The following is a 230686-nucleotide window of genomic DNA, read 5'->3' as shown; positions in this document are numbered from 1 at the left end:
GTGATGATGACGAGAATGGAGCCGATCAGCGCAATGATGGCGCCGACGCGAATCGAACGGGTGAAGAAAGCCCTGTCGGCATTCTTGTGCATGAAGCCGAAAGCGCTCATGCCCACAACGACCATGCCGCCAAGCATCAATGCGCCGGTGGCGACGTGCGGGAATTCACGCCAAAGCTGTGGATTGCCGATAACCGCTGCGAAATTCGTCATTTCGGCATGACCAGTCTTCTTGTTGATGCCAAAGCCAACAGGGTTCTGCATGAAGCTATTCGCCGCAAGAATCCAAATGGCGGAGCACGTGGAGCCGAACCAGGTCAGCCAGATGAAGACGACGTGCAGACCCGGCTTGAAGCGCTTCCAAGTGAACATCCAGACACCGATGAAGGTGGACTCCATGAAGAACGCCAGCAGGGCCTCAATAGCCAGCGGCGCTCCGAAGATGTCTCCCATAAAACGCGAGTAGTTCGACCAGTTCATACCAAACTGGAATTCCTGAATGATGCCGGTCACTACGCCCACAGCGAAGCCGAGGAGGAAAATCTTCCCCCAAAACATCGCCATGCGCTTATAAATATATTTCCTCTTCACTACGTATAACGTTTCCATAACGGCTACGGTGAAGGCCAAGCCAATGGTTAACGGTACGAAGAAGAAGTGGAAGACCGTCGTCATCGCGAACTGGAATCGCGATAGCCCTAGAACAGTCATGTTAATCCTTTCTTCCCAACTATTCCTTACTTATAAAGGCGTAGAATTAATCGCTTTCCAGCATAGTACGAATGTTGCCCAATTCCAACACCGCACGGTCTGCGATGAACTTTTTGGCGACGCTGGCAATCCATCCCTTCAGACTCCAGTGGCCAAACATGTCAATCGATGCAATTCCGGCTTTCGGCCCCAGCGAGCAAACAGTGCCGAGCGCTTTGAAGACGAACTTCTTGGTGGGTTGCCCGTTCATCAGTGCGACAAGGTTTTCCGCAACGCAATCGGCCTGGGCAATGGAAATTTGAGCAGTAGTCGGATAAAGACGACCATTCTCCGGATTCGGCACGCCGGAAACGTCTCCAATGAGGAACTGGTCGGGCTGACCGGCGACTCGCAGGTCGTCGGCGACGACCACACGATTACGCTTCTGTTCGTAACCGGAGTCGGCGATGACGTGGCTGCCGTGCACGCCGGTGGTCCAAATGATGGTGTTGGCCGGGAATTCCTGGTCATTGCTCATCACGGAGTTCGGCCTGACCTCGGTGATCGGAGTGGAGACGTGGAAGGTTACTCCCCTCTTTTCGAGATACCGGACTGCCCACTGGGCAAGATTCTGGTTGAACATGCCGAGAATCTTGGGTCCGGCCTCAATGCAGTCGATCTTGACCTGATTGCGAGGGAAACCATACTTCTTGGCGAGCTTGGGCATACGATAGACGATTTCGCCCAGGTATTCGATGCTGGTGAAGCCGGCGCCGCACACGATAATGCGCAGGTCGTTGGGATCGCGACTCCTCTTATAACGCTTGAGCGTGTTTTCAAGATGGGCACGTGCCGCCATCGCGGTATCGATATCGATCAACGGCCAGCCGTTCTCACTGGCGCCGGGAATGCCGAAGGTCTCGGATTCGAAGCCCAACGCGTTGACCAGATAATCGTATCGAATCGGGGCATTGTTCTTCAGCACGATGCTCTTGGCGTTCTGATCGACGCGGATGACCTCGTCGATGAGTACTTGAACGTTTTTCTTTTTGGCAAACGTATTGGCGATGTCAAAGGTAATATCTGCCGGTTCTTTCGTTCCGGCGGCCACCTCGTGCAGCTCGGTGGTCTGGTAATGGTACGGATTCTTGTTGATGAGTACGATTTGGGCGTCGACATTCATACCGGTCAATTTTTTAACCGTACGCATACCGGCGTAACCCGCGCCAAGAACTACGATTCTCTTCATTCCAATCACTTTTCCTTATAGCTTAAACACGAACGATGGCTTCAAAAAAAAGACAGGCGCCATCACTGCCAACACCTTCCAACAATATATGGCAAGCTGAACAAAAAACGATTAAAATTGAGCAAAAAACCGAGGAAAACCGAAATTTCGATTCTTTTATGGCATATCTCACGTAAGTGACTGTTCTTCCCGGCCTAAAGCCGAAAAGCCGAGGGGTCGCAGCAAAGCATCAAACGACTACGAGACCACAGTTGAATAAACATCAATCGATAATCATAAGCAACTTATAATGAGGACGTATCTGGAAGATTGGCACCTCCAAATACGTCCCCAAGACTTTGAATGATTCCAGGGTTCTGCTATTCCTTCATAATCCCGGAGACGTCCGTCAGCTCGGTGACGGAACGGTCGGCTACGGCCTTCTTCGCCACCGATGCCTTCGCGCCCTTGAGCTTCCAATGACCGCCCATATCGACTTCGGCGATGCCCGTCTTGGGTCCAAGCGAGCAGAGCGTGCCCAAGGATTTGAAGACGAACTTCTTGGGATCCTTGCCTTGAATGCGCGCGACGATATTATCCGCGGCGGTGTCGGCCTCAGCTATGGAAATCTGCGCCGTGGTCGGGTAAAGGCGCCCGTTGTCCGGGTTCGGGACGGCGGAAACGTCGCCGACGAGGAACTCCTCAGGGTGGCCCTTCACCGACAAATCATCCTGAACCACCACGCGGTTGCGCTTCTGGTCATAACCCGAGTCGGCGATCACACTGCTGCCACGCACGCCGGTGGTCCAGATGATGGTATTCGCCGGGAAGGCGGTGTCGTTGCTCATCACGGCGTTCGGCTTGACCTCGGTGATCGGCGTACCGGCGTGGAAAGTGACGCCATGGTCTTCGAGGTACTTCACACCCCAATCCGCCAGTTTCGGATCGAACATCGGCAAAATCTTCGGAGTGGCTTCGATGCAGTCGATCTTCACTTTGTCAATCGGAAAATCATATTCCTTGGCGAGGTCGGGCATGCGATAGACCAGCTCGCCCAAATACTCAATGGACGTGAAGCCTGCTCCGCAGACCACGATGTGCAGGTCGTTTTCGTCATGGCTGGTCTTGTAGTTCTTCAACGTGTCTTCCAGATGCTTGCGCGCGGCCACGGCGGTATCGATATCAATCAGCGGCCAGCCGTTCTCCTCAGCGCCTTTGATGCCGAACGTCTCGGACTCGAAGCCCAGCGCATTGACCAGGTAATCGTAAGAAAGCGGTTCACTATTCTTAAGCTCCACCTTCTTGGCGTCCTGGTCGACCTTGGTGACCTCATCAATGACCACTTTGACTTTCGGATCCACAGCCTTGCGCACGTCGAACGTGATCTGGTCGGGTTCCTTGGTGCCCGCAGCCACTTCGTGCAGTTCCGTGGACTGGTAATGGTACGGATTCTTGTTGACCAGGATGATGTCGGCTTCGACATTGGCTTTGGCCAGTTGCTTCGCGGCACGCATACCGCCGTAGCCCGCGCCAAGAATAACGATTGTAGTCATCACAAACCCCCTCCGTTGGGAATTATATAAAAGCGAATACCAATTCATTCTGCATTCGCACTTGCCTAATTACTTACAGTTTTAAAATATCTTTCTATGATAAAAAAAACGATTTAAATTGCAGAATCAGATACATTTATGCACGATTCGGCTACCCAATATGACATATTTCACAAAATATACTGCGCTTGCGGTTTCACGAGAAAATGTTTGCCTTATGGATTGTCGACGAGGTCAACACCGACGAAAAGAAGAGTACTGCCATCACACAAGCACAGATCGAAACCGTCTTCCAAAGTGTATCGAAACGCTGCCGAAAGAATAAAAGGAACAGCCCTCAGGCAGAAATTAGACGCAAGAACCGAAACGGACGAAAAATAATGATTGAGAAATCTTGAAAACTCTTGAAAAAGTACCCCCCAAGAGAGTCGAACTCTTGTTGTCAGATTGAAAGTCTGGTGTCCTAACCGTTAGACGAGGGGGGCTAACAACCTATTCAGTGTAAAATACGAACGCGATTACAGCAAGTCCCGGCGTGTTGTCAATCGTCACACAATTGCAATACTCTTGCCGCCTACGGTCTCAAACGGCGCGGTACGTGAAATCGTGAATCACCCGGCCAGCCGCCAAACCCTTCTTCTCGAAATTGGTGAGCACACGGCCCTCGTAGCGTTCCGATTCCTTGAAATCGGCGTGAGGCAGCGACGTGGCCTTGTCCGCCGTTCCCTTGCCGACGTGCTCGGTAGGCAGCGAAACGGTGAGGGTGCCGGCATTGGCGAAATCGGGGCGGCCGTCCATCACTTCGTGGACGTGCAGAGCGTAATCCTCGATGTCGGTGGCAAGCCTCCACACGTTTCCCTCGCTCAGCGCCTTACGGATATCCGTCGCGAGCGCTGGCTGGACGATGCGACGCTTGTGATGACGCATTTTAGGCCAAGGGTCGGGGAAAAACGTCCAGATTTCGTCGGTCACGCCTGGCTCACTCACCTTGAAGAGCTCTGGCGCATTGATCTGAGCGATACGAAGATTGGTCAATCCGAGCTTGCCGGCGCGCAGCATCGTATGGGCGACGCCCGGGTCGTAGACTTCCACCGCAAGGAAATTAGTTTCGGGGTGAGATTGCGCGGCAGCGATGATGTTCTCGCCCTGGCCCGTACCGATTTCAACGACCAGCGGATGTTCGTTGCCCCAGGCGTTACACACGAAATCGCGGTCGAACGCAAATCCCGACCTCACGTCGAGCAGGCCCTCCCCCGCATTGATATCAAGCAGAAAATCGGGCGAATATCGCTGCCAGGCCCGCTTGAGGCGGTCGTCGAGACGACCCGTTCGCCGGACGTATGAGAGCACGTGATGAATTCTTTTGTCGTTTTCCTGCACGAACCACTAGTTTAACGGAAGGCGGACCCCGTGACTTCAATGCGCGCTCGTGGGTTGCCGGGTCAGCTAGCTTAAATATCGCTCATCAACAAGCACGTAGAACACTAATTCGATGGCGGAAGCATCAATGACGTTCCCAAAATTCGGCGTAAGTGCGTAAACTATAGGCTTCCCTTCCACTCACATATCAGACCTTGACATTCACGCCGAGACGGTCAATTCAATGACACAGAAACCAATAATAATTCCATATAATTCAACACATCTATAAGTGTTGTTGAGCTCGACTCGAGTAATGGCGACCTGTTCCGCAAATTCACTACGCGAGCGTAGACTGTTGGCTATGAACAACGACGATTTCAACGCAAACCCACCCACGCAGCCGAATCAGTTCAACTATCAATATGGTGACGCCGGCCAGCAGACAAACCCGCAGCCCCAGTTCCAAGATGCTGGCATGAACCCGCAGATGCCCGATTATCAGGCATACGGCCAAGTGCCACCTGCCGTCCCCACGATGCCGCCTACCGGTCCGACGGGACCTGGCGCGGTGCCTCCGGTGACGCTGCAGGGTTACTATGCCCCGGCACCGGAGCAAAAATGGAACACCATGTGCATCGTCGGTTTCATACTTTCCTTCTTTATGCCGCTTATCGGGCTGGTGCTTTCCGTGGTCGCGCTCGTCCAGATCAACCACAGCGGCGAGAAGAGTAAGCCCATGGCCATCGCCGGGCTCGTCATCGGTGCGATTTCAACAATCCTGAGCATCGTCTTCGTTATTATCTTCTTTTCGGCATTCGGCTATGCGGTTCACCATTTGGATACCGACGATTCCGATTGTCACGGTTCGGACTGCCAGTCCGATCCCTACGATGACGAGGGCGACGACCCTGATGACGATAACGAGGACACGGACTACGCTTATTATCTCTACGACTTTGCGCAAGAGAGCAACATCGCGGACGTGACCGCCTTGTCGAACGCCGCTTGAAACGGCTCGTGAATCAGGGATTGTTTATTGCAGTGGTTATTTTGCATTACAAACGTTTGGCAATCACGTATAAATCATTGGCATCATAGGCGACACGCTGAAACAGCTTCGGGGTTGCGTTTGGCCTGATTCTGAGTAATATTAATACTCGGCTGCTTGATGAAAGCAAGCCACGGCTCCGTAGCTCAGTTGGTTAGAGCGCCGCCCTGTCACGGCGGAGGTCACCAGTTCAAGTCTGGCCGGAGTCGCTCGAATGGTCTTAAGCCCGGTTCGCCGGGTTTTTGATTTATTCATGGCTCTGTAGCTCAGTTGGTAGAGCGAACGACTGAAAATCGTTAGGTCAGCGGATCGATGCCGCTCGGAGCCACCACTCAGGTCTCGAAACCAAGTAATTGCAACGGTTTCGAGGCTTTCTTGTTTCTCAGCGACGAGATGCTTCCGCCGAAACCCAGCATTTACCCAGCAGATTCGAAAAATAGTCACCTCCGAGCACAAGTAAGACGACAAACAAAACAGACACACATTCTGACGATATCCTAGAAATTTCGTATGCTGTTTTGTCCTCATTCCGCTGTCAGCCCTTCGACAGGAATGAATTCTTCTAGCTCAGGATACTGATGCAGAATCTGTCCAGTCAAATCACGGGAATTTCGCACATGAAGTGTAATCGCCAAAGCATAGTGTATAGGTTCCGTCGATGAAGATTGCGCCCCCTCTTCCCTGGAAACATAATGAATGTCGAACACTGGTTTGTATAAATCCAAATAGAAAACAGATTTATGATCATGTAATACCGTTTCCCATTTATAACGTCGATTCCTTTGGTCATTTTCTGTTTCATACTTCTGCGAAGTAAAGAATGGAATACTTTTCGGTATCTTACCATCTTCACGAGCTTCCATAGAAGGTCGGAACGTCACTATAAGACCCGACTGGGTATATACGTCCGGACACTGAGGGTCCACCCTACTGGCAAACGTAAAAGTAGCAGTGATGTCCGCTTTCCCTCTTGCACCATATAAATCTTTGGGTACTGGAATACGAGCTCTTAAATATTTTCCTGGACTGAGCGAACCCTGATAAACGACTGTAGCGTTCTCACCTTCACTGGCAAGAATACTCTCGGCATCAGGCATCACCCTGCCCCATCCAACTTCTTCAATCTCCGCACCATCCTCTTTTTCTGCGGTATGGATAAGCAATGCTTTAATCGCAAGCGGTGTCAGATTGCGTCCGCTCAATTCACAAATTTGAACTGCCTTACGCAGAACCATCGGAGCCGCAAAACTAGTGCCCATAGTCGTTGTTATCCGAGGTGTCGTCCCTGACGAAAGCACATGGAATTCATTGTCTGGAATGCCGCCAAAAGCCAGCAGATCCGGCTTTATCAATCCCGGCCTCCTCCCAGGGCCCACTGCTGAATATGACGCACGCTCATACGCAAAATCTTCGGAAGTCGAAGAACCAACGCAAAGAGCATTAACCGAATCACCGGGAATCTCCACGCGTGCGTTTCCTATGTCCCTATCCAGATGACCATTGTTGCCTGCAGCTACGGTCATCAATGTGTCGCCCGATGAAAGCAAATCGTCAAGCATTGCCGTCCACGCACTAACATCATCATCTTCAATGGGTACGTCAGGCCCAAGACTGAGATTGACATAATCATAATGCCGTTCCTGCAGTTCGGCGACGATATTATTGAGCACCGAACACAGAGTAAGAGGATTGTCGTCGGCGCTCGTACTGTCCAAAACCCGAACCGCGGATATCTTTGTGTGCAAAGGTTCGATTTGTCCACGGATATCGCCAAATGCCAAGGCCGAGCACACAGCCAATCCATGTTTTGCATACTCCGGAACCGTGTTGGCAACAGGATTGGCCAAGCTATAATCGGTCCAATCCCTCATGGGATTCTCTGACTCTTCGGGTAATCCACCATCAAACACAGCCACTGAGGGTTCGTCCCCATTGCCCATCTGAAAATCAGGAAGATCGACTTGCACATTATCTACCGCTCTAATCGGGCCATTCCCGATAGGTTCTAGCCTGAGTTTCGGCATTGGACGGACTGCACGCAATGTCGTATATAGAGATAATTGCTCCATCGCTTTCTTGGAACCATGCGCGGGAATGAACTGCAAATTCCTAGCGGTAAAAATAAGATCCTCGTCAAAAGTGATGTTTAAAGAAGTCGCTGTTTTCCTTAGTAAATTCCAGTTATCCTGGCAGAACGAACCTTCGAAAGTCTGCAACACCAGCTCATACCAATCCTGGTTATTCTGGCCTTCATGCAATTTGTCTGCCGAACTGAAACTTTTGATGGTTTCAATCTTTCTAATTTCATCAATTGCTTCGCCATCTTCAGGGTTCTTCGTCTCTTGAAGCGCGGAAAGAAAACTCCTGAAAGCATTTTTCCCTCCTGCAAGCAACAGAGAGGAGGTCAACCGCTTTTGTGTCTCGGAATCATCCTGCGTGGTAATCTCAACAGGCTTGCTACCGGCCATCACTAAACCAAATGATCGAATCAAGGAACTTGGATGATAGGACTTCGCAAGATACGCCGGATGCAAAATGAATTGTACAACATGCACATCATTCGGCGCGTAGGCCTTGTCTTGAACAAAAGAATCAATGGTCTCTGCCAGTTCGGGAAGCAGTCTCTCCCTTGATTCTTCATAGTCATACGGCCCTTTCTTAGGACGACCTCCGGGAGGTACTTTAACCGTATCCGTGAGTCTCTCGCCTCTGCCTATAAGATAACGCCGGGTCATTTGTTTCTCCTCTCAACCTGTTTAGAAAACTTCCTTATCGTGTCACGGCTCACACCAGTGACTTCACTAATCTCTCTTTGTTTCAGTTCAACTTCACCAGCAAGACTTTTTGCAATATCAATCCGTTCTTTATGCGGAAGAACCTTAATCTTTCCTTCGGCATATTCGAGCGTGGATTGTTGCAAGGTCCGTTTATCCAGAATTGATCGCTTTCTAATCAATTTCCCGATAGTGCGAGCATCGCTATATGACTCCCCGTTTAACACTCTCACCAGCAGCTGCAAATAAACATCGTCAAGATGAGTGCCATTCATTTGCATATCCTTCTTGAGAACTGCCGATAAATCTTCTGAAGAAGGCATAGGAAAGTCAATTTTCAACTCAAAACGACGCCACACGGCAGAATCTATGAGCTCGGCATTATTTGTTGCCGCCAAAACGATGCTCTTACCATCCCACATATCCAACAACTGAAGTAGCACTGTCACGAGGCGCTTCATCTCACCAATATCCCTGCCGTCGGCCCTTGTTTTCGCAATAGAGTCGATTTCATCAAGGAATAATATCGACGGTTCCTTTGACGCCCTTAGGAACACTGATTGCAAATTGTTCCCTGTCTCACCAAGACGACTTGAAACTGCCGAAGCGAGATCAAGCTTATACATAGGCAGATGTAACTGTGAAGACAGCCACTGCCCCGCCATCGTTTTGCCTACCCCGGGAGGACCTGTAAATATAGCAGAGGCGACAGGAGAAAGACCAGCAGAGACTAAATCCTTATAATGTGTTCTTTCCCGAACGATTTCATCTAGTTCAGATTCAACCTGGGGTGCCAAACGCGGTTTCTCCGAGGACACGGGACCAGAAAACAACAAATTATTCGAAGATGAGCGAAGTACCGAACGGTCCTGGACTTCCACTGAAGCATTCTTCAGACAAGATGACAGCTGGGAAGCCACATCCGGTTCCCTAACTTGGTACCGCCGCACCAGCCGTCGAACATACATCCGTAAATCATCATTTTTATGCTCTAGTCCAAGGCGCGATAATTGGACTATTTCATCCAAGTATTTTTCCTTTTCGTCTTTCATAAAAACAATCCTAACAATACCAAGGAAAAAGAAACGCATAAAAATGACTAATCTTATAAAAATAAAATTAAAATAGTCATTTTGCCTTGTGAATATATCGATGATTCAAGGCTCAGCTTAGAAGACACCTTAGTTTGCATTGTACTAAAACACGGGCAAAAAATCATTCATTCCAATTTGAAGATCTAGATACAGGTGTTAATCAAATCTAAAATCACCCAGCATTTACCCAGCAGATTCAACAGCAAACAATGAAAACCAAAAATAAAAAATAGCAACCTCAATCTCAATGAGGAGAAGCTCATAGCAATTCACAGCACCCAGCAGTAACTCTTGGAAATCCTGAAAACTAAATCGTTAGGTCAGCGGATCGATACCGCTCGGAGCCACCACTCAGGTCTCGATCAAGTAATTCCAACGGTTTCGAGGCTTTTTGATTTCTCGCCCACGCGCATGGCAAGGCACCATACTGATTTTTCAATTGCGGAGATAACTCACTGAGAACCTAGCCGACGAATTGAGCTTTCTGGTGAAGCCGCAACTGAACACTAGGCATAAGTCTGACTTTCAATGTGGCCGTCAGCCTAATATCCGAAAACAGTTACGGGGCGAGAGGTGCATCTGCCCTCAAAATTTTTAGCGGCAAAGCCTGGAACAATATGGGTCACAAACATTACGCTCAAAGTAATTCTTGTTTGATAGATATTATCTGTTTATAATAAAAATGCTTTTAAAAGAAGCAATCAAGGAGGTGCTTATGTTCTGGCAGATTGTTACTAATCTCGCGAAGTGGGCAGCTGATTTCTTCACCTATTTCCCAATTCCGACGCTGTTCTGATATAAATTTCAGAAGCTGAAGAAAAAACTTCTGGCAACCGATATTCTTACCGGTCGCCAGAAGTTTTTTATTTTTTTCATTCAACGCAGCGGAGTTATAGCTGCTGTCACTTGCCTACAGTTCAAACGAACAGCCGCTCAGAGCTGCTTGGACACCCAATCGACAATGTAGGGAGCGACGCCGTCAATCTGGTCGATGGCGATTTCGAAGTCACGCGGGCCTCCATACCACGGGTCGACCAAATCGATGTCGCTTTCGCGTCCGGGCGCGGGCTTGGGCAGATTCGGGTCGAAGCTGCGGTAGAGATGTACTTCGGACTTTTTATCTGCGGGCAGTAGACGCAGCAGTCCCCTTTCGTGCGAAGCCGTCATTGGCAGGAACAGGTCACTTTCGTCGATTTCTTCCTGCGTGATGCGGTGTGCGAAATGATGCTTGGGAATCTCATAGCCGCGCTGACGCAGCACACGCACAGCACGCGGGTCGATTGGATGGCTATGTTCTTCATCGCTGACACCACTGGACATTACGCGTACCTTATCGCCCAGCCCGCGCTCCTCGAAGTTGGAGCGCAGGATGATTTCGGCCATCGGGGAACGGCAGATGTTGCCGGTGCAGACGGTCATGACGGTGTATGGATGATTTGACATAGCTGGGCTGTCTTTCGTTTATCGGAAGTCTGGATGACATTACTACAGCCATCATAACGAATCGACCGTAATAGCATATAAAAACAAAGACGCAGACATAGCCCCAACAGCAGCCATATCTGCGTCAATACTTAAAAAATAAGCTCACTGATTCTTATGATAGGTGACGAAACGATACGCTTCGACGGCGCCTTCCGGCTTCCGGGGAGTCATCCACGGACCGTCATCCTGCAGGCTCCAGGCCCCATCACGCACCAATTCGTCCATGTCCGGCCCATACGTGTCCGCGTCGAAACGGCCACGGATGTAAGTGACATAGGCTTTGTTGGCAAACGGCATAATGGCACGGAACAGCTGTGCTCCCCCGATTACCCAGATCTCGCTGCGGTCCAGGCCATCGTCAGGAATGGCCTCCTGACGAGCGAAATCGAGCGCTGCATCGATATCGTTGGCCGTGGTTGCCCCGGCAGCACGCCAGTTCGGATCGTGGGAGACGACGATATTGTCGCGGTTCGGCAACGGCCGGTATTTCGGATCAAGCGAATCCCATGTCTTTCGACCCATAATCACCGGGTGCGAAACGGTCAGCTCTTTGAAACGCTTCATGTCTTCGGCAAGATGCCAAGGCATCCCGCCTTTAAACCCCATCGCATCGGGACGGCCTTGCAGATCCTGCGCACACGCCCAGATGAGATTGACCGAGAACGTCTTGACGACATCGTCTCCCCAGTCCTCGGTGACTTTTTGCCCGGCAAGCCCGGGCTTGGGTTCGTGATAGCCAGTTCGGCTACTGTCATGCTCCATTTCATGTACTCCTTGAATTAGGCAGTATTTCTAGTTTAACCAACGGCTCAGACGCAATTTCACGCGGATTGAAACGGGCTTAAAACCGGCCATAATCTGGGATTAACGAGGACTTATAGTTGGTTTTGACTGAATCTCAACCCGGAACTTAACTTAGCCGTTCAGATAGTACTCAATTGATCTCAACTACCCCACCGGACCTCGACGCCAGTCTTTAACCTAAACCCTCAGCCGATTAATCTCACTTCAGACAGCAACCGGCGCCTTGATGGCCGGATGATGCTGGTAATTGACGATCTTGAAGTCCTCATACTGGTAATCGAAAATGGAATCGGCCTTGCGAATCTCGATTTGTGGGTATGGATAAGGCTCGCGGCCAAGCTGGGTCAAGACCTGCTCGATGTGGTTGTCGTAGACATGGCAATCGCCGCCGGTCCAAACGAACTCCCCCGGTTCGAGGCCAGTCTGCTGCGCCATCATCAACGTGAGCAGCGAATACGACGCGATGTTGAATGGCACGCCGAGGAACATGTCACAGGAACGCTGATATAGCTGGCAGGAGAGCTTGCCGTCAGCTACATAGAACTGGAAAAGGGCGTGGCAGGGCGGCAACGCCATCTGCTCGACCTCAGCCGGGTTCCATGCGGTGACGACCATACGACGGGAATCAGGATGCGTTTTGATGAGATTCAGCACATTCGAAATCTGATCGATAGTGCGGTTCGGGTCACCCTTGGTCGGTGCCGGCCAGCTACGCCATTGCACACCGTAAACCGGTCCTAGATCGCCGTTTTTGTCGGCCCACTCGTCCCAGATGTGTACGTTGTGCTCTTGCAGCCAATGTACGTTGCTCGAACCTTTAAGGAACCACAGCAGCTCGTAGGCGATGCCTTTGAAATAAACGGTTTTGGTGGTCAACAGCGGGAAGCCTTTAGAAAGATCGAAGCGCATCTGGCGACCGAACAGAGAAATCGTGCCCGTGCCCGTACGGTCGGTCTTGAGCGTCCCGTTGGTCAGGATGTCGCGTACCAAATCCTCGTACGGCATGGGAATATCGGTTACCGGGCGTGCAGGGATTCTCTGACGAATTTCTTCGAGCTGTTCTTGAGTCAACATAATTATTCATTCTAGCAACCAGTATTGGCCTTGCGCTTGTGACAAAATGACCATTTTCCAGCATCCACACCGCACCCAGCTGAAAACGGTCACTGACGAAGCCCGAACCACTGTCGCGTGCGACGCTGACACACCGCATTCGTTTCACTGCCAGAAAATACACGGATTCGGATGTATCCTGTTCGTCCACCAAGTTTCGTACCAAAACGCACACGGATAACGACGGGGCTTGGGGTTAGATTGGTAGGGAAACGCCTCTGCAAAAACGAGGCACAACCGCGAGGAGGTCGCAATGGCAAAGAAACTGTGGGTGGAGCGCAACAAGGACGGTTCCTGGGACGCGTTCAGCGACGACGGCGCACACATCAAGTTCGGGCACGGCAAGGGCCTGTTCAACCCCGGCGATCTGATGAAGGTGGCACTGGCGGGCTGCGGCGCACTTTCCAGCCAGATGACCATTGAGAATTCGCTGGGTGAAGGCAAGGGCGCGAAGATCACCGTCGATGGCGATTACGACCGCGAGGCTGACGGCTACACCGCCTTCCGCGAGCAGGTCGTTGTCGACGCTCAAAGCGCCGGCATCCACGGCGAGGACGTCGAGAAGCTCAAGGACCGCGTCGAAAAGCACATCGAAAAGTCCTGCACTGTAATGCACACCTATGAGCGCGCGACGCCGGTGAGTATGGAAGTCAAGGTGCTCACTAAGTAGTTTCATCGCTTTACCAACAATCCGAATATAAATATAAAAGGGCGGTACCGATCATCCATTGAGGATATCGGTACCACCCTTTTATCGTTTATATCGTTATACGATTATCGGCAATCAGTTCTTGTGCTCTGGATCGATGGAAGACTCGATGGCTTCGGCTGCGGAGCTGTCGGCGGTCTTCACCGAAACCTGCTCGACACCTTCGATACCCTCGATGGCGCCGTCAGAGCGGGACTTCTCAGCTTCGACGTACTTGCGCGGCACCACGTAAACCGGGCCGGCCGCGTGCTGGATGAGCCCCTGGCTGGTGGAACCAACCAGAAGACCAGTGAACCCGCCCTTGCCGCGGGAACCGACCACCACGATGTCGTGGTCATAGCTGGCCTTGGTCAGGGCACTGACGGCTGATTCCGGAACGATGGTCTTGGTGATTTTAAGCTCCGGATGAGCCTTGCGGACCGGCGCAATCTGGGTCTCCAGATCTTCCATATAGGAATCGTAAACGCCGTCCTCATCGCTGACGCCTTGCAGGCCTGCCACCGCGTCGATGACGTCGAGTTCGGCGCCACGATCAGCGGAAAGGTCCGCCGCAATCTGCAGCGCTTTCAAACCCCATGCGCTGGCGTCGATGCCAACGGCTACACGCTTGATGGTGTTGTTCAAATGCATGGTCTTGCCGTCGTCGTCAGTATACGGAACCACGATAATCGGGCAATAAGCATAAGCCGGCAGCGATGAGCTGGTGGTTCCCAGCAATCGCTCGGCCAGGCCGCCCTTGCCGCGGTTGCCGATGACAATGAGGTTGTAGTTACGCGAAAGCTCGACGAAGACCGAAGAGGGATCACCGGTGACAATCAGCGTCTGCGCCTCAACGCCCTGTTCGTCAGCGATGGCCTTGGCCTTGGAAAGAATTTCCTGCGCATCGATGTGCGCAGCATTGTCGTCGCCCATCGAAGTGTATGTGGAATCAAACGAAACCGCAGCATAGCTCGGCAGCGAATACGCACAGACGATCTGTAGCATCAACCCTGCGTGCTTGGCATAGTTCGCCGCCCACCAAGTTGCTTTGTAGCTGGCTTGCGAACCATCCACACCTACCAGAATAGCCTTGTCGTTTACCATGACTACCTCCTTGACATACGTTAACGCCGTTCATAACGGCTCTACTCTTAGAATACCAGCCTTGACGCAGAGGAACCAATTATGCGCATATAAATAAACGCGCCCCCGAAGGAACGCGCTCTATTTTTAATATTAAACATTGCTGAAAACTACAGCAGCCTGCGAATAGAATACGCGCTGCTAAAGGCATAGCACAGAGGCGTGTAAGCCGTACCCGCACCAGGATTCAACGCATTGACCACCATGCCATTGCCGACATAAATCGCCGCGTGTTCAGAATTGGCAAGAATATCGCCGGGCATCGCGTGGGCAATATCGGGCACTGCAGTGCCGACAGTAGCCTGTGCGCCGGAACCGTGCGGCAACGAAATACCCATATTGGCATAAAGATATTGGACCATTCCCGAGCAATCCCAACCGGCTGGGGTGTTACCGCCGTACTTGTAAGGAACCACGCCTACGAATTGATTGGCGAAAGCCAACAAGCTGGCGACAGACTGCCCGTTGGGAGGCGTGATGTTGAAATTCTGCGGAGTTGCGGAAAGAGAATCCCTTGCTGCGGAACGTGATGCGGCAGCTGCGCTTGCAGCGGCGGCATCCGCGCGTTGCTTGGCGGCAGCGGCGTCCTTTTCGGCCTGGGACTCGGTTTGCGGCACATCGAGGGATTCGATGCCTCCCCAATTCGATTTGGCATCGACATCGGTGGACGTCGACTCCTTCAAGAGGTCTTTACGCACGGTATTGACCTTGCGGAAGGAACGGGAGGAAGTGACCGGGTCGTTGTCCTCGTTGGCAGCAAAGGCGGTTGGAGAGAATGCAATGACGGCTGAGGCGCTAAGTGCAAGCGCGGCCAAGGATGCACAGATCTTCGAAGCTTTCATCATGTAACTTAGGTTATCATGGAGCCACAACAAAATTGAGCGGCGAAGACCTTCAGAAACGTTGATTTTGGCCAGTAATTGCACTACTTTCGGAAGTCCAGATTCCCTGAATATCAAGCGAAATAGAGTATGTCAGAACGCAGGCCCAAGAAAATACAACCTTCACAAATTTCTGTGAAAGCAAAAAGTAATAAAAATAAACGGAAAGGAAACCTCTACCCCAGCATGTCCTGGACGTCTTGAGCTGCCTATTGCAACCTCAGTAATGAATAATCTGATGTGCGGCAACCTGCGCGGCGGTGTACGTCTTCGAGAAGGTCTTGCCTTGGAACGCAGCGCCACACTCGGAAGTGGTGACGGAACCGTCGGAATTGATCTTCTCAATGATGGCGACGTGGCCATAAGATGAATCGGAACCGTCCTGACCGGGCGCGAAAACCATGATATCGCCAACGTGGCGGGCCGAGCGATCGACCCAGTAACCCAAGGAACGCGCAGAATCGGCCCACTGAGCGCCGTTACCCATCTGGGAACCGGCAGGAAGCCCAAGCTGATGGCGACGGACGTAAACCCACCACGTGCACTGGCTGAACTCATAGTTGTTACCAAAATCACCGGTGGCATGGTTCGGGTTGAAGCCCGCGGGCAAAACCTTGTAATCCTGATCCATCAGACTTGCGATCTGCGGATTATTGGCAATTGACTTCGACATTGCGGAAACATCGAGCGAGGTGTTGGACTCCCCCAAGCTCCACGTGCCTTGCGTACCATTGGATTGCAACGGAACTCGGTCTTCCGAGCGCGAAGCGGCATTAATCGGTTTCAGTGTGGAAGTAGTGGTGGCTTCTCCAGCTGCATCGAAGGTAGGCTTGGTGGGATTACCCGCCATCGCAGCGGTGGCAGCAGCGCCAACCAACGCGGCCAACGAAGCAGAAACGACGACTGCATGGCGACGGTTTTCGGACTCACGGGCCAAACGGATGGAACGACGAGTTTCAGGTACGATTTCGTTGAGCTTGTCGACGACCTCAGGGGTCAAGCCGACAGTAGCGCCATTGGTGGCCTGGGCCTGCACCTGCCGCACCGCTTCAAGCGAATGCGTCCCCTTTGCAGGAGAGAAGAGTGAGGAGACGGCACTAGACCGTTTCGTTGCTCTCCGCGCTTTGTGCGCACCGTGAACCATAAACCAACTCCTTGCGGACAACATTTCAATGGAAAATGCCTAGACGAGCTTTACCGGTACAACAGCGTATCAATAAGACACCGTAAAGCGCATCCGACACTTCCTGTTTTCTGCTACCAGATTACTTTCACACCATGATTTTTCGAAACAGGATACGATTACCGCTTTCCAAAAACCGCAGAATCCAATCGGTCCATCGGCGTGTCACACTTCCTTCACAATATTTACGCTTATCAATACATCTATAACGGCGTTGCCAAGACACGCTCAAGCCTGCGTGGAAGCCATGATGAACGTGCCGACCTCGCTATCCGAATCCAACTGCACACGGCCATCAACGGCGGGCACGAAAACTGCCTCGCCTTGCCGCAAAATCTTAGATTCGTGCGAACTGACCACCCTCACAGATCCTTCGAGGCAGACCACGATTCGCGGGCCGAAATGCCGGTTGGTAAGCGAAACCTTGGTCATGAGCCGGCCATAACGGCGAGAAAGCCGCTCCATCATCGGCCAAGGACGCTGCTGCGTGCCGACACGGCCAAAACTCAGCATGAACTCGTCGATTTTCGGCCGATAAATCACCCGGTTGCCAAACATTCCGCCCCAGTCCGTCATCCAACTGACGCTAGGGTCGATGGGCGAAGACGGGTCGCAATCGAGAGTTTGCAGGAAGTCCGAAATATCCTTGTGCTTCACCGTCATACCAGCACGTAATACGTTATCCGAATTGGTCATAATCTCCACGCCAGTGCCATGGATATAGGCGTGTGGGGTGCCAGCTGGAATGAAAACGGACTCACCCTCCTGCAATGCCAGCGGATTCATCATCAGCAACGCAAGCACGCTGGGGTCCCCCGGAAACGCTTCTTCGGCGGCGAGGGCATGATGGAAAGCAAGCTGCGAGCGCTCGTCGGAAACCTCGGCAGCAGCGCTCGCCAATGCCTCGTGTAAGCCGCTGACCGGTCCGGCGACAACGGCAGTGTGGAATGCACGGAAAATCCGCTTGTGCGACGGTTGCCAGACCGCAGAAGCTATGGGCATCATCGCGTCAGCTTCGGCAAAATCATCGTTTTCCGGCCCCGAAGCCAAGGCATGCTGCGGGGTGACGAACCTACCATGCATTCCATGGACACCATGTATCACAGGCACGCTATGCATCCCATACACATCATTATGTGATTGCGGTGTAAGTGCCTCCACCATGCGTCGGGCAAGCGGATGGTCCACCAGCGTCAGATTGGAAAGCATGAACGTCGGAGTCGCGAAACCGACGGATGCCTCGAACGGCTCCAGCGCGACAACCATCTCGTTTTTCGCCACCGCATCCTTGAAGGAACGCTCGGGCGCGTCCATTGCTATGTGCTGCGCGTTTTCGGCGTTGAAACCGGCGCGCGCTTGGAAATCGATGGGATGGACCTGCAAGGAAAGCGGGATACGCGCGGAAATCACTTTAAGAAGATATGGCAGAACCGGACCGAATTTATCGGAACAGCGAACGCCAAGCATGGCTTCAGGATCTGCGTGGATGAGATCGGTCAGAGCCATGGAAATATTGGAATCATCGGACGTTTCGACGCTACGCACCCGTAAATTTCGCAGTCTTGCCAGCGCCTTATTTCGCTTGTGCTGCTTCTCTTGCGACAGCTCTTCCAAGGCTTTCTGCATATTGAGATCCACCTGTGAAGGCCACTGTGCATGACCGCTGAACCACATCTCGGCCAGCGGTCTATCACCGGTTTCCTTGTGAATTTCAGGTTGCGATTGAGACTGCCGGGCTTCCCTTACGGATGGCTTACGCTCACCCTGCGATACCTGATTCTCGCTATTGGCAAACAAAGGCGTACCCTGCATTGGCAGTTTCGAGGACAGCTGGGAGGCGAACATCGCCTGCAAATGGGTATAGGAACCCCAGGCATACCGCTTGATGACCGGGTGAATCGAATACACGTGCAAGGCTCCTCGTACTGACGTTTCCTCTATGCTCTCATGGCTCTCATACTGATTTGCATACATAATCAGCGTATAGCCAACTTAAGGTTAACCCCCGATACTAAAATTGGCTCTATGAAATTTGCCCCGATTCTCAACCCCGACGTCTGTAAGCCCGCGCCAAAACCCGTTCAGGTCGACTTGCGCAAGACGTTCCTGATTATCACCAGCTGGTGGGTTATCGCCCTCGTGGTCAGCGTGATTTTGCTCGCATGTGGATTCCACGTCATTGAGGCGATCATTCTGTGTTCGTCGGGAGTCCTCATCGGCGTGCTGATGCTGATTTGGGAGCATTTCGACCGCTGGGATTATCGCAGGCTCGGTGCGAACTGAAGGGGCGACGTCTCTATTATTCTATATTTTCATCCATCCAACTTTCGTCTATCCCGATAATTCTTTATCCGCTAACGTATCATCTATCATTATTTACCAATAATTAAAACCACCAACGCATAACCGGCGTATCCAATCACTACGAAAGAAGCTCATATGCGCGTCATCTACAACGAAGAACTCAAGGCGGTCGCCGATGACCTGGAGCGCATGGCCAACGGGGTTTGCACAGCGATTCACGGGGCCGGCAGGGCACTGATGGACGGTGACATGGACGCTGCCAAATCCGTGATCGACGGAGACTCGGCCATCGACGCATTGGAAAAACAGATTCTCGACCAGTGCGTGAAGCTTCTAGCCCAGCAGAGCCCGGTGGCCACGGATTTGCGCGTAGTGGTCGCCACGCTGCGGCTGGCTTCCACCATCGAGCGTATGGGCGATCTGGCGCAGCATATCGCACAGACGGCCCATCGGGCCTACCCTGCCTCAGCACTGCCGGACGATACAAAGACGCGGCACATTTTTGAGAGTATGCGCGAATTCCTCGACGTCACGGCCGACAGATTGCCGGAGATGCTTTCCGACCGCGACACCACGCTGGCGCAACAGGTCATCGCAGACGACAACAAACTCGACGAACTGCATCAGGAATCTTTCGCGCTCGTGCTCGATGACGCATGGAAAGGCACGAAACAACAGCTCATCGATGTGGTTTTGACCGCTCGCTTCATGGAACGCCTCGGCGACCACGCCGTTTCCACGGCCCGCCAGGTCGTTTATATCGTTTCCGGATTCGATCCGAGCAAAGAGCCCCGCGATTTCGACGAGGACTGAGATTCCAACAATTTACTGATAAAACTACGTATAAAAATAGCAAAAAGGCGAATCGCAATAATATCTATGCGATTCGCCTTTTATTTGGCAAAAGTAAAGTCGAAACTTACTTCTTGGCCTGGCCTTGTGCAGCAACGGCGGCGGCGCCGGCGGCAGCGGCTTCGGGGTCGAGATACTCGCCACGGGGCTTGATCGGTTTCATGTTCTCGTCAAGCTCATAGACCAGCGGGATGGCCGTCGGAATGTTGACCTTGGAGATTTCCTCTTCACTCAAGCCGTCGAGCATCTTGACGATGGCGCGCAGCGAGTTGCCGTGCGCGGCGATCAGTACGGTCTTGCCGCTTTTGAGCTCAGGAACGATTTCGGATTCCCAGTACGGGGTCACGCGGGTGACCACGTTGGCCAGGGCTTCGGTCTCGGGTACCGGATCGCCGGCGTAACGCGGATCGCTGTTCTGCGAGAATTCGTCGCTCGGATCGATCTCTGGCGGCGGGGTGCCGTAGGAACGACGCCAAATCATGAACTTCTCGTCACCGTACTTCTCACGGATCTCGGACTTGTTCTTGCCTTGCAGGGCGCCGTAATGACGCTCGTTGAGCCTCCAGCTACGCTTGACTGGAATCCATAGGCGATCGGCCTCGTCCAAGGCATAGTTGGCGGTGTTAATCGCGCGACGCAGCAGCGAGGTGAAGACGATGTCGGGAAGAACGTTCTTCTCCTTGAGGAGCTGGCCACCATGCTTGGCTTCCTCGACGCCCTGCTCGGTGAGCGGAACGTCCACCCAGCCGGTGAACTGGTTTGTTTTATTCCATGCGCTCTGGCCGTGCCGGAGCAATACTAATTTATAAGACATAGTTCAATGGTAGGCGATGAATGGGACGGTATGGCAGCAAAATTGTTAGCGCTAACAGTACTGTTCGCCACACACGCTCAAATCCCCTATGAATCTATGGCCACACCGAAGCCATACCGATGACCTCTTAGAGCGTCAGGGCAATCTCGACAACGATGAAAACGATTGAGAACAGCAAAACCGTCATGCTGCACATCGGCAGAGCCTTGACAAAGTTACCGGCGTTGACACTCTTGACTAAGCCCGTAGCCGCCTTGATGCAGACCAACGCGAAGAGGATGGCGAGGACCGCAAGAACGACGCCGCCGACGCTGAAGTGATGGAAGAGCATAACCAGCGGGACGAAAGCACCGACGACCGTGACCACCAGAGGCACCAGATAGGTGACGAACAGAACAGTCTGCGCGTTTTTCTGGCCGAGACGCACGCCAAGGGTCATTTTGCCGCTGATCTTATCTTCGTCGACGTCACGAAGGTTGTTGACCATGAGGATGGCGCAGGAGAAGAGGCCGCAGAGCACAGCGCCCAAGACGCCTTCGGCGTTAACACGTCCGGTAAGCACATATTGCGTGCCGAGTACGGCAACCAAGCCGAAGAAGATGAAGACGCCAACTTCACCAAAGCCAGCATAACCGTAGGGATGTTTGCCGCCGACGTAGAACCAACCGGCAAGCAGGCAGACGATGCCGAGGGCGATGAGCCACCAGTGACCGGTGATGATGGTGAGGGCAAGGCCTGCGACACAGGCGATGAACGCGTTGACACCGGCAGCGGCGAGCACTTGACCGGGCTTGACCCGCCCGGAAACGGTGAGGCGCTGGGGTTTGGCGGTTTTGACTTCCTCGTCGCCTCGACCCTCGTCGGTGCCGCGGATGCCATCGGAATAGTCATTGGCGAAATTGGCCGCAATCTGGATGAAAAGCGCGACAACGATGCAGAGCAACGCGAGCAGCGCAAACTTCCCCCACGGCATGCTGGCCGCCGGGGCGCTCAAAGCGCTCGGAGCCGCCACACACCCCTCAATCTCGTTTGCAGGGGTGGCGCATCCCGCCGCCCCTGATTTCAGCAGACGATATCCTGCAGCAACGCCGACCAATACAGGCGCAATGGAGGCCGGCAACGTCTTCGGGCGCAAACCGTTGACCCACAAATCCAAATTCTTCAATGCGACCAACTTCCTTAAAGGAAAACCGACGTTTCTCTTGCGACGGCACCATGGTTTGAATCAGTAAAATAATAGCAGAATTTGACTACATTGTCTCTTACACAAAAGTTGCCGACCTGAGGTAAGGCCAGCAACTTGTTTACATCAATCGATGTATTAAACAGACACTATCAAGCAGATATCACTTGACATTCCCCATTATTCCATCATAAACAGGCCAAGGCCGTGAAAAGGCCGTGCCACGAGCACAAGAAAGCCCGGGCCAAAATCATATAAAAGCCCGGGCAAACTGTAAGGAAGCAGACAATCGTTGCTGCATAACCGGAATAATCGGAGGTTGGGCCGACCTTAGTTAGTTCAGTGGCTTCACCAGAGGGAAAGTGATGGTCTCGCGAATGGTGGCACCGGTCAAGGCGATCAGCAGACGATCGATGCCCATGCCCATGCCTCCGGCCGGCGGCATGCCGACGCCCAGAGCCTCGAGGAAGTCCTCGTCGATGTCCATCGCCTCGACGTCGCCCGCGAGCGCGTCCTTGGCCTGGTCGACCAGGCGCTGGCGCTGCACCACCGGGTCGTTCAATTCGGAGTAACCAGTTGCCAGCTCGAAGCCGCGCACGTAGAGGTCCCACTTCTCCACGACGCCCTTCTTGGAACGGTGGGCCTTGACCAGCGGACTCGTCTCGACCGGGAAGTCACGTACGAAGGTCGGGACCTCGGCACCTAGGCCAGCCTCGTAGAAGTGCTCCCAAAGATGCTCGACCAACTTGCCGTGGTTCTCGACCTCGTCACGTTCCACACCAAGCTTGTCGGCGATGGCGCCCAAGTGCTCCACGGACGTTTCCGGCGTGATCTCCTCACCGAGCGACTCGGAAAGCGACTCGTACATCGAAATCTGCTTCCACTCGCCTCCGAAGTCGTATTCGCTGCCATCGAGGAGCGTGACCTTAGTGGAGCCGAACGCGTCAATGGCGGACTGCTGGATGAGCTTCTTGGTCAGCGCCGCGATGGTGTCGTAGTTGCCATAGGCCTGATAGGCCTCGAGCATGGTAAATTCAGGGGCGTGTGTGCCGTCGACGCCCTCGTTGCGGAAGTCGCGGTTGATTTCGAAGACGCGCTCGATGCCGCCGACCAGGCAGCGCTTGAGGAACAGTTCCGGCGCGATACGCAGATAAAGGTCAATGTCGAAGGCGTTCATATGGGTGACGAACGGACGAGCCGCTGCTCCCCCATGTACCGTTTGCAGCATCGGGGTCTCGACCTCGAGGAAGTCGTCTTTGGCGAAGGTATTACGCAGCGAGGTAACGACCTTGGAACGCTTGCGAACCATGTTACGAATGTTCTCGTCGGCAATCATACCGATATACGGCTTACGCGTGCGGGTGTCTTCCGTAAGCTCCTTGTGCAACGCCGGCAGCGGCTGCAAGGCCTTGGCGGCGATCTTCCACTCGCTGGCGAAGACCGAAAGCTCACCGGTCTTGGACGCAATCACGCGACCCTTCAAGTAAAGATGGTCGCCCAAATCGACGAACTGCTTAAACGCCTTCAACGAATCCGCGCCAATCTCCTTCTTGGAGATCATGCCCTGAATCTTAGTGCCGTCGCCCGCCGCAAGCTGCACGAAGCACAGGCCGCCGCCGTTGCGCAGGAAAAGCACGCGACCGGCGATGGAAACGACATCCTGCGTTTCGTCGCCCGCCTTGAGCTTGCCATCGTACTTGGCACGAACCTGCGGAATCGTGTCGCTGACCTCGACCACAACCGGGTAAGGCGCGACGCCGTCTTTCAACATCTGGGCGCGCTTGGCCACGCGCATCTGCACCTGCTCGGGCTGACCTTCAGGGCCGAACTTCTTGTTGGTCGGGTCGATGGACTCGTCGAAGGACTTGCCTTCGTTGATATTTTCCGCGATAGCCTCGTCCTGCTTGAGGCGCAATTCCGCGCGCTCGACAGTGGACATTACCGGGGTCTCGGCCTCTTCTTCGTTCCGGTTTTCGCCGGTTTCATTCGTTTCGCTCATAATCCCTGAGTGTACCGAGCAGCCGATACACACGATTATGTGTTCTTACGGATCCATTTGCGTCATTTCCCGCACTCCACACACATTTATGCGGGAAACAACGCATTCTGCCGCGCTAAATGCGTCTTTCCCCACACATGTACCCTGCTTAGTGCGGGTAACAACGCAAAATCAGACCAATATGCCAGTATCGTAGCTACCTGCTATATCCTCCCTGAAAACCGGCAACGGCAACAAACTAATCTGCATCCGACACGCATGCTGGACTCGTCCCCGGGTTCGTTGTATCATGATTGCTGTTGTTCATCGGGCTGTAGCGCAGCTTGGTAGCGCGCTTCGTTCGGGACGAAGAGGCCGCGAGTTCAAATCTCGCCAGCCCGACCAACTAGAAACCCCTTGCTTTTCAAGGGGTTTCGTCATGTCTAAGACGTAGCAGATACGTCGTTTCACTTTATTACACTATGACATTAAGCAAATTGGGTTCTTGGCATCATCCATACTCGTTTCGTGCGCCTGCTTCCAATAGGTATCGCCGGAGTAACGCGGCATCATGAAGGTTGACGAAAACGAAGAGACAGGGATACTTGGGACACCGCATATAAGGAGTCAAGTTGAAGAAAAGCCTGCTCGCACTGGCTTGTGGCGCGTTCGCGTACGGAGCCGCGGAATTCGTGATGATGGGCATCCTGCCCCAGGCCGCGCGCGACATGCACGTGAGCATTCCCACAGCGGGTAACTTCATCTCTGCCTACGCCATCGGTGTGTGCGTCGGCACGTTGATGCTGATTTTCGGCCGCAAGATGGGGCCGAAAAAGCTGATTCTTATCTTTATGGCCATCGCGCTTGCCGGCGATCTGTTCAGCTCGTTCGCCCCGAACGCCACGCTGCTGGTGATCGGACGCTTCGTCTCCGGTCTCCCCCACGGCGCGTTCTTCGGCACCTCTGCGCTCGTGGCAAAAACGCTCGCCGACCCGGGTAAAGAGGCAAAAGCCGTCAGCCTGACCATCACCGGCCAGACCGTGGCCAATATGCTTGGGGTGCCAGGCGGAACGTTCATCGCCGAGCACCTTTCTTGGCGTCTCGCTTTCCTCATTCTCGCAGGTGTCGCCGCACTGACCGTAGTATTGGTGGCCGTTTGGGTGCCACACGTCGAGCCGGTGAAGGATGCCGGGATTCTCGGCCAGTTCAAATTCCTGACCAAACCCGGACCGTGGGTTATTTTGCTTGCGGTATTCACCGGCAATACCGGCATTTTCAGTTGGTGGAGCTACGTTTCCCCGTGGTTGCAGAAAGTCGGCGGCTACACTTCCGGCATGGTGCCGCTGCTGATGATGCTTGCCGGTTTCGCAATGGTGATCGGCGGACTCGTTGGAGGCCACTTGACCGACCACTGGCGCAGCGCAGGAACAGCAGGCCTCGGCCAATGCCTCAGCGTCATCGGTCTAGTTCTAATCTTTTTCATGCCCGGCAACAGGTTCGACACCGCCATCTTCACGTTCATTATCTCGTTCGCACTGTTCTTCATCTCCACTCCACAACAACTTCTGCTGGCTGAAGCCGGCAAAGGCGGCGGTGAGCTGATCGGCGGAGCTGCGGTGCAGGTCGCGTTCAATTTTGGCAACGCGGTCGGTTCAACGGTCGGCGGCGGCATGCTCAACATGTCGCATATGAACTACCATTTCACCGCTTTGGGCGGCATCCCCTTCGCCCTGACGGCCACGATTTTACTTGCGATTTATTCGCTGCGCTACGAAACCGACACCGACGCTTACGAGCGTTTGCAGCCGATCGACGTGTGAAATTCGCAACCTGGATTCGTCTGCAACCAACACCTGAACGAACTAGGATACGACTATTTCGTATCTGAAATTCACGACTACTTTTACATGGAATTACTGTTTGGAATCAGCCGAATCAGGCGCAATTTGCCCTTGCGATTCATGACCCGAACACAGGAAACCGACCACCATCGGAGTAAGCAGCACTAGCTGGAAAACGAACCGCGTGGGCGAAGGACGGCCGGGGCGCGACATGCTTTCGGCGCAGACGTAGAGGCTGGCGGCAGTCAAAAGCCACGGCAGGCATTTGAGCAACAAGCTGCGTCCGTCAGCAATAATACGAGACGCGAGATCGCCATCATCTTTATTGCCGAGGCTGTTCGCAGCAGCGCGCTTACGTTCTTTCCTGCGCCTCCACAGGTAATACAATACGAATCCCGGCAAAACCGAGGTCCACAACGCCATGAAGAACGGAATGTTGATACCTGGCGTATCGACGATGGTGCGGTAAAGCTGTTTCACCGTCTCGCTGGCCTCCGTGGGCGGGGTATGTGGCTGGAGCACGCCGTAGGTATAAGAGGCGGTGTCGGAGGTAGTCATCGGCAGCATCACCACCGAAACCGGCTTGGGAATCGGCTGGTTCTTGACACTGAAGGCATCGAAGGTCATCCACCCGGCTTCCAGACAGAAGAAACCCTGCAGGTACGAGTCGGGATGACGCAGGCCGACGTCAAGCCAAGCCTTGGCGAACCGCGAAACCGGCACTTTGCCTTTCACCGTCCAACCGATGGCCGGCACGGCAAGCCACGGGTCGTAATCGCGACCGATCTGGTCCCATGAATATTCGATGTAATTGTCGACGGCATCGCGGTCTGCGTCGCTGATAGCGTCGGGATGGTCATGCGCGGCGCGGGCCATCATCTGAATCGGCAGGGCAAGCGCGGCTTCGGGCGTGCCCGGTACGACGTTGATGTGCTGGTAGGCGAATTTCGGCAAGGCCATGTCCACAATGACAAACAGCACCACCGCGAGCGCCGTCAGCGTCGCCTTGAATTTCGCCGCGAACTTGCCGATAAGCAATGCGAGCAGACACAACACGACGATATAGAGCCCAAGCTTTTTGGTCAACGCGACCAGTAGCCCGTCAAGTGCGAAGGCGGTGATGAACCACGGGTTGCGTGTCAGTTCAAGTTTGCTGTCGACCAATTTGCAATACATTACCGCCCACGGAACGAAGAGCATTGCACTGGTCGTATCTTTGGCGATTGACATCACGCACATCGGCACTACTGGGAAAAAACAGAAGAACGCGGCAAAACCGTGCAAAAGCTTGCGGTTGAGGTTGGTTTTACTCAAGTAAGCCAGCAGCCATGCGATACCGAAGGCGAAACCAACGGCCTGCAACAGCGCGTATACATACATGCCAATGTTGTAATTATCGAAAAGTGCCTTGCCCAAGGAGGCGAACCAACCGTATAAATAAGTGTCGAGGAAGGGGTGATGATCCCAGATTTTACCAGCGTTCATACCGTATAACGGCATACCGTAGTATTCCGCAATCTGGTCGCCGGTATCGAAATGAATCACTCCCGGGAATAGCAGGATGATATACGGCAGCCAGCAGCACAGCAGTATCGAGGCATCGGCGGTAATGGCGGACGGGCGCTCGATATAACGGAAATGGAAGTAACGGCGAATCTTGGAGACCGTTCTCTGGTCGGCGGTATTCGAAATATCCCTTGAGGCTACTTCATGTTTGCTGGCATTTATTTTGGAACTGTCGAACGCGCGAGTTCTTGCAAATTCAACGCCACGGAACGCGACCATATACATTACGGCAAACAGCATGGCATAACAGACCGCCTGCAAATAGAGGTAGACGTGGTCGAAGGGAACCCAACCGAACTGCGCGGCCTGACTTGAACAGGCCACCATGAAACCAAGCACGACGGGAATCAGCAAGCCGATTTTAGAAGGCTGAAGGAAGTGTCGGAATTCCGACCATACGCTGCTATCGGCAGGTACAGCTGGGGTCTGCAAGCGTTGGTGATTATCGTTATCATCCGGATTACCACCGCGCGAACCGGTTTTGATATCGATGGCGGCTTCCTGAATCACCAACGTATCGCCGGATCGGCCAATTTTCTTATCCTTCACCGCTGCTCCCCTGCGATTGCCGGCCACCGCCGTATCAAACCTGTTCCATATATCTATGGCCAGTCTAGCGTGCCGGTTCGTCGAAATACAGATTTCGTTTCATGCACTTCTTTTCGCGCGATTCCAATACCAAACCTTCTACATGTGACATAGCTCACACCGAAATGAAGCCGTTGAATATCATATCCGGCAATAGACTTGAGGCAGGAAACGACAAAGGAGCAGTCATGGACGACAACGCGCAAGGCAAGACGCCCGAGGAACTTTTGCGGGCTTTCAGCGAGGAGCATTCTGCGACTCCGGGAGAACCCGACGACGCCAGCGACCCGAACAACGCGGCTGCACCGACGCCCTCGGCCAACGCTACGTTCGACACCGAAAAATTCTTGAAGGGACTCGACGCTTTATTCGACGCGCACGAGGCCAGAGACAAAGCCGAACCGTACCTCAAGCAGGCGATGGTCGATGCAGAGAATGCCGGTGATGACGCGGGGCTTTTGACTGTGTTGAACGAGACCATGGGCTTCTACCGTTCACACGGACGGCACGAAGACAATCAGTGGGTCATTCAGCGGGCACTGGAACTGGGTTTGAAGATGGGCATCGAAGGCACCGAGGCGTGGACGACGACGCTCATCAATGCGGCGACCGGGATGCGTGCGGCCAAGCACTACGACCAAGCCGAGGATTTGTATAAGCAGGCGTTGGCATCGGCGCAAAAGACGCTGGCACCGACCGACCGGCGAATGGCAGCACTGCACAACAACATTTCCATGCTCTATAGCGAAACCGGGAAACTCAAGGAGGCGCAGGCCGAGCTTGAAAAAGCGCTTTCCATTCTTGAGGCTTCGAGCACTGATCCGGAAACCGACATCGACGTAGCCTCCACGCATACCAATCTTGCGCTTGTGCTGTTGCAGCGGGCGACCGAGGCGGCGCGGAGCGAACAGCAAGCGAGGCAGGACGGACCACGTACTTCGACATCGTCATCGTCGTCCCAGAACACCTCAGATCCGGTATCCGCAAAAGCCGAGAAGTCCGCGGATTCAGCACCGCAATCGATGCAATCGGCATCCACCTCTAAACAATCGCGGAATCAGCCAGAATCCGATAATTCAGCATCATCCGAAACTGCCGACTCGCTGCTTGAGCAGGCGATGAAACATTCCTTGAAAACACTGGAAATCTATAAAAACGGACATCTCGAGCACAGCGCACACTTCGCCTCAGCGTTGGCCGGATACGCGCAGACCTGCTTCGCCTCGGGGCTTTTCGACAAGGCCATCGACTCCTATCGTCAAGCGCTCAAAGTCATTGAAGAATGTTATGGAACCGATACCGATTATTACCGCATCACGGCGGGGAATCTGGCGCAGGTCGAGGAAACTGCACAGGCGGCGCGGGAAACGGCCGGAAATAATGGAACGGCGGAATCAGATAACAACTTCGACACCGTAAGGAACGGGAACACCGAGGAAATCAACAGCAATGCCAATCCCTCAATTCCGTCCGAACAAGCAAAAAACAATACCTCGGTGACTTCGAATAATAACGAATCATCTACTTCCGATAAGACGGCAAGAGCAAGCAAGCCGGCCATCTCCGGGCTCAAACTCGCACGGGCTTACTGGGAGCGATACGGCAAACCGATGATTGCCGAGAAATACCCTGAATATCAAGGGCGCATCGCCGCTGGTCTGGTCGGCCACGGCTCGGAATGCTACGGCTTCGACGACCAATATTCGCAGGATCATGACTTCGGGCCCGGCTTCTGCTTGTGGCTCACCGACGAGGATTACGACGCAATCGGCGAGAAACTGCAGGCCGACTACGAGGCGCTGCCTCAGGAATTCATGGGTTTTGGGCCGCGCGAGTCCACAGCTCGGGCGCAGGGAGGCTCACGACGTACCGGCGTCTTCCGCATCAGTGATTTCTTTGCCGGAATCACGGGCTATCCAGCAGCTCCCAACGACGATAAACCACACGAATGGCTGCTGCTCGACGAACCGACGCTCGCTGCGGCGACCAACGGCGAGATCTTCGCCGACCCGCTCGGCGCCGTTTCCAAGACCCGGCAAGGGTTCAAACTGATGCCTGATGACGTGCGACTTTCGTTGATTTCCCGGCGACTCGGCATGATTGCACAGGCCGGCCAATACAACCTGCCCCGCATGCTCAAACGTGGCGACGGAGCGGCGGCATGGCTTTCCATCCGCGAGTTCACCACCAACGTCTGCTCGTTCGTCTTTCTGATCAACGAACCGATTCGCGCTGGATACATGCCTTATTACAAGTGGCAGTTCGCGGCGCTTCGACGACTTTCCGGGCGCATATCGACGCTCTTGCCGGATGTCTGTGAACAGCTCGAAACCATACTGCGACTTTCCTCAGCGGCTTGCTTCGGCGGTGCCGGATTCGGCGAGGGCGGCAAAGGTTCAGCCCCCGCGCAGGAACAGATTCAATCGACCGTCGAACACATCTGCGGAGAAATCGTTGCGGAGCTCAAAAACGAAGGCCTGACCAATAGCGACGAGGAATTCCTCGAATGGCAGCGACCGTACGTCGAGGCACATATCTCCAACGATAATCCGGTGTTGCATAGCCTATAAATCATATTGCAAAAATCCTCTGTTAAAACCACTAAAGTGGATGGCAGAGTGTCAACAAATGAACCGATAACGATATGCGACGCAGGCATACCGAAGAAAAGAGCAACGATGACTGAGAACGCAACGAAGCAAACGGAACACGAAAACCGCGCGACCCCAGCAGATCAGGCACGACTTGACCTGCTGGAACACGTGGTCAAGCATGAGTGGGACCAGTTCCAGAAGACGGACAATGAGGGCGGCCGCGCGGCCTGCCAAGGCAATTGGCCGACATTCCACCAAATGCGTGCCAGCCAGTTCATGACCTGGCCCGTGCCGCTGCTGAAAAGCTATGCCGATGACCTCGACGAAGCGGACCGCGTCGGGCGCAACCTCATCACCGAGAAATACGGGCGCATGATGATTTCGACCTGGCCCGAAGAATACCATGCCAATATCGAACCGTATATCCCCACACATTCTTCCGAACGCATCGCCGAACAGGAAAAGGTCATTGCGCAACAAGTGGCGTGGGCTGACGATTTCCGAGCCCGCTACCCCAAGCTCGGCCGTGAGATGCGCGTGCTGCACACCTCAGAAGACACCCACGAAAAAACATCGTTCGAGACCTACCTTCGCGGCGAACTCGGCACATATTCCGACAAGACGTTTGAACTGTATAGCAATTTCATTTCACAACTCGCTGCAGCCAACCGCAACCTTACCGAAGAGACCATCCGCAACACCGTGCTGCTCGGCGGCTTCCAGTCGCTTGACGAGGCCGAAGCGTTACAACAGTAGGCGTAAAAATAGACGCGACGCGTTAGAGTGACACGAATGCGATTACTGAAACGATTCCTCCCCTCACTGGCCATCTTTGTCGCACTTGTCGCCGTTTTGACGACGTTGGGTGCCGCAATGACTCCACAGTGGAGCGTGGAACCGTTGACGCAACATATCAAGGTCGCTTCAACAAATTCCGCGATTCAGGCCCGTGACACCAAAACCGCTCAGGAAGGCACTTACCAGGTCAAGACGAGGAACCTACGCATCAAGCTCGCCCCGGACGTCACCATCAACGCCATTTTACGATCTCCTGTCGGCGCACCTGGCAAACGACCAGCGACTTTGTTCATTCACGGGGCGGGTACCGGCAAAGCCAGCGAAGTATACGGCGACATCGCTTCGGCTATGAGTTCGGCAGGCATCGTCACGCTGGTGCCCGACAAACGACTTGACACCTACACCACGTTCCACCGCGATTATTACGCAATGGCCGAAGACTATATGACCTCGCTGAAAACCCTGCAAACGCAACTCGACGTCGACCCCGCACAGACCGGCATCTATGCAGAATCCGAAGGCACATGGATCGCCGAAGCAATGGCACATCGGCATCCGGGCGCGATCCCCTTCATGATGTTGACCTCACCGCCGGCGGTTTCTGGACGTCGGCAAATGGCGATGGCCGCCAACACCTATGTCGACTACATCGGCGCACCCAAAGCACTCAATCACGATGTCAACAAATTCATCGGGCTTGATTTTGCCCCGCTCGGACTGCAATATGCCGATTTCCCCGCCGAACGGTATCTAAAAGACCTCACGATGCCGCTACTGGTCAGCTTCGGCACCGACGATCTTTCCATGCCCATCGAGCAGGGCGCAACCGACATCGTTGACGCAACGAGAGCGGCCGGCAATCGCAATGTGCTCGTGCGTTACTACCACGCCAATCACCAGATGCGCGTTGGCGCCCACACATCCGTGCCCGGTCTGCCCCTCGATATGCACTATACGCACGACCTCGAAGACTGGACGAACGCCATTGCCGCCGGTACAAAAGCCGACGGATGGGTCACGCCTCAAATCGCGGGAGACCAGCCACACCAACGGCTCGCTGTCCCCGCCAACGTCAAACCTGGACTCATCGGATCGCTGAGCACGATATTGGTGTTGCTAGCCGCGATAGTTTTGTGTATCTCAATGGCGGGAATCGTCGGTATTTGTATTGCAATTGGACATGCAAGGCAACGTTCCAAACAAGATTCTTCAAGTCTGACCGACAAGAATCTCGTAAACCGAACTTCGACAAAAACAACAAGAGTTCGACTCTCTTGGGGGGATACTGATCATAACCGGTTCCCGCATCGCCTCACAGCAGCGTTGGCCCTAAACGGCTGTTGCGCGATATTAGGCATCGTGATGTTCTTCGTTTACGTCATCATCGCCGCGAAATCAGCGCTGACACTCACTTCGCGAGGCACTCTTCTCACTTGGGGATGGGCGTTGATGCAAGTCATCGCCTTGATCAACGTTGCGTTGTTCACTTGGCTGATTAGAGAACTTTGGCATTCGTGCAGTAAGCATTTCCAAAGCTTCTGGACTCCCGCACACTTTATCGTTACTGCATTGTGCGTTATCGCAGCCGTGGTTTCGCTGGTAATGATGACGTTCTTTGGACTCTTTAGTCTTTAAAAGGCACTTGCAGAATCATTGAAAGCCAATGGGAGTTAGACAATAACGCTCCAACGTTTTCATGTTTGTATGTAATAGAATGTTGACCAAACCAAACGACGCCCATGCAACGTCATTATCGTCGCGCAGGCGTCGTTGGCATACTACCATTATTCCAGAAGCAGTTTACTGCCGTCTTCTGGCTTTCCACTTCGCAGTGCCCTTGTGAATCAGCGATGCCAGACCGAGCAAGACCGCCAATCCGATCAGCAACGCCCCCAGCACAACGACGAATAAAGCGATCAGCGAGCGCACATCGACACCTCCCAATACCGGCGCGAACACCATGGGAAACGCCGAACCGACAATCAGCATCAGAGCACCAAGACACAGCGGAAACAGGCTCAATATGATAGTCGCCTTGCTCGGGCCGGTAGGTGGCTGCGGCTTTGGCATCTGCTGCGGCACATCGCGCGGCACACGTACGTAGGCGCTGGAGGGGGCGGGCCCACTGGCGAAATTCGACGGCAGCACATGCCCAGGCTGCGGCGGCACACCCGAAAAGGCACTGTCAGTTCCGGTTTCATTCCAAGTCTTAGTTCCCGTTTCGGCTACTCCCCCAGCTTCAGTTTCAGCCGCCATTCCAATCCCGGTCTCGGTTTCAGCGCCTGCTGGCGTTTCAGTTCCAAGCTGGGACCCGGCCTCACTTCCGCCTTCTCCCGCCTCAGACGAATTGTTTGCAGCATTATCATCTTGCGCAAGATTATCGTCTTCAGTGCCGGTCGTAACGGTATCAGCGTTCTGAACCGGCAAGGTCTCAGTAGTATCATCAGCACTACTTTGAATCGTCACGGCCTCCGAGGCGGCAGCAGTGTCGAAATTCTGAACCGGCATGGTCTCGGTAGTATCGTCATTATCGTTCGAAGGCGGCATAGCCTCGGTATCGGCAGCATCGGCACTACTATTCTGAACCAGCATGGTCTCGGCGGTATCGTCATTACCATTTTGGACAGGCATGACTTTATTGTCGTCGTTATCGTCGGTATCAGCACGAAGGTTCTGAGCCGGCATCGTCTGGGTTTCAACAAAGTCGTTATCGGAAGTCAGGTTCGTCATTTCGTTCTCCCTGTTGGATTCGTCACGCATTTTCATCGCCTCCATGTTCCGTCAGTCTTGCCTTTGGCGAATTGCGCATAACTTGGCACCGTACTTTCCTCGGGATATTGCACCGTCACGCGGCCTTCAACAACAGCTGGCGCCTCAATGCGAAGCTCGACACTGCTCTTTGGCAACTTTTGCATATCCGTGGCCCATTGATATTCCTTTTCATCTCGATACCTGCTATCAGAGGCGATGAGCTCACGGCTGGAACCGAAAACCTCGATTGCCTCTCCGCGCCGCAACGCCACATAGCCAGTGCCCAGAGATCTGGTACCGATACCAGTATTCAACGGATATCCCGCGCTTGTGAGGCCTCTCTCGGCATCGCTAAGGCCATTTGGCCCCAAATCCGAGTAATCGGTAGTAAGCCCATATGAACAGCCTGCAGGCAATGTAATGAATACCGTGGCCTGCTGCGCCGTCAACTTGATCGTACCGGTCGGGCAGCCAGATTCGACAGTGGTGCCATCCACGAGAGTGATCTTATGAGTGCCATGGGTCTTGGCATAGTCACTCATATCAATATTGAGTGCCTGATCATCAAGCCTTTCCCCCTTAACAGCAATTCCTTGCTCAAGCTTGCTGAATTGCTGGTCATCGCTGCCGTCAATAGCTTTGAAGCCGCTGAGATTGACATGATGATACGTAGTGTTCGTTTGTTCCATACTGGTCAATACAGTCGAATAGCCGATATCGCCAATGACGAACACGACCGCCACGAACGCCGCTATCCAGACCAAGGGATGCAGCCCTCCGGCGCGATGCCCGGTCAGGCCAAGGATGGCGATGAGCACGCCCAAACCCAGCAACACCCCGCCAATCCAGTACGTCCCATATTGGAAGACGGTGCTGATATAGCCGCCATTGTTGAAGCATTGTATTGCAACAAGTGCTCCTGAAAGAAGGATGACACCGAGCGCAAGCAAGACGATCACGAATCCGGCCGGCTTGCGTCGCGCGCGCCTTGACCCCCACGACCTTACCGCACTTTGCGCCTGGCTCTGTTGATAAGGCTGCGTCGGTTCGGCCATATAAGTAGGAGGAGCGGCGGATTCCTGCGCTGTACCAGCGGCAAACGGCGAAGCCCAGGATTGCGCGGAAGGCCGGCCGTTGAAGCCGAAAGCGTTTTGATGCCCATTCCAAGCTCCATTTTGAGGGTTCCGGGCATCGACTGAATAGGTCTGACCTCCATCGTCAAAGTGGTTCTGACCCGTTCCGGTACCGCTGGAATCAACGTTATCGATATGGTCATCCGACGAATTCGGCTTCGCGTCGGAATTATCCTCACGCACGTTCACATCGGCATCTTCCATACGATCGCCCGGGTTCACGCCATTCTGTTCGCGAAACGTCGCCTCGTTGTTTCCTTGGTTTTCTTGCGCTCCTTGGTTTCCAGCTTGCAGATTACCCTGCGTTTGCGGCCAAGGTTGCGCAGCGTACGGCGCAGAATTCGCGCTTCCATAAAAAGTCGGATTTGCGCTGCCAGAAGGGGCATAAGGTATCGGACCGGCCTGAGATGGACCTTGCGGCTGCTGTGGGCGAGCTTGATATTGGCCTTGCGGAGACTGCGCGCGTGCTTGATACTGACCCTGATATTGACCTTGTTGCCCTGGCCCGTTGTTCGCGTAAGCGGCTCCGCGCTGCTGCTGCGCCTTGTTCGCAAGGCTGTTGATCATAATCAGCAGTACCGCCACCGCGACGATGGCCAGCAGCACGCCGATACCCGGGAAACAGAACGCGATGATCATGAAAATAATTGGACCAAGCAATGACCATTGCCATTGGCCATAAACCAGTTCCTCGCCGGAAATCCTGCCGTCACGGCAATCCGGCAGCAACACCCACGCCGCCGCGTAGAATGCCGCACCGAAACCGCAGACCAGCGTGGAGGCGGCGACCACCGCACGCACGAAAACAGGACTCAGCCCATAACGCACCGCAATGCCGTCGCATACGCCTGCGATCCAGCGGTTGTTGCCGCGCATCAGCCCGCTGCCGCGAATCCATGCGAAGAAACGGTCGATCTTGTCGTGCCGAGACGGAACGGGGTTGCTCATATTATTCGGCTGTTGGGAGCCGTGACCGAATGTATTGTTGCTCATGATTCCATTACAGCACTCGGAAACGCTGAAAGGGGTCAGGGAACACCCTGATTTAACCCTGATTTTTGCCAGAACTCACCCTGAAAACCGCAAAATCATGCACAATGGAAGTATGAAGCCATCGAAGAACGCACCAGGCAATCGCGGACCATACCAAAGCCAGCGCAACCAGCCGGCATACCCTTGGCAGCAATATGCACCGGCCGGCGGATTCCCGGTGACCCCGAAACAACGTCTGCCGCTACTGCGTCCGAAAAAGAAGCGCGTCTTCTGCGGGGTATGCCGGGGTTTGAGCCTGCACTTGGGCGTGCCCGCGGCCTGGATTCGCTTGGCTTTCGTAGCCGCAACGTTTCTTTTCGGTGCAGGCATCGTGGCCTATATCTTCTTGTGGGCGTTCGTTCCGGCCGGAGACCCGGTTACCGCCGAACAGGAACGGCGCGAAGCCGAACGAAGAACTGCGAATGCGCCTTTGTCGTATGGGAATGCCAACACTATCGCAAACACACAATACGGAAACGGCAGCAATCCCTTATCCGGCAATATCGCCGATACCGCTGATTCCTCTGACGTACGGCAGCAAATGCCCCATTCATCTTCGTCGTCACCTGCCGCAATAGGCAACGCGAACGCGAATGGATCAGAAAACGACGAAACCAACAATGTCCCCGAAAACCTTGCGCAGGCTTTCAAAAGTGCTTCGAAACCATCGATTATTGCATTGGTCGGTATCGTTCTGATTGCATTGGCAGTGGTTTTGGAAACCAGCCCACTGCCCGGCGACCTTACCTTCGGCATTTTCATGGCATTGTGCGGCATCGGCGTAGCTTGGATCCGCTTCAACGCCAAGGACGGACAAATACGTTACCTGCTTATTGGCGTGGTCCTGATGGCGATCGGCTACTTCATTTGCGCCGATTCCTATTCATTCAGCCATCACCTGCCATTTTCCGCGGCAATTGCCGGCGTAGCGCTGTTGGCAGGGGTTGCATTGGCTATCATCCCGCTCGCGAACCGGTTCATCCACGAACTGAGCCACGAGCACGCGCTGAAGGAACGCGAAGAGGAACGCGCTGACATGACCGCGCACTTGCACGATGGCGTACTGCAGACGCTTGCACTGATTCAGCTGCACAGCGACGAGCCCAAAACCGTGTTTACTTTGGCTCGTAAGCAGGAACGAGAGCTGCGTCGGTGGCTTTATCAGGAACGGATACCTTCGGACCGGTCGGTGAGCACCGGGCTTAAGGAGATTGCGGCACGCATCGAAGACCAGTTCGGTGAACCCATCGATGTGGTGACCGTCGGCGACACGCAGCCCAGCGCCCAGACCGACGCACTGCTCAACGCCAGCGAGCAAGCGATGCTCAACGCCGCGCAGCATGGAGCGGAACCGATTTCAGTCTATTGCGAAGTCGGCGCAGCACAGGCCGAAGTTTTCGTGCGCGATCATGGCAACGGGTTCAATCAGGACGCGATCCCGCCGGACCGGCTCGGCATCCGTCAGTCCATCATTGGCCGCATCGAACGACGTGGCGGCAGTGTCAACATCGTCTCGCGCCCGAATTGGGGAACGGAAGTGCACATGACCATGCCGATTCCCAAGGAAAACGGCAGCGCTGACAAAACGATGGCGGAGAAAGCTCAAATGGAAACGAGCAAACAATGATATTAGGTATGCGAATAACGCAATCGCTGTTTCCGAGACAATCAATCCACACTGATGCGAAATGTCACGATATCAGCATTCAGGATATTGATCACTTGCCAAACGGCACAGCAAGTCAAAACATCGGACAAAGCGAATAGAACCAAACAGATATGATTGGTAACAGTATGAGGGAAACGAACAACAGCAACAGCATGAACGACAACACATTTAGCAACGAAGCAGATAAAGCCATCCAGTCGAATACCGAATTGCCAAACGACAACCTGCCAACCGCAGCGCACCACGCCATTCGCATCGCCGTTGTCGACGACCACGAGATGTTCCGGGCCGGTGTCATCGCCACGCTGAGCCCGCATTTCACCATCGTCGGGCAGGCACCCGATGTCGAAGGTTCGGTGGCGATGATTGCCGATACCAAACCGGACGTGGTTTTGCTCGATGTCCACGTACCCGGCGGCGAAGGCGGCGGCGGCGCGGAAATACTGCTCAAGTCGCACCCGCTCTCCCCTGATTCCGCGTTTCTCGCACTTTCCGTTTCTGACTCGCCGAAGGATGTTGGCGCAGTGATTCGCGCGGGCGCCCGCGGCTACGTCACCAAAACCATCAGCGGCGACGACCTGATTTCCTCTATCATCCAAGTGAACGAAGGCTACGCCGTCTTCTCCCCGAAACTGGCCGGATTCGTACTTTCCACCTTCCAAGGCGCGGGCCAGGCCGAGCACGACGACGAACTCGACAAACTTTCCCACCGCGAGCAGGAGGTCATGCGCCTCATCGCGCGCGGCTACACTTACAAGGAAATCGCCGCCGAACTGTTCATCTCCATCAAGACGGTGGAAACCCACGTCAGCGCCGTGCTCAAAAAGCTCCAGCTTTCCAACCGCACCGAGCTCACCCGCTGGGCCGCTGACCGTAGGATTGTGTGAGAACGCAAAAAATTCAGGCGAGTGCTGAAATATTGTTTCGCAAGCTGTTTGCGTCTTTGAATCCGATTGTTTGAAAACCAAAGTTTTCAAGCTTCTTGACGATTTGCTCATTGCTATCGACGAACAGAGCGGTTCTTGAATCAATACCAAAATGCTCGATTGCACGATGCACCAGAACGGGGTCGGGCAGTCGAAGCCCCGTTTCAGACGAAACCATAAAGTCTCGCAGCAAGCCAAGTTCCCGGAAACGCTGCTGAGCTAAGGCCAGATGTTTCCTAGTCGTGTTCGCCAGTCCCCACAAGCGAATCCCGGCATCATCCAAATCCCGCAACAACTCTGTCATCCCCGGCATCATGCCGACAAATCCGTCTTCTTCGTGGTCGAGGTACATTTTGAGCACCCAAGCAATAGCCGGCCCGTGGTGCTTTTCGTACGAGGCGAGGACCCGTTCCTCGCTCCACCCGCATTCGAGCATCGCCAGGTAAAACTCCATACCCCACTCATCATCGGGATTGAACATCATATCGGCGATACCCTCAGGATACTGTCCGGTAATCGGCCGCCGACCGTCCCATTGAACCAGCACATTATCGAGCCCAAACACCACGTCGGTTATCGCAGTTTCCAAGAACAACGCACCCTTCCCACCATCAGTCGAATTTTCCACTTTGGCAATATATAGACGACTCGTCAGACGAAGACAGAGCTTGTCTCGTAGGAAACATTGAGCTTGTTGACTTCTTAGTTATCTTCAGCAACCCCGTAACTTACCCCGACAATCGCCGACATTACTTTATGACGTTTGATTGCGTTCCTCATCTTATGTTTTTTGCTACTTTCAGTCATGAATCTACCCAACTATCTCGTTTTGATTTCCTCATAGTCACCATAATCCCTGAATAGGCCTCCCTGCCCCATCAAAATCAAGCTTCCCTTCGTAGAAAGAATTTTCCGGCTCTGCAATCAACCCTCTATGTCGCATTCATGGACGTTGGCGTGAACCCAATGGTCGGTGACATTCCGGGCCTTGAACGTATACGTTTCCTTAGGAGGAACTTCAAACCACGACACATCCCGTTTCTCGTGTACCTGCCGCCCCTCGTCGTCATAGACCGTGACCTGTATGTCCGGGGTTCCGGTCGTCACGCCACACACATTGACCCCATCGTCACTGTAATTATTATGAAATCGGTACACCGTCTTCTCCTGGTGCGGCCAGTAGGTCGGGTCAATCACTTCCCACTTCAGATTCACCCCAAGAATCAGCAGCACGACCAGCAGGATCACAGCGAGAGGAATGGCAAGCGGAACGCCAACGGCAATGATGACCGTCTTGTGCCGTTTAACGGCCGCCCGTATTCTGTGCCTCTTGCCATTTCCGGTCATTTGCATCGATTCCTTTCTGAATTGCGTCCTAATCGTCAGGATTGACTTCTCGATTCTGGAGCACGGCGTATCCGCCTCCACCAAAACCGCACGTCAACTATAGGGCTCGCACTCATGCACATTGGAATGGGCCCAATGACCCGTGGTATTCTTCGCCTTGAACGTGTACTTCTTCTCGCCGGGAACACTAAAATGCCATTCATACCCTGGACCACCAACGGAGGAGTCGACCTTATGCCCACCGCCGTCATAGATAGTGATCGTGACATCAGGGCTCTCATTGGCCAGACACATCAGCACACCATCCTCATTGTGCGAAGTGTCAACGCTATCCACCGTCTTCTCCTGATACGGCCAGTAAGTCGGATTAATCACATCCAACTTCAGCATCAACCCCAAAACCAGCAGCACGACCAACAGGATCAGGACGAGAGGAATACCAGCAAAAACACCAATGATAATGGCTCCCGACCTGTGCCGCCTAATAACTGCCTTCACTCTGCTCTTTTTCCTTTTGTCGCTCATAGTCATCCATCCCTTTCTGAATCGCCTGCTGATCGCCAGGATTATCTCCCCAATCTTTAAATATGTTGTCCTTGTCACCCTTGATATGGAATCCGTTATCGTGCACCATTTGCTGGATACCGGCACCAGCCTTGAGCATGTCCGTGCCGATGCCAACCTGGTCACCATAATAACCGTACAAGTAGTTGCCAAGGAAGTCCGGAGATGGGCCGCCGTTCTTCTCTGTGGGATTGCCATCCCATCCTCTCGACCAAATCGAGTAATTTTCTCCGTTGGTCTTCTGGCTTTTCAGATCGAGCGGTTGCGTGGTCTGGACCATACCATAGAACTCGCCTAAGTCATCGGCTCCGGAAATCCTGGCAACATCGTCTCCTAAGCCACGAGCAACTTTACGGATGTCGACGTGGGTGGAATGCAGAACCTTGGTAAGCTTCTTATCGGCAGCGAGAACATCAGGATCATCGTCCGGACCAATGGCGTACTTTTGGTGAGGATGATTCTTTTCCCACTCTGCTTTTTTCTTATCATATTCTCTTCTGGCCTTGGCATAATCATCGAAGGCATCAGGTGCCAAGGAATGCAACCACTCCTCGTAAACCTTTCTGATTCTTTTGGCTTTTTCTGTTGAATCAGTGATGGTGGGATCATTTTGGATATCCTTGATTTTGGCGCGGTAGGAGTCAGGCAGGGTACTCGGGTCCCGCTTATCAACCGGAGTGGAGAGTTTGTCCTTCCTTAATGCTGCCGCCCAGCTCATATCGGCGCCAGGCGGGAAGACGATTGATCCGTCTGCATTGGCGCGAGTGCTGTTGATGACCTTCACGCCCCGCATCGCATCTTTGAATACCTGTGCACTATCTTTAAACAGAGATGCAGTGTCGTTGGTGAACGTGTTAAGGGCAACGATTTCCTCGTCGTAATCGGCCTTCAGACTTTCCAGTTTGCTAAGCTGCTTGTTCAGCTTATCAATCGAGGAATTCATCCCATCCCTGATTTTATAGTTATCCGACGAGGCACCTATCTCATTCGATGGCGTGACGAGCATGCTCAACGTCCGTTTTTGGTCTTTGATCTTTTGCTGCACGACGTCGATCATATGGTTCGTGTTGTCGAGCTTTCTCTTGACGTCTTCACCGTCGATGTGATTGTCAATTGCGCGTATCTCCCCGTCGGAGGCTCGGTATGCGTTCAAATCGTTCTGCATGTCCCCGACGGCCTCGTTGAGCTTTTGCACCATCGGGTCGATATACATGACGAACATTTCCCTGCCGGCCGTGTACGCCGCCCCCTTCAGCATCCCAGAGTTCACAGTATCCACAAGATGACTACTGCCTTTTGAAAGCCGTCCGAACACCTCACCGGCACCTTTTAAATTGGCTTGCAGAGTATTCATCAGGGCGTCCGAATCACCGGAATCATAGACTACCATCGTGAATCCCTTCTTTTCTTCCTGAGTCCGTCGGCCTCTTCATCCAGCCGCATCGAAGCGTCCAAACAGTATCTGTTGACCTCATCGCTATGCTGTTCCGCCGACTCACGTACGTTTCTCTCAACGTCCTCTATGATGGCCAATTGTTCCTGCTTGCGTTGCGAAAGAGCAGCACCAGCATCTTCATATATTTGCCGCGTTCGCCCTGCAAGCGTTGAGAACTCCTCGACAAACTGCTCATCGCAAGCGTTTTCATGCCAGCGTAGATTTTCCAGATCCTCTTGTTCCGAAGTGATTTGACGAAGACGTTCGGCCCGTTTCAAATCCTCTTCCTCATCACCGGAAGGCTTCGAATGAGCGACAGAATTCCCCGAATAGTATCCCATAATTCATTTCACTTCCATCGTTGCGAGGCGGCTTCGTCTCGTTCCTCGATGACATGCGCGATCCGCGGGAACTTATTGGCCTGAAGCAGAACACAGGAAACCACATTGGAAATGTCACTCATCAACGCGTTGCACAGACTCGCACCATCCTGCATAGATGCGACCGTGGCCGATCCCATAGTCACGGACTGGTTCGCGAAACCCGACGCATCGAGACCGGTCAGTTCGCCGATTGCCTCCTGGGCCGCAACAGCGCTCGATTTGATTTCCCTTTTTGCCATGCGATATCTCCCAATCCATAGACATGAGCAAGCGTTATATCAAACTATCGTACTGTAATTATTAATAATATTTTTAACTAATCCCTTTTTACACCGCTCAAGCACAAAGATCCGGCGGATCACATATCCTCGGCACCTCTTCTGGCACCCATCCACTTTGAGGATTACAGACAATAAAGCATGAAAATTAAACGTGGGGATAACGGCCAAAATGTGTGTCTGTTTTAGGGTCTGAGGTGTTCTCCCGTCTGGTGTGGGATGGGTTCGAAAGTGCCGGCCGGTACTTTCGGGGTCGGCCAGAATGTGTGTCCGGAACGGGACGGGAGCCGTTGTGCTGTATGGGGTCCGGGCTGTTCGAATGTGTCGTGTTCGATGGAGGGCATGGAGACACCCTTGTGCGCCGCGTGCGGCGGGAAGATGAAGAGGAACGGGACGACCAGCGCGGGCAGGACCCGGTGGAGATGCAGGGAATGCGGGGCCTCCCGCACCCGCGGCTACGACCGGGGCGCGTTCGACCTGAAGGCGGGCCTGGACTGGCTGTTCTCCAAGCGGGCCCAGGCGGAATCGTCCGTGCCGGACCGAACCCAGCGCCGGCGGAACCTGACGATGTGGTCGCTGAACCCGCCCACGCCCCTGCCCGCACAGCGTTACGACGTGGTGCACGCCGACGGGATCTGGCTGCACCGGCGGGCCGTCGTCCTCATCGCCATCGCCGGCGGCCACGTCGTCGGCTGGCACGTCGCCAGAAGCGAGTCGAGCGCCTCGTGGGCGGCGCTCATGCGACAGATCCGCGCGCCCAAGGTGCTGGTCTGTGACGGCGGCAACGGCATCGGCAAGGCCATGCGCGCCGTGTGGCCCGGCACCCGGATGCAGCGCTGCCTGTTCCACATCTGCATGAACATCACGGTCCTGACCGGCAAACGGCCCAAGCTGAAGGCCGGCAGGGAGCTGCTCAGGCTGGCGCAGCGGCTCAGCCGCGTCAGGGACGCCGGCATGATGGCCGACTGGCTCGTGGACTACAACCGATGGGAACAGAGGTGGAAGGGTTTCCTTGACGAGAAGAGCAAGTACAGGGACGGCACCATCGCCGACGCCCACCGGAGGCTGGTGCGCGCCCGCGCCATGATCCGCAAACGGATCTCCGAACACGTCATGGACACGTTCATCACCATGCAGCCCGAGTGCGGCGAGCCGGTCCCGCCGGACAACAACCTGTGCGAGTCATGGAACCGGCAATTGAGGAACATGCTGCGCGAGCACAACGGCCTGCCCCTCATCCGCGAGATCAAGGCCATCTGCTGGTGGTGCCGCATGCACACCGAACACCCCGAAAGCCCCGCATGGCTCGCCCGCCACTGCCTCACCGACCAACAGATCGAACAGCTCAACCGGCAGGCATGGCAACGATCCCCGGAAGGCAGGACCTCCACCACCGGCGAACCCACCTGGGGCACCGGCATCGACTGGAACGAATTCCACACCGCCACCAGATACCCCAACCAGACCGACTAGAAACCCAAGACCACCAGACACACAATTTGGCCGGTATCCCTAAACGTGAGTTAAGTGTCAGGGTATGAGAATCATTGGCAATAGCCTAAAACAAAAGGGCTTCAAGCCGAAACCTGAAACCCTTTGACAGCGGACAAGGCGAGATTCGAACTCGCGGTGGGTTGCCCCACAACGGTTTTCAAGACCGTCTCTTTAGACCGCTCAGACACCTGTCCATGTTGCGTTAACGGCTTGCACCGCAAACGCAACGTATAAAATTATAGCAACCTCCCGCAGACAGTTGGCGCGTCGCTCTGTCAGCGACCACCCCGCGTTTAGCGCATAAACAGACAGCCAACAAAATTCAACCGGATAGCAATTGGCCGAACTACAGAAAAGCGCCATAACCAAACTGTTCAGTGATTGTTGACAGCTTAAGTCATGACGCTTTCAATAACGAAGACTGAAAAGTCTCATGCCTCCCACTTGGTGGGCTCGATGACCTCGCGACCGCCCATGTAGGGACGCATGGCCTTCGGGATCTCGATGGAGCCGTCCTTCTGCTGATGGTTCTCGAGGATGGCGACGAGCCAACGCGTTGTGGCCAGTGTGCCGTTCAACGTAGAAACCGGACGGGTGGAACCGTCCTCGGTGCGCTCACGGATGTTCAAGCGACGGGCCTGATACTCAGTGCAGTTCGAGGTGGACGTGAGCTCACGGTAGCGGCCCTGCGTCGGTACCCAAGCCTCGTTGTCGAACTTGCGGGCAGCGGAGGAACCGAGATCGCCGGCGGCGGTGTCGATAGTGCGGTAAGGCACCTCGACCTTGGCCAACATCTTCTCTTCCATGCCGAGCAGCTGCTTGTGCATCTCGCGGGATTCTTCTTGCTTGCAGTAGACGAACATCTCCACTTTGTCGAACTGGTGGACGCGGATGATGCCGGAAGTATCCTTGCCCGCAGCACCGGCCTCACGGCGGTAGCAGCTCGACCAGCCACAATACTTGAGTGGCCCGTTGCCCAAGTCAAGAATCTCGTTTTCGTGCATGCCTGCGAGCGCCACTTCGGAGGTACCGACCAGGTACTGATCGTCAGGTTCGCGCAGACGGTAGATTTCGTCAGCGTGCGAGTTCAAAAAGCCGGTTCCGGCCATGACCTCGGGGCGCACCAGCGTCGGCGTGATAGCCAGCGTGAAGCCGTTCTCCTCGGCCTGGTCAACGGCCATGGTGAGCATGGCGATCTGCATGCGGGCGACGGCGCCACGCAGGAAGTAGAAGCGCGATCCGGAGACCTTGACGCCACGACGCATATCAATGCCGGCCACGCCGACACCCAGCGTCAGATGGTCCTTGGGCTCGAAGCCCTCGGCCTTGAAATCACGCGGCGTGCCGACCTTCTGCACCACCACGTAATCATCCTCGCCGCCTTCTGGCGCCTCAGGCTCGACGATGTTGGAGAACTGCCACATGGCCTTCGTATAGGCTTCGGCGGCATCGTCGGAAGTCTTCTTGTATTCGGCGACCTTGTTGGCCAAGTCCTTGGTCTGCGCAATCAGCGCGGCCTTCTCGTCAGGAGCGGCTTGGGCGACCTTCTTGCCCATGGCCTTCTGGCTGGCACGCGCCTCCTCATACGATTTCAGGGCCGCGCGGCGGGTCTCGTCCTGCTTCAAAACCTCGTCCACGAGCTCGACGGATTCCCCGCGCTTGCGCTGGGATTCCCGCACAACGTCGGGATGTTCACGAATAAATTGAATATCTAGCATATCCTCAACCCTACTTTCTTAAAGGGACACCTATGACCGGGCCGCAAACCCGCCCACAGACGCCCCATTTCACCTCTATTGACATATTTACATATCAATATCTGTTATCCACATTTATTATTTACCACAACGCATTTCAACAATTCAAAGAACCACCGCCCCGCATCACATGAACAGTTCCACGATGTTGTAGAAGATCGCGGTGACGGCGATGAGGCCGACTACGAAAATGAACACGTTGCTGGCCTTGCCCCGATATTTCTGTAGCACCGGTACCTTGTGGATGGCGTACATAGGCAGGAGCATCAGCACGAAGGCGATCAGCGGGCCCGCCATGGTCTCGAGCATGCCAATGACGGAAGGATTGGCCCAGGCGATGAACCAGCAGGCGAAGAACATGATGACATTGACCGCCACGCGCAGCGGGCCGCGCTTGATGACGCGGTGCCGCGTCTGCGCCACCTTGCGGATGATGCCGCCAAGTCCCTCTTCGACGCCGAGGTAATGACCGAGGAACGCCTTGAAAATGCAGAAGAAGGAAGTCAGCGCCGCAACCCAGGAAATGACCGGGCTGTTCAGGATATTGGCGAGGTAACTCAGGATGGAAACGTTCTGGACCTTGGCTTTGGCGAGGCTTGCCGGATCAAGCGCCAGATCGCTGGAAATGACGAAGAACAGCACGACGGCGACCATCATGGGCTCCCCCACCTTGAGGATTTTGATGGCCTTGCGCTCGGCGTATTTCGCGCCGTATTCCAAACGCACATTCACGGAGAAGGAAGAGACGATGGCGGAATGGTCGAAGGTGAGCACGATCACCGGGATGAGCAGCCAGAGGTTGAGCACCAGCTTGCCCAGGTCGAGGCCGCCGCCCGCACTCTGCGGATAGCTGGTGAGCATGGAGGGGTTCCAGCGCGGGATAAGGTAGAGCGCAAACAGAACCAGAACCGCGATGACCGGCCATGTCATCCAGCTCATTACGCGAGTGACGATGGTGGTGCCACAGGTGACGATGACGATGAGGATCGCGATCAGAATCAGGGAAAGCAGCCCACGCGGCGGTGCGTGCATATGCAACTGGTTGACGATGAAGCTTTCGGCGGTGTTGGTGATGGAGATGGAATAGACCATCAGCAGCACGAAGATCTGCGCGAAATAAATCAGTGTGAAGACCATGCCGAACCCGAAGCCGAAATGCTGCTCGACCACGTCGGTGATGTCATCACCCGGATTCTTGGCTGAAAGCACGAACCGGCACATCGCACGATGCGCAAAATAGGCCAGCGGCAACGCGATGATGATGGTCAGCACCAGACCGAGCGTGCCGACCCCTCCTACGTCGATTGGCAGGAACAAGACGCCCGCGCCGATGGCCGTGCCGAAAAGGCTCAGCATCCAACGCACATCCTGGCCGTGCCATTTGCGCGCGTAGTCTTCGCTGACCTGCTTCTCTTTGGGCATTTCGGCCTGGGCGTCTTGCGTTCGTCGTTTTGCCGACTGGTTCTGTGCTGTTGCCATGGGATACCACTTTCTGATGTTTTGCTTCTTGGAATACTTTTCGGATATTTATTTGAAAATCCGCTTCAACTTGGGAAACTGCCCAATAGGCAAACAAAACATCACGCATTACCGGGCAATAACCTTGCCGACGCGGAATGCGATATTGCGGTGTTAACGAAGTTCAGACGATGAACCCGACATATCGCGACCGGCGGCGAGCGACGAAAACGATCGACGAGCCGAACGCGAGACATTCATACTTTGAGCAACGCTGAAACGACGCGCGGGGATTGCCGCAGCGTCTGATTCCATTGCCAAAGTGAACATAGACGACAATATAGAGCCGCATACCGAGGAAAACAAATCCCCTGACATATTTTGAGACAATACAGCTCAAAAGGACTATAAAAATGGGCCACGAAAGATAAAAACAGCCTGCGTACCCGTAATTTGCAGGCACGCAGGCTGTTTGAGCGAAAGGAAAGGAAGTGTCAGAACAGCTCGACGATGTTGTAGAAGATGGCGCTGACCGCGACGACGCCGACGACCACGATGAACACGTTGCTGATCTTGTGGGAGTACTTCTTCAACGCCGGCACCTTGTGGACACCGTACATCGGCAGAAGCAGAAGCACGAAGGCAATCAGCGGGCCGGCCATGGTCTCGATCATGCCGATGGCGGAGGGGTTGGCCCAGGCCACCAGCCAACAGGCGACAAACATCAGAATGTTGACGACGGCGCTGAGCTTCTTGCGCTCGACCACCACACCTTTGGCATGCGTCACTTTGCGGATGATGCCGCCGAGCCCTTCCTCGACGCCCAGATAATGGCCGAGGAACGCCTTGAAGATGCAAACAAACGCGGTGATGGAAGCGATCCACGAGATAGCCGGGGTGTTGAGGATGTTGGCCAGGTAGCTCAGGATGGAAACGTTCTGCGCTTTGGCTTTCACCAAGTCGCCAGGCGTCAAGGCCAAATCGCTGCTCAACACGAAGAAGAGCACGACGGTGACCATCATGGGCTCGCCGAGTTTCAGGATCTTGCCAATCTTGTCGTCGGAATACTGGCCGTAACGCTTGCGGACGTTGACGGAGAACGAGGAGACGATGGCGGAATGGTCGAAAGTGAGCACGATGACGGGAACCAGAAGCCACAAATCGAGCGCAAGGGCACCGAAATCGATGCTACCTGAAGCGCCACGTGGAAAGCTGGTGAGCATGGAGGGGTTCCAACGCGGGATAAGGTAAAGCGCGAAAATCACCAACACGGCGATGACCGGCCACGTCAGCCAGCTCATTACGCGGGTCACGGCGCGGGTTCCGCAGGTCATGATCAGAATCAGTACGCCAACGAGCACGAGGGAAAGCAGCCAGCGCGGTGGCGCGGGCATGTGCAACTGATTGACGATGAAACTTTCGGCGGTATTGGTAATCGAGACCGAATACATCAGCAGGATGACCAGGACCTCGACGAAGTAAATAATGGTGAAGGCCATGCCGAAACCGAAGCCGAAATGCTGCTCGACCACATCGGTGATATCATCACCCGGATTCTTGGCGGAAAGCACGAACCGGCACATCGCACGGTGCGCAAAATAGGCCAGCGGATAAGCCACGAGCAGCATGAGCACAATGCCGATGACGCCTGCCCCGCCCGCGTCAATCGGCAGAAACAGAACGCCCGCGCCGATGGCCGTGCCGAAAAGGCTCAGCATCCAACGCACATCCTGACTGTGCCATTTCAGCGCATAAGCCTTGTTAGTCTTGTAATCCTTGTCGTTTTGATTGCTGTTGGGTTTCTGCGCCCCGGCCGTCACGCCGGCTTGCGCATCACCTGCTCGCCGCTTTACCGGGCGTCCTTCTTCACTCGTCATACAAATCCACTTTCCCCTCATGTTTGTTGGATTTTTCTCAACCCGCTTCAATAGGTCACCGCCCAATACGAAGCAAAACATCACACGTTACCGGACAGATATGCCGTTGCGATAATGCAATATTTGAATGTTTACAAAACTGAATAAATCAATCCGAAATATCACGGCGAACGACGGTCGACGACGAATGCGATCGACAGGTCGAAGCGAAAATGCTCGCATCATAGGCAATCAAGGTGCGGCATGCGGCATTTGCCGTGATACCTGCTTCAATCCCCATGTCGAACATGGTTCACAGTATATTAAAGCCAATCCGCCGCCGATAAGCCGGTGACAAATAATGAGATGAGATTGTTTCGTTTTTGTTTCATTGAATAAAGCGAACCAACGTGTAGGGTTCGTTCATCTTTTTTTCAACTTCGGGCGCAACGTCACTGTATCGCGCCACAATAGAGCCATGTCTCGTACAGTGCTTTTCGTCATCGTCGCCGTGGTCGCGGTCTGTGTTCTCGCCGTAGCCGCCGCGTTGATATGGCGCGCATGGAAGCGCTGGCGCAGGGTGCAGAAGCTCAACGAGCGCGATGACGACCAGGTGCGTTATGCGTTCATCATCAATCCGTCGAAGCCGCAGGCCGCACGCTCGCGCTTGCATATCGAGGAATTCTGCAAAGACCACAACATCACCGACATCGAATTCATCGAGACCACGCTGGAACGCGACGGCCGGGTTTGCGCACTTGAAGCGTTGAGCCATGGGGCCGACGTACTGGTTGCGGTGGGCGGCGACGGCACCGTGCGCACCGTGGCGAGCGCCGTGAGCGGGACCGGCCACACCTTGGCCATCATCCCCATCGGAACCGGCAATCTTTTTGCCCGCAATATGGGTATCCCCGTCGACGACATCAACGCGGCGCTGGCCATCGCGACCTCGCACGGCGAGCAGATGGTCGATATGGGACGCATGGCCCTGCTCGACAAACCGGACGAAGACCACGCCCACGCCTTCCTCATCATCGCGGGCATCGGCTTCGACGCCGACATGATCAGCGACACCGACCCGGAACTGAAGAAAAGCATCAGCTGGCTCGCCTATTTCTCGGGCGGCATGAAGCACCTGTTCGCGCCGAAATACCGTGGGGCCGTCACCATCACCGGCGCCGACGGCAGCTCGCACACCGTCGGAGAAGTACATTTCCGCACGTTCATGGCCGGTAATTGCGGCCAGATTCCAGTGTTTTCGCTCATGCCCGACGCCTCGTTCGACGACGGCCTGCTCGATTTCGAAATTATCGATACGTCCGGCGGCATCTTAGGATGGATGAACCTCTTCGGCGATGTCATGCACCAGACCATCACCGGCAAGGCCCAGCAAAGCCCGCTTTCCACCAATTCCACGATGGACCAGATTCAGGGCGTCAAAGCTGAAATCAAACTGGAAAAGCCGGCGCTCGCCCAAGTCGACGGCGACATGCTCGGCTCCACCAGCCATATCCGCTTCAGCCTTGAACCCAAATCATTGCGCGTCAGAGTTCCGGCCAAGGCCGAGTTGGAACAAATCTAACTATGACGACCAACTTTCCCCACTACTTGGCGTAACCTGTCAGTTCCAGCTTCTTGGAGACATACTCACCGATATACACGCCGTTGGTGCCGTCATAACCTTGCTTCTTGACCTCGTCCTCAAGCCATTCCTTGTCGTGACCAATGGCCTCGAGCACGTCGGTATCAACCTGGCCGTCAACAATCAGCGGCAAACGCAGCGACTCATCGCCGTAGCAGATGACGGTCAGCTGGCCGTTCTGCTCGAAATAGGCCTTCAAGACCTTGGAAATCTCATAGACACCCTGCGCGCGCAATTTGAGCATCAAATCGCTAGCGGAGACACCTTTGCGCATGCAGGTGGCGACGTCGACCTTGCCGTGCGAAATGAGCATGACCGGGCTCCCATCGATAAGCTTCTTGCAGAACCGGCTGTTCTCCTTGGCGAACTTGATAACCATGCACAGAAGCGTCCAAGTTACCAGAACGAAAACGAACTGGAGCACGGTGATCTGCTCGTTGTAGATCACGCCGCCGATGATGGCGCCGAGCACGTAGTTCTGAATCTGATCCATGGCGCTGGTGGGCGCGAGATTTGACTTGCCGAAGAGGTTGATGTGGACGATCAGGAAGGCGATGCCCACAACGAGTTTGATGATGAGTGTGGTGCTGATGAGCATGGCGGTTCCTTATTTCTCTACTTTGACATCGGTGAGCATGTGGGTTTCGGTGAGTTTGTAGGCGGTATAGTCCGTGTTTAGATTCACCGTGTAGTACCTTTTGCCGATTTTGACGATGACGTCCTGATTCAGGTACTTCGAATTGACCAGCACATCATTCTGCGAAACGTGCCGTTCTTTGGCAACCTGCGTCACGAAATTGACCATCTGCTCGCTTTTCGCGCTGGCTGTCTCGCTTTGCTGGAACTGTGTATAGCCGCTGCCGACCACCAACACTGCCAGCAGCAACGCGATGATGCCCAGGTCTCGGTATTTCGTCTTGAGCCGGTGCCGCAGATACAAGATGAAGAACGCGACCAGCGCCACGCACAGCGCGATGATGATGACGAATCGGATGACTTGATTGATGCCATGCTGGCTTTGCAGGTAATTGATACCGTAAAATGTCATGGAAATGCCTCAAACTGGGTTGACAGGTAATTTCTCCGATTTCATGGTAGAAGTGACGCAATACGTTATCGGGTTTTCGGGCTGAGAGAAGAATTTATATTACATTTTCAAGACGCATGACGAAAATAGACACCAGGACATATCGAACCGGCCCATTCGTTCCGTTTCACATTGCCAATCTACAATTCAGTGCAGGAAAACTGCCTATAAAGGCGCCGCAAAGTCCGTCTACCAGCACCAATAATTACCCAATCTCACAACGGCTGTGTGCGATTGGTTGTGATAGCGCACAAACCCCGCGCTTCCGCCAGACAACTGTGGCACAATGGAGGTATGGTAGCAACAAATGCGGGCAAACCCGCCACACAGAATGACCTCATCGACGTCGACGAGGTCATTGGTAAGTATTACAACAATGTTCCCGACCCCGCCGAGCCGACGCAGCGCGTTTCCTTCGGCACCTCGGGCCACCGCGGTTCTTCGCTCAAGACATCATTCAACGAGGCGCACATCGTCGCGATCACGCAGGCTATCGCTGAATATCGCAAGCAAGCCGGCGTTACTGGCCCGCTGTATCTCGGCCGTGACACTCACGCACTTTCCGGCCCCGCGATGAAGACAGCCATTGAAGTTTTGGTTGCGAACGGCGTAACCGTACGCATCGACTCACGCGACGATTTTGTACCGACGCCAGTCATTTCACATGCCATCCTGACCCATAACCGCGCCGCCGACGGCTCGCAACGCTTCGAAGGCGACGGCTTGTCTGACGGTATCGTAGTGACTCCTTCGCACAACCCACCCACCGACGGCGGATTCAAGTATGATCCAGTCACCGGCGGCCCGGCTCCGGCCGAAGCGACCGAAGCCATCGCCAACCGCGCCAACGAACTGCTCGGCTCGTTCCGCGACGTCAAGCGTGTGCCATACGACGAGGCCATCAAGTCCCCGCTCGTAGAGCGCTTCGACTACCGAGACCACTACGTTTCCGATCTCGGCAACGTCATCGACTTCGACCTCATCCGCTCCTCCGGCGTGCGTCTGGGCATCGATCCGCTTGGCGGCGCTTCCGTGAATTATTGGCCGCTCATCAACGAAAAGTATGGCCTCAATATCGGCGTGGTTCGCCCTGACGTGGACCCAACCTGGCGCTTCATGACCATCGACCACGACGGCAAAATCCGCATGGACCCGAGCTCGCAGTACGCGATGAAGGGTCTGGTCGACGAGCTCAACGCCGGCGCGTGGAGCAAGTACGACCTCGTGGGCGGCACCGATCCCGATGCCGATCGCCACGGCATCGTCTGCCCCGACTGGGGCGTGATGAACCCGAACCACTACTTGGCGGTGTGTATCGCCTATCTTTTCGGCGGCGCTCGTCCGGGCTGGCCGAAGGGCACTGGCGTTGGCAAGACGCTGGTCTCATCCTCACTGATTGATCGCGTGGCCGCTTCCATCGGCGCACCGTTGGTCGAGGTGCCGGTCGGCTTCAAGTGGTTCGTGGACCCGCTCTTCACCGGCAAGGTCGCATTCGGCGGCGAAGAGAGTTCCGGCATGAGTTTTCTGCGTCGCGACGGCCGCGTGTGGACCACCGACAAGGACGGCATCATCCCCGACCTGCTCGCCGCGGAAATCACCGCCAAGACCGGCAAGAACCCGGCACAGCTCCATCAGGAACAGGTGGCAAAGTTCGGCGAAAGTCGGTACAAGCGCGTCGATACACCGACCACACTCGAACAGAAGCAGAAGTTCGCGGGCCTGACTCCCGAGTCCGTTTCCGCCACGACGCTGGCCGGCGAGGACATCACCGCCAAGCTCACCCGCGCGCCCGGCAACGACGCACCCATCGGCGGCATCAAGGTAACGACCAAGAACAACTGGTTCGCCGCACGTCCCTCCGGCACCGAGAACATCTACAAGATCTATGCCGAGTCGTTCGTCTCCCCCGAGGCGCTTGACAAGGTGCTTTCTGAGGCTACGGATGTGGTCGACAAAGCGCTCGGTGAATAATCATCATAGAGAGCATCGCACAAGTCGGTAGATAGGAAAATAGGAATGGCAAAATTCCGCCATTTCGAAAACCTATCTACCGACTTTTGCGTTATCTGCTGCAATTTCGCCGGCAAAACGTAGGCTGGTAATCATGACTATTACGGTTTCTACGGACGGCAGCGCACTCGGCAACCCCAACGGGCCCATGGGTTGGGCTTGGGCCGATCATGCGGCGAACGCTGCGAGGACGAATGGGCATCAGCACGACGGGGACAGCGACGCGGGCGGCGCCACCAACGGCACCAACCAGATCGGCGAGCTGTGCGCGGTGCTCGAGGCGCTGCGTGCCCATCGCGGGGCTGAGCCGCTGACCATCGAAACCGACTCGCAGTACGCCATCAACTGCTCGACCAACTGGGTCAAAGGCTGGAAGAAGAACGGCTGGAAGAACTCGCAGAAAAAGCCGGTGAAGAATGCACCGCTCATCAAAGCCATCGATGCGGAAATCAGCAAACGCGAAGGACCGGTGAAGTTCGTCTGGGTCAAGGGACACAACGGCAACCCGGGCAATGAGAAGGTCGACGACCTCGCCCACACCTACTCCGGCGATGCACGCAGCGGAGTGAAGGACGGCTATCTGCCGCTGGAAGGCTGGCAGTCGCTACTCGCCTCGCCGTACGCCAAAGGCGTGGATATCCCGGCCGACGCGAAAATGCTCATCGACGGCAAAATCACCGAGGAACAATATCATCTCGGGCGCGGCGCGGAATCCAGTAACGACAACGACGACGATTTCGAAGATAGTGGAAACGCTGCCAATCAAGCCGACGTTCCAATGCCCCACAAGCCAACGCTTGCCGAACGACTTGCGGAGCCTGAGGGCGTGCCTGAATATGATTTCAGTCCACATAAGCCAATAGTCGCGCATCATCGTGCAGTCGAAAACGACGAGTCTTCAGAGGTGAATAATCAGGACGAGGTCAACGAAGACAAGGCTCACGGCATTGGCCGTACCGTGCGTTCTCAGCCTGATTTCAGCGCATCACCGGTAGGTGACGACGTCACCATTCCTGCCGACAGAAGCGACGCTGCCGCCACCGAAACAGAATTGCCAGCGGCCGATAATAAGCCAGATACACTCGATAAATCTGACCAAGCGAACAAGCCTTCAAAAAACGATGACAACAGCGATTTCGTCGACGATAACGACAAAATCGATAATGCCGACATATCCGGCGACGAATCTGATGACGCCGACGCTGATATCAACGAATCTAACGAAGCCGATAATGGCGATACCGACGAAACCGCAACAGACGTTGATGCCACGCAACACACGAAGCCTGAGCCAAAGACAAATCAGGCACCGCCATATCTCAAAAGCGGACTGAGCGTGAACGGAACGTTGCGCTTCTCCCCCGCGCCACAGACCAGCCCGACCTATAACGGCCGGCCGCGCCATATCCGAGGAGTAATTGCCATCGACGGGTATGTGGCCGGAGACGGCATGATTCTGCTGAACAATGCGCCATTCCTCATTGCCAATAACAATCACAAAAATTGACAAAAACAGACAAAACCTGAACAACAACAAAAGTATTGGAACACCGATACTATGGAAAGTGACGCTCGTCACTATATGACGAAGCAAGACCTTTAAAGGAGTACGAATGGATAAGAACGAACAAGACGCGTTGAAAAAGGCTGCAGGCATCGAAGGTGCCAAGTTCATCAAGGATGGCATGATCGCGGGCCTCGGCACCGGCTCGACCGTGCGTTTCCTAGTGGACGAGCTCGGCCGCCGCACGCAAGAGGAAGGCCTCAAGTTCACCGGCGTGACGACTTCGCGCCGCACCGCCAAGCAAGCCGAGGGCTACGGCATCAAGATCGTCGACATCGACGACGTGGACCACATCGACCTCGCCATCGACGGCGCCGACGAAGTGGACAAGAACTTCAACGGCATCAAGGGCGGCGGCGCGGCCCTGCTCTGGGAAAAGATCGTCAACGAGAACTCCAATTACAACATCTGGATCGTTGACGCCTCCAAGGTGGTCGACACCATCGGCAAGTTCCCGCTGCCCGTCGAGGTCATCCCCTTCGGCGCCGGCCACGTCATCAAGAAGTTCGAGGCCAAGGGCTACAAGCCGGTCCTGCGCAAGAACGCCGACGGCACCGAAGTACGCACCGATGAAAACAACTACGTCGTCGACCTGCACCTGGGGCGCATCGATCACCCGGAAGATCTCGCCGAAGACCTCATCAACACCGTCGGCGTGGTGGAGCACGGCCTCTTCCTGAACCGCGTGGACAAGGTCATCGTCGGCAACCCCAACGGCCCGCGCATTCTCACGGTTTCGGAGAACTGATTGCAGCTCACATCTGATTGATTCGGCTGGGTTCAGACGATTTCGGCCAGATCCAGCAGGACATGACTGGCTTCTGCCAACAAACAAAACCGGCACGCAATTGCTTAATCTACAATGTGTGCCGGTTTTATATTCTGCTGATTAGCTGGGATTGACTTCATCTGATAAGGAGTATGTGATGAATACAGCGCTTGAAAACACTCAGCGTCGCAAATCTTCTATTAACCCGTGTAAACCGAAGATTTACGACGCTAACCGGTCATATCGCGTCGCAAATCTTCCCCCAATAAACGAAAACAGGAGATTTGCGACGCTTATTGGCTTCCCAGCGTCGCAAATCTTCTGCTAGTCAACTTTCTTCAGGCTCCGGATTCTTAAAGCAACCGGCAGTTTCGCTTATTTCAGCGCCTCAACCGCCTTGCGCGCGGCATCATAATCCGGCTCGGTGCCGATTTCAGGAATCTGCTGCGTATATGCAACATTGCCGTCACGATCTACCACCACGACAGCGCGCGAAAGCAGGCCGCGCATGCCGCCGTCGACGATGGTCACGCCGTAATCCTCGCCGAACGAGGAACGAAATGCTGAGCCGGTGACGACGTTCTTGATGCCTTCCGCACCGCAGAAACGGCCCTGCGCAAACGGCAGATCCTTGGAAACGCAGACCACGATGGTGTCTTCGAGCTCGTCGGCTATCTGGTTGAACTTGCGCACCGACATCGAGCAGACATCCGTGTCGACGGACGGGAAGATGTTGATGACGACCTTTTTGCCTGCGAATTTGGACGAATCGAAATCGTTCAAATCACCGTCAGCAAGCGTGAAAGCCGGGGCCTTGGAGCCGACGGCAGGGAGATTTCCTACGGTATTGGTGGCCACGCCACCCAAAGTTATTTGTGCCATACCCTCATGGTTTCACGAAACAGACCAATATGCCAGCGTTTTACGCTACATGACAGCAGTATCACGCGCTTTGCCACATATTCCACTTTCCGCTTCGGTTTGCATACCGTTCGTATCATATCCGAAGCAAGTCTCAAATCTGCGAATAGAGAAGACCAACGGGTTATAGAGGCTATTGATCAGAACAAAATATCGATAAAGATATATCAGCAACGACAAAACAAGAAGGCCCGGAGCCGAACGGCCCCGAACCTTCTTATGAAAAGCTTTATTACTACTTGCGCTGATGACGAGTCTTACGCAGCAGTTTGCGGTGCTTCTTCTTGCTCATCCGCTTGCGGCGCTTCTTGATGACAGAACCCATCTGAAGCCTCCAATCCTTGACTGTAAGTTTGCAACTTGACTTATCTTACTCGCTCTTGCCGACTTAAAACGCCATGTTCCCGATTTCCGGCAACCGAGCCAAAATCGTTCAACGAACACATCACAAAGAACTATTCCGCGCAACCACTTCAAAAAGCCGAACTAGAACGGGAATTTCGAATAGAACCGTTGAATCGATTCCTTGGAGCCCGTAGCTTGGAAGACCACGGTATCATTCTGCCAGACCGCCGTAGCCGTCTTACCCTTGTCGCCGTTCGACTTGACCACGTATTTACCGGTGGAATTGCCGGAAACCTTGACATCACCACTGGCCACATCCGTGCCCTTGAGCGCACCCGTCAGCGTGTCATATTGTGTTTTCGCGCTGTCGCTGCCCGACCATTGCGCCACAACAAGCGTGACGTCCTTGGGAATAGCCCCTGTCGAATAGGTGAGCGTGTATTCCTCCAGAGGTGAGGCCGAAGTCCAGTTGGCGCTCGGAGCGGCTTCCGTACGGGCGAAATTGAGAACGCTGTCGGGCATCGCTTTCAGCAACGGCGTGGCATCCTGCGGCAGCTCCTTAGCCTTGATACTCGGCGTGGTGGGTTCCGGCTTGGTGGACGTCGTCTGCTGCTGCTTCTGTTCTTCACTGGCTGACCTATTCATCGCCCAGCCTGGCCACACAAAGGCGGAAAGCAAAGCAAGAACAATGACCAACGCAGCCGCGACCACGACCGCAATCAATTTGCCATGAGAAGAATTTCTTTGTTGAGTCGACATAGCCGCAATTATTTCACATCGTACTGACGCTAACACAACGGGACGAGTCGTCGCGTTTCGTTTGAATTACAACGATTTGGCACTAGACAAGGCACGTTTATCGCGTCGAATAACTTGAGCCAACAACCTTGAAGGAACTTGCTCTTGTCGCCGAAATTGGCTAGCGTCGGCATCATGGCAAAGATTGCGACACAGTACGTCTGCTCGGAGTGCGGTTGGAACGGCGTGAAATGGTACGGGCGCTGCCCCGAATGCGGTGCGTGGGGCACCATCGAGGAATTCCATGAGGCACGGCCCGCCGCCGCATCACGTACCGCCGCGCCCGGACGCACCTCGCGCACGAAGGCCAGTTCCGCCATCATGGTTGGCAGCGCCGCAGCCAAGCCGATTACGGAAATCTCGACCGAAGGCGTGACGAGAATCCCGACCGGCTTCGGCGAGTTCGACCGCGTTTTGGGCGGCGGCATCGTACCGGGGTCGGTAGTCCTGGTCGCCGGCGAACCGGGCATCGGCAAGTCGACGCTGCTGCTTGAGACCGCCGGCAATGCAGCACGGAACAATCCCAAGAAATCAGTCCTCTATATCTCCGGCGAGGAATCGCAGGCGCAGGTGCGTATGCGCGCCTCTCGCATCAATGCTATGGAAAGCAATCTGCTGCTGGCCTCAACCACCGACCTCGCCACAGTGCTCGGCCTGATCGAGCAGGAGAAGCCGAGTCTCGCCATCGTCGATTCGGCGCAGACCATCGTCTCGCAGGATGTCGATGGCATCTCCGGCGGCTCCACGCAGGTGCGCGAGGTGGCCAGCGCGCTTATCGACACCGCGAAAACGCTTGATATTCCGGTGATGCTGGTCGGCCACGTCACCAAGGACGGCTCTATCGCCGGCCCGCGTACGCTCGAACACCTGGTGGATGTGGTCTGCCAGTTCGAGGGCGATTCGCAGACAGCGCTGCGCCTGCTGCACGCGGCTAAGAACCGTTTCGGCCCGACCGACGAAGTGGGTTGTTTCGACATGAGCGGCGAAGGCATCGAAGAGGTCAACGATCCGTCCGGACTGTTCCTTTCCACCGAGGACGCACCGGTCGAAGGCACCTGTGTCACGTTCACACTCGACGGCCATCGCAGCCTGCCGATTGAAGTGCAGGCGCTCGTCACGAAATCCGTTCTGCCTACACCAAGACGTAATACAAACGGCATTGATTCCAATAGACTGGCCATGCTTTCGGCGGTGCTTTACCGCCACAGCCGCGTGAACCTTTTGGCGAATGACCTTTACGTTTCGACCATTGCGGGCGGGCTGGCCAAGGAGCCGGCCTGCGATCTCGCCATCGTGGCCGCATTAGCGAGCGCCGCCACCAGCAAACCCATCGCCCGCACCACTTGCGCGATAGGTGAGATTTCGCTCACCGGCCAAGTGCGCCCCGTCCCCCAACTTTCCCACCGCCTGAACGAAGCCGCGCGCCTGGGCTTCACCCGCGCCGTAGTCCCCACCCATCGCGGCCGTCGTGGTATCAAAGCCATCAAGGGCTTGGAAATCGTAGAGGTCTCGTCCCTGCGTGACGCACTAGATGCGCTGGGCGTCTCCAAAGGAAGATAGCGGATCCATCAGCCTTCCGCACTTGTGGAATCCCTGAGCGTGCAGAGAACCGACGTAAGCACCGCGACGGCAAGAATGATGACGACCATGCCGAAGAACGTGCCCAGTGGAATGGGGACGCCCCACGGAGAGATGCCTTCACGGGCGTATTGCACGGCCAACTCGGCGAAGATGATGGCGAGGCCGACGGCGGCCAAGACGGAGGCCGAGAGCACATCCAGCACCGATTCCCATATCGCAGCGACCACGACCGAGCCGTGCGAGACGCCAAGCTGACGCAAGCGGCGATTCTCACCACGTCGCTCCGTGATGACGATGGCGCACGATTGAATAAGGAAGATCGCGGCCAGCGCCGCCCCGCCGACGATGACGATGGCCAACCCGTGCTGCTGCGACAGGCGGTCTTTGACAAAGTAATCGATGTATTCAGGCTTGGTGAGAATCATCGCCCCTGAGCTGTTGGTTTTGTCGGCATGCCGCGCCTCAGCGAGACCCATTCGCTGCGCGACCCGCGTGGCAAAAGTGCCGGCCGAGATGCCATCGCGCAGCTTAATCGGAGCAAAACGACCGTCATCCCTAACGCCATGGTTATCAAAACCGCCTTCGAGCGCAAAGAAATCCATGGCGGCGTTGGAGCCAAGACCTTTCGGCGCCTCAATAACCGCCACAATTTTCGCCTTGTAGGCGTGGTCGGCTTTCCCATAAAACGTGACGTTCTGTCCAAGATGATAATCACCGGAAGGTGCAAGCCTTTCCGTGTTGACAGCCACTTTGTGAGGTCCAAGAGCCGACAGCGAGCCTTTGACGAATTTCGGGGCGTTCGATCCGGCCGTCCTGACGTCGCTCGCGCTGGCTGTAGTCACCGTCACAGGGTGATCATCGAATCCGGCCCAGTCCTCGCTGTGATAGATCACCGAGCTGGCGATGTCGTCTTTCTGGTTGCGCAGCGCATCGCCGATTTTGCCCGCCGGAATACGCGATGCCGTCTGCACGATCACATCCGCACGCATCGGCTGGAATTGGGTCATCAGACCTTCCTTGGATCCGGACTGAGACATCATCGTGAAAGCCATGACGATGAATACGACAAGAATGACCGGCAGACCGATGGCCACCGTGCTGCGCGTCTGTTTTCCAGCACGTTGGCGAGCCAGCAACCCCGAACCACGCGAACACAGCTGGGCGACCCGCCCCAAAAGCGAAGCCAGCGGCGGAAGACATACCGGGGCAAACAGATACAACGCCACCAACGCGAATACCGTAAGCAGAGAGGTCCTGATAGAAGTATCCATACCCAGAAATGGAGCAACGCAGAAGCACACGGCTAACACGGCCACCAATACCGCCGCCACGACACGCACGATTCCCACGGATTTCGATTCTTTGGTCTCCTGAGTCAAGGCCGAAAGCGGGCTCACAGACGAAATGCGATGCGCGGCGAACCACACACCAATGACGCAAGCCAGCAATACCAAGCAAAACGTCACTGCTTTTCCACCGAAGCGCAGGCGTGGCGCAAATGCGTTATCGTTGATATCCATCGCGCGGGCGACGGCGATACCGAGCGTACCGACGAGCGGCAATCCGAGCAGACAGCCAAGGAGATCGGCAAGTCCACACGGCACAGCGAATTCGACAAGCGCCATCAGGCGGATACGGCGAGGAGAGGCGCCGGAAAGCCGCATCATGGCGTATTCACGGCGGCGGGCCTCGATGAGGAAGCCGACCGAAGAGAGCACCAACAGCAAGGTGACCAATATGCAAGCGCCGCCCGCGATCTCGCAAACCACTGCGCCCATCGAGTACAATCCGATGCTGCTGCCGCGTTCGTAGTGGGTCATGGTGCGCAAGTCCGGCGAGCCGTCGCGGGCACCCATCGCCAGCCCCAGCTCAACCCACGCGCAGCTCAGCGCCGAGGCCAGCAACACCGCCAGACACGTCACAGCATATGAAGTGCGGTGCTCGTGCAGCAGCGAGCGAACGAGCGAGAATTGCGAAGGTCTGCGAACGCGGTGAGGTAGAGGTTTGGCAGGGTTTGCACCTGACATTGAACCAGCATGTATCATCGAATTTGCATTGGAAATCATGGGCGCGCCGGATTGCACATTCGCAAAGTCCTTTGCGGTTTTCAGCGTGGGATATCCAGAGGGTTGAGACATAGCGGGAACCATTCTGAAGTCACTCATTTTCATCAACCCGCCCATCGCTCATCAAAGCAAGTCGGCCCGCGATATTGGCGGCGGACTCACCAGAACAGGTGGAATGGACGCGGCCGTCGACCAGGAATATCACGCGGTCGGCACAGGCGGCGACGTTGGGATCGTGCGTGACCATCAGAATCGTGGTGCCACGCATGGCGACCGTGTGAAACAGGCCCATCACCGTGCGTGAGCTTTTGGTATCGAGCGCTCCGGTCGGTTCGTCGGCGAAGAGAACTTGTGGACGCGAGGCGAGCGCACGCGCGATCGAGACACGCTGCCGCTGCCCGCCGGACATATCCGCAGGATACTTGTTTTCGTAGCCGGCAAGCCCTACATCAGCTAACGCGCTCACAGCGGCTTTCGTTTCGATTTTCGGTCCGCCGAAAAGATCGGAAAGCATGACGTTCTGCAGGCAGGTGAACGCTGGAACAAGGTTGTAATCCTGGAAGACAAAGCCGATATGGTCACGACGCAGACGGGTCAGGTCGCGTTCGTTCATCCGCTCCAAGGCGTGGCCGGCAACGGTCACCTCGCCACTTTCCGGCTTGAGCAAACCGGCGCAGCAGTAAAGAAATGTCGATTTGCCGGCACCGGACGGCCCCATCACCGCCGTCCACGAACCAGTTTCGCCCACCAGCGACACGTCTTGGAGCACCTGGACCCCGCCGACGTACCGATAGGAAATATGCTGCGCCACCAATGGCGCTTCAACGTTTTGTATCATCTTCGTTCTCCTTGAGCCGGCACTGTTGCCTTCGCCCGCTTACGCTTCAACCCTACGGGCCAAAATCCGAAAACCTTATCGGGGAACACCCTGAAAAATCCCTGATTTTTAATACCTGACAACCCTGAGAACGAATGATTTCAACCATCAAACCAAAGAACCCGAAAACGAATCTCCCGCATGTCAGTCATTTCATAACCAAATCAACAAGAAACGGCGAAATCCTTAAAATCGCATAAAACGTTCATACCCACGAAATTGATAGAATGATCTAGATATGAATTGACACCGGCCGAATTCCGGCTGTTTGTTTTCGACGAGAAACAAATAAGGGGATCAAGCAATGAGCGTTGCATTTGAGGACATGAGCGAGTACGCGCAGCATGCGGTGAAGGCGCTGGGCCTTGAAGCGCATCCCGAGGGCGGCTGGTACCGGCAGACCTGGCTGAGCCTGCAGGCCGCGGCAGGAACAGCGACGCAGCAGGCTGCAGAACGCGGGGATGCACAGCGCAGCGGCATTGATAATGGTGCCAAAAATTCTGCAACGCCCACGAATTTTGACAAAGGCAAAACGAAAAATTCCGCCAATACCGGCGCGCCGTATTCTTTCGATACCTACGCCGCGACCGCAGCCGACCTCAAATCGATGAAGGCAACGGAAGGACGCCCACTGGCTTCGCTGATCTACTTCCTACTGGCTCAAGGCGACGCGAGTGCCTGGCATAAAGTGGATGCCACCGAAATCTGGCTTTGGCACGGGCCTGCCACCGTCGGCCTCGAGTTGGGCGGGTACGGCGACGCCCCGGCGGACGAATCCGGACGCACACTTTATACGCTCGGGCAAGGCCTGGCTTCGGTCAATCCGAATGCGACCGGCACCAACCCAAAAGAGGATATGCAACCATCGGATTTGTCAGCGGAACCCGTTGGCCAAGTGGTCATTCCCGAAGGCTGCTGGCAACGCACCGTACCCGGCAAAGGCGATGCGCTGGTCTCCTGCGTGGTAAGCCCGGGCTTCACGTTCGACGGTTTCACGCTCGAGTAAAAGGATAGCGACCGGACATCACTTTGCGCCGGTAATCGCCAGCGTCTGGTCGGCATAATCCTTCAACGCGGCCTTAAGCTCGTCGGTGCCATCGAACTTGACCTGACCGCGCAGGAATTGAGTGAATTCCACACGCACCTTGTGGTCGTAAAGTTCCAGCCAATCGTCGGTGACACAATACGGCTCAATGACACGTTCGTTGATGCCGGTTTCATCGCTATACGTTGGCTTGGTACCGATGGAAATCGCGGCCGGCCAGCGCCACGGCGAGCCTGGAGCCATGCGCATCTCGTCGGAAGGAGACGCAAGATTAGCAGCATTTATGCCGTTTGAGGTATTACTTTTACTGGTGGTCTTAGCGCCACTGCCATTCTCAATGCTGCGGCTACTTCCTGTAACGTTCGCCCCATTGCCAGCGTTGCTGCCATTGCCACTGTTCGAGCCGGCATCAACCGGTCCCAAATCAACCAGCCAGCCGGCATAAACACCGTCGACCGGCACATAGCCTTCGACCACCTGGGCCAGGTTCGCGGTCGGGAAGCCGATCTCGCGCCCGCGCTGCTCGCCGTGCACCACCACACCTTCGACGGCATGGTCGTGCCCCAGAATCTCAGCGGCGGCCTTCACACACCCTTGCGAAAGCAGATACCGCACGTTCGACGAGCTCCAGACCCGCACTTTGCGGCAGTTGTTCTTTTTGGTCCATGCACGCAATTCGGCCTTGTTCATGCCTTCTCGAGGGTCTTGCGGCTCGCCGATGCCTTCCGGCATCTTGGGCTCGAAACGCGAGGGAACCCACGTATAGCCCGGTCCCAAATCATCGACCACATCGAGCTCGAAAACGCGAGTGGCCTCGCAAAGTTCCTGAATGGACTTGATATCGCCCTTCCGGTTCGCGCCCATCGCCGCGTCCTGTCCGAGCACAAGCGTGCGCATGCCGAGCTTGCCGACCATCTGCCCCAAGAAGAACCGGAACGATTTGGCGGCGAACGCCATCGTATAATGCAATACAATCACGCGGTCGACGCCAAGTTTGTCCATGACTCGCGCACGCTGCTCGACGGAACTCAGCGCCTGGGTATCCACGAAATCCTGCGGCAGATCCATGCCGTCGTGTTCGTTGGCATAGGTATGCGCAAGCGCAGGCCGCGGGTCAAGAACCATTACTACGGCCAAGGAATCGGTCTGTTTCGCCAGCTCCACCACGCGACGAACCACAGCCTGATGACCCTTGTGCATGCCGTCAAACACGCCGATGGTCATGACCACGCGCTTGTGCGAGCTCAGGGTGGGCCAATCCACCAATCCGTTAGAGTCGGGTGTTAACCTGGTGATCTTCATCAAAATCCTTTGTCTTGTTTGCCGCAAGCCATTTTATCAGCCAAGCCGCCCGCGCGAAAGCCCTCTTTTCTCGGGGCTTTAAGCGGCCTGAAGTTTTATACGATCCGTGGTTTTATATGGCTTGAGGCTTTATACGATCTAGGGGTTTATTCAGTATCAGGCTTACGAGGGGCTGAAACTTTACTTAACCATCTGGCTTTACCCGACCTGCGGGAACACCACCACGGATTTCAGCTCATGGTTGTTTGCCGGTTCCACAATGCCTACGACCTCTTCCGTTTGAGGGAGATACACGGCCGCTATGTTCTTAGTCCCGCTGGCATTAGTTGAGGTTTTGCCGTCATTTGTCATAGCTTTATCATCAGCAGTCTTGACGATTTGCGTCGAATTATCGCCTGCATCAGCAGCACCTGAACCATATTCGGCGCTTGCACCGGCAGCTATGGTTATCGGCAACCTACGTCCGAAACGCAGATTCTTGGCGTCCTCATCGCTAATGGGAATGGTCGGCATCGTACGTTGCGCGGCCTCGAGCATGGTCAACGCACGACGTTTCAGTTCGTCGGCATCGACGTCCAGTACGGCCCGGTTCAGGGTCAGCGTCACGCCCTCGCGATTGGTAAATGTATGCGGCTTGGCATGTGCCGTAACCACACGCTCCGCCAATTGCGGATCGGCCAGATCAAACTTGCCAACCCTCGTGCGACGCAACTTCGTCAGATAACCGCCAACACCCAAAAGCCGTCCCAAATCGCGCCCGAGCGAACGGATATACGTGCCCGTCGAGCAGCTGATACGTACATCCACATCAACGACGGAAGCTCTACTGGTAATCGACTCATTTTCACCATCCTCAACTTCGGAAGCCTTGATTGTCGCTTCGGTATTGCGAGCGCCCAGCACGATGAATTCGCTGATAGTGACGGACCGCGCGTCGAGTTTCACAGTCTTCCCCTGCCGAGCCAGCTCATAGGCGTGACGGCCATTGACACGAACTGCGGAATAGGAACTCGGCACCTGCTTGATATCGCCCGTCAGGTGCTCGTTGATGGCTTGCTTAATCTGCTGAAACGTCAGCACACGAGCGTTGCCGGAGGTTTCATCAGAAGTTAGTTCACCATCCAAAGACTGCGTCAAATCATCCGCTGCTATCGCTTTTGGAGAAGTATTAGAGAAGCCTTGGCTGTAAGCCTCGTTCTTTGCTGGGGATAAACTATTGGCGTTTTCGTTTACCTCAACACCGTTATCCGAATTATCCGCCAGCCTTACCGACACAACCGTGGTAATCTCACCTTCGGAATCGTCGGTGGTACTGGTCTGGCCGAGGCGGATGGTGGCCTCGTAGGTCTTGGTATGGTCGACGATGTAGTTGAGCAGGCGCGTCCCATGGCCAAACCCAATGACCAGCACGCCCGAAGCCTGCGGATCGAGCGTGCCCGCGTGGCCGACACGACGCATGTGCAGCTCTCCGCGCACGGCCGCCACCACGTCGTGGCTGGTCACGCCAAGCGGTTTGTCGACCACAACAAGCCCGGAAAGTTCCGGCTTTTTACTCTTCTTCGACACCATCATCCTCAAAATCGGCGGCGGTCTTCTTCTTGCGCGGCTCGACATAGGGATTCTCGTCGCCAGCATACTGCGCGGTCTCGCGGGCCTTGTCGAGCTCCTCGTCGCGCTTGTGCGCAGTGACAAGGATGTCCTCGATTTCGTGCGCCTCGCTCGGCACCTCGTCGTAGATGAACTGCAGCTGCGGGGTGAGTCGCAGCCCGGCCTTCGCACCGACCAGCGAACGAAGCCTGCCCGTAGCCTGCTTCAGCGCCTGCTCGGCACGTTTGCGCTCCCCCTCGGCTTTGCCTTCCTGGCCGAGTTGTGTCCAGTAGACGCGGGCGATCTGCAGGTCGCCGGTAACACGTACGTCGGTGATGGTGACTCCGTTCAGGCGCTTGTCGTGCAACGTACGTTCCATCGACGAGGCGATGACACGCTGGATCAACGCCGCGATACGCGCGGCCCGTGGATTAGTTCCTGCCATAACGTTTCCTTTTATTACTCTTACTATTACGTTTCATCATACAGACTGACGAGAATACGCGTTCCCCGCGCAAATGTCTCGTCACGCTTCCGTCTCAGCGCACATGATAGACTACCAAATGCGTCGTTACCCGCACTAACTACCCCTAATGTGCGGCAAATGTCGCATTTATTCGTGCCAAATAGGTTGTTTCCCGCACAACAATGACACTTACTGCGGCAAAAGACGCATTTAGAGACAATAAACAAGCCGTCTCCAGCACAACAGTATAAAACTTACCGCGGGGAAAAACACATTCAGCGCCGATAAACAGGCCTTTCACGGTACGACAATGTGGCTTTACCGCCGAAAATGGCGCATTCCCGTTTCAAATCCACATAACGTTGTCGCCCGCCACGCACAACCAACGGCGCGACGGGCGACTAACGCTCAATAATCGGTTCAGTCTGAACAATCAGAATAATCAGACCGAACCGTTCGGTATTCAGTTCTTCTTGGAATCAGCCTTGGGTTCTGGAGCCTTAAGGTCATTCTTGGTATCGTCGGCCTTGTCGTCCTTCTTCGAAGGCTGGCCGTCCTTGCGCTCGATCTCCTTCATCTCGAAGGTCTCGATGATGTCGCCTTCCTGGATGTCGTTGAAGGAGCCCAAGTTGATACCGGCCTCGTAGCCTTCCTTGACGGACTGCACGTCGTCCTTGAAACGACGCAGCGAAGAGATCTCGAGATCGTTGACCGTGGTGACGCCGTTGCGCAGGATACGCGCCTTGGTGCCACGCTTGACCTCGCCATCCTGGACCATGACGCCGGCGATGTTGCCGAACTTGGAGGAACGGAAGATCTGACGAATCTCGGAATGAGAGGTGGTGACCTCTTCGTATTCCGGCTTGAGCATGCCCTTAAGGGACGCCTCGATGTCTTCAATCGCCTTGTAGATGATGGAGTAGTACTTGATCTCCACGCCCTCGCGCTCGGCGAGGTCCGCGACCTGACGGTTCGGGCGGACGTTGAAGCCGATAATGACGGCCTTGTCCACGCTTGCCAGGTTGACATCGTTCTGGGTAATCGCGCCGACACCGCGATGGATGACCTGGATGCCGACCTCGTCGGACACCTCGATCTTCATCAGGGAATCTTCCAGCGCTTCGACGGAACCGGAGGAATCGCCCTTGATGACGATGTTGAGCATGTCGACCTCGGACTTGGCGAACTGCTCCTTCAAGCTCTCGAGCGAGACGACCTTGCGGCGCTTGGCCAGCTGGGCCGCGCGTTCGGAGGCCTGACGCTTTTCGGCGATCTGGCGGGCGGTGCGGTCGTCGGGGGCGACCAGGAAGAGGTCGCCGGCGCTCGGCACGCTCGTCAAACCGAGCACCTGGACAGGTGTGGAAGGCTCCGCAGCCTTCATCTGCTTGCCGTCCTCGTTGAGCATCGCACGCACGCGGCCATACGAGGTACCGGCCACGATAGCGTCGCCCACATGGAGCGTGCCCTGCTGCACCAGCACGGTTGCCACGGCGCCACGGCCCTTGTCGAGCCTTGCCTCAACGGTCGCGCCACGCGCATCCATGTCGGGGTTGGCCTTGAGGTCGAGTTCCGCGTCGGCGGTCAGAAGAATCGCCTCGAGCAGCTTATCGACGTTCGTACCCTGCTTCGCGGAGATATCGACAAACATGGTGTCGCCACCGTACTCTTCAGGAACCAGACCGAATTCGGTCAGCTGGCCGCGCACCTTTTCGGGATTCGCACCCTCGACATCGATCTTGTTGACCGCCACGACAATCGGCACGTTGGCCGCTTGTGCGTGATTGATGGCCTCGACCGTCTGCGGCATCACGCCGTCATCGGCAGCAACGACCAAGACCGCAATATCGGTGAGCTCGGCACCACGGGCACGCATGGCGGTGAACGCCTCGTGGCCAGGGGTATCGAGGAAAGTGATCTTGCGGGGCTTGTCTTCGAGGTTGACGGTCACCTGATAAGCGCCGATGCGCTGGGTGATGCCGCCGGCCTCACGTGCGGAGACATTGGTCTTACGAATGGTGTCGAGCAGGCGAGTCTTGCCGTGGTCGACGTGACCCATGACAGTGACCACCGGCGGACGCGGCTTGAGGTTCTTGTCATCCTGCAGCTCTTCTTCATCCAGATCGATGTCGAACTGCTGGAGGATTTCCTTGTCTTCCTCTTCGGCGGAAACGATCTTGACGTTCCAACCGATTTCCTCACCAAGAATCTGGAAGGTTGCTTCATCAAGGGACTGGGTGGCCGTGACCATCTCGCCCAAGTGGAACATGACCGTCACCAGAGCAGCAGGATTGACGTTGATCTTCTCAGCAAGGTCGGCCAATGTCGCGCCCTGACGCAGCTTGATGGTTTTGCCGTTGCCGGCGGGAATGCGTACACCGCCGATGGTAGGAGCTTTAATCTCCTCGTAATCACGACGTTTCGCGAGCCTGTTCTTACGAGCCCTTGAGGATTTGCCACCCTGACGACCGAATGCGCCTGCAGCACCGCCACGACCGCGACCGCCACCACGAGACGGGCCGCCGCCCTGATAGCCGCCGCCACCGAAGCGGTTGCCGCCGCGGCCTTGGGATTCGCCTTGGCCGGGACGATTGTGACCCCACTGCCCTGGCCTTGCACCTTGCTCCGAACGCCCGCTACGGAATCCACCGCGTCCACCGTTACGTCCTCCATTGCGACCGCCGTTACGACCGTTGTTGACCGTGGGGCGGGCCATAGGATGCGGACGCGGAATACCGCTGGGCATCGGCACATGCATGCCCTGCTTGCGGCTGAACGGATTATTACCCGGACGCGGCCCGGAACCAGAATGCTGGGAATGCGGAGCCGGCTGTGCGCCGCCGTTGCCCGGACGCGGGGAACCGTTGCGCGAACCGTTCGCGCCTGGCCTCATACCCCCGTTATTCCCGCCGAAACGCTGGTTGTTGCGTGGACCGGGCATGCCACCCTGACGATGTCCATGGTCGTGGCCGCCGTGCTCATTGCGGCCACCGTTGCCTTCGTGTTCGTGGTTGCCGCCTTCACGGCGAGAACTGTGCATCTGCTCGCCGCGCGAAGATTCGTGACGAGATCCGAAGCCAGGCTTCGCAGAGAAATGCGGATGAGACTGTTCTCCCGGCTTCGCTGAACTTGCGCCTTGACGCTGATGACTGTTGCCCGGCTTCGGACGGTGAGCGGAAGATTTGGATTTTCCGGAATCCCCATTTGCTCCGGAATTATTATTCTGTGGGAAGGCGGCCCGCAATTTGCGGACGACCGGCGCTTCCACCGTGGAGGATGCAGATTTGACGAACTCCCCCATGTCCTTCAGCTTCTGAAGAACATCTTTGCTTTCTACGCCAAACTCTTTAGCGAGTTCATATACGCGCTGTTTTGCCACTCAGTTTTCTCCTACTATTGTGACTGCGCGTAAGGCGCAGTCAATGTATTGTTACGGCGAGCTTACCCAGACTCATCGTGCGACCATGATTGTGTTACCTCGTCTCCGACCGACGTGTAGACACACTGCGTGCCTGCACTCGGATTACCTTAATCCAGCATACTCGTGATGCTGGATTGCAGACTACTGTTCGTTTCCTGTCGTTTTGCCCGCTTCTGCGGCGTTCGCGGCGGCTTGCGCCTGTGCTGCGGCGTGGGCCTCGCTGGATTCGATGCCAATCTTCCAGCCGGTGAGTTTGGCGGCAAGACGGGCGTTCTGGCCTTCCTTGCCGATGGCAAGCGAAAGCTGGTCGTCGTGAATATAGGCGATGGCCGTCTTGTTCTTCTCGCTGACGATGTCGACACCAGTGGCGACGGCCGGCGAAAGCGCCGAACCGACGAACTTGGCCGGGTCCTTCGACCAATCGACGATGTCGATCTTTTCCGGTCCGAGGTTTTCCATCACCGCACGCACACGAGCGCCGCCAGGGCCAATCAAGGCACCTTTCGGGTTGACGCCTTCAGTGTTGGCACGAACAGCGATCTTGGTGCGAGCACCGGCCTCGCGGGCGATGGCCATGATCGAGACAGCGCCAGAAACCAGCTCAGGCACCTCACGTTCGAAAAGCTTGCGCACGAGTTCCGGATGCGAACGCGACACGACAATTTCAGGGCCCTTCAGGCCACGACCGACGGTGACGACATAGACGCGCAGACGATCGCCATGACGATAATGCTCGCCGGGCACCTGCTCGCGCTTGGGGAGGATGGCCTCCACGTCGCCCACCGCGACATGAACGTTGGCCGGATCCTTCGTATCCTGCTGAATGACGCCGGTGATGAGCTTACCCTTCTGGCCAGCGAAAGCACCGAGCACACGCTCGTCCTCCGCGTCACGGAAAAGCTGGCGAATCACCTGACGGGCCGTCGAAGCGGCCAGACGCCCGAAATCATGCGGGGTATCGTCGTATTCCTCGCCGAGTTCCGGACGTGGATGCGGGTCCTCCTCAGTGGGCTCCACCGGCTTCTCGTCGCGGGCCCAGATGGTGAAGGTGCCAGCACGATCGTCAAGTTCGACGCGCGCGTGCTTCGCCGCGTTCGGTGTTTTGCTGTAAGCCAATAGCAACGCTTCAGAAAGTGCGTTGTCAAGTGTTTCAGAATCGATTCCCTGCCCTGCCGCGAGCTGATGAATACCTGTCAGGTCCAGTTCCATGGTCGCAAGACCTCCTATATGAAATTATCTGTCGGGCTCTCTGGCCCCATTAAGTCATAATCATTCGATATTCTAGTGTTTTATGCAGACACGTCGTATGTTTTCCTCTTTGCGCAATTTCCTAGGTCGGCGTGTCTTTCCAGTCATTGCCGTTACCGCTTTTATCGTGCCTCTGGCCGCTTGTAATTTCCCGCGAATCGAATCCCCTATCGAGTCGGCGGGACCCTGCAAAACTGCTTATACCAATGCGGTTTCAGCCAGTTCCCATACCACTGCTGGCAACCCGTTCATTGACCGCTATCTATCCGCCGGTAACGCCGTGAACACCTGGCGCGAAGCAGCCACTCTGTGTCCTTCGCAATTCAGCGTATACACCATGAAAAGCGCACAGATGCAATGGCTGCAGCAAAGTCTTTCTCCGCTTGTCGGAGCCTACCCAACCCATGCCGACGCCGCATTGGCCAATCTTGACGATATCGTCGCGTTGAATGTGAGCAACGACACCCTTGGTTCCCTGGCTAAAGCGGAAGATCGGGCGGGCTTTGCCATCGAAGCACTTGCGGCGAAAGACGTGGACCATGCCACACTGCAATTAAGCGACGATCATAAAGCCATCGCCTCACGGCTTATCTCGCTTGAAGCGAAGGACGCTGGCACCAACACCGTCCCCAACGACCCGCGTGAAAAGGTCTACGACGTGAGTAATCTCATCGCCCATCCCGACACGATTATCGATCCGAGCACCGGTTTGCAGGCTTCAACCGTTGCAGTCATAGAGATGGATTGCGCCCGCGAATCGTTTACCGCCCTTTCGCAGGCATTGCCGGTATCAAATACCGATAATTCTTCTGCTAGCGCCGTCGGCACTTCGAAAAGTTCAAGAAACGAAAGCAGCAGCAAATCCTTGGCTGTGCTCGCGGATCTTATCTCTTCGCGCATTTATCTCGCCTTGTCGCTGGGCTATCCCGCCTTCGACGCTGCTTTGTACGAGTAGGTGCCTTGTTCGGGACTCGACGCGGAAAAGAAAATGCCTCCGGAACCGAGGCTCCAGAGGCTTAACGCGGATAAGGCGAGATTCGAACTCGCGGAGGATTTCTCCTCACACGCTTTCGAGGCGTGCTCCTTAGACCGCTCGGACACTTATCCATCGCTGCGCAAAACGCAACTTTTCTAGTATAAGGCAACGTGCCAACCACCGCAACCGGGCGTGGCGCAAGTCCAATCCAATGTGCGGCGGGCACGGATTGCGACGTCGCGGCTAGACTGGGCGTTTCCGACGCCCGCGCGTCAGTCCAGCGTCCGCTTGGCCCGGATTGATGCAGCTCGGCTCGCCAGCTCGCCATCAGCCGGATAAGCCACGTGCTCTAGCGTCAGGCCGCAGGCAGCGATAGGGCCGGTGGAGCCTTCGCGCACGGGATTGGCCATCTTCTGAGCAAACCATTCCAACGACTTACGGTGCCGGCCGACCTGTACGCAGGCGTTGACCAGAGAACGCACCATGTTGTGCGCGAAGGCATCGGCCACGATGGTGAAGCACACGAGCCCGGACTCCAGCGACGGGACGGTATAACCCATACTCGTTGTGTTGCCTGGGATCGTCGCGCTGTCTAAGGTCGTCACGCTACCTGAGGCCATTGTGTTGTCTAGGATCATCGCGTTACCTGAGGCCATCGAGTTGTCCATGGTCATTTCTGTTGCAGCGTTTCCCTGTCCGTCAGAACCGACGGCAGCACCGTACATACCCATCACGGGTACACGCTGCCACACCGCCTGCTTGACCTCGCGGATCGTGGTGCCACCTGGATTTGGCGTGGCGAAGGAACCGAAATCGTGCAGGCCGATGGTCATGGCCGCGGCCTCGTTCATCGACGGAATGTCAAGCGTGTCTTCAAGCTTCCAGACAAAGCCACGCAGCCTTGGATCGGCCGGCCTCGCCCCATCAACAACCCGGTAGACGTATGTACGTTCCAAAGCCGAAAACCGCGCGTCGAAACCATCGGGTGCCACGCATACGCCGTGCAGAGCGATATCATCCGGCAAATCATGACTCAGCCGACGACGCAACGCTTCGACAGGCGGCACTTCCATATGCCCGACGCAACGCTGAAGCGTCTGCTCCCCCACGTCCAGATGGCAAACCTGATGAGCTGCATGTACGCCGGTGTCGGTACGCCCGGCAACCACCAGATGCAATGGTTCGCCGACATCGTCGGTGGGCACACGCAGAACGGTATGCAGAGCGCTTTCCACGACCCCTTGCACGGTACGCAGACCCGGCTGCTTCGCCCAACCGTGGAAGTCGCCGCCGTCGTATGCCAAGTCAATTCGTAATCTCATCGTTGCCAGTATACGTGGCATACCACCACGAATCCATGTCCGCATATGCAAGAAGGCCGGAGACTTACATCTCCGACCTTCTTGTTAAAAAAGAAATACGTGAATCTAACGACTCACTTCTCTTCCTTATCAGCCTTCTTTGCAGGAGCCTTCTTGGCAGCGGGCTTCTTAGCCTTTGCAGCCTTCTTGGCTTCCTTATCAGCATCCTTGGCTTCAGTCTTCTTGACCTCGGCCTTATCCGCGGCGACGTCGGCGTTGGCCTCAGTCTCCTTGGCTTCAGCTTCGTCGACAGCCTTGTCCGTCTTGGTCTTGGCGGTCTCGGCAGTGTCCTTCTGGACCTTGGCTTCTGCCTCCTCGACTTGAGCCTTGTCGGCGGCAACAGCGGCGGAAGCTTCAGCTTCCTTCACGACGGATTCCTTGGCGCTGACCGGCTCGGTGACGAGCTCGATGATGGCGCGCGGCGCGTTGTTGCCCTTGGACGGGGCAATCTTGACGATGCGGGTGTAGCCACCCTCACGCTGCTGCATCTGCTCGGCAATCTCGGTGAAGAGCTTGTGCACGATGGACTTGTTGCGGATGACGCGCATCACGCGACGGCGATGAGCGAGGTCGCCCTTCTTGGCGAAGGTGATTAAGCGCTCGGCCACGGGGCGAAGACGCTTGGCCTTCGGCAGTGTGGTGACGATGCGACCGTGCTCGAACAGGCTGGTCGCCATGTTCGCGAGCATCAGACGCTCATGAGCCGGGCTTGAAGCCAGATGCGGCCCTTTTCTAGGTGTAGGCATTATTACTCCTTAACGCTCCGGTTTTCGTCGTTCAGGTGGGCATACGCCCGAACATCCGAACGGCACCGAAGCTTAAAATGAAGTTGGCGCTATGTACTCTTACTCGTCTTCGGGCGAGAAGAAAGTGCCACCTTCAAGGTTGTTGGTATCGAAGCCCAGCGGCGAGGCCTTCAATGAGAGACCCATACTTTCGAGCTTCTCCTTGACTTCATCGATCGACTTCATACCGAAATTACGGATGTCGAGCAGATCCTGCTCGGTGTGAGACACCAATTCACCGACGGTGTGGATACCTTCGCGCTTCAGGCAGTTGTAGCTGCGCTGGGTGAGATTGAGTTCCTCGATCGGAATCGACATCTCTGGGTTGACTTCTTCCTCAACCGGAGCCGGGCCGACCTCGACGCCTTCCGCTTGCGTGTTGAGTTCACGGCACAGGCCGAAGAGCTCAACCAGAGTGGAACCGGCGGATGCGACGGCATCGCGTGGCGAAATCGCCGGCTTGGTCTCCACATCGAGGATGAGCTTGTCGAAGTCCGTGCGCTGTTCGACACGGGTCGCCTCGACCTTGTAGCTCACCTTAAGAACCGGCGAATAGATGGAATCGACTGGGATACGGCCGATCTCGTCGCTGTCCTGCTTGTTCATCTGCGCGGGGACATAGCCACGGCCACGCTCGACAGTGAACTCGATCTCGAGCTCGCCGTCTTCCGCAAGGGTGGCGATATGCATATCCGGGTTGGCGATGGTGACGCCGGCCGGAGGGGTGATGTCCCCCGCGGTGGCCTCGCCCTTACCGCTTTTACGCAGATACATGACAACCGGTTCGTCATATTCGCTGGTGAGCACGATTCCCTTGATGTTGAGCAGGATTTCGGTGACATCCTCCTCGACGCCTGGCAGAGTGGTGAACTCGTGCAGGGCACCTGAGATACGCACCGAAGTGACTGCGGCTCCGGGAATGGAGCTCAACAGAGTACGACGCAACGAATTACCAAGCGTATAGCCGAATCCAGGCTCGAGCGGCTCGATGGTAAAACGAGAACGCTGCGGATTCAGTGATTCCTCAGTAAGTTGCGGACGCTGTGCAATAAGCACTGTGTTATCCTTTCAGCTTCTGATCGGTGGTGCACTCACTGGTCATAAGCGGGTTGGACGGATGGTTAAATGAAGTGCTTCAGACGCGGCGGCGCTTCGGAGGGCGCACACCGTTATGGGCCTGCGGGGTGACATCGGTGATGGAACCGACCTCAAGACCTGCGGACTGCAGGGAGCGGATAGCGGTTTCACGACCGCTGCCCGGGCCCTTGACGTAGACGTCAACCTTCTTGACGCCGTGCTCCTGCGCCTTGCGGGCGGCGGATTCAGCGGCCATGCCTGCGGCGTAGGGGGTGGACTTACGTGAGCCCTTGAAACCGACATCGCCACCGGAAGCCCAGGCCACGACTGCGCCCGAGGGATCCGTGATGGAGATGATGGTGTTATTGAAAGTGGACTTGATGTGCGCTTGACCGACCGGTACCGACTTGCGGTCACGGCGACGCGGCTTGCGCACGGCTTGCTTTGCAGCTGCCATTGATCCTCGTTTCCTATTTACGAATGATTCCAAACGTCACGAAGAGCCTGGAACGCTGCAAAATACAAGCGACGTCCCGTCCCTCTTCATAACTGCTTAGGCCTTACTTGACGGCCTTTTTCTTTCCAGCGACGGTACGCTTCGGGCCCTTACGGGTACGGGCGTTGGTCTTGGTGCGCTGACCGCGCACAGGCAGACCATGGCGGTGACGCTGGCCTTGATAGCAGTTGATCTGAATCTTGCGACGAATATCCGCATCGACTTCACGACGCAGATCGCCTTCAATCTTGTAGTTGGCCTCAAGATAGTCACGCAGCGTAATAAGCTGCTCGTCGCTCAGATCCTTGACGCGGGTATCCGGATTCACACCGGTTGCGGCAAGCGTTTCCTTCGCGCGAGTACGGCCGACACCAAATATATAGGTGAGGGCAATCTCGATGCGCTTCTCATTGGGGATGTCGACTCCGGCAAGACGTGCCATTGCGATTCCTTCTATGTTTCCGTAGGTTTGTACCAAGTCATCCGGTTTCCCGGCTCGGGCCTACGTACCCGGGGTTCAGCGATTGGGCTGCGACTCAGTACCTTTTTCTGGTCGGAGGTTTTCCGCTCAGCCTTGACGCTGCTTGTGGCGCGGGTTGGAGCAGATCACCATGACGCGACCGTGACGACGGATCACGCGGCAATTCTCGCAGATCCTCTTCACACTAGGGCTGACCTTCATGGTTTTCCTTTTCTTGTACCTTTACTTATAACGGTACGTAATACGGCCGCGGTTCAGGTCGTAAGGGCTCATTTCGAGGACCACACGGTCCTGAGGAAGGATACGAATATAATTCTTGCGCATCTTGCCCGAAATTGTGGCCAGCACGATGTGCTTGTTTTCAAGTTCGACGCGAAACATCGCGTTCGGCAGTGCTTCCACTACCTGACCTTCGACTTCAATCACACCGTCTTTAGCCATGAGCCTCATTCCGTTCTTTGGCTGATATTACATTTATGGCGCATCCGAAAACACACCAACTTCTTACTATAACAAAAGGAGGGACCAAATGCGACACGGCGTGTTGCATTCAATCCCTTCTTGTGGTAATGGAAATTCTGGTCTTTACTCGCTTGATTGCGTATCAGCCAATTCAGCGGAAACGTGCCAGCAAATCTCCATCAATCCAAAGCATCGAAAATGGTCTTGGAGATATCATCGATATCCCCTTCGCCGTCAATCGGCACCAGGCAACCACGGGATTTGTAGGTGTCGAGCAGTGGTGCGGTTTCTTCGTCGTAGGTCTTAAGGCGTTGGGCAATGGCTTCGGCGTTATCGTCGGCACGGCCTTCTTCGGTGGCACGCTTGGCGATGCGCTTCATCAGGATGTCGCGGTCGGCGTCAAGTGCCACGACCTTGTCGAGCGGGGTTCCAAGCTCTTCGAGCATCTTGTCAAGCGCCTCGACCTGAGCAGCGTTGCGCGGATAACCATCGAGGATCCAGCCGTTCTTGGCGTCGTCCATAGCCAGGCGGTCCTTGACGATCTTGTTGGTCAGCTCGTCGGGAACGAGCTGTCCCTTGTCGGTATAGCTCTTGGCTTCCTGCCCCAGCGGAGTGTTGTTCTTCATGTTGTAACGGAAGATATCCCCAGTGGAGATGTGCGGGATGCCGTAGTGCTCGGCAATCAGCTTGGCTTGAGTTCCCTTGCCCACTCCTTGCGGGCCCATAATCAAAAGACGCATGTTGCTTCTACTTTCTTGATTGTGTATGTAGCAAATGATGCCCACCCGCTTCTTAAGAACAGATGAGCATCATTCATTATTTTTCTAAACTTGTTATCAACAACTCAACCGAATATGTCACTCGGACTTGTCGTCGGTATGGTTGTTGTCATCGGAATCGTCCAAGGCGTCGGAGGCCTTCCCGTCAGCGTCGGAATTCTCTTCCTTCGATTTGTCACTTTGCGTGGCCGAATCAGCGGAATCGGTGTTCGTAGCTTTCGTGGTCTCAGAGTGTTCAACTACCGTGGTATCTGCGTTCTCCTTGCTCTTGTCGGATTCCTTCTCAGCTACCTCGGATTGAGTATCCTCGCTGACGGTCTCCGCGCTTTCGACAACCGCGGTTGCAGACTTCTTGGTCTTCTTGGACTTCTTGACGTCCTCACCCTCGATGTGGTCGGTGTCTTCAAGCAGGAAGCCGGTGTACTGGAACTGCTCGGTCTGGGCCTTCGCCTGACGCAGGGTGTCGAGGCCGACGCCCGCAATAATCAGGATGGTCGTACCACCGAACGGAAGCTTGTTGTTGAGCTTCAGCATCATGATGAGCATGGTCGGAATCAACGCAACGAAGAGCAGGTAAATAGCACCGACCGTGTTGAGCCTGTTCATCACATAGCTCAGGTAACGGCTGGTGGCGCTGCCGGCACGGATGCCGGGAATGAAGCCACCGTACTGCTTCATGTTGTCTGCCGTCTCGTCGGGGTCAAAGGTGATCGACGTGTAGAAGAAGCAGAAGAACACAATCATCACGGCGTAAAGCGCGATGTACCAAATAGAAGTCGTGTTGGCCAGATTGGTGTTAATCCACTTGACCCACTTCTGGTCGGACTTACCGAACTGTGCGATCAATGTCGGAATCGCCAGAATCGAGGAGGCGAAAATCGGCGGGATAACGCCAGACATATTGATCTTCAACGGAAGATAGGTAGAGGAGCCGCCATACATCTTGCGACCGATCATACGGCGCGTGTACTGAACCGGGATGCGGCGCTGAGCAAGCTCGACGAAATCAACGAAGATAAGAATAACGACGAGGACAGCGACGACGATGCCGAAGTACTCCCAGTTGCCGTTCTTGCCGTTGGTGCCCCAGCCGATCTGCCAGAGCTGCGGAAGGAAGCCGGAGCAGATGGACATGAAAATCAAGACCGACATACCTTGGCCGATGCCCTTGTCGGTAATCAATTCGGCCATCCACATGATGAGGCCGGTACCGCCGGTCATGATCAACACCATGACCACAAGGTTCCAAACAGAGCCGTCGGGTACGACCTGACCGCACTGATAGTTGAACAACGCACCGGAACGAGCGGTGACAAGAATAGTGGTGGACTGCAGAATAGCGAGGCCAATGGTGAGATAACGCGTGTACTGCGTCAGCTTGGTTTCGCCGGACTGGCCTTCCTTGTGCAGCGCCGCAAAACGAGGAATGACCACACGCAACAGCTGAATGACGATGGACGCCGTGATGTACGGCATCACGCCCAAAGCAAAGATGGAAAGCTGCAGCATGGCGCCGCCGGAGAAGAGGTTGACCAACCCCACGAAGTTCTCTTGGGCCGTCTTCATGGTGCCGACACATTGCTGGACCACCTTATAGTCCACTCCCGGGGTCGGTATGAACGAACCGATGCGGTAGATGATAATGATGCCGAGCACGAAGAGGATCTTATGGCGAAGTTCCTTCGTCTTCAGGGCCTGGATTAACGTCCTCACCTGGATTTCCTTCCCTATTCGGCACACCTGATGTACCGATGCAAACACACTAAACGATAATCTTAGCGTCAAGCGTCTACCAAATGCCGCTCACAACGCAATTAAATCAATCAACACGTATCAATCTATAATTTTGCGTCTTGTCGCAGCTAATAAAATGGTCCTCCCCGCTCATTGCAAGGAGGACCAGATATAACGTTATATGGAGACTAAACTCCACAACGCAAAGACATCCGAATTACTCTTCGGAAATGGAGCCGCCTGCAGCTTCAATCTTGGCCTTGGCGGACTTGGAAGCCTTCACGCCCTTGAGTGTGAACGCCACCTTGGTCTCACCGTCGCCTAGGACCTTGACAGGGTATCCGGCGCGAACCGCACCGGCCTTGACCAAATCCTCGACGCTGACCTCTCCACCCTTCGGGAACAGCTCGGAGAGAGCGGAGACATTGACGACCTGGAACTCCTTCTTAAAGGGGCTCTTGAAACCGCGAAGCTTCGGAAGACGCATGTACAGAGGCAGCTGGCCACCTTCGAAGCCAGGACGAACCTGATAACGCTTCAACGTGCCCTTGGCGCCACGTCCCGAGGTCTTACCCTTGGAACCTTCACCACGGCCGACACGGATGCGATTCTTCTTGGCACCGGGAGCCGGACGCAGATCATGCATCTGCAAAATAGTGTTTTCTTCTTGTTCTGCCATATCAGGCCTCCTCAACCGTGACCAAATGGCGAACCGCATTGATCAGACCGCGGGTTGCAGGAGTGTCCTCACGGACAACCGTCTGACCGATCTTGTGCAGGCCGAGCGTGCGAACAGTGTCGCGCTGGGCAGGCTTGCGGTTGACCAGACCTTTTGTGAGTGTGATCTTCAGATCTGCCATTACTCTTCACCATCCTTGGCTTGTTCGGCCTCGGCCTTGGCATCCTCACGGGCCTTGCGGGCCTCGGCGATGCCTTCGGCACGAGCACGGAGCAGGGTGTCAGGAGCGACTTGTTCAACGGTCAAACCACGGCGTGCCGCGATCTCTTCCGGCTCCTCGAGCTGCTTCAGGGCATCCACGGTGGCGCGAACCACGTTGACCGCGGTGGCGCTGCCCATGGACTTGGTGAGAATATCGGAGATGCCGGCGCACTCCATGACGGCGCGGACAGCACCGCCGGCGATTACACCGGTGCCGGGAGCAGCGGGGCGAAGCAGAACGGTGCCTGCTGCGTCATGGCCGATGACCGGGTGGGTCACAGTGCCGCGAACGCGCGGAACGGTGAACATGTGCTTCTTGGCGTCAAGCTGACCCTTGGCGATGGCGGCAGGAACCTCACGGGACTTGCCATAGCCAACACCGACGGTGCCGTTGCCGTCTCCGACCACCACGAGAGCGGCGAAGCTCATGCTACGACCACCCTTACGGGTCTTGGAAACGCGGTTGATGGTCACGACGCGATCGAGCAGCTCGTCGCCACGATTTTCCTCGCGACGGCCACGGCGTTCACCGCGACGCTCTCCTCGACGGCCTTCGCCACGTCCGCCACGGCGTGAACCGCGACGATCGTCGTTACGCTGACCCTTGTTGTCGTTGGACGCCTGCGTGTTCTGATTTTCTTCAGTCACTTGGGTTTCCTTTTCGTTGTCGCTCACAGTGCAAGACCTCCCTGACGGGCGCCTTCAGCAACCGCTGCGACGCGACCATGATACTTGTTGCCACCACGGTCGAAGACGACGGAATCGATGCCCGCATCCTTGGCCTTCTTGGCAATCAACTCGCCGACCTTCTGTGCGGCTTCGGTCTTGGTGCCCTTGAACCCATCGAAATCATGGGTAATAGTGGACTCGCTGACCAAAGTGACGCCCTTGGTATCGTCAACGATCTGAGCGACCATGTGACGGTTCGAACGGGTGACAACGAGACGTGGACGCTCTGCGGTGCCACTGATGTGCTTGCGCAGACGAGCGTGACGACGAAGCCTTGCGACTTTCTTGCCTTTACCGAAAATCTTGACTGTCATATCACTTACCAGCCTTTCCAGCCTTGCGCAGGATGTGTTCGTCGGAGTACTTGATGCCCTTGCCCTTGTAGGGTTCCGGCTTGCGAAGTGCGCGGATATTGGCCGCGGCCTGACCGACCGCCTGCTTGTCAATACCCTTGACGACCACCTGGTTGGCGTTCGGCAGCTCGAAGGTGATGCCTTCGGGCGGGTTGACGGTGATGGTGTGCGAATAGCCGAGCGAGAACTCAATGCCCTTGCCCTTCATTTGCGCACGGTAACCGGTGCCGACGATGTCCAGCGTCTTGCTGAATCCGTCGTGCACACCCTGGACCATCGAAGCGACGATGGAACGGGCCAGACCGTGGTCTGCACGGGTCTGCAGCTGATCATCAACCGCGTCGAAGTAAATGGTGTTGTCTTCGACACGGGCGGTGATGCCGTCGGGAATAGTGTAGGAATCAGAACCCTTGGCGCCCTTGACGCTGAAGTTCTGTCCGTCGATCTTGACTTCCACGCCTGCCGGAATGGTGACGGGGAGCTTACCAATATGTGATGCCATGTTTAGCTCTCCTTCCTCACCAAACGAAGGCGACGATCTCGCCGCCGATGCCCCGGTCGAGGCAATCTTTCTGGGTCAACAATCCTGCACTGGTCGAAATGATCGCGACACCCATGCCACCGAGTGGCATCGGCAGTGCGTCCGACTTCGCATAGCGACGCAGGCCGGGCTTCGAGATGCGCTTGATGCCCTGAATGGCACGCTCGCCATTGGGACCGTACTTCAGCGTGATCTCAAGGTTCTGGCCGACGCGAGCATCCGTAGCGGTGAAGTCTTTAATATAACCTTCACGCTTGAGGATCTCGGCGATCGCCGCCTTAAACTTGGAGTACGGCATCGAAACGGTCTCATGCTTCGCCGCACTCGCATTACGCAGACGCGTAAGCATGTCTGCGATTGGATCTGTCATTGTCATGTGGGCTAACGCCCTTTCTCGCCGTGGTTTCCTCCGCCGGAGCAGGTATTGATAACCTGCCCCGGCCGAGGACCTTCAGCGTCGATGTTTACCAACTGGACTTCGTAACTCCGGGCAGCTCGCCACGATGAGCCTTCTCGCGAAGGCAGATGCGGCACAGGCCGAACTTGCGATATACGGAGTGGGGACGGCCGCAAACCTGGCAGCGCGTATAGCCGCGCACCTTGAACTTTGGTTTGGCAGCAGCCTTGTTTCTAAGAGCGGTTTTTGCCATTTCAGTTCTCCTTGAAGGGGAAGCCAAGGTGCTTGAGCAATGCCCGAGCTTCCTTGTCATCCTTGGTGCTGGTCACCACGGTGATATCCATACCACGCTGATGATCGATCGTGTCAGGATCGATCTCGTGGAACATGGACTGCTCGGTGAGACCGAAGTTGTAGTTGCCCTGGCCATCGAATTGCTTGTCGCTGATGCCGCGGAAATCGCGGATACGCGGCAGAGCAAGAACGAGCAGCCTGTCGAGGAACTCCCACATACGGTCGCCGCGAAGCGTCACGTATGCACCGATAGCCTGACCTTCACGCAGATGGAACTGCGCGACGGACTTCTTGGCCTTGGTGATCTTCGGCTTCTGGCCGGTGATGGCGGTCAAATCCTTGACGGCGCCTTCGATGAGCTTGGAGTCACGGGCCGCAGCGCCGACGCCCATGGAGACGACGACTTTCTGGACCTTGGCGACCTGCATCGGGTTGGAATACTTGAATTCCTTCTCGAGCTCAGGCACGATCTTGTCGATGTACTGCTGCTTCAGGCGCGGTGTTGCCGGCGCTTCGACGGTTGTATCGCTCATGCCAGCTCCTTTCCTGATTTCTTGGCGATGCGGGTGCGCACGGTCTTGACCTTGCCGTCCTGGGCCTTGGTCGTGACCTTGACACCAACGCGGGTCGGTTCCTTGGTCTCCGGGTCGATGACCATCACATTGGAGCGATGAATCGGCGCCTCAACGGAGACGATGCCGGACTGCTGGCCCTGCTGGGTTGCACGCACGTGCTTCTTGACGATCTGCACACCCTCGACGATCAGACGGTCGTTGGCAAGCACCTTGGTGACCTTGCCCTCTTTGCCGCGATCCTTGCCGCGAATGACCTTGACCTGGTCACCGGTCTTGATCTTGGCTACCATTTCAGATCACCTCCGGGGCGAGGGACACGATCTTCATGAAGCGCTTGTCACGCAGTTCACGTCCGACCGGTCCGAAGATACGAGTGCCCTTGGGTTCATGGCCGGAGCCAAGAATAACCGCAGCGTTCTCGTCGAACTTGATGTATGAGCCGTCTTTACGACGATGCTCTTTTACCGTACGGACGACAACGGCCTTGACCACATCGCCCTTCTTGACCGACCCGCCAGGGATCGCGTCCTTGACGGAGGCGACGATCACGTCGCCGATGCCGGCATAGCGTCGCTTCGATCCGCCGAGCACTCGGATGGCCAAAATCTCCTTGGCACCCGTGTTGTCGGCGACATGAAGCCGCGTTTCCTGCTGAATCATTGATTCTCCTTAGCCGCGCTGGTTCTCCCCTGCCACCCGTGAAGGTGAGCAGCGGAGCCTTGCCGAACTTGTTACTTGGCGCGTTCGACGATGGAGTCGAGACGCCAACGCTTGGTCTTGCTCAAAGGCCGGGTTTCCATGATACGCACGAAATCGCCGTTGTGGGCGTCGTTGTGCTCGTCATGAACCTTGACCTTACGAGTGGAGCGGACGACCTTGCCGTACAGCGGGTGGGTCGAACGCTGCTCGAGCTCGACGGTGATGGTCTTGTCCATTGCGTCGGACACGACGTAACCGCTACGAGTCTTGCGGAAGTTGCGCTCTTGCTTTTCAGCCATGCTTACTTCTCCTCAGTCTTCGTGTCGCCCGACTCAGGCTCCTGGCTGATGCCGAGTTCACGCTCACGCAGGACGGTGTACATCCTGGCGATATCGTGCTTCACGGCCTTGAGCCTAGCAGAGTTGTCAAGCTGACCGGTGGCGTTCTGGAAGCGCAGATTGAAGAGCTCTTCCTTGGACTTCTTGAGGAAGCCCTCGATCTCGCCATTGGTCTTCTCGTTGAGATTCTTGATGGTGTAGTCTTCAGTTCCGACTGACATCAGATGTCACCGCCTTCACGTGCGATAATGCGGCACTTCATCGGCAGCTTGTCGATGGCGCGGCGAAGGGCTTCCTTCGCAGTTGCCTCGTCGACGCCGCCGATTTCGAACATCACGCGTCCAGGATGCACATTGGCGATCCAGGACTCCGGGGTGCCCTTGCCGGAACCCATTCGGCTTCCGAGCGCGTGCTTGGTCAAAGGACGATCCGGGAAGATCGTGATCCACACACGACCGCCACGCTTGATGTAGCGGGTCATGGCGATACGAGCAGCCTCGATCTGACGGTTGGAGATGTAGGCAGGGGCCAGAGCCTGAATGCCATAATCGCCGAACGCGATCTCATTGCCGCCCTTGGACATGCCGCGACGCTTCGGACGCTGCTGTTTACGGTACTTAGTCCTCTTTGGGATAAGCATATCTGCTCACTCCTTTGCTTCCGAGGCGGCAGGTGCTGCGGCTGCTGCGGGTTCGGCTGCAGCAGCGGCCTCAGCCTGAGGGGCCTTGGCTTCTGCTGGCTTGGAACCACGAGCACCGGAAGGACGACCACCACGACGCGGGCGACGATCGCCGCCACGGCGTCCACGGTTGTTGTCCTGCTGGGCCTGCTGCTCATCGAACTGACGTTCGGTCATGTCGCCCTTGTAGATCCAGACCTTCACACCGATACGACCGTAGGTCGTACGGGCTTCGAAGAAACCGTAATCAATCAAAGCGCGAAGGGTCTGCAGCGGAACGCGACCCTCACGATAGAACTCGGAACGGCTCATCTCGGCGCCTCCAAGGCGGCCGGAGAGCTTGATGCGGATACCCTTGGCGCCAGCACGCATCGCGTCCTGCTGAGCCTTGCGCATGGCACGACGGAACGTGACACGGTTGGTCAGCTGCTCGGCGATGGACTGAGCGACAAGCTGGGCGTCCAGAGCGGCGTTCTTGACTTCGAAGATGTTGAGCTGAACCTGCTTGCCCGTGATCTTCTCGAGCTTGGCGCGAACACGTTCGGCCTCTGCTCCACGACGACCGATGACAATGCCCGGGCGAGCGGTGTGGATGTCCACACGCACGCGGTCACGGGTGCGCTCGATGATGATGCGGGACACGCCTGCACGCTCGAGGTCCTTGTTCATGGCCTTGCGAATCTTGTCGTCCTCGAGGACGAAGTCGCTGTAACGCTCACCAGGCTTGTTGGAATCGGAGAACCACTTCGAACGGTGGTCTTCAGTGATACCCAGGCGGTAGCCTAACGGATTGATCTTCTGACCCATCTTTAGCGGGCTCCTTCCTTGCTGGCGACAACGACGGTGATGTGGCTGGTGCGCTTGTTGATGCGTCCGGCGCGGCCCTGTGCACGAGCACGGAAACGCTTGAGCGTCACGCCTTCGTCCACATAGGTCTCTTTCACATACAGGTCGTTCTCACGGAACGCCTCGCCGGCCTTGTCGGCCTTGACGCGGGCGTTCGCGGTGGCGCTCTGCAGTACCTTGAGCACTGGCTCAGAGGCGTCCTGCGGGGCGAATTTCAGGATGGTGACGGCTTCGCTCACTTTTTTGCCTCGGATGAGGTCGACCATGCGGCGAGCCTTGCGCGGCGTCACACGGACGTGACGTGCGATTGCTTTAGCTTCCATAATCTTTCTCTTCCTTTAGCGGCGAGCTTTTTTGTCATCATGAACGTGACCACGGAAGGTCTTTGTCGGCGCGAATTCGCCGAGCTTGTGGCCAACCATGGACTCGGTCACGAAGACCGGGACATGCTTGCGACCATCATGCACAGCGAAGGTGTGACCGATGAAGTCCGGAGTGATCATCGAACGGCGCGACCACGTCTTGATGACGTTCTTCGTGCCCTTCTCGTTCTGTTCGTCGACTTTCTTCTGTAAATGGGCGTCGACGAAGGGGCCCTTCTTGATGCTACGTGACATCTATTCGACGCTCCTTACTTACGGTTCTTGCCATTGGGACGACGACGAACAATCATCTTGTTCGAAGCCTTCTTCGGACGGCGAGTACGAACTTCGCCCTTGCCCCACGGCGACACTGGCGGCTTACCACCGCGAGTGGTACCACCGTGCGGGTGGTCGACCGGGTTCATGGACTCACCACGGGTGATCGGGCGCTTGCCCATCCAGCGGGCGCGACCGGCCTTGCCGAGCTGCACGTTGGCGTGATCGGAGTTGCCGACCTCACCGACGGTGGCGCGGCAGCGTGCGTCGACGTTGCGGATTTCTCCGGACGGCATACGCAGCTGGGCGTAAGCACCGTCCTTGGCGACAAGCTGAACGCCTGCACCAGCGGAGCGCGCGATCTTGGCGCCGCCCAGAGGACGGAGCTCAATGGCGTGGACGATCGTACCGGTGGGGATATTGCGCAGCGGCAGATTGTTGCCGGGCTTGATATCGGCATTTTCGCCGGTCTCGATGACGTCACCCTGCTTGATGCCCTTCGGCGCCACGATGTAGCGCTTCTCGCCGTCTGCATAATGCAGGAGGGCGATACGGGCGGAGCGGTTCGGATCATATTCGATCTCAGCAACCTTGGCGGGAACGCCGTCCTTGTCCCAACGCTTGAAATCGATGAGACGGTACTGGCGCTTGTGGCCGCCGCCGCGATGGCGGGAGGTCACACGGCCGTATGAGTTACGACCGCCGGTGCTGTTGAGTTTGCGTACCAGCGACTTCTCAGGCGTGGAGCGCGTGAGGTCGGAGAAATCCGACACAGACGCGTTGCGGCGGCCCGGAGTCGTCGGCTTATAAACGCGGATAGCCATAATTAGTTCTTCCTTTGACTTTTTCGGCTATTGCTTCAGTTGCCGAAGATGTCGATCGACTGGCCCTCGGCGACCGTGACGATTGCGCGCTTCTGATTGGCACGCTGACCGAAACCGGTACGGGTGCGCTGGCGCTTGCCGGCGCGATTGAGGGTGTTGACGTTCGTCACCTTGACATTGAAGATTTCTTCGACGGCCTGCTTGATCTGAACCTTGTTGGCATCAGGAGCGACCACGAAAGTGTACTGACCACGGTCACCGGCGGCATAGCTCTTTTCGGAGACTACCGGCTTGATGATGACGTCGTGGGCGGGATTGTGAATAGCTACCATATCGTTCAGGCCTCCTTGGGCTCAGTCTTGGCAGCGACGAAGGCATCGAAGCCTTCCTTGCTGAAGACGACATACTGAGCGGTAACCACATCGTAGGTGTTGAGCTGATCTGCGAAGAGCACGTGCACCGTCGGGATGTTGCGAACGGAAAGCCACTCGTTGACGTTGTCGCGCGAAAGCACGACAGTGGTGAACTCGTTCTGGCTTACCGGGGTGAGCGCTGCAACGGCGGCCTTGGTGGACGGAGTGTCCTTGATGCCAAAGTCGACGACGGCGACGCGTCCGGCGTTCGCACGGTTGGAAAGCACATAGCGCAGCGCGCCGGCCTTCATCTTCTTGGGAGTGCGCTGGGAGTAATCGCGCGGCACCGGGCCGTGAGCGATACCACCATGAACCCACTGAGGAGCGCGAATCGAGCCCTGACGAGCGCGACCGGTGCCCTTCTGCTTCCACGGCTTCTTGCCGCCACCGGAGACATCGCCACGGCTCTTGACCGCATGCGTGCCCTGACGGGCTGCGGCGAGCTGAGCGACGACCACCTGGTGAATCAGCGGAACGTGAGCCTCGACCTCTTCATTGGAGATGCCGAAAATCTCGACCGGCGCCTCAACGGTGCCAGCGGACTTGCCCTTGGCGTCGGTGACATTGAGTGTTACTTTTGCCATGGTTTATCAGGCTCCCTTCACAGCCGAACGAAGCAGAACGATGCCGCCCTTGGGCCCTGGAAGAGCGCCCTTGATGGCGATGACGCCGTTCTCCTTATCGGAGGAAACGACCTCAAGGTTCTGCACGGTGGAAGTGACATGGCCCATACGACCGGCCATACGCTTGCCCTTCAAAATACGGCTCGGCGTAGCGCAAGCACCGACAGAGCCGGGGCGACGCTCGTTCTTGTGAGAGCCGTGAGTACGACGATAGGACTTGAAGCCCCAACGCTTAATGGTTCCGGCGAAGCCCTTGCCCTTGGTCGTACCGGTGACGTCCACAACGGAGCCGTCAGCGAACAAGTCGGCGGTCAGTTCCTGACCGGGCTTGAATTCGTCGACGTTGTCCGTACGGACCTCGACCAGATGACGACGCGGGGTAACGCCCGCCTTCGCGAAATGACCAGCCATGGGCTTGGTCACCTTAGTGGGATCAATCTGACCGTAGCCGAGCTGAACGGCCTTATAGCCGTCGCTCTCTTCGGTCTTGACGCAGGTGACCACATTGGTGGACACATCTACGAGCGTCACGGGAACGAAGAAACCCTGTTCGTCCCAAACCTGCGACATACCGAGCTTGCGGCCCAGCAGCGCAGAACGATTTGCTTTCTGCAACGACATGCTTCTCCCCTCCTTTAAAGCTTGATCTCGATATTGACATCCGCAGGCAAATCGATATGCATCAATGAATCCACGGCCTTAGGGGTCGGGTCCACGATGTCGATGAGGCGCTTATGAGTGCGCATCTCGAATTGCTCGCGAGAATCCTTGTATTTATGAGGAGAACGAATTACCACAAAGACGTTCTTCTCAGTAGGCAGAGGAACCGGGCCCACCACAGTGGCACCCGCGTTCGTGACCGTCTCGACGATTTTCTTCGCCGATTGGTCGATGACCTCATGGTCATAGGACTTAAGCCTGATGCGGATTTTCTGTCCCGCCATTGCCGTCCGCCCTTTCTAGCGATTGTTGACATTACCAACCCGTTTAAGGACACCGGCGCGTAAGACCCCCGGGAGAATCCCGTGGTCTAACCACATCAGTGTGCAGCACTACAGCGCCTTCGAGAGGACGGCACCGGGCTGCACTCGCTCTTTTTCTTACAATTTGCGAGCCCAAAACAGGCAACTGTTCTATTAAAGCATTCGGGGGCTACTAGAAAAATTCGGGCGTGTCGTTGCCATTACTGACATTTCAGCTATTTTCCCGAGCGTTTTTGCTCTCGATTCTTACAGCAGCGGCCATTCCTCCATCACCGAATGATGGAGAGTCCATAAACGACCTCACAGCATCACAGTTTTCGATTATTTGCGGATTATTTTTGACAGTCGCTTCAAATAAGGCCAGACGATCGATACTTGTTTTCTCAAAGCCTAAAATCGCGTTTTCAAGATGATTCGAATATAAATCTTGATGTTTGCCGATCAGATAACGTAACAAATCCAAACGTGAATTCATACTGACTATATTCGACGAAGCGGGAGCGGTGCGGTATCGAATCAGCGGCTTTTGGACTATCGAAACGCGGGATTGAAGATTATCGACACCGAACGTCTCGAACAATGACAGGCAGCAATCCCAATCTTCGAACCCCTTTCGCATGCTTTCGTCGTAACCGCCGCTTTGCCGTAGGACGGAAACGCGGAACATGCACGTGGCCGGAGCACAATTACGGCACAGGAACGGCAAGATATTGCCGCCGGTCGGTTTTACCGTCGCAGTTAAGGCGCCAAAAGTCTTCATCCACGACGAAGCAGCGAAAACCTTTTCATCAGACGACAATTCGGCTCGTGTGGCTTCTATATAACCCGGTTCCAGCAAATCATCGCCGTCAAGTATCACCACGAACGGTGTAGTGACACGGCTGAGACCGGTGTTACGCGCGGCGCTCACGCCACTGTTGCAGCTGCGAGCAATGACCTCAACAGCAGGTTCCTTTTCCAGTACGCTCAGTATTTCTTTGGTCTCGATATCGTCAGAAGCATCATCGACCACGATGACGCGAGCCGGGGCACAGGTCTGAGCGAAGGCGGATTCAACGCTCTGCCGAATCGTGGCAGCCTGATTGAAACAAGTGATCACAACCGTTACGTCACTGGCCATACCGTTCATATATATATTCTATCTATCTGTCCGAAACCGCTCAAGCATCGTTTGGCCTGGGCCAGCCTACAGAACGCTTCGATAGAGGTCGAAATAAATAGCTTCATCACAGCGAAAATAGACGTTCCCGCTGAACTTGGCACTAAACCAAATATCAGCGGGAACGTTGTTACCGAGTAACGAGATTACTTCTCCACTACCACTACCTCGTCGATCTCACTCGCCTCACGCTCGAGACGACGGGCGTGGCCTTCGGCCTGGGAGACGCCATAGTAGGCACCGATGGCGATGTCTTTCATATCCTCGATCTGCGGGATACGCGGGTTCGCAGGAGTGCACTGGTCCTCGTAGGCACGCATGCCGATCTGGTCGAGAATGCTCCAGAAATAGGTCTCGTCGACACCGCACTGCTGGAAGCTGGAATCCATGTGGAGCTTGTTGTCGCGGTAATCCTCCACCGCGAGCGCAAGGTTCTCCACGCCTTCCTCCGCGCTCTTGCCCGGGTCGATGCCGAGCACACGGGCAAATTCCTGATAACGCTCCGGCGCAACGTATTTGTCGTACTTCGGCCAGCTTGTCGGTTCCTGTGGAATCGAGCCGTTGTAACGGATGACGTAGGGCAACAGAATCGCGTTGGTGTGGCCGTGGGCCACGTCGCACAGCGCACCGATGGTGTGGGCCATGCCGTGGCACATCCCGAGGAATGCGGAACCGAAGGCCATGCCGGCCATCGTGGCCGCGTTGTGCATTTTCTCTTGCGCCTGCTTCTTAGCTTCTCCAGGTTCCGCACACACAGAGGTTTCGAGGTTGTCCCAGATGAGTTTGGCAGCGTGCAGGGCCATGCCATCGGTGAAATCGTTGGAATAGACGGAAACGTAGGACTCCATGCAGTGCGTCAGCGCGTCGAAGCCAGTGTTGCTGGCCAGCGCCTTAGGCTGGGTACGGGCGAGGACCGGGTCGACGATGGCGACGGACGGGGTCAATGCGTAATCGGTGATCGGGTACTTGTAGCCGGTCTTGTGGTCGGTGATCACCGCGAACGGCGTGACCTCGGAACCGGTGCCGGAAGACGTCGGGATGCACACCAGCTTGGCCTTGCTTCCCAGAGGCGGGATGCGGAAGGCGCGCTTGCGGATGTCGAAGAACTTCTCGCGCACGTCGTCGAAGGAGATTTCCGGGTGTTCGTACAAGAGCCACATGATCTTGGCCGCATCCATCGGCGAACCGCCTCCCACCGCGATGATGGTGTCGGGGCGAAACTCGTCGCGCATCATGGCAGCCCCGCGCTCAACGGTCTCAACCGACGGCTCCGGCTCGATGTAATCGATGGTACGGAACGTGACGGGCTCAGGACGGCTGCGCAGCTGGTCGATGACCTTGTCGACCACGCCAAGCTGTTCCATCACCTTGTCGCAGACGATGACCACGCGGCGAATATTGTACATATCGCGCAGGTAACGGATGGCGTTGGGCTCGAAATAGGTCTTCGGCGGAACTTTGAACCATTGCATATTGTTGTTCCTTCGAGCGATGCGCTTGATATTCAAAAGATTGACGGCCTGAACATTACCGGAGACGGAATTGCCACCGTACGAACCGCAGCCGAGCGTCAGGGACGGGGCGATGGCGTTGTAGATGTCGCCAATGCCGCCGAGTGCGGAAGGCTGGTTCCAAACGATGCGGCAGGCGTGCATGCGCAAACCGTAGCGCTTCACGAGATCCTCATCGTCGGAATGGATGACGGCGGTGTGGCCGGCGCCGAACTTGAGCATGCCCTCGCATATCCTGAAGCCCTGCTCCTCGGTCTCGAAACGCATCATGGCGTGGACTGGGCAAAGCTTCTCGAGCGTCAGCGGCTCCTGCTCCCCCACTTCCTTGCACTCGGCGACCAGAATCGTCGCGTCATCCGGGACGGTGAAGCCGGCTTCTCGCGCAATATATTGCGGAGACTTGCCGGGAACCACGGAGTTGAGCTTCGGCTTGCCGCCGGAATAGGCGGTGCAGCCGAACATGTACTGCTCGAGCTTGGCCTTTTCATCGGCGTTGACGAAGTAGGCCTTTCGGCGCTTCAGTTCGTCTGCAAGGCGGTCGTAGACATCGGTGTGGGCGATGATGCCCTGCTCGGTGGCGCAGATCATGCCGTAATCGAAATGCTTGGAGAGCACCAAGTCGTTGGCAACGCGCTTGACATCGACATTCTTGTCGACGTAGGCAGGGGCATTGCCGGCGCCCACGCCGAGCGCAGGCTTGCCGGAGGAATACGCGGCCTTGACCATGCCGGGGCCTCCAGTGGCAAGGATCGTAGCAATGTCGGGATGGGTCATCAGCGCACCTGTGGCTTCGACCGAAGGATGTTCGATCCACTGGATGCAATCTTTGGGAGCACCGGCCGCGACCGCAGCGTCACGCACGATGCGTGCGGCCTCAACCGAGCATTTCTGGGCAAACGGGTGGAAGCCGAAAACAATCGGGCAGCGGGTCTTCAACGCAATCAGAGACTTGAAAATCGTTGTGGAAGTCGGGTTGGTGACCGGGGTGACGCCGGCAACGACGCCGACCGGTTCCGCCACCTCGTCGATGCCCATCACGTCGTCCTCGCGGATGATGCCGACCGTCTTCTGCCCGGCGAGGTAATGGGTGACGTGCTCGCAGGCGAAGATGTTCTTGGTGGCCTTGTCCTCGACCAGGCCGCGACCCGTCTCACGCACGGCCATATCGGCCAGTACCAAGTGCTTGTTGAGCGCGGCGACCGACGCCTTGGCGACGATGCGGTCGACCTGCTCCTGGTTGAGTTTTTCGAATTGGTTCAGCGCCTCGACGCCACGGGCGACCAGCTGGTCCACCTCGCACTTGACGTCCGGCTTTTCGTTCGTTTCGGTTTTCATAGGGGCTTTCGTTGAAGCTTTCGTATTGGGTGGAGTTCCGGCGTTCTTAGATTGTGAAGTCATGACTTCCCTTTCTATTCGCAGTCATGTTCGCATCACACATCGCTGCCGCAATGTGAGTCAAGTCACAATATAACGGACCAGCGCTACCTTTGTTCTTTTGTTTTAGCTTGGGGCTTTAGAGAGGATTTTATGTTTGCTTTAGGCCATATAAACAAACAAATCTGCTTACTTTTTGTAAGTAAATCGGTTCTTTTCTGTTCACTTGCACAAAACCTCACATCACGCTTAGTGTATAAAGAATTTCCGTTAACGCTAACGATATTGAAGGAAAGCACGTCGTAGCAACGAAGGACGACCATGCCTGCGTTCCCCACTTCTGCCAATTTCATTGTCAAATGTATGATGAATGCATGAGGAGGCGGCCATGCCGAAAGCAACCACGGCGTCAATCAAGGCACAGAATCTGCACGCGGTCACCGCACATATCTATGCTCACAGCGGTGTGACCAAACAGGATCTCCAGCAAGCGCTCGGGCTGAGCCTGCCCACCATCAGCCAAAATCTTAGCTTTCTTGAACGCAACAGATTGATTGCCAAAGGCGAGACCCTCGATTCGACAGGCGGACGCAGGGCACGCACCTATGTTTTCCAACCGCAGACGTGCTGCGCCATCGGCGTGGGAACGGCAAGCAATGGGGTGACGCTTTGCGCGGTGGATCTCAAGGGCGGCGTCATCGCAGAAGAACATCACAACATCACTTTCTCGGCTGATTCACGATTCGTTTCCGACCTCGGCCAAAAAATATCCCGGTTCGCCTCCGAGTTGGAAAGCAAGGGATCGCACGTCCTGGGCACGGCCTTCGCCATCAAGGGCCTTATCTCGGAGGACGGCAGCGAGGTCATCTACGGCAACATCATGAACGACACCGGCCTCGAAGTCAAGGCGCTCGAAGCGGCAACGGGGTTGAAATGCGCGCTAATCCACGATTCCATGGCCTCGGCGTCAGCCGAACTGTGGTTCGACAAGACCATTCACGACGCAATCTGCCTTTACCTGGGACGGCGTCCGGGCGGGGCCATTATTGTTGACGGCTCGATTAGCCTGGGGCCGAACCGGCGTAACGGCACCATCGAACACATGACGCTGGTACCCGGCGGGCTGCCCTGCTACTGCGGTAACAAAGGCTGTATGGACCCTTATTGCTCCACCGAATTCCTAACCGGGAGCGACGGGCAAAGTCTGAACGAGTTCTTCGAAAGCGTCCGTGCCGGAGACGAAAAAGCCTATGAGCGCTTCGACTCATGGCTCGGCTATCTGGCGCAGACCATCAACAATGTCCGCAACGTCCTGGCCTGCGACATCATCATCGGCGGCGAGGTGACACAGTACTTACAAAAGCAGGATTTCGAAAGGCTCAAGGCCAAATGCGACGACCTCAATGCCTTCCAATCCGATACATACCAGATTCGCAAAAGCATCTGCGGGCAGGATCAGGAAATCGTTGGCGCGGCGCTGCATTACATCGCACCGTATGTGCAGAGCATCTGCAAGTAGGAATCTGGCACTTCCGAGCCGGAACTTCAAATACGTTGCTTTTTAATAAAAATGCGGCGATAAACACGAACAATCATGCTTATCGCCGCAAAATCCGCAATCCATCAAAACAGACACGGACCGTGAATAATATCAGACAATCTGGCAGAACTCGATGGTCTCGCGGTTCGGGCCGTAGATGTTGAAGTAACGGATGCCGTTATCCCAGAATGTAGGAATAGACTGGATCTCCTTGTCCTTCAGCTCAAGCCCGAGCGCCTTCGCGTTCTCGAACGCGGCCTCGATGTCCGGCGTATCCAGCGCCCAATGGTTGATGGCGCCGTCTTTCATCGCCACCGGATCGCCTTCCCAAGTCTCGATGGTCAGGTGGCCGTAACGCAGGAACGCGCAACGGTTCTTGCCGTTCGGGAAGAGGCCTGCCAGTTCGAAACCAAGTTTTTTAGTGTAGAACTCGATGGTTTCGTCCAAGTCCTTGGCAGGCATGCCGGAATGTTGGAAATCCGTGGTGAAATCAGACATTGGCTTCATAATGAACTCCTTTGATCTTGTAAAGCGACATTACGGCCGAATTTACTTGCCAACCTTGACGACAGCCTTCGAAACACCCTCGATCTTGCCGTCGAGGAAGTCCTGCACATCTTCAAGCGCGAATTCGTGGCTGATCAGTGGATCGACGTCTACCTTGCCGCTTTCCAACAGGCTGATGGCGCTCTTGAACGTCAGCGGGTTGATGAAAGAGCCCTGAATCGTCAGCTGCTTCTTGTAGATGTCATACGTATTCATCTCGAAGCTCGCCTCCTGCGGGCCCACGCCGAACATCAGAACCTGAGCACCCTTCTTGGTGGCCAGAACCGCGGTATGCTGCGTCTGCGGCAGACCGACCGCCTCCACGACGATGTCGTATTCGTTCTCCGGAATCGCGACATTATTGGTATTGTAAGTGTTCTTGACATTGAACAGGCGCTGGTTGAGCTCGAGCTTTTCGTCGAAAAGCCCCGCCAGATCGACCTGGTGGACACCGTAGGCCTGCAGAACCTGCACGAAAAGCTGACCCATGAAGCCATCGCCAATCACCAGAGCCTTCTGGTAGGGATGGATGTCAAGTAGGTCCACGCCGTGCACCGCGCAGGAAATCGGCTCGATGGTCGCAGCATCCTTGAGGCTCACGCTGTCCGGCAGCTTATAGACGACCGTTGCAGGTGCGGTGAACTGCTCTTCGAGGCCACCATCACGGGTGACGCCGACGGCGCTGAGCGAGTCGCAGAGTTCGGGGCGCTGAGTCAGGCAGTATTCGCACTGGCCGCAGTAGATGTTCGGATCGACGACCACACGGTCGCCAGGCTTGACGTTGGTGACACCCTCGCCGATTGCCTCGACCACGCCGGAATTCTCGTGACCCAGCACAATCGGCGGCACGGCGGAAGCCGAACCCGGACGGCCGGCATAGAGATCGTGGTCGGTGCCGCACACGCCTGCATATGCGGTATTAATCAGGACCTCGCCCGCATTGATCTTCGGGGTTGGACGATCCTCGATTTCGAATTGCTTCACGCCGGTTAATACAAGAGCCTTCATCGCTGTTCCTTTCCCAAATTTTATTGGTGGTTTGCGACCGACCGCCACTGAGTTCTGCGCTGATTCTCAACGAAAAGTCGACATCGGATTGGGGTCGCAACAAGGTCACTATAACTCTTGCAAAGTAGTTATGCAAATCGTCTTTCTAAAAGTTTCGTGTTTATTTTTTGTTGCTACGATTTCTCTTGCACTTCAACTCCGGATACAAAAATCCCTCCGCAACCGATTGGCTGGGAGGGATTTTGTAAACAGCTTTGAAAGCGAAAATCAACGCTTCGAGAACTGAGGCGCACGACGTGCCTTGTGCAGACCTGCCTTCTTGCGCTCCACGACGCGGGCGTCGCGGGTGAGGAAGCCGGCCTTCTTGAGCGCGGCGCGGTTGGCATCGCGGTCGATGGCGTTCAGTGCACGGGCCACGCCGAGGCGAATGGCGCCGGCCTGACCAGTGGTGCCGCCGCCCTCAACGAGGACGATGACATCGAATTTGTTCTCAAGCTTCAGCAGAACGATCGGGGAGTTGACCTCACGCTGCTGCAGACGGGAGGGGAAGAACTCCTCCAGGGTGCGGCCGTTGATGGTCCACTTGCCGGAACCGGGAACCAAGCGCACGCGGGCGATGGCTTCCTTGCGGCGGCCCGTGCCATAGCCCGGGGCAATCGTGGAAGCACCGGTGCCAGCACCGGCGTTGGTCTCAGTGGTAAATGAAGTAAGTTCCTCTTCGGTCTCTTGAACCGCGGAGTTATTGGTATTTTCAGCCATGATTCGTTATCTCCTCTCAGTTCACTTGGCCTGCTGCGAAACCGCAGCGATCTCAACCGGCTGGGGCTTCTGCGGGGTGTGCGGGTGATCGGGACCAGCGAAAACGTGGAGACGATCGAGTTCGACCTTGGACAGGCGGTTCTTCGGCATCATGCCCTTGACCGCTTCGCGGACGATGCGCTCAGGGTTGCGCTTGAGCAAATCGGCGTAGCTGTCGGCGCGAAGGCCGCCGGGACGACCGGAGTGCGCATAGAGCACCTTGTCCATCTTCTTGCCAGTCAACGCAATCTTTTCGGCGTTGATGATGATCACGTGATCGCCCAAATCGGCGTTCGGAGCGAAGGTCGGCTTGTTCTTGCCGCGCAGCAAAAGCGCTGCCCTGGTTGCAAGCTTGCCCAGCACCACGTCGGTGGCGTCAATGATGTACCAGTCGTGAGTCAGATCAGCTGGCTTCGGTGTGAAAGTTTTCACGAGTGTACCTTTTCTTTATATTGTGTTCCCGGCCAAATCGGCAAAACCTTACGATGATGCCTTTCCGACCGCTTTATCCGTGGGCTCCCTGAAAGTCCTAGTGCGAGTGGGAAAGCGCTTTGAAGGACCCCTCTAGGGAAACACAACAACTCACCATTGTACCTAAACCCCTGACTAATCGCAACGTGGCGAAACGGTGATGTCGGCATAATGAATTTTCCCACTAACGGCTGCTTTGCACAGGTCCTGGCCACGTTTCGGAGACTCTCCAGTTTTGATTGCACGAAAGACAAGACAATCCGCTAGAAAACGTACATTTTATCGACTCAAAAGGTACGAAAACCAGCAGGACTGTTTTGTTCCTCGCAGGATTGTCTTGCCAGTAGCGCGACCTTCAGCCAAGTCTGCCTTGTGCGGCGTGACTGACATCGGTGGACTCGTCTTGCGCGAGCCGTTGCAAAGTGGCCTGCGCACAATTCGGATTGAGCGCAGCGGCGCGGCGAACCATCGCTGCAAGAATCGTGGGGGCCTTGGGTTCGGTTTCGACGCCGAGCTTGGCAAGGAAATCGAGGGTATCGGCCGAGGTCTCGGGATTTTGCGCGCCTTCGAGACGCATCTTCCACGAGGTCTGCGGATTGCGCAGCGCGGCTTCGCGCACCTTGCCCGACCTGTCTTTGGTAAGCCTGCCGACCAGCCAGTTCTTGTCATCGGCATTGGCGGCGACGGCTTCGCGGACGTCATCATTCTCATCTTCGGAAAGCTTGACCAGAATATTCGGGAAAGGCATCGTCGACGCCAGAAAAATACGGTCTTCCAGCGGGGTGTTCTGATTGCCTGCCACCGCCTCAAGCAATGCCGTGGCACGCGAAAAAGCGGCCTGCTCAGACCTCGGCGGCAACGGCTCGCGCGCTGCGGCGCTCAACTCGGCGGAATCCTGCGTGTGCCTCAGCTCTTCGTAGGTGTCGGTGAGCGGCTCGAAATCGTCATCGCCGGCGTCGCCGCCAGAATCAGTGGTCGTCTCACTTTCAGGAGCGGGACCAGCGGCTGCATCGTCAGAATTACTGTCGGAAGGTGCAGCGGTATCGGAAGTATTCAGAATATCAGAAGCATTCGGCGTATCAGTATTATCATCGGCACCATTATCTACCGCATTTTCGGGCACAGAGGCGGGAACATCTGCCCCGGCATTATTCCCTTCTGCCCCGCCTTCGGGCATCGTGCCTTGATTCTGCTTCGTTTCGTCCTGTTCCATTTCGCTCATGATTCCAGCTTAACGCGAGCCGGAGAATCGTTGTCCACTCGAAAATCAAATTCGCAGTATTAAAGGGAACAGGGCTAGAGACGCGATAAGCGCGCCCTAGCGTTGAACGCTTCACGGACGCGCATTTCGAAATCCTGAGCATTGGCCGAGGGTACAGCGAAACGCATAGTGACTCGGTCGGTGAATTCCTTACCCTCTTCGTTGCCGCCGGCCTGCGCAAGCAACTGCTCAAAACGGCCAAGCCACGGGTATTCCAGCACGATTCGATAATGACGCATCGGCACGATCCGCTCGACGTCAGCCGCCTTCACCGCCATCGACGCGGCCGTGGAATAGGCGCGAATCAGCCCGCCGGAGCCCAAAAGGATGCCGCCGAAATAGCGGGTGACGGTAATGACGCAATCGGTGAGCTTGCCCATGCGAATGACGTCGAGAATCGGCTTGCCCGCAGTGCCGCTTGGCTCCCCATCGTCGCTCATGCGTTCCTTGGCTGAGCCCTCGGCCGCACCCAAAATGGCCGCGAAAGCGACATGACGGGCCTTCGGATGCCGATCACGCACGGCTTGTACGAACGCGAGCGCTTCATCCAAAGTCTCGATATGGCAGGCATCGCCGATGAATTCGGACTTCTTTTCGATCAACGAATCCTCTGCGGGGGCGCCGGCAGCGTTTCTAATCGTGGAAAACCCATCGATGATGTCGTTATGCTCGCTGCCCACTGAGCCGCCTTCCGATTGATGAGATGAAATATTCTGATATATCCACTTTACTTTTGGTTACGGGCATCCTGTCACAATTTCCCGATTAACGCACTTTCAGGCGACGAAAACGCAAATTCACGATACTTGCGTTACTTATTACTTTTTGATGATAAAAGTCAATTGTGAAAATTCTTATTCGCGATATCAAAAAATGGATTTTGACCCGACCCGCGGATTTTGTCTGCTACACTGACCGATTAAGGAGCAGGGGACAAGGATGTTCCTCAGCTCCCCATACTGGCTTCCAAACCCTTCGATTCACGGCTTTCCACAACAGTTCTCGGCATTTTGCAACTCATATCGCTCGAACGGATTGCCACCTGTTGTAAGGCCTCCGGCCGTCTGACTCGACTATTACATTAGAGCTATGCAAATCACTACCGAACGGCTTATTTTGCGGCCTTGGAAACACGGAGACCGTGCCGAAGCGGAATCGCTCTTTCGTTATGCCTCCGACCCGGAAATTGGGATTCGCTGCGGTTGGATGCCACACCGCAGCGTCGAGGAAAGCATAAATACGCTCGACAACGTCTTTACCGGCGACGAGAACTACGCCATCACTTTGCGCGGCGAAGACAACGACGACTGCCCAATCGGCGCCATCGAACTCAAGAAAGCCGAACCGGGTGACCATGCCGGCGAATTCGTGCAGGAAGCCATCGATTCACATAGTTTGTTCGACGGCGTCGACGAAAGCGAGATGGAACGGGCTCTTGCCCACTACGACGGCGACCGGGTGCTCGGTTACTGGATTGGGCGGCCGTTCTGGGGACAGGGCCTGATGACCGAGGCGCTGCGGGCGATGATCCGTCATGCGTTCGTGGACCTTAGATGCAACGCCGTATGGGGCGGCCACTACGCCGAAAATCCCGCTTCCGGCAAGGTGATGGAACACTGCGGCATGCAGGCGGTGTGCCGCAAGGACAGCGACTACTTCCCGCTTATCGATCGCAGTTACGACGCCATCCTGCGGGTTATTACGAAAGAGGAATGGGAACGCGGCAAAATGTAATCGCATACCGTGCAATATGCCGATACCAACGACTCTGAAAACACCCTGAAACGCTAGTCGGGAGTAAGCCTGAGCCTACTCCCGACTGGTCTTCATTTATACCTCAAAAAGCGGAGCCGGAGAGATTCCGACTATCAAAGAGCTTTCCCTTTATTTTCAACGTTTCTTATCACAGTTTCACCTCAGCGAAACCTCAAACGCGACCTAGTGTAGGTATAACCTGCGACCTTATGAGACAAACTGAGACATTCGATTCTCAAACAAATATTGAACTAGGCAAGCCAATTAAATTCCTTACAGCACGAATAACTACGGAGCGAACTCCTGCCACTCCACGAGTAGGCGTTGTATCTTTTTCCTTCACCTGTATCGTAAGCCAAGTTATTGGGTTCATCGGATACACTATCCTCTACGTCATTAGGCAAATCCTGAGATTGCTTAGTTTTTTCAAGCCTGAACCACTTGTGGTTTCGGGCTGAATCTGCTTCAGCCAACCTGTCGATAGCACATTTAACGACCCCTTGCTCACGCATTGTTTTATCTGTGACACACCCCCAAGCGCGAACAACGGGAGCATCGGGATAGATATCTATTATTTTCCTTGGCTCATCCAATGCATCGCGGATAAAACTATTTCCCCAAAGCGAATCAAAACACTTCTGATAGTCAGTTGAGTCACCAATGACACCATCCAGCCAAGCGTAAAAACCACCAGCTCCGGAAGTATGCATAGGAAAAAGATTAACGAAAATTATATGTTTACGCTGAAGAACACTATCCAACTTCCAAAATGTCTTATTTACTTCACCGGCAACAGCTTTTTTCACATAATAGGCAGTATCATCACCATCATTTATCTGTTGATCCGTCTGAGGTTTGCCGTCTTTTGGAATTCCGGCAACACTTGGATTAAAACCTATAAAAATTAATGGGGCAGCATCGCCCGTTTCAGTTTTCCTTTTCGAATCGTTAAGAGAAGTGAAGTCAGCATCACACCACTTCTCGCAACGCCCATCCAGATACACATCATAGGTCAATCTGAATGCCTCGTCACCACCATTCAAATCTCCAAAATACTGAGACCAGCCATCACTACCAGCCTTACCGGAATGCCAACCCATCGTCATACTCTCTCCAATCCATCATCGGTAAAATCAGACACCTCAGGAAAAATTCATGTACCCAATTGCATTGAATCATAGAGCGTGCTCATCTGTTACGGAGGTCAGGTACAGTGCCCGGCAACAAATCTTCCAGATCGACGCCCAAAGACTGGGCGACGGCGAGCAGATTACGCAAGCTGGGGTTGGCAGGAGTGCCGGGGTTGGACTCGCCGCGTTCCAGTTTCCAGTAGGTGAAGCGGGACAGACAGGCACCGGCAGCAACCTCATCCTGAGACATGCCCTTGGACTCGCGCACCCTCGCGATGTTCAGACCAAGCTCACGGGCGTAATCGTCCCAACTGCTTCCATCAATCCTCATACAGCCAATGCAAGCCCATTGCCATGCACACATGGTCATGCCTACATGACAAAATAAAACGTGATGGGAATGAGCACACCTCAAGACATAATGAGTGTATTACCAAAATGTGAGGGTCAATGATGTCAAAAGAAGAAGCGGAGAAACCGAAGAAGGGTGTCAGCCACAAGGCCGTCATCGGAGCGATAGCCGCGGTCGTGCTGGTAGCGGCGTGTGGTGGCGGATATTACGCTTGGAACAGCCACCGGCAGGCCCTTCACGCCCAGGCCATCGGCAGTTGCCAGAACGAGGCGAAGCAGCTCAAGACCGTCAACGCAGCCTATACGGAATCCGTGAAAGCCGCAGCCGTGAAGCCTGCCAAAGATGTAACGGTCAAGCAAGACTCATGCGACGCCGAGGCGGCTACTGATCAATTGAACAAGAACGCCGCAGACATGAAGACACAAGCGGCGAAAATCACCGAACAGAACGGGAAACTCGAATCCCAAACAAAGAAAACCTTGAATGATGACCTTGCCAATGCCAACAACGTGCTAGGTTCCACGGATGGCAAGGTGGCCGACAATGCTACTAGGGACGCCCTGACGAATGCCATCAACGCCTCCAAGAAGGCTGCTTCTGATAAGAAGGCCACCGTCAAGTCACTCACCGATGCCAAGGCTTCTCTTGACAACGCCGTCAACGCCGTGAACGCCAGTGTTCAGGCCAAGGCTCAGGCCGATGCCACAGCAGCCCAACAGGCTCAGGACGCACAGGCACAGGCTCAGGCAGCACAGTCCTCTGGTTCCAATGGATGCTCTGGGTATTCGGGTGGTAGCTACAGTGGTTCCGGGTATTCAGCAGTCGGTAGCGGTTCCAGCTATTCCGGTGGTTATTCCGCTCCTCATTACAATGCTCCTGCACCCTCTGGTGGTAATGGTGATTACCACATTTCTGAAAATTTGGATACACATGGTGGCGGTTCTTGGAACAGTACTCCTGGTCTTTGCGTAGGCAATGGTGGGGATTCAATTGGAATTTGTCATTAATCAACATATTTATAGTATGCTATAATACATGGCCTAAGAACTTTCAATTAAGTTCTTAGGCCATTTCTATTCTTCTATTTAGACATTTCATCATTTTTCGTCTGTTCTCTCATTCCCTTTCTTCCATCGGTATCCTTTTCCTCTATTTTCATCTTGATGTTCGATGCACATAGCGTCGTATCTTATATGAGTACTGGAAGGGTATTTTCATGGTTGGAATTAAACATTCTCACAACCCACGAGGCTTCACCCGCAAGCTCGTGGGTATTCTGGCTTCTTTAGCCACAATGTTAGCGGGTGGCACTATAGCGGTTACTTCCGCCCAAGCAGCTTCCGGCCCCGGGTTGGTAGCTGGGTATTGGGAGGCTCCATTTAGTCATGGGTCTGCTTGGGTAGGCACTCGTGCTGCTGGACTTGGCCCTATCATGATGGTCGATGGTAAGCCTGTTTATTGCATTCAGTTTGGTACTATTGTAGGTAGCGCTGGCGGTTGGACTCCCCTGACCGGTAGTGACTCGGGTGTTGGTGCAACTATGATTAATCAGCATGCTTCCGACATGTCAGATATGACTCAGGCTGCTGTTGCTTATGCTATTCATGACCATCTTAATGTTCATGATGCTTCGGAGGAAATTTGGACTTGGTGGAAGTCTAATGGTGCTCTTGATGGAGCTAGTCTTCCTGCAGTTGCTAGTTTGGCTGCCCAGTTTTGGACTCAGGCATCTAATGCAGTAGTTACTAATGCAGGTGGTGGCCATAACTATACACAAGCAGAACGTACAGGGACTGTTAATGTAGGTTTGCATGATGCTGCTGGGAATTATACTTCGGGGGTGCATTTTACTATTGATATGAATGGGCCTGCTAAATTCGATGCTACAGGTAATGGGCATTATGAGGGTTATACTAATGGTACTGAAATGCATATCCCTTGGACTGCAACTGGAAATGGCAATGTTTCACCACAAATTGGATATGATGTTACATATGGCATGTTGAGTACTTCAGCAGGACAGGTCCTTTTTAGAGATAATGACCCTGAGCACCAAACTTACAATGTTGCTCCTTTCGAAGTACGTAAGGACTTCCAGCCTACTGTCACTACTCAGGTTTCTAATAAGGTTCTCAAGCGTGGCCAGAAGGTTATGGATAAGGTGACTTCTGGTGTTGACCAGACTGGTCAGAATGCAGGTGGTGAGTGGGTGGGAACAAGAACAGCATAATCCGGAAACCGAAACCACCGGACACAAGAAAAGCCTCCCGGCAGTGACCAATACCCGATCACCGGCAGGAGGCTCCTTCATTGGCGAGGGAACTCAGGGCGCCCCCCGAAGGCCTTAGAAACCGCAGAATCCTCTACTGTTTATCCTTGTCGTTCGTTACCTCCGGAGCATGGTATTCGGACGCCAGCTCTTTGGTGAAAATGGGTTCTGCCGACTTCGGATTGGCCTTTCCGTGTTGTTCCAGTTGTATGAGGGAAGGCTGAACGAGTCGCGGAGCAGGTCTGGCATCCTTTACAACTGGCTTGACAACTTTCTTGGAGGTCTCTCTGCTGAGGATGACCCCTCCCTCACCCATATGGATGATTTCTCCTATGCGCCGGGTCAGCGCCTTGCGTTTGGTGCCTTTCACAATCACATACTGCATTTCCAACGGCAGGTTGCTGGTAATCCACACTGTTGTGTACTTCGCCTGATGATTGTGGTATCTTGCAGGGAGCTCCACCGGGTAGCGGTCAAGGTAGCAGAGCATCTCGCTCCAGTTGATCTGGGACTCGAATTCCTCGAACATCATCACCGGCTGCCCATGGTATGTATCGAACGGGTGGGTATAGTCAGTGACCCGGTACACATCCTCCATGGGGTATTTGCTATAGACGTAGCTGGTTTTCCCGACCCCGGGGTCGCCGTACAGGTAATGCACGTCCAAGTCTCTGGTGGTATTCCCATACTCGGCCCGGTCATGGGCGGCACTCAGGTCGTTCAGGTACTTTGTGTACCTCGCGGCCTTGCCTTCATCATCCTCAAGAAGAATGTCGTCCACGGAAGCTCCTTCGAGGATTTGCTCACGCATCGTTATGAGGTCTGTGCGCTTTCCCTGCTGGTCACGCAGGTCGATTTCACCGATATGCACGGTTTCGCCTATGCGTGTGTCCTCCTTGGAGCAGTAATCGACGCATTCGGCCACCGTCAACTTACGAGGCTCCATATGGGTGTCGTCGAACCCGGCTTCCTTGAGCTCATTTTTCACCGTCTGCCAGCGGGTCGGCCCGTCAAACTGGCAGAAAGCTTGAAAATGCTTATACCCGTTCTCCTTTCCCTTTTCCTTCTGGAACACCGCACCCGTGGACAGCTTCTCAAACAGTGCCCGCACATCGGCTTCGGTGTGCTTATCAGCGGGGATTGTCAGCATCCAGTCCCTGCTCTGTTTGTTCTTTCTTTTACTGACATTAAACTTCTTATTCATAATGTCTTACTCCTATTATTCTGCGGGATGGTCGGCAGACGCGCGGAAGTGCGCTTTGTAATACTTGGCGCACTTCCCGTCGAAAACCTCCCGTGGCCTTGCGGCCTTGATTTCCGCAAGCTTCTCGGCGCGAACGCGCACAGCCTACGGGGAACCTATTTGGGCTCCTACTAGAAATGCATTGCGCGGCCCAGTGCGCTTTCAGAAGCACGTGGGCGCGGACGGTTTTATGTCTGCATATTCGGTTTTTCCTCAGGCTTTAAGGGTTTTCGGACAGTGGCGTACGGTTTTGTACCGGTATCGAACGCCCTTATGCCCGTTGTTTTCATTCGCAGCGATGCCGTTTTTTGGGACTTGGGATAGCGCCATGGCTCGTCTTGTCCTTACCGAAGCCGGGCGGGTCGGCGCGGAACATACTCAAGTGCCAAGCAGGGGGGCGGCTCCGCCGAAGCTTCGCCGCCCCATTGCAACCCCTTCATCCCTCAGCTATCATCTGCACGTATTGGCGGTAGCCGGTCTGGATGCCTCTGAACAGGGTCGGGGGCACGCCGGGAGACATGTAGAAGCCGACACCGGGCAAGGCACGGGACAATTGCAGCCGCTGGGAGTCGTCCAGTTCGGGGATGGCCATGCGGATGCCCTGCTCGTCGCTGCGGAGCAGGAACCGGGTCTCCAACTGGCTGCGGGCGGCACCGCCCATGATTTCGGCATCGGGCCTCTGCATCGACAGGATGACACGGATGCCGCATTTGGCGCCACCAGCCAACAGGCGAAGCAGCAACGCCTTGATACGGGCCTCATCCCTGCCCTTGGGCGAGGAGGCCGCGTCGGAGGCCTTGGCAAGCTGGGAGAGCATCAGCTCCTCCTCCATCACCACCACCAACAGAGGGCGCGAAGGCGTGAAAGCGACCATCTTGTCCATGCGACGCCCCAGCAGCCAATCCAGACGTTGGTTCATCACCTCGACGCACGACTCCAATACCCGCACATGACCGCCGATATCGTCACCCAACGCCACCAGCTTCCCGCCTTTTGAGGCGAAGGGGGCGAGCAGGAGGCTTGATGGGTCACAGCCGACTACCCTCACGAACGGGTAGGAGGACAGCTTGGCGAGCAGCCGGTATTCCAGCGAGGACTTGCCTGAACGAGTCACCCCCGTAATCAGACAGTGGGACGAGGAACGGGCGAAGTCATGCATAAGAAGCCGCCCCCATTGGTTCATTCCGAACACAACAGGGGCGGCATCAATCGGACGGTCGCCGGTCATGACGCTTGCGCCCAGGACTCGCGGGGTTGCAGGTGCAGCACCAGCCGGACATCAGTCTCATCGACCACGGGCATATCGAACCCGAAGCCGAAGAAACCGGTTCCGTAGGCAGCAAGGGCGTCGGTGATGTCCTTGACGGTGATGGGTGGCACGGCTTTCAGCACGACCTTGAGAGTGTCAGGCTCGTCGCCGTACTGGACACCGAGAGCGGGAGTCACATGTGTGGCCGCGTACCACCATGCCTGCACCTTGGCCTTTTCCAGAGTTATGGCGGCAGAGGTCGGCTGATGTTCGGCCATGTATTCCCGTTCCTTGTGCTCCTGCTCCAGCGACGCCTTATCAACAGGAGGAAGAGCCTTGTCCCTGACCAGACCGACCCTCTCTGGAACCGCACCCGTGTACCAAGTCTGCCGGATCATCGAAGAGGCCTTGCGTTGACGGGCATCCCCTGTTGCCTTATCCCCCATACCGGGGTCGGACGCCAACCAGACTCGCAACTTCCTATACCTCAAAGGCAGAATGACCGAAAGCGGGGAGACCACCGCCAACAAGACCAGCATCAGGCCAGACCATACCGGGGTATGGGTTCCCAATCCCATCGCAAGAAACAGCTCCGCGACCGTCACGACAACGGCATATGCAATGGTATGGGGATAAGCCCTCCGTAATTCAGAGAATAACGTGTGCGTCATAATGCCACGCTCCCATTAGAATCTTCAGAATCCTCGCAAAGATAGTGCATTTCTAGCGGTGACGGGTATAACCGTCCCAACTCGTATCCATCTATGCTGCTTATCTGCAAGTACTGATAAACCCTACCGGTATTCTTGGAAGTGGCCTCCTCAATGGAGCCGATCAAATCGAATGTCTTGCCGACATCCGAACTATTGTTAATATGATTCTTTGTACTCATGGTTTAACCTCCTGAGTATGAAGGCAGAAGCGGGGCGACCAGAGCCAGCAAGCAAAAGACCGCTCCGCCAATGCCAATTTATTGGTTATATGGACTCCCAAAAAGCCTTCGAATCGAACGAGTCGAGATGAGGGTTTTCCGGGGCGTGGGACGGAAGACGTCAAGACGCCCCTTCGCTATCAGCCGGTAAGTCGTTGCACGACTGCACCGGATAAGCTTGGATGTCTCATTCAACGTGAGAAGCTCAGGCAACCCTGAAAAATCGGGGGTGTGCAAGTCAACCTCACTGCTCAGTTTCCTCGAACCTGCCATCACACTCACTGCCTTCCATTTCCTTAATTGCCGCCAACCTCGTGATGCTTCACAACGAAGCTCACCGGGACTGACAGGAATCAGAATACCACGGCAAAACGGCTAGATTCCAAGGGTTTAGAGGCAAGTAGCACAAGGTAACTCGAAAGTCAAGACAGGCGTCTCGATATCCAAAAATCGCGTCTCAGCAAATTTTCCGTATTACCATGAGTTTTCTCCACAGAATGAACACAGAAACATTATTTCACCCACAGAGAAATCCGCAGATTTATGCAGAAAACGTCACTCGAAGTGAGACTTTGCAATTATTTAATAGTCAGGAAAGCGCAGCCAATTCCTGTTCAAGTTTAGCGACTTTTCTTTGGTACTCCCGCAGTTTCCCACGAGCCTGTTTTAACTCCGACTTCACAAGTTCTGGGGTACGTTCGGGCGCAACGACGGAATCAAAGACCGCATTAGCCACTCGTCTCTCGCCCTCATCATTGGCACGCTGATACAATTCCATGCTAATCTTCTCATCAGCATGCCGCCCATACAGCTGGGCCTCCTTGGGGGTACCAACACGAGAGGCTGCGGTAATGGCCGTGGCACGGAGTGTGTGCAAATGCAAATCAGGACGGTCAGCAACCAGACGAGCAACATCGAACTGCTGTCTTAGAGTTCCCGTGGACATAATCGCGCTCCGTTTTGGCCGTATGACCATGGCCTCGGGTCCTGTACCGGAATATCGAGTAAGATGATCCTTGAGCATGGGCACAAACTTGTCCGGAATCGGCATGTCGGCATGGCTGCTTTCGTTCTTAGTGCCCTTAAGCACCGACGCCCCAACATCCCCCTCGCCACGTCCCACAGCATGACGCACATGCAGCACACCACGCTTGAAATCGAAATCACGCCGTTGCAAGGCACATACCTCAGAGATACGCAAGCCGAACACTGCACCGAGGTATATGGTGATACGGGAATACTCGGGCATGGCCTCATACAACACCCTTAGCTCATCCCGAGTGGCTTCGGGAATCTTGGATTGTTCGGATTGAGGCAACTTCGGATTGGGCCTCATGCAAGGAGACTTCTCGACAATGCCTTCCCTGATGGCCTTACGGAAAATGGCCTTCAACGTCTGGTACGCACGACGCTTGGCGTGAGGCCCCTTGTCAAAATCATCGTACCAACGGTTCACGTCCTCTTCATCGATTGAAGCAACTAGCATGTCCCCGAAGAACCCATCCAGATGGTCAACCGCCTCGCGTTTCTTACGCATCGATGCCTCAGTGAGCTTGGAACCATCAGTTGCACGGTAATGCTCCAAAAAGTCAGCTGCATAATCAGAGAACGCCACCTTGCTTTTCACATCGGCAGCCTCACGTTCCTTAGGCGACAGCCAAGTTATGCCATCACGGAAGCACTCATCCCGGTACTTCTCCTCGCTGTCCAGCCAAGCCTGAGCAATTGCCTTGGCACCCAACGGGAATCTCTTGGTAACGTCCTTGTATGTACGCGGATTCTTATACCGTGCCAATAACGACACAGCTTCACCCTTACGGTTCAGGCGTGTCCTGATGTTCCCGAACTCCGAACGCATGGCTTTTCTCCTCGGCATATCACACCGACCCTTCTAGCCGGGTGCGTACCACAAAACGTACCATAAGTATACGCTATCCCGACCTATTGTAAGACAACCTGAGACACAAACAAAGGAAGAAAAAAGCCCTGAAAACCCTTGCAACTGCAAGAAAACCGCACAGAAAAAGGCTTCCAAGGAAATCCTTGAAAGCCCTATTCGCGGAGCCGGAGAGATTCGAACTCTCGAACCGCTTGCGCAGTTAACACCTTAGCAGGGTGCCCCTATCGGCCACTCAGGCACAGCTCCGAGCTGCGAACGCATTCGCGAGCGCAACATTTCAATACTATATCAGCATCAGGCGACGCACGCCACTCCGAATTTCGTTCGTGTCTTCCAGCTTCTACATCGTTTCCGGATCAGGGGCGTGTTGGCCCGAGAATGTAACCACTACGGCCACAATGACCAGAGCGACGCCCGCCAAATCTCCCGGCGTCGGAATCTCCCCGATAATCAGGCCGACCAGCAAGGCCATCACTGGATTGATCGCTTGGATAACCGAGTAGCGCGCGGAAGAGATGCGGCGCATGATGACCTGGTCGATGATATAGGGCAGGAACGAAGCGAAAACCGAGACGACCAGCATCACGCCGAGCAACTTCAGCGAGCCGAATTCGCCACGCGCCCATGTCGCGCTCGGTTTGGGGCTGATAACCCCTTTGACCGCCGGAACTGCGAGGAAAACGGACTGTACCAGCCAGCCGATGAACATGCTCAATGCCAGCGAATCGAGCGGATTGGAGCGCTTGGCGACCATGCGGCCGAAGACGATGTAGCAGCCCCACATCACGCCGTCAGCGAGAACCGCGATGAGGCCAATCATGAAATGCGGGTATTTCGCAGGATTTGCGAACGACACACCGGCCAACAGCACCACGCCGCCTGCCGCAAGTAGGATACCGACGCGTTCGCGCCAGCTGCGACCGGTCAGGACGGCGACGCCGAGCGGGCCAATGAATTCTATCGAAACCGCGATACCGATGTCCATGTTGCTCATGCCCAGGTAAAACAGCGTGTTCATCAGCATCACGGAGATGCCTGCGAGCGCGACGATCCACCATTCGCGCGAGGAGCGCGGCAGGCCGGTACGCTTCGCTTTCGAGAGCGGTCGGCGCCAGATCATCATGAGAAGAGCCCCAAAACCGATGCGATACCAGGCCGCAAGCAGCGGGTCGAGCTGAGTGAACGCAAGCTTGGCAACGGAAGTGGCCATGTAAATCATCAAGCCTTCGCCCATAATAATAAGAACGACTGGAATGCGATTGAATATGACGTCCAAACGCGAACCCGGTACCTCGGTTCGTGCGGAACGCGGCTTTCCGGAGCGAGGTTGGGGCTCGGGTTGAGTCTGGGGCAGGCTTTCAGTAGAAGTCTGGGGCGAAGATGAAGAGGACGGCATAATCACCTAAACTACACCACAATGACCAGTAATTGAAGGGTGTTTTTGCAACATGACATAGCTGGTTTGCTACCAGCGTTGCGCTTGAGCTGCGTTCGAGCTACGCACGAAACCGGGTAGGATCTTGCTCGAAACTCGTTCGAAGCACCGTTTGCAAACCCGTTTGAATTCTATTCGAATCCATCTCGATTACTTACGCCGATAGTCTCTAAATGATTTCACAACCGGCAAGAACGATGCAAGCCCGGAATTACAATGGGAACATGAGCACAGCACCAAGGAACGCCGCCGCGAAACGCGACTGGGGTCACGACGAGACCGGTTGCACGGTGCTGCATATCGATATGGACGCCTTCTACGCCTCGCTGGAAATCGCGCGGCACCCGGAGCTGCGCGGACGACCTGTCATTATTGGCTGGCCAGGGCCGAGAAGCGTGGTATCGGCGGCCAATTACGAAGCACGCAAATACGGTGTCAACTCGGCGATGCCTATGGTGCGGGCGCGACAGCTTTGCCCCGGCGGCGCGTACGTGCGGGTTGACATGACCTATTACCGGATGATGTCAAAACGCATTTTCGACGAAGTGTTCCGGCAAGTCACTGACCAAATCGAACAGGTCTCCGTCGACGAAGGCTATATGGACGTTTCGAGCGCGCTGCTGCGCTGGAAGTCGCCGAGCGTTATCGGGGCCTGGATACGAGCACAAGTGGCGCAACGATTCGGCATCACCTGCTCGGTGGGCATTGCGGCGAACAAACTCGTGGCGAAAATGGCCTCGACCAACGCCAAACCGGACGGGATGCTGCTCATCCCAAAGGCACGGCACGCTGAGTTCGTGCAGATGATGCCCTTGCGCGGGATTCCCGGCATCGGGCCGTCACTCGAGAAACGGCTTAACGAGTGGGGTGTCAAGAGTGTGGCCGATTTGGCTAAAATGGACGAGACGGCGCTGCTGCAGGCGACACGCTCGAAAATCACCGCGCACAACCTCTATCTTGCGGCACGCGGAGAGGACGAGCGGCCTATCGTCACCCACGCGCCGGAAAAGTCCATCGGCGCCGAAATCACCTTCGAGCAGGACACGCGCAATTTCGAAGAAGTTCGGGAGCTGCTGCATCACTGCAGCAACGAAGTAACGCACACCTTGCGACAGAAGGGTTTGGTGGCACGGACGGTGACGGTGAAGCTGCGGTTTGCCGACCTGAGCTATTCCACCAAAGCGCACACGCTGGAACGACCCATCGACACCGCGGCGGCGATGTATCCCGAATCCGTGACGCTTTTGAAAGCGATGCTGCGGATGCCGGCCGATGCCAGCGACGACACTCCCCTGCCGCGTGAAATTCGGCTCGCAGGTGTCAGCGCCAGCTCGTTGAGTGCCAAGGGTTCCACTCCGGTACAGCTGACGATTGACGATTTGCTTGGTGGCGGCTTCGGAACCAGTAATAGAAGCGGTCAAAGCGCCAGCGGTAACAGGCCTATCGCAGACGACCGCAGCAGCAACAGATACAACGGCAATGACGACAGCAATCATGGCAATGCAAGCAATGTCAACCGCACCGATGACGATTACGCTGACGGTCACGCTGACGATTTTGTAAATGAGCACGATGACAAGCCGACGCATACCATAGCCATAGATACCACCCGTAACACTACCCGCAGCTCTCGCGAGCACAAATTGCCCGGTACCGAAAACGCTCAAGATACCAGTAGCGAAATATCGAATGACAATGCTTGTGCAAGCACCGACCCATCTACGGAACACACTGATTCCGATGTCCAAAGCCACGCATCGGCTGTTGTAAAACTCAAAGAGGGACACAGCAACGGAAACGAGCGAGCCAAGCGCGAGAGCCGCATCCGCACCGCCGAAACCGTGCTCGACGCCGTCCGCGAGCGCTACGGAACCGGCGCGGCCACCCTCGGCCTAGAACACGGCGACTGGAAAGCCAAGCAAATCGCCAACAGCAGCAAGCCGGAACAGTAAATCAGTGGGAAAAGCACCATCGGGCGGTCTTTTTGGCGCTTTTCCCACTGATTCAGAGCTCAACTGAGGAGAAAAGCACCTTTTTAGCCCGGTTTTAGTGCTTTTCTCACTGGTACTGAACTTAACCAGTGAGAAAAGCACTTTTGAGGGCCCTTTTTGTTGCTTTTCTCACTGATTCACGATTCCACTGAGGAGAAAAGCAACAAACATAGAAGCAACACGCCCGAAATTGTGGATAAGTAGGAGCATCCGACCACAGTGCTCTGAAAGCCTTCGCTAAAATCGCAAATTGCCGTAACGTCTCTTATATGAAGATGAATCAACGTATCATGAATGAATTTGGCAAAGCGGAGGCGCAACGACGCTGCCTGCACTTGTCGGATCACAACAGCCAACAGACACTGCGAAAACTGGTTGAATCTGGAGAGGTAACACGAACCCGTCATGGATTGTATGCTCAAACATCCACTTGGAAGAGCCTCAACCCGAATGAACACTATCTGTGGATTATCCGCGGCTTACATGAATGGTATCCGGATTGGATATTCGCCGGCATAAGTGCCATCAGTACGTACAATCTTGAGTATCCATCCTGGCTACACCGCAACAACCTTGTATTCCTTGCCTCCCAGCAGTTCATAGGGAATCAGCCCGATAACATAACACAATATATCCACGTCTCCAATATAGAAGACTACCGTGCCAGTCACTCCTGTGTCACCTCGGTAAGTAGAGCTATCGTGGATTGCGCCATGCGTTACCAATTCCATGAGGTGTTGCCGATCGTCGACTCCGCATTGCGCCAGCACCAGGCCTCAACAGATACGATAAGACAGGTTGCTTCCGAGATTCGCGGTTGCAAACAAGCGCTTTTACCCTTGCTGCATTATGCTGATGCGAAAAGCGAAAATGGTGGGGAATCACTATGCCGCGCAGTCATGCTTGAGCAGGGGTTTGCCACTCCCGAGCTGCAACGGGAATTCAACATAAGTGATGCATACGGCTCTCATACCTACCGCGTCGACATGGCATATCCACGATATGACGGAAGTATCGTGGCCGTTGAATTTGATGGGCTTGATAAGTACGTCGACCCTGCAATGACCAGGAAACGCGACATCAGACAAGTTGTCCATGAAGAAAAGGAACGCGAACGTAATTTGCTCAGTTCAACTCCGATTACACAGATTGTCAGACTCGATTACCCAGAAGTGATGCAACGCGATCCATTGGTGAGAAAGCTCACCGAAGCCGGCGTACCACGAACCTACGAATGGCAGAACACCAACCGAATGTCATAACCAGTGAGAAAAGCAACAAACGGAAGCCAAAATAGTGCTTTTCTCCACAGTTAAGTCCTGAACCCGTGAGAAAAGCAACAAAATGAGCCCAAAAAGGTGCTTTTCTCCTCAATTAAGCCCCATAACCGTGAGAAAAGCAACATTTTCGCCTTATTTTAGTGCTTTTCTCACTGATTCGTAGTTATTCAGCGACGAAGGCGAGAGACGACATCGGCGATGGAGGCGTCGGGGGCGGTGGCAGAGAAACGCAAGTGGGTGGAGGCACCATAGAACTCGCCGGGGCTGGCGATGATGCCCAGACGGGCCAAATCGGCCATATCCTGCCAGCAATTGCCGCTTTTCGCGCGAACCCAGACGTAAAGCGCACCTTGCGGCATGTGTGCGTCATAGCCATAAGCGCGCAGGCCCTCGACCAGCTGTTGCAGACGTTCGGCATAGCGGGCATGCTGGGCGCGGACCGAGCCAGAATCATGCAGCGCCGCGGCCATTGCAGCTTGAATCGGGCCAGGAATGATCTCGCCGATCTGCTTGCGATAGACTGTCATCGGGCGAACGAGGTCAGGGTCACCGCCGATAAGCGCGGTGCGATAGCCGGCCATGTTGGACTGCTTGCTCAGCGAGTAAAGCACGAGAATGCCCTTGGCGCTGCCGTCGCAAACGTCGGGCTGCAGCATACAGGGAGCAGGTTCGAGGTCGTCCACGGCATTCTTCCCAATATTCTCGGGCAATCCGCCATCTGAACGCCCAGCAGATTGGTCGTTGCCTGCCTCGACCTTGGCACTGTCAGATAAATCATTGCCATCATCCCACGTGAGCAGTCCATAGCATTCGTCGGAAAGAACCACAGCGCCGATTTCACGAGCCGCAGCGACGATGCCGTGCAGCTGCGAAGCTGATAGCACTTCGCCGGTCGGGTTGCACGGGGAATTGACCCAGATGGCCTTGACTCCGGGAACGGAACGCCATGAATCCACATCAGCAATATCGGCGGCTTTATAGGTCTTGGCACCGGCCAGTTGGGTGCCGATATCGTAAGTGGGATATGACACTTCGGGCTGCACGATGACATCGCCCAGACCGAAATGCAGCAGCGACGCCATCAGCGCCACGGCCTCCTTGGAGCCGACGGTGGGCACGAAGTCAGCACCAATCGCCCCGAAATCGACACCGCGATTGGCTTTGAACCACTCACGCACGGCTTTGCGCAGCGTCTCAGTTCCAGCAACGGTGGGATAGCCATGGGCGTTCGGCGCATCAGAAGAGTCGGCGAGCGCCTGCTGCACGCTCGCTGGCACCGGATCAACGGGCGACCCGACGGAAAGGTCGATCATGCCACCAGGAGCGTTTTTGGCGGTTTCTTTGTACGGTGCGACACGATTCCAATCGTAGGGAGAATCAAACCTGTAAAAACCCATCTCACGTCGCCTTCCGCGTCACTTCGATGAAAAATATATACTAGCGATGATACCGGCGAGGGCGCCAAAAGGCATCTCCGTATGTCACGCAACCAATGAAATTACCTTCGAATAGACCTTATTCTGACCAAAAATCCGAAGTACGTCTAAATCGTTTCCACAATGCTCAAAGATACCTTTGAAATGCTCGCATGGTTGGGAAACGATGGACGGAACTAGGGCCATGCCTACAAATGCAAACCCGCGAGCTTCACACTGGAAAGTGGAGACACGCGGGGTTATAAAACGAAACCTAAGAATCAGTCTTGATTCTGCGGAGGAAGCGCGGCGATACGAGCCTCATCCTTGCCGGACGGGCCGGCGGCCTGGGCACCGCCCAAATCGCCGATATCGTTGAAATACGTGACCGCAGCATCCTTGTACCAGGCCCACTCCTCGGGCACATCATCCTCGTAGAAAATCGCTTCGGTGGGGCACACGGGCTCGCAAGCACCGCAATCCACGCACTCGTTGGGATTGATGTAAAGCGTACGGTTGCCCTCGTAAATGCAGTCGACCGGGCATTCGTCCACGCACGCCTTGTCTTTGACGTCGATGCAGGGCTGAGCAATCACATAAGCCATTGAAGAGGCCTCCTTACAAGCTTCAAGTAGTATCAGCCTACGATTAAGCAACGACGGACGAGCGCCGCCGACAACACGAACCTAGGCTCTCCGAGTCTCGGTATTTTCTTCCGTCAGGCCGGCCAAATCCAGGTTTTCCTCGGCCTCTTCCACATCCTTGTCAAGCTGCCCGGTACCGAGCAAAGAGTGACGATAGGAATAGCCGAAGTAGATGCAGAAGCCAATCAGCAACCAGACCACGAAACGAATCCACGTCAGAACTGTCAGATTCAGCATCAGCCACAGGTTGGCCACGGCAATCAGAATCGGCACCCACGGGCTACCGGGAATCTTGAACGAACGCGGCAAATCAGGACGTTTCTTGCGCATGATCGGTATGGAAATGGCGACCAGCGTGAAGGCAGAGAGTGTTCCGATATTGACCATGTCGGCCAGGATGGAGACGTTGAAGCAGGACGAGACGAACGCGACAAGCACACCGACGGCGATCTGCAGCTTGGCCGGCGTGCCGTGCTTACCGACCTCGGAAAGGCCACGCGGCAGAAGGCCGTCACGGCTCATGGCAAAGACCACACGGGTCAGGCCGAGCAGCAGTACCATGACCACAGTGGTCATGCCAATGACGATGGCGAAAGAGATGATCTTAGCGGCCCAAGTCGCGCCCGCAAGCTCGAAGCCTGTGGCCAACGACGGATCCTTGGCTTTGGCCAGATCCTTGTAGGAGACCATGCCCGTGGTGACGATGGCGACAAGCATGTACATGACGATGACCATGAGCATGCCGATACCAATGCCCAGCGGCACATTGCGCTTCGGGTTTTTGGCTTCCTCACTGGCCGTGGCCACCACGTCGAAACCCAAGAACGAAAAGAAGACCAAAGCCGCACCGGAAACGATACCGGAAACGCCGTAAACAGTGGGCTGCTGGCCGGTGACCCATTGCAGAAGCGGTTGGGTCATCGCACCGCCAGAAGCCGGACCGAGCACTTTGCTTGCAGGTTCAGACGGCGGAATGAACGGCGTGTAGTTCGACATTTTGATATAGAAAAAGCCGACAATAACCACGAAAACGACGATGCCAATCTTAAGAATCGTGAACGCACCATCAACGCGGGCACCGATTTTTGTGCCGAGCACCAGAAGGATCGTGAAGAACCCGACGATGATCAGCGGCGCCCAATCAAAAGTAAACCAGCCGAAATGAATTTCCGTGCTGGAATTGAAGCCCATCAGACGCAGAAAATCATTGAGGTAGACGCTCCAATATTTGGAGACGACGGAACCGGCCATGAGCATCTCAAGGATTAGATCCCAGCCGATGATCCAAGCCACCAGCTCCCCGACCGTCGTATAGGTAAATGTATAGGCGGAACCGGCGGCGGGAATCATCGAGGCGAACTCCGCGTAGCACATCACCGCTGCCCCGCAGATAAGGCCGGCGATAAGGAAGCTCAGGATGGCAGCAGGACCGGCGTGGAAAGCCGCGGCCTGTGCGCCGATGGAAAAGATGCCCGCACCGACGGCGACGGCCACCCCCATGACGGCCAAATCCCAAGCCCCGAGGTTGCGCACCAGCTTGCGGTCGCCGGTAGCAGTTTCGGCCAGCGCCTGCTCCACCGATTTCGTTCTGAAAAGATTCATGACTTTCTATCCCCTTCTATTCCCTTCATCCGTTTCTCAACCTCAAGTGAATGGACCTACCGAAAGCATATGGAGATGACATGACGACGACGTTACCGGTTTCAGCGCAGGTCCACGCCGACAACCACCGGCTCGGGCACCAAGCGGATGCCGAACTGGTCTTCGACGCCGTTCTGGATGGTTTGGGCAAGTTCTTCGACATCGCTGGCATGGGCGCCGCCACGATTGGTCAGCGCGAGCGTGTGGAGCGTCGAGAGGCCGGCCTTGGCATCGGGACGCACCTTGTAACCCTTGTGGAAACCGGCGTGGTCAATCAGCCATGCGGCTGAGGTTTTAATACCGGCTTCACCGCTTGGTAGCGACGCTTTGAACTGCGGGGCTTCAGGAGGCAGCTTGGCCGCCTGCTGCTTTGTCAGTATCGGGTTCATGAAGAAACTGCCACAGCTGTGACGGTCGAAGTCCACCGGAAATCCCGCTTCGCCACTCGCATTGGTCGAACTCTCGCGACTTGCCAGTTCGTTCGCCGAGAATGCATCAGCAAAGGTATGGAAATTCTTGCAACCGCGCATCGAAGGCAGCAGGTATCGGCTCGGGTCTTCCAACATGCCCTTGGCGGCACGCACCTTGAGCACGGCCTGACGAATGTCGGAATTAGGCATCTGCTCCCCCACCTCGACGTCAAGAGCCTTGGCCAGCTGATCGAACGCGACCTCGTCGGTTTCGCTGCGTTGCAGCGTAAATGTCACAGCGAGCACGACGTAGCGCGGCGTCGGGAAATAGCTGCCGGCCGGAGTTGCCGGAGCGGCATACATACTCGATTTCAAAGCCGAACTACGGTATCCAAAATGCATCTCGTCACGGTCAAGCTGGCATATGCGCTGGTTTTCCCGGTCGAAAACGCGGACAGAGGAGACACAGGAAGCGACTTCCTGGCCATAGGCGCCGATGTTCTGCACCACCGAAGCCCCGACAGAGCCAGGAACCCCGGAGAGTCCTTCAATCCCCGAAAAACCGGAATCGATGCAAGAGGCCACGAAATCATCCCAGTTCACGCCCGCCTGCGCCACGACGGCAACAGTGCCAGCGTCCACATCGGCATGGGCATCGTCGTCCAACACCGAAATACCTCGGCGGGCATCGCGCACGACGACGCCATGAAACGGCTCATCGGCGACCAGCAGATTAGACCCACCTCCAATGACCAACAGCGGCAGGCCAGCGGTGTCGGCGTCACGCACGGCGTCGATGAATTCCTCTTCGCTCTGCGGCTCGACAAACCGATCGGCAGCTCCGCCGACACCGATGGTGGTCAGTTGTGCCAAGGTTGGGGTTGGCTGATTTTGCGAATCCGTTTGCCTTGTCATGTCGCCGTAGCCCATCTTTCCGTCGTATCTTTCTTTTGTATTGTTCTCCGAATATGAAAAAAGCCCGACCGAAGTCAGGCTTCCTCAACGCTGAAACTCAACGAGTCTCGCGATGCACAGTTTCCTTGCCGCAACGAGGGCAGAACTTCTTGAGTTCGAGACGATCCGGGGTGTTGCGACGGTTCTTGGTCGTAATGTAGTTACGCTCTTTGCACACCGTGCATGCCAGCGTGATGCCCGGACGGACTGCGGCGCTTTTGCTTGCCATTGGTTCACCTTCTGCGTGTTGTTACTCACCGACTTCTGTCGGTAGTTTGTAGCGGGAAAGAGACTCGAACTCTTGACCTTACGATTATGAGTCGTACGCTCTAGCCAGCTGAGCTATCCCGCCAAAGAGCCTCGGGTGAGAATCGGACTCACGACCTCTTCCTTACCAAGGAAGTGCTCTACCACTGAGCTATCGAGGCGTGGCGGATAGTGGATTCGAACCACTGAAGCTATCAGCGGCTGATTTACAGTCAGCTCCCTTTGACCGCTTGGGAAATCCGCCAATTACTCACTCCGTGACTTTGAAAGCCTCGAAGCAGGCAACTTGACTATAATGGCACGGACCGCAGACGGATGCAAGTCCACGACACGCCAAGTGTGTCGGAAAACAATGCCGCCAAACCAGCTAAACGTTGGAATGGCGGCATTATGACACAAATTTTATATCGGGATGATTTTTAGGCTTTCGTCGCTTATCTTCAGGCGATACCGTCATCCTTCATGTCTTGGCAGACTTCGATGACCTTGTCGTTGGCTTCGCTCTCGCCGATGGAGATGCGGATGCCCTCACCGTCGAAGACGCGGGTCGAAAGGCCAGCGGCCGTAAAGCGTGCGGCGGCCTCGCCGGTCTTGCTGCCAAGCGGCAGCCAGAAGAAGTTCGCATACGGTTCAGGGAAGTCCCAGCCTTGAGCACGCAGCGCCTTGACTACGCGGTCACGTTCACCGATCAGCGCCTGTACACGTTCCATCAGCTCGTCCTTGGCATCGAGGGAGGCGATGGCGGCAATCTGTGCGGATTGGGTGACTCCGAACGGCAGCGACATCTTGCGCATGCCGGTGATCACGTCGGGCTGGGCGATGCCGTAACCGATACGCAGACCGGCCAGGCCGTAGGCCTTGGAGAAGGTGTGGGCCACAACGATGTTCGGGTATTCGCGGTAAAGCTTCATGCCGACGCTGGTGTCCGGCGCGGTGTTGAAGTGGATGTATGCCTCGTCGAACAGCACGATGACATCGCTCGGAACAGCTTCCATCAGCCGGCGGGCGTCCTTGTCACTCACCGACGAAGAGGTCGGATTGTTCGGGTTGTTGACGATGATCATGCGGGTCTTGTCGTTAATCGCGGCAATCATCGCGTCGATATCGTGGCCGCCGTCAGGGCGGTTGGGAATCTGGACGCTGGTCGCGCCCGCACCGGAGACGATTATCGGATAGGCCTCGAAGCTGCGCCATGGGTAAATCACCTCGTCGCCGGGACCTGCGAGCAGGTTGGTGAGCTGGGTGATGACCTCGGTAGAGCCGCAGCCGAGCACGATCTCGTCCTGGCCGACTTCATAATCCTTGGCAAGGCGTTCGATGACCTGCCAGCCGCCCATATCCGGGTAACGGTTGATGCGGTCGAGCGCATGGTCTTCGATGGCCTTCTGCACGCTGGGCAACGGTGGATTCGGATTCTCGTTGCTGGAGATCTTGTAGGAACGCTGGCCCGCGACTGCGGGGGCCGGCTTGCCTTGCTTGTAGGCAGGGATGGTATCAACTATGGCACGATGTTTGAAAGTCATAATCGCATTGTAGGCCGAAACGAGAGATATTGCACATTTTATGGTTTGTTTTAAGACGAAACGAGATCGCGTGAACGAACCTGCACAATCGATATCAATACGAATGAAAACAGGCATGTGACCTAAGCCCGGTACGACGGGAAGATGCCACAAAACAAGAATGCGTCCCAACCGTTTGGATGGCTGGAACGCAACTTAAAAAACTTGGCGATTACGTCAATCAGTTCATGATTGCGAGCACGTCGCGGGCGCCGACGATGAGGTAATCCTCACCGTTGTAATGCACCTCGGTGCCGCCATACTTGGAATACAGCACCTTATCCCCGACCTTGACATCCATCGGGATGCGGTTGCCGTTGTCGTCGCGACGACCCGGGCCGACGGCCAGGACTTCGCCCTGCTGCGGCTTCTCCTTGGCATTGTCCGGAATGTAAAGACCGGATGACGTCTGCGTCTCCGCTTCAGCTTGCTTGACAATAATCTTGTCTTCCAACGGTGTAAGTGAGATCGACACTGTGGACCTCCTCTTTCTTAAGTGAGAGTTGCATTTCCTCGCGCGAGGACACCGCTTTCAGAGGCTGACGATCACTTTCGGCACCGTCCCTTTGCGCTTACGTGTCTATCGTAGCGCGAAAATTAGCACTCTGCCAACCCGAGTGCTAACGCTCTGAGTGAAACCTTCACAATTGGGACGAATAATGTCGATTTTCCAAGGAATAACTCCGTAACAAATTATTATCAAGAATAAATTTGATTTCAACCGTAGCTCAACAAACCTGCGAACGTGGCATCGAGATGTTACGGCAAATAATTCTCAGACGTTGCGGCGTTCAAGAATCTTTTCCAGACCGGTTCCCAAAGAATCCGACGACACCGCAGGCGCCTCCGTGTCCGCCGAGACTTCCGAGGCATGGAACTTCTCGGGGTCGCTGGTATAGGTCGGCTTCTCGCGCTTCACCTTGCCATCGCGCTGTGCGGCGGCACGTGCGCGCCTGGCCATGGCACGGGCCCGCTTGCGGTTCTTCTTGGAAATCAGAGGACCTGTGGAAGCTTCCGTGCTATTGGATTCGGCTTGCGTTTCAGCGACATGGGAAACCGACGAATTGGAATCTTCACCCTTGTTCCCGACAGACTGATCAGCGATTTTCTTCGTATGTTTCGATGCCGACGATGAGGTGGTTTCCATGCCTTTTGCCGGTGCCTTGGCCTTGGCCTTGGCGACCTGACGGGTGGACTTGATTTCGAGGCTCTTCGGCTCTTCGTTTCTGACTTCCACACCGTTACGCGGCGCACCCAGCGAGAACGAAATGAGATCCTGGTTCGGTGCCAGATCGACCACATCCAAAGCCTGCGCCGGATGAACCTGCTGCAGCTCGTTCGTGGCATCATTCGGCTCAATCCGCTGCTTTTTAGCAGCCGTATTCACCGTATTCATCTTGCCGGAACCAGCAGCGGTAGCATTCTGGCGACGATTATTCGCCGACTTGGAGGTTTTCTTCTTCGCCGATGCAGCGGCATTTGCCGCGTGCGGATTCGGCTTACGCGCGGATGCCGATTGGGCCTTACCTTGCTCGGCCGGGCGCTTTGTCTGGCTGACGGACTTGGCGGATCCCGCCACATTGACGGCTTGACTGGAAGCGGCCGCAACATCCGCGTCTTTCTTGACGGCCTGCAACTTGGCTTTCTTCTGCCTTGCCTCGGCCTGCGACTGAGCGGCACGACGGATTTCGATACGTTCTTTTTCGGCCCGGGACTGCTCCACGGCTTTCTGGATTTCCCGCTCGGCCATCAGACCGGTGGGCTGCTCATCGCTGGAAAGCGGTGTTGCAGAATACTGCGCAGCGACCTGAGCACTGGAATTACTGGAATTGGCAACCTGCCCATTGGCAACAGCAGAACTCTTACCTTGAGCCTTGTGAGCCTTGGCTTGCGCAGCACGCTTTACCTTAAGGTCATGCTCCCACGCCCTGGCATGATTGGCCGTGCGCACGCCCAACGCCACGACAACGGCAAGCAATGTCGCGGGAATCAAGGCAAACAACGCGCTGAACTTCAACGGGAACGAAACAGCAAATACCACCACGGTGACGACCAGCAATGCCGCGGAAATCATGGCACGCCTACGTGCCGCCTCACGACGAAGCTTACGAATATGCGCGACTCTGGCACGCTCTTTCATGGCTTTTGTAGGTCGTGCAACCGGTGCCCCTGCAGGGCTTGCGGTAATATTCTTTCGTTCCGATTGCATGACAATCCCTTTCGCCGAAGGTTGCCGCCTATCGCTGAAACGGGTACCACTGTCAGCATCCACCAGATGCAACGACGGCGAATACTTGTCTTCGCGATGTTCGACCACCCTTTTCATGCTATCCGCAGTACGCCGCGGCAGCCAGCCAAGTATCAGAATCACGAGAATGACCAGTACAACAACACCGCTCACCCACGCATAATCCATACATTCAAGAATAGAGAGAGTTAGTGACTTTTTACACCCATGTAATTCGGGCGTGTCATACGAGCAGACGCCGCGTAAAACCTAGCGGCGCGTCCTCTGCCAACAAACTATACACATCGTGGTCTCGCCACTGGTTGTGGATGTACATGCTTTTGAAGCGTATGCCCTCGTGATGCGCCTGCAGTTTCTCCGCGACCCTGCGGGAACGCTGGTTTTCAGGCAACATCGATATCTCCAAACGATGCAGTCGTGGACCGGTCGGGCTGAACATCGCCCAATCAGCCAGCATCGCCACGGCCAACGGTGCGACTCCGTGGCCGGCATGCTGTTGATCAATCCAGTAACCGATATTGCCGCTACGCATCGATCCGTAGCAAATCGCGCCAACCGAAATCTGGCCGATAATCGCCATCTGATATTCGATGACGAAAAGCGCTCCGGCACCCGACGCTTCATCGTTTCGCTGCCGCTGCAACCAAGTGTTGAACGTCAGACCCGGGCCATGCATTGGATCGTTGGAATCCCAGGGCGCAAGCCACGCTGCATTGCGTTGTCTGGTTTCGCTCCATCTCGCTTCGTCCTCGGCAACCATCGGACGCAGACGAATCTGTATAGCACCCTCCGGCGGCAAAAGTTGTGCCGGCATGATGATGGCGTTGGGGTTGGGCACAAGCGCGTTGCGCAGCGATCGAAAGACAGACACAGCTTTATAGTACGCTCGCTCTTGAGCTACTGGTTGGTGCAACCTCTCTGATTAGGATTAAAAACACTTGACAATACCTACTCGAAAAAAGAAACCGCCCACCAGTTTCAAACATTACAACAATACTCAAAACTGATAGACGGATTCAAAATTATTTAACCGACCGGCTTATACCCTCCGCCGAGCAAGCAAGAAACCTGCGCCTGCCATTAGAAGGAGCAATCCAGCCACAGCAATGGCTGATACCGATGAACCGGTAGTTGCCAACGTGGCCCCGCCCTTGGCCGAGACAGTCACTTTCGACCAACCAATAATCGAACCGTCGGGATCAACCAGTGCGATGGTGTGTGGACCGGAATAGCCGTCCGGTATACGGGCATCGACATAGTAGCCTCGCGCATCCTTCTTCAACTGCAACGCCGTGTTATGCCCGTCCGAGGTCAACGCCACCGGATCGGAATAAATGAACGCGTAGACCACGTAAGACTGGCCGGCATCGACCTTCGCCTTGGCAGCCGGAGTCACATTCATCGTGTAAAAGCGATACGTGGAGCCCGCATTGACCGTTGAAGGCACCGACAGCGAGCCTTTGTTGGCCAGGGTCAACTGGGTGAACTTCGGCGCGACCGAAGCCGGAGTCGGAAGTTGGCCAATCGAAGCGGCACCCGAACCTGCACCTGGACGCTGAGAATCACCATTACCCGTTCCATCTAACGTATACGGCTGATTAATCTCACCAGAGAAATGAACCAAGCCATTATTGACAGAGGGACTGGCAACCTTGACGTCTTTCTCAAAGCCGATGGACACTTTGCCAGGCGTAGAAAGACCACTCCACGTCGTCAGACCGGTCTGCGAGTCGTAGCTGCCACCCGCAGGAGACATTAACGAAGGTTTAATATAGTTTCCATTCTCATCTATTGCAGTACGCACTTGTACGCTCGACTTCACACTCACCGAAGGCAGGGTGACCGACTGATCCGACAACGCGTTGACAACACTCGACGGCCAGCCGTCGCCATCCCAATTGGGCCATCTGAGCTGACTTACATTCGTAATACTATTTGATTCCAAACTCATAGACCTGATTTTTGTCAAACCCCCGATAGCGCTGATATCGCTTAATGAAGGATTGCCCCGCAGAGCCAAAGTCGTCAGATTTGTGAGATACTTCAAAGCGCTCACATCAGTCACTGGACTCCCATAAAGCCCGAATGATGTCAGATTCGTGAGAGGTTTGATCCAGTCAAGATTGGTCAAAGGAATATAGTCGATATACAAATGCTGAAGATTAGGAAGGCTCCTCAATCCATTCATATTCGTCATTTTGGTACTGCCGATATTCAGTTCAGACAGATTCGTCAAACCTCTCGTCCAATCCATATTCGACAGACCGCTATAACGAATATATAACTTATTCAATGCATTGAGATCTTTCAGACCGTTAGCATCGGCTAAATTGGGACTATCCACCTCAACATAATCCAATTTAGGGAACCTTGCATTGCCGGCCAACGCATTCACACTCGCAAACCCACCCTGCAGCCATAACGTTTTCAAATTAAGGGAAGACAATTTTCGCAATTCATCGATGCTCGTCAATGAGCCCCCACGAGCCGACGTAGGGTCGTCCGCGGGTGAATTTGCTATGATTTGCAACGTCTTTAGCTTAGGAAATCCAGAAGGACCTATCAAACCATTCAGGCTGGTGAAATCCTTACTTGCACTGTTGATTTCCAACTCTTCCAAATTGCTAAGACCACTCAGAGGAGACAAATCTGCGAAATTTCCCCCTAACCTCAACGCGGTAAGACTGGTGAGATTCCTTAACGGAGTAAGGTCAGTCACCTCTGTTCCAGCATTGTTTTCCAGAGCCTGTAATCTATGCAGATACTGCATTCCCTGAAGGCTTCGTATACTCTTCTGATTATCCGAATCAATTTGAAGTCTGGTTATATTCCTGTGAGCTTCGTCGAATATCCCATTGACATTAGGACTACTCTGGTCTCCAGATTCAAAATTACCCTCAGTTGCCACCACCTTGGCTAGCACCGGGTCCGGGAAGCACTGGGCGATTGTGCTCGTTCCGACTACACATGTCGGATCAGCGTTCGCCGTACCGGGTGCTACCATCCCAAAACCTGCTAGTGCAGCCACCGCAGCAGCCAATACACGTCTCTTCTTTATCATTATTTTCTCTTTTCAGCACATCTTTGAAACCGAAATACAACAGTTAAATTTTGCATTACTGCTTAGACATTGTAATAATAACTGTATATTGCAACGAGAAACGTCAGCTCATTGGACCACAGACGATTTTTCATCGTATACGATGAAAATATGAGCAGTAGTACGGAAAACATTGATACATTGAAACAAAATATGCGGCGTGAGGCCATTGGCAGACGCAAGGAGCTCGACGAAGGCGAGCGAACAGAGGCAGGTGTGCGATTAAGGGAACTTGCTGCACAGCTGTTGGATAAACCGTCAACCATCGAGTTGAAGCCGGGAGATACTGCGGCAGCGTACGTTTCGATGGGGACGGAAGTGCCGACGCTGGGATTGCTTGACGAACTAAACGGGCGCGGGCTGCAAGCGTTGGTGCCACGACTCGGCAGCGGGCGCGATATCGGATGGAGTGAATATGTCGGAAAATCCGGATTACGCGAAATGCCGCACACCGCTACGGGTGGGCTGAGGCCGGCGGAACCGAATGGGGAAATCCTTGGACCCGAAGCCATTGCCGACGCGAAAATCATCTTCATACCGGCTTTCGCCATCGACCTTGACGGCACCCGGCTGGGACGCGGCGGCGGTTGGTACGACCAGGTTCTTGGGCTTTGCCGCGCCGATGCGCTTAAAATCGGGGTCTGCTGGGACTTCGAATTTATCAATCGTCACCACGCGGTGCCTCGTGAAGCCCATGATATTCCGGTCGATGCGGTGATGACGGATAAGCGAATCATCATATTGCAATGAAATATTGAACGCTGATGTCTTCGATCCAGGAATGTGTAACTTCACCGGAAACGAACGGGCGTCAGGGCTGGGACTAGGATATGAACAGTTGACTTGTTGAGTGTTTATTTTCCTGGAGGGACCGTTGCCTACTTATCATTACCGTTGCAAGAATTGTGGATACGATTTCACCGAGCAGCAGTCATTCTCCGACGACCCCATCACCGTCTGCCCGAAGTGCGGCAAAGAGCAGGTGCGCAAAGTCTATTCCGCGGTTCCCATCGAGTTTAAGGGGCACGGTTTCTATCGTACCGACAAAGGCGGTTCGTCATCTTCGTCGAAAAAGTGATTGCGGGTAACCGAATTTTAAAAAGCCGGTAGTTTACTCTTGATGTAAGTGCCGGCTTTCGCTTTTCTTGTTCCTTTCTTCTTGACCCGCGCAGAAACAATAATCCAGACTGCCACTTGATTATTTTGGATGTGGATAACTCGTTTTGCCACTCCACCGCGACACGCCTCGAATGTTGATAACCCCTATCATTCGACCACAGTACCCGTTTTTGCCTCGGTAATTTTGCGTTTTGGTCCATCATGGATTCATGGAACTTTTTCACCTAGCAGACAAGCAGAGTTTGAACGTAAAGAAACCGACGCTCAAGCAACGACGGACGATGCGACAGACGCGTACCGTGCTCGCAGCGCTATGTGCCGGGCTCGCGGTTTTCTTTGCGTTGCAGTCGATTTCGAGCAGCGTCGCCACCAAAACCGCAGTCACAGCGACCCATGCCATCAAACGCGGGCAGACCATCCGTGCCGACGACCTCAAAACCGTACAGATCGCCGACAGCCCAGCATTGGCAAATGTGTTCAGCACCACCGATGACGCTAAAGGGCTGATTGCGCAGGTGAATATCGAGAACGGCAGCATCATAGCCCGCCCTATGGCACGGGCTTCGCCGGTGATCGGGCATGGATTGACCACCATCGACGTCAAGCTCAGCGGATCGTCAAACGGGCTGATTGACGGCGACAAAGTCTCGCTCGTCGGCAGCGCGGCATGCAGCGCCGTACCGAATCCACCGGATCAAAACCCTGCTGCAAACCAGCAGCCTACAGGTAATCCAACAGCAACAAACCCTTCTGATGCAAACGACGCGGAAGAGAAAGCGGCACAAGGACAGGCAAAGACCGGTGAAAGTGGAGCCGAGACGAGTGACGATGCCGAGGCGTCACAGAGCGAGGAGATGCCGACACAATCGAATGGACAAACCTGCACTTTAGTCAAGCTGGCGACGGTCACCGGCAATCCGCATCGTGATGACGGCGGCAACGTTACCACACAACTTGCCATGCCGCCACAGGATGCAGCTCGCATCATGGCGGTGCAGGAACGCATGCCGATTATGGCTGCCAAGCTCTAAAAGATCGAAATCAGGCGCACGGAACCGAATAAACATGGCTTCGAAATGATAGTAAAAAGGGTGACGGCTCGTTATCACCATCACCCTTTAACGATTCCTCACGAATAGCAAACGCTACTTGTCTCGTTCGCTGAAAATGCCCCAGTGAGGAGGTAGCTCGCGCAGGATACGACTATCGTCGTCCTGCTGTTTGCTGCCCTTGGGACGGCGGTCTTCCGGGTCAAGTTCGACGCCATCGACGTCAAAACGTTCGCTGCCTTTGCGCACCACACGCCTGTGGGTACGCGACGAGCGACGATTCGGATCGTAGGTCAACGCCATCAGCGGACCTCTTGGTACAAGTCGCTAATACGGCTCACAATACGGTCGACTTCCTTATCGGGGTTGACGAACGCAGCCACGCTCCAGACGGTCATGACCGACCAACCAAGTGTTGCCAAATCCTGCATCAGCACACGATGGCGCTTGCGGGTGGACTGGATACCCATGAACTGAGCGTCATCGGTCATCACCGCGAGCGCGAACGGTTTGTCTTTGAGCCCTACGACCAGAGGAATGGAGGCTCCACCATCGAAACCGTAATTGGCGGCCACCTTGAGCCCGCGCGCACGGATGCGATCAGCCAGATCGTTGAACAGGACGTTGTCGCCCTTCAGCGACACTGAAGGACGTACAACTTCCTTGCCCAGGCCCTCGGCCCATTTGAGCATAACCTTCAACAGCTTCGGACCCGGCTGGTGAAGGCGATCATCCTCCATATCCGCAGAGCCAAAAGCGGAGATGATGTCAACATTGCGATTGGCCAAAGCCAAGGCATCAAGCAGCTTGCCATCTCCGCCTTCGCCCTCCAAAGAGCCGAACTGCTGAAGCAAGCGGCCATGCGAGGTCTTCGCGAAGCACAACGAAAGAATAACATCGGTGGCGCGCACCCCGGCGACCTCATCGAGATCCACCAGACGCACGTGGCGAAGGAAGCGGCCCATGGCCTCGTCCTTCAGGGAAAGCGACTTCAATTCGGCACCGAGCCTCGTACGGAAGACCGGGGTCAAAGTGACCACGGCAAGCAGATAGCCGGTCGGCACCACGGTGAAAGCCGCGGCGCGTTGTTTGATGATGGCGATGACCTCGTCAATCTCCTGCTGACTGCTTTCCACCAACCCGGTGGCAAGCACCGGCACGCCGTTGGCCTCGACCCTGTGGAAACGCACCCTGCCCTGCATCGATTCTGTGGCCACATCCCTGCGAGCGTTGCCATAACCTTGGGCGGAAAGGAAGATCGAAAGACGCGGGTCGCGGCAAACCGGCCGGGAATCGACAGTGACCTTGGGCAACAACGCGGCCAAGGCGTTCAACGATTCAGAAGTGATCGTGGCCTTATGAGCAATGACCACAACACGCCTGGAACGGCTCAAAACACTCAGCAATTCAAGCGAGGGAATATGTGAAGCGGCATCGATGATGGCTACGTCGGCCAAGGGCTGTGGGTCACTCAGCACGGCAAGCGTGAATGGGGTGGCCATGATGACAGGCTTAGCCGAAGCGAGAATCTGAGGATATTCGCGGGTGATATGGCTCAATGGCACACGCGCGTTACTTGCCAGCAATGTGTGCAGCTGGTTGGCCTCCTGCGTATGCGAAAAAAGCATATCGCAAAGGTGACGCATGGATTCCTGCTCAAGCATAGGCCCCACGGAATTGATGTGGTCAATATCGACCTGAACGAACCGGTCTGCCGCCGATTGCAGTGCGGAGCCGTCCTGATTGGAAATAATCGCCGAGGAACGAACGATGTCTTCGAAAACGGTCGTCCACCAGGAAAGCTGAAGTTCCCCTTCCACGGCATCCAAGGACACACGGCGGTTACGCATGTCTTCAATCAGCCCATCAAGTCCGACGGAGTGGAATTCGCGTTCCAGTCCGGCACGACCGGGCAAGGTATCCAGCGCCTTACGGTCGGTATAAAGCGCCTTGAGCCTGGCCTCAAGCCGGGCCAGATCAACGCTCTGCAGGTCGCCGCCTTCGACGGTGGTAGCGAGCACCGCATCGAGCGCGGTGATATCACGCATCAGGGCTTCCTGCGTTTCTACGATGGCGTCGAGCTTAGGTGGGAGTACCGGCCAGCCGCCGTGAGGCACAATCTCGTGCCATTGTTCAGACTGCTTGTCCACCACCTGCAGGGCGTCGTGCAAATCCTCGACCTGAGAACCAGCGCGAAGCAGGCTCTTGGCTTCTTTCACGTGGCGACGACGTTCCCAGAAGCCCATGCTGGTGCCCTCGGCCTTACGCTGGGCCTTGGGCTTGCTGGCCTCAATCATCGCCTCGATGTCACGCTCGAAAATCTCGGGCTGGAAAACGTCGAGCACGCGGCGCAGGTTCTTCAATACCGTAACCTGACGGCCCCACTCCTGCACCGTCGACGGCACCGGAAAACCGCAGGTTTCGGCGACGGACGCGACTTGGTCGCGCGTAGCGGGCAGAAGGCGCTGCAGCAAGTTTTCGACCTTTTGATAGGCATTGACCGCATCGCTTTGTGTGAAGAGCGAGGCACCATACCACGGGGTGGTCTGAGGACCGACGGTGAATTCGCCGTATTCGCCTGCCTTGCGAAGCTTTTTGATCCATTCGTCCATATGTGGGGCGATGGCCCTTGCGGCTTCATTGGAAAGCCGGACGTGCGTGGCCGGATGCGTCGGCATGGCAGAAATGCTGGCAAGATTCTGAATGGTCTGATAGGCAGAGACGCCCCATTCCTTGCTCACCCCGTGCAGATCGCCGAGATAGCGAGTCAGACGCGAGCGCACTCCGACGAGCTCATCGGAGACCTGGTCGAAACGGGCGACCGAAGCACCAGGCTGGAAACCAACGGCTGCAATCAGCTCCTGATCGATTTGCCGTGCGGCCTTCGAATCGGCCATATCAATCACGCGGCCGCCCATATGGCAGGCATCCATTTCATGGGTGAAACGCTTCTTCTGCCCTGCTACTCCCGGCACATAAAGCACGGTGCGTCCCGACGAAACGCAGCGGGAGGCGATAGACGCGGCAATCTGTGCCGTATCGTTGCCGGAAGCGTCGTCCAGAAACAGCGAATGGCCTTGTGCCGCCATATTCGCGGCATACCGCACGGCGTTATCGACGTCTCCAGCCTCGTGCTCGCTGTGGGGATCGGCATCGAAGGGGCTGTAACTGGGAAGTTTTGAATCCTTCAGCGCATTGATGGCATCCTTGTTTCCGGCTAACGCGTCAAGGGCCACATTGCCGCTTGGCTTGCTTGCCAGCGAATCGATGATATGACGACTTTCGGCGAGCATCTTGGTGGCCGGGTCCATAAAGCAACCCAAGATGATATTGCGTTCAATGTCGAAATCGGCGATTGTCGGCTTGACCTCGTCGGTGATGGCGGTAAACACGGAGGACGTGTCGGGAGTGCCGCTGGCATAGTTCCTGCCATCGAAGAGGGCCGCTTCATCGATATCGATGTGCTGCTCGTGCATGGCCGTGGTGAACGCAGGATTGAGGCTGACGTGCCCAGTGAAACGGATGATGGCATCGGTCTCGCGGCCATCCGGTTTGCGGTGTACTTCGACCGGGTAAAGCAGGACGGGAACCGAGTTGCCCTTCCACGTGGCCACGCCCACCACTAGGGAAAGCTCAGCGACCCCGGCGGACCTCGTTTTGACGGCTTTGTCGTCGAGAACACGCTCGAGCCTGCGGCCGGCGGCGCGGAGCATACCGGCGTCGCGGAACATGGAATCAAGGCTGGTGTGCCCGCTGGCGAAGAGCTGCGCGATGCCGGATGGATGGGCATGGGTCAGGTCAAGTTGCGCGGTGAGCTGCCCGACATCCTCCAAAGGCGAAGGAACAAGTCCATTGTGATAACTGTCATACCATTTGCGCATCTGTTGGATGCCGTTCATTGTCTGGTTCGTCTCGCTCATTGGTTACGTCCCTCCCCGACCTTGTTACGATACTCGATATACCCTGAATTCTGCGAAAGCGCAGCGTCGATATCATCGTTGCCCACCGCCGAAAGCCATGCGTACAAATCGTCATACAACGAAGGGTTCATCGCCAGGAACGGCAGGAGCTCAGGGTGCTTTGCCATTTCGAACTGGAGAGAGAAGTCGGCGGTTTGCTTGGCTTCCTGCGAGCTCATGCCGTCCACTTCGACTTCGGGCTCCGGCTGGTTGAATTCCCCGTTCGACACCTTTTCGAACACCGAGCCGGGTTCGAAGCTCGGCTTGAAGGCCTGCCCTGCACCAAACGCGCCGTTAGTGGCGGACGAAACGAAGGAAACCGTTGAAGTATCCGTGGCCTGCGTTACCGGCGGCATGAATTTATTGCGTTCTTGAGAAGCCTTGCTGTCTGCCGCATCGTTTTGTGAATCCCGCAAACCGCCCAAATTCAAACCGGGGTGGTCGCTGCCGCCACCGCTGCCTTGGTTGGGATTTTCATCCATGGCGACGAATACCGGAGCGTTTTGATTTCCAAGAATCTGCCCGGGAGCAGCGGGACCATTCGTAGCATTGGCCATTCGAGGGTCGAACTGACCTGCCGAAACACTGCCGTTGGCTCCCGCATTGCCGTTGGCATTAGCGTTAGTGAGACTGCCGTTGGTGTTAGCAAAATTGGCATTGGTAACATTGTCGTTGCGAACATCGGCGTTGACATTGTTATTGACGCCATTCACATTGGCCTGCGGTTGCGCTGCTGCGGGTGAATCCATTGGCTGCTGCACGCGAGAACCATTCTGGGGATTTTGCCCGTTGCCTTGACGAGAAGGCAACGACACTTGCTGAGCCTGCAGCTTTGCTCGTGAAGACCTGCCTTGATTCCCGGCGGGGGCAGAGGCACCAGTCGTCGCCGGCTGTGCCGTTTTCTTCGCAGCAGTGCTTGGCTGAACAGCTTTCACCGCTTTGCTTTCAGTCTCGGTTTGCATAGCGTCTTTGAACAAATCGCGCGCCTTGGTTTCCCTAACCTGCGGTTCGGGAGTCATCACGTTGAGTGAAATCTGATCAATGGTATGGTCGGCCTGCGGGTCTTCTCGCTTCTTGTCAGCCTCGGCAACAACTGGCGACGCACTTCCATCCACAATCTTGTTTGTGCTACTATCGGCGTTCTTGGCTGCCTGCTCTTTGGAATTTTGAGGGTCACCATTAGCCTTGTCGTCCGCTTCGGAGGAAGCGGAAGCTTCGATACGACTGGCCACATCCGCGGCGCTGAAAGCCGTAGTCGGTTCACCGGCGCGCAGGTTCAAAATGTCGTCGACGGACATTTCGTTAAGATCCGGCTCGATATCGGCGCTTTCACCGCCGCTTACCGCATAGTCGAACAAATCGGTAATCTTGTTACCGGCCCCATCGTTTTCATCGACATCGACCCGTACGAAATCAACAGGAACGTCACCGAACTGCAATCGCATCGGTGAATCCGGAAAAATGAAATCCTTATTGGGCGTAAGCGGACGCAAGCCTTTTTTCTCAACTATATATGAACCGTTCGTGGAATTGAGATCGGTGACCGACGCCCCGCCATCGGCCGTGACGCTAAACAGCGCGTGGCGCTTCGACATGGAACGCGTATCATCGTCAATCTCCAAACGGTGATGTCCGTCATCGCTAAGCGGACGCAAAGGCCTGCGGCCAATCTCAACGTTTTCGCCGGGACCGACATCGACTTTCGTGGAGCCATTGACCTTGATGACCCAATGTTTTGTCGTTCGCGGATCAGACACCTTGCGGCCTCCCCATATACACTTTGCTCATGCTACTGCTATTGTGTCATGTTTTCCTTGGAATCTACAGAAAAATGACAGACATTGACAACACTCACGCATGAGCCCGCCCTTGCGTTTGCTTTCAAGGACATGCCTTGGATACTACGATAGCCGATAAAATGAACAAACCCTGCGAGCGGAGATTCCGCACACAGGGTTTGCAACAATGTATCGAAGGCTTTCAGCCGCTTGCGGTTTCACACCGCAGCGCCTAAGCCTTCAAGAAGGAAAGAACTACTTGAGTTCGACAGAACCGCCGGCCTCTTCGATCTCAGCCTTGGCCTTCTCGGCGTCATCCTTCTTGGCCTTCTCGAGGATGGTGGTAGGAGCACCGTCGACGAGCGCCTTGGCATCAGCCAGGCCCTTGCCGGTGATGTTCTTGACGGCCTTGATGACCTGAATCTTCTTGTCGCCGAAGGAGGAGAGAACGACGTCGAACTCGGTCTTCTCTTCTTCGCCAACGCCTGCGCCAGCGGCAGGAGCAGCAGCAACGGCAACGGCCGGGGCGGAAGCCTCGACATCGAACTCGTCCTCGAACTTCTTGACGAAGTCGGAGAGTTCAACCAGGGTCATTTCCTTGAACGCATCGAGGAGCTCATCGCTTGAGAGCTTAGCCATAATGGCTTCCTTTCTTTTCCGGGCGACGGATGTTTTATTGGGTTCCGTCACCGAAATTCTTAATATTTTTTAATTATTCACTACTAAACTGCCTGAAATTACGCGGCCGAAACCGCGAGGAAATCAAGCGGCCTTTTCCTGCTTTTCGCGCAGGGCGTCGAACGTACGCACGGCCTTGGTAGGCAGAGCGACGAACGTGCGAGCGGCCTTGGACATGGAGCCCTTGAGGTCGCCTGCCATCCTGGAGAGCAGGGTTTCGCGAGATTCGAGGCTCGCGAGTTTCATGAAGCCTTCGGCGTCGTACATGGTTCCGTCTGCGAAACCACCCTTGATGACGAGGGCCTTGTTTTTCTTGGCGAAGTCACGCAGGACCTTCGCAGCCTCGACGTAATCACCCTTCACGAAGGTGATTGCGGAGGGGCCGGAGAGTGCTTCATCGAAGCCCTCGTACCCAGCCTCTTTGGCGGCGATGCGAGCGAGCGTGTTCTTAGCCACTGAGTAGGAAGTATCGCGGCCTAGCTTTTCGCGCAGATCGGAAATCTGCGGAACGGTAAGCCCGCGGTACTCGGTAAGGTAAACCGCATCGGCGTTACGGAATTGATCCGTAAGCTCGGCGATCACCGCTTCCTTTTCGGGCCTTTTCATGGCGTTCCTTCCTGAGTCGACCATTGATCGGGAAATTCGGAACGTTTAGCGTTTATGAGCGATTGTCTGCGCGGCTGCAAACTTGCAACCCTACAAAAAATGCCCTGCACATAGGCAGAGCACCATACCGGCCGCTTGCGCGGCCCACCTCTTACAAGGCTTATGACATTCAACCTATGCTGGCTTGGCGAACCAAACTTCGAGAGGCTTGCACCTCTAACCAACAGTCTGTGGTTTACAGATGAATAGTATACGGAGGCCGCCCGACCTTGCGACACGCGCACGCGCCAATCAGTGAGAAAAGCACCAAAAAGGCACCGAAATAGCGCTTTTCTCACTGAATGTGGGTCCCACTGAGGAGAAAAGCACCTTTTTACGGCGATTTTGGTGCTTTTCCCACTGATTCGGGATTCCATTGAGGAGAAAAGCATCATTTCAGGACGATTTTGGTGCTTTTCGCACTGAATTATGGCGTCACTGCGACCAAAAGCACGAAAAGTGGACGCAAAACGTGCTTTTCGCCGCAGCTTCACTCGTAAGTTGCAGCGAAAAGCACAGACAGCCAATCTATCTCAGCCGGCAATCAGAGGACGGCCTGGAGCGCGAAGTCGAGGATGAAGAGGGCAGTGACGATCCACATCACCGGATGGACCTCCTTCGCCTTGCCCTTGCAAATCTTGACCAGGCAGTACATGATGAAGCCCGCGGCGATGCCGTAGGAGATCGAGTAGGAAAGGGCCATGAATACCGAGGCGAAAAGCGCCGGAATGGCTTCGCCGAGGTCGCCCCAGTTGACTTCCTTGAGGCTGGAGGCCATCATGCAGCCGACCACGACCAGAACGCCGGCCGTTGCGGCAGACGGAATCGCAGACACCAGCGGCGAGAGGAACATCGAGATGAGGAAGCAGACAGCGACGGTCACCGAAGTCAGGCCGGTGCGGCCGCCGGCAGCAATGCCCGCCGAGGACTCGACGTAGGTGGTGATGTTGGAGGTGCCAAACAGGCCACCGACAGAGGTGGCGATGGAATCGGCGAAGAGGGCCTTGTCCATCTTGGAGCTGAAGCCATGGCCATTGGCCATGTTCTTGATGTCCTGATCAGAGAAGATGCCGGTCTTGCGTCCGGTGCCGACCAACGTGCCGATGGTGTCGAACATATCGGACATGGAGAAGGCGAAGATGGTGACAATGACGAGCGGTAAGCGGCCGAGGTTGCCGAAGAGCGACGGGAAGCCTTGCGGGCTGAAGATGGCAAGGAACGTGGTGGGAAGCTGAGAGAAGGTCTGGCCGATGGACATCGAGTTGCTCATGTTGGTGATGCCGAACGGGATGCCGATGACGGCGGCGGCGATGATGGAGATCAAGAGGCCGCCACGCACGTTGAGCAGTGTGAGCACGATGGCGATGGCAAGACCGATAAGGAAGACCCAGAGTTCGGGATTGTTGAGCGCGGAAAGACCAGGGGTGGCGTGAATCGGTCCGCCTTTGGCCGCGGCCTTCGGGTCGCCGGGAGTGAACGAAATGAAGCCGACGTTCAACATGCCGACGTACATCACGAACAGGCCGATGCCGCCGCCGATGGCGTGCTGCAGGGATTCAGGGATACAGGCGATGATGAGCTTACGGATGGAGGTGACGGTGACCAGAATGTTGATCAGGCCACACAGGAATGTCATACAAAGTGTTTCCTGCCAAGTAAAGCCGAGGCCGGCGCAAACGGTGTAGGCAAAGAACGCGTTCAAGCCCATACTTGCGGACTGGGCGTAAGGCACGTTGGCGAAAAGTCCCATGACCAGCGTTCCAGCAACGGAAGCGATAATGGTGGCAAGGAACACGGCACCCCACGGCATGCCGGTAGTGCTCAGGACCTGCGGATTGACAACGATGATATAGCTCATCGCGAAGAAGGTGGTGATGCCCGCTGTGATTTCAGTGGATACTTTGGTGTGATTTTCTTTGAGATGGAAGAACCTGTCCATCATGCTCTCTTCCTTGGTTTGAGCATCGCCAAGTCAGATTGCAGAAAAGGGGCGGTCGGCACTTAACGCGTTTCAACACGCCAAGACCGACGAACTTCACTAGCTGCTGATGAATGAATCGACGATACGGAGGTTGCTGCGACTCGCCCGCGTTCCCACGGACATCTCAAATATAACACCTGTCATGGCCTTACATTTTTCTAGTGTGTTCGCTGTCTTCTGTACTAAAAATCAACGCCGCACCTAGACCGAGATAATGGCAATCACACGGTATCGAAACCTATTCACGGTTCCTTCCGATAAGGAAACCGTCCATCCAATAAAAAGGGGCCCCATGCCGACGAATCGGCAGAGGCCCCTTCGGAGGAAAAACGGTAATCGATACCGGCGCTAACAGGCTTCCAGACGCACAGCGCCCGGAATATGGCCCAACGCCTCGTCACGCCATGAATCGGCATAAGGACCATAGACGGACCTTACCGTCGACCCGACAGGCAACGAAGGACACTCGTTCTCGCCATTCGTGCCCCAGTTGACCCATCCGGACTGCGGACGCTGAACGATCTGGAACGCGGAAGACGGCGAAGAGGTCAGCCAGATCATGCACTGCCCTGTCCCGGTGTTGAATTCGGCGCTATATTGCGCAGGACCGGCGAAAATCGTCTGGTCGGCGACTTGGGAGACGTTGATCGGCGCCTCCGGGAATTGCCAGACACGATCCTCCTTATCCGCCACGACGTGGGCGAGTGAACGCACATGCCCGAGATGCTCATTGAGCGAATCCTCATCGAGCGCATGCTCCCAATAAGAGAACAGACGCCAATAAAGGTCCCAATGCGCATTTTCCAGATCCCGGTTCAAGAGCTTCTGGAAATAGCCGAACCGTTCATTGCCTGGTTCGTCGGATGAAATGGTGCGCTTGACCTCTTGCTTGAGCAGTTCTGCGTACGGGTCTCCACTGCGGTACGGCGTGTGGTTGAAGGAGTCGAAACGATCGAACGCGAGCGCGTTCTGACCGCCTTCGAATTCATCGCCGACAGTAATCCGGTCGGTGACACTCCTGCCGTTGACTTCCGTCTGGAAATGATCGACGTGGTAGACACGGTCGAAGCAATCCGCTCCGGCATAGAACGTGAAATCGATGGCGAACGACTTGCCCTTGAGTTCCGGCAACAACCCGTCCGGAATCCGGCCGGAAAGGCGATACCTACGCACTATCGGACCGATTTCGACCGCCGTGACATCGGCGACGACGTGCTCGGGAGGATTGATCAGGCCGTTGTCCGGAGTGAAGAACGGACCGTAGAACCCTCCTATCGCATTGTTGCCACTGGCCAGAAGGTCGAAGTTCTGCGCAAGCGAGCTGAAATGGCGTATACCCCATTTCGAGGCCCCTTCGCCCTTGCCGGTTCCTCGGCAGAGCTCAAGGTCGAAATAACCGGTATTCAGCCGGCAAATCGCATCACGTTCCCGACTATCCGGCACTTCGGTGATAACCGGTCCGTCAATCGAATCGGCATCGACCGGGGTATCTTCGAGCTGCACGGACTGCCCGTCGCACGGGGTAAAGACACCGATATACACCGATGCGTCACCCGTGCTCTGCGAGGCGATGCGTTGGGCGACAAACGTCTGCCCATCATCGCTTGTCCCGCCTATCAGCGGCGAGGTCCACGAGGCTGGAAGCTCTATGGTAACCGGCTGCGGGCGCAACGCTCCTTTCTCCGTATTGCGGACGGTAAATTTCTTGGTTTGAGTATTCATCGAATGTGATTCCTCACTCGCTAGCTAACTCTGGCTTTTTCTTGAACAGGTTCAGGGAGAACGAGTTCTGCTTCAATCCATCAATCAGCACCGCGATGATGATGACGACGCCCTTGATGAGCTGCTGCGTGAAGAACGGGACATCCATAAGCACCAGGCCGGTGGTGAGTACACCAAAGATAATGGCACCAACAAGGGTACCCGGAATCTTTCCTTTACCACCTGCCATTGCGGTACCACCAAGAATGGTGGCTGCGATCGCATCCATCTCATAGCCTGTGCCTGCAGTGGGCTGAGCGGAAACCACACGTGCCGCGAAAATACAGCCTGCCAGGCCGGCGCAGATGCCGGAGATGACGTAGACGGCCAACAGAACGCCTTTGACGTTGATACCGGCCAGACGAGCCGCTTCCGGATTGCCACCGACAGCGTAAACGTGGGAGCCGAAACGGGTCTTGTCAAGCAGAACCCACATCAAAATATAAACGATTATCATGATGATAAACGGAATCGGGATATGGAAAATATATCCGTTTCCGATGGCGCGGAACGACAGACCGTTGTTGACGATCGGCAAGCCGCCGGTAATCGTATAGGCCAGACCTCTGAGGAAGGTCATCGTGCCCAATGTCACGATGAACGCCGTCAGATTGCAGTACGCGATCAGGAATCCGTTGACGAGACCCGCTATGGCGCCTACGAGCACGCCGACCAACACGGCCAGCACAGGATTCATGCCGTTGCCGGTGGACAGGACGGAAACGCAACCGCTTACCGCCACTATGGAACCGACGGACAAATCGATGCCGGCGGTGATGATGACGAACGTCATGCCTGCCGCGAGGATCGCGTTGATGGAAATCGAACGGGCCACGTTGAACAGATTGCTGAGCGTGCCGAAGTTCGGGGCCTTGATCAGCATGAAGACGATCAGGACCAGAAGAACGAAGGGCATGCCCACTTTCTCCCAGATTCCCGCGAAATCAACCTTTGAATTATTTTTTACTTTCATTCTTGTTCCTTGAAATACGAGCTGGACACCGCGACGCCAAGCGCGCCGCAACGTCTCATTTCGATTGAGCTTTCGATACACCCGTGGCATACGACATGACCTGTTCTTCGGTCGCCGAAGCGGCCGGAAGATCTGCGGAAATCATGCCTTGCCTCACGACGAGAATCCTGTCGCTGATACCCAGCACTTCAGGCAAGTCAGAGGAAATGACCAGAATGGCCTTTCCTTTGGCGGCCTGGGCGTTGATCAGCTCGTAGATCTCCTGTTTGGCGCCTACATCCACACCGCGAGTGGGCTCGTCGAGCAACAGAACGTCCGAATTGCGAAGCATCCAGCGCGCGAAAATGGCCTTCTGCTGATTGCCGCCGGACAGATTGCTGATGGGCAGACGAATCAGACGGTCGGCGATGTTCACCGATTTCATTTCCGTTTTCACCGCGCCGCGAAGCTTATGCTTCTCAATCAAGTGGAAACGCTGGAACTTATCGAGCGAGGAAATCGAGATGTTGTCTTCGACACTCCGCACCGAGAAAATGCTCTGCGTCTTGCGACTCTCAGGCAGATAGGCGATGCCATGGCTGATGGCCTGCTTCGGGGATTTGAACGTCATTTCCTTGTCATTCAGATAAATCTTGCCCGAATCAAGCGGATCTGCGCCGATGATCGCTCTGGCGATTTCGGTTCGGCCTGCTCCGACCAAGCCGGACATGCCGACCACTTCGCCAGCGTGCAGGGTGAACGAAACCGGTTCATCGACGCCGGGAAGCTTGAGATCTTCAATGCGCAAGACGGCCTTTCCGGGGTTGCGCACGGGATGCTCGTAAAGCTTCTCGACCTTACGACCGACCATCTTGGCCACGACGGCGTTCTGATCGGCATGCTCCATATCCGTGGTCATGACCGTCTGACCATCGCGCAAGACCGTAATACGATCCGCAAGACGCCAGACCTCTTCCATACGATGGGAGATGTAGATCAAGCCAGTGCCGCGCTTGCGCAGGCCTTCGACCAAGGTGAACAACTGCTCGGATTCACGCTTCGAAAGAGACGCGGTGGGCTCGTCCAGGATCAGCACCCTCGCCTTTTGTGCCAGGGCCTTGGCGATTTCGACCATCTGCTGCTCACCAGTCCCCAGATCGCCAAGCTTGGCGCGGGGATCGATGTCGGCATCGATGACCTTGAGCTTTTGCACGGCATCGTCGTTGATCTTCTTCTTGTCGATCAGGCCGGTACGCGTTTTAGGCTCATTGCCCAAGGCCATGTTCTGGGCAACCGTCATCGTCGGAACCACATTGAGCTCCTGATGGATGATGGCGATGCCCAGATCAGAGGCGTCTTTCGGGGTGTTGATTTCGACAGGCTTGCCATCGATGAATATGGCTCCGGAGTTCATCTTCAGATTACCGGAGAGAATATTCATCAATGTCGATTTGCCTGCGCCATTTTCGCCCATCAGCGCCAGAACTTCATGGTCATAAAGGTTTAGGCTAACATGGTCGAGAACTGTCACACCCGAAAAGCTCTTAACGATATCCTTGAGCTCCAACAGTGGTGAACGTTTCGAATCCATAATCACCATCCCTTGTACTCGCTGACGTTGTCGCGGGTGACCATCTTGCTGGGGATGAGGATGGTCGTCTTCTTGGGCTTCTTGCCCTTGGCGGTATCCTGGCCGAACTTGACCGCCTGGCGAACCATTTCAGCGGGGTTCTGCGTCGCGGTGCCGATGAAGGAGGAACCGGAACGCTTCAATTCGTCCTCGGCCTGCGGGCTGCCGTCAACGCCGGTGACGATGATCTGCTTCTGGCGGCCGGCCTGCTCAACCGCGAGGGAAGCGCCGAGAGCGGACGGATCGTTCATACCGAAGATGCCTTGCACATCCTTGTTTGCGGTCAACATATCAGTGGTGACGGAAAGACCGGTTGCGCGATCGTTCTTGGAAGCCTGCTGGCCCACGACCTTGACGCCCGGGTACTTCTTCAGCGCCGTCTTGCAGCCCTTGATACGGTCGGTGATGGTCTGGATCGGGGTGCCGTCGACGATGAGGATGTTGCCCTTGCCGCCGAGTTTTTCGGAGAGATAGGTGCAGGAAAGATTGCCGGCCTGTACGCCGTTTGTGGTGATGATCGCGTCAGCGCCCTTGGCCGGGGTATCGACGGCCACGACAATGATGCCGGCGTTGCGCGCACGCTCGATGGCGGGCTTCAGACCGGATTCATCGACTGCGGAGACGATGATCAGGTCGACCTTCTGCTCGATGAAAGCGGAAATCTGATTGTCCTGGTTGGCCAGATCGAGCTGGGCATCTTGGACGTTGAGCTTGGCGCCGATCTTCTTCGCCTGAATCTTGGCTTCCTTCTGCATGGACGAGAAGAACGGGTTCGACATATCCTGCACCATCAGGCCAATGCTCTTGATCTCCTTGGGCGTCGAATTCGCCGTCTTGTCTTCATCGCCGTTGTCGCAGCCTGCCAGCAGCATTGTGGCGGCCAAAAGCGCAGCGCATGCCACGGTGAGTTTATTCTTGATCTTCATTGATATTCCTTTTTCTCTATAACGACTGTTTGCTACTTTGCTCCATCGGATTGGTGGTATGAACAGCCGCACGACTCTCGCACTTTGAGGGTCGCTTCAAATGATTCGTGAATTGATTGCTTATGCGCCGGTTCCCCGGTCTTGTCTTCCGCCTCCTTTCTTGACTCGATGAGATCCAACAAGAGTTGCGCAGACCTGGCGCCGATGCCATGGCTGTCTTCGGCGACAAGCGTGATTTTCGGCGAAAGCAGGTCCGACCAGGCAAAATCATCGAACGCTACTAAAGGCATGTCATCGGGAACGCGCAGCTTCCGGTGGTTCAACGCCTTGAGGACGCCAAGAAGGATGGGGTTATTGGCCGCAATCGTGACGTCGGGATGGTAGGAACTGGTGGCGAGGAAATCCTCATAGGCCTTGCACGCGTCGCGTTGGTCGTTGGGACATTCCAAAACGTTTATTTCCGCTCCGCAAGCTTTGGCGGCGGCGCGCAATCCACTTTCACGGACAAAACGGCTGTTCCATACGCCGGGATAGATGGCCAGGAGCCAGCGCTTGTAATGGTGAAAAGCGAGGTGCTCCCCCAGCATCGCCGAAGCGGCCGCATTATCAGTGGCGACATAGGAAAAATCGCTTTTCCCGTCCCCTGGCACCGAGTCGACGAAGACGACGGGAACTTTCCAATCCAAAAGCTGTTGCCTGCTGGCATCGCTCAAACCCAGAGTTGAAATGATGCCGCCCGGGCGATTCTCGAGAACCTGCTGCAAAAGCATCGTCTCGTTGGATTCGCTGTATTTGCCGTTGACGGCCATATCGGCAATCAGCAGGCTTTCATCTTTGTCTTGGAATACGCTTTCGATGCCGCTTATCAAATCGAGATAGTAAGGATTGGAAGTCTCGGCGGTCAGCAGCGTGACCGAATGGTGCACACCTTTGCGCAAATCACGGGCGTTGGCATTGGGGATATAACCATGGCGTTCAGCGGCTTCCAGCACAATGGCACGGGTCTTTTTCGACACGCCGCTCAATCCGTTGATAGCACGGGAAACCGTGTATATCGACAGATTCAGTTCATCGGCGATATCGGTGAGCGTCACTCCGTAATGCTTCTTCATTGAAATCCTAAACGTTTATGTTTATTGCTAATTACAAATATACTACTTTCCGTATCCCTCGTCAAATCGCACGGTTTTGTCCTGCAAAGTGAACCCGGGAAACCGGCTTCAACTTTTCAGAGACGCTGCGAATAAGGCGTATCCTCCGATTACGAAGGCCTTATGTCGCAGTCTTTCCGCCCAAATCCATACCGAACTCAGCCGAAACGACCGGAGATGTAGCGCTCGGCCTCCTCGTTTTGCGGGTTGTTGAACATCGTGGTGGTGTCGGCGAAATACTCGAGGTGACCGGGCTTGCCGACGGCCTTCAAGTTGAAGAAGGCGGTGTAGTCGGCCACGCGGGCGGCCTGCTGCATATTGTGGGTGACGATGACGATGGTGTAGTCGCGCTTGAGCTCGTTGATCAGATCCTCGACGGCCAGCGTGGAGATCGGGTCGAGGGCGGAGCACGGCTCGTCCATCAGGAGCACTTGAGGATGAACGGCGACGGCGCGGGCGATGCACAGGCGCTGCTGCTGGCCGCCGGAAAGCCCGATGCCCGGCTTGTCGAGTCTGTCTTTGACCTCGTTCCACAGGTTCGCCCCGCGCAAGGCCCACTCCACCAAATCGTCGGCGTCAGTTTTGGAAATGTGCCGGTTGTTCAGGCGGATGCCGGCCAAGACGTTCTCGCGGATGGACATAGTCGGGAACGGGTTGGCCTTCTGGAAGACCATGCCGACGTCGCGGCGTACGGCCACCGGGTCGACGCCCTTGGCGTAGAGGTCGTGACCGTCGAGCAGCACCTTGCCTTCCACGCGCGCACCCGGCGTGATCTCATGCATACGGTCGAGCGTGCGCAAAACGGTGGATTTGCCGCAACCGGACGGGCCGATGAATGCGGTGACTTTATTGGCCTGAATGTTGATGTTGACGTCCTGGACGGCCAGAAAATCGCCGTAGTAGACGTTCAGATGTTCGACATCGATGCGTTGGCCCATGCTGACCTGCTTTCATTGTTGATATCTATATTGGAATCCGTATTATTCTTACGTAGCGCGCATCTTTCAGACGCTACCGTCCAAAAAGTGCACCTTACAGAATCTAGAATGCATGTTTCGCACACAACCGTTAGAAAAGTGCACTTTGTCGAACCCAAAACGCACTTTTCACACGCCACCGTCGGATAAGTGCACCTTGATGCAGTCAACATGCACTTTTTACACAGTAACGTCAGAAAAGTGCTCCGCACCGAGGCCAGTGGGGCACGATAGGTGATTGCCCACGCAATGCAGCCCCTCATCATTTCGTCTCCACACTGAACAGATGCTGGACCAAGCGACCGATGAGATTCAGAACGAGCACGATGGCAATGAGCACAAGGGCCGCGGCCCACGAACGTTCGGACGGGATGGACGCCACGCAGCCTGGGCCGGCGTTCGACGGGCAGGTCACGGACATCTTGCTGTATTCCTGGTAGACGAAGACCGGCAGCGTGGTCATCTGGCCACTGAAGAGGTTCCAGTTGGTGGTGACGATGAATCCGGCGGTCATCAAGAGCGGCGCGGTTTCGCCGATCACGCGGGCGATGGCGAGAATGACGCCGGAGACGATGCCGGGAAGAGCGGTGCGCAAAACAACTTTGACGATGGTTCGAGATTTGGTGACGCCGAGCGCGTACGAGGCCTCGCGCAGGTCATCGGGAACGATCTGTAGCATCTCGACGCTGGAGTTGACCACGGTGGGAATCATCAGAATCGAGAGCGCCACCGAGCCTTCGAAACCGTTGGAAACACCCGGGCCCATGAGAATGGCAAACAACGAGAAGGCGAACAGGCCGGCGACAATCGAGGGAATGCCGCTCATCACGTTTACCAAGAGCGAGATGGCTTTGGCGAATTTACTACCGCGCGCGTATTCGGTTAGATAGATCGCGCACATCAGGCCGACCGGCACCGAAATCAGCATCGCGCCAAGCGTGACCTCCAGCGTGCCGGTGATGGCGTGCTCGATGCCGCCGTGGCCTCCGGTTGGCGTGGGCATGCCACCAATGACGCCGGACATGTTGAAAGTGAGGAAGTTGAGATTAAGCCGTTTCACACCTCGCGCGATGGTGGTCCAGAGCAAGGAAATCAGCGGAATCATCGCGACGACGAACGCGAGGCCGATAATCCCGGCCATAATCCGGCTCTTCCATTCACGCTGTTTGAGCAACGCTTCCGAAGGCTTGAATTTCGAGAAATCCGGAGTCGGACCAGCGGCTTCTGAAGCTTCAGCGACCACGCTGATAACAGGAGATGAAACTGCGCTTGTGGAAACAGCTGAGACTGCATTACCGGAAACTTCCGCACCTTTCGACGCGTTTTCTACAACTCCGGGATTCAGGCTTGTACGGGACTCGCTGCTTGCCGCTTGCAGAGAATGTATTGTTCCAGATTCAGCTTTGGCGTAGCCGCTGCGATTCCGGGAATCCGAGGAAGAGCTGCCCTCACCGGTTACAGAGTCTTCCGGCTTCGCTGTTTTCGCGGGAGCATTCGAAAAGGACTGTCCCGCGACATCATCGAAACGGCTCGACCTATCGGCAAAAGCAGATCGCACAATACGTGCATTTTCAGGATTCCAAGCGTTCCCGGCATTCCCAGTATTCCCAGTATTCCCAGTATTATCCTTTTCCAGCCTCATCGCGCACCTCCCTTCCTTGTGATGCGTCGGGCGAGCAGATTGACCACGAATGTGATGACGAACAGGACCAAGCCGGTGGCAATCAGCGCGGAAACGCCGAGCGAATCAGCTTCGGGATATTGCGCGGCGATGTTGGCGGCGATGGTCTGGCTTTTCGAAGCCTGCAGCCAGTGCCATGAATAGGTCATGCCCGGCGAAAGCACCATCATCACGGCCATCGTCTCCCCCAGAGCGCGTCCAAGCGCGAGCATTGAGGCCGACACCATACCAGACTTCGCGAATGGCAAGGCAGTCAGCTTGATCATCTCCCATTTAGTGGCGCCTAGCGCGAGCGCCGCCTCCTGGTTGAGGCGCGGAGTGGCCGCGAAAATGTCACGGGTCATCGAGGTGATGATAGGCATAATCATGATGGCCAGGATCACCGCGGCACTGGCGACGGTGCGCGGCGGGTTGGCGGCAGGTCCGGCGAAAAGCGGAATCCAGCCCAAGTGAACGCTCACCCAGTTCCAGAAAGGATACATCGCCGGAACCAACACCAGCGCACCCCACAGGCCGTAAATCACCGAGGGTATCGCAGCCAGCAAATCAACGACATAATTGAGCACGGTACGGATACGTTTGCGCGCATAGAAGGTGATGAACAAGGCCACGCCGACGGCGATAAAAAAGGCGATTGCCAACGCAAGCGCCGCAATCACCACAGTACCGAAAACCAGAGGCCCGACATATTGCCAGAACCCGTGCGCCTTGCCGCCGCTCAGGGAGGCGAAAACCGCAGAGGTCTTGGCCTGAGGGCCGGCGAAAATTGGCCAGGCTCGCAGCAGCAAGAAGAGCACCACCGCGCCCAGCGCCACCAATATCAAGGCCCCGCAGCCAACGGCCACTGCGTGAAAAATCTTGTCTTGGCTGTGCCGGCTTGGTTTGGCTTCACTGAAATCAAGGCCATTGCGACGACCGTCTGTACCGCCCCCACCAGGAGCGCTTAAACCTGCGCTAATCTGGCCGACAGCCACGGGCATCGCCTGCCCCGCGCTACTGCTTTCAGATGTATTCGCCATGCTTTTCCTTACGTAACGTTCGAAGTTCGAAGCCAGCCGAATCGGCTTTACGTTTTTGCCGCCAACCAGTTTCCACGAAACAAGGATGTATCGGTTGGTCGGTCGTGTTTCTATTGAATTATTTCTTTGTACTGATTATTAGTAGTTTCGATTATTCGGTTACTCGGTTATTTCGTTGTGAAGTTATGCATTCAGTTATTCAGTTATCCGATTACTTGATTACTCGTCTACCGTCCACAAATCATTTCGCTTGTATAGCACTCACGGATTTCAGAGCCTTCTGCGTCAACGCTCCCCCGAGCGCGGCCGAGCCCGTATTGTCCGCTGCGACCTTCTGGCCGCTGTCGCTCAAGACATAACTCAACCAGTCGCGCACGAACGCGCCGGTTTTCGCGTCCTTATACGCCGGGCATGCCACGGCATACGAGGAAGAGACAATCGGATAGTCGCCCGCGACGGTGGTGGCATAATCGACGTTCACCACCACGCGTTTGCTGCCTTTGGGCACTGCATGCAGCGGCGAGGCGTTCACGGTTTTTGCGGCAGCATCAGCGGCGGGCGCGACGTAATCGGCTCCGACCTTGACCGAAACCGTGCCGAAAGTACCGGCCTTGGCAAGGTCCGCATAACCGATGGTGCCGTCGGCCTGTCCGATGCTGCTGACCACACCGTCGGTGCCTTTCGCGGCTTGTCCGACCTCGTTCGGCCAGTTTTCCTGCGGCTGGAAACCCCAATCATTCGGCGCCGCAGCCTTCAAATACGAAGTGAAGTTGTTGGTCGTCCCGGACTTGTCGGAACGATGGACCACGGTAATCGGCGTGGCAGGCAGATTGACCTTCGGATTTTCAGCCTTGATGGCCTCGTCATTCCATTGGGTGATTTTTCCGTCAAAGATACGCGCGATGACCGCAGCGTCCATGTTGAGATGCTTGCCCTGACCGGAAACGCCTTTGAGATTGAACATCACGGCGATTGGCGAAACGTAGACCGGCACGTCGAATGCGCTGCCAGACTTGCAGATGGCTTTGGACTGCTCAATCTGCTGGTCGTTCAACGGAGCGTCGGTTCCCGCCCAAGCGGTAGCACCGGTCAGGAACGTGCTCACACCTGCCCCAGAACCCGAAGGGTTATAAGCGATTTTCGCGTTGCGGTTGTGATTTTGGTACGTCGCGATCCAAGCCTCCACAGCCCCCTGCTGCGAGGAAGCGCCGGCACCGTGGAATTCACCGGAAATGCCGGAATTCTTGCCTTTGGATGCACTGGAGGAATCGGCCGGGGTATTGTCACCGCAGGCCGAAAGTGCAGCCATCATCGCGAATGAGGAAACAACAGCGATGAGGCGCTTCAGCTTAGTGCTGTGCATGATGTTGCTCACCGTTTCATTATGGCAGAAGGTCTGCCGTCGGTCACTAGACATTCTGCGGTTTTTTAGTTGCGTTTGCAAACCTGCGTGCCGACCAATCGGGAATTTTGCCGCCGACCTTGCAGCAAAACCGAAACCGACCTTTTTGCTTTTTGGCAGGGATTTATTGACCTGTAAAGATTGTCATTGTAATATTTTCAACGTATTACATAACGGCGAAACCGTTACGGGACAGCCGACTAGGCACTCGTCAAAACGCCGACCTTTTCAATCGGAATCGGCGTTGACAAGCATTTCCGGAACTTTCAGTGTTCTCATTGGGCGAACAAATGGGATGGCAGGAAACCACCGTTACTTTCTACAGACGGGTGACGATATCGACGGCAAGACGCGCGGCGGTATCCGCGTACTCGGAGATATCGAATTCCTTGAACTGCTCGTAGGTCGTGTCGGCTTCATCGGAAAGCGCACGGATGACCAACGCCGGAACGTCGTTGCGGGCGGCGACGTGGGCCACGGCCGCACCTTCCATCTCCACGGCGTCGGCGTGCGTCTTTTCGGCGACCACGGCAGCGGCTTCAGGAGTGCCGATGAAATTGTTGCCGGATGCGATCACGCCGGTCATGTGGTGAATGCCCAGCTCGTCGAGCGCCGCGTTCGCCACGTCGAGCAGGTGCTGATCACTGTGGAATTCCTCGGTTTCAGGCTTCCATTGAGCAATCATGCGCATATCGGAATCGAGGTAACACAGGGTGCCGCCGAGCACAACGTCGTCGATATGCATGGACTTGTTAAGCGAACCGGCGATGCCTGAGAAAATGACGGCGTCTGGATGGTAGTTGTCGATAAGGCACTGCGTGGTGGCGGCTGCGTTGACCAAACCCATACCGCCCACCGTCGCGGCGACCGTGATCTCTTCGCCGGACTTGGCGGAGATCGTGCCGACGTTGATGTCGAGGCTCGCGGTCTTGTTGTGCTTGACATCGTTCAGCGACTTGGCGATCAGCGCGACTTCCTCTTCCATGGCTCCGATGATGGCAACGGTCTTCATAATTCCTCGTTTCTCGTTATTTCGAGCAAAGTTGTTTTCAGGCATAACTGTTTTCAAGTATATTCAGACGTCGATATGACATTTCCAGCAAAATCCCGCGCCGAAAACATCATACAGAGTATTACATAAGATACAGTTTCACGCACCGCGACGAACGTCGACGGCGTTGGCAAGCTCGCGAAGCAGGCGCTCCGTTTCAGGCCAGGCGATGCACTTGTCGGTGATCGACTTGCCGTATTCGAGCTGCGAAAGCGGGGCGGCGGGCTGGTTGCCGCCAAGGATGTTGCTTTCCATCATGAGCCCGGTGATATCGGGCTCGCCGGTGGCGATGCGCCCGGCCAACTCTCGGGCGACCTCGGCCTGGCGTATCTCATCCTTGCCGGAATTGCCGTGCGAGCAATCGATGATGAGGCCATGGCAAGCGGCGGAGCCTTCGGGCATTTCGCCGCGGATGGATCGCATCGCTTCCTGGACAGATTCGGCATCATAATTCGGACCGTGCGAGGAACCGCGCAGCACGACGTGGCAATCGGGATTGCCCAACGTTTCGACAGCGCTGGCCCGGCCGAGATGATCGATGCCGAAGAAGGTATGCTGCTGGGTGGCCGTATAGCAGCCGTCGATGGCGGCCTTGACCGAGCCGTCAGTCGCGTTTTTGAAGCCGATGGGCATCGAAAGCCCGCTGGCCAGCTGGCGGTGAATCTGCGATTCGGTGTTGCGCGCGCCGATAACGCCCCAGCTCACGGCGTCGGAAATGTATTGCGGACTGGTCGGTTCAAGGAATTCCGTCGCAGCGGCCACGCCCTCGTCGAGCACGCCGAGCAGGATCTTGCGCGCGAGCAGCAGCCCCTTCTTGATGTTGTGGCTGCCGTCAAGATCCGGATCGTTGATCAGGCCCTTCCAGCCGACAGTGGTGCGCGGCTTCTCGAAATAGACGCGCATTACAATCAGAAGACGGTCACCAAGCTCGTCCTTCATTTTGGCGAGGCGATGGGCGTAATCCAGCGCAGCTTGTGGGTCGTGGATGGAACAGGGGCCGGCGATAACGAGCAACCTGTCGTCCTTGCCGTAGAGACAGTTGCGGATCTCGTCCCGCGAACGGATGACGAGATCCGTCGCCTCAGCGCTCAACGGCATGCTCGAAAGCACATCTGCCGGTGTGGGCAGCGGCTCGAGCTCGAAAACGCGGCGGTTGACGATACGGTTGACGCCGGCTTCGTCTTCCCAGCGTTTTACTCCGGCTACCTTCAGCGGGTTCTCGCCGTTTTTCAGCGCCTTTTCGAAGGCCGCACGGTTTTTGGCGTCGTCGACGTTCTGATCATTTTCAAGATTGCCATTCGGCTCGTTTTCTGCGTTCCCCATCCCCAAGTCCTTCTCCATAGTCGTTTCCGATATTTACTAGCCCATTGCCAATATACCGATCATAGCGCCAGCAAAGCATAGCCCAACCATAACCGAGTCAGGATTCGATTGCATGAGAAAAGCACCAAAATAGACCATAAAAAGTGCTTTTCTCCTCAGTAACGTTTTACTCAGCGGTCGAGCTTGCGGCGGGAGGTGACGGCATCGGCGAGAGTGTGAAGCAGCTCGTTGGTGCGGTCCCAGGAGATGCAGGAATCGGTGATGGAGCGGCCGTAGACCAGCTGGTCGAGCGGCGCGGGAGACTGGTGGCCTCCACGGATGTTGCTTTCCATCATCACACCGAAGATTCCAGGCTCGCCCTTGGCCAGACGTGTAGCGATCTCCTCAATCACCTCGGCCTCACGCACTTCGTCCTTGCCACAGTTGCCATGAGCGGCGTCGATGACCAGGCCGTGCTCACTGGGGCCGGTGACCTTGGATTGCTTCAACGTTTCCAGCGCTTCCGCCACGGACTTTGCGTCGTAGTTGGGACCTTCGTTCGAGCCACGCAGGACGATGTGGCAGTCCGGATTGCCCTTGGTTTCCGCGGAAATCACGCGGCCGTCGAGGTTGATGGAAAGGAAATGGTGCTCGTTGGCCACGGCGTAGCAGGAATCGGCGGCGACCTTCACCGAACCGTCGGTCGAGTTTTTGAAACCGATAGGCATCGACATGCCGCTGGCCAGCTCGCGATGGACCTGGCTTTCCGTGTTGCGCGCGCCGATGGCCCCCCAGCTGACCATATCGCAGAGATATTGCGGAGAAATCGGATCAAGCCATTCGGTGGCGGCGGGCAGACCAAGCTCCAGTACGTCGGAAAGCACCTTGCGAGCCAAATGCATGCCTTTGCGAATATTGAATTCGCCATCGAGATCTGGATCGTTAATCAGACCCTTCCAACCCACGGTAGTGCGCGGCTTTTCAAAATACACACGCATGACAATCATCAGACGGTCTTTGAGCTCTTCATTGGCCTTCGCCAGACGTTGCGCATAATCTTTCGCCGCCTTCGGGTCATGAATCGAGCAAGGGCCGACGATGACAAGCAGGCGGTCATCGCGGCCATGCAGAATGTCGCGGATTTCCTGACGAGACTTTAGAACCAAATCGCTCATCGGCTTGGTCAGTGGAGTTTCCTTTAGAAACGCGCGAGGTGCGGGAATCGGATCAAGCTGGCGGATGTTGACATCCACGGTTTCGGGGTAGACGGCTTCCTCGCTAAATCGACGTTCGTCCTCAGAACTTCCAGGCCCTCGCATAATCGCCATCATTCCCTCCTTTACTTTCGTGGATATTCGCCGCTGCCAAGCAAAATCGACAACAGGTTATTCATTATAATCGATTGAACAATGTAATACCGCCACTTGTCCAATCATTATGACGATGTCCCGCTTTAAAACGGGACATCAAGCTCTTGCATAAAGGGCTTTTCTTACGCGAGAGCGCCCAATTAATCTATACCAAAATCTCACTCGATTAGATTTAAGTGGTTGCCTGAAACCGGCAGGTGCCGGTTTCAGGCGCGTATTGGCCGAAAATAGCCCACCGGGCTATTTTCTTCAGGCCAATGCCCTCCGGGCCCTGCAATTATTGAGTTCGCTAAGCGAACACCCAATATTGCGTGGTCTCGTCTTAAGACGAGACCACGGGCTCTCGCGCGCGAAGCCCACAGGGCTTCCCACTATGCGAGAGCCCCCATTGGATCCCACGCGGGAAGCATGGTCGCGGGCTCGGTGAGGGCGGCCTGATATTCGGCGGGGAGCATCGACTTCGGGACGGCTACCTCGTAGACGTATTCGCTGAACCAATCGTCGCTCATGGTGAAGTAGCCTTTGTCGGCCACCTTGCAGCCCCACGAGTTCTCGACGCGCCAGCGGTTGGTGGTCTTGCCATCGTCGGCCACGTCGACGCCGACGAACGCCATCGCGTGGTTCATCGCGGAATCGCCGTAACGCACGCGCGCTTCCTTGTCCATATCGAAATCGACGCCGTAGACCTTGCCGTATTCGTAAAGGTCGGTGGCCCAAGCGCCGTTGTCACGGTCCATCATCGGATGGCAATCCGCACCGAACCACGCCGGCATCTTAAGCTCAGACAAAATGCGACGCACGCAGTCCTTCATGAACTGGTTGGGGACGTTGAGATATTCGGTCGCGTCTCCCCCAACGACGTTGCCCAGATGCTCGATACCGATCTTCTTGCCCTTGGCATGCTCAGCACGAGGATCGTCAACGAGGCAGACGTAATCCTCAAGATCCGCGCTGCCAACGTACTTCTTCCAGAACTCGACCGGCGTGGTCTCGCCGTCGCGATGGAAGGCACCGTCCTTGTCGGTCCACTCCCAATCAAAGCTCTTCGGCGGCTCGCCCAAGTGGATGGTAAGCATGCGATGGCCGGCCTCAACAGTCTCGTCCACCACGCGGTCAATCACCGACGGGTCGGCGTACATATGCGCCACAGCCGTGTGCAGCAGACGGCGCAGCTGCGTGTTCATCTCGCTGGTCGACTTTGAAGACGCGGTCTCCGGGAAGAAATCCTTGGGCACGGCGCCATACTTCTTGTAGACGTTCATGGCCATGGTCCACTGACCGCCATCGCCCATCACGTCGGCAAGCAGGTGCTGCATGAGCTGGGAATCGGCGGGCTCGCCGGTGCGCACCAGATTTGCGACATCACGCAGGAAATAGTTGATACGCTCGAGTTTGTCATAATACATGGCGTAGTTCTGCGAAAATTCGAACTGATCCAAGTTGAGATTCTTCTTGGCCACGAAACGCGCCACGTTGAGCGAGCTGAAGAGCCAGCAACGTCCGGAACGGTTCTGGTTGGTGACTTCGCCGTTGTCGACGGTCACGGAGAAGCGGCGCTGAAGTCTGCGGGCGCGATCGTAATTGTGCGCCACCGGGTTGATGCCGGAGGTCGTAACAGCGTTCATCGCCAGCGTGTTGACGGGCTTGGCCTCGAAATCATCCTGCAGCTGTCCCAGACGCTCGGCACTCAACGGCTTCATGTCATTCATCAGAAAATACTCCTTTGATTGGTTTACTTTCCACCATATTCCATGCGCCGTATCCGACACGCAGATCGGAACCGGGAATGCCAACACGCCTCGAAATCCAGGGATATCAGTGACTATAACGATAAATATGACTACCAGCCAGAATATTCGGCTCTTATACAAGAGCTAACCTAGACCCCAAAAATACGATACGACGAGACAGCACAAAAATACGAAGTGCGCCGTGGCTTAAATTACCACGGCGCACTTCGTATTTATCCGAATCGAGCGAAGCCGAAACTAAACCTCGGCAGGACCGCCACCTGCAGGTTCGCCGCCCTCAGGGAAGATGACGTTGTCGTAATTGATATGGCTCTTATTGGTGGCCGCGAATTTCGCGTTGGCCGCAACCTTACGATTTGCAGGGGCAGCAGCCGGACTATCCTTAGCGGCCGCAGGAGCATTCTCGGCGGATGCGGCAGGAGCGGCGGGCTTGGCGTCGTTGGTCGCAGGCTTCCTGTTTTCAGTATTGTTCACCAGATTGGAGAGATGCTGCATACCATTCTCGGACTCGCCACCTTGCTGGGTGCGAGATTCTTGCGGTTTCGCCTGGGTCTGCGTGTGCTGCGCATTTTCGCCGTTTTGGCCATGATTCTGCGCGGGCTGCGAGACCGTCTTCCTAGCCGCACCACCGGCAGGCGCATAAGACGCCGGCATCTGGCCAGGTGCCGGAGCAGCCGCCGGAGCCGTTGGACGCGATGGAGCCTGAGGAGCCTGAGCGGCTACAGGAGCAGCCTGATGAGCAGTACCACCCTCAACTTCCCCGCGGCCGTCGCCTTCGTTCTTCTCATCCCGCTGCCTGTCTTCTTGTGCAGCATCATCAAGGTCGTTGGCCACAGCGTTGACCAGAGGCACGTTGACGCCAGTCTCGGCATCCTTGCCGTCGGTGAAACCGAACCCGGCGAACGCATTGGTGAACATCGAACGTAGCTCAGTAACGCGCTGGGTGATGGTCGATTCGCGTTCCTGAAGATCCTTGATGCGATCCTGAAGCCCGTCCAGCTCGCCTTGCGCGGCCTTGCGGCGTTCCTCGACGCGCGCCTCGGCATCCCGCTTGGCCTTCGTAACGATTTCTTCGGCCTTGCGGTCGGCTTCCTGACGCTTCGTAACGGTATAGTTGTCAGCCTCGTCGCGCAGGTCCTTGGCCTTGGAGACCAGACCGTCCGCTTCCTTCTTCGCGGCGGCACGGCTCTCCTCCAGCTGCTTTAAGAGGTCGTTGACCTTTGCGGTGGCCTCTTCCTGCTGCTTGGAGATGTCGGTGCGAATCTGCTCAACCTCGGCGTTGACCTGGCTGATAGTCTTGGTGCGCTGTACTTCAGCCTCGTCGGTGATGCCCTGGGCTTTCGCCTTCGCATCGTCGGTGATCTCTGTGGCCTTGCGCTGCGCTTCGGTGGTCATACGCGAAACCTGCTCACGCACGGTGGCGAGCTTCTTGTTGGCCTCGGCCAGCGCGGTCTCGATCTGGTCGCTGGCGTCGCTCTTGAGCTTGGCAACCTCGTCGTTGGCGGCCTTGCGCTGCTCAGCGACCTGCTGGGTGGTCTTGGCCTTGAGCTCGGCAATTTCGCGGTCCTGCTTGGCCTTCTCGCTGGCCATGCGCTTGTTGTGCTCCTCACGCGAGTTGGTCAGCTCGATTTCGATGGTGTCACGCTGCTCGGTGACCTTCTTCGCGGTCTCCTCGCGCAGCCTGGTGGCGTCCTGCTTGGCGGAAGTCGTGATTGACTCGGACTCGGTCTGCGCCTTGGCCAGGATGGTGGCCGCCTTGGAATTGGCCTCATCGGTGATGTGCTGGGCATCGAGCTTGGTGTTGTTAATCAACGTCTCAGCCTGGTGCTGGGCGGCGGCGCGGGTGCTTGCGGCGTCCTGCTTGGCACGGTTGATGAGCTCCGTGCTGGTCTGCTCGGCACTGGTGAGTATCTGCTGCGCGTTGGCTCCCAAAGAGGCAAATGAACTGCTCTGCGAAGCCTTCTTGGAGTTCTTCTTCTCCTCCTCGAGCTGGGCACGCAGTTGCAAAATCGTCTGGTCACTGGAATCGACCTGCGAACGCATGCGGTCGAGCGTCTGCTGCAGGGCAGCCAGCTCCTGATCCACCTGCTCCTTGTTATACCCGCGCAATTCTGTCGTGAAGCGGTCATCCGACATGGTGATTCCTTTCGCTTTGCGACTCCTGTCGCAGTTTTTGAAAGCTGATAAATACTAATGGCTTATTGTAGTATATTTTAGGAAAATTTCTGTCCAAATGCATCTAATCCACACAGACACCACGCGATTCGGCGTTTGTCAGGCAATAAGAATATTGGACGACGTCGGTTCGAGGAAATAACGAGCGGTCTGTCTGACCACCACACGGCACGCCTCGACCTGCTGCTCCAGCGTCAAACCATGCTGCGGATGCGGTTCCTCGTTGATGATCGGCAGGCTGACGAAGCCAGAAAGCACCTTGTGCTGCGAGGCAGTCCATTTCATCAGGTTGTAGAAAAGCGAGTTGCAGACGAACGTACCGGCATCAGAACTCAGCGCGGAGGGAATCTCCTCAGCCGCGAAATCATCCAGAATGGAACGCAACGGCAGGCGCGTCCAAAATGCCGCCGGTCCGTTCGAAGCAATCGGTTTGCGCGACGCTTCGTCGGCAGGGTCGGCGGGCAGGCCGGTCTTCTCGCCCAAAATCGTGGTGCGTGCCGTGTCGATGATGTTGTTGGCGCAGCGTTCCAAGAGAATCCCGCGCGAGGCGGCCTTGAGACCGGTGGCGATGACGATGTCGGGGTGCATCGCCTCCAGCGTCTCCTTGAGTTGCGGCCAGCATTCATTGACGTCCACCGGCAAATCGACGGCGTTGATTGAGATATCCACGTCACGTAATACATCATCGCTTTCCAGCGCTGATACATCACCGAGTCCTTGGTCGACCAGCGCGTGCGGCACCACGTGCGAAGGGTTGTTTTCGATGCCTTCGTAAGGGTCGAAACCGGAGATGACAACGTTCAAGTGTTCCATGGTTCCAAGTTTAGCGCGGAGTATGGTGCTAAAAATTGCAACAGGAGGTTTTCTATTCGCGTACGATGAGCGCGAGCAGTCGGCCTTCGTGTGCCTTGCGAGCCAGCGACGCCCGGCGATGCGAGTACCAGAGCGGGTTTTCGAGCGTGCACAGGCTATGGCGCACCTCGCCGATACGTTCGGCCAGATCGGGGCTGCCTTCGCCGTCGGCGGCACACAGCGCGGCGAGTTCCGCGTCTTGGTCGAGATATTGCGTCGCGGCGGAAACACGCGGTGTGGAGCTGATGACGTTGTCGCGCGGGATTCCTGCTTTGGCCAGCTCAGCAAGTGCGGCTTTGGCGATGTCGATGCCGGGGCCGCCGAAGCGGGTCAGGGTGAAGGTTCCGGGGAATTGTGCGTCGAATTCGTCGGCGATTTCGTCGCCCACTTCGTAGCAATCGCCGCAAATGCACGGGCCGAGCGTAGCCACGATGCGTTCTGGCTTCGCACCTTTGGTCACCATCAGTTCGACGGCAGCACCGATGACCCCACGCTGCAAACCCTTACGTCCGCAGTGCGCTGCACCAATGACACCGGCTTGCGGGTCGGCCAGCAACACCGGCAGACAGTCGGCGGCGAACATCCCTAGAGCCACGCCGGTTTTCGCGGTGACCTCAGCGTCCGCTTCTAATCTCGGGTAGGTTGTCGCCCGGTTCGCGACTTTCGGCGTTCCTACGGAAGAATTTTCATTATTTTTTACGTTATTAGGTTCGAGTATTTCGGCGCGTGTTTCGGTTTCGCTGATTTCGGCCCCATTATCCGTGTCGATTTCCTCGATATTGCGTTCCACTACAATTTCATCGGCGTCATCGGCATTCGCTTTATCGTCGCCGTCACCATCGCCTTCACCGGAACTGATGATCGTGCCGGAAAAATCGCAGCCATACGGCGCGTTACGCTCGAAGAATTCGTCGACATCGACGGCACGGCCGGAATGAACCTGTGCCACCAACGAAAGCGGCGCACCCACGGCCTTGGCCAACGCGACGCGGTTGGCCTCCACGGCGGCAGGTCTATCCCCCGATTTGCCGCCAAGATTGAGGTCTCCCCAATCGCCGGTGCTCACGCCGCCAAGCCGCGTGGTGTAGACGACCTTGATGCCGGGTGCCAAGTCAATCGGAATCGTGACGGGAATAGGATTGCCCGCCGAGTCAGTCGGCGCGATGGCGTTGCTGTCGAGGATGGTGTCATCGTACTGCCCGTTTTCGGCGGTTTGGTTCATGGAATTGCTCATAGCCCCAACTCTACCGAGTACCTGAGTCGTTTCATCCTGTCGATAGCTCAACCGGCGTAGGGTAGCTACGGCTTGCGCATATCACAAATCGGCAACGGCAATTACCCCTTTGGCCATTGCGCTGACCATCAAGACTATTCAGCCTTGAGCGTGCGTTGCTTTGCGTGAGAACGGATCATCGAATGCTCAGACACAGCAAACGGCAACGGCATCGAGAAGACATGCGCCGGATTGTTGATTTCCTCGACACTCTGTCCGTCGACGTCTTCCATTCCTCCAACGGCGACCGTGTAGTCAACGGGTTCGCGCCCGGGAATCAGGAATTCGATGAGCTGCCCGGGCTCGATTTTGTTACGACTCATCAGCGTCAAACGTTGCGTCGCCTCGTCGTAACCGATGACCTCGCCGACCACGAGCCAGTCGCGGAAGTACCCACCGCGGTCCGTGTTCTGCCCGGCTTTGTGCTCCGGATAGTAGAAACCAGTGGAATAGTCGCGGTGCGAAACTTTGTAGGGTTCGTCTTTCAGCCATTGCGGCAGTTCGACGTGCTTGGGTTCGGCGTAACCCTGCGCTTTCGTGGCCGTCTCCCCCACCAAAGCGGGCACGGTCGCGGAAATCGTCGTCTTGGCCGCGGCTTCGGCACCGGCGCTTTGCACACCGTGGAAACCGATGGAACCGTTAGATTCAAGCTGACCGACCGCTTTGGTCACGCGCACGACGTCGGAACGGCGCACCATATCATGGAACGGCTTGATCTTGTTGCCGTCCTTGCCTTCAAAACCGCGTTGCACCATATATTCATTGACCGCGCATTTGTAGGCGTTAGCCATCGACGCAACGTAATATGCGCTTTTGGCGCGGCCCTCGATCTTGAGGCTGGTGGCGCCGGCGTCGATCATGTCGTCGAGATGGTCAAGCATGCACATGTCCTGTGAATTGAACAGGAATGTGCCTTCGTCGTTCTCCTCGACCGGGAAGAACTGGCCAGGGCGCTTCTCCTCGACGACGTGGTACTTCCAGCGGCAGGGTTGCGAACATTCGCCGTGGTTGGCGTCGCGCCCGTTCATGTAGTTGGAGATGAGGCAGCGACCGGAAAACGCCATGCACATCGAGCCATGCACGAAGCACTCGATATCCATGTCTTCCGGGATGTTGGCGCGAATGTCACGAATAGCCTGCAAATCGAGCTCTCGGGCGAGCACCACACGTCGCGCACCCAGCTCGTAGAGTGCGTTGGCGGCCAGATAGTTGGTGACACCCGCCTGCGTGGAGACGTGCAGCTCAAGCTGCGGAGCTATGGAATGCGCGGCCATCATCACGCCGATGTCGGTGACGATCAGCGCGTCGATACCGGTCTGGGCGAGGCGGGCAATATAAGTCTTGATGTCCTCGACCTCATTGTTGTGTGGCAGCACATTGCACGTCACATAAACACGCGCCCCGCGCTCATGGGCATATTCCGCCCCAGCCTTGAGGTCGTCCATCGAAAGGTTCTTCGGCGCCGAGCGCATGCCGAATTCCTTGCCGCCGCAGTAGACAGCGTCCGCACCGAAGTCGATGGCCGTCTTCAGACCACGCAAGTTGCCCGCCGGAGCCAGTACTTCGGGCTTCCTCCGCCGTACCATTGTTGTCTGAATCAGCTTGTTTTCGTTGTTTTCAGCCATTATTTCACCCTTGCTGTTCTCGTCCTCGCCCAATTGCTCCGTTCCAGTCTAAACCGACGCGGCCACGGTAACTCGCGGTATAACGCCACAGCCCAACACATCGCAGCACACCTTGAACGTGTGAATACGACTTTTCCCGCACTAACCGGGTCTATTGTGCGGGAAACAACGCATTCCTAACTTATTTTTGCGACTTTTCCCGCACAAATGTGTGTGGAGTGCGGGAAACAACGCATTGAGAAGTCGCCAATGCTGCGGCGGCAAATAGAAAGGTGCAATTGCGACTTTTCATCACATTCCACCTTCTCCATTAGCTGCAAGAACAGTTCGACGGTTTCAGGCGTTGAGTGTGGCGAGCTCCTCGTCGGTGAGCTCGAGGTCGCCGGCCTTGAGGCTGTCAAGAATGGTCTCGGGGCGATGGGCTCCGGGAATAACGAAGACATGTTTGCCCAAGCTCAGTTCCCAGGCGAGTACAACCTGCTGGTGGCTCACCCCATGGGCCTGGCCAACCTCGCGGAACGGGTCGTATTTGCTCTCGTCCTTGGCCTTGCGATAGCCTCCGAGCGGGCTCCAACAGACGAACGCCAAGCCCAGCTTCTCGCAGTATTCGAGCGTATCCTGCGTGGAGCGGTAGGTCGGCGAGAACTGATTCTGCACGGCGATGAGTTTGTCGCCCAAAATGCCACGGGCGATGTCGATCTGCTCGACAGAAGCGTTGGAAATGCCGGCTTCCTTGGCCACGCCTTCGTCCAGCAGCTGTTTGATGGCCTCAATGGATTCGTTATAAGGAACGGACGGGTCGGGACGATGGAAATAGAGCAGGTCGATGGTGTCGACGCCGAGCGCGAGCGCCGACTGCTTGCCGGCCTCAATCAGGTGCTCGGGCTGACCGTTGACGCCCCAGGTCGGGGTTGTGCCGTCGTCGGCGAAGTTGCGGAAGTGACCAATTTTGGTGGCGACGGTGACTTCGTCCTTCGGTCCGTCCCAGCTTTCCATGGCGCGACGGACTAGCTTTTCGCCGGTCTGTTCTTCGCCACCGGAGCAGTAATAGGACCAGGCCGTGTCGATGTGGCGGCAGCCAGCGTCGAGCGCGGCGTGAATGGTCTCGACGCCCTTGGCCTCGCCGAAATTGTTCTCGATGGTCAGCGGCATCTCGCCCAAACCAATGGCGGTGGTGTCGAACGGACCCAAGTTACGATGTAATACCATGTTGCTCCTTTGTCTGGCAATGCAATAAACCTATGGTTCCAGCCTACGTAGCCAAGCGGATTTTCCTTTCCCGCCCCCACCAGCCAGTGCCAAACCATACGATAAGTTATCAAAACGTATAAAGTTCGATACACAAGGTAAAATGCAACCAGTTTCTTTTGGGAGATGAGGAGAAAGGGTCGCGATGGCGCCGACGATACCCGATTGTGATTTCATCCGCGAGCTGGGAGCCGGCTCGACGGCCGACGTGTACCTCTACCGCCAACACAACCTCAACCGCGAAGTCGCCGTCAAAGTGGGCAAATCGAGGCAGGACCGCACTTTCGACGAGGCTTTCGAAAAAGAAGCCAAGATCATGGCCCAGCTTTCGGCGCACCCTTATATCGTCTCCATTTACGGGTCCGGGCTCACCAATGAGACCCGCCTGCCCTACCTTGTACTCGAATACGCTCCGCATGGCTCCTACAAGGAGATCATGCACAGCCGCAGGCTCAGTGTCTCCGAAGTGCTCGACCTCGGGGTGAAGCTCAGCGGAGCCCTGCAGACCGCGCACCGCCACGGCATCATCCACCGCGACATCAAACCGGCCAATATTCTGGTGACTTCCGCCAACCAGCCTGCGCTTTCCGATTTCGGCATTTCGACCAGCATCTACGAAGCCAAATCGCGCACTGGTTTCTCCGTGCCGTGGGCTCCGCCGGAAGTGCTGACCGGCAAGGGTGGCGGTACTGAAACCTCCGACATCTATTCGTTGGCGGCCACGCTTTACGGGCTTTTGGCAGGCAAATCGCCCTACGAATACGTTTTCCACCCGCATACACAGAACGAGCTGGCGCGGCATATCGTCGCCGACCCGTTGCCGAAGAACGCTATCCCTGACGTACCCAAAGAGGTTGAACAGATTCTTCTGAAGGCCATGGACAAGGACCCGGACGCCCGTTACCTTTCGGCGCAACAGTTCGGCCGGGCCTTGCAGCAAGCGCAGGAAGAGTGCGGACTCAACATGACGCCGTTCGTGGCGGAGGACTGCGACGAATTTCCGCCGCACCATTCGATGCCACAGTCAAGCAAAGGACGTTTCGGCGCGAAAGTGGCCATGCCGGAGCGCAAGCACTCCAAGAAGCCGCTGGTCATCGCGATCGCCGCGCTGGCTGCGGTGGCCATCGTCATATCCACTTTCGTTTTCGTCGTGATGCCCCGAATGGACAGTCGCAAATCGGACGATCGCACGCAGATCAACACCATGCAGACGCCGCATAACGGAGGCACCGATTCCGGTAATACAAACTCCAACTCCGCCAAGAACGGTTCGAAAGGTCGCAACGGGCAGAAGGCCGCCCCGAAGGACGACATCACCAGCGAGGACGCAGGAGCGGCAGTACCTCAAGCCACGAATCTCAAGGGGACTTCCGACGGACAGAATGTGACGTTCACTTGGAGCAACCCAGCTCCGAAGGCCGGCGATACCTACGCTTGGGCGGAAGTCCAGGACGGTTCGGAGGCGCCCGGCAGCCAGACCTCAATCGTCAAAGAACCGAAAGTCAGTCTCATTGTGAATAACGATAAACCACAGACCTGCATTCAGGTTAGTATTGTAAGAGTTGACGGACATATGTCTGCCACTCCCGCAATGGCCTGTGTAGTAACGAAGTAGTAAAGCAGTAAAAGCAGCGATGAACGTAGCAGTAAAAAGCAACGCTCAAACGATTGAAGCTGTGCAAACGCTGGCAAGTCATTGGACAATCGGCAGGAATTTTGGGTGAGCCCGCCGGGTTAACGGAAAAAGAAGGAAGCAGCTGATGAAGGCATCGCGTAAACCGCAGGGTGAGCATAGCATTCGTCTTGCCTTGAGACGCCTGAATTCGCAAACCAACCGCCGGTGGCTGACGCCGGTGCTCGTGCTGCTTCTGCTGCTGGGCATCGTGGCCGGGGCCATCATTATCAATACCTTGACGCGCACACACGTCCACCTCGACGACGGCACAGTATGGGTCACCTCGCTTAAAGACCGAAAAGCCGCACGTTTCAACGTCAAGCTCCAGCAGGCCAACGGCGCCGTGGCACCCACCACTCCCACTTTCGACGTCAGCCAGCACGATGACGACGTGATCCTTTCCGACGGAGCCAAGGCACAGGGCATCGTCGCCTCAAACCTCGGCATCCATGGCAAGGCCGATCTCAAAAATTCCACTTCGACGTTCATCGGCGGAGCCACCGCAGCTTTTTTGAACCACAAAACCGGCAACGTGTGGGTCGGCGATTCAAGCAACATCGATTCCATAGCGCCCAAGACTTCCACCCCTCAGATGCAGCTTGGAGCGCATGGGCTTCTCGCCGTCGACCGCAACGGAGCGGTTTACGGCTACCGGCCGGCGGACGGTGCGGTAATCAAGATGGACAGTGCACACAGCGCTGCGAAAACGCTCAAATCCATCACCGACGGCAAAGAGACCAACGCCGACAGCTTCACCGTCATCGGCAATCGACCCGTCATCGCCGCCAAACAGGAAATCATGTGGCAGGGCGGCAGCGCGCAGATCGACTCGCGCGGACCGGTGAGCCTGCAGGCCCCGGCCGTTGACGATGCGCAAGGCGATTGGGTGGCCGCGAGCGCACGCAACGGCATCTTCACCGTCGATTTCAAGCACAGCAACAAAACCGCCGCATTCATGAACAAGGGCACGGCCGAAGCCGCACAGCCTGTCTCGAATAAAGGCTGTGTCTATGCAGCTTGGTCGCAGCAGGCGCACAACTATATCCGGCTTTGCTCCGCCGACGGCGCCGCGAGCCCGGACCAGGCCAAAGGCGACACCACCCAGGCGCAATGGCAGAGCCTGCAATCCATCTCGCCGACCTCACAGCTCGTCTTCCGCACCAACCACCGCCTCGTCGTCTTGAACGACATCACCAACGGCAACGTGTGGAACCCGGATCAGTCCAACAAGGTCATCAAAATCCAGTGGCGTCAGATCGAAACAAAGAAAACCACCAACCAGCAGAAGAACTCCGACTCGGCTAACAACCAGACGCAGTTCAAACCCACCTGTTCCACCAAATCCGGCGAAATCAAGGCCGAGGACGATAATTTCGGTGCGCGCGTGGGCGGCCAGGAAATCCTTGACGTGCTACGAAACGACGAACAGACCGACTGCTCGGTGTTGCACATCACCAAGGTCGGGCCCGTTTCCGGCACCGGCATCACCGTAGCTCCGATCTATTCCGGGCGTTATCTGCAGCTCGACGCCTCAGGCGCCAGCGCGGGCAAGGCTAGCTTCACTTACGAAATCAACGACGGACGTGGGCAATCCAGCTCCGCGACGGTCAATCTCAACATCACCGGCGGTACCGTCAACCAGCCCCCGGCCCAGACCGACACTCCGCCCGAATATGACGTGGAGCAGGGAGCTACCTTCACCGTCAACGCGCTGGGCAGCTTCACCGACCCGGAGGGCGACCCGATGACGCTCGTCTCCGCCGTGGCGCAAAACAATGACCAAGTGGCCATCTCAACCCGCGCCGACGGCCAGCTCGTCTTCAACACCGGCTCGTTGACCGGGGGCCGCGTGGGCGTGGAAGTCACCGTCTCCGACGGCATGCACACCGGCATGGGGCTCATCTATTTCTCCGTACGCCCGGCGAACACGCTGCCGGCGCTGATCGACCCAGTGACCAAGAACACCACGCCCGACACCTCCACCACCGTGGAACTCAAGCAATACGTGCACGGTACCAGCGCCCAGCCACCCGTGCTTTCCGCCGTCAACACTCCAAGCGGCACCACTACGTCGACCAATTCCGCTGACCTTTCCTTCACATTCAAGGCCAGCAACCCCGGTACATATTACGTTCCGTATACCATCACGCAAGGCAGCGTGGAAGCTCAAGGGCTGGCACGATTGGAAGTGCAGCCAGTGGCCGGAGAAGCGGCCAAGCCGGTGGCCGCCAACGACGTGGCACTGCTGGGAGCAGACCGCACCGCCATCGTCGAACCGCTCAACAACGACACCGACCCGATGGGCGGCGTGCTTTCGGTGACCTCCGTCAACGTCGACCCGAAACTGGGAATCAAAACCGGTCTTGTGGCGCACAAACGCGTCTATATGACCGCCCGACAGATTCCCACCAAGCCCGTCAAACTCACGTATACCGTGGCCAACGCGGCAGGCTCCACCCGCGGCACCATCGTGCTTCAACCGCCGGCCCTGACTACCGCCAACGCGGCACCGAAAGCCGCCAATGTCAACGCCAACGTGCGTACGGGCGGTATCGTCAGCGTCGACGTAATCGACCACGTCTCCCACGCCGACGGCACCACGGTGAAACTGCAGAACACCTTGCAGTTCAGCAAGAAGACCTTCAAGGGCCTCGTCTTCGTCTCTGGCGACGATGTGCGTTATCAGGCCTCGAACACCCCAGGTGTCTACCCGGTGACCTACACCGTGCGCGACAACCTCGGCAACGCGGCCTCCGGCATCATCACCATCACCGTGCACGCCAAGGACGCGAACAACAAGCCCGCCCCCACCCCGCAGGACACGCAGGCGCAGGTCGCGGCCGGGCAGAAGGTGCGTATACCGATCACCCTGACCGGTATCGACACCGACGGCGACGACGACACGCTGCTCGGCCTTGGCGACAAGTCTCCGAAGATGGGACGTATCGACGAGGTCGGCGCGAACTATATGGTTTACGAGGCCTATAGCGATTCATCAGGAACCGATACTTTCTCCTACGCCGTAGAAGACTGGACCGGCCAGCGAGCGCAAGCACAGATTCGCGTGGGCGTCTATAAAGGTACCTCCGATTCCGGCGTGTACGCGCGTGACGACCAGGTGACCCTACGGCCCAGCACCGCCGCCAACGTGCCCGTGACCCAGAACGACATCTCCGGCGACAACACCGACCTCAAGGTCGACAAGAACCTTATGATGCAAGGCATCACCGGAGCCAATGTGGCCGACAACATGATTTCGTTCAAGACCCCGGCTCAGGCAGGAACGTCATACATCGTCTACACCGTCAAAGACAAGGCAGGGCTTTCCGACACAGCCACGTTGACCGTGACCACCGACCCGAACGCGCCCATCGAGCCTCCAACGGCCTACGATTACCGGGTGCCTTCCGCCGCGACGCTCGATAAGAAATCCGTGGACGTCGATCTTTCACAATGGATCGCGAACCCCTCCGGCACCGCCGATGAACTCAAGGTCGGCATCGACCCGACGGCCAGCGACCATGCACACGTCAAGGGCGGAGCGAAATCCACCACAGTAGCCGTCGACCTCACCAATGAAGCGCGCAGTGTGCCTTACACGGTGACCAACACCACCTATCACATCACCTCCACGGCTTTCGTGCAGGTGCCGCAATACGGCGTCTTCCCACCGACTCTGCGACCGAAAGCACCCCCGATCAGGGTGAACGCGAAACGCAGCGTCAACATCAATCTCGCCGACTACGTGCGCGTCGGCCCAGGCAAAACCCCGTACGTCGACAAGAATTCGATCAGCGCCACCAAGAGCGATAATTCCGACTATTACGTCAACGACCAGACCATGAAATTCACCGCGCCGAAGGATTACGCAGGACCGGCTTCCATCACTTTCACGGTCTCCGACGGCAAACGCGACGACAACAGCAAGGACAAGAACGGCTCGAAGCAGGCCAAAATCATCAATTCGTCCGTGTTGACTCTGCCCATCACCGTCATCGGACGTAACGTGCCGCCGCCCACCTTCTCGTCCTCCACCATCAGCGTGGCGGCCGGTGAGGACGCCAAGACCATAGACCTGACGGCCCTGACCCACGCCCCGAGCGGCCTGGATGACGACGAAACTGACTATAGCTATTCCGGCGGGGAAGCCTCCGGTTCCATCGAATCGCATCTGACCAGCGGCGGCAAGCTTACGTTGAAAGCACCGACTGACGCCGCCGTCGGGTCGATGTCGAGCATTCCCATCACCATCAAATACTCGAACGGCACCGTTTCGGCTGGGCTTACGGCGCAGGTGGTGCAATCCACGCGTCCGCTCGCCCAGATTTCCGGAGTCAACAAACGGATGAACGCCGGCGACGACACCACCGTCGACATCCTCAACGGAGCGTTCAACCCGTTCCCGAACTCGTCGCTGACTGTGGTGAGCTGCCAGGCCGACGATACCGCGAAGCTCAGGGTCGACTGCGGCTCGAAGGGATCCATCGGCATTCACGCGGCCGCCGACATCGGGGCATCGTCGAACACGATCGTTGTCAACGTGCAGGACGCCACCCATACCAAGGAGCGTGAGGTCAGCGCCACCATCACCATCTCGATCATCGACAAACCGGCACCGCCGCTACTCTCGCCGGTGGCCGGCCAACCCGCCGACAGTGCGGTGAACCTCAGCTGGACGCCCGGAACGGCCAACGGCAGCCCCATCAGCGACTACGAAGTGGACTATAACGGCAACGCCAAATCCTGCGGCGCAGTGACCACCTGCAATATCACAGGCCTGACCAACGGCAAGAACTACAGCTTCAGCGTCAAGGCCAAGAACGAGGCCGGCTGGTCGAAGCCCTCGAACAGCGTGGACGCCATGCCCGACAAGGTGCCCGACGCACCCAGCGGCATCAATGTGAAAGGCGGCTACCATACCATTATCGTCTCGTGGGATCCGGCTTCCTATGTGGGTACCAAGCCAGACCAATACACCGTGGCCCTGAACGGGGCTGCCGGCACCAAAATCGTCGACGGCTCAGCCACAAGCTGCAGCTTCGACATCGGTGATGGCTCCATCAACGACGGCATGAATGTCACTGCGACGGTACGCGGCCACAACCGCGCCGGCGACGGCCTTGTCGGCACATCGTCGAATGCGGACGGGCCCTGGGGCGACATCGGACCAACGATGCAAGCCGCGCAAAACGACAGTAATCCCAAGCAAATCGACGTCTCCATAACGCTGGGGAACATGCATAATGCGGGATGCAGCAGCATCAACGTCAATGGCCAATCCGTGTCGTGTTCCTCGCCTAGGACGAGCGTTGCTGTTCCCGGTGATGCCCTCAACCAGCCATTCACCGTCACAGCCGTCGTAACACCGCGAAAAAGCGGCCCTGACCCAAAGACGTTGACCGCCACGTTGACCCCGAGTTATAAGCCGGCACCACCAGCCAATGTGAAGTTGAACCGTGACGGCAAAAAATGTACGCTCACCTGGGACGCCAACGGGGATCACACCGGATTCAAGATCGGCAATACGGCAGCAACCAGTCCACATGACTATTACCTCACCACCCCATGGACGAACTGCGGCAGCCTGTCTGTCAAACAGACCTTGAACGGAGTCGATAGCGACGAAGCCGGCGCGAGCAATAACGACCCCTGGAAAAAACCGGCTGACGTAAGCAACATCACTGTCACTTGGATCGATCATAACCACATCAACCTCAGTCCGCCTCCCGACATATACGCTCAGACCGGCGCAGTGATCGAGTTCATCCTCTACGAGGGGAGCACACCGACAAGCTTCACTCTGACGCCAAACGAGACGAACGTTGATGTCAGCAACTTCCCCAGCTCCAGTACTCCTGATTTCTGGGAAATCAAGGTCAGCAGCGCAAGCGAACCCGAACTCAACGCCGACACCGGCGAGAAGCCATTCGGTACAGCGGTCCGTCCAGACGTCACTTCCGAGTCACTGACGCCCCGCGTGTTCGCCCAGACGCTCACGTTGGACGACTATGTGCGTGCCGCGGACCAACATACGTTCCAGTCACCAAGGTCGTAAGCAATGAAGTCATACAGATTGTTTCGCAAACCGACAAACCAATACCTCATCAAGAACAGCCGCAAAGCCATCACAAAGGAGAATCGATGAGCAACAATCCAGAAAAACCCAACGATGAGACGCAAATCTCGGATGCCACGCATCTTTCTGAAGCCGCCCATCTCCCGCAATTCAGCGCCGGCGACGATACGACCAATGGCGGCAACAGCACGTTCCCCTCGCTGCCGAAACGTTCGAGGGAACCCCGGCACACGGCCACCGATCCGAGCGACGACAGCACCGTACTTGGATCCATTAGCCACGGCATCAGCGAGGATGAGGCTATCTCCGAAGAGACCGTGCTGAGCACTTCGATGCCCGGCAGCGGCAACGATGCCCCGGTCATTCCTACTGAAAATTTTGCGGATGCGGGGCTGGACGCGCAAACCGGCGGAAGCTATGTCGCTTCTCCGGCCACGTCTGTCGAGATTCCCGACGATGCTTACACGGGGACTTCTTCCAGCGCTTCTGCAGCTACTCTCGCGGCCACTTCCGTGACGTCTCCTTCCCCTATTACCCCTGCCGCAACCGCAAATCTGACTCCTGTCACTGGCAATACCACAAACCCGACGGCAAGTAGCTACCAGTCGCCGTCCTCGATGTCATACACTTCCTCAGCCGGCAGCTTCCAGTCGCAGGTCTCCTCCAACGCTTCCGCCAACCCGGATTCGCTCTCGGCCCCGTACGCCGCAGCCACGCCGGCCTCGAGCATCATTACACCGCCCAAGGATTCCATTCTTGAGTTCAAGCGTTCCTTCGACGCTCTGGTCGACAACATCGGCAAGGTTGTGGTCGGCAAGCCCGAACCGATCAAGCTGTGCGTCACGGCGCTGATGGTCGGCGGCCATGTACTGCTGGAAGACAACCCCGGCACCGGTAAAACACAGCTGGCGCGAGGCTTGGCCAATTCCATCGCCACCTCGTTCAAGCGTATCCAGTTCACTCCCGATCTGCTCCCCAGCGACGTGGTCGGCGTGACCTTCTACGACCAGAAATCCGGCGAATTCGAGTTCCGCCAAGGCCCGATCTTCGCCTCCATCGTGCTGGCCGACGAAATCAACCGCGCTTCGCCGAAGACCCAGTCCGCACTGCTGGAAGTCATGGAAGAGCAGAAGACGACCGTCGACGGCAAGACCTATCCGATGCCGCAACCGTTCATCGTCATCGCCACCCAGAACCCGCTGGAACAGCTTGGCACCTACAAGCTGCCTGAGGCCCAGATGGACCGCTTCCTCATCAAGACTTCCGTGGGCGCGCCCGGCCACGACGTGTCGATCGGTATCTTGAAGGACATCGACATCACCGACCGCGCCGACACCGTTTCCGCCGTTTTGAGCGGCGACGACATCATCAGGCTGCGCAAGACGGCCAAGGACGTGCGCGTCGATGACCGCATCCTCGAATATATCGAACGTCTTGTCGAGGCCACCAGGCTGAGCGAGAAGCTTCGCGTGGGCTCCTCCATGCGTGGCGCTTTGGCTCTCACCCGTTGCGCCCGAATCTGGGCCGCGGCCGACGCACGCGACTATGTGCTCCCCGACGACGTACAGGACCTCGCCGTGCCGGTGCTCGCCCACCGTATCATTCTGAACGCCGAAACCGCGTTCAAGGGCGAAACCGCCGAACAGGTCGTCGCGCAAATCGTCGAATCCGTCCCAGCCCCTGCCATGGGAGTCTGAAAGCAAGACCATGCACTTCACCAAAAACCGACACCAGCCGCAGGCGACGTCACCCGGTTTCTCCACTTTCTCCCAGAACGGGGCCATGGCGGCAGTCTCCAGCAAACGCAAAGGCCAACGCCGCCTCAAAGGGCGCAGACCAAGCCTGCTGCAAAACAACACTCGTCTTGGGCATCTTTGGCTCAAGGCTCGGCATAATGCGGCTAGTTTGCGCAAGAAGCTGCCTGGATGGCTCACCGCCTACGTATCTCCCCTCGGCTGGTCGGTTACCGGCATGGCCGTGGTTTGCCTGGTAGCGTTCCCGGCGCTGGGATGGCACGAACTGCTGGTCTGCGGCATTATCGGGCTGGTCATGCTGTTATGCGGCATCGCGATGTCACTTGGTAATACAAAATTCCATGCAGCGCTATCCGTTTCCGATAACCGCATCACCGTCGGCGATAGCGTCAAGGTCGATGTCAATATCTCCAACCCAGGCAAAAGCCCAACTGTCAGCGTGCTCGGCGACCTGCCAATGGGCGAGATGCACCAACGTTTCCGCATCCCCGCATTAGCTCCCGGCAAAGCCAAAGGCGAGCAGGTCGAGTTCCGAGCCACTTCGCGCGCAATCCTGCCCGTCGGCCCCTTGAAAATCAGCAAAGGTGATCCCTTCGGCATCGTGCGGCACGAGCAGTCGCTTTCGCAGTCCGTTCAGGTCTATATCCATCCGAAAACCGTGTTCCTCAATACCCTTGATTCCGGCATTTTCCGCGACCTTGAAGGCAGTCCCTCCGGCCAAGTGGTCGACGACGACCTCGACTTCTACGGTTTGCGCGAATACCGCCCCGGCGACGACATGCGCAACGTCCACTGGCTTTCTTCGGCGAAAACCGGCACGATGATGGTCCGACAATACGAAGCCACCAAACGCACCGATACTTCCATCACTCTTGGCGTCAATCCTACGGATTACTCGTCCGAAGACGAATTCGAGCTCGCTGTGAGCGTCGCCGCCTCCATCGGCACCGAATGCCTACTCGAAGACCGCCCGCTGGCCGTACAGGCCGCCGCCGATTCCCTGATTGCGCGCGGAGCGATGCCGTTCCTCGACTGGATGAGCGGGGTCAAGCCGGACATAGATGAAAACCCGAACCTCGCCGTCGCAACTCTCGCTACGAGCCCCGGCGCTTCGTTCTATTTCTTCGTGGTCGGTTCGGGAGCCAAACTCCAACGTCTCCGCCGCATCGCCGCAGCGCTGAGTCGAGAATCCATCTGCGTGATGCTGCAGATTGACCCCATCGCCGGCAACGCCATCCACCAATACGATGACTTCACTTTGGCCACGCTTTCCTCTCTCGACGACCTGCCTTTGATCATGGAGGCGCTGAAATGAGCGATTCCTTTAACGCGGCAATCAATCCGACGGGCCGGCCAAGCCCGAGCCGAGCGAAAGCAAACCGCTCTAAGGCTTCTGTTTCTGCAGCTGCTTCCGCATCGGCCTCGGCCTCCCTCCCCGATTTCACCGGCACGACCGGCACCAACACCACCGGCACGTGGGCAAGTACCACCCGGGCCCCGATTGCCCTGACCGCCACCAGCAATGGCCAGCGTCAGATGTTCGTCACCGTTCGCCGCCCTTGGACCACCGCCGCCATCGGCGCCCTGCTCGTCCTAGTCACCGTCTGCCTCAACTCCGCCAATCTCATCGACGTCTACGGCAATGTTCTGGTCTGGGCCATGGCAGCCGTTCCGGCGGCGCTGCTCGGCGTTCTGATTGCCCTGGCCGGAGTCAATCCGGTGCTCAAACTGTGGTGGCAAATCGTTTTCCTTGTCCTCGCGCAGTTCCTCGTCGGCCCCGTTATCGCGTTGAACGACACGACCATCGCACATATCGTACCGAGCCTGAAAACCATCACCCAAGGTTTCACGCAGACTTTCGGCTCGTTCAAATATGTCATCGCCGTCATTCCGCCACTCGGCAATGCCAACGGCAGCCTGATGGCGCTGTGGACGCTCAATCTGTGGACGGCGTTCCTGGCCGGCGTTTTCGCGGTTTCGGTGAGCAAGAAAATCAACCTCATCACCATTTTCCCGTTGGCCTTGAACCTCGCGGTGAGCGCGCTTTTGGGCACCGCTTACGGCACGCTGCGTCCAGTCTGCGGCATTATCGCCATGCTGGCGTTGGTGGTCTGGCTTGCCTGGCGCTGGCAGTCACTGGATATCCGCCGACCGATAAGCATGGTCATCATTATTGTTCTTGCCGTCGGTCTGTCGTTCGGTGCGACCCTCATCGTCCCGCAGCACCGCTTAACGCTGCGCGACCGCTACAACCCACCGCTCGACCCGCACCAATACACCAGTCCGTTAAGCGATATGCGTTCGTATGTCAAATACCATAAGAAGGAAACGCTGCTTTCAGTCTCCGGGCTTCCCGCCGGCACACCGGTGCGCCTGGCCGTCATGGATCGCTTCGACGGCAACGTCTGGAACCTTTCGGATTCCACGGACGCCAGCGATTCCTCCGATTACCGCAAGATCGGCAGCGGCATCGCCAACACGACGCAGGGCGAGCATTTCAAAGCCACCTTCAAAGTGCACAAGGGCTTCTCCGAACAATGGCTGCCATTGGCAGGCGAAGCGACGTCCGTCGGTATGAATACCCAGGATTTCTATTACAACATGGGCACCCATTCGGCCATCGTGCCCAACATGGCACTTGGCGGGCAGACCTATACCGAATCCGGCGTCATCGCCGATATCCCCAGCCAGCAACAAATCATCCATGCACACGCCGAGCGCATCACACAACCCGAAGCGAAGGATATCCCCGACAGCGCCAGCAGACTCGCGCCGGCTTTGACCGGCAAGCAGGACAGCGACGGCGCGACCGCAGCAACCCTCGCCACGGCGCTCAAGACCAAGGGCTGGTTCTCCCACGGACTGGCGGGCGATTATCCGTCGCTGCCGGGCCATGGCAACTTCCGCATCGATTCCATGCTCGGCGGCACCGCGATGGTCGGCGACAGCGAGCAGTACGCTTCGGCGATGGCGATGATGGCCCGCGAGCTCAATCTCCCCACGCGCGTGGTGCTCGGTTTCATCCCGAAAGACAAGGACGGCAACATCACCAAGGCCCGCACCACGCACACCAAGAGCGGCGTGGCGCAAACCGATTTCACCGGCAACGACATCGAAGCCTGGGTCGAGATCAACTTCAAGGATTACGGCTGGGTGCCCTTCTACCCCACGCCCAAGGAGACAAAGATCCCGAACAAGAACCAGGATCTGACACCGCCGAACCCGAAGACGCTGGTGCGTCAGCCGCCGGTGCCGCTCGTCGACCCGCTGCATGACCAGAACCAAGCCCGCGACCAGTCCTCGCTTGACGGCGCGGACGCGGGCGACCTCAACGGGAATGCCACGTTGATGAGGATTCTCGCGATTGCCGAAAAAGTCGCTATCTACGGCAGCCCGCTGTGGATCATCCTTATTATTTGTGGGCTGATATTGCTTATCAAAGCCATCCAACTGGCCGTCATGGCCCGTCGCGGCAGCTCTGAGCAACGCATCGCTTCCGGCTGGAGGGCCATCGACATGCTCGCCGATCAAAGCGGCATCAAGACCTCCGGCACCCGCCGGCAGCAGGTCGCGCAGATCGACAAAGCGCTGAAGGCCGCGAAAGAAGGCGGTATAAGTGCAATGGATACAACCGGGGCCGCTGGAACCGCAGCTTCGACTATGACTCCCGCCGCCAGTCAATTGCCCACGCGCAAGGCACAGAAAGCCGCCGAAAAAGCAGCCAAGAAAAGGAAGCCGTTCAAGGGGCATCCGATTGACTTGGGCCAGCTTCAGCTGCTCTCTCGCGAGGCCGATTGGGTCGCCTTCTCCGGCAAGAAACCCGAAGAGACGGCTTCTGAGGATTATTGGAAGCGGGTCAAGGCCATGCGCAAAGCCATCCTCGCCGACCAACCGCGCATGCGTCGTCTGCGTACCCGACTTTCGCTCAAGGGCGTCTTCCATATGCCGCACTTGGATCTTAGCCGGCTCAAGGAGTTAGGATCCAAGAACGTCGCAGGTCATTCAGGTTCCAAGAATCGCTCAGGTGCCAAAGGTTCCGCGGGTTTCGCAAATGTTTCGAAAGCCAAAACCGGCAAAAGCGCAAAACCAGGTAAAACCTCGAAGAAAAATGCGACAAAAGGCACGTCTATACTGACTGGTGTGCATACAAAACGCAAAACCACCGCACGGAAAGGTCGTTGATTATGTCTAATCACCCACACATTCGTGCGGCCATGGGCACCGACATCGGCAAAAGGCGACGCAACAACCAAGACACTGGGGTCAACGAGCCCGGAGTCTATATGGTCTGCGACGGCATGGGCGGCGGCGTCGGCGGCGAACGCGCGAGCGCGTTGACCGCAGGGCACTTCAAGGCCATCGCGAGTAAGGCCGTGCGGTCCCGAAAAGTCATCGAATCCGCACTGAACGCCTCCCAGCATGACGTCTACGAACTGGGCAAGGACCTTGGCGGCCTGGCCGGAACCACGGCCACCGGCATCATCCTTCCTGCCCGCCCAGCCAAGGACGGCAGTGAGCAGGCTCCGCTTTGGTATGTGATCAATGTCGGCGATTCCCGCACTTACCATTTCAATCTCGACGAGCACGGCAACGCGGTCGCTTCCTCAATCAGCCATATCACCAAGGACCATTCCGAGCGGCAACAGGCCATTGACGCCGGACTGATGTCGCCGAAAATGGCCAATGCGACCATCCCGCGAAACGTCATCACCCAGTGCATCGGCGCGCCGCAAGGCATTCGGCCCGACTTTTACGCGGTGGTGCCCTCCGGCCGGTTCATCGTATGTTCCGACGGACTTTATTCCGAGGTCGACGACACCGAAATCGCGGCGATCTGCCAGGCGAACCCGGACCCGAAACGTGCCGTGGAAGCGCTGACGCGCGCGGCTCTCAAGGCCGGGGGCAACGACAACATCACCATCGTCGTCGTCGACGTGCGGCCAAGCATCTCCTGCAACGAGCCTTGGCACGCCAGCAAACTCGATATCGGGGAGGAGCTGGAGACCATCGGAGATGTCACCCTCGACAGTCTGCATACATAAGTCGCATAAATCTGATAAATACGCTTATTTTCGTTTTATTTGTGCACCATTCACGCGACAGAACGCGAATCAAACGTTATAATCTTTTGTAGTGAAGTAATAATTATCGATAATAGAAAACAGATGAACATCGAGCATTCATCGAAAAGAAAGAGAAGTGAAAGACCATGGTTGATTACGACACCGCCGTCGCCGTTGTTCAGGATTCCGAGGCAGACCCGATTATGCTGGCGAAAGTCGCCTACGAAAACCCGGATTTCGGCGCGAACGTAGCCGCGAACCCACGCGCCTACCCTGGGCTGAAACGCTGGCTCGCCCAGTTCGGCGACGATCGCGCTCGCGAGACGCTCAAAACCATGGGCTTTGAGGTTCCCGACCATGGCGTTTCGCCGCAAGAGGCTCCGGCTCAGCAGGATGCTGCGGCGCAGGCTTCAACAGCCTACAGTGCCGACCAGCAGGCCGCGGGTGGCCAGTATGCCGCCGCGAATCAGTATGCGGCACAGCAGCAGACGGCTGCCGCCTACAACCAGCAAATGCCTGTCGCCACGAACGCTTACGGCTACACTGCCGAGCAGGCGCTGGATCCGAACACCGACCAGATGACCATCGCGAGCATCGCCCAATACGCCCCCGAGCTGCGTCCCTGCCTGGCACGCAACCCCAATACCTACCCGGAGCTCTTGAACTGGCTCGCCCAGCTGCACGACCCCGCCATCGACGCTGCGCTGGCCACTCGGCAATAATGCTGTTCGGTGCCTGTGAGGTAACTGATACTCGCAAAGACGACTGTCGGGTAACCGTGCGAATAAATCGGCTCAAATAATTACGTCAGCCGGTTTATCGATTTGATAGCAAACCGATGTGTTCCAAATCTAAACCGTTCGACATAACGAATGTCCCGTTACCTACCGAAATGGTAAGGTAACGGGACATTCGTTATGTAACGTATTACTAATTTTCAACAATCAAAGCCTCACACCAAGCCGAAACGCAAGCTTCGACGAGCCTCACGCCAAATCTATGACAATAACTAACTTTAATTTAGCTGAGACTTACTTAGCCGGCTTCAGCTCTTGTCTTCAGTGAGCTTGAAGAACTGGTCGCCGATACGCAACGTCGTAGGCGCCGTGAGCTGAACAGGGTTGTCTTTGACCTGCTGCTCGTGGTCGTCCTCAATGATATACGTGCCGTTGAGCGAACCGTAGTCCTCGATCCACAACGCGCCGTCCTTGTCGTAGCTGACGGCGGCGTGATTGCGTGAAACCGTGCGCGTCGGATCGGCAAGCTTGATCGACATCGCGCCTTGCGGCACGGTGGCTGAAACGTTGCGGCCAAGCAGAGCGCTCTTGATCAGCTCAATATCCTGGCCTGTGGCATCGTTGTGCAGGCGGTAACGTTTCTTGGGCTCTTCGGCCATGAAAGCGGTGGAAAGCACCGTTCCATCCCAGTCCTCGATGTCACCCTCGCTATTGGTCTGCGGAGTGGACGAAGTCCAGGATTTGTCAGCGGCAGGCTTGCGCGCCGCGACGGCCTTGTCAACCAACGTCTGCGGAGTCTGCGCCGCCCCCGAATCCTCTGCGGGCTCTACGGCCGCGCTCTGGTTTGCGGATACAACTGTGGCGTCATCGTCATACCAACCAAGCTCGGGTGGCGGCGGAAAAGGCAAAGTGCTCATAAAAGCCATGTTACCGCAAAACCGCAACATTTTGAGCCATAACGCCGGAGTGCACACACAAGATATCCGAAAATCCATAAATCGTTATACGAAACATTGGTATTTGCCTACCATTGTGGCCTTTACCAGTCGCCGATGCCCTCGCCGTTGATTTTTTACCTTCCGAAATGTACCTGCAGAGGCATAACGATTTGATTAGAAGCGTGGCCAGTCGGTTAGTAACATCACCACCCCCCGCATCCGACGAACAAGCTGCAGATACGAATTTGTCCCGGTGCGTCGTAAACGCATCGGGACAAATATAACCACTACTCGGCCTTTCAGCCTATTTCATCAGGCTTGAGAACCGGAGTTGTCGGTGCCGGTGCCCGAGTTGGCATCGGTGCTGGGAGCAGCGCCGGAGCCGAAATCGGTGTCGCCGCCGAGCTCCGTGGCTCCACCCTGATCGTTGAGGAAGTCATCGGGGTTGAAGTCGTCGCCGAGCTTCAGGTCGCCAAAGTCGATATTGGAGAAGTCCATATCGTCCATGCCGCCCTCGCCAAAGTCGGTGCCGGACGCGTCCCCGCCCAAGCCGAAGTTCGGGTAGATGGTGTCGCGGATGGCCTTGTCGGGCTCGACCGTCGCGTTGCGATAGCGGGCCAGACCGGTGCCAGCAGGGATGAGCTTGCCGATGATGACGTTCTCCTTCAAGCCCTTGAGCTCGTCGGACTTCTGTTCCAAAGCGGCTTCCGTCAAGACACGGGTGGTCTCCTGGAACGAAGCGGCGGAGAGCCAGGAATCGGTGGCCAGCGAAGCCTTGGTGATGCCCAAGAGCTCCGGACGACCTGCAGCAGGCTTGCCGCCTTCCTTGACTGCCTTCATGTTGGCATCGCGGAACTTGGACTGATCGACCAACTCACCGGGCAGCAGGCTCGTGGTGCCGGAATCGATCACCGTGATGCGGCGAAGCATCTGGTGGACGATGACCTCGAGGTGCTTGTCGTGGATATCCACGCCCTGGGAGCGATACACGTCGTGCACGCCCTCGACGATGTTGACCTGAGCCGCACGAGGACCGAGGATACGAAGAATCTTCTTCGGATCGACGGAGCCTTCGATCAGCTGGGTGCCGGTGTCGACGTGGTCGCCGTCCTTGACCAGAAGGGGCGCACGACGGGTCACCGGGTAGGTGATCGGCTCGATGTTCGTATCGTCCGGGGTCAGCGTGACCTGGCGACCGTGGTCGGAATCCTCGACCTTGACGGTGCCCGGGTACTCCGTGATCGGTGCCTCGCCCTTAGGCGTACGCGCCTCGAAGAGCTCGGTGACACGGGGAAGACCCTGGGTGATATCGGAAGCGGAAGCGACGCCGCCGGAGTGGAAGGAACGAAGCGTCAGCTGCGTACCAGGCTCGCCGATGGATTGTGCCGCGACAACGCCGACGGCCTCGCCGACATCCACCAGACGATTGGTGGCCAGCGACCAGCCGTAGCACTTCGCGCACACGCCGCGCTTGGACTCGCAGGTCAGCACGGAGCGGGCCTTGACCTCTTCGACGCCGTGGGCGACCATGTCGCGCAACACATCCATCGAAAGGGCATCGCCGCGCTTGTAGAGCACGGTCTCGCCGTCCTTGGGGTCGATGACGTCGTCAGCCAAGAGACGGGAGTAAGGACCGCCGTCCGCGTCCTTGACAAGCACGAGATTGCCGTCCTCATCGCGGTCGGCGATCTTGATCATCAGACCACGCTTGGTGCCGCAATCCTCTTCGCGCACGATGACCTCCTGGGCCACGTCGACGAGACGACGGGTGAGGTAGCCAGATTCTGCGGTACGAAGTGCGGTATCGGCCAGACCCTTACGGGCGCCGTGCTGGGAGATGAAGTATTCCAGGACGGAGAGGCCCTCGCGGTAGTTGGACTTGACAGGACGGGAGATGATTTCGCCCTTCGGGTTTGCCACCAGGCCTCGCATACCGGAAATCTGGCGAATCTGCATCCAGTTTCCACGGGCTCCGGACTGCACCATGATGTTGACGTTGTTGTCGTCCTTGAAGTTATTGCGCATGGCGTCTGCAACCTTGTCGGTGCATTCGGTCCACAGGTTGATCAGCTCCTGACGGCGTTCCTCTTCGGTCAACAGACCCATCTCGTACTGGTCGTTGACCTTGTCGGCCTGACCTTCGTAGTCGTGGATGATGTCGAGACGCTCCGGCGGTTCGACGATGTCGGAGAAGGACATCGTGACGCCCGACCAAGGAGCGCGGGTGAAACCGAGGTCCTTCAGGGCGTCCAGCGTCGCGGCCACCTGGGCGGTGGAGTAACGCGTGGCGATGTCGTCGACAATCGTGGAGAGCTTGCCCTTGGCGACCTGCTCGTTGATGAACGGATAGTCGACAGGCAGGGTCTCGTTGAACTTCAAGCGGCCGTAGGAAGTGGCGAAGAGGACGGAACCGTCCTTGAAACGCTCTTCCTTGACCACGTCCGGGCTGCCCGGCTCGGGGTCGGTGACCTTGAGCTCACTCGGCTCCCAATCCTTGGGAAGCACAAAGTCCTTGGGCAGGCGCACGAGCACCTTGGCCTGGGTATCGACGTCGTGACGGTCGACAGCCATGCGCAGTTCCTCAGGAGAACCGAGCACGCGGCCCTGGCCCTTGGCGCCTTCCACAACGGTGGAAAGGAAGTAAAGACCCAGAATCATGTCCTGAGAAGGCATGGTGACGGTGTGGCCGTCTGCCGGCTTCAGGATGTTGTCGGAAGCCATCATCAAGGAACGGGCCTCGGCCTGTGCCTCGACGCTCAGCGGAAGGTGGACTGCCATCTGGTCGCCGTCGAAGTCCGCGTTGAACGCGGCGCAAGCGAGCGGCGGCAGGTGGATGGCCTTGCCTTCGACCAAAATCGGTTCGAAGGCCTGAATGCCGAGCCTGTGCAGCGTAGGCGCACGGTTCAGGAGCACCGGATGCTCGCTGATGACGTCTTCAAGCACGTCCCAGACGGACGAATCCTGACGGTCGACCAGACGCTTCGCGCTCTTCATGTTCTGCGCGTAGTTCTGGTCCACGAGCTTCTTGATGACGAAGGGCTTGAAGAGCTCCAAAGCCATCGGCTTCGGCAGACCGCACTGGTGCATTCTAAGCGACGGGCCGACGACGATCACAGAACGGCCGGAATAATCCACGCGCTTACCGAGAAGGTTCTGGCGGAAACGGCCCTGCTTGCCCTTGAGCATGTCGGAAAGCGACTTCAGCGGACGGTTGGAAGCGCCGGTGACCGGACGGCCACGACGGCCGTTGTCGAACAGGGAGTCAACGGCTTCCTGCAGCATGCGCTTCTCGTTGTTGAGCATGATCTCGGGGGCGCCGAGCTCGATGAGCCTCTTCAAACGGTTGTTGCGGTTGATGACGCGGCGATAAAGATCGTTCAGATCGGAGGTGGCAAAACGGCCGCCGTCAAGCTGAACCATCGGGCGCAGATCCGGAGGAATGACCGGGATGGCGTTCAAGACCATCGCCTCGGGCTTGTTGTCCGTGGTGAGGAAGGCGTTGACAACCTTGAGCCTCTTCAGAGCGCGGGCCTTGCGCTGGCCGGAGCCGGTGTCGATCTCTTCGCGAAGCTGCTTGGCGGCACCTTCGAGGTCGAAGTCGCGCAGACGCTTCTGAATGGCTTCGGCACCCATGGAGCCTTCGAAATAGTCGCCGTAACGGTCGACCATTTCCTGCCACAGGTCCACGTCACCTTCCATGTCACCCGGCTTCAAGGTCTTGAAGCGGTCGAACACGGCAGCGAGGCGCTGGGCCTGATCGTCGTAGCGCTGGCGGATGGCCGCCATCTCGCGCTCGGCGGAGTTGCGGATCTTGGACTTGGCACTGCCCTTGGCATCGCCGCTGGCCTCGAGCTCGGCCATGTCGGACTCGAGCTTCTTGGCACGTTCCTCGATCTCGTTGTCGCGACGCTTGTTAAGCTGCGCGATTTCGGTGTCGAATTCGTCCTGCAGATCCGGCAGATCCTGCTGGCGCTGCTGCTCATCGACGCTCGTGACCATATAGGCCGCAAAGTAGATGACCTTCTCCAGGTCCTTCGGCGCGATGTCGAGCAGATAGCCCAAGCGGCTCGGCACACCCTTGAAGAACCAGATGTGCGTGACCGGTGCGGCCAGCTCAATGTGGCCCATGCGCTCACGGCGGACGCGGGATTTGGTGACCTCCACGCCGCAGCGTTCGCAGACGATGCCCTTGAAACGGACGCGCTTGTATTTGCCGCAGGCGCACTCCCAGTCGCGGGTCGGTCCGAAGATCTGCTCTCCGAACAGGCCGTCCTTCTCGGGCTTCAAAGTTCTATAGTTGATGGTTTCCGGCTTCTTGACTTCGCCGTAGCTCCACTTGTGGATGTCCTCGGTAGTGGCGAGTCCAATCCTCAGTTTGTCAAATGCGTTGACGTCCAGCACTATGTTGTCCTGTCTTCCAATTGGTAACAATTACGATTTTCGGCCGGCTTGCCGGGCTTGGCTCTTTATTGTTGAGCTGCCAAGCCCCGGCTAAGCCGTATGTTTTTAGCGTTGCCTCTAGCGGTATTCCGGCTGAGGCGCCGCCTGATCGTCCTTGGCCGCGGCGTCCGGACGGGCGCCGATGTTGAAGCCGAGATCGTTGGAGTTGCCCACCGGGTCGTCCTCCGCGTCGTTCAGATCGATGGCCACGCCGTCTGCGTTGAGCACTTCGACATTGAGCGAAAGGGACTGCATTTCCTTCAAGAGCACCTTGAAGGATTCGGGGATGCCGGCCGGCGGCAGGTTCTCGCCCTTCACGATGGCACCGTAGGCACGCACGCGGCCGTCGACGTCATCGGACTTGGTGGTCATCATCTCGTGCAGCGTGTAAGCGGCGCCGTAGGCCTCGAGGGCCCACACCTCCATCTCGCCGAAGCGCTGGCCGCCGAACTGTGCCTTGCCGCCCAGCGGCTGCTGGGTGATCATGGAGTACGGGCCGGTGGAACGCGCGTGGATCTTGTCGTCCACGAGGTGGTGGAGCTTGAGCATGTACATGTAGCCCACGGAAATCGGCTTCGGGAAGGGCTCGCCGGTACGGCCGTCGAACAACGTCGCCTTGCCGTCTTCGCCCACGAGCTTGTTGCCGTCACGGTCGGGAAGAGTGCTACGCAGCAAGCCTTGAATCACATCGGGACGCACGCCGTCGAAGACGGGGGTGGCCACCGGAGTGCCCGGCTCGCCGTGCTCGGCGCCCTGCGGCACGTACTTCTTCCATTCGGCCTCGAGATTCGGGTCGAGATTGATGTCCCAGCCGGCGTGAGCGATCCAGCCCAAGTGCAGTTCCAGCACCTGGCCCAGGTTCATTCGGCTTGGCACGCCCAGAGGGTTCAACATGATGTCGATCGGGGTGCCATCGGGCAGGAACGGCATATCCTCTTCCGGAAGGATGCGGGAGATGCAGCCCTTGTTGCCGTGACGGCCGGACATCTTGTCGCCCACCGTGATCTTACGGTGCTGGGCGATGTAGACGCGAATCATCGAATTGACGCCGTTGGGCAGCTCGTCGCCGTCCTCCTCGGCCTCGTCACGGGTGATCTCCTTGATGGAGATGACCGTGCCGGTCTCGCCGTGAGGCACACGCAGCGAGGTGTCGCGCACTTCGCGGCTCTTCTCGCCGAAGATGGCGCGAAGCAGACGCTCCTCAGGGGTGAGCTCGGTCTCGCCCTTAGGCGTGACCTTGCCGACCAGGATGTCGCCGGCCTCGACCTCTGCACCGATGCGGATGATGCCGCGCTCGTCCAAGTTGGCCACTGCTTCCTCGCCGACGTTCGGCAGGTCGCGGGTGATTTCCTCGGCACCGAGCTTGGTGTCGCGGGCGTCGATTTCGTACTCTTCGATGTGGATCGAGGAATAGGTGTCGTCCTTCACCAGACGCTGGGAAATAATGACGGCGTCCTCGTAGTTGTAGCCGTTCCAAGGCATGAACGCGACCAGTACGTTCTTGCCCAGAGCCAAATCGCCCTTATCGGTGGCCGAGCCATCGGCCAGGACACTGCCACGCTCGACGCGTTCGCCGTCCTTGACAAGAGGCACCTGGTTGTAGTTGGTGGTCTGGTTGGAACGCTGGAACTTGGCGAGCTTGTAGCTCGACTGGGTTCCGTCATCGTTGGTGACGCGAATGATATCGGCGGAAACGTAGGTGACCACGCCGTCTTTCTCGCTCAGGATGGTGTCGCCGGAATCGTAGGCAGTACGCCATTCGGCGCCGGTGCCCACCAGCGGACGTTCACTCTTGACGAGCGGGACAGCCTGACGCTGCATGTTGGTGCCCATCAGTGCTCGGTGGCCTTCGTCGTGCTCCAGGAACGGAATCAACGAAGCGCCGACGGAAACCATCTGGCGCGGGGAGACGTCCATATAGTCGACTTCGGAGACCGGCACATCGACAGCCTCATCCTCGCCTGCACGCACGAGTGCGGTCTTCTCGACGAAGTTGCCGTTCTCGTCCAGCTTCTGGTTGGCCTGGGCGATGACGTGCTCGGCATCGCGGTCTGCGGTCATGTACTCAATATCATTGGTGACGTGGCCGTTGACGACCTTGCGGTACGGGGTCTCGATGAAGCCGAACGGATTGACACGGCCGAAGGTCGCCAGAGATCCGATAAGGCCGATGTTCGGGCCTTCAGGGGATTCGATCGGGCACATACGTCCGAAGTGGGACGGGTGGACGTCGCGGACCTCCATGGAGGCGCGGTCGCGCGAAAGGCCGCCGGGGCCAAGCGCGGAGAGACGACGCTTGTTGGTCACGCCGGAAAGCGGGTTGTTCTGGTCCATGAACTGCGAGAGCTGGGAGGTTCCGAAGAACTCCTTGATTGTCGCATTGACCGGGCGGATGTTAATCAGGGACTGCGGGGTGATGGCCTCGGCATCCTGAGTGGTCATACGCTCGCGAACCACGCGCTCCATACGGCTCAGGCCGGTGCGCAGCTGGTTCTGGATCAGCTCGCCGACCTGGCGGATACGACGGTTGCCGAAGTGATCGATATCGTCGGTCTCGACGCGAAGGTCGACGTCCTTGCCATCACGCTTGCCAGGGAAGGTCTTGTCGCCGGCATGCAGCGCCACGAGGTACTTGATGGTGGCGATGATGTCTTCGCGCGAGAGGCTGCGATCGGTCGGGTCGGCTTCGAGTCCGAGCTTGCGGTTGATCTTGTAGCGGCCGACGCGTGCGAGGTCGTAACGGTGGTTGTTGAAGTAGAAGGACTCCAGCAGGTTCTTGCCGGCTTCTGGAGTGGCGGTGTCGGCCGGGCGAATCTTGCGGTAGAGGTCGGTGAGAGCCTCGTCCTGCGTGTTGATGGTCTCCTTTTCGAGAGCATCGAGCACGAGCGGATAATCTTTGAAGGACTTGGCAATCTCATCCTTGGTCATACCGATGGCCATGAGGAAGACGATGGCGGACTGCTTGCGCTTACGGTCGACGCGAACACCCAGGACGTCACGTTTGTCAATCTCGAACTCGAGCCATGCACCGCGCGACGGGATGATCTTCGCACCGAAGACTTCCTTGTCGCTCGTTCGGTCCGGCGTACGGTCAAAGTAGACACCCGGGGAACGCACGAGCTGCGAGACGATGACGCGCTCGGTGCCGCCGATGATGAAGGTGCCATGCGGGGTCTGCAGCGGGAAATCGCCCATGAAGACGGTCTGGCTCTTGATCTCGCCGGTATCGCCGTTCTCGAATTCCGCGTTGACATATAGAGGTGCGGAATAGGTGTAATCCTTCTCCTTGCACTCCTGGACCGTGTGGCGCGGTTCCTCGAAGTACGGGTCGGAGAACGTCAGGCTCATGGTCTGTGCGAAGTTCTCGATTGGGGAAATCTCGTTGAAGACTTCTTCTAGGCCCGAGGTGTGGGCCACGTTGTTGGTGCCGGCCTTGATGTCGGCTTCGGCCTTCTTCTTCCAGCGTGCGTTGCCGATGAGCCAATCGAAGCTATCGGTCTGCACCCCCAGAAGGTAGGGCACATCGATGGGTTCCCTGATGGAACCGAAATTCACACGGTCCGACGCCTTGTGCAACTTGATGTCGTGCTCATCGGCGCGTGCGATGACTTGTGTGGTGTTCGTCTTGAGCTTATTTTCAGCCAATGGACGTTCCTTATCGCTCGCTTGATCTTTGAATATTCATGTCGAGGAAACGCGCCGCAAACGGCTACACTACGCGGGCGCTTCGTCGTTAGAGCATGCCCGCAATATGACACACCTTATGCAAAGTTTCATTTTAGCATAACTTCGGACATTTCGCCAGCCCATATACCCTCAATATAAGGAAGCAATAGGTCAGAGGCCTCTTTGGGCAACTTAAAAACTCGGTATTCAATTAGTAGGTTATTTATCCTAAAAAATAGGCATATAACTAAGTTGCATCTAACGTTTAACAAATAGCTACCAAATTATCCCAACACAATCGATAAAATGTGATATATCTTATAAAACAATATCGACCGTAATCATCATGGTAACTACAGGTATCATAGTATGATTATATTTGATATAAAGGCGGTTACTACAGAGAATCTAGATTGCATCGGAAGAGCTCATGAGAAGAATCATGGTACTTGGCGCAGGCTATGCAGGCCTGCACGCCATTAAGCAGCTCGTCGCGCTTCAACCCGACGCGGAAATCGTGCTGGTCAACAGAGATGTTTACCACTACGACACCGCCCGGCTCCACGAAGTGGCCGTCGGAAGGACAGATCCGTCCGAAATCAGCTTCAACCTTCGCGAAACGATTGACCCTAGGGTGGGCCTCATCGTCGACGATGTGATAAGAATCGACCACGACATTCGCGCCGTGGAACTGCGTAATAACGGGCTGGTTTTCTACGACTATCTCATCAACGCATTGGGCGGGTCAACTTCCACTTCCGAGGTCCCTGGCGCTTCCGAAAACGCATTCCCGCTCATCACCCTCAACGACGCGCTGCGTGCGCGAAGCCATATCGAGCGCATATTCACTGATTATCGCGTCAGCCAGAACCCTTACGACCTGCGCATTGCGGTATGTGGGGACGGATTCTCAGCCGTCGCGTTCATGGCCGCGCTGGTACATCAACTTCCCATTCTGGCGAAACAATTCGGCGTGCCGGCCGATAAATTCGAAGTCCATTGCTTCGCTTCCAACCCCAAGCCGCTCTATCGATTCGACCCCAAACTCACCGAATGGATCTTGGAGGACCTGCAAGACAGCAATGTTATTTTCCACGGCTCTTCGCGCGTGACGGCGGTCGGGCCGGGCGAGATTCATGTCGGCAATCAGGTTTTCCACGCCAACACCATCGTCTGGGCGGCAGGAATCCGTGGCAGCGAGGTCGTCCCCATCTCTGGTTATGCCCAGAAATTCAACCGCGTCATCGTTCGCGACGACCTTTCGGTAATCGAAGCGGACGGGAGTTGGCCACGCGAATTCGTAATCGGCGATGTCTCGGCCTTTCCCAACCCCAAAACCGGCCGCATATACCCGGCCACAGCCCAGCTCGCAATCGCTCAGGCGGAATGCGCCGCCTCCAACGTCGCCCAGCTGCTCAAGGGCGGACGCACCTACAGGTTCGACTACAAGTCATATGGCACGATTCTGCCGCTCGGTCCGCACTCGGGCGTTGCACTCCTTCAAGATTCTAAGGGCAACTACACCCGGCTTAAAGGTGCCAAAGTGCGGCTGCTCATCAGCAGGATGAACAAGGATTTCCGCGACGCCATCGACTAGGGGGCCGTTTCGCACGGTTTCAGATTTCGCACGATTTCGTATGATTTCTGACGGCTCGCATGGTTCGGACGATTTCTACACGGTTTCGAGCGGTTCGGACGTTTAAGTTTAAGCACGACTCATCGCCGACGACTATTCGACGGTAACAGGAACCTTTTCGCTTTTGACTCCAGGATGGTCTTTGAGGCTCAACTGGGCCATATAGGTACCCCGCCTGACGCGCGGAAGCTGATCGTCGGGAACACAGGTGGAGCCGGTGCTGTCGGCTGGCCAAGTGATTTTCTGCACATCCTTGTCGCCCTTGGCCATCAGCAGATTGCGCGGATCGGCAGGACATACGGCGGAACTCCAGACGGTGCCTCCACCTTGATTGCCAGACGTCGCACCGGTATCTGAACCAGAAGCAGAATCGTCGTCGGAAGACGAAGCGTTGCCGGAAACCGAGGAAATCGTAAGAATACGTGAGGCGTTCGAGGCGTCGATCAGGCAGGAATCGTCACCCTCGTAGCGAATCGTCGCCTTGAAATCAAGCGCACCGCCAAGCTCCACGCTTTGCGAGACAGGGCTCAGTTCCAGCTTCACGTCCTTCGCACCACATTTTCTGACGCTGCTCTGATTGGCCTGATTATTCTGATTATTTTTAGTATTATCGGATTTTTCAGGTTTTTTGGTCGATGCCTTTTTATGGGACTTGGAGACGGATGAACTCGAAGCCGTCTGCCCGCCGTGCCCGCCATAGTTGGCGAAAACCTTGGTCGCGAGCGCATAAATACCGAACCCAATCAGTGCGAGCAACGCCAACGCAACCACGCCCACGACGATGCGGCGACGCAGATAGACACGCTGCATCTCCTTGCTGGTTTTGCGCTTGTTCTGGCGCTTCTGCGGTTGCTGAGAGGTCATAGTCCCAGTGTAAACGACCTTGCTGAATTCCTTAACCTATAAACGCCAAGCAGCTAAAAATCTGGTATCAAGCCAATATTATTGCGGCAGACTCAACGAACCATCTGGACTGATTTCTATTAAACCATCTTCATCGAGACTGGCGATGCAGGCGTCCAGCTGGACGTGGTCGCCCCAGAGCTTTTCGACGTCGGCACGCGAAAGTGACGCGGGTTTATCGGAAGCATCAGAATTTGCGAGCGCACGCAAAGCGTTGAGAACGATGCCACGCACCTGACGGTTCGTGCCTTTGAAACTCTGGCGAGGGCGGGTGCGCTTCTCCCCCATGTGCGGGCAGCCGGCAGCATAGAAACGGCTGTGCGAAGCCCACGGGTCCTCGTCGATCTTCGGGTTCTTGGCCGTGCAGACCAGTGCGCCGAGCTCGATCAACGCCTCGTTCCAGATCACACTTTCCTTGGGCTTTGGCGGCAACACGGCATTCGCCAACTTGCGTTCCTCGGGCTTGGTGGCGCCACCAAAGGATTCCTCACCCTTGAACGTACGCCAGAACACACGGCGAACGTTGGTATCGAGGACGGCAATGCGCTCGCCGAAGGCGAAGCTCATCACCGCGCTGGCCGTGTAGTCGCCGATGCCGGGAAGCGCGACCAACTCGTCGTAGGTGCGCGGCAGCTCGTTGTCATATTGCTCCGCGACCACCTTGGCACACTCTTGCAGGCGCAGCGCTCGCCGCGGATAGCCGAGCCTGCCCCACGCAGTGATGACCTCGGCGGTGCTCGCCTTGGCAAGACTTGCGGCATCAGGCCAAACGTCCATCCAATTGATCCAATATTGAACCACACGGCTCATCTGCGTCTGCTGGCTCATCACCTCAGAAATGAGGATGCCCCATGGCGCCGTGCGGCCGAAGCGCCACGGCAGGTCGCGCGCGTTGACGTCCCACCACGCAAACAACTCCTGCTTCATGTCTTCAAGTTCGGCGGCGCTGAAGCCTTCGATCACTTCAGCCTTGCTTGCAGCAAAGTCTGACGAACCTACGTCGGATTGGCGCGGTTTTGCAGCGGGTTTCGTCATATTTATATCCTCCTGAACCACCTGACCATTCTGCCCTGACACCACTACAGCGACATCAAGCACATATTGTTAGCGCCAACAAAACAAATATGGGTACGACATTATAATGGATTTTATTGTGAGCTACATCACAAAGTAAATAAGGAGTGAACAATGGTGTATCGTATGATCTTCAATCAGGAAGCCTATTTCGGGCGCGGGGCAATCAAGGAAATCCCCAACGTCGCCAAGGCGCATGGCTTCACCAAGGCTTTCATCGTCACCGATCCGGTGCTGCTCAAGACCGGCACGGTCAAGAAGGTCACCGACGTGCTCGATGCTGCGGGCATGCCCTACGAAATCTTTGACAACGTCAAGCCCAACCCGCCGGTGGAATGCATCCAAGACGGCGTGGCAAAGTTCAAGAACGCCGGCGCTGATTTCATGATCGGCTTGGGCGGCGGCTCGCCGCAGGACACTTGCAAGGGCATTGGCATCATCGCCGCGAATCCTGAATTCGCCGACGTGCTTTCGCTGGAAGGCACCGCTGCCACTAAGAACCCATCCGTCCCGATCTTCGGCGTACCCACCACCGCCGGAACGGCTTCGGAGACGACCATCAACTACGTGGTCACCGATACCGCCAAGAAGCGCAAGTTCGTGGCCGTCGACCCGCACGATATCCCGCTGGTCGCCTTCGTCGACCCGGACATGACCGATTCGATGCCACGCAGCCTCAAGGTGGCCACCGGCCTCGACGCACTGACCCACGCCGTCGAGGGCTTCGTCACCCCCGGTGCCTGGGAGCTTTCCGATTGCCTGTCGCTGCAGACGATTCGCATGATCGCCGCCAACCTGGCCAAGTCCGCCGACGGTGACGTCGCAGCCGGCGAGGAAATGGCCTATGCTTCCTACATCACCGGCATGGCGTATTCCAACGTCGGCCTCGGCCTCGTTCACGGCATGGCTCACGCCCTCGGTGGCTTGCTCGGCGTCGCGCACGGTGTGGCGAACGGCATCCTGCTCGCGCCCGTGATGGAATACAACAAGGACTACACCGGCGAGAAGTACCGTGCCATCGCCCACGCCTTCGGCGACCAGGATTCCTACAACCCCGACCGTTCGATCGACGAGGTGCGCGAAGAGGCCGTGCAGAGGATCCACCAGCTCACCGTCGACCTCGGCAACCCGACCACCATCAGCGAAGTCGGCGCCAAGGAAAGCGACATCGATGGACTCACAGAGAACGCCTTCAAGGACGTCTGCACCGGCGGCAACCCGCGCAAGCCCACCAAGGAAGACATCCACGCCATTTATGAGAGCCTGATGTAAGGATTTCTTCGACGATTAAGAGCCCGCTGGTTTCCCGGCGGGCTTTTTCGTGTCGCTTCGCGGGATTAGTTTTAAACTATGACAGACGCAGCGCAGACGGCACAGAACGCCGGAAATCCAGAAAACAAAGTCACCGACATGTATGAATATGGCTATCGCAAGTCCAATTACGGGCCGGACGAGCTCGTGACCGACGCGCACGGCAACCCTATCAGCGTGGTCGACGCGATGATGAGCGCCAAGGACGCCAGCGAGGCCAAGACGGTGACACCGCACCTGTGCTACTACTCCCCGCGCATCCCCGGCAACACCGGCTCCGCCATTCGCCTGTGCGCTGTGACCGGCACGATCCTGCACCTAATCGAGCCACTCGGTTTCAACCTGAAAGACACGAAGCTGCGCCGCGCCGGCCTTGATTACCACGACATGGCCCACGTCGTGCTGCACCCCGATTTCGACGACCTCGTAAAATCGATGCCCAACTCGCGCATCATCGCCTTCACCGCGCACGCCACCAAGCTTTACACCGACGTGCAGTATCGTCCGGACGACATCCTGCTATTCGGACCGGAACCGGGCAACATCCCCGATCCGATGGACATCATGGCCGGTCCGCACGTCGCCGAACAGGTGCGTCTGCCGATGCGGCCATCCTTGCGCTCGCTCAACCTCACCAACTGCGCCTCCATCGCCATCTACGAGGCCTGGCGCCAGCTTGGCTTTAAGGGCGGAGAATAAAACACAAGTTTGAGAACCGGACATTGTTGTGATATGTTCGAAATGTCGGTTGGAGTCGGTTCACCTCGAGGCACATGCCCGGGTCTTCAAAGCTTCGCCTCGTTGGGCTTCACCGATAGGGCGTTTTTATTATTTTTCGTCCTCTCATTATTGCGAATTGGGCCGCTGATTATTTCATCGGCGGCCCAACTACTTATCAATCAAGATTCCCGATATTTATATACCCATTCACAATCTTCAGTTTTTAAAGCTGTGAATCGGGGCGGGGATGCGGCCGCCGCGAGTCACGAAGGCCTCGCAGGAGGTCTGGTTGACCGGGATGATCGGGGCGTAGCCCATGAGGCCGCCGAAATTGGCCACCTCGCCGACGCCTTTGCCGTAAACCGGGATAACGCGCACGGCAGTGGTCTTTTGATTGACCATGCCGATGGCAGCTTCGTCTGCGATGATGCCGGAAATCGTTGAGGCCGAAGTCTCGCCGGGGATGGCGATCATGTCAAGGCCGACCGAGCAGACGCAGGTCATCGCCTCGAGCTTTTCGATGGTGAGGCAGCCTGAGGCTGCCGCTTCGATCATGTTCTTGTCTTCCGAGACCGGGATGAACGCGCCGGAGAGCCCGCCGACGTAGGAGGAGGCCATGATGCCGCCCTTCTTCACCTGGTCGTTCAACATCGCGAGCGCCGCGGTGGTGCCGGGGGCGCCGACCTGTTCCAATCCGATTTTCTCCAGAACCTCACCGACCGAATCACCGACAGCGGCCGTGGGAGCCAGCGACAGATCGATGATGCCGAAGGGTACACCGAGCCGTTTTGAGGCCTCCTGCGCGACGAGCTGGCCGACGCGGGTGATCTTGAAAGCGGTGCGCTTGATGGTCTCACACAGGAACTCGAAATCCTTGCCCTTGGCCGCATCCAACGCGCACGAAACCACGCCGGGGCCGGAGACGCCGACGTTGACGACCACATCGCCTTCGGTTACGCCGTGGAAGCCGCCGGCCATGAACGGGTTGTCGTCGGGGGCATTGCAGAAAGCCACAAATTTGACGCAACCGTAGCTGTCAATCTCGCGGGTGGCGTAGGCAGTGTCTTTGACAACATGACCAAGCAACTCGACGGCATCCATATCGATGCCGGTTTTGGTCGAGCCGACGTTGACCGACGAGCAGACGATATCAGTTTCGGATAGTGCTTGCGGAATCGACTCGATAAGCATGCGTTCGGCGGGTGTCATCGACTTGGAAACCAGCGCCGTGTAACCGCCGATGAGGTCGACACCGACTTTCTTGGCCGCACGGTCGAGCGCGTGGGCGATCTTGACGAAATCGGCCGGCGACTTGCAAGAGCTGGCACCTACCAGCGCAATCGGGGTAACAGTGATGCGCTTGTTGACGATTGGGATGCCGAAATCCCGTTCGATAGCCTTGCCAACCTTCACCAGGTCGCGGGCCTTGTCGGTAATCTTGTTGTAAATGTTGTCGCAAACCACGTCGACGTCAGCCGCCGCGCAATCGAGCAGCGAAATACCCATGGTGATGGTTCGCACGTCGAGCTTTTCCTGCTCGATCATCTGATTGGTCTCGTGGACCTCCATAATGTTCAGCATTGTCCGCCCCCCCCGATCAGACGCGGTGCATCTTCGTAAAGATTTCCTCGCGCTGGCAACGGATGCGTACGCCGATCTTGTCGCCGAGCGCTTCGAGACCGTCGACCAGCGCCGAGAATTCCTCGTCGGATTTACCATAATCGACAATCATCATCATATTGAAGAACCCCTCGATGATGGTCTGCGAGATGTCGAGAACGTTGACCTTGTGCTGCGAAAGGTAGGTGCAGACCTGCGCAATGATGCCGACTGTGTCTTGCCCGACCACCGTAATGACCGCTTTATCCATGTCAACCCCTTAAACCGATGTGTAAATCGCCGATGGCAAACGCCCGCCATACCATTCATCAGTATAAATGAAGGGCGGGCAGCAAAGGCGAAGGCGTCCGGAATAATAACAAATAACGAAATATATCGGTTATTTCAAGATAGTAATCTCAGCGATACTGCCGTTCATGGTTCTTGATTGCGGCGAGATAGTGTGGCGCGATAGAGTTCGGGTCGCTGCGGCCGAGGTCCTGCTCGGAGCCGTCAGCAACCAGTTCGGCGCTGAACATCGCCTCGTACTCGCTCATGCTCAGGCGCTCGCGGTTGTCGAGCAGAGCGCGATGGCTGTCGGCATCCAAACGTTCGCGGTAACCCGGCTGCAGCGTGCCAAAATAAAGCTCCGCGACGGAACCTGAACCGTAGGAATAGAGACCGATGCGGTCGCCGGCCTTGAGGCTGTTATCGTTTTCGAGCAACGAGAGCAGGGCGAGATAGATCGAGCCAGTGTAAATGTTGCCGACCTCTTTGCCATAGACGATGCTCTGCTCGAAACGCTCGGTCAGACGCGCGTAATCGGCTTCGGCGATCTTGCCGCCGCCCAGCGTGCGCAGGCCCTTGCGACCCATTTTCGAGAACGGGATATGGAAGAGCAACGCCTGCAGGTTTTCGGGATCAGCCATCCCTTGCCGCTGCGCCTTATTCCAAATTTCCTCGAACATGCCGACGTAGACTTCCTCAGAGAACTTGCCGCGTGCGAAGGCGACGGTCGAATAATTCGGCCTCCAGAAGTCGCCGGTGCTGCGGCTTTCGTACAACGATTCCGGCTCGATGGCGAGAATGGCGGGGTCACGCGCGACGAGCATCGCCACCGAGCCAGCCCCTTGCGTCACTTCGCCGGGCGTATCGAGGCCATAGCGCGCGATGTCGGAAGCGATGACCAGAGCCTTGCGGTCGGAATGGCTGCGTACGTAATCGCAGGCGAGCTGGATGCCGGCGGTCGCGCCGTAGCAGGCTTCCTTGATTTCAATGGCACGCAGGTTGCCAGTCAGTTTCAGCAGGTCTTGCACGAAGAGTGCAGCGGCCTTGGATTGGTCGATGCCGCTTTCGGTGGCGAGTATCAACAGGCCGATCTCCTGCCGCTCGGCTTCTGTCAGCATGGGTTCGGCGGCATTGGCGGCCATGGCGACGATGTCCTGGTCAAGCGCGGCGACCGACATCTTGCTCTGCCCGATGCCGATGAGGAATTTGTTCGGGTCCACGCCGCGGGCCTGCGCCAAGTCGACCAAATCGAGATAATGGTTGGGCGTGTAGAAGTTGATTTTGTCAATGCCGACCTTGACATTATCGGCTGCATTGTTTTCTTTCATCATGATTCGTCCGTTCCGTGCTTGTTATTGAATGGAATTACTTCGATGTATTACGTATTTGATTGAGAAGACTTACCGCCGTTCCCAAGCTGGCTTCCGCGGGATCGGCACGAAGTCCGGCGACCACTTGTTCCAGCTCATCCGGCTTGGCTCCGGCGGACATCGCCAGGCTTTTGAACTGCAGATTCATGTGGCCTTTCTGAATGCCGCGCGTCACCAGCGCCCGCATCGCCGAAAGGTTAGAGGCAAGGCCGACGCTGGCGATGATGCCCATGAGCCGCTTGGCATCCGGGTGATGCAACAGCTTGAGACTGAACTTGGCCATCGGCAGCGTTGACATCGCACCACCGACACTGCCCAAAGGCAGCGGAATATCGATACGGCCGACCAGCTGGCGACGTTCTTCGTCGATGGTCCATTTCGTCCACGTCCGACGCTGCTCGCTGAGATCGGCATAGGCGGCGGCGTTGATGTTTCTCGTGTCATTGCCGGTGGCGAGCACCACCGCATTGATACCATTCATGATGCCTTTGTTGTGCGTGGCAGCTCGCAAGGGCGAAATTTCTGCAAAGTGCGCTGCAGCAACGATACGGCGTGCCACCTGTTCCCCGTCCATGTCGCGGGTTGGCAGGTTATCGAAATCGATACGCGCTTGCGATTGCACACGCTGATTTTCGGCATTGTTGGAAAGTATCGCCATCAGCAAATCAAGCCCGTCAAGCCGCTCGGCACAATACTTTGCAACCGCTTCAGCGATAGTGTTAACCACGTTAGCGCCCATCGCCTCACCCGGGTCAATCAGTAGGTCGATTTCCTCGAAGCCTTCATCGCTTACGGAAACGCTGACCTTACGCAGCCCTCCCCCATGTGTCTCAAGACTCGGATGTGCATCGTGCGCGACCTTGCGGATTTCCGCTTCATGTTCGTGCACAAATGTCGGGAGCACCTCGGAATTCAAGGAGACACCGGTAAACACAATCTGCGCAGTGGTGCCGTCACGATGCACCGACGTATGTAAGCCGCCGGTACGGGCGATGCGATGCGCGGCGTTGCTAGCGGCAGCGATCACCGATGGTTCCTCGACGGCCATCGGAACCCGTAACGCCTCGCCATCAATCAGGAAATGGTCCGCCAAGCCAAGCGGTACCGGGAAATTGCCGATCTGGTTCTCGACCATATTGGCGGCCACGGCAGTAGGCAACGCCGGTTCGTCAACCAGCACACGTAAATCATCGTCATCAATCGCGTCTTCGCTCCGAAGCTGTGCAAGCCGTTCCGACGTGGAAAGCTCATAGAACTTCGTCATCGTATGCTCTCCACCTCCATGGCCACACCCTGCCCGCCGCCGACGCACAGCGCCGCGACGCCAAGCGCCTTGCCCGTTCGGCGCAGGTTATGAACGAGCGTAGTCAATATTCTCGCGCCTGACGCCCCTAGCGCGTGCCCGAGCGCGAGCGCGCCGCCGGAAATGTTGTAACGAGCCGGGTCGATGCCCAACTGTTCGCGCGTCAGCCACGCCTGGGTGGCGAACGCCTCGTTGACTTCATACAAATCGATGTCGACAACCCGCTGCCTGCAGCGTTCCAAGACTTTTTTGATGACCGGAATCGTGGCATAACCCATCTGGTCGGGCCGATAGCCGACCTCAGCATATCCGCGAATCACCGCCTGTGCTTTAAGGCCAAGTTCGCGCGCTTTTCCAGCCGTGGTGACCACCATCAAAGCGGCACCGTCACTCAATGGAGATGTATTACCTGCTGTAACAATACCTTCGGATTCATAGACGGGCTTAAGTTTGGAAAGTCCTTCCATGTTTGTTCCCGGTCGCATCGTCTCGTCACGTTCAAGCCCGCCGACCGGCAGCACTTCGTCATCGAAATACCCGGCGTTCCAAGCCGCATCAGCCTTACGCTGCGAATCGACCGCAAACTGGTCCAAGGTATCACGCTCCACGCCGAAACGCTTCGCCAGGTTTTCGGCGGTGACCCCCATGGCGTAGTCGCCGAAAGCGTCATTGAGCGCATCGTGATGCAAGGTGTCATGCCAATGGTCAAAATCAAATTCGTTTTTGCCGGTACGACGCGCGAAGGCGGTCGCGTTCGACATGCTTTCGGTACCACCGGCCAAGACCACATCAGCGTCACCCATCGCAACGGCACTTTGAGCCAAACGGATAGCCTTGAGACCGGAGCCGCAGACCTGATTGACGGTCATGGCCGTACCGGTAATCGGCATGCCCGCGCCGAGCTGGACCTGCCGCGCAACGTTCTGTTTGGAGCCGGTAGTGAGCACATTGCCCAGAATCACCTGGTCGAAGATTTCGGCAGGCAGACTGGACCGTTGCAATCCCCGTTTGGCCAGATCGGTCGCCATATCCACAGCGCTCATCCCGCTCAACGCGCCGCGAAATCTGCCCGTCCCAGTACGCCACGAAGCGGCGATGACCACATCGTCGTCACGAACCTGCGCCCCGTTCATCGCGCGCCCCCAAGAAATCCAAGATTCACCGAACCGTCGAACCGGCCACAGCCAAAATCCAACATGCGCATAAGCACAATCCTCCTAGCGCTTGCCAGATTAAGCGAAGACCGCAGAGACGCGAAAGGGCTGTGACGCTATCTCCACCAGCGTTCACAGCCCCTTTACCGATATCGCAAGTTCATCACAACTTCGACGCGATTTCATCATATTGTTAGATGATTGGCGCCCTGCACTTGCAATATCGTTACAATTCCATTTTGATTATCGTATTCACGCCTCTTTATGTGCCGAATCGGACGCAACGGCCGCCAAGGCACGCGGGGCGCGGAAGCCCTGATGCGCGAACTCGTCGGCGATGGCCTGAGCCACCGGACGTCCCTGGCCCTTGTCGACCAAAGCGATAATGGAACCCCCGAAACCGCCTCCAGTCATGCGGGCACCGTACGCACCGTGCTTACGCGCGACGTCGACCGCCACGTCCAGCTCGGGAACGGTAACCTCGTAATCCTTGGCCAACGAATCATGGGAGGCATTAAACAGACGCCCGGCCTCCTTAACGTCTCCAGCCGCGAATGCCTTCACAAACGCGGGCACACGCCAAATCTCGGTGACGACGTGACGTACGCGCTTTTTCATCGTCTCGTCCGGCAGCTTACCCAGCACATCCTGCAGTGCAGACTGCGCGGCATCCGCGTCGTCCCCCGCGGTTTCGGAAATTTTATCGGCAACAACACGTAGGTTTTCAACACCGAGCGCCTTCGCGGCATCTTCGCACATGCTGCGTCGCGCCTCGTACTGCCCGTCGTTGAGCTGGTGGTTCGCCTGTGTATCAACAACCAAAAGCTCCAGCCCCAACGAATCCAAATCGAAAGGCTGCTGCGAGACGCTGTGCAGCGCGTCGAGCTCCGGGCGGCAATCCAAAAGCAGCGCGTGGTTGGGCGTGCAACGCATCGAAGCGTTCTGGTCGAGACCACCTGTGGAGGCTCCGGCCATGTCGTTTTCGGCCTTCATTGCGGCCTGGATCAGCGTGACGCGGCCTTCGTCGCTGCCGCCGAAACCAAGCCCATAAATATCGTCAAGTGCAAGCGCCGTAGAACAGGTCATCGCGGCGGACGAGCTCAGCCCGCCACCGACCGGCACACACGAGACGAACGCGGCGTCGAAGCCTTTGACCGCGTCAAATCCGGCTTCGCGCAAGGCCCACGCCACCCCAATCGGATAGGCGGCCCAGCCGTCAACGTCTCGAGCTTTGAGCCCATCAAGGTCAGCGGTTATCGGCTTGCGATCGCCGAAACTGGAAACGACGCGCGCCACGCCGCTTTCTTTCGGCGCGACGGCAATGAACGTGCGGTGCGGCAGGGCAATCGGCAGGCAAAGTCCGGCATTATAATCGGTATGCTCGCCGATCAGGTTCACGCGCCCGGGCGCCGACCACACGCCGGCCGGGGCCTCGCCAAACGTGTCCACAAAAAGCTCGGCGACTTCGCCGACTGCATCCTTGGCATCAAGCGGCTCCAAGTATTGGACGTCTCTGATACTGGTCATCTGATTTCCTCCATGAAATAAATTTACTGACGATAACAGTGAGTAACGCAGGCAACAACGTTAACGACGCTAACAACACCAACGAAAGATAACGACGCCAACGATATAACCAGCAACACAATCAGTCGATGTCGATCGGTCCAAGCTCGTGGAAGCGGGCGGCGATGCGTTCCGGCGTGGTATCCGAAACCCACGCAGCCATGCCCGATTCGGAGCCGGCCAAATACTTGATCTTGTTGGCGGCGCGACGGAACGAGAAGAACTGCAGGTTGAGCCGGTAGTTCTCGCGGCGCTTGTCGTGAATCGGCGCCTGATGCCAGGCCGAAATATACGGCAAATCCATACCTTTGCCGTCACCCTTATCGAAGAAGGCATTGCCGCGGCGCAACAGATGCGAATACATCGAGGCCAAGTCCCAGCGTTCCTGATCGTTGAGCTCGTCAATCGTCAGCACGTCACGCACGGGAGCGACATGCACCTCCAAAGGCCAGCGGGCGGCGGCAGGAACGTAGGCGACCCAGCTGGAATTTCGCATCACGATGCGCGTACCGGCCGAAATTTCACCATTCATAATGTCACGCAGGAGGTTGCCACCAGTCTTCTCATGGTAGGCTTGCGTATGCTTGAGTTCGGTTTCCATCTTCGGCGGGATGAACGGATAGCAATAGACCTGGCCGTGCGGATGAGCCAGCGAGACGCCGATTTCCGCGCCGTGGTTTTCGAAGGGGAAGATCTGCTCAATGCCGTCGATATGCGAGATTTCGGCGGTGCGGAAGGCCCAAGCCTCAACGACCGTGCGCAGACGCGAAACCGGAAGGTCCGCAGGCAGGCCGTTTTCGTTCGGGTCGAAGCAGATGACCTCGCAACGTCCGGCGGCAGGCTTCTGCCCCCACAGCGGATTGCCATCTACGTCGGTGACGACGTTCGGCACGCCGGGCACCTGCACCATTGAAGGGAAACGATTCTCGAAAATGACCACGTCGTAATCGGTGTCAGGCACTTCCCCATCCTGATACGGGTCGCCAGGTTTACGGGCGGCAAGCGGGTTGCCCTTGGCCGTGGCCCCCGGTCCGGCGGTAATCGGCCGGTTCATGCGGGCCGCCGCCATTGGAATCCAGTCACCGGTCAGCGGGTCGCGGCGCATGATCGGCTCGGCGTACGGTACTTCGTTGCCATCGGCGTCGCGGTGCGGTGCGAAACGATCGGCCAATGGGCGCGGGTCAACCAACTCGCGGGTTTTGGCGCCGGAAACATATTCAGGGTCGTCGTCCAGATAGAAGAAATCGCGTCCGTCCGCCAGCTTAGTCGGCGTGACACGGATATGCTCAGACGCATATTTTCCGGGGTGATAGTACTTGAATTCCTGCTGCTTCATTGCTGTTCCTTTGCGTAGGTTTTTGATTTTCGACGTTCAGTCTTCGACTTGCCCCGGGCCTTTGGTGAGGACCAAATGGTTGACCAGCTTGCGCGTCTCCTCGGCCGAAGTCGGGTCGAGCCCGTCGTCGGTGATGAGGGTGTCGACCTGGTCGAAGCGGGCGAACAGAGAAAGCGAAGTACAACTCCACTTGGTGTGGTCGGTCAGGATGATGGTCCTGTCGGCGATGTCCATCATGGCCATGTCCGTAGCGGCCTCGAGCGAGTTGGGCATGAGGAAGCCGCGAGGTATCGAGACGGAATGGGTTCCGAGAAATACGGTATTGACGCGCAGAGATTCGATGACCTTGTCGGAAATCGGGCCGACCAGCGAGTTCGAACGGGTGATCACACCGCCGGTGACGATGACCTCGACGTCTTTCGATTCCAGAGCCTGCACCAGTTCCGCCACAGGGATGGAGTTGGTGAGGATGGTGATATTGCTCGCACGCTGGCTTTCCAGCAGATGCTGAGCAAAGATATACGACGTTGTGCCGCCACCGATGGCAATCACGTCGCCGGGCGAAACGTACTTGACGGCTTCCTGCGCGATTGAATCCTTGAGCCCGATGTCCATCTGCGATTTGACGGAGAATAACGGCTCGCTCAAAAGCGTGCTCGTAGTCACTGCCCCGCCGTGGACACGTTTCAAGAGCCCTTTATCGGCCAAGTCGGCGATATCGCGACGCACTGTCATCGCCGAGACACCGAGCTCCTTGGAAAGCGCGGTGATGCGCACCGCACCTCGGGTGCGAAGCCTGCTTAAGATCAAATGCTGACGCTGTGACGAAATCATATGAACATTATCGCACAAATATGCGCATCAAACAAACCCACTTGAGCGTTTCACTTGGTAGGTATACCAAAACCGAACATTTTGACACCGAAAAATATCGATATTTCAGTACTTCTGAACAAAATCCGCCATAACGCGATATATTACGAATGGCCTCAAAGATTACGAATTGCAAATTACCAATTCCGAAGCTGGTGGCAATATCAACCCATATCCGGCAGATATCCCAAAATATCCAATCAAGCTCGCACGGCACAAACGTTCAGGCTCACTGCCCGCCATTTGTCTGAGCCCGCTGCTGCGGCTGCGCGGTGGCATTGCCACCTTGCGGTAGCTGTTGCTGCTGGACCTGAGGCTGCTGGGTCTGGGTCCGCGGTTGTTGTTGCTGAGTCCCTTGCCCGTTGTTATAGAAATTGGGGGTGACGGACTGGCCGTTGGTGGTAGGTATGCTTGCACCGCCCGTATACTTCGGGTCCGGGTTGCCGTAACTGTTGTCGACAGGGGCCTGGATATCGGCAAGGTACCTGTTCATGAAGTCCTTCCAGGCCGGGGTGGCGATATACATGCCGTACCACTGGCCGTAGGACTTGTGGTTGATGGTCTTGCCAGTGAAGGAAATCGGCACCTCTGCGTTGTTCACGGAAACGAACGAAGCGACCTGGTTGGGCGAGAAGCCACCGGTGGTCATATACGTGTCCTCGTTGGTGCCTGTTTTGGCGAAGGTCTTGCGCCCACCGTCAAGCTGGGTGGTGGCCGCCTCGCCTCCGGGCTGGACCACGCCTTGGTTCATCGCGTAGGCGACAGTCTGAGCGATGCCGGGCTCGATGGCCTGATGGCAGTTGGCCGAAGGCACCTTGATGGATTTGCCGGCCTTGTTGACAACCTTCTTCAATGCGATCGGAGTGCATTGAACGCCATTGGCACCCAGGGTGCCGTAGACGTTGGCCATCGTCAGCGGCGAGGCCGCCACCGAACCGATTGTCATCGAACCATTGAAACGTTCCAGCGATTTACGCGTGGACGGATCGGGGTCGCCTGAAGCGTTGTGGTAACCGACCGCTTTCGCGGCCTCGCCGATGGGGCACAGTCCTATTTGTTGGGCCATGCCGGCCTGCGTGGTGTTGTGCGAGCGGATGAGGCCCTGAAGCGGGGACTCCACGCTGGCCGTGCCACCCTCGGAGTTGTGCACGCTCCAGCCGTAAGGCTGCCCGTCGTAGTTGGTGCAGCGGAACGAACCGACCGGATAGTAGCTACTCAGACGCAAGGGCTGGGTGATCGATTTGCCTGATTGCATCCACGCCACCAGATTGATGGGCTTCCAAGTGGAGCCGACGCCCCAACCGCCGCCACCGCCGTCCTTCTCATCCACGGCGTAGTTGACGGAGGTATGTGTCGGATCGGAACGGGCCGCATCCGTTGGGTCGTATACACGGTTGATGCCGAACCCGAGCACTTCCCCGGTGCCGGGTTTGATGGCCGCAATGGTTACCTCGAAACCGCTGGGATCATCGACCGGAATGGTGTCACGCGCCGCCTGCATGGCATCAGCGTTGGCATGCACGTCCATCGTGGTGTAGATGTTGAGTCCACCTTCGTTGAGCAGCCTGTTACGATCGGCCTCAGTCTTGCCGAATTCCTTGGAATTGAGGATCTGCTTGGTGGCATAATCGCAGAAGAATCCTGCGTCACCGGCGACCTGGCAGCCGATCTGCGTGGAATTATCCTGCAGGTTCAGCGTGCTTGCAATCGGCTCGGCACGGTATTTGTCGTGGTCGCCCTGCGAAATGAAATGTTGCTGCAGCATCAGGTCGAGCACAATGTTGCGCTGTTTCTGGGCCTCGGGTTGATTTTCCGGAACGGAGGGATCATACTTGGCCGGATTCTTGGTGATGGCCGCGATGGTGGCAGCCTGCCCGACGTTGAGGTCGGCCGCGGAAACGTTGAAGTAACGCTTCGCGGCGGTCTCGACGCCATAAAGATTGTTGCGCCCGAACTGCGCGATGTTGAGGTAGCCCTGCAGAATCTCGGGCTTGCTATACTGCTTCTCCATCTGTACTGCGATAAGCATCTCGCGTATCTTACGGGCGATGGTGTCCTCGGAAGCGTGGTATTCGGCGATCGGGTCGTTCTTTTCCTTTGCCTCGATAAGCAGCACATTCTTGACATACTGCTGCGTCAGCGACGAGCCGCCCTGGGTATCGCCGTGCTTGATGAAGGTCTGGATGAACGCTCGAAGCACGCCCTGCATATCCACGCCGGCATGCTCGAAGAAACGGCGGTCCTCACGCGCGACCACAGCCTGCTGCATGGGCTGCGAGACCTGACGAAGCGGCACCACGGTGCGGTTTTGCGCGTAGAAGGAAGCGATGACGGTTTTGCCGTCGGAAGCGTAAATGGTGGATTTCTGCGGCAGGCTGGTGACGTCGAAATCGATGTTTTCCGTCTTGAGCGACGGTGCGATGGTGCGGGCGACGCCATTGAGGCCGAGCACACCAGGTACGAAGAACATCCCGCCGACCACGCCACCGGCGATACAAAGGGTGACATAGGTCAGGAGCAGTGCAATCACGCGCCGCGCGGTGAGGTTGTTCTTCATTTGAGGCATGGTGTCATTCTAGGATATCGCCTCTACCGAAACAGCCGATTGTCTGGCCTTATCGCCCATTGCGTACTCCACTCGGAGAGTCTCAAGAAGTTGCGGAAAGCGAGCCGAAAGAACGATAATGAATATCGATAAAAAGTACCGAAAACAGCTACCGGCAATAACCGCAGATAACAATTCGCGGCCCGAAGTGCAAGGCAACGGGTCGCGAATATAACCAAAATAGGACGAAATGATGAATCAGTGACGGGAGCGACGAATCAGCGCACCCGGCTGATAGATGATGATGGAACGGCCTTCGCGTGCAATCCAGCCACGGTTGGCGAAGTCCATCAACGCCTTGTTGACCGTTTCACGCGAGGAACCCACGAGCTGGGCCATCTCCTCCTGCGTCAGGTCGTGCGGCACCTTCACTCCGGATTCCACCGGTTCGCCGAAGCGGGAAGCCAGGTCGAGCAACGTCTTGGCCAGGCGCGCAGGAACATCCATGAAGACCAGATCGGAAATCTGCTCGTTGTTGGCACGCATACGGTTGGCCATCACCTGCAGCATATCCACGGCCACACGCGGATGCTTGTTGAGCCAGGTGAAAAGTGTGTCATGCTCGAGCCAGCCAACCTGCGTACCGTTGTTCATTGCAATAGCAGAAGCCGTACGTGGCCCGCCTGCGGGATCGAAAACGGGAATTTCGCCGAGAATATCACCGCGGGTGTGGATACTCAAAAGCTGCACGCGGTTATCGCTCGCCTCACGAGTGAGCTTCACCTTGCCACTTTCCAACAGATACATGCGTTGATCGGTGGAACCTTCATGGAAGATGTAATCACCTTTTTCAAATTCCGCACGCTTCATGTACGGCATGAGCTCCTCCGCGTCGGCGTGGGAGACATGCTTGAACAATGCCGTCTGCAGAAGTTCATTGTCCGGTTCACTTGCCCCATTCGGACTAGCCACGAGATCGCACCTCCAAATATTCGCTTGCGTCGCCATCTAAAATTTCTTTGCCTTAAAAACTTTGGCGAATTTAAATCTACATTAATTGTAGCTCAGCTTGGCATATGTTTCGAGGTAAGAGGAAAGCGCTTCAAACTTCATACCCGTTTGCCGTTTGATCGGCGCGACGCGTTTGACGGCTGATTTGACGGATTTGTCGCGCATTTTTTCGGGCGAAGTGTTGAGTATCCTTCCCATTTTTTCGGCATCGATGTCATAGGCAAGGGTGACGTGGTGCAACAACGCCCCCGGCCCACCGCCTTTCGACGAGAAGAGACGTTGCGCCGCCCCCCCTATCTTGCCCTGCTCGCAGGAGATATCGTTGGTACCGCTGAAAAACGCCGGAATACCAAGGTTTTGCAGCGCATCAATCACCCATTGATCGCACAGGCGGAACGAATCTTCGAGCGAGAGCGAAGCCGTAAAACTCTTGGGCGCATAGAGTGAGTAGGTAATGACCTTGCCCGGTTCAATGAACATCGCACCCCCACCGGTAGTGCGGCGAACAACCTCAAAACCCTCGCGTTGCGCGACTTTCGCATCCACCTCACGCTCGATTGATTGGAATCTGCCGACCACAACCGCCGGTTCCGACCAGCGCCAAAAACGCAGTGTCGCAGGCCTAACACCGGCTGCCACCTGCCGCGCCCATTCCTCGTCCGTCACCATCTGTTCTGCGGGGCTACGAAGGATGTCGTGCACCACCAACGGGTGCAACGACTTCCAACGCTTTTGATGGAGTTGATGGGAAACGTCATTATTTGACGTCAATTTGTCTAGAACATCACCAACACCAACATTTGCACGAATTGAACGGCCCGTTTCGTCTGAAGAACCGTTTTTTTCTGTCCGCAAAGCCCTTTGGTAGGCGGTTGATATCGCAACGTCGTCGACACCCACCAGCTTGACCGAGGGATACCGTCGAAATACGTCCGCCAACGGACTGCCGGAAACAAGGGCTACCGCAAGATCGGAAAGCATGGCTTTGGCGGCATCATCGTCACCCAGAACAAAAAAATCGCCATCAATCGTGCAGGAAACTGGCTTGCCTGCTCCGTTAACAACGGCCTCGACCCCGACAAGTTTGCCTCCGGGAGTCTTGTATTCGCCACGCATGAAACCTCACCATATCAAAGCGGTGCGGAAAACGCCGACAAAGCGTTTCCTGCACCGCATCAAAACAACAGATCGATCTCTAAAATAATCTTTAAGATCCGGATAGCCAAAACCGGCCTATCTTATGACATTAATTTCAATGTCGTATTCAAGCCAAAGCGCGGCTATTCCCGCAGTTCGACACCTCTGGCGTCCCTATGCCAAGGCGAACCGTAATTGGAGCTCAGAATGAGCACACCTTCGATCAGCCCCCAGATGAAGGCTGCGACGGGGCCGAGCCCGAAAAGAATCCATCCGACCAAGGTCAGCGCCAACTGGCCCGCAGCTTTGCCGTAGTGGCCGAGGTAGAAATTGTGGACGCCGAGCCATCCCAAAAAGATGCCCAAGAGTCCGGCAGCCATCTTGCTTTTGGGCTGATAACCATAAGGCAGAGGCTGCGGCTGGCCATATTGCGCAGCGTAGGGCTGACCTTGCGGGTAGCTTTGGTTCGCGGCATATGGCTGGCTGTAGCTGCCAGACGCATAACCATAGCTGGCCTGCGTATAACCGGACTGGCCGTAATCCGGCTGGCCATATTGCGGCTGCTGCGGCTGACCGTAAGCTGCCTGCCCATAGTTCGGTTGCGGATTGGTTTGGGCGGCGCCGCCCTGAGCATAACCGGGTTGAGAGTACTGCTGTCCCTGATACTGGCCATAAGAACTGCCGTACTGGCCTTGCGGAATGTTGGAACCTTGCGGGGTCTGGCCCCCGGGCTGCCCGACTTGTGGATCTGGTGTATCGTTCATGTCCCTAATCTTAGTCCAAACGGTCGAAACCAAAATGCAAGAATACTGAAAAATGGCTGAAAACCGTAGCGCAGTTATCACTTTTGGATATAAAAATCGGGTGCCCTTCTTTGCGGAAAACACCCGAAACCCATGAATAGCAATATATTCTATTGGGTTATTTTTTATTATCTAATATTATTGGTCGTCATTTCAAAATCATAGACGCGCGAGAATATCCCGTCCGACTTCAGCTGTGGTACGCTGCTTTTTCGCATTTTCGGCGATATCATCCTCGACGACCTTCTCAATGCGCTCGGCCGGCTCGTCCATGCCGAGGTGACGTAGCAGCATCGCGGTGGAGAGGATGGTGGCGGTCGGATTGGCGATGCCCTTGCCCGCGATGTCGGGCGCGGAGCCGTGGATGGGCTCGAACATCGAGGGATACTCGTTGCTGGCGTTGATGCAGCCGGACGCCGAATAGCCGACGCCGCCCACCACGGCACCTGCCTCGTCGGTGATGATGTCGCCAAAGAGGTTGTCGGTCAGGATCACGTCGAAACGACTCGGATCGGTGACCATGAAGATGGTGGTCGCGTCGATGTGCAGGTAGTCGTGGCTGACTTCAGGGTATTCCTCGCCCACCTTGTCGACGATGCGCTGCCACATATCGCCGGCGTTGACCAGCACGTTCTTCTTGTGGACCAGCGTGATGTGCTTCCTGCGCTTCATCGCTAGGTCGTAGGCGTAGCGTACCACGCGCTCGACGCCGTAGGCCGTGTTGGTGGAGACTTCGGTGGCCACCTCCTGCGGAGTGTTCTTGCGGATCGCGCCGCCGACGCCACAATACATGCCCTCGGTGCCTTCACGAACCACGACGAAATCAATGTTGCCAGGGTTCTTCAATGGCGACTCAACGCCCTTGTAAAGCTTGGACGGGCGGAGGTTCACGTACTGGTCGAGATCGAAACGCAGCTTCAAAAGCAGACCACGCTCAAGCAAACCGGCTGGTACGTCGAGTCGGGGGTCGCCGATGGCCCCCAACAGAATGGCATCGGTCTTCTTGATACGCTCAAGATCCTCGTCGGGCAGTATCGCCCCATCACGCACATAGCGTTGGGAGCCAAGATCAAAGTCCTCGTACTCGAAGTCGGCCACGCCTTGCGTAGCCTTCTCCATGACCGCTTGGGCCGGTGGAATGATTTCCTTGCCAATGCCGTCGCCTGGAATGACGGCGATATGATATGTTTTTTTAGTGCTCATAGCCGTGACAATAGTCGCGAACATCACACTGTCCACTATTTGGTCCGGAAAATGGACATTCTCGCAAGGCACGTCAAAACCAGGATGGGCTTCTTGCAAAGCACACCGGTTCTCCGCCGCCCGCAAATCCAGCCTAATCCTCAATTCCCATCGCGTTGAGGCACCAGGCGTTTTCGTCGCTGACTTCCTGCCACTGCTTGTAACGACCAGAAGTGCCGCCGTGACCGGCCTCGACCTCTACGCGCACGATGGCGTCCACACCCTGCGACTGCAGGCGGGCGATCCACTTGAGCGGTTCCACATACAGCACGCGAGTATCGTTCAGCGAGGTAGTGGCAAAAATCTTCGGGTAGCGCGAGGCGAGGTTCACTTTTTGTTCGGCGGAATGGACAGAATGGCTTGAAGTATCGTCCGTGCCATCCTCGTTCAATGGCATGGCGCTCGGAGAACCATTATTGCCGTCCGCACGTTTTCCACTTTCCGCAGCAGCCTCACCCTGCCAGTGGCCAAACGGCGCGTTTTCATACGGCGAATAGGACTTCATGTAATCATAAACAGTCTTGTCGTGAAGCGGATCGCCCCACTCGTCCCATTCAGTGACCGTCAGCGGCAATGAAGGGTCAAGTATCGAGGTGAGCGCGTCTACGAACGGCACGTCGGCTTCGATGCCCGCATAACATTGTGGAGCCATATTCGCCACGGCACCCATGAGTAGTCCGCCGGCCGAACCACCGTTGGCGACAGTGCGTTCAGGGTCGGCGAGACCGGCCTGTTGCAAGGCTTTGGTACCGTCCACGAAATCCGTAAAAGTATTACGCTTACTGAGTCTTCGACCTTGCTCATACCAAGCACGGCCCATCTCGCCGCCGCCGCGCACGTGCACCACGGCATAGAGCACGCCACGGTCGAGCATGCTCACGCGGGCCATGGAAAAACCGGGATCACTGTTGGATTCGTAAGCTCCGTAACCGGTGATGAACATTGGACCGGCAGATCGCAAAGTTCGACATTCCGAATCGTTGTCACCGTTCAATTCAGCATAATTTCCAGAAGCATTTCCAGTTTGCGGAGCAGGACCAACGTTCACGACATTTTCAGCAACATCCAGCAAATCAATACCGCTTAGGTCGTCGCCCAGCACCGCCATAGCCTCGCAGCAATCCGGACGCCAGACCAGCGAAACCGGCACCAGCTCGCCGTCGCGCACTCGCACCCAGATACGCCGTTCTCGGTAATTCTTCGCATCAAAACCGCCATGAACCTTCGCCTGCTTGAGCAGTTTGCTCTCACCAGTGGCTACGTCGAGCTCACGCAGCTGTCCCGGTTGCGTATAGCTTGAGAACGAGTAACGCATGCGCGGCACATCATAAGAGGGATTGCCGCCCGCGGCGATGGAATACAAACGTTCGTTTCCGTCTTCCGTTTCCGGCTTCAACTCTTTGAAATGCCACGGCCGGTGCGCCAAAAAGTCCTTAAGGGCTTCGCTCTTTGTCATCACAGCAACATGCGGCAGGCTGTCGCTGCGATAGCTCAGTACCACGAAATTGTGGTACATCGAGATACCCTCGATACCAAGCCCGCGAGCGCCTTGCAGAATTTCGGGATTATCGGGATTACTATACGGCGTATTCACTGGTTTCCCGCTCGCACCCGATTCCACTTCATCGCCGCGCTCGCACCCGTACGGCGACCCCTGTGCGACGATTACACCCTCACCCAATGAATAAGGCGGTTCGTGCGAGCCCAGATCGACCACATCCACCTCGAAATTCGGGTTCTTCGCATTGTGATAGACCAGCGCCAGCGGAATGTCGGAACCACCTTCGCCTGCGCCTTCAAATCGCGCGAAACTCACGTCGTATTCGACGCCTTCCTGACGCGGAATAAACGCACGGAACTCGCCTTCCGGATTGTCGACCGGCAACATCAGCACCTCGCTGGTGGTTTTGGAAGAGCAGCCGATAACCACGTTGCGTTCATCGAAGCTCAGCCCGACACCAACCCAGAATCGCTCGTCGTTTTCGCGGAACACCTCGACGTCGTCATCGACGCTGGTTCCGACTTCGTGCCGGCAAACCGCATACGGCCGCCACGAGGAATCGAGCAACGTATAGAACACCCACTTGCCGTCGGGCGTGAAGCAAGCTTCCGCAATCCCCTTGAAGACTTCAGACAGCTCGTGCCCATCCTCAAGGCTGCGGATGCGGTAATCGTAGCGTTCACTGCCAGCTGTATCAACGCCATAAAGCAGCCAGCGACCGTCTCGTGTCAGGTCGAGCCCGCCCAAACGGAAGAAATCGTGACCCTTTGCCTCCACGTTCGGGTCAAAGACGACTTGCTCTCCGGGCATCGAACCTGGTGCATCGACGGCCTTGATGTGCGGCGGATCCCAGTCGTCCGGTCCGGCAATCGGCAAACGGCACTGCACACCATATTGCAGGCCCTCCTGCGTACGCACGAAATACCAATAACCATCCATTCGTGTTGGCACCGACATGTCGGTCTCGTCGACGCGAGACTTGAGCTCCTCAAAGAGCTTGTGTTTGAGCCCGTCAAAACCGGCCGTCTTCGCTTGGTAATAGTCGTTTTCCTCGAGCACGAGCCGTTTCAAATCCGGCGAATTCTTGTCGCGCATCCACTCATACGGATCGATGAACGTATCGCCATGCACCGTACGGGCGTGCGGTTCGCATTTTGCGCGCGGAACGTGCAAAGCCTGCAATGTAGGCGGAATATCAGCGGATGTAATATCATCGGACTGCGCCGACGGTGCCGTAGCGTTCGTTTCGTCTGTCATAGACATCAAGACTATACTCATCGAACGAACAACAATTCACGGCGAAAATCGTGGCAACCATCTGAAAAGATTTGAACTGCAAGAGTCCCTTAATCGATATTCGTCCGATGCTATACCATCCGGCTACTGAATTCCCAACGTATTGCGTAAGTATGGCAACATCGTCTTCATGATATTGGCCCCGGTGGTGCCGGTAAAAACCGGAACGTCGGTGACCGGCATGGGCTGCGTGGCGGTAAGCCCCGCGACCCGTCCCAAAGCGGAGGATTCGCGGGGACTCAGCTCTCGGATGGCGATGGCCAGCACCCGTCCGGGGTATCGCCGCGCGATGGTGGCATAGGTCACCGGATCCTTTTGCCCGTCGTCGCCAATGAGGATGAATTTCATATCCGGGAAATCCTCCATCAGCTGCTCGGCGAACTGAAGTTTGTGCTCGACCCCAGAGGGAACGAAGGTCTTGGGCCGGGGGTCCAAGTCGCGCAGCAGCAGCGGCCCGGCGGGATAGCCCTGCTCGGCGATGAAATTGCGTATCGAACTTTCGACGTTCCACGGAGAGGTCGAGAGATAAAAGAACGGCGCATCCGGCATCATATCAGCCAATCGGGTGAACAACGCGCTCATTCCAGGCACGGTACTGCGCTTCTTGGGATTAAGCAACAGCAGATTGTAGGCCGCCTTCACCGGACTCGGGGCATGGGTAACCATGATGGTGTCGTCGACATCGGTGATGATGCCCACTTTCGCGCCCACAGGCACCACGAAAAGCTCGGAAGTGACTTTCCTACGGCCGGCGACCTGATAGGAGACTACGTGAATGCCTGGCGTATTGCCGCGTTCGGCCACCAAATCGAGGTAGCCGGCACTGTCGGAGACCGCGTATTCCCAACTGGTTTTCCGGGAGGAATCGTAACGATCGTAGACCTCGGAGACCCCGACCTGCACCTGGTTGACCGGCACGCCGTCGATTTCGATTTTGACGCGCACCCCGGCCGCCGGCACCGCGAGCATACCTCGGATGCCGCGCATCAGCTCGCCAGAACGCGAGCCGCCGGGCGCCAATACTGTTCGGCAGACGAGCCTGGAGTAGTCGTCGGTGCCGTAACCCGCGTAGGGCTCGACTTTCGGATACCAGCCCCACCTGCGCACCAGCTTGGTCGAAAATTGTGTCCACGCGCCGAATCCCTGCGTAATCGCCTTGCGACCACCTTGAACCCAGGGCTCGCCGAACCGACAGGTCGCGCTGATAGCTTTCGGCGAATCAAATGAAGTGGAAGCACGGTGTACCTCAATCGGCACTGTCGGCATTTCGTCGGCCTGCGCCGAGTCGACGTGCTGTGTGACGCGTTTGCGTGCCATTTGTTTCCGTTCGTTCAGTGTTGAAGGTGCTTGCTTTACCGATTATTCCGCGCGCTTGACCATCGCGGCATACTGATCCGCGTCCATCAGCTCGGGTTCGTCGTCGTCCATCTCGATCTTCAGAATCCAGCCTTCGCCATACGGGTCGTTGTTGATGACTTGTGGATCGTCGGCGACGGCCTGATTGACATATTTGACGGTACCTTCGACCGGAGAAATAAGGTTTTGTACCGTTTTGGCGCTTTCCATCTCGACGATTTCGTCGCCCGCGCGCACCGGGGTGTCTGGCTCGGGCAAATCGACATAGACAATTTCACCCATCTGCGAGGCCGCGTACTCGGTCAGTCCGATGACGGCCAACCCGTCGGCATCGTCGACCCACACGTGGTCGGCGGAATACTGCAGATGGTCGGGCACGTCCAAGGAGACGGATTTGGAAGCCGCACCAGCCATCCCGGAATCGCGGGTATCGGCCTTGTCGGTCTCGTCAAATTCATTGATATCGTTTTCGTTCATACTGTCAGATTACAGCATCGTCCACTCGTCTGTTTTGCATTGCGCGAAACCCGTCGTTCAGGCCTATCAAGCCACGCTTCAATCCGAGAAAGCCATTGCCGTATCCGGCAACCGTAGAAAATCCGATACGGTAATTCCGTATATAAAATAGGCACTCTGTTTGTCGAAACAAGCAGAGTGCCTAACGATTGAAGATGCCGGATTAAACGACCGGCCTTTAGCGCACCGCACCGCCGGGCTGCGCACCCACAACCTGCACCAGCGTGCCTTGCGGGCAGTTGTCGTAAATCCACTGGGCGTCATTGACGTTCATGTTGACGCAACCGTGCGAGCCATAGGCGGCCGGGTTGCCGGTGGCAATGCCGACCGGGTTCCAATCCGCGGTGTGGAAGCCTTCCCCACCGTTGAAATAGCTGACCCAACGAACGTCAGGCGAGACATAGCCAGGCCCGCGCATGGTCTGCACCGCGTAACGCAGATAGATGACGTAATTGCCCAGATGCGTCTCGTCACCGCCCGACTTGCCAGTGCAGACGAGGAAGGACTTGACTTCCTGGTCGTTTTTGTAGACCGTCGCGGTCTGTGCGGCACGGTCAACGACGATGCGCATCTCGGACTTGGTCTGCTTGACGTCGAATTTGGTGATGTCCGCCGCCTGCTGAATGGTGGCTGGCTGCCCGCTGGTCATGGCGTTGTAGACCTGATTGGCTACCGCATCGCCATCCTTGACCTTGACGCCGTTGACGCCCTTGGTCATCGTGAGCATCACCTTACCGTTGCCGTCGACGATGTCTTGCTGGCTGACCATATCCTGATTGAGCTGCTTGGGCGTTTCACTGTTGACATAGCTGGCGATGGCGTCCTTGTCGATATCGAGGCTGATCTGCCCCTTTTCAAGATCGGTGTTCGGCTTAATCCACGAGGCCAATTGCGCCACCGGCACTTCGAATTGGCTGGCATCGCCGTTGCTGATAACGATCTTGTTGGCCAAAAGCTTGTTCGCCGAATCAGCTGCCGCCGCCGCGGTATTTTCCGAGACGGGGGTATCGATGGTCTTGTAGGCGACCTTGACGGACCGGGTCTCTCCCGGATCGGCGATCAAGGTGTTGATCGACTTCTTGACGCCGCTCATCTCGGGGGCGCGTCCGCCGTGGCCCGCATTGGCCACAAACGTGTTGGAATTGCCGTCAAAAGCCACGCTTGAAGGCACGGCCCGGTCGCTATCGTTCACAAAAGTCTTGGTCAGGTACGTATCGATGGGCAGGTCGTCCGTCTTGGCGACGAGCTTGATGTCGGACTTGGAGAAAGGCACCACACGACCGGCCCCATCGCCCTTGGCGGCCATAAGATTGCGCACCGTCTTATCGACGTTGACGCTCACGCCCAAATCCTTGAAATCGGCAGTCGCTTTTTTGCCTTGACCATCGCTGATGATGATCTTCGAGTTCCGGATTTCATGGTCAACGGTCTGCTTCAACTGCCCGGCATCCTGCCCGGCCACGGCCACATCGCCAAGGTGGACTCCCGGCGCCGCCTTGTCTTTGTAATACCAACGTGCACCAAAGAACGAAGCAACCAACGCGAGAATAAGCACCGCAAATACCGCAGCGGTAATGATAATGGCCAGACGACGCTTCCCATGCTTCTTGGACCGCGAGTGAGCACCGATACCGAGCGCGGCAATATCGGCTTGGCTGAGTTCGCTTGTTAATGCCTCAGGCTCGTTGCCGCTGTTGTTCACGTTGTCCATTACTTCCTCCAGATACCCTTCTCAGCGTACTGAAGTACTAGGCTATCCCAAAGATATGACGTTAAGGTAGTGCAGAAAGCAAGAAACGAAGCCGTTCGCCATATAGCGAAAAAGAAAACGCCTAAACAGATAATATCAATCTATCTAAATATTTTCTATTACAAAAGATAACGGTTTTCGCATTACAGCTTTTGCCCGTACCATTCCTCGATCATGTAGCGCGCGACGGTCGCCTTGCCTGGCTGCTTGATTCGACCGGCGGAAAGGGCATCGGCAAATTCATCTCTGGTAAAGAAGCGGGCGTCCAAGGTTTCGCACCCGTCCACCTTGACATCGCCTCCGAGCGCCCGCGCCTTGAACGCAACCATCAGGGAGGCCGGGAAAGGCCAAGGCTGGGAGCCTAAATACTTCACCTCTCCAAGTGTCAGGCCGGTTTCTTCAGCGGCTTCGCGCTTGACGGCATGCTCCAAGTTTTCACCGGCTTCGACGAATCCTGCACACACTGAATAGAAGGATGGGTCATTCCACTTTTTATTATGCTGCAGCAGCAATCTGCCCTGACCATCGACGATTGAAGTGATTACGGCCGGTTCGATACGCGGGAAAAGCAACGATTTATGCGCCTCACAGCTTTCGTTGCTGCATTGCTGGGCCCATCCGGCCATCGCCGAGCGAACCGGGGAGCCGCACCGCGGGCAATATTTCTGGCTGTTATGCCAGTTGCTCAGGGCGACGGCGGTGGTGGCCTGCCCAGCTTCGCGGGCCGAAGCATGTGGCGCGAAGCCCAAAAGCGAGACCCAATCGAAACGTTGCAACGCCCGCTCAAGCACTTGGTTCTTCAGCAAATCGCCGCCGGCACTCGTCTTTTTGGCAAAACCAGAGACATCCAAGGCCACAACAGATTGAGGATGCTCGCTGCCAACGCCATAGTTGCCAAGGAATATTGGGATGAGACCAAACCTACTTGCTGCTCGGCTTATGACATTGCCACTCGCTGGGTTATTTTCGTTTGCCGAACCTTGGTTCGCAGAGACCTCGTTCGCCTGCGCTTGCGAGCCCACACCATCATTCGATTCTTCTGCAAGCGCACGCAAAACGTACTCTCCTGGCACCTCGGCCAAGCGTATCTTCGCGGTTTCGTAATCAACCCGCGCCGCCTGCCCGTCGGGGACGGCTATGAGCCCGTCGCGCACGAAAACGACTGTGGTTTTCGGCTGTGCCAAGACTTCCGCGATGAGATTCGGATCGGCTCTACGCTCGCTCTGATAGTCGATGTCGCCTTGCGTCAGCGGCAGGAACGGCAGCACCTGAGTCAATGCCAGCGATGAAAACGAAGCAGCCATGTCAACCTCTTTAACTTTGGGGACACATTCATTCCCATGAATTACTTGCGCCATTATATGAAATGCTATAACCGATTAGCCATTATCGCACCACGACAACCGACGCGCTCTCCAGCGTGCACCTTTTCGACGCCTCCGTCAGAAACATGCACCCTGCCACGCCCAACTTGCACCTTTTGCACGCTAGCGTCAGAAACATGCACTTCCTGTGCACTTTTTCGACAAAGTGCACTTTTTCGACGTCACCATCAGAAACATGTACTCTGGCCGCTGTAAAACGCACTTTTACCACAGCAGCGTCCGATAAGTGTGTTTTAACTCAACCAACTTGCACTTTTTGCACGCTAATGTCAGAAACATGTACTTTCGCAACCATAAAGTGCACTTTTCACGCTAGCGTCGCATAAATGCACTTTAGCCCGACTAACCTGCACTTTTTGCACACTAGCGTCAGAAACACGCACTTTCGTAACCATAAAGTGCACTTTTGCCGCGCTAGCCTCAGAAACACGCACTGCAGACCGACTAATTTGCATCTTTTCGACGGTAACGACAGATAGGTGCGCCTGCAGGCCAGCAATAAGCTCGGCTATACCCGTTCGACCAGATCCAGCAGGGCGCTCGCCACAGCGTCAGGATGCTCGACGGCGCTGAAATGGCCGCAGTCCGGGATTGCGGTGAAAGCGACGGAAGTGGAAGTCATGGCATCGGCGATAGGGCGCATCTTGTCAGGCGGGCTCGAAGGGTCGTTCTCTCCGCTGACAATCGCTGCAGGAGCAGTGACGCGCACCAGCTGGTCGGTGGTGTCGACACGGCCGGCGGCCATACGTTCACGCCAGGCAAGTCCTTCCGGGCGCTGGTCATGAATCCAACCGGTCAGCAAATCCTGGAATCGCCGACCTTGCTTCACGCTCGAATCCCCCGCCTGTGGACGCGCGAAATGCATCACCGGCTCGACGGTATTGTCACTTTCGCAGATTTGGGCAATCTTAAGGCGGTTTGCGCGAGCCTCAGAGCTGTCGGCCGATGTAGTGGTGTCGCATAGGGCAAGTCCGGCAACGGTTTCCGGGAACAGCCGCGCAATATCCATCGCGATATAGCCGCCCATCGAAAGGCCCACCCAAATGGCCTTTTCGTGACCGGTGATATGCAGCATCGAAACGTAAGCCTCAGCCACCTTGTCCATCGCCTCGCTATACGCACCATCGTCTGCAATCGCGCCGGTAGCTTGCGCATCGGGAATCGACGAGTCACCGGCACCCGGCGTATCCGGTGCCCAAATCGGGAACGGCACAATCTTGCGTTCACTTCCCAACCGGATCAGACTTGCGGCGCAATCGTCCCACATCCGCGCGTCCACAGGGAACGCGTGCAGCAGAATCAGAGGGATACCTTTCCCAGAACGATAGACCTTATTATTAATGCGAATATTCATGCCGCTCTTTCTGCCAAATCAACAATCCACGAAACAATAGTCACGAGTTTTTTACCAGCGATATCGATAATCCAAACCAACGATTCAGGCCTCAAATCGAGACGCAATGTCATGCACCAACGGCATCACAAGGTCTCATGCAACCCACTAATCCAAGCGATTATTCGCCGACGCCGGCCCAAGAAAGCGCGCGGCGCACGATCTGGCCGTGCCCACCAGACATCTGGGCGATGAACGTATCGAGCTGTTTGCTTTCCACATCGCACCATTCCACGTCAAGCGCCGGGTCGAGCGGCTTGCAATCGCCGGAAATCTGCACTACGTAGCACAACGCGATGGCGTGCTGGCGCGGGTCGTAGAACTCCGAAATACCGGGTGTCGGGAAGAACTCGGCGACCGTAAACGGCTGTAGACTTGCAGGAAGAATCGGCAGGGCGAGGTCGCCCAAATCTTTGGCGATATTGCGCGCGATGGCCTCACGGATAGTCTCATGGAAAAGGATACGACCGGTGATCAGCGTACGTTCCACGGAACCGGTGTCGCGCACGCGCAGAAGCGAACCAACTTCGCTGACACGACCCATGTCATCGGTACGCACCGGAACCACTTCGACATAGACGATGGGTAGTTTGGCGCGCGCTTCGTCGATATCGTGCGGTGAAAGCCAGCCGGGAGGATTGCCATTGCTGCCGCCACGCACAAAGTCCTCGGGGGTAATGCCATCGAATTCGCCGCGATGCCGCCCCGCATCGAAATCGCCCTCGTCGGGCACTTCATCATTCAAGACTGCCATGGTTCCATTATCGGCTCTATGGCTGACGAATGCGCGAGACGAACGGCCTTTTCGTCACTGGCTTAGCAATGTTGGGGTTTGCTGGGAGACTGAATATTACATCGTTCGTGAGGTAAAAGCCTACGGAATGGTGCAACGCACAAGCGGAAGGAGCCATAATCATGGCAACGCAGACTTTGACGGCAAAAAACTTTGAAGAGACCATCACCAACAACGACTTGGTGTTCGTTGACTTCTGGGCCACCTGGTGCGGCCCGTGCAAGGCGTTCGGTCCGGTCTATGAGAAGGCCAGCGAGGCCAACCCCGACATCGTCTTCGGCAAGGTCGACATCGATCAGAACCAGGAGCTTGCCACCGCAGCCGAGATTCAGGCAGTCCCCACGCTGATGATTGCCAAGAAGGGCCAGATCATCTTCAAGCAGGCCGGCGCACTGCGCGCCTCCGACCTCGACGAGGTCATCAAGCAGGCCCGCGCCCTTGATGTCAACGCCAAGGAAGGCGCCAAGGCCTGAGATTCGTGAGTTCGTGAGTTCGTAAGGCTCATAAATCTCACAGGATTGTAAGACTCATAGAACTTAAGGCGAGAACACTTGGGTTTGTTAGATTTCCGCCAACCCGGAACGATTCCCAAACAACGTTCACGTAAAGCGATATGCCGATAGCCGGCAATGTTTGGCTATCGGCATATTCATTATCCCATCGACGCAATAGCAACGTTTAACAGCGCAATGCGCAATTCCTTTTATCAAAAATTGATAGATTCAGCTCGTTTATCTAAGAGTTTTTTCGTGGCACCGCGTTATAATTATGACTGTTTTGTGATGTAGTGATGTACCCGCCGAGGCGGATTGCGAAAGTTGCGGCGTTGCATCCGCGCGTGAGGTACGCTCGAAAGAGACATGAGATGAGAGTTGTACGGTGCGCCTGTTGTTTGACGCATTGAAACTGTAGGACTACTTAGGAGTATTTAAGGCAAATGGCTAAGGCTAACCACCGTAAGCAAACCAAGACCTTGAGGTCGCTGAGCAAACGCCAGTGGACGAAGATCGCGGCCGGCGTAGCAGCGGTTGTGGCATTAGTGGGCGGCAGCGTCATCGCCGTTCATTCCCATGATGCACGTCAGGATTCCCTCAATCGCGTCACGTCGTATTCGGCCACCGATGCCAACGCACTTGGCGTCTCCCGCGGCAGCGACCGTGAAGACCTTCGTGGCGGCAAGGCCGGCGACACCTACGTCACCGTCAAGATCAACGGCAAGAACCGCGCCGTGGTCGGTTCCCACTTCACCGACGTCAAGTCCGTGCTCGATCAGGGAGACATCACTCTCGAGACCGGCGACGTGGTCAACCCAAGTCTTAAGACCAAGGTCAACGAGTCCACGGTTATCAGCATCGAGCGCGCCAACGCAAATCTCGAAACTTCCGACTCCCCTATCGGTTTCAACGTCGTGACCAAGGAGACCTCTGATCTGCCCAAGGGCCAGCAGAAGGTTCAGTCCGAAGGCCAGGCCGGCGTGATGGAAACCACCAGCCTCGTTACCAAGGCCGGCAAGAAGACCATCTCCTCCAACGTATTCACTTCATTCGTGAAGCAGGCTCCTGTCGACAAGGTCATCCTTGTGGGCACTGGCTCCGGCTCTTCCGTTTCCAGCGATGCCGCGAACATCGGCTCCACTGTTCCTGTCGGCGAGATGCAGCAGTGGGCGCATGATTATCTGCTTTCCAACGGCGGCTCGGAAGCCGACTTCACCGCCACTGTTTACATCATCAGCCATGAATCCGGTTGGCGCGTCAACGCGCAGAATCCTTCTGGTGCCTATGGTCTGCCTCAGGCATTGCCCGGCAGCAAGATGGCGAGCGCCGGCGCGGATTGGGCCACCAACTACCAGACACAGCTCAAGTGGTTCTGGGGTTACTGCGCACGCTACGGCGGCGTGCAGGGTGCCTATGCCCACTGGCAAACAGCTCACAGCTACTGAGTTTTATATTAGCGAAGTAGCGTAAATCTTCGAATTGAGGCTTCCGGTTATACGCCGGGAGCCTCAATTGGTATTCGGATACTACTGAAATGAAATGGGCCGTCACTATGTATGAACACAGTAACGGCCCATTTGGCTTAGCTAGAAAACGTCAGTCCTTGCGGAAGCCCTTGGGGTTCTTGGTCTGCCAGTTGAGGGAAGAAGCCGCCATCTCGTCGATGCCCAGCTCGGCCTTCCAACCCAGCTCACGCTCGGCCTTGGAGGAATCCGCATAGCAGGCCGCGATGTCGCCGGGGCGACGGGGCTTGATGACGTACGGAATCTTGTGACCGGCGGCTTTCTCGTAGGCCTTGATGACTTCGAGGACAGAGTAGCCGTGGCCGGTGCCAAGGTTGTAGGTGTAGACGCCCGGCTTCTCAATCTTGTTGATCACCGCGACGTGGCCCTTAGCAAGGTCGACCACGTGGATGTAGTCGCGAACGCCGGTGCCGTCGGGAGTCGGGTAATCGTCGCCGTAGACCTGAACTTCCTTGAGCTCACCCAGCGCCACCTTGGCGATATACGGGGTGAGGTTGGCTGGAATGCCCTTCGGGTCTTCGCCCAGCAGACCGGACTCGTGGGCGCCGACGGGGTTGAAGTAGCGCAGCAGCACGATGGTCCAGGAATCGTCGGCCACGTAGACATCGCGCAAGATCTGCTCCTGGAAAAGCTTGGAGGTGCCGTACGGATTGGTGGTGCCGCCGACGGGGCTTTCCTCGGTGAGCGGCAGGTGCTCGGCAGCGCCGTAGACAGTGGCGGACGAGGAGAAGATGATTTTCTTGACATTGTGGTCACGCATCGCCCTCAGCAGCACCATCGTGCCGGTGAGGTTGTTGTCGTAATATTCAATCGGCTTGGCGACGGACTCGCCCACGGCTTTGAGACCGGCAAAGTGGATGACCCAGTCGACGTCGTTCTCCTCGAAGATGCGGTTCATCAGCTCAACGTCCCGCACATCGCCGTCGTAACGCTTGACCTCCTTGCCGGTGATCGTCTTGACCCGGTCGAGCGCTTCCGGCACGGAATTGACGTAATTGTCCACGCTGATGACGTCGTACCCCTTGTTCAGCAGCTCCACATCGGTGTGCGTGCCGATATATCCGGCTCCCCCGGTAACCAACACAGTTGTCATTTTGTGCTCCTTCAATGTGCCGTAACCTAACAAAACATAACATTAGCACACAAGAGCTACCAAAACCAGTTCGACACAGGTTGCGTTTCTACCCAAATAACAATCGCCTGAGACTCTGATATTGCTTTACGAGCTGTCCAATATCCCACCATCGTCATTTCAAGCCAATTAGAAACTACCTCATACCAAAGATCCAACCTCTATCAGATCAGCACTAGAAGTCTCATATTTATTTTTAACATGGCAAGGGTTGGGATTGTACCTATATAACGGATTCATGCTTCGGATATAGTCTCTTCAACTCTCTTAACCCATGAAAATTGCGTAACCTTTTCTAAAACCCAATTTAGGAAACGATTGGGATTCCGATTGAAGACATGAGAGAAAAGCGACTGTCTGATAAAATCAAATAACAATACAGCAATGTACAGCATGACAGCCATGCCTACACACACGCCGATTCTCCTATAGCCATATCCGAGCTTCAGAGCAGCAAACACTATATTTACCTTAGATGTCAACAGCGCTAATGTAAAAGGATGCAGCAGTACCAAATACACAGGTAACGCACCTGAAGCAAATTTGTTTACAACACGGCTATAGTGGGGCCGATAAACATTAGCAAAAATCAATAAGCCTAAAGCAATCAACATCGACGGAAAACAAACGGGATTGTTGGTCCAACTACGCCAACCTATTAAATGATTTTGCAACTTCACAGAAAGCAGCAGGTGAACAAATTGAGATGCACTACCAAGCAAAAAACCTACACCACAAAAAATAAAAGCCAATCTCTTAGACTGTACAAGACTGGAGAAATACCAGCGAAGACAACTCAACAATACGTATAGATAAATAAAGACAAAAACATTACCATATAATCCATGCGAATAACCATTATGCAAGGTGTCCTGATAAAAAGGAGACAATCCCCACACCAACAAGGATACGATGCAAAGTGCGCAATGTAGCCTTTTTCCCAGACTACGCAACGCAACGGTAATGAAAGGATAAAGCAGCAGGAATAAAATGTAAGCCGCAGGATACCACCACAAATCACTTGAAACCGGAAACAACGTTGAAAGGATATCGTCCAACAAGCGCTCTTTTGGCATAGGCTGCCCGTGCTTTACATATTTCGCTACTTCTAACGCCAGAAATAGCAGCGAATAATACCAGAGCTGTTTTTCGAGCTGCCAGGCTCGAGTTAACGATTTTCTGAAACTCGGTTGTTCCTCACATAAGAACCAAGCGGTAATACCGAAGAACAGACAATCTCCAACCCCTCCCCAACAGGTCAACATCTTGAAAAGAAACATATAGCAAAAACTGTTTGCAAAAGAACCCGAGTTGGGATACGCCTGTACCCCAGACGGGTACGGGAAGTGAATAAAGGCAATCAATAACATGGCCAACAGCCGCAATACCTCGATATTGCTGTTTCTTACACGCTTGTTAGGCGCAGTTTGAGACGTGCCGTGAAGAACCATCCCAGTTCCCTTTCTTCGATGAAATGAGGGTGTGCTGAATACCTATTTATTGTTCGTATATTGCAATATCTTCGTACGTATATTATTCGCTATTCGACTGTCCCAACAGATATCGAACCAGCGTCCCTTATGACGATCTATTGTCACAGTGAACAACAACCTGCGGAAGGAATCTACAACGATTCCAAAGACGAGAATGCAGACAATAATCAATAGGGCTTTTACAACCGAATGCTGCCAACTCCAGATTTTAGTAAAGGGGAACAGATATACCCACAACAAATCGTTGACTGCCGGATGCTGATGAATAAGATAGACCCCGAACATTGTTGAAGCGATCCAGTTAATAAGCCCGTTGCAGAAATGTACGCGCTCAAACAACACAAAGAGACCGAATCCAATCATTAGCGATGGCAACTTGGCATCCAGAAAAATAAACTCCTGCAAACCGCGGAAACGCGGAACAAAATTCGTTATGAACCAGCAGGCCATATATATCAATTCACCGCAAATTATCAGTTCCCAACATTGTCTAACCGAGAAACCATTCATATACCAGCGATAATAAGAAACCAGTACAAACCAGTATATAAAGGCAAACACCGACAACGCTACAAAATCAAGATTGACTTTTGGAATGAGAGTGAATACCCCCCATAGTATCAAAGAAACGACACACAGCAGAGCATGCTTCTTTTGTCCTATCCCATGAAGCGCAGTGACAAGAATGGGTGCAAAAATAACAAAAATCATATAGCTGGTGGCATACCACCATATGTCATGTAAAATAGGGGTGGCAGTCACGAACAGGCCAATTCCTAAATGAATTTTAGTAAATCTTGCCAAAACTTTCAGAGCAACATAAATAGAAAAACTATAAAACAGCACTTCCCTTTCAAGCAACCACGCCCGTTTAAAACCACTTTTTACGGAAGGCTCTTTCCTTCCATCTCCTGCCAAAAACCAAGCAGAAACAGTAAAGAATATAACGTTCCCTATCCATCCCCCGCCGTAGATGAAGACATAGAAAACAAATTTAGAAACTGAGGGAGGCTGATTATGCAACAGCATAAATGTAGGATTTCTCTTCGTCAAATGATGTCCGATAATCATCAGCATTGCCAAGATACGTAACAGTTCCAAACTGGAATTACGACGAGGCTTTGTTCGCCCCACACCTTGTTGTTCCATATTTCTGTCTTTCAATCTCTTCTCTTCATAACAAAGCTTTGACACCGAAGATCGCAAACTCATAAATACAACATGACAGCCATAGCGACCATGTAAATGGCGCAAAGCAATAGCAATACCTTATCGTGTAGCAATACTTCAACAGGATCACCGTCAGATCCCTTTTCAATAGTGAGACTATATTTCAACACAATAAGCAAGACCAAAGGAACTGTAAAAATTACATATTTACCATGATACCGAGAGGCTGTACCCGCATCGATACTCCACAATGAGTAAAACGCTATGGCCAACGTCATACACATATTCATGCTTTTATCCAAAAATCCTACCGTATAGTATTTAAGAACAGCACGCGTTTCCCTGTCACGTTTTTGATTGGATTGCAGGCTTTGCTGCAGTTCATTTCTTCGTTTGCCAAATGCAAAATAAAAAGAGAGCGAGATAACTGCCAAATATAGCCAATTCGAAATAGTGATGTCAGAAATCATGGCACCATAGACCACTCGGATAATGAATCCTGCCACGAGTATGGCGACATCGAGTAACGGAATATTTTTCAAGCCAAAGCTATATCCAATATTAAGGATCAAGTAAAGCAGCAATACGGCAGTGGAAACAACATGAAGTACAAAACCGTTCATGACCATGGACAGCAAGAACAACACTATAGCTAATATCCATGCGCTGCGGATGCTGACCGACCCATTTGCTATAGGACGATTTCGTTTCGTGGGATGTCGACGATCTTTATCACAATCACGAATATCGTTGATGATGTAAACAACAGAAGAAATCAAACAGAATGAAGCAAACCCGATAATATCAGCAATGAATTTACGGGTGTTAAAGAACTCTCCGCTGCAAACTAGCGCCGCAAAGATCAACAGATTTTTTAGATAATGCTGCACGCGCATCAATTTCAAATATTTCATCAGTAGAACCTCAGTAACGGATAATAATGAACTGCGAAAGCAACCATCCTAGATATCCCTGGAATATTGCATATCAACAAAACAGCAAAGCAACAACTCGCTACTGCTGGAACGATAAATTGTAATCCGATAACATCTTGTAATTGAATCACCAATTTGAAAAGCAAAATAGCGTAAGCCCATCCAAAATACAGGCTATAAAGAATAAGACCATTCTCCTGTGTTCCCCAACCAAGAATAAACAATATGAAGAATGAGAACACAACCCAAAACGCAGAAAGCTGGCAAATTCTATCTTTACGGTTAAGAACAGCACTTAACACAGTAAGTAGCAGTAAAGCGATACCTATTAATGACAAACTTTGTACATTAACAAGCTGCAAAGCAGAATGGCGAGCATAATTAACTCCTACCTCAGTGGATGGAGCAATGAATATATCTCGTACAAAAGAAATGAACTGTAAAGCCTTGACTTTCCAAGAAACCGCTTTTCCGCTAAAACGGCTCAATCTTAATATCGATGATTTAAGATGAATAAAAATATCGGTTCGTCCAAACAAAAGCATGACAAGGATAAAGCCGGCACCAATCGCACATGCTCGTCGAAGCCAAACGACGACTTCCGTCTTCTTTCCCTCCTTTTTTACAGCAAACGGCAACAATATCAGACTGGTCAACAAAGTCCCCGCTGCACCATACAAAGGAAGAGGATCAAGATATTTAGCGCTACACAATGTATATATACAGATAATAAGCCAGAAATATACTATGATATATTGCTCCATGGTGACACTAAACAATAACTGGGAATACGTAACACATAAAAGCAATACAAAAAATACGCGATTGTAAGGCTTAAGATTCAAAGTCTTGCCAAGAAGAAAATCAGCAAATATCAACATCGCCAATTGTACGATATTTTCAAGAATCGCTCTAAAAACCAATTTATTTCCCAAAATACAACTCAGGAAATAAGGTAAAGCACAAAAAGGAGTGGCGAACACTGCAAACAACGGTTGCCGCATATCATTCTCAGGATGGGCCAGATTCAAATACACATTGCTACGAACCAATATCCCCGAATCACTGGTGTATATCACATTGGGGAATGAATACCCGCCTCCTGGATTGTAAAATGCATCTGTTCTCAAAAAAAGACAGATACAAAACACGCTAAAACAGAGGAACACGACACCATAAGACACCAATTCATATACTGGCATTCCCTGGAAAGTTTTCAACTTTTTAAAGTTTTCCCCTGAATAAGCAAACAGCGAAAGAATCACAACATAAATGAATGCCACCGCCATAAGCGCGCAAATCGCGACCGGGATGATGAAAAGTTGGGGATTAAGGTGCTTCAACCTTTGAGTTGAAGACACCTTATAAACCACCAACAGATAGAGATTTTGGTATCCATACCAGCAATACCCCAATGCTGAAAGAAATGAAAATACCTTCAACATTGCATTACCCTGATGGACCAGTTGCTTAAAACCCGGAATATAACCGGCAACCAATATGGCAATAACAATTGCCACTGGAATGCCCGCCAAGTATGCCTTTGACCGAGACATATTTAGCAACAAATAAGCCGCTAATGAAATTGGCAAGAACCAATTGGCCTTTAACCTTGACATAGAAAACTGAAGTCTAGGGCCCTTTTGTATTGTTTCCAAGTTTTCTCACATCATTTCCAAGAAATAAATATTTTATAATTTTTGGAAGATGTGAAAATGATTTCCGCACCTTTCCAGCGTAATACCTTCAAGTATTCCATTAAAGCAATCGACGGAATTAGGCTACATCTTTTTGAAGGTCACGCGTATAAACTTTATTCGAGGCATCGCTTAACTCAGTATTCCAACGATTAGCCAGAATGAGATTGCACCGCTTTTTGAAGTCATCCAGATCATGAGTGACCTCGCTGCCAAAGAAATCAGGCGCATCAAGCGTAGGCTCATAAACAAGCACCGTGATGCCTTTTGCTTTGATCCGTTTCATGACTCCCTGAATCGAAGACTGACGGAAATTATCAGATCCGCGTTTCATAGTTAACCGATAAACACCAATAACCGGATTATCAATGCCTTCAACAAGTCTCAAAGCTTCTTCGGCGATGAAGTCCTTGCGAGTTCTATTGGACTCGACAATAGCCGCGATGAGGTTCTGAGGAACTTCATTGTAGTTAGCAAGCAGCTGTTTACTGTCTTTTGGCAAGCAATAGCCGCCATAGCCAAAACTGGGATCATTGTAGTGCGAACCAATACGAGGATCCATGCCGACCCCATCAATGATGGCCGAAGTATCGAGACCCCGGACCTCTGCATATGTATCCAACTCATTGAAATATGCAACACGCAATGCAAGATAAGTATTTGCGAACAGTTTGATGGCCTCAGCTTCTGTGCAGCCTACAATCAGTTGTTGGATACCGGTAGAACCATCCCGATTGGTCCGAGTATGTTCTTCAGGAGCGGCACCTTCGTCAAGCAAGTGTGCAAACTTCCTCGCTGCCGCTACGGCTTCAGTATCATCTTGAGGAGCACCAACTACAATTCGCGTGGGATGCAAATTATCATACAAGGCTGTACTCTCGCGCAAAAATTCCGGGGAAAAGATAATATGGTCATCGTTGAATTCTTTTCTGACACCATTTGTATAACCGACCGGCACCGTTGATTTCACCACGATCCAACCAGTTTTGTTTACCTTACGTACCGCCCGAATCGCGTCTTCGACACTTGACGTATCAAAATAGTTCTTTTTGGGATCGTAGTTGGTCGGGGTTGCAATAACTACGAATTCCGCACCAGCATAAGCCTCTTCCATATCCAGAGTCGCCGTAAAGCTCAGAGGCCTTTCACCTGAAGCATTCTTATCAAGGAAACTAGTAATTTCCTTGTCAACAATCGGACTAGTATTCTTATTAAGTAATTGAACTTTTTCGGGGATGATATCGACAGCGAACACCTCATTATGTTGTGCGAGCAACACCGCGACCGATAAACCCACATATCCGGTTCCAGCAACAGCAATCTTCATGTCTACCTTCTCCTTATTAGGCTTCAGCTTGATTGTAGCTAACGGCTAAGAAAAAAGACAATAATACAAATCCTGTTGGTTTCTTTAAACGTTCAAAACGTCTTTTAAGCGAACGCCATATAAGTCATCTCATCAGCAATACCATAGGCTTATACAAGCCATGGGCACTCAACTTTGTCAAAAAGATTTTTACTCTGTTTTTCCAAGATAGTTTGCGCATAGGTATTTTTATTAAAGCTTTATAGAGACTGCTTCGAGAAATAACTGTGGAATCGGTGTGTTTGGCCCGCATCTGATTTCTAATCTCTTCCCGAATTGCATAGACAGCAAAACTCACATAATGGTTCAGATATTGATCACCCATGTGCCACTGAGCAATAACTTCTCGGGCCAATTGAACAGCTTTGATATCATCCGAAAACTTATTGGCGACATAACTTGATCTAATGGACCCAGGCCTATGCGAATAATAACAATAATACGTTCCAGTGATGGCCACGCAGCGCCCTATGTTTCGATACATATTCCAACTAAAAACCGCATCCTGTCCAGCTCGCATATTCGGGAATTCAATTCCTTCGCTTAACAGATAGCTTCGCCTGATAACTTTATTCCAAACAGCGTTCGCACTGATATTGGCACAAACTTGTATGAACAATTCGGCGCGAAACTCTTTCTGATTTCGTGAGGCCATCTCTTCAGGTAAGGCATAACTGGTTTCAGAACAGCTATCCATATCCTTCTGAATGTAGCCAAAGAACAACAAGTCTGCTTCATTGCGATCAAGCAATGGTAAACCTTTGATAAATGGATCGCCGACAAGTTCGTCATCAGGATCCATAAAATAGACATACTCTCCCCGACAAACACGTAATCCACAATTCCTAGCATGTCCAGCGCCCGCATTTTTTGTAGTAATCATCCGAAAGCGGGAATCTAATTGTAGACTTTCAAAAGCTTCTTTAGTTTTGTCTGTCGAACCATCATTTACGAAAATAACTTCATAATTCTGAAATTCCAAGCGCAAAATGGAATTTACACAACGTGCAATATATTGTTCAACGTTATAAGTAGGAAGAACTATACTCAATTTTGGTTTCATTGCCATCCGTCCTCTTGATATGACATCTGTCAACACCGAACACACAATTCGGCATCACATCTTTCTTCCTTGTTTAAGCTACTACAAAAGGCAGAAAAGCTGATTTTGCCTCATACCTAGCTATTCGTAACACGCGGATATCCTTTATTCGGATTAAGCTGATGACACCAGTAAAAAGAGGAGTGCTGACTAATTTGACAACAAAAAAAACACCTCGTATCCGATCGGTGAAATTTAATGTCGTGATGAACATGATTGTCGTCACTTCTTCTTTTCTTTTTCCTCTGATTACTGTACCGTACGTTTCTCGCGTCCTATCGCCGACCGGTATGGGAGCAGTAAGCTGGGCACAGAGTATATTAAGCTATTTCTCCTTAGTCGCTCTCCTGGGCATACCGTCGTATGGAAT

The 230686-nt window shown here is 55.8% G+C and carries 188 protein-coding genes, 10 tRNA genes and 4 pseudogenes (2 of these 202 cut by a window edge); 43 read left to right on the top strand and 159 right to left on the bottom strand.

Going from position 1 to position 230686, the window contains the following annotated elements:
- From OZX72_RS02700 to trmB, 5 genes and pseudogenes are all read right to left on the bottom strand, one after another.
- Nucleotides 1-674 carry the beginning of a cytochrome ubiquinol oxidase subunit I gene (locus OZX72_RS02700; RefSeq protein WP_277159342.1) on the bottom strand. It extends 757 nt beyond the left edge of the window, so the window shows 674 of its 1431 coding nt (coding positions 1-674); its start codon is at nt 672-674; its stop codon lies off the left edge, out of view.
- Between the two features lie 82 nt (nt 675-756).
- Nucleotides 757-1938: an NAD(P)/FAD-dependent oxidoreductase gene (locus OZX72_RS02695; protein ID WP_277158879.1), complete on the bottom strand. Its 1182-nt coding sequence runs from the start codon at nt 1936-1938 to the stop codon at nt 757-759.
- 359 nt (nt 1939-2297) lie between these two features.
- Entirely contained in the window at nt 2298-3470 is a 1173-nt protein-coding gene (locus OZX72_RS02690) for an NAD(P)/FAD-dependent oxidoreductase (protein ID WP_277158878.1), read from the bottom strand.
- Between the two features lie 413 nt (nt 3471-3883).
- Nucleotides 3884-3955: transfer RNA gene (locus OZX72_RS02685), tRNA-Glu, on the bottom strand.
- 97 nt (nt 3956-4052) lie between these two features.
- Nucleotides 4053-4829 (bottom strand): annotated as a pseudogene (gene trmB, locus OZX72_RS02680) (tRNA (guanosine(46)-N7)-methyltransferase TrmB); the annotation flags it as partial.
- 364 nt (nt 4830-5193) lie between these two features.
- Here trmB and OZX72_RS02675 point away from each other — a divergent pair.
- From OZX72_RS02675 to OZX72_RS02665, 3 genes are all read left to right on the top strand, one after another.
- Nucleotides 5194-5841 (top strand): DUF4190 domain-containing protein, encoded by a 648-nt coding sequence (locus tag OZX72_RS02675; protein ID WP_277158877.1) that lies wholly within the window; start codon nt 5194-5196, stop codon nt 5839-5841.
- Between the two features lie 174 nt (nt 5842-6015).
- Nucleotides 6016-6089, top strand: a tRNA-Asp gene (locus OZX72_RS02670).
- A gap of 46 nt (nt 6090-6135) precedes the next feature.
- Nucleotides 6136-6211, top strand: a tRNA-Phe gene (locus OZX72_RS02665).
- A gap of 193 nt (nt 6212-6404) precedes the next feature.
- Here the strand turns inward: OZX72_RS02665 and OZX72_RS02660 are convergent.
- From OZX72_RS02660 to OZX72_RS02640, 5 genes are all read right to left on the bottom strand, one after another.
- A complete protein-coding gene (locus OZX72_RS02660; RefSeq protein WP_277158876.1) occupies nt 6405-8615 on the bottom strand; it encodes a S8 family peptidase in 2211 nt (736 codons plus the stop codon).
- Nucleotides 8612-9706 (bottom strand): ATP-binding protein, encoded by a 1095-nt coding sequence (locus OZX72_RS02655; protein ID WP_277158875.1) that lies wholly within the window; start codon nt 9704-9706, stop codon nt 8612-8614. The genes OZX72_RS02660 and OZX72_RS02655 overlap by 4 nt, the downstream gene beginning before the upstream one ends.
- 975 nt (nt 9707-10681) lie before the next feature.
- Nucleotides 10682-11191, bottom strand: a complete 510-nt coding sequence (locus OZX72_RS02650; RefSeq protein ID WP_277158874.1) for a low molecular weight protein-tyrosine-phosphatase — start codon at nt 11189-11191, stop codon at nt 10682-10684.
- 144 nt (nt 11192-11335) lie between these two features.
- Nucleotides 11336-11995: a dihydrofolate reductase gene (locus OZX72_RS02645; RefSeq protein ID WP_277158873.1), complete on the bottom strand. Its 660-nt coding sequence runs from the start codon at nt 11993-11995 to the stop codon at nt 11336-11338.
- Between the two features lie 246 nt (nt 11996-12241).
- Entirely contained in the window at nt 12242-13042 is an 801-nt protein-coding gene (locus OZX72_RS02640) for a thymidylate synthase (RefSeq protein ID WP_277159341.1), read from the bottom strand.
- Nucleotides 13043-13403: 361 nt separating this feature from the next.
- On the opposite strand from OZX72_RS02640, the gene OZX72_RS02635 reads away from it, so the two are divergent.
- Nucleotides 13404-13820 carry an OsmC family protein gene (locus OZX72_RS02635; protein ID WP_277143981.1) on the top strand — a complete coding sequence of 139 codons (417 nt, stop codon included), beginning with the start codon at nt 13404-13406 and terminating at the stop codon, nt 13818-13820.
- Nucleotides 13821-13934: 114 nt separating this feature from the next.
- Here OZX72_RS02635 and OZX72_RS02630 read toward each other — a convergent pair whose 3' ends face one another.
- The 4 genes from OZX72_RS02630 to manA form a co-directional block, all read right to left on the bottom strand.
- Nucleotides 13935-14942 carry a universal stress protein gene (locus OZX72_RS02630; RefSeq protein WP_277158872.1) on the bottom strand — a complete coding sequence of 336 codons (1008 nt, stop codon included), beginning with the start codon at nt 14940-14942 and terminating at the stop codon, nt 13935-13937.
- A gap of 149 nt (nt 14943-15091) precedes the next feature.
- Nucleotides 15092-15826 (bottom strand): C40 family peptidase, encoded by a 735-nt coding sequence (locus OZX72_RS02625; protein WP_277158871.1) that lies wholly within the window; start codon nt 15824-15826, stop codon nt 15092-15094.
- 256 nt (nt 15827-16082) lie between these two features.
- Nucleotides 16083-17006, bottom strand: coding sequence for a CHAP domain-containing protein (locus OZX72_RS02620; protein WP_277158870.1), 924 nt, complete (start codon nt 17004-17006; stop codon nt 16083-16085).
- A gap of 267 nt (nt 17007-17273) precedes the next feature.
- Complete coding sequence (gene manA / locus OZX72_RS02615; RefSeq protein WP_277158869.1) at nt 17274-18953, bottom strand: mannose-6-phosphate isomerase, class I; 1680 nt, start codon at nt 18951-18953, stop codon at nt 17274-17276.
- A gap of 117 nt (nt 18954-19070) precedes the next feature.
- On the opposite strand from manA, the gene OZX72_RS02610 reads away from it, so the two are divergent.
- Together OZX72_RS02610 and phoU are read left to right on the top strand one after the other, a co-directional pair.
- Entirely contained in the window at nt 19071-19328 is a 258-nt protein-coding gene (locus tag OZX72_RS02610) for a hypothetical protein (RefSeq protein WP_277158868.1), read from the top strand.
- Nucleotides 19329-19484: 156 nt separating this feature from the next.
- Nucleotides 19485-20162, top strand: a complete 678-nt coding sequence (phoU, locus tag OZX72_RS02605) for a phosphate signaling complex protein PhoU (RefSeq protein ID WP_277158867.1) — start codon at nt 19485-19487, stop codon at nt 20160-20162.
- 106 nt (nt 20163-20268) lie between these two features.
- On the opposite strand, the gene OZX72_RS02600 is transcribed toward phoU, so the two are convergent.
- The 3 genes from OZX72_RS02600 to lysS all read right to left on the bottom strand — a co-directional run bounded on the left by OZX72_RS02600 (nt 20269) and on the right by lysS (nt 24197).
- Nucleotides 20269-21015, bottom strand: a complete 747-nt coding sequence (locus tag OZX72_RS02600; RefSeq protein WP_277158866.1) for a phosphoglyceromutase — start codon at nt 21013-21015, stop codon at nt 20269-20271.
- 127 nt (nt 21016-21142) lie between these two features.
- On the bottom strand, nt 21143-22180 hold the full coding sequence (gene menA, locus OZX72_RS02595; protein WP_277158865.1) for a 1,4-dihydroxy-2-naphthoate octaprenyltransferase: 1038 nt from the start codon (nt 22178-22180) through the stop codon (nt 21143-21145).
- A gap of 352 nt (nt 22181-22532) precedes the next feature.
- Entirely contained in the window at nt 22533-24197 is a 1665-nt protein-coding gene (lysS, locus tag OZX72_RS02590) for a lysine--tRNA ligase (RefSeq protein WP_277158864.1), read from the bottom strand.
- 307 nt (nt 24198-24504) lie between these two features.
- Between lysS and OZX72_RS02585 the strand changes: the two genes are divergently transcribed.
- Nucleotides 24505-24581 (top strand) — tRNA-Pro (locus OZX72_RS02585).
- Nucleotides 24582-24808: 227 nt separating this feature from the next.
- The gene (locus OZX72_RS02580) at nt 24809-25996 is read left to right on the top strand and encodes an MFS transporter (protein WP_277158863.1); all 1188 of its coding nucleotides are present in this window, start codon (nt 24809-24811) and stop codon (nt 25994-25996) included.
- A gap of 93 nt (nt 25997-26089) precedes the next feature.
- Here the strand turns inward: OZX72_RS02580 and OZX72_RS02575 are convergent, their stop codons facing one another.
- Nucleotides 26090-28132, bottom strand: coding sequence for a DUF6020 family protein (locus tag OZX72_RS02575; protein WP_277158862.1), 2043 nt, complete (start codon nt 28130-28132; stop codon nt 26090-26092).
- Nucleotides 28133-28359: 227 nt separating this feature from the next.
- Between OZX72_RS02575 and OZX72_RS02570 the strand changes: the two genes are divergently transcribed.
- From OZX72_RS02570 to OZX72_RS02560, 3 genes are all read left to right on the top strand, one after another.
- Nucleotides 28360-30741, top strand: a complete 2382-nt coding sequence (locus OZX72_RS02570; protein WP_277158861.1) for a DUF4037 domain-containing protein — start codon at nt 28360-28362, stop codon at nt 30739-30741.
- 108 nt (nt 30742-30849) lie between these two features.
- On the top strand, nt 30850-31521 hold the full coding sequence (locus tag OZX72_RS02565; RefSeq protein ID WP_277158860.1) for a DUF4125 family protein: 672 nt from the start codon (nt 30850-30852) through the stop codon (nt 31519-31521).
- A gap of 36 nt (nt 31522-31557) precedes the next feature.
- On the top strand, nt 31558-33198 hold the full coding sequence (locus tag OZX72_RS02560) for an acyl-CoA thioester hydrolase/BAAT C-terminal domain-containing protein (RefSeq protein ID WP_277158859.1): 1641 nt from the start codon (nt 31558-31560) through the stop codon (nt 33196-33198).
- Nucleotides 33199-33363: 165 nt separating this feature from the next.
- On the opposite strand, the gene OZX72_RS02555 is transcribed toward OZX72_RS02560, so the two are convergent.
- Both OZX72_RS02555 and OZX72_RS02550 read right to left on the bottom strand, forming a co-directional pair.
- Nucleotides 33364-34338: a hypothetical protein gene (locus tag OZX72_RS02555; protein ID WP_277158858.1), complete on the bottom strand. Its 975-nt coding sequence runs from the start codon at nt 34336-34338 to the stop codon at nt 33364-33366.
- Nucleotides 34326-36440 carry a PspC domain-containing protein gene (locus OZX72_RS02550; RefSeq protein ID WP_277158857.1) on the bottom strand — a complete coding sequence of 705 codons (2115 nt, stop codon included), beginning with the start codon at nt 36438-36440 and terminating at the stop codon, nt 34326-34328. The genes OZX72_RS02555 and OZX72_RS02550 overlap by 13 nt, the downstream gene beginning before the upstream one ends.
- Nucleotides 36441-36552: 112 nt before the next feature.
- Between OZX72_RS02550 and OZX72_RS02545 the strand changes: the two genes are divergently transcribed.
- Nucleotides 36553-38106, top strand: coding sequence for an ATP-binding protein (locus OZX72_RS02545; protein WP_277158856.1), 1554 nt, complete (start codon nt 36553-36555; stop codon nt 38104-38106).
- 320 nt (nt 38107-38426) lie between these two features.
- A complete protein-coding gene (locus OZX72_RS02540; RefSeq protein ID WP_277159340.1) occupies nt 38427-39035 on the top strand; it encodes a response regulator transcription factor in 609 nt (202 codons plus the stop codon).
- 13 nt (nt 39036-39048) lie between these two features.
- Here the strand turns inward: OZX72_RS02540 and OZX72_RS02535 are convergent, their stop codons facing one another.
- From OZX72_RS02535 to OZX72_RS02510, 6 genes are all read right to left on the bottom strand, one after another.
- Nucleotides 39049-39702 (bottom strand): HAD family hydrolase, encoded by a 654-nt coding sequence (locus OZX72_RS02535; RefSeq protein WP_277158855.1) that lies wholly within the window; start codon nt 39700-39702, stop codon nt 39049-39051.
- A gap of 296 nt (nt 39703-39998) precedes the next feature.
- Nucleotides 39999-40421 (bottom strand): FxLYD domain-containing protein, encoded by a 423-nt coding sequence (locus tag OZX72_RS02530; protein ID WP_277158854.1) that lies wholly within the window; start codon nt 40419-40421, stop codon nt 39999-40001.
- Nucleotides 40422-40514: 93 nt separating this feature from the next.
- Entirely contained in the window at nt 40515-40946 is a 432-nt protein-coding gene (locus OZX72_RS02525) for a hypothetical protein (RefSeq protein ID WP_277158853.1), read from the bottom strand.
- Nucleotides 40903-42375 (bottom strand): polymorphic toxin type 44 domain-containing protein, encoded by a 1473-nt coding sequence (locus OZX72_RS02520; RefSeq protein ID WP_277158852.1) that lies wholly within the window; start codon nt 42373-42375, stop codon nt 40903-40905. The genes OZX72_RS02525 and OZX72_RS02520 overlap by 44 nt, the downstream gene beginning before the upstream one ends.
- Nucleotides 42369-42761: a hypothetical protein gene (locus OZX72_RS02515; RefSeq protein ID WP_277158851.1), complete on the bottom strand. Its 393-nt coding sequence runs from the start codon at nt 42759-42761 to the stop codon at nt 42369-42371. The genes OZX72_RS02520 and OZX72_RS02515 overlap by 7 nt, the downstream gene beginning before the upstream one ends.
- An 8-nt stretch (nt 42762-42769) precedes the next feature.
- Complete coding sequence (locus OZX72_RS02510; protein WP_277158850.1) at nt 42770-43042, bottom strand: hypothetical protein; 273 nt, start codon at nt 43040-43042, stop codon at nt 42770-42772.
- A 381-nt stretch (nt 43043-43423) separates the two neighbouring features.
- Between OZX72_RS02510 and OZX72_RS02505 the strand changes: the two genes are divergently transcribed.
- Nucleotides 43424-44554 (top strand): IS1249 family transposase, encoded by a 1131-nt coding sequence (locus OZX72_RS02505; RefSeq protein ID WP_277158849.1) that lies wholly within the window; start codon nt 43424-43426, stop codon nt 44552-44554.
- 130 nt (nt 44555-44684) lie between these two features.
- Here OZX72_RS02505 and OZX72_RS02500 read toward each other — a convergent pair.
- The 5 genes from OZX72_RS02500 to OZX72_RS02480 form a co-directional block, all read right to left on the bottom strand.
- Nucleotides 44685-44769: transfer RNA gene (locus OZX72_RS02500), tRNA-Ser, on the bottom strand.
- Between the two features lie 237 nt (nt 44770-45006).
- Nucleotides 45007-46293: a serine--tRNA ligase gene (serS, locus tag OZX72_RS02495; RefSeq protein ID WP_277158848.1), complete on the bottom strand. Its 1287-nt coding sequence runs from the start codon at nt 46291-46293 to the stop codon at nt 45007-45009.
- A gap of 165 nt (nt 46294-46458) precedes the next feature.
- Nucleotides 46459-47811, bottom strand: a complete 1353-nt coding sequence (locus OZX72_RS02490; protein WP_277158847.1) for an aromatic amino acid transport family protein — start codon at nt 47809-47811, stop codon at nt 46459-46461.
- Between the two features lie 473 nt (nt 47812-48284).
- Nucleotides 48285-49667 carry a hypothetical protein gene (locus tag OZX72_RS02485; RefSeq protein WP_277158846.1) on the bottom strand — a complete coding sequence of 461 codons (1383 nt, stop codon included), beginning with the start codon at nt 49665-49667 and terminating at the stop codon, nt 48285-48287.
- Nucleotides 49668-49815: 148 nt separating this feature from the next.
- The gene (locus OZX72_RS02480; protein ID WP_277158845.1) at nt 49816-49956 is read right to left on the bottom strand and encodes a hypothetical protein; all 141 of its coding nucleotides are present in this window, start codon (nt 49954-49956) and stop codon (nt 49816-49818) included.
- Between the two features lie 168 nt (nt 49957-50124).
- Here OZX72_RS02480 and OZX72_RS02475 point away from each other — a divergent pair, with 168 nt between their 5' ends.
- Entirely contained in the window at nt 50125-51228 is a 1104-nt protein-coding gene (locus tag OZX72_RS02475) for a diacylglycerol kinase family protein (protein ID WP_277158844.1), read from the top strand.
- 22 nt (nt 51229-51250) lie between these two features.
- Here OZX72_RS02475 and OZX72_RS02470 read toward each other — a convergent pair whose 3' ends face one another.
- Together OZX72_RS02470 and OZX72_RS02465 are read right to left on the bottom strand one after the other, a co-directional pair.
- Nucleotides 51251-51886 (bottom strand): DUF421 domain-containing protein, encoded by a 636-nt coding sequence (locus OZX72_RS02470; RefSeq protein WP_277158843.1) that lies wholly within the window; start codon nt 51884-51886, stop codon nt 51251-51253.
- 9 nt (nt 51887-51895) lie between these two features.
- The gene (locus tag OZX72_RS02465) at nt 51896-52336 is read right to left on the bottom strand and encodes a DUF3290 domain-containing protein (protein WP_277158842.1); all 441 of its coding nucleotides are present in this window, start codon (nt 52334-52336) and stop codon (nt 51896-51898) included.
- Between the two features lie 333 nt (nt 52337-52669).
- Here OZX72_RS02465 and pgm point away from each other — a divergent pair, with 333 nt between their 5' ends.
- The 3 genes from pgm (at nt 52670) to rpiA (ending at nt 56697) form a co-directional block, all read left to right on the top strand.
- Nucleotides 52670-54346, top strand: a complete 1677-nt coding sequence (gene pgm / locus OZX72_RS02460) for a phosphoglucomutase (alpha-D-glucose-1,6-bisphosphate-dependent) (RefSeq protein ID WP_277158841.1) — start codon at nt 52670-52672, stop codon at nt 54344-54346.
- 133 nt (nt 54347-54479) lie between these two features.
- A complete protein-coding gene (locus OZX72_RS02455; RefSeq protein WP_277158840.1) occupies nt 54480-55892 on the top strand; it encodes an RNase H family protein in 1413 nt (470 codons plus the stop codon).
- Nucleotides 55893-55998: 106 nt separating this feature from the next.
- A complete protein-coding gene (rpiA, locus tag OZX72_RS02450; RefSeq protein ID WP_277158839.1) occupies nt 55999-56697 on the top strand; it encodes a ribose-5-phosphate isomerase RpiA in 699 nt (232 codons plus the stop codon).
- A 396-nt stretch (nt 56698-57093) separates the two neighbouring features.
- Here the strand turns inward: rpiA and tpx are convergent, their stop codons facing one another.
- The 3 genes from tpx to OZX72_RS02435 form a co-directional block, all read right to left on the bottom strand.
- A complete protein-coding gene (gene tpx, locus OZX72_RS02445) occupies nt 57094-57600 on the bottom strand; it encodes a thiol peroxidase (protein ID WP_277158838.1) in 507 nt (168 codons plus the stop codon).
- 274 nt (nt 57601-57874) lie between these two features.
- Nucleotides 57875-57964, bottom strand: coding sequence for an AURKAIP1/COX24 domain-containing protein (locus OZX72_RS02440; protein WP_004268639.1), 90 nt, complete (start codon nt 57962-57964; stop codon nt 57875-57877).
- 161 nt (nt 57965-58125) lie between these two features.
- Nucleotides 58126-58743, bottom strand: coding sequence for a hypothetical protein (locus tag OZX72_RS02435; protein WP_277158837.1), 618 nt, complete (start codon nt 58741-58743; stop codon nt 58126-58128).
- Between the two features lie 174 nt (nt 58744-58917).
- Between OZX72_RS02435 and radA the strand changes: the two genes are divergently transcribed.
- Nucleotides 58918-60342, top strand: a complete 1425-nt coding sequence (gene radA, locus OZX72_RS02430; RefSeq protein ID WP_277158836.1) for a DNA repair protein RadA — start codon at nt 58918-58920, stop codon at nt 60340-60342.
- A gap of 8 nt (nt 60343-60350) precedes the next feature.
- On the opposite strand, the gene OZX72_RS02425 is transcribed toward radA, so the two are convergent.
- Nucleotides 60351-62390, bottom strand: a complete 2040-nt coding sequence (locus tag OZX72_RS02425) for an FtsX-like permease family protein (protein WP_277158835.1) — start codon at nt 62388-62390, stop codon at nt 60351-60353.
- A 130-nt stretch (nt 62391-62520) separates the two neighbouring features.
- Nucleotides 62521-63267, bottom strand: coding sequence for an ABC transporter ATP-binding protein (locus OZX72_RS02420; RefSeq protein ID WP_277158834.1), 747 nt, complete (start codon nt 63265-63267; stop codon nt 62521-62523).
- 343 nt (nt 63268-63610) lie between these two features.
- Between OZX72_RS02420 and OZX72_RS02415 the strand changes: the two genes are divergently transcribed.
- Nucleotides 63611-64312, top strand: coding sequence for a cupin domain-containing protein (locus OZX72_RS02415; protein ID WP_277158833.1), 702 nt, complete (start codon nt 63611-63613; stop codon nt 64310-64312).
- 18 nt (nt 64313-64330) lie between these two features.
- Here OZX72_RS02415 and OZX72_RS02410 read toward each other — a convergent pair whose 3' ends face one another.
- The 5 genes and pseudogenes from OZX72_RS02410 to nusA form a co-directional block, all read right to left on the bottom strand.
- Complete coding sequence (locus OZX72_RS02410; RefSeq protein WP_277158832.1) at nt 64331-65653, bottom strand: riboflavin kinase; 1323 nt, start codon at nt 65651-65653, stop codon at nt 64331-64333.
- Nucleotides 65654-65851: 198 nt separating this feature from the next.
- Nucleotides 65852-67219, bottom strand: coding sequence for a tRNA pseudouridine(55) synthase TruB (locus OZX72_RS02405; protein WP_277158831.1), 1368 nt, complete (start codon nt 67217-67219; stop codon nt 65852-65854).
- Nucleotides 67203-67685 carry a 30S ribosome-binding factor RbfA gene (rbfA, locus tag OZX72_RS02400; RefSeq protein ID WP_277158830.1) on the bottom strand — a complete coding sequence of 161 codons (483 nt, stop codon included), beginning with the start codon at nt 67683-67685 and terminating at the stop codon, nt 67203-67205. The genes OZX72_RS02405 and rbfA overlap by 17 nt, the downstream gene beginning before the upstream one ends.
- A gap of 577 nt (nt 67686-68262) precedes the next feature.
- Nucleotides 68263-71082 (bottom strand): annotated as a pseudogene (gene infB / locus OZX72_RS02395) (translation initiation factor IF-2); the annotation flags it as partial.
- A 183-nt stretch (nt 71083-71265) separates the two neighbouring features.
- The gene (gene nusA / locus OZX72_RS02390; RefSeq protein WP_277158829.1) at nt 71266-72333 is read right to left on the bottom strand and encodes a transcription termination factor NusA; all 1068 of its coding nucleotides are present in this window, start codon (nt 72331-72333) and stop codon (nt 71266-71268) included.
- 376 nt (nt 72334-72709) lie between these two features.
- Between nusA and OZX72_RS02385 the strand changes: the two genes are divergently transcribed.
- On the top strand, nt 72710-73327 hold the full coding sequence (locus OZX72_RS02385) for a hypothetical protein (RefSeq protein ID WP_277158828.1): 618 nt from the start codon (nt 72710-72712) through the stop codon (nt 73325-73327).
- A 67-nt stretch (nt 73328-73394) separates the two neighbouring features.
- Here the strand turns inward: OZX72_RS02385 and OZX72_RS02380 are convergent.
- The 33 genes and pseudogenes from OZX72_RS02380 to adhE form a co-directional block, all read right to left on the bottom strand.
- A tRNA-Ser gene (locus OZX72_RS02380) sits at nt 73395-73479 on the bottom strand.
- 141 nt (nt 73480-73620) lie between these two features.
- Nucleotides 73621-74670 carry a tRNA pseudouridine synthase A gene (locus OZX72_RS02375; RefSeq protein WP_277158827.1) on the bottom strand — a complete coding sequence of 350 codons (1050 nt, stop codon included), beginning with the start codon at nt 74668-74670 and terminating at the stop codon, nt 73621-73623.
- A 113-nt stretch (nt 74671-74783) separates the two neighbouring features.
- Complete coding sequence (rplQ, locus tag OZX72_RS02370; protein WP_277158826.1) at nt 74784-75455, bottom strand: 50S ribosomal protein L17; 672 nt, start codon at nt 75453-75455, stop codon at nt 74784-74786.
- 99 nt (nt 75456-75554) lie between these two features.
- Nucleotides 75555-76550 (bottom strand): DNA-directed RNA polymerase subunit alpha, encoded by a 996-nt coding sequence (locus tag OZX72_RS02365; RefSeq protein WP_277158825.1) that lies wholly within the window; start codon nt 76548-76550, stop codon nt 75555-75557.
- 79 nt (nt 76551-76629) lie between these two features.
- Complete coding sequence (gene rpsK / locus OZX72_RS02360; RefSeq protein ID WP_277143872.1) at nt 76630-77028, bottom strand: 30S ribosomal protein S11; 399 nt, start codon at nt 77026-77028, stop codon at nt 76630-76632.
- A gap of 103 nt (nt 77029-77131) precedes the next feature.
- A complete protein-coding gene (gene rpsM / locus OZX72_RS02355; RefSeq protein ID WP_277143870.1) occupies nt 77132-77509 on the bottom strand; it encodes a 30S ribosomal protein S13 in 378 nt (125 codons plus the stop codon).
- Between the two features lie 126 nt (nt 77510-77635).
- Nucleotides 77636-77749 carry a 50S ribosomal protein L36 gene (gene rpmJ / locus OZX72_RS02350; RefSeq protein WP_043164480.1) on the bottom strand — a complete coding sequence of 38 codons (114 nt, stop codon included), beginning with the start codon at nt 77747-77749 and terminating at the stop codon, nt 77636-77638.
- Nucleotides 77750-77770: 21 nt separating this feature from the next.
- Complete coding sequence (infA, locus tag OZX72_RS02345; RefSeq protein ID WP_003808114.1) at nt 77771-77989, bottom strand: translation initiation factor IF-1; 219 nt, start codon at nt 77987-77989, stop codon at nt 77771-77773.
- Nucleotides 77990-78189: 200 nt separating this feature from the next.
- On the bottom strand, nt 78190-78750 hold the full coding sequence (locus tag OZX72_RS02340) for an adenylate kinase (RefSeq protein WP_277158824.1): 561 nt from the start codon (nt 78748-78750) through the stop codon (nt 78190-78192).
- A 420-nt stretch (nt 78751-79170) separates the two neighbouring features.
- Nucleotides 79171-80502, bottom strand: a pseudogene (gene secY, locus OZX72_RS02335) (preprotein translocase subunit SecY); the annotation flags it as partial.
- Between the two features lie 238 nt (nt 80503-80740).
- The gene (rplO, locus tag OZX72_RS02330) at nt 80741-81202 is read right to left on the bottom strand and encodes a 50S ribosomal protein L15 (RefSeq protein WP_277158823.1); all 462 of its coding nucleotides are present in this window, start codon (nt 81200-81202) and stop codon (nt 80741-80743) included.
- 1 nt (nt 81203) lies between these two features.
- Entirely contained in the window at nt 81204-81383 is a 180-nt protein-coding gene (gene rpmD, locus OZX72_RS02325; RefSeq protein ID WP_277146295.1) for a 50S ribosomal protein L30, read from the bottom strand.
- Nucleotides 81383-82138: a 30S ribosomal protein S5 gene (gene rpsE, locus OZX72_RS02320; RefSeq protein ID WP_277158822.1), complete on the bottom strand. Its 756-nt coding sequence runs from the start codon at nt 82136-82138 to the stop codon at nt 81383-81385. The genes rpmD and rpsE overlap by 1 nt, the downstream gene beginning before the upstream one ends.
- Nucleotides 82135-82506 (bottom strand): 50S ribosomal protein L18, encoded by a 372-nt coding sequence (gene rplR, locus OZX72_RS02315; protein ID WP_277158821.1) that lies wholly within the window; start codon nt 82504-82506, stop codon nt 82135-82137. The genes rpsE and rplR overlap by 4 nt, the downstream gene beginning before the upstream one ends.
- Nucleotide 82507: 1 nt before the next feature.
- Nucleotides 82508-83047, bottom strand: a complete 540-nt coding sequence (gene rplF, locus OZX72_RS02310; RefSeq protein WP_277158820.1) for a 50S ribosomal protein L6 — start codon at nt 83045-83047, stop codon at nt 82508-82510.
- Nucleotides 83048-83063: 16 nt separating this feature from the next.
- Nucleotides 83064-83462, bottom strand: a complete 399-nt coding sequence (rpsH, locus tag OZX72_RS02305; RefSeq protein WP_277148871.1) for a 30S ribosomal protein S8 — start codon at nt 83460-83462, stop codon at nt 83064-83066.
- Nucleotides 83463-83550: 88 nt separating this feature from the next.
- Nucleotides 83551-83736, bottom strand: coding sequence for a type Z 30S ribosomal protein S14 (locus OZX72_RS02300; protein WP_091847705.1), 186 nt, complete (start codon nt 83734-83736; stop codon nt 83551-83553).
- Nucleotide 83737: 1 nt separating this feature from the next.
- On the bottom strand, nt 83738-84310 hold the full coding sequence (gene rplE / locus OZX72_RS02295; protein WP_277158819.1) for a 50S ribosomal protein L5: 573 nt from the start codon (nt 84308-84310) through the stop codon (nt 83738-83740).
- On the bottom strand, nt 84307-84642 hold the full coding sequence (rplX, locus tag OZX72_RS02290) for a 50S ribosomal protein L24 (protein WP_277143846.1): 336 nt from the start codon (nt 84640-84642) through the stop codon (nt 84307-84309). Before rplX ends, rplE begins: the two co-directional genes overlap by 4 nt.
- A gap of 1 nt (nt 84643) precedes the next feature.
- Nucleotides 84644-85012: a 50S ribosomal protein L14 gene (gene rplN / locus OZX72_RS02285; RefSeq protein ID WP_091847708.1), complete on the bottom strand. Its 369-nt coding sequence runs from the start codon at nt 85010-85012 to the stop codon at nt 84644-84646.
- A 71-nt stretch (nt 85013-85083) separates the two neighbouring features.
- Nucleotides 85084-85350 (bottom strand): 30S ribosomal protein S17, encoded by a 267-nt coding sequence (gene rpsQ, locus OZX72_RS02280; protein WP_277143842.1) that lies wholly within the window; start codon nt 85348-85350, stop codon nt 85084-85086.
- Nucleotides 85351-85352: 2 nt separating this feature from the next.
- A complete protein-coding gene (gene rpmC / locus OZX72_RS02275) occupies nt 85353-85610 on the bottom strand; it encodes a 50S ribosomal protein L29 (protein ID WP_277158818.1) in 258 nt (85 codons plus the stop codon).
- The gene (rplP, locus tag OZX72_RS02270) at nt 85610-86029 is read right to left on the bottom strand and encodes a 50S ribosomal protein L16 (RefSeq protein ID WP_277143838.1); all 420 of its coding nucleotides are present in this window, start codon (nt 86027-86029) and stop codon (nt 85610-85612) included. The genes rpmC and rplP overlap by 1 nt, the downstream gene beginning before the upstream one ends.
- A gap of 6 nt (nt 86030-86035) precedes the next feature.
- Nucleotides 86036-86875 carry a 30S ribosomal protein S3 gene (gene rpsC / locus OZX72_RS02265; protein WP_277158817.1) on the bottom strand — a complete coding sequence of 280 codons (840 nt, stop codon included), beginning with the start codon at nt 86873-86875 and terminating at the stop codon, nt 86036-86038.
- A gap of 2 nt (nt 86876-86877) precedes the next feature.
- Nucleotides 86878-87237, bottom strand: a complete 360-nt coding sequence (gene rplV / locus OZX72_RS02260) for a 50S ribosomal protein L22 (protein WP_277143833.1) — start codon at nt 87235-87237, stop codon at nt 86878-86880.
- A gap of 15 nt (nt 87238-87252) precedes the next feature.
- Nucleotides 87253-87531 (bottom strand): 30S ribosomal protein S19, encoded by a 279-nt coding sequence (gene rpsS, locus OZX72_RS02255; protein WP_091847714.1) that lies wholly within the window; start codon nt 87529-87531, stop codon nt 87253-87255.
- 14 nt (nt 87532-87545) lie between these two features.
- Nucleotides 87546-88376 (bottom strand): 50S ribosomal protein L2, encoded by an 831-nt coding sequence (gene rplB / locus OZX72_RS02250; RefSeq protein ID WP_277158816.1) that lies wholly within the window; start codon nt 88374-88376, stop codon nt 87546-87548.
- Nucleotides 88377-88411: 35 nt separating this feature from the next.
- Nucleotides 88412-88708 carry a 50S ribosomal protein L23 gene (gene rplW / locus OZX72_RS02245; protein WP_277158815.1) on the bottom strand — a complete coding sequence of 99 codons (297 nt, stop codon included), beginning with the start codon at nt 88706-88708 and terminating at the stop codon, nt 88412-88414.
- 5 nt (nt 88709-88713) lie between these two features.
- A complete protein-coding gene (gene rplD / locus OZX72_RS02240; RefSeq protein ID WP_277158814.1) occupies nt 88714-89373 on the bottom strand; it encodes a 50S ribosomal protein L4 in 660 nt (219 codons plus the stop codon).
- 6 nt (nt 89374-89379) lie between these two features.
- A complete protein-coding gene (gene rplC / locus OZX72_RS02235; protein WP_277158813.1) occupies nt 89380-90033 on the bottom strand; it encodes a 50S ribosomal protein L3 in 654 nt (217 codons plus the stop codon).
- Nucleotides 90034-90047: 14 nt separating this feature from the next.
- Complete coding sequence (gene rpsJ / locus OZX72_RS02230; protein ID WP_277143821.1) at nt 90048-90356, bottom strand: 30S ribosomal protein S10; 309 nt, start codon at nt 90354-90356, stop codon at nt 90048-90050.
- 250 nt (nt 90357-90606) lie between these two features.
- A complete protein-coding gene (locus tag OZX72_RS02225; RefSeq protein ID WP_348519668.1) occupies nt 90607-91524 on the bottom strand; it encodes a glycosyltransferase family A protein in 918 nt (305 codons plus the stop codon).
- A gap of 176 nt (nt 91525-91700) precedes the next feature.
- Complete coding sequence (gene adhE / locus OZX72_RS02220; protein ID WP_277159338.1) at nt 91701-94400, bottom strand: bifunctional acetaldehyde-CoA/alcohol dehydrogenase; 2700 nt, start codon at nt 94398-94400, stop codon at nt 91701-91703.
- A gap of 427 nt (nt 94401-94827) precedes the next feature.
- On the opposite strand from adhE, the gene OZX72_RS02215 reads away from it, so the two are divergent.
- Nucleotides 94828-95958, top strand: coding sequence for an ROK family transcriptional regulator (locus OZX72_RS02215; protein ID WP_277158812.1), 1131 nt, complete (start codon nt 94828-94830; stop codon nt 95956-95958).
- A gap of 132 nt (nt 95959-96090) precedes the next feature.
- Here OZX72_RS02215 and OZX72_RS02210 read toward each other — a convergent pair whose 3' ends face one another.
- From OZX72_RS02210 to OZX72_RS02185, 6 genes are all read right to left on the bottom strand, one after another.
- A complete protein-coding gene (locus OZX72_RS02210) occupies nt 96091-96489 on the bottom strand; it encodes a VOC family protein (protein ID WP_277159337.1) in 399 nt (132 codons plus the stop codon).
- 39 nt (nt 96490-96528) lie between these two features.
- The gene (locus OZX72_RS02205) at nt 96529-97533 is read right to left on the bottom strand and encodes a zinc-dependent alcohol dehydrogenase family protein (RefSeq protein ID WP_277158811.1); all 1005 of its coding nucleotides are present in this window, start codon (nt 97531-97533) and stop codon (nt 96529-96531) included.
- A gap of 267 nt (nt 97534-97800) precedes the next feature.
- On the bottom strand, nt 97801-98292 hold the full coding sequence (gene rpsI, locus OZX72_RS02200; RefSeq protein WP_277148890.1) for a 30S ribosomal protein S9: 492 nt from the start codon (nt 98290-98292) through the stop codon (nt 97801-97803).
- A gap of 21 nt (nt 98293-98313) precedes the next feature.
- On the bottom strand, nt 98314-98763 hold the full coding sequence (gene rplM / locus OZX72_RS02195; RefSeq protein ID WP_277143808.1) for a 50S ribosomal protein L13: 450 nt from the start codon (nt 98761-98763) through the stop codon (nt 98314-98316).
- A gap of 394 nt (nt 98764-99157) precedes the next feature.
- On the bottom strand, nt 99158-99859 hold the full coding sequence (locus tag OZX72_RS02190; protein WP_277159336.1) for an AbrB family transcriptional regulator: 702 nt from the start codon (nt 99857-99859) through the stop codon (nt 99158-99160).
- Nucleotides 99860-100098: 239 nt separating this feature from the next.
- Nucleotides 100099-100701 carry a YigZ family protein gene (locus OZX72_RS02185; RefSeq protein WP_277159335.1) on the bottom strand — a complete coding sequence of 201 codons (603 nt, stop codon included), beginning with the start codon at nt 100699-100701 and terminating at the stop codon, nt 100099-100101.
- A gap of 451 nt (nt 100702-101152) precedes the next feature.
- Between OZX72_RS02185 and OZX72_RS02180 the strand changes: the two genes are divergently transcribed.
- Nucleotides 101153-101797 carry a GNAT family N-acetyltransferase gene (locus tag OZX72_RS02180; RefSeq protein ID WP_277158810.1) on the top strand — a complete coding sequence of 215 codons (645 nt, stop codon included), beginning with the start codon at nt 101153-101155 and terminating at the stop codon, nt 101795-101797.
- A gap of 272 nt (nt 101798-102069) precedes the next feature.
- On the opposite strand, the gene OZX72_RS02175 is transcribed toward OZX72_RS02180, so the two are convergent.
- Together OZX72_RS02175 and OZX72_RS02170 are read right to left on the bottom strand one after the other, a co-directional pair.
- Nucleotides 102070-102924, bottom strand: coding sequence for a hypothetical protein (locus tag OZX72_RS02175; protein ID WP_277158809.1), 855 nt, complete (start codon nt 102922-102924; stop codon nt 102070-102072).
- Nucleotides 102925-103006: 82 nt separating this feature from the next.
- Complete coding sequence (locus OZX72_RS02170) at nt 103007-103279, bottom strand: helix-turn-helix transcriptional regulator (RefSeq protein ID WP_277158808.1); 273 nt, start codon at nt 103277-103279, stop codon at nt 103007-103009.
- 119 nt (nt 103280-103398) lie between these two features.
- On the opposite strand from OZX72_RS02170, the gene OZX72_RS02165 reads away from it, so the two are divergent.
- Nucleotides 103399-104307, top strand: coding sequence for a hypothetical protein (locus OZX72_RS02165; protein WP_277158807.1), 909 nt, complete (start codon nt 103399-103401; stop codon nt 104305-104307).
- Between the two features lie 425 nt (nt 104308-104732).
- Entirely contained in the window at nt 104733-105530 is a 798-nt protein-coding gene (locus OZX72_RS02160) for a hypothetical protein (RefSeq protein WP_277158806.1), read from the top strand.
- Nucleotides 105531-105663: 133 nt separating this feature from the next.
- On the opposite strand, the gene OZX72_RS02155 is transcribed toward OZX72_RS02160, so the two are convergent.
- The 6 genes from OZX72_RS02155 to OZX72_RS02130 all read right to left on the bottom strand — a co-directional run bounded on the left by OZX72_RS02155 (nt 105664) and on the right by OZX72_RS02130 (nt 112126).
- Entirely contained in the window at nt 105664-106719 is a 1056-nt protein-coding gene (locus OZX72_RS02155) for a hypothetical protein (protein ID WP_277158805.1), read from the bottom strand.
- A 529-nt stretch (nt 106720-107248) separates the two neighbouring features.
- Nucleotides 107249-108040 (bottom strand): hypothetical protein, encoded by a 792-nt coding sequence (locus OZX72_RS02150; RefSeq protein WP_277158804.1) that lies wholly within the window; start codon nt 108038-108040, stop codon nt 107249-107251.
- Entirely contained in the window at nt 108037-108639 is a 603-nt protein-coding gene (locus OZX72_RS02145; protein WP_277158803.1) for a hypothetical protein, read from the bottom strand. The genes OZX72_RS02150 and OZX72_RS02145 overlap by 4 nt, the downstream gene beginning before the upstream one ends.
- Nucleotides 108640-109581: 942 nt before the next feature.
- Nucleotides 109582-110850 (bottom strand): tyrosine-type recombinase/integrase, encoded by a 1269-nt coding sequence (locus OZX72_RS02140; RefSeq protein ID WP_277158802.1) that lies wholly within the window; start codon nt 110848-110850, stop codon nt 109582-109584.
- Between the two features lie 201 nt (nt 110851-111051).
- Nucleotides 111052-111138, bottom strand: a tRNA-Ser gene (locus tag OZX72_RS02135).
- 94 nt (nt 111139-111232) lie between these two features.
- A complete protein-coding gene (locus tag OZX72_RS02130) occupies nt 111233-112126 on the bottom strand; it encodes an EamA family transporter (RefSeq protein WP_277158801.1) in 894 nt (297 codons plus the stop codon).
- A gap of 425 nt (nt 112127-112551) precedes the next feature.
- Here OZX72_RS02130 and dinB point away from each other — a divergent pair.
- Nucleotides 112552-113712: pseudogene (dinB, locus tag OZX72_RS02125) on the top strand (DNA polymerase IV); the annotation flags it as partial.
- Nucleotides 113713-114587: 875 nt separating this feature from the next.
- A complete protein-coding gene (locus OZX72_RS02120) occupies nt 114588-115580 on the top strand; it encodes a hypothetical protein (RefSeq protein ID WP_277158800.1) in 993 nt (330 codons plus the stop codon).
- A 185-nt stretch (nt 115581-115765) separates the two neighbouring features.
- On the opposite strand, the gene dapC is transcribed toward OZX72_RS02120, so the two are convergent.
- From dapC to OZX72_RS02055, 13 genes are all read right to left on the bottom strand, one after another.
- Nucleotides 115766-116995: a succinyldiaminopimelate transaminase gene (gene dapC, locus OZX72_RS02115; RefSeq protein WP_277158799.1), complete on the bottom strand. Its 1230-nt coding sequence runs from the start codon at nt 116993-116995 to the stop codon at nt 115766-115768.
- 299 nt (nt 116996-117294) lie between these two features.
- Nucleotides 117295-117618, bottom strand: a complete 324-nt coding sequence (gene fdxA, locus OZX72_RS02110) for a ferredoxin (RefSeq protein ID WP_277143793.1) — start codon at nt 117616-117618, stop codon at nt 117295-117297.
- 81 nt (nt 117619-117699) lie between these two features.
- A complete protein-coding gene (locus OZX72_RS02105) occupies nt 117700-119259 on the bottom strand; it encodes an amino acid permease (protein ID WP_277158798.1) in 1560 nt (519 codons plus the stop codon).
- Between the two features lie 101 nt (nt 119260-119360).
- A complete protein-coding gene (locus OZX72_RS02100) occupies nt 119361-120623 on the bottom strand; it encodes a UDP-N-acetylmuramate dehydrogenase (RefSeq protein ID WP_277158797.1) in 1263 nt (420 codons plus the stop codon).
- Nucleotides 120624-120720: 97 nt separating this feature from the next.
- Complete coding sequence (gene rpmG, locus OZX72_RS02095) at nt 120721-120891, bottom strand: 50S ribosomal protein L33 (RefSeq protein WP_277143788.1); 171 nt, start codon at nt 120889-120891, stop codon at nt 120721-120723.
- 49 nt (nt 120892-120940) lie between these two features.
- Nucleotides 120941-121014 (bottom strand) — tRNA-Met (locus OZX72_RS02090).
- Between the two features lie 4 nt (nt 121015-121018).
- Nucleotides 121019-121090: transfer RNA gene (locus OZX72_RS02085), tRNA-Thr, on the bottom strand.
- Between the two features lies 1 nt (nt 121091).
- Nucleotides 121092-121173: transfer RNA gene (locus OZX72_RS02080), tRNA-Tyr, on the bottom strand.
- Between the two features lie 196 nt (nt 121174-121369).
- Nucleotides 121370-122452: a histidinol-phosphate transaminase gene (locus OZX72_RS02075; RefSeq protein ID WP_277158796.1), complete on the bottom strand. Its 1083-nt coding sequence runs from the start codon at nt 122450-122452 to the stop codon at nt 121370-121372.
- A 220-nt stretch (nt 122453-122672) separates the two neighbouring features.
- Entirely contained in the window at nt 122673-122966 is a 294-nt protein-coding gene (gene groES, locus OZX72_RS02070; RefSeq protein ID WP_277158795.1) for a co-chaperone GroES, read from the bottom strand.
- 300 nt (nt 122967-123266) lie between these two features.
- Complete coding sequence (locus tag OZX72_RS02065) at nt 123267-124892, bottom strand: hypothetical protein (RefSeq protein ID WP_277158794.1); 1626 nt, start codon at nt 124890-124892, stop codon at nt 123267-123269.
- A gap of 70 nt (nt 124893-124962) precedes the next feature.
- Complete coding sequence (locus OZX72_RS02060) at nt 124963-125610, bottom strand: GNAT family protein (RefSeq protein WP_277158793.1); 648 nt, start codon at nt 125608-125610, stop codon at nt 124963-124965.
- Between the two features lie 168 nt (nt 125611-125778).
- Entirely contained in the window at nt 125779-127800 is a 2022-nt protein-coding gene (locus OZX72_RS02055; RefSeq protein WP_277158792.1) for an Ig-like domain-containing protein, read from the bottom strand.
- 150 nt (nt 127801-127950) lie between these two features.
- Here OZX72_RS02055 and OZX72_RS02050 point away from each other — a divergent pair, with 150 nt between their 5' ends.
- The 3 genes from OZX72_RS02050 (at nt 127951) to OZX72_RS02040 (ending at nt 129989) form a co-directional block, all read left to right on the top strand.
- Nucleotides 127951-128589 carry a 5-formyltetrahydrofolate cyclo-ligase gene (locus OZX72_RS02050; RefSeq protein ID WP_277158791.1) on the top strand — a complete coding sequence of 213 codons (639 nt, stop codon included), beginning with the start codon at nt 127951-127953 and terminating at the stop codon, nt 128587-128589.
- Between the two features lie 124 nt (nt 128590-128713).
- Nucleotides 128714-128917: an FmdB family zinc ribbon protein gene (locus tag OZX72_RS02045; protein WP_277143778.1), complete on the top strand. Its 204-nt coding sequence runs from the start codon at nt 128714-128716 to the stop codon at nt 128915-128917.
- A 250-nt stretch (nt 128918-129167) separates the two neighbouring features.
- Complete coding sequence (locus OZX72_RS02040; protein ID WP_277158790.1) at nt 129168-129989, top strand: SAF domain-containing protein; 822 nt, start codon at nt 129168-129170, stop codon at nt 129987-129989.
- Between the two features lie 114 nt (nt 129990-130103).
- On the opposite strand, the gene OZX72_RS02035 is transcribed toward OZX72_RS02040, so the two are convergent.
- From OZX72_RS02035 to OZX72_RS01920, 24 genes are all read right to left on the bottom strand, one after another.
- Entirely contained in the window at nt 130104-130310 is a 207-nt protein-coding gene (locus tag OZX72_RS02035; RefSeq protein WP_277158789.1) for a hypothetical protein, read from the bottom strand.
- A complete protein-coding gene (locus tag OZX72_RS02030) occupies nt 130310-133927 on the bottom strand; it encodes a helicase (RefSeq protein WP_277158788.1) in 3618 nt (1205 codons plus the stop codon). Before OZX72_RS02030 ends, OZX72_RS02035 begins: the two co-directional genes overlap by 1 nt.
- On the bottom strand, nt 133924-135723 hold the full coding sequence (locus tag OZX72_RS02025) for an FHA domain-containing protein (RefSeq protein ID WP_277158787.1): 1800 nt from the start codon (nt 135721-135723) through the stop codon (nt 133924-133926). The genes OZX72_RS02030 and OZX72_RS02025 overlap by 4 nt, the downstream gene beginning before the upstream one ends.
- Before the next feature lie 276 nt (nt 135724-135999).
- Nucleotides 136000-136383, bottom strand: a complete 384-nt coding sequence (gene rplL / locus OZX72_RS02020; protein ID WP_277158786.1) for a 50S ribosomal protein L7/L12 — start codon at nt 136381-136383, stop codon at nt 136000-136002.
- A gap of 123 nt (nt 136384-136506) precedes the next feature.
- Entirely contained in the window at nt 136507-137028 is a 522-nt protein-coding gene (gene rplJ, locus OZX72_RS02015) for a 50S ribosomal protein L10 (RefSeq protein ID WP_277158785.1), read from the bottom strand.
- A gap of 583 nt (nt 137029-137611) precedes the next feature.
- Nucleotides 137612-139006, bottom strand: coding sequence for an NCS2 family permease (locus OZX72_RS02010; protein ID WP_277159334.1), 1395 nt, complete (start codon nt 139004-139006; stop codon nt 137612-137614).
- Nucleotides 139007-139396: 390 nt separating this feature from the next.
- Entirely contained in the window at nt 139397-140770 is a 1374-nt protein-coding gene (locus tag OZX72_RS02005) for a hypothetical protein (protein WP_277158784.1), read from the bottom strand.
- A gap of 13 nt (nt 140771-140783) precedes the next feature.
- Nucleotides 140784-141782, bottom strand: a complete 999-nt coding sequence (locus OZX72_RS02000; protein ID WP_277158783.1) for an ABC transporter permease — start codon at nt 141780-141782, stop codon at nt 140784-140786.
- Between the two features lie 55 nt (nt 141783-141837).
- Nucleotides 141838-143352 carry a sugar ABC transporter ATP-binding protein gene (locus OZX72_RS01995; RefSeq protein ID WP_277158782.1) on the bottom strand — a complete coding sequence of 505 codons (1515 nt, stop codon included), beginning with the start codon at nt 143350-143352 and terminating at the stop codon, nt 141838-141840.
- A gap of 2 nt (nt 143353-143354) precedes the next feature.
- On the bottom strand, nt 143355-144317 hold the full coding sequence (locus OZX72_RS01990; RefSeq protein ID WP_277158781.1) for an ABC transporter substrate-binding protein: 963 nt from the start codon (nt 144315-144317) through the stop codon (nt 143355-143357).
- 32 nt (nt 144318-144349) lie between these two features.
- The gene (locus OZX72_RS01985) at nt 144350-145429 is read right to left on the bottom strand and encodes a LacI family DNA-binding transcriptional regulator (protein WP_277158780.1); all 1080 of its coding nucleotides are present in this window, start codon (nt 145427-145429) and stop codon (nt 144350-144352) included.
- A gap of 197 nt (nt 145430-145626) precedes the next feature.
- Nucleotides 145627-146406, bottom strand: a complete 780-nt coding sequence (gene pstB / locus OZX72_RS01980; RefSeq protein ID WP_277158779.1) for a phosphate ABC transporter ATP-binding protein PstB — start codon at nt 146404-146406, stop codon at nt 145627-145629.
- Nucleotides 146407-146707: 301 nt separating this feature from the next.
- Complete coding sequence (gene pstA / locus OZX72_RS01975; protein WP_277159333.1) at nt 146708-147694, bottom strand: phosphate ABC transporter permease PstA; 987 nt, start codon at nt 147692-147694, stop codon at nt 146708-146710.
- A gap of 389 nt (nt 147695-148083) precedes the next feature.
- On the bottom strand, nt 148084-149145 hold the full coding sequence (gene pstC / locus OZX72_RS01970) for a phosphate ABC transporter permease subunit PstC (protein ID WP_277158778.1): 1062 nt from the start codon (nt 149143-149145) through the stop codon (nt 148084-148086).
- Nucleotides 149146-149386: 241 nt separating this feature from the next.
- Nucleotides 149387-150508, bottom strand: a complete 1122-nt coding sequence (gene pstS / locus OZX72_RS01965; protein WP_277159332.1) for a phosphate ABC transporter substrate-binding protein PstS — start codon at nt 150506-150508, stop codon at nt 149387-149389.
- 358 nt (nt 150509-150866) lie between these two features.
- Nucleotides 150867-151559: a 5'-methylthioadenosine/S-adenosylhomocysteine nucleosidase gene (gene mtnN, locus OZX72_RS01960; protein ID WP_277158777.1), complete on the bottom strand. Its 693-nt coding sequence runs from the start codon at nt 151557-151559 to the stop codon at nt 150867-150869.
- A 138-nt stretch (nt 151560-151697) separates the two neighbouring features.
- A complete protein-coding gene (locus OZX72_RS01955) occupies nt 151698-152921 on the bottom strand; it encodes a 3-deoxy-7-phosphoheptulonate synthase (protein ID WP_277158776.1) in 1224 nt (407 codons plus the stop codon).
- A 170-nt stretch (nt 152922-153091) separates the two neighbouring features.
- The gene (locus OZX72_RS01950; protein ID WP_277158775.1) at nt 153092-154228 is read right to left on the bottom strand and encodes a 3-deoxy-7-phosphoheptulonate synthase; all 1137 of its coding nucleotides are present in this window, start codon (nt 154226-154228) and stop codon (nt 153092-153094) included.
- 413 nt (nt 154229-154641) lie between these two features.
- A complete protein-coding gene (locus OZX72_RS01945) occupies nt 154642-155979 on the bottom strand; it encodes a C1 family peptidase (RefSeq protein WP_277158774.1) in 1338 nt (445 codons plus the stop codon).
- A gap of 279 nt (nt 155980-156258) precedes the next feature.
- Nucleotides 156259-158157, bottom strand: a complete 1899-nt coding sequence (locus OZX72_RS01940) for a cell division protein (protein ID WP_277158773.1) — start codon at nt 158155-158157, stop codon at nt 156259-156261.
- Between the two features lie 138 nt (nt 158158-158295).
- Nucleotides 158296-159009 (bottom strand): pyroglutamyl-peptidase I, encoded by a 714-nt coding sequence (locus tag OZX72_RS01935; RefSeq protein WP_277158772.1) that lies wholly within the window; start codon nt 159007-159009, stop codon nt 158296-158298.
- A gap of 52 nt (nt 159010-159061) precedes the next feature.
- On the bottom strand, nt 159062-160282 hold the full coding sequence (locus OZX72_RS01930) for a polyphenol oxidase family protein (RefSeq protein WP_277158771.1): 1221 nt from the start codon (nt 160280-160282) through the stop codon (nt 159062-159064).
- A gap of 134 nt (nt 160283-160416) precedes the next feature.
- Nucleotides 160417-161907, bottom strand: a complete 1491-nt coding sequence (locus tag OZX72_RS01925; protein ID WP_277159331.1) for a U32 family peptidase — start codon at nt 161905-161907, stop codon at nt 160417-160419.
- A gap of 375 nt (nt 161908-162282) precedes the next feature.
- Nucleotides 162283-163155: an aldo/keto reductase gene (locus OZX72_RS01920; RefSeq protein ID WP_277158770.1), complete on the bottom strand. Its 873-nt coding sequence runs from the start codon at nt 163153-163155 to the stop codon at nt 162283-162285.
- Nucleotides 163156-163339: 184 nt separating this feature from the next.
- Here OZX72_RS01920 and OZX72_RS01915 point away from each other — a divergent pair, with 184 nt between their 5' ends.
- The 7 genes from OZX72_RS01915 (at nt 163340) to OZX72_RS01885 (ending at nt 178484) form a co-directional block, all read left to right on the top strand.
- The gene (locus OZX72_RS01915; protein WP_277158769.1) at nt 163340-164809 is read left to right on the top strand and encodes a serine/threonine-protein kinase; all 1470 of its coding nucleotides are present in this window, start codon (nt 163340-163342) and stop codon (nt 164807-164809) included.
- Nucleotides 164810-164954: 145 nt separating this feature from the next.
- Nucleotides 164955-170924 (top strand): Ig-like domain-containing protein, encoded by a 5970-nt coding sequence (locus OZX72_RS01910; protein ID WP_277158768.1) that lies wholly within the window; start codon nt 164955-164957, stop codon nt 170922-170924.
- A gap of 86 nt (nt 170925-171010) precedes the next feature.
- Entirely contained in the window at nt 171011-172642 is a 1632-nt protein-coding gene (locus tag OZX72_RS01905; RefSeq protein ID WP_277158767.1) for an AAA family ATPase, read from the top strand.
- Nucleotides 172643-172652: 10 nt separating this feature from the next.
- Nucleotides 172653-174014 carry a DUF58 domain-containing protein gene (locus OZX72_RS01900; protein WP_277158766.1) on the top strand — a complete coding sequence of 454 codons (1362 nt, stop codon included), beginning with the start codon at nt 172653-172655 and terminating at the stop codon, nt 174012-174014.
- Entirely contained in the window at nt 174011-176881 is a 2871-nt protein-coding gene (locus tag OZX72_RS01895; protein WP_277158765.1) for a transglutaminaseTgpA domain-containing protein, read from the top strand. Before OZX72_RS01900 ends, OZX72_RS01895 begins: the two co-directional genes overlap by 4 nt.
- Before the next feature lie 2 nt (nt 176882-176883).
- Nucleotides 176884-177741, top strand: coding sequence for a serine/threonine-protein phosphatase (locus OZX72_RS01890; protein WP_277158764.1), 858 nt, complete (start codon nt 176884-176886; stop codon nt 177739-177741).
- A 167-nt stretch (nt 177742-177908) separates the two neighbouring features.
- Nucleotides 177909-178484 (top strand): hypothetical protein, encoded by a 576-nt coding sequence (locus OZX72_RS01885; RefSeq protein ID WP_277158763.1) that lies wholly within the window; start codon nt 177909-177911, stop codon nt 178482-178484.
- Nucleotides 178485-178807: 323 nt separating this feature from the next.
- Here OZX72_RS01885 and OZX72_RS01880 read toward each other — a convergent pair whose 3' ends face one another.
- From OZX72_RS01880 to rpoB, 3 genes are all read right to left on the bottom strand, one after another.
- The gene (locus OZX72_RS01880) at nt 178808-179416 is read right to left on the bottom strand and encodes an FHA domain-containing protein (protein WP_277158762.1); all 609 of its coding nucleotides are present in this window, start codon (nt 179414-179416) and stop codon (nt 178808-178810) included.
- Between the two features lie 333 nt (nt 179417-179749).
- On the bottom strand, nt 179750-183838 hold the full coding sequence (locus OZX72_RS01875) for a DNA-directed RNA polymerase subunit beta' (protein ID WP_277158761.1): 4089 nt from the start codon (nt 183836-183838) through the stop codon (nt 179750-179752).
- 117 nt (nt 183839-183955) lie between these two features.
- Nucleotides 183956-187522 (bottom strand): DNA-directed RNA polymerase subunit beta, encoded by a 3567-nt coding sequence (rpoB, locus tag OZX72_RS01870; protein WP_277158760.1) that lies wholly within the window; start codon nt 187520-187522, stop codon nt 183956-183958.
- 463 nt (nt 187523-187985) lie between these two features.
- Between rpoB and OZX72_RS01865 the strand changes: the two genes are divergently transcribed.
- Nucleotides 187986-189140 (top strand): FAD-dependent oxidoreductase, encoded by a 1155-nt coding sequence (locus OZX72_RS01865; RefSeq protein WP_277158759.1) that lies wholly within the window; start codon nt 187986-187988, stop codon nt 189138-189140.
- Between the two features lie 132 nt (nt 189141-189272).
- Here OZX72_RS01865 and OZX72_RS01860 read toward each other — a convergent pair whose 3' ends face one another.
- Nucleotides 189273-190043 (bottom strand): hypothetical protein, encoded by a 771-nt coding sequence (locus OZX72_RS01860; RefSeq protein WP_277158758.1) that lies wholly within the window; start codon nt 190041-190043, stop codon nt 189273-189275.
- Between the two features lie 78 nt (nt 190044-190121).
- A complete protein-coding gene (locus OZX72_RS01855) occupies nt 190122-191009 on the bottom strand; it encodes an A/G-specific adenine glycosylase (RefSeq protein WP_277159330.1) in 888 nt (295 codons plus the stop codon).
- Nucleotides 191010-191270: 261 nt separating this feature from the next.
- On the opposite strand from OZX72_RS01855, the gene fucO reads away from it, so the two are divergent.
- Entirely contained in the window at nt 191271-192428 is a 1158-nt protein-coding gene (gene fucO, locus OZX72_RS01850) for a lactaldehyde reductase (RefSeq protein ID WP_277158757.1), read from the top strand.
- 78 nt (nt 192429-192506) lie between these two features.
- Nucleotides 192507-193166: a tRNA (cytidine(34)-2'-O)-methyltransferase gene (locus tag OZX72_RS01845; RefSeq protein ID WP_277158756.1), complete on the top strand. Its 660-nt coding sequence runs from the start codon at nt 192507-192509 to the stop codon at nt 193164-193166.
- Nucleotides 193167-193403: 237 nt separating this feature from the next.
- On the opposite strand, the gene OZX72_RS01840 is transcribed toward OZX72_RS01845, so the two are convergent.
- The 20 genes from OZX72_RS01840 to OZX72_RS01745 form a co-directional block, all read right to left on the bottom strand.
- Nucleotides 193404-194768 (bottom strand): PFL family protein, encoded by a 1365-nt coding sequence (locus OZX72_RS01840; protein ID WP_277158755.1) that lies wholly within the window; start codon nt 194766-194768, stop codon nt 193404-193406.
- Nucleotides 194769-194784: 16 nt separating this feature from the next.
- The gene (locus OZX72_RS01835) at nt 194785-195057 is read right to left on the bottom strand and encodes an ACT domain-containing protein (RefSeq protein WP_277158754.1); all 273 of its coding nucleotides are present in this window, start codon (nt 195055-195057) and stop codon (nt 194785-194787) included.
- Nucleotides 195058-195205: 148 nt separating this feature from the next.
- The gene (locus tag OZX72_RS01830; RefSeq protein WP_277158753.1) at nt 195206-196405 is read right to left on the bottom strand and encodes a hydroxymethylglutaryl-CoA synthase; all 1200 of its coding nucleotides are present in this window, start codon (nt 196403-196405) and stop codon (nt 195206-195208) included.
- 34 nt (nt 196406-196439) lie between these two features.
- Nucleotides 196440-197708, bottom strand: a complete 1269-nt coding sequence (locus OZX72_RS01825; RefSeq protein ID WP_277158752.1) for a hydroxymethylglutaryl-CoA reductase, degradative — start codon at nt 197706-197708, stop codon at nt 196440-196442.
- On the bottom strand, nt 197705-198880 hold the full coding sequence (locus tag OZX72_RS01820; RefSeq protein ID WP_277158751.1) for a thiolase family protein: 1176 nt from the start codon (nt 198878-198880) through the stop codon (nt 197705-197707). Before OZX72_RS01820 ends, OZX72_RS01825 begins: the two co-directional genes overlap by 4 nt.
- Before the next feature lie 273 nt (nt 198881-199153).
- Nucleotides 199154-200419 carry a galactokinase gene (gene galK, locus OZX72_RS01815; protein WP_277159329.1) on the bottom strand — a complete coding sequence of 422 codons (1266 nt, stop codon included), beginning with the start codon at nt 200417-200419 and terminating at the stop codon, nt 199154-199156.
- A gap of 130 nt (nt 200420-200549) precedes the next feature.
- Nucleotides 200550-201803, bottom strand: a complete 1254-nt coding sequence (gene galT / locus OZX72_RS01810) for a galactose-1-phosphate uridylyltransferase (protein WP_277158750.1) — start codon at nt 201801-201803, stop codon at nt 200550-200552.
- Between the two features lie 36 nt (nt 201804-201839).
- On the bottom strand, nt 201840-202655 hold the full coding sequence (locus OZX72_RS01805) for a DeoR/GlpR family DNA-binding transcription regulator (RefSeq protein ID WP_277158749.1): 816 nt from the start codon (nt 202653-202655) through the stop codon (nt 201840-201842).
- Nucleotides 202656-202905: 250 nt separating this feature from the next.
- Complete coding sequence (locus tag OZX72_RS01800; protein WP_277158748.1) at nt 202906-205242, bottom strand: transglycosylase domain-containing protein; 2337 nt, start codon at nt 205240-205242, stop codon at nt 202906-202908.
- A gap of 237 nt (nt 205243-205479) precedes the next feature.
- Nucleotides 205480-206193 carry a Crp/Fnr family transcriptional regulator gene (locus OZX72_RS01795; RefSeq protein WP_277158747.1) on the bottom strand — a complete coding sequence of 238 codons (714 nt, stop codon included), beginning with the start codon at nt 206191-206193 and terminating at the stop codon, nt 205480-205482.
- An 81-nt stretch (nt 206194-206274) separates the two neighbouring features.
- Nucleotides 206275-207348 (bottom strand): lipoate--protein ligase family protein, encoded by a 1074-nt coding sequence (locus OZX72_RS01790; protein ID WP_277158746.1) that lies wholly within the window; start codon nt 207346-207348, stop codon nt 206275-206277.
- Between the two features lie 164 nt (nt 207349-207512).
- Nucleotides 207513-208133 carry an NINE protein gene (locus OZX72_RS01785; protein ID WP_277158745.1) on the bottom strand — a complete coding sequence of 207 codons (621 nt, stop codon included), beginning with the start codon at nt 208131-208133 and terminating at the stop codon, nt 207513-207515.
- A gap of 198 nt (nt 208134-208331) precedes the next feature.
- Nucleotides 208332-209375 (bottom strand): 3-isopropylmalate dehydrogenase, encoded by a 1044-nt coding sequence (locus tag OZX72_RS01780; protein WP_277158744.1) that lies wholly within the window; start codon nt 209373-209375, stop codon nt 208332-208334.
- Between the two features lie 133 nt (nt 209376-209508).
- Nucleotides 209509-212010, bottom strand: coding sequence for a prolyl oligopeptidase family serine peptidase (locus OZX72_RS01775; protein WP_277159328.1), 2502 nt, complete (start codon nt 212008-212010; stop codon nt 209509-209511).
- Between the two features lie 285 nt (nt 212011-212295).
- Nucleotides 212296-213528, bottom strand: coding sequence for a phosphatase domain-containing protein (locus tag OZX72_RS01770; RefSeq protein WP_277158743.1), 1233 nt, complete (start codon nt 213526-213528; stop codon nt 212296-212298).
- A 42-nt stretch (nt 213529-213570) separates the two neighbouring features.
- Nucleotides 213571-214044, bottom strand: coding sequence for a glycine cleavage system protein GcvH (gene gcvH, locus OZX72_RS01765; protein ID WP_277158742.1), 474 nt, complete (start codon nt 214042-214044; stop codon nt 213571-213573).
- 217 nt (nt 214045-214261) lie between these two features.
- Nucleotides 214262-215794, bottom strand: coding sequence for a L,D-transpeptidase (locus tag OZX72_RS01760; protein WP_277158741.1), 1533 nt, complete (start codon nt 215792-215794; stop codon nt 214262-214264).
- Nucleotides 215795-215976: 182 nt separating this feature from the next.
- Entirely contained in the window at nt 215977-217137 is a 1161-nt protein-coding gene (gene nudC, locus OZX72_RS01755; protein ID WP_277158740.1) for an NAD(+) diphosphatase, read from the bottom strand.
- A 589-nt stretch (nt 217138-217726) separates the two neighbouring features.
- Entirely contained in the window at nt 217727-218572 is an 846-nt protein-coding gene (locus OZX72_RS01750) for an alpha/beta hydrolase (RefSeq protein ID WP_277158739.1), read from the bottom strand.
- 160 nt (nt 218573-218732) lie between these two features.
- The gene (locus OZX72_RS01745; RefSeq protein WP_277158738.1) at nt 218733-219365 is read right to left on the bottom strand and encodes an NUDIX hydrolase family protein; all 633 of its coding nucleotides are present in this window, start codon (nt 219363-219365) and stop codon (nt 218733-218735) included.
- Nucleotides 219366-219526: 161 nt separating this feature from the next.
- Between OZX72_RS01745 and trxA the strand changes: the two genes are divergently transcribed.
- Both trxA and OZX72_RS01735 read left to right on the top strand, forming a co-directional pair.
- Nucleotides 219527-219877: a thioredoxin gene (gene trxA / locus OZX72_RS01740; protein ID WP_277158737.1), complete on the top strand. Its 351-nt coding sequence runs from the start codon at nt 219527-219529 to the stop codon at nt 219875-219877.
- 464 nt (nt 219878-220341) lie between these two features.
- Entirely contained in the window at nt 220342-221343 is a 1002-nt protein-coding gene (locus OZX72_RS01735; protein ID WP_277158736.1) for a G5 domain-containing protein, read from the top strand.
- A gap of 151 nt (nt 221344-221494) precedes the next feature.
- On the opposite strand, the gene galE is transcribed toward OZX72_RS01735, so the two are convergent.
- From galE to OZX72_RS01700, 7 genes are all read right to left on the bottom strand, one after another.
- Nucleotides 221495-222514 (bottom strand): UDP-glucose 4-epimerase GalE, encoded by a 1020-nt coding sequence (gene galE, locus OZX72_RS01730; protein ID WP_277158735.1) that lies wholly within the window; start codon nt 222512-222514, stop codon nt 221495-221497.
- Nucleotides 222515-222789: 275 nt separating this feature from the next.
- Nucleotides 222790-224004 carry an acyltransferase gene (locus tag OZX72_RS01725; RefSeq protein ID WP_277158734.1) on the bottom strand — a complete coding sequence of 405 codons (1215 nt, stop codon included), beginning with the start codon at nt 224002-224004 and terminating at the stop codon, nt 222790-222792.
- 42 nt (nt 224005-224046) lie between these two features.
- Nucleotides 224047-225195: an acyltransferase gene (locus OZX72_RS01720; protein ID WP_277158733.1), complete on the bottom strand. Its 1149-nt coding sequence runs from the start codon at nt 225193-225195 to the stop codon at nt 224047-224049.
- Nucleotides 225196-225254: 59 nt separating this feature from the next.
- Nucleotides 225255-226130: a decaprenyl-phosphate phosphoribosyltransferase gene (locus OZX72_RS01715; protein ID WP_277158732.1), complete on the bottom strand. Its 876-nt coding sequence runs from the start codon at nt 226128-226130 to the stop codon at nt 225255-225257.
- On the bottom strand, nt 226130-227770 hold the full coding sequence (locus tag OZX72_RS01710; protein ID WP_277158731.1) for a hypothetical protein: 1641 nt from the start codon (nt 227768-227770) through the stop codon (nt 226130-226132). The genes OZX72_RS01715 and OZX72_RS01710 overlap by 1 nt, the downstream gene beginning before the upstream one ends.
- A 157-nt stretch (nt 227771-227927) precedes the next feature.
- Nucleotides 227928-229175, bottom strand: coding sequence for a nucleotide sugar dehydrogenase (locus OZX72_RS01705; protein WP_277158730.1), 1248 nt, complete (start codon nt 229173-229175; stop codon nt 227928-227930).
- A gap of 124 nt (nt 229176-229299) precedes the next feature.
- Nucleotides 229300-230283 carry a glycosyltransferase family 2 protein gene (locus OZX72_RS01700; RefSeq protein WP_277158729.1) on the bottom strand — a complete coding sequence of 328 codons (984 nt, stop codon included), beginning with the start codon at nt 230281-230283 and terminating at the stop codon, nt 229300-229302.
- Nucleotides 230284-230438: 155 nt separating this feature from the next.
- Here OZX72_RS01700 and OZX72_RS01695 point away from each other — a divergent pair, with 155 nt between their 5' ends.
- Nucleotides 230439-230686, top strand: partial view of a flippase gene (locus tag OZX72_RS01695; RefSeq protein ID WP_277158728.1) — the beginning only. The gene runs 1255 nt beyond the window's last position; 248 of the gene's 1503 nt are visible here — the first part of the coding sequence; it begins with the start codon at nt 230439-230441; its stop codon lies beyond the right edge, outside the window.

Source organism: Bifidobacterium sp. ESL0769 (genome assembly GCF_029395495.1).
Lineage (GTDB): Bacteria > Actinomycetota > Actinomycetes > Actinomycetales > Bifidobacteriaceae > Bifidobacterium.
Note: the sequence above shows the minus strand (reverse complement) of the source record. Positions and strands in the feature narration are given on the sequence as shown.

Coding starts and splice junctions, on each gene's coding strand:
- rpiA (WP_277158839.1), top strand. CDS start 55,999: ATGGATAAGAACGAACAAGACGCGTTGAAAAAGGCTGCAGGCATCGAA.
- OZX72_RS02055 (WP_277158792.1), bottom strand. CDS start 127,800: ATGATAAAGAAGAGACGTGTATTGGCTGCTGCGGTGGCTGCACTAGCA.
- OZX72_RS02415 (WP_277158833.1), top strand. CDS start 63,611: ATGAGCGTTGCATTTGAGGACATGAGCGAGTACGCGCAGCATGCGGTG.
- rbfA (WP_277158830.1), bottom strand. CDS start 67,685: ATGGCAGGAACTAATCCACGGGCCGCGCGTATCGCGGCGTTGATCCAG.
- OZX72_RS02565 (WP_277158860.1), top strand. CDS start 30,850: ATGACTGAGAACGCAACGAAGCAAACGGAACACGAAAACCGCGCGACC.
- OZX72_RS02215 (WP_277158812.1), top strand. CDS start 94,828: ATGCCGAAAGCAACCACGGCGTCAATCAAGGCACAGAATCTGCACGCG.
- OZX72_RS02635 (WP_277143981.1), top strand. CDS start 13,404: ATGGCAAAGAAACTGTGGGTGGAGCGCAACAAGGACGGTTCCTGGGAC.
- OZX72_RS02100 (WP_277158797.1), bottom strand. CDS start 120,623: ATGACAAGGCAAACGGATTCGCAAAATCAGCCAACCCCAACCTTGGCA.
- OZX72_RS02205 (WP_277158811.1), bottom strand. CDS start 97,533: ATGAAGGCTCTTGTATTAACCGGCGTGAAGCAATTCGAAATCGAGGAT.
- rplP (WP_277143838.1), bottom strand. CDS start 86,029: ATGCTTATCCCAAAGAGGACTAAGTACCGTAAACAGCAGCGTCCGAAG.
- OZX72_RS02455 (WP_277158840.1), top strand. CDS start 54,480: ATGACTATTACGGTTTCTACGGACGGCAGCGCACTCGGCAACCCCAAC.
- OZX72_RS02505 (WP_277158849.1), top strand. CDS start 43,424: ATGGAGACACCCTTGTGCGCCGCGTGCGGCGGGAAGATGAAGAGGAAC.
- rpsQ (WP_277143842.1), bottom strand. CDS start 85,350: ATGGCTGAAAAGCAAGAGCGCAACTTCCGCAAGACTCGTAGCGGTTAC.
- OZX72_RS02375 (WP_277158827.1), bottom strand. CDS start 74,670: ATGAGATTACGAATTGACTTGGCATACGACGGCGGCGACTTCCACGGT.
- OZX72_RS01790 (WP_277158746.1), bottom strand. CDS start 207,348: ATGCGTGGCGAATACAAGACTCCCGGAGGCAAACTTGTCGGGGTCGAG.
- OZX72_RS01800 (WP_277158748.1), bottom strand. CDS start 205,242: ATGCCTCAAATGAAGAACAACCTCACCGCGCGGCGCGTGATTGCACTG.
- rpsS (WP_091847714.1), bottom strand. CDS start 87,531: ATGTCACGTAGCATCAAGAAGGGCCCCTTCGTCGACGCCCATTTACAG.
- OZX72_RS02410 (WP_277158832.1), bottom strand. CDS start 65,653: ATGAAGATCACCAGGTTAACACCCGACTCTAACGGATTGGTGGATTGG.
- trxA (WP_277158737.1), top strand. CDS start 219,527: ATGGCAACGCAGACTTTGACGGCAAAAAACTTTGAAGAGACCATCACC.
- gcvH (WP_277158742.1), bottom strand. CDS start 214,044: ATGAACGAAAACGATATCAATGAATTTGACGAGACCGACAAGGCCGAT.
- mtnN (WP_277158777.1), bottom strand. CDS start 151,559: ATGAAGACCGTTGCCATCATCGGAGCCATGGAAGAGGAAGTCGCGCTG.
- rpsM (WP_277143870.1), bottom strand. CDS start 77,509: ATGGCACGTCTTGCCGGAGTCGACATCCCCAATGAGAAGCGCATCGAG.
- OZX72_RS02650 (WP_277158874.1), bottom strand. CDS start 11,191: ATGTCAAATCATCCATACACCGTCATGACCGTCTGCACCGGCAACATC.
- OZX72_RS01725 (WP_277158734.1), bottom strand. CDS start 224,004: ATGGTTCTTCACGGCACGTCTCAAACTGCGCCTAACAAGCGTGTAAGA.
- pgm (WP_277158841.1), top strand. CDS start 52,670: ATGGTAGCAACAAATGCGGGCAAACCCGCCACACAGAATGACCTCATC.
- OZX72_RS01820 (WP_277158751.1), bottom strand. CDS start 198,880: ATGAACGGGGCGCAGGTTCGTGACGACGATGTGGTCATCGCCGCTTCG.
- phoU (WP_277158867.1), top strand. CDS start 19,485: ATGCGCGTCATCTACAACGAAGAACTCAAGGCGGTCGCCGATGACCTG.
- OZX72_RS02490 (WP_277158847.1), bottom strand. CDS start 47,811: ATGGCAACAGCACAGAACCAGTCGGCAAAACGACGAACGCAAGACGCC.
- OZX72_RS01700 (WP_277158729.1), bottom strand. CDS start 230,283: ATGGCAATGAAACCAAAATTGAGTATAGTTCTTCCTACTTATAACGTT.
- OZX72_RS02160 (WP_277158806.1), top strand. CDS start 104,733: ATGATGGTCGATGGTAAGCCTGTTTATTGCATTCAGTTTGGTACTATT.
- OZX72_RS02470 (WP_277158843.1), bottom strand. CDS start 51,886: ATGCTCATCAGCACCACACTCATCATCAAACTCGTTGTGGGCATCGCC.
- OZX72_RS02655 (WP_277158875.1), bottom strand. CDS start 9,706: ATGAAAGACGAAAAGGAAAAATACTTGGATGAAATAGTCCAATTATCG.
- rplQ (WP_277158826.1), bottom strand. CDS start 75,455: ATGCCTACACCTAGAAAAGGGCCGCATCTGGCTTCAAGCCCGGCTCAT.
- rplD (WP_277158814.1), bottom strand. CDS start 89,373: ATGGCAAAAGTAACACTCAATGTCACCGACGCCAAGGGCAAGTCCGCT.
- OZX72_RS01905 (WP_277158767.1), top strand. CDS start 171,011: ATGAGCAACAATCCAGAAAAACCCAACGATGAGACGCAAATCTCGGAT.
- rplX (WP_277143846.1), bottom strand. CDS start 84,642: ATGGTAGCCAAGATCAAGACCGGTGACCAGGTCAAGGTCATTCGCGGC.
- OZX72_RS01935 (WP_277158772.1), bottom strand. CDS start 159,009: ATGGAACACTTGAACGTTGTCATCTCCGGTTTCGACCCTTACGAAGGC.
- rpsH (WP_277148871.1), bottom strand. CDS start 83,462: ATGACAATGACAGATCCAATCGCAGACATGCTTACGCGTCTGCGTAAT.
- rpsC (WP_277158817.1), bottom strand. CDS start 86,875: ATGGGTCAGAAGATCAATCCGTTAGGCTACCGCCTGGGTATCACTGAA.
- OZX72_RS02170 (WP_277158808.1), bottom strand. CDS start 103,279: ATGAGGATTGATGGAAGCAGTTGGGACGATTACGCCCGTGAGCTTGGT.
- OZX72_RS02175 (WP_277158809.1), bottom strand. CDS start 102,924: ATGACGATGGGTTGGCATTCCGGTAAGGCTGGTAGTGATGGCTGGTCT.
- OZX72_RS02140 (WP_277158802.1), bottom strand. CDS start 110,850: ATGCGTTCGGAGTTCGGGAACATCAGGACACGCCTGAACCGTAAGGGT.
- rpsJ (WP_277143821.1), bottom strand. CDS start 90,356: ATGGCGGGACAGAAAATCCGCATCAGGCTTAAGTCCTATGACCATGAG.
- OZX72_RS02040 (WP_277158790.1), top strand. CDS start 129,168: ATGGAACTTTTTCACCTAGCAGACAAGCAGAGTTTGAACGTAAAGAAA.
- OZX72_RS02340 (WP_277158824.1), bottom strand. CDS start 78,750: ATGCGTCTTTTGATTATGGGCCCGCAAGGAGTGGGCAAGGGAACTCAA.
- OZX72_RS01835 (WP_277158754.1), bottom strand. CDS start 195,057: ATGGATAAAGCGGTCATTACGGTGGTCGGGCAAGACACAGTCGGCATC.
- OZX72_RS01770 (WP_277158743.1), bottom strand. CDS start 213,528: ATGGCACGCAAACGCGTCACACAGCACGTCGACTCGGCGCAGGCCGAC.
- OZX72_RS02640 (WP_277159341.1), bottom strand. CDS start 13,042: ATGCCGTACGAGGATTTGGTACGCGACATCCTGACCAACGGGACGCTC.
- OZX72_RS02440 (WP_004268639.1), bottom strand. CDS start 57,964: ATGGGTTCTGTCATCAAGAAGCGCCGCAAGCGGATGAGCAAGAAGAAG.
- OZX72_RS02425 (WP_277158835.1), bottom strand. CDS start 62,390: ATGTCAGGTGCAAACCCTGCCAAACCTCTACCTCACCGCGTTCGCAGA.
- OZX72_RS01855 (WP_277159330.1), bottom strand. CDS start 191,009: ATGAAGCAGGAGTTGTTTGCGTGGTGGGACGTCAACGCGCGCGACCTG.
- rplN (WP_091847708.1), bottom strand. CDS start 85,012: ATGATTCAGCAGGAAACGCGGCTTCATGTCGCCGACAACACGGGTGCC.
- OZX72_RS02225 (WP_348519668.1), bottom strand. CDS start 91,524: ATGAACGGTATGGCCAGTGACGTAACGGTTGTGATCACTTGTTTCAAT.
- OZX72_RS01735 (WP_277158736.1), top strand. CDS start 220,342: ATGGCTAAGGCTAACCACCGTAAGCAAACCAAGACCTTGAGGTCGCTG.
- OZX72_RS02050 (WP_277158791.1), top strand. CDS start 127,951: ATGAGCAGTAGTACGGAAAACATTGATACATTGAAACAAAATATGCGG.
- OZX72_RS02625 (WP_277158871.1), bottom strand. CDS start 15,826: ATGATGAAAGCTTCGAAGATCTGTGCATCCTTGGCCGCGCTTGCACTT.
- OZX72_RS02075 (WP_277158796.1), bottom strand. CDS start 122,452: ATGACTTTCAAACATCGTGCCATAGTTGATACCATCCCTGCCTACAAG.
- pstC (WP_277158778.1), bottom strand. CDS start 149,145: ATGGCGAATACATCTGAAAGCAGTAGCGCGGGGCAGGCGATGCCCGTG.
- OZX72_RS01845 (WP_277158756.1), top strand. CDS start 192,507: ATGACAGACGCAGCGCAGACGGCACAGAACGCCGGAAATCCAGAAAAC.
- nudC (WP_277158740.1), bottom strand. CDS start 217,137: ATGGCTGCTTCGTTTTCATCGCTGGCATTGACTCAGGTGCTGCCGTTC.
- OZX72_RS02525 (WP_277158853.1), bottom strand. CDS start 40,946: ATGAGCGACAAAAGGAAAAAGAGCAGAGTGAAGGCAGTTATTAGGCGG.
- OZX72_RS02145 (WP_277158803.1), bottom strand. CDS start 108,639: ATGGGATTGGGAACCCATACCCCGGTATGGTCTGGCCTGATGCTGGTC.
- OZX72_RS02475 (WP_277158844.1), top strand. CDS start 50,125: ATGTCTCGTACAGTGCTTTTCGTCATCGTCGCCGTGGTCGCGGTCTGT.
- fdxA (WP_277143793.1), bottom strand. CDS start 117,618: ATGGCTTATGTGATTGCTCAGCCCTGCATCGACGTCAAAGACAAGGCG.
- pstS (WP_277159332.1), bottom strand. CDS start 150,508: ATGCACAGCACTAAGCTGAAGCGCCTCATCGCTGTTGTTTCCTCATTC.
- OZX72_RS02555 (WP_277158858.1), bottom strand. CDS start 34,338: ATGGAGGCGATGAAAATGCGTGACGAATCCAACAGGGAGAACGAAATG.
- OZX72_RS01915 (WP_277158769.1), top strand. CDS start 163,340: ATGGCGCCGACGATACCCGATTGTGATTTCATCCGCGAGCTGGGAGCC.
- tpx (WP_277158838.1), bottom strand. CDS start 57,600: ATGGCACAAATAACTTTGGGTGGCGTGGCCACCAATACCGTAGGAAAT.
- rpmG (WP_277143788.1), bottom strand. CDS start 120,891: ATGGCAAGCAAAAGCGCCGCAGTCCGTCCGGGCATCACGCTGGCATGC.
- OZX72_RS01710 (WP_277158731.1), bottom strand. CDS start 227,770: ATGTCAAGGTTAAAGGCCAATTGGTTCTTGCCAATTTCATTAGCGGCT.
- OZX72_RS02150 (WP_277158804.1), bottom strand. CDS start 108,040: ATGACCGGCGACCGTCCGATTGATGCCGCCCCTGTTGTGTTCGGAATG.
- OZX72_RS02550 (WP_277158857.1), bottom strand. CDS start 36,440: ATGAGCAACAATACATTCGGTCACGGCTCCCAACAGCCGAATAATATG.
- OZX72_RS01720 (WP_277158733.1), bottom strand. CDS start 225,195: ATGGAACAACAAGGTGTGGGGCGAACAAAGCCTCGTCGTAATTCCAGT.
- OZX72_RS01955 (WP_277158776.1), bottom strand. CDS start 152,921: ATGGGGAACGCAGAAAACGAGCCGAATGGCAATCTTGAAAATGATCAG.
- OZX72_RS01750 (WP_277158739.1), bottom strand. CDS start 218,572: ATGAATATTCGCATTAATAATAAGGTCTATCGTTCTGGGAAAGGTATC.
- rplL (WP_277158786.1), bottom strand. CDS start 136,383: ATGGCTAAGCTCTCAAGCGATGAGCTCCTCGATGCGTTCAAGGAAATG.
- rplV (WP_277143833.1), bottom strand. CDS start 87,237: ATGGAAGCTAAAGCAATCGCACGTCACGTCCGTGTGACGCCGCGCAAG.
- rplE (WP_277158819.1), bottom strand. CDS start 84,310: ATGAGCGATACAACCGTCGAAGCGCCGGCAACACCGCGCCTGAAGCAG.
- OZX72_RS01900 (WP_277158766.1), top strand. CDS start 172,653: ATGCACTTCACCAAAAACCGACACCAGCCGCAGGCGACGTCACCCGGT.
- OZX72_RS02165 (WP_277158807.1), top strand. CDS start 103,399: ATGATGTCAAAAGAAGAAGCGGAGAAACCGAAGAAGGGTGTCAGCCAC.
- OZX72_RS01705 (WP_277158730.1), bottom strand. CDS start 229,175: ATGAAGATTGCTGTTGCTGGAACCGGATATGTGGGTTTATCGGTCGCG.
- adhE (WP_277159338.1), bottom strand. CDS start 94,400: ATGAAAACCGAAACGAACGAAAAGCCGGACGTCAAGTGCGAGGTGGAC.
- OZX72_RS01865 (WP_277158759.1), top strand. CDS start 187,986: ATGGTACTTGGCGCAGGCTATGCAGGCCTGCACGCCATTAAGCAGCTC.
- OZX72_RS01715 (WP_277158732.1), bottom strand. CDS start 226,130: ATGAAATATTTGAAATTGATGCGCGTGCAGCATTATCTAAAAAATCTG.
- infA (WP_003808114.1), bottom strand. CDS start 77,989: ATGGCTAAAGACGGTGTGATTGAAGTCGAAGGTCAGGTAGTGGAAGCA.
- OZX72_RS02485 (WP_277158846.1), bottom strand. CDS start 49,667: ATGACGAGTGAAGAAGGACGCCCGGTAAAGCGGCGAGCAGGTGATGCG.
- galT (WP_277158750.1), bottom strand. CDS start 201,803: ATGAAGCAGCAGGAATTCAAGTACTATCACCCCGGAAAATATGCGTCT.
- OZX72_RS02420 (WP_277158834.1), bottom strand. CDS start 63,267: ATGATACAAAACGTTGAAGCGCCATTGGTGGCGCAGCATATTTCCTAT.
- rpsK (WP_277143872.1), bottom strand. CDS start 77,028: ATGGCAGCTGCAAAGCAAGCCGTGCGCAAGCCGCGTCGCCGTGACCGC.
- OZX72_RS01760 (WP_277158741.1), bottom strand. CDS start 215,794: ATGGACAACGTGAACAACAGCGGCAACGAGCCTGAGGCATTAACAAGC.
- OZX72_RS01775 (WP_277159328.1), bottom strand. CDS start 212,010: ATGCGCGACAAGAATTCGCCGGATTTGAAACGGCTCGTGCTCGAGGAA.
- OZX72_RS01745 (WP_277158738.1), bottom strand. CDS start 219,365: ATGGCAGTCTTGAATGATGAAGTGCCCGACGAGGGCGATTTCGATGCG.
- OZX72_RS01930 (WP_277158771.1), bottom strand. CDS start 160,282: ATGAGCAATTCCATGAACCAAACCGCCGAAAACGGGCAGTACGATGAC.
- OZX72_RS02540 (WP_277159340.1), top strand. CDS start 38,427: ATGTTCCGGGCCGGTGTCATCGCCACGCTGAGCCCGCATTTCACCATC.
- OZX72_RS02120 (WP_277158800.1), top strand. CDS start 114,588: ATGAAGATGAATCAACGTATCATGAATGAATTTGGCAAAGCGGAGGCG.
- rpmJ (WP_043164480.1), bottom strand. CDS start 77,749: ATGAAGGTCAGCCCTAGTGTGAAGAGGATCTGCGAGAATTGCCGCGTG.
- pstB (WP_277158779.1), bottom strand. CDS start 146,406: ATGGGCCAACGCATCGATGTCGAACATCTGAACGTCTACTACGGCGAT.
- OZX72_RS02010 (WP_277159334.1), bottom strand. CDS start 139,006: ATGGACAGGTTCTTCCATCTCAAAGAAAATCACACCAAAGTATCCACT.
- rplF (WP_277158820.1), bottom strand. CDS start 83,047: ATGGCATCACATATTGGTAAGCTCCCCGTCACCATTCCGGCAGGCGTG.
- OZX72_RS01925 (WP_277159331.1), bottom strand. CDS start 161,907: ATGGTACGGCGGAGGAAGCCCGAAGTACTGGCTCCGGCGGGCAACTTG.
- OZX72_RS01825 (WP_277158752.1), bottom strand. CDS start 197,708: ATGACGAAGTTCTATGAGCTTTCCACGTCGGAACGGCTTGCACAGCTT.
- OZX72_RS02675 (WP_277158877.1), top strand. CDS start 5,194: ATGAACAACGACGATTTCAACGCAAACCCACCCACGCAGCCGAATCAG.
- OZX72_RS02510 (WP_277158850.1), bottom strand. CDS start 43,042: ATGGCAAAAAGGGAAATCAAATCGAGCGCTGTTGCGGCCCAGGAGGCA.
- OZX72_RS01920 (WP_277158770.1), bottom strand. CDS start 163,155: ATGGTATTACATCGTAACTTGGGTCCGTTCGACACCACCGCCATTGGT.
- OZX72_RS01860 (WP_277158758.1), bottom strand. CDS start 190,043: ATGACCTCTCAGCAACCGCAGAAGCGCCAGAACAAGCGCAAAACCAGC.
- OZX72_RS01885 (WP_277158763.1), top strand. CDS start 177,909: ATGGTTGATTACGACACCGCCGTCGCCGTTGTTCAGGATTCCGAGGCA.
- rplC (WP_277158813.1), bottom strand. CDS start 90,033: ATGTCGTTGCAGAAAGCAAATCGTTCTGCGCTGCTGGGCCGCAAGCTC.
- OZX72_RS01895 (WP_277158765.1), top strand. CDS start 174,011: ATGAGCGATTCCTTTAACGCGGCAATCAATCCGACGGGCCGGCCAAGC.
- OZX72_RS02620 (WP_277158870.1), bottom strand. CDS start 17,006: ATGGTTCACGGTGCGCACAAAGCGCGGAGAGCAACGAAACGGTCTAGT.
- galE (WP_277158735.1), bottom strand. CDS start 222,514: ATGACAACTGTGTTGGTTACCGGGGGAGCCGGATATATCGGCACGCAC.
- OZX72_RS02520 (WP_277158852.1), bottom strand. CDS start 42,375: ATGGTAGTCTATGATTCCGGTGATTCGGACGCCCTGATGAATACTCTG.
- OZX72_RS02545 (WP_277158856.1), top strand. CDS start 36,553: ATGAAGCCATCGAAGAACGCACCAGGCAATCGCGGACCATACCAAAGC.
- OZX72_RS02600 (WP_277158866.1), bottom strand. CDS start 21,015: ATGTCTTATAAATTAGTATTGCTCCGGCACGGCCAGAGCGCATGGAAT.
- nusA (WP_277158829.1), bottom strand. CDS start 72,333: ATGGAACTGGACCTGACAGGTATTCATCAGCTCGCGGCAGGGCAGGGA.
- OZX72_RS02465 (WP_277158842.1), bottom strand. CDS start 52,336: ATGACATTTTACGGTATCAATTACCTGCAAAGCCAGCATGGCATCAAT.
- OZX72_RS02560 (WP_277158859.1), top strand. CDS start 31,558: ATGCGATTACTGAAACGATTCCTCCCCTCACTGGCCATCTTTGTCGCA.
- OZX72_RS01780 (WP_277158744.1), bottom strand. CDS start 209,375: ATGAGCACTAAAAAAACATATCATATCGCCGTCATTCCAGGCGACGGC.
- OZX72_RS02030 (WP_277158788.1), bottom strand. CDS start 133,927: ATGAGCGAGACGAACCAGACAATGAACGGCATCCAACAGATGCGCAAA.
- rpsI (WP_277148890.1), bottom strand. CDS start 98,292: ATGGCTGAAAATACCAATAACTCCGCGGTTCAAGAGACCGAAGAGGAA.
- OZX72_RS02155 (WP_277158805.1), bottom strand. CDS start 106,719: ATGCTGACAATCCCCGCTGATAAGCACACCGAAGCCGATGTGCGGGCA.
- OZX72_RS02105 (WP_277158798.1), bottom strand. CDS start 119,259: ATGAATCTTTTCAGAACGAAATCGGTGGAGCAGGCGCTGGCCGAAACT.
- rpmC (WP_277158818.1), bottom strand. CDS start 85,610: ATGTCAGTCGGAACTGAAGACTACACCATCAAGAATCTCAACGAGAAG.
- OZX72_RS01890 (WP_277158764.1), top strand. CDS start 176,884: ATGTCTAATCACCCACACATTCGTGCGGCCATGGGCACCGACATCGGC.
- OZX72_RS02130 (WP_277158801.1), bottom strand. CDS start 112,126: ATGGGCGAAGGCTTGATGATTTACATGGCCACTTCCGTTGCCAAGCTT.
- OZX72_RS02630 (WP_277158872.1), bottom strand. CDS start 14,942: ATGGTAAACGACAAGGCTATTCTGGTAGGTGTGGATGGTTCGCAAGCC.
- OZX72_RS01785 (WP_277158745.1), bottom strand. CDS start 208,133: ATGAACGATACACCAGATCCACAAGTCGGGCAGCCCGGGGGCCAGACC.
- OZX72_RS02035 (WP_277158789.1), bottom strand. CDS start 130,310: ATGGCGTTGACCTACGATCCGAATCGTCGCTCGTCGCGTACCCACAGG.
- rplB (WP_277158816.1), bottom strand. CDS start 88,376: ATGGCTATCCGCGTTTATAAGCCGACGACTCCGGGCCGCCGCAACGCG.
- rplJ (WP_277158785.1), bottom strand. CDS start 137,028: ATGAAAAGGCCCGAAAAGGAAGCGGTGATCGCCGAGCTTACGGATCAA.
- OZX72_RS02695 (WP_277158879.1), bottom strand. CDS start 1,938: ATGAAGAGAATCGTAGTTCTTGGCGCGGGTTACGCCGGTATGCGTACG.
- OZX72_RS02610 (WP_277158868.1), top strand. CDS start 19,071: ATGAAATTTGCCCCGATTCTCAACCCCGACGTCTGTAAGCCCGCGCCA.
- OZX72_RS01840 (WP_277158755.1), bottom strand. CDS start 194,768: ATGCTGAACATTATGGAGGTCCACGAGACCAATCAGATGATCGAGCAG.
- OZX72_RS01945 (WP_277158774.1), bottom strand. CDS start 155,979: ATGAATGACATGAAGCCGTTGAGTGCCGAGCGTCTGGGACAGCTGCAG.
- OZX72_RS01985 (WP_277158780.1), bottom strand. CDS start 145,429: ATGAAGAAGCATTACGGAGTGACGCTCACCGATATCGCCGATGAACTG.
- rpmD (WP_277146295.1), bottom strand. CDS start 81,383: ATGGCAGATCTGAAGATCACACTCACAAAAGGTCTGGTCAACCGCAAG.
- OZX72_RS02690 (WP_277158878.1), bottom strand. CDS start 3,470: ATGACTACAATCGTTATTCTTGGCGCGGGCTACGGCGGTATGCGTGCC.
- OZX72_RS02300 (WP_091847705.1), bottom strand. CDS start 83,736: ATGGCAAAAACCGCTCTTAGAAACAAGGCTGCTGCCAAACCAAAGTTC.
- lysS (WP_277158864.1), bottom strand. CDS start 24,197: ATGAGCGAAACGAATGAAACCGGCGAAAACCGGAACGAAGAAGAGGCC.
- OZX72_RS01995 (WP_277158782.1), bottom strand. CDS start 143,352: ATGGATTCGAAACGTTCACCACTGTTGGAGCTCAAGGATATCGTTAAG.
- OZX72_RS02515 (WP_277158851.1), bottom strand. CDS start 42,761: ATGGGATACTATTCGGGGAATTCTGTCGCTCATTCGAAGCCTTCCGGT.
- OZX72_RS02660 (WP_277158876.1), bottom strand. CDS start 8,615: ATGACCCGGCGTTATCTTATAGGCAGAGGCGAGAGACTCACGGATACG.
- rplO (WP_277158823.1), bottom strand. CDS start 81,202: ATGGCAGAACAAGAAGAAAACACTATTTTGCAGATGCATGATCTGCGT.
- OZX72_RS02530 (WP_277158854.1), bottom strand. CDS start 40,421: ATGACCGGAAATGGCAAGAGGCACAGAATACGGGCGGCCGTTAAACGG.
- OZX72_RS02180 (WP_277158810.1), top strand. CDS start 101,153: ATGCAAATCACTACCGAACGGCTTATTTTGCGGCCTTGGAAACACGGA.
- OZX72_RS02385 (WP_277158828.1), top strand. CDS start 72,710: ATGAAAAGCGCACAGATGCAATGGCTGCAGCAAAGTCTTTCTCCGCTT.
- OZX72_RS01880 (WP_277158762.1), bottom strand. CDS start 179,416: ATGAGCACTTTGCCTTTTCCGCCGCCACCCGAGCTTGGTTGGTATGAC.
- OZX72_RS02000 (WP_277158783.1), bottom strand. CDS start 141,782: ATGAAAGTAAAAAATAATTCAAAGGTTGATTTCGCGGGAATCTGGGAG.
- rplW (WP_277158815.1), bottom strand. CDS start 88,708: ATGGTAGCTATTCACAATCCCGCCCACGACGTCATCATCAAGCCGGTA.
- OZX72_RS02645 (WP_277158873.1), bottom strand. CDS start 11,995: ATGGAGCATGACAGTAGCCGAACTGGCTATCACGAACCCAAGCCCGGG.
- OZX72_RS02570 (WP_277158861.1), top strand. CDS start 28,360: ATGGACGACAACGCGCAAGGCAAGACGCCCGAGGAACTTTTGCGGGCT.
- OZX72_RS01990 (WP_277158781.1), bottom strand. CDS start 144,317: ATGAAGATCAAGAATAAACTCACCGTGGCATGCGCTGCGCTTTTGGCC.
- OZX72_RS02435 (WP_277158837.1), bottom strand. CDS start 58,743: ATGTCGACTCAACAAAGAAATTCTTCTCATGGCAAATTGATTGCGGTC.
- OZX72_RS01950 (WP_277158775.1), bottom strand. CDS start 154,228: ATGGCGATTATGCGAGGGCCTGGAAGTTCTGAGGACGAACGTCGATTT.
- OZX72_RS02480 (WP_277158845.1), bottom strand. CDS start 49,956: ATGTTCGACATGGGGATTGAAGCAGGTATCACGGCAAATGCCGCATGC.
- OZX72_RS02005 (WP_277158784.1), bottom strand. CDS start 140,770: ATGAATACTCAAACCAAGAAATTTACCGTCCGCAATACGGAGAAAGGA.
- OZX72_RS01830 (WP_277158753.1), bottom strand. CDS start 196,405: ATGATGAAAGAAAACAATGCAGCCGATAATGTCAAGGTCGGCATTGAC.
- OZX72_RS01910 (WP_277158768.1), top strand. CDS start 164,955: ATGAAGGCATCGCGTAAACCGCAGGGTGAGCATAGCATTCGTCTTGCC.
- fucO (WP_277158757.1), top strand. CDS start 191,271: ATGGTGTATCGTATGATCTTCAATCAGGAAGCCTATTTCGGGCGCGGG.
- OZX72_RS01940 (WP_277158773.1), bottom strand. CDS start 158,157: ATGTCGGATGACCGCTTCACGACAGAATTGCGCGGGTATAACAAGGAG.
- rplR (WP_277158821.1), bottom strand. CDS start 82,506: ATGACAGTCAAGATTTTCGGTAAAGGCAAGAAAGTCGCAAGGCTTCGT.
- radA (WP_277158836.1), top strand. CDS start 58,918: ATGGCAAAGATTGCGACACAGTACGTCTGCTCGGAGTGCGGTTGGAAC.
- dapC (WP_277158799.1), bottom strand. CDS start 116,995: ATGGGTTTTTACAGGTTTGATTCTCCCTACGATTGGAATCGTGTCGCA.
- serS (WP_277158848.1), bottom strand. CDS start 46,293: ATGCTAGATATTCAATTTATTCGTGAACATCCCGACGTTGTGCGGGAA.